Raw genomic sequence first — 230,686 nt, forward strand, 5'->3', positions numbered from 1 at the left:
GCCGCTATCGACGTCATGGCCCAGAACATCTTCTGGAACTCCGACTCCAAGGTCGAGCGCATCCTGGCCTTCGACATCCCGGTCTCGCGCGCCTTCATGCACCTCGACACGGTCTTCACCCAGATCGACGTCGATAAGTTCACGATCCACCCCGCCATCATGGGCACCCTGCGCGTCTACGAGCTGACCGCCGGCAAGAACCCGGGCGACGTGAACATCCGCCTGATCGAGGACACCCTCGAGCACGTCCTGGAGGACGCCACCGGCGTCGACCAGGTCAAGCTGATCCCCTGCGGCGGCGGCGACCCGATCGCGGCCTCCCGCGAGCAGTGGAACGACGGCTCCAACACCCTGTGCGTCGAGCCCGGCAAGATCTGCGTCTACGCCCGCAACACCGTCACCAACGACGTGCTGTACAAGGAGGGCCTGGACCTTCTCGTCGTGCCCTCCGCCGAGCTCTCCCGCGGCCGTGGCGGCCCGCGCTGCATGAGCATGCCCTTCTGGCGCGAGGACCTCTAAGTCTTTCCGTTTCCGGTGCGGTCCCCCTACAACCGCACCGGTTTTGCCCGTCAAACGGGCAACACGAATACTTGCGTAATTCATTTTTCGAAAGGAAACGAACCATGGGTGTTAACCTCTCCGGCCGTAGCTTCCTCAAGCTCCTCGACCTTACCACTGAGGAGATCGAGTACCTGCTCAAGCTCTCCAAGAACTTCAAGGACATGAAGCGCGCTGGCGTTCCGCATCGCTATCTCGAGGGCAAGAACATCGTTCTGCTCTTCCAGAAGACCTCCACTCGTACCCGCTGCGCCTTCGAGGTCGGCGGCATGGATCTGGGCATGGGCGTCACCTACCTCGATCCGGGTTCGTCGCAGATGGGCAAGAAGGAGTCCATCGAGGACACCGCCCGCGTTCTCGGCCGCATGTATGACGGCATCGAGTTCCGTGGTTTTGCCCAGGACGACGTCGAGGAGCTCGCCGCTAAGTCCGGCGTGCCCGTGTGGAACGGCCTGACCACTGAGTGGCATCCCACCCAGATGCTCGCCGACATCCTGACCGTCCAGGAGAACTTCAACTACGACATCAAGGGCAAGACCCTCGTCTTCATGGGCGACTGCAAGAACAACGTTGCTCGCTCCCTCATGGTTGTCTGCTCCAAGCTCGGCATGAATTTCGTGGCCTGTGGCCCCGAGGAGTGCATGCCCGCTGACGACGTCATCGAGGCCTGCAAGCCTATCGCCGAGGCTAACGACTGCACCATCAAGCTGACCACCGACGTCAAGGACGGCGTCACCGGTGCCGACGTTATCTACACCGACGTGTGGGTCTCCATGGGCGAGCCTGACGAGGTTTGGGCCGAGCGCATCGCTCAGCTCACCCCGTATCGTGTCACCTCCGAGGTCATGGCTATGGCCAACCCGGGTGCCATCTTCCTGCACTGCCTGCCCAGCTTCCACGACACCAACACCACGATTGGCGCCGAGAAGTGCGAGCAGTTCGGCATTACCGAGCAGGAGGTCACCGACGAGGTCTTCGAGAGCCCCGCTTCCAAGGTTTTCGACGAGGCCGAGAACCGCATGCACACCATCAAGGCTGTCATGTACGCAACGCTCAAGTAAGAGCCTCTAAGCATTTCGCTCGGGGTGTATTGCTGCACACCCCGAGCGGTTTGTCTGGTAAATATCTTGCGTCGGGCGGTGGGCACGGCACGGAAGATCCGCTTCGCGCGAGAAAGTTAAATGATTTATGAAGGGGGGATGAGAACTATGACTGAGACCGCTAAGAAAAAGCGCGGTATGCCTTCATCGTTCACCATTCTTCTAGCTCTGCTGGCAATTGTTGCAGTGATTACCGTTATCGTCTCCGGCACGTCCGGCGGCGCTGTTACTGCAGCCCGTCTGAGCGATTTCTGCACCGCCCCGATCCTGGGCTTCGCTGACGCTCTGCCCGTCTGCCTCTTCGTTATGATCCTGGGCGGCTTCCTCGGTATGATGACCGAGACTGGCGCTCTGGACAACGGCATCGCCGTTCTGGTGCAGAAGCTTAAGGGCAACGAGATCATGCTCGTTCCTGTCCTTATGCTCATCTTCTCCCTCGGTGGTACCACCTATGGTATGTGCGAGGAGACCGTTCCCTTCTACGCCCTGCTCGCCGCTACCATGATGGCTGCCGGCTTCGACCCCATGGTCGGCGCCGCTACCGTCCTGCTCGGCGCTGGCTGCGGCTGCCTGGGCTCCACGGTTAACCCGTTCGCCGTCGGCGCTGCCGTCGACGCTCTGACCGGCGTTGGCATTGAGGTCAACCAGTCCATCATCATCGGCCTCGGTGCCGTCCTGTGGATTGTTACCACGGCCATTTCCATCTTCTTCGTCATGGGCTATGCCAAGAAGGTCAAGGCTGACAAGGGTTCCACCATCCTGTCGATGCAGGAGCTCAAGGACGCCGAAGAGGCTCACGGCAAGGCTGCTTCCGAGGTTAACAAGGAGGTCAAGCTCACCGGTCGTCAGAAGGGTGTTCTGATCGCCTTTGCCTTCACCTTCGTCGTCATGATCGTCGGCTTCATTCCGCTGGCCGACCTCAACGAGGGCGTTGCCAACTTCTTTGACGCTGGCGCTGTCTACGATGCCGACGGTAACACCGTCGTCCAGGGCTGGTCTGCCCTGATCACCGGCCTGCCCATTGGCCAGTGGTACTTCGACGAGGCTTCCACCTGGTTCTTCCTCATGGCTATCCTGATCGGTATCATCGGTGGCCTGTCCGAGAAGCAGATCGTTAACACCTTCATCACCGGCGCTGCCGACATGATGTCCGTTGTTCTCGTCATCGCCCTCGCCCGTGGCATCTCCGTCCTCATGGCCAACACCGGTCTCGACGTCTACGTCCTCGACGCTGCCGCCAGTGCCCTGGCTGGTCTGTCCGGCGTGATCTTCGCTCCCATGAGCTTCCTGGTCTACTTCGGCCTGTCCTTCCTGATCCCGTCGACCTCTGGTATGGCTACCGTCTCCATGCCCATCATGGGACCGCTGGCTGTTAAGCTCGGCTTCTCGCCCGAGGTCATGGTCATGATCTTCTCCGCCGCCATCGGTGTCGTGAACCTGTTCACCCCGACCTCCGGTGCCATCATGGGCGGTCTCGCCCTGGCCAAGATCGAGTGGACGACCTGGCTCAAGTTTGCCCTTAAGCTCATCGTCGTTCTCTCCGTCGTCTGCGCCATCATCCTGACCGTCGCCTGCGTGTTGATCTAAGTACCCAACGGGTGCCCCACGGAAACCTTGACGATCCTGTAGAGGATCACTTGGTCATCGTCTGTCCGGTGGGGTCAACCCACCGGTAGACTCCTACCTTTAGCCCCCTCCCGTTCCGTGCGCGGGAGGGGGCGCTCTTATGTTCCGGCGTTTTGCCGAACGCCGGAACCGGTCGACGCTGCAAGCCCGCCAGAGCGGCAATCTGACGTTCAATCGTCGGGCATTGCCAAAAGGTGTATGCCCTCCTCTTTCACGTCAGCTTGCTCGCTCTGGCGCCCGTGTCTGACTTATGCTCAACCTGCGATGTTGCCATTGTTGGTGCAGGGGAAGTGCGTTTGGGGCAGCTAATTTGGGACGGGGCTTTTTTGACTACCCCCACATAAAGGGTAGTCAAAAAAGCCCCGTCCCAAATTAGCTGCCCCGGCCTCGTCGGTGGGGGAGGGTCTGCTCCGCTATAATCGCCTAGGACATTAAATGAAAACGGGACGGGAGCCATACATGCGCCAGGGTTTCGACAACGCGAAGTATATCGAGCTGCAGGCTGCTCACATTAAGGAGCGCATCTCGCAGTTTGGCGGCAAGCTGTATTTGGAGTTTGGCGGCAAGCTGTTCGATGACTATCATGCGAGCCGCGTGCTGCCGGGTTTTGAACCGGACAGCAAGTTCCGCATGCTCAAGAGCATTGCCGACGACGTCGAGGTCATCATCGCAATCAATGCGAACCATATCGAGAAGAACAAAGCCCGTGGCGACTTGGGCATTACCTATGACGAGGACGTCCTGCGTCTGGTCGATCTGTTCCGCGGGAACGGATTTGCCGTTGCCGCTGTGGTTATCACGCAGTATGCCGGTCAGCCCGCTGCCGACGTCTTCCGCAATCGTCTAAACGCGCTCGGCATTCCCGCCAAGCTGCACTATCCCATCGAGGGCTATCCGCACGATGTCGACCTGATCGTTTCTGATGAAGGCTACGGCAAGAACGAGTTTGTCGAGACCACGCGTCCGCTCGTTGTCGTGACGGCGCCCGGCCCTGGCTCGGGTAAGCTCGCCACCTGCCTGTCGCAGCTGTATCACGAGCACAAGCATGGCACCGCTGCCGGCTATGCCAAGTTTGAGACCTTCCCGGTCTGGAATCTCCCCCTCACGCATCCGGTGAACATTGCCTATGAGGCTGCCACGGCAGACCTCGATGACGCCAACATCATCGACTCGTTCCACCTTGAGGCATACAACAAGACCACGGTCAACTACAACCGAGACGTTGAGGCGTTCCCGGTTGTTCGCGCCCTCATGGAAAAGATCTTGGGCGAGAGCCCCTATCAGAGCCCCACGGACATGGGCGTCAATATGGTCGGTTTTGCCATTACCGATGACGATGCATGCCGAGATGCCTCCAAGATGGAGATCGTGCGCCGCTATTTTGCCGCGGTTGAAAGCGTGCGCCGTACTGGCGTGGGCGATGAGCAGGTCGACCGTCTCAAACTCATTATGAAAAAAGCCGGCATCGACAAGAACTATTCGCCGGCACGCTCGGCTGCTCTCACCAGGGAGCAACTGACGGGCGGTCCCGTGGGTGCCATGGTGATGCCGGACGGTTCGGTAGTGACCGGAAAGACCTCAACGCGTCTGGGTGCCGCGAGCTCGCTCATCATGAACGCGCTTAAGCATGTTTCGGGCGTCGATCTTGAGCTCGAGGTCATCAGCGATGAGGCGATTGAGCCTATCAGCAAGCTCAAGACGCATTTCCTTGGCAGCAAAAACCCGCGTCTCCACACCGACGAGACGCTCATGGCGCTCTCTATCACCTCGGCCACGAGCGAGACAGCTACTCGTGTTCTTTCGGGTCTTGAGCAGCTGCGCGGCTGCGACGCCTTCTTTAGCGTGATTATCTCGCCTACGGACGAGACGGTGCTGCGCAAGCTGGGCATTAACGTGTGCTGTGAGCCCAAGTTTGAGCGCCGCGGCTTCTTCCATCGCTAAGATTGAGATGAGACGCCGCATCGGAGTGCGCACCCGATGCGGCGCTTAGGGGGTTTTAGGGCTATATTTGAGGCTTCGGTAGTTTGTGTGACAAGGGGCTAGCCTAGGCAGCAACGCTCTTCGCTCCCTTCACGCCCTTCTTCCTCGCCTTCACCGGGCGACCCGGGAGCTGGGGCTGGCAGTCGCCGCACCTGAGCATGAGCAGGGCCACGAGGTTGTCGGTGTTGCGGAAGCCGTAGCCCATCCTCACCGCCACCTTGATCTTGTTGTTGATGGCCTCTACGCGCCCGTTGCTGATGCCGAGCTCGACTGCGGCGATGATGTCGTCGCGCCGGCGGCGCACCTTCTTCTCCACGGCGACGACCTTGGCGATCTTGCAGTAGGCGGCCCTGTGCATCCAGTCGTCGAGCAGCTCGGCGGCCTCGGAGCCGTCGGCTGCCCGGAAGACGGCCCGCAGGTCCTCCTTGAGCTCCCAGGCCCTGACCAGCCGCGAGCCGGCCCTCTTCTTGAGCGCCTCGAGCCTCGCCCTCTGGCCGTCGGTGAGGTCCTCGGGGTTCTTCACGAGCGCGTAGCGGCTGCCCTTGATGGAGGCCGCCTCCTCCTCGAGCGCCCTGACCTCCTCGGGCGGCAGCTCGCCTTTGGCAGGCCTGCCGCGCTTGCCCTCGGGCCTGGGCCTGGCGGCCCTGGCGGCGGCCCTGGCGGCGTTCCACTCCTCGCAGCGCACGGCGTCGAGCGCGTCGTTCATCCACTGGACCACGTGGAAGGGGTCCATGACCCACCTCGCGTTGGGGCAGCGGCGCTTGACCAGCTGCCTTATCCACCTCGCGCCGTCGGCGGTCACCACCTCTATGGCGCGCCTCTGCTCGCGCGTGAGCTCGTCGAGGAACAGGTTGAGCACGTCCTTGCCGGTGCCCTCGTGCGCCCAGATGAGGCAGCCGCGGTCGTGGTCGACGACCACCGTGACGTACTTGTGGCCCTTCTTGTACGACGTCTCGTCGATGCCGATGCGGCGCACGCCGTCGAACCTCGAGGCGCCGCGCGCGGCCTCCAGCTCGGCGTAGACGCGCCTGCACACGCCGCCCACGCTGTGCCACTCGACGCGGGCGAGCTCGGAGACCGCCGAGGCGGTGCAGCGGACCGCCAGCCACGCCACCCAGTCCTCGAAGTCGCGCGTGAAGCGCGCCCCGTGCCGCGCCCAGGGGACGGCCTCGGTGCGCACGCCGTGCTCCGGGCAGCGCACCCTGCAGGGCGCGTACTCCAGGTAGCAGGCCGAGCGCGCCAGGTCCATCGCCCTCCACAGCCTGGGGGCCCCGCGGTTCGCCATGTCGTAGAAGTCGCAGGCCCTGCCGCATACGGGGCAGCGGCGCTGCTCGCGCTTGTAGGGCCGGACGCTCACGACGATGCGCTCGGCCTCGATGCGCGCGCCCAGGACGACCGTGCGGGCCAGACCGAGGGCGAGAAGTAGTAGACTCTTCATGCGTCACACCTCTTCGGTTGTCTGAATTTGGCTTAGCAATCATAGGCGGATGACGCGGAAACGGCCCCTCCCGGGGCCGTTTCAGTTCCAGATCGTTGTTTTCGCCCGCTGAGCTGGGCCTATGCCGGAATCTCTCCCACAGAAACCACCGAAGAGCCCTATATTTGCCGAAATTTAGGCCGTTTACCTGCCCAAAAGCGATTTGCGCGGTATACAATTACCTCAGTGGATACATCCTTTGCGGGGCTACCCATGATGGATGTTGCCGGCCATCGAGGGATGCGCCGGTCATGCGCGGTGCTTTTGATGCTCGTGCTCGGTTTGAGGAGGCTGCCATGGCGGGCAAGGGTCGTGCGAGTGTCAACGATATGAAGCGTGTCGAGGTGCTGGTGCTGATGGAGATCGCTCGGCAATCTAAGGGAAACGGTGTGCCGTACGGTTTCTCGCGCAAGACACTCTCCGAGTGCGTAGGGGTTTCGCCGTATCGTGCCCGCGCTGCAATCGACCGTTTGGATTCTGATGGCCTTATCGAGGTCGTTTCTCGTTATAACGATGATGGCGGCCAGCTTGCAAACGGCATATGCCTGACCGGGCGAGGCGAGTGGTACCTTAAGGGTGTTCGTGCCGGCATGCTTGTTCAAGATATGTTGAAGGATGAGACTGCCGATCGGTAACAACACGGCAGTTTCGACGAACCTGCACCGCCCAAAGCTACTTGGGCGGTGTTTTGTTTCGAGATGGAGAAATGCGGGCATGCGGGTGAAAAATAGCGAGCGGCTTGCTTTTCGAGTATTACAATGAAGACCCGTAAGATGTGAATGGAAAACTTCTACGGGAAGCGCAGGTAATTCAATATGACCAAGCATGTGTTTGTAACCGGCGGCGTAGTTTCGTCCTTGGGTAAGGGCATCACCGCGGCCTCGTTGGGCCGTCTGCTCAAGTCACGCGGCTACAAGGTGACGATGCAGAAGGCCGACCCGTATCTGAACGTCGACCCCGGCACCATGAGCCCGTTTCAGCATGGTGAGGTCTTCGTGACCGAGGATGGCTACGAGTCCGACCTGGACCTGGGCCATTATGAGCGCTTTATTGACGAGAATCTTACCCGTGATTCCAACTTTACGACCGGCGCTATCTACAAGAGCCTGATTGCCCGCGAGCGTCGCGGTGACTTTTTAGGCGGCACCGTTCAGGTGATTCCGCACGTCACCAACGCCATTAAGGATAAGTTCCGCCGCATCGAGGAGCAGACCGGTTCCGACGTGGTCATCACCGAGCTGGGCGGCACGATTGGCGATATCGAGTCGCAGCCGTTCGTGGAGGCCATCCGCCAGTATCGTAAAGAGGCCGGTCCCGAAAACGTCTGCTACATCCACGTGTCGCTCGTCCCCTATATCGCCGCCGCGCACGAGGTCAAGACCAAGCCCACGCAGCATTCGGTCAAGGAGCTTCGCAGCTTTGGCATTCAGCCCGACATCATTGTGCTGCGTTCTGATCACCATATCGACGATGCCATCCGTGGCAAGATCGCAAGCTTCTGCGACGTCGATACCGACTGCGTCTTTACCAACGAAGATTGCGCGAGTATTTACGATGTGCCGCAGCTGCTCGCCGAGCAGGACTTTGACCTGCGCATTTGCGAGCGCCTGGGCTTGGACCCGCGCGAGCGCGACATGAGCGAGTGGAACGAGTTCCTGCGCAAACAGAATCATGCCAACCACCATGCCGACAAGGTCAAGATCGCCGTTGTGGGCAAGTATACCCAGCTTCCCGATGCCTACCTGTCGGTTATCGAGGCCCTGCATCATGCAGGCGTTTTCTATGATCGTCATGTGGACGTGCAGCTGGTCGACGGCGAGAGCCTCGACGAGCAGAACGTCTCCGAGGTGCTGGGCGACGCATCGGGCATTTTGGTGCCCGGCGGCTTTGGCAAGCGTGCCCTGGAGGGCAAGATTCTTGCTGCCGAGTTTGCTCGCGAGCATAAGATTCCGTATCTGGGCATTTGTCTGGGCATGCAGGTCGCCGTGTGCGAGTTTGCCCGCAACGTGGTCGGCCTTGCCGGCGCTAGCTCCTCCGAGTTCGATCCGGACGGTCCGTTTAGCGTAATTGACCTGATGAGCTCGCAGGAGGACGTGACCGAGAAGGGCGGCACCATGCGCCTGGGCGCCTATCCGTGCAAGCTCGCCGCCGATACCCTTGCGCGCGAGGCCTATGGCGAGGAGCTTGTCTATGAGCGCCACCGTCATCGCTTTGAGTTCAACAATGCCTTCCGCGACCAGCTCGAGGACGCGGGTTTGGTTATCTCGGGTCTTTCGCCTGACGAGCGTCTGGTCGAGATGGTCGAGCTGCCGCGTGACGTGCATCCGTGGTATGTGGCCACCCAGGCCCACCCCGAGTTTAAGAGCCGTCCGACCAAGCCGCAGCCTCTGTTCCGCGAGTTCGTGCGCGCCTCGATTGGCCAGCACGAGGGTGTCGATCGCCTGCAGGTGACGCCCATGAACCTCGCGACGGACTAAGGGTGTCAGCGAACGAAAGACATACCGAAGATACTCCCTCGTTGCTCGATACGGTGACGGGGGAGTATCTTGATTACCTTGCGGTCGAGCGAGGCTTGGCGCGCAATACGATCGCGGCATATCGTCGTGACTTGACGACTTACTGTTCCTACCTGGAGCGGGTCGGTGTTGAGTCCTTTGAAGGCGTGAACCGTCAGATAATAGAGGGTTTTGTCGGTGATCGGCGCGACGGGGGCTACTCCGATGCCTCGGTGGAGCGTGCAGTTGCGGCCGTGAAAGGTTTGCATGCCTTTTTGGTTCGCGATGGGATCGTCGCCCAAAACCCGACGGCTGCACTGCGCCTGCCCAAAAAGGCGGAGCGCCTTCCGGAGTGTCTCTCGGTAGGGGATGTCTCGGCGCTCCTCGACCAAGATTTCCCGGAAGGGGAGATGGGTTTGCGGGACCATGCCATTTTGGAAGTGCTCTATGGATGTGGCCTGCGCGTGAGCGAGTTGGTGGGGCTCGATGTGGGCGATGTTCATTTTGACGACGGCTTTGTGCTGGTGCGCGGCAAGGGCTCGAAGGAGCGGCTTGCCCCACTCGTGGGAAGTGCCGCACGGGCTATGGCTCAATATATTGCTGATGGGCGTCGGCGCCTGGCCGCCCATGCCCGCGGGTCAAAGACACCGGCAGTCTTTTTAAATAAGAACGGTGGTCGCCTGTCACGTCAGAGTGTTCATGTCATATGCGAGCGATACGGGCGTCAGGTGGGACTGGTGGGACTTCATCCTCATACCTTGCGTCACTCCTTTGCGACCCATATGCTTGCGGGCGGTGCCGACCTGCGCGTGCTACAGGAGATTTTGGGACATGCCGACATTTCGACCACACAGGTCTACACGCATGTCGACCGCACGCAGCTGACCGAGGTCTACCTGGCGGCTCATCCGTTGGCGCATCGCTAGCGACTCTTTGACCTGCATATTTACAACTAATGGGGGACGGACCCCAGGTTGTCGTGACGCGGTTTTGTGCGCGTATCGGCAATCTGGGGTCCGCCCCATCTTTTGTCTTGCGCCGATGCGCCGGTGGGTCGCGCGTGACGTTGGTGGGGAAGTTTGGGGGGCGATGTGAACGGCGCGTAAAGGGACACAAAATTCGCCTCAAGGTCAACTTGAAGGTTGAAGTTGAAAGCCGGGCTGCTACAGATGGCATCCCGGCTTTGCTGTAAACACAACATGTTGTGTTTTCGAACATATGAACGAGGGTGTTTTACAGCATATAGAGGGTGGAGTGGTGGGGTGTTGTGGGGGAAGGTGTGGGGAAAGATGTTGAAAAATGGGGCAGTTCCCCATATTATTAATGACGTCGACAGGCGGGGTGGTTCCCCGCGTACGTGCCATCTGAGTAACCGAGGGGAGGGCGCACATGGGAATGACGGGTGCATACGAGCGCAATCTCGATGCAAAAGGTCGTCTGTCCCTGCCTGCACCCCTTCGCGAGGAGCTTGGAGAGCATGTTCGCGTGTTCAAAGCCCTGGATGTCGATGCTCTGTACGTGTTCTCTGCCGAGGCCTTCGATAAGTGGGTCGAAGGACTCTTCGCGGGTCGTGAGGGCCACGAGGGTTTTAACCCGCGTGACATCAACGACCAGAAACTCATGAGGGCGATCAACAAGCGCACCACCTCGATGGATGTGGACAGCGCCGGTCGTATCGGTCTTTCTGAGTCTCTCCGCAAGCAGGCGAACCTCGACCGCGAGGTCACGGTTGTGGGCAACTACGACCACCTCGAGGTTTGGGACCGTGCTACGGCCGATGAGGACGATGACGATGAGGCTCTGCTGGACCTCTTCTTCTCGTAAGGGCAAGGCATGAGTAACGGATGGAGCGTGGGATCTTGACACAAGAATATCGGCATGAACCTGTCATGCTCGGCGAAGTGCTTGAGTCGCTGCAGCTAAAGAGCGGATCTGTCGTCTGCGATTGCACCCTTGGCGGTGCCGGTCATTCGGTAAAGATGGCCGCGCAGGTGGGGGAGACGGGTCTTTTGCTTGGCGTCGATCAGGACGACATGGCCCTCGAGGCCGCTGGTGCCCGTCTGGACCGCGAGGTCCCCGGCGTCCCGCATCAGCTGCTGAAGGGCAACTTTGGCGACTTGGACGAGCTGCTTTGCTCGGCCGAGGTGCCCGGGGTCGATGGCTTCCTGTTCGACTTGGGCGTTTCGTCACCGCAACTCGATATCCCTGGCAGGGGCTTTTCGTATAACGAAGATGCCCCATTGGACATGCGGATGGATCCGGGTAACAACACCCTAAACGCAGCTGAGGTCATCAACACCTATAACGAACACGACCTCGCCCGGATTCTACGCGTCTATGGCGAAGAGAAGTTCGCCTCGCAGATCGCACGCGAGATCGTGCGTCGACGCGAGTCCGAACCGATTGAAACCACCGGTCAGTTTGTCGAGATCATCAAGGCTGGCATTCCGGCTGCCGCTCGTCGGCATGGCGGACACCCGGCCAAGAAAAGTTTCCAGGCCATTCGCATCGAGGTCAATCATGAACTCGATGTGCTCGAGAGAGGACTTGACGCCGCCACCAGGTGGCTCAACCCGGGCGGACGCATCTGCGTCATCTCGTATCACTCGCTCGAGGACCGTATCGTAAAGAACCACTTTAAGGAGATGAGCCAGGGGTGCACGTGTCCGCCGGAGATTCCGGTGTGCGTGTGCGGCAACGTGCCGATACTCAAGGTCATCACCCGCAAACCCTTGGTTGCCCAACCCGATGAGGTTGCGCGCAACCCTCGGGCGAGATCAGCCAAAATCCGCGTGGCGGAGCGCTTGTAGCGTTGCGCGCGCGATATTGGACCTCCCGCTCGCACCATAAACGAAGCTTAAACACACTACCAACGTACTCGGGATGGGAGGCGGCATATCATGGGCTACAACACCTCAAACGCAGCACTCGCCTATGATATGAACGCCATGCCCGCCTACCGCGAGGCACCGCAGGCGCCCGCTGCTCCTCGTGAGCAGCGCGCGCCGCGCTTTGATGTCTACACGGGCGCGGGCCGTCAGGCAAACCAGGCGGTAAGCCCGGTTTTCATGAGCGTTCTTAAAACGTTTTGCATCATTGCGGCTATCTTCATGACGATTGGCGTCGCCCGCGTGGCGCTTGCAAGCGTTACGGCCCAGGTGCTCAACAGCAACGCCGAGCTTACCAACACGCTCGAGAAGGCGACCGATGAGAGCTCTGACCTTGAGGTCATGCACTCTGTTTATGGTGCCGATACGCGCATTCGCGATCTTGCGGGCGCTTATGGCATGGTGGAGCCCAGCGAGAGCGTTACACTTGATTTTTCGCAGGATGCAGCCGCGGGCGCTAGCTCGGCTGCGGCTGTCCAGTAATAAGACGGTAGCTGAGTATGACAAATGATTATCGCCGCGGTCCAGACGGGAGTCGCGGGCAGGGACGTCCCTCTTCGCGGGGACGTTCTGGTTATCAAGGATCGGGTCGGTCATCTTACAACTTGGGGTCGAATCGTGGCAACGATCCAACGTCGCGCCTTCGCGGCTCGGATGACCCTCAAGTACGCAATAGCAGATCGAATAGACGATCTTCGACCGAATGGCTTACGGGGACGCCATTGCCTCGCCGTAATGTCGTCATGGGTTGTATCGGTTTGGGCCTGGCTGCGGGCGCCATCCGCCTTACCGACTACCAGATCGTAAATGCCGATGAGTTACGCGGGCGCGCCGATGCTCGACGCCTGCTTGCGGAGACGCTTTACGCCAAACGCGGCACGATTTACGACCGAAACGGCAACGTGCTGACGTCGTCGGTCGAGTGCAGCAATGTCGCCGTGAATCCACAGCTGATCGAGGATGTCGATAAAACGGTATCGGCCTTGGTTAAGGCGACTGGAATCGATAAGAAGACTTGCCGCAAGCTGGTTCAGTCCGATGGCACTTGGGTGTATATCAAGCGCCAGGTGGACGAGGACGATGCCGCGGCATTGAAGAAGAAAAATCTGCCCGGCGTGCTCTTTGAGCAGGCGATGAAGCGGGTGTATCCATACGGCAATCTGGCTTCGCAGGTTCTAGGCGTGGTGAACGTTGACAACGTGGGCCTAACGGGACTTGAAAAGCAATATGACAAATTGCTGACCGGAACAAACGGCACGCTGGTACGAGAGCGTGCGAGGGACGATAGCTATATTGCGGGTGGCGCCTATAAAAAAGTCGCCGCCATCGATGGCGTTGACATCGTGACGACGCTGGATGTCAATATCCAGCGTGCAGCAGAGGACGCTCTGGCGGAGGCGGTCGAGAAGACCAAAGCCAAGAACGGTTCGGCTTTGGTGACAGACCCTACTACCGGCGAGATTCTGGCCGCCTGTTCGTATCCGACCTACGACCCGACCGATCTGGAGAACGCCAAGACCGAGGATATGAACTTGCGCTTGGTTACCGATGCGTATGAACCCGGTTCGGTCTTTAAGACGCTCGTTGCAGGTGCGGGTTTCGACTTGGGCGTCGTGCGCTCGAGTACGTCGTTTGAGGTGCCGGCGAGCATTAAGGTCGGCGACGATACCGTCACCGATGCCGATAAGCGTGACTACGCCATGACCATGGATGTGCGCGAGATGATGCGCCGCTCATCCAATGTTGGCTTTGTATTGGTCGGGCATAAGATCGGCGCGGACGATTTTGCCGCGTACGTGGACAAATGGGGCGTTGGACACAGTTCGGGCATCGATTTTCCCGGCGAGAGCCTTGGCATTGTCAAGGAGCGTGACCAGTATGACGGCGCCACGTTGGGCTCGATGAGTTTTGGCCAAGCGCTGTCTGTCTCGCCGATCGAGATTGCGCGCGCCGTGGGCGGCATTGCCAACGACGGCGTGATGATGACGCCGCACTTTTATAAATCCAGCAAAGGCGAGGAGAAGGACTGGGGCGAGGGCGAGCAGGCGATTTCTGAGGACGCCGCCGCCCAGGTGATATCGTGCATGCAGACGGTCGTTTCCGAGGGCACGGGTGTCGGGGGCGCCGTCGACGGTTACGACGTGGCGGGTAAGACCGGTACGGCCGAGCGCGCCGATGAAAAAGGCGGCTACCTCAAAGCGAGCTATATGTCGTCCTTTATGGGGTTTGCCCCGGCGCAAGCACCTAAGGTTTTGTGCTATATCACGCTCGACGGAACGCCGAGCGGTTCGGATGCTGCCGCCGTGCCGTTCCAGGTCATTATGGCTAACGCGCTCGATGTGTTGGGTATCCCACGCACCAAGTAGGGGGTTACAATCCTGAAAAGGGCTGTCGATTAAACTGGAGGGTGTTCACATGCCCTGCACCACGCATGCGCGGCGCTGGGATACAATACGCCGATAGCGTTATTAGGTTTACAGGGGAGCTGCAATGATAGAGATCGCCGTCAACAACCTCGCGGCCGCAACAGGGGCCCGGACCGTGACGGGAGAAGCCGATCGGGTATGCCGTGGGTGCGTTATCGACTCGCGCCAGGTTGAGGAAGGCACGATTTTTGTTGCCTTTCCGGGTGAAAAAGTCGACGGCAACGACTTTGCTTCCCGCGCCATCGAATCGGGCGCCGGCGCCGTTGTGATGACGCGCGAGCCCAACGCCGAGCTCGTATCGCTGGCTCAGCGTAAGGGCTGCGCCATCCTACACACCGATGATCCCGAGGAATTTTTGCTGCGCCTGGCACATGCCTATCGCACGCGGCTTGGCTGCCTAGTGGTTGGCATTACCGGCTCTATCGGTAAGACGACGACCAAGGATGTCCTTGCGGCAGTGCTTGCCAAGCGCTATCGCGTTTGGGCCACCAAGGGTAATTTCAACAATCTGATCGGTATGCCGCTCACGGTTTTGGCCGCTCCTGCCGACACCGAGGTGCTGGTTCTCGAGATGGGTATGAACCATTTTCACGAGATAGAGCGCCTTTCTCGGTCCGCCAATCCCAACCTTGCCATCGTGACCAAGATCGGCACCTCTCATATTGGAATCCTGGGAAGTCGCGAGAATATCGCCCGCGCTAAGTCCGAGATTGTTGGGGGCATGTGTGCCGCCGACGACCTTCTCCCGTTGCTGGTTTTGGGCGGGGAAGACGACTTCACCCCGTTCATTCGTGAGACGTTTGCCGAGCCCGCGGGTATCGATGTGATGCTGGCGGGTGTTTCGGATGTTGATGAGGTTTGCGCCCGCGGCATTCACATTGATGACGAGGGCCGCCCGGTCTTTACGCTTGACTTTGGCATGGGTGAGTCCGTTGACACCATGCTCGTCATTCCCGGCGTCCAGTCCGTTCCCAATGCCGTTAAGGCCGCCGCAGTTGCCTATCGTTTGGGTGTGACCCCCGAGCAGATCGATGCTGCCTTTAGGGGTATCGCGATTACCGGTCATCGTCAGGAGATCAAACACGCCAAGAGCGGTGCCCGCATTATCGACGACTCGTATAACGCCAGCGCCGAATCCATGGCTGCTGGCCTTGACCTACTGTGCTCGCTTTCGTGTTCTGGCTCTCGAATGGCGATTCTGGGCGAGATGGGCGAAATGGGCGACGAGGCCCCCCGCATGCATGAGCTGGTGGGCGCCTATGCCGCGGCTAAGAAGCTCGATATGCTGGCGTGCGTGGGCGGTGAGCTGGCCGCTCGTATGGCCGAAGCTGCGCGCATGATGGGCATGGACGAGGACCGCATCCAGGTGTTCTCCGATTATCAGCAGGTGCTCGACCGCATGGCCGGCGCACTTGAGAAACATGACGTTGTGCTGGTCAAGGGCTCTCGCTTTGTCGAGCTCGACCGCTTTGTGGAAGGTGTGTGCTAGCCCATGTTCGGGAACCCCGCGTATCCTACATACCAGGCCTTTTTGGGACTTGGCATCGCCGCCGCCATTGCGCTGCTGCTCATGCCGTGGTGGATCAAGCTTCTTAAGGTCGAGGGTATCGGCCAGCAGGTCCGCGCCGATGGACCCAAACGCCACCTGATTAAGCAGGGCACGCCCACCATGGGCGGCGTTGTCATTCTCGTAGCCGTTTCGCTGACGTGCCTTTTGATGGGCAAGCTCACCACCGAGCTTGTGCTCGTGCTGCTTGCCACGCTTGCAACCGGCGTTCTGGGCCTTATCGACGATTTGACCTCTGTCACGCACGGTCGTTCGCTCGGCCTGACGCCCCACGCCAAGATGATCGGTCTCACCATCATCTGCGTCACGTTTACCGTGCTTGCCGTCAGCTGGTGCGGCGTTGCCCCCGAGATTCGTTTTCCCGGCGGTCTGACGATTGACCTCGGTATCTTCTCGACCACCATTGGTGGCCTTACCTTTCCGTGGCTCTATATCGTCTTTTGCTGGCTGATGATCGCCGGTCTTTCTAATGCCGTGAACCTGACCGATGGCCTGGACGGCCTTGCCGGTGGCACCTCCATGATTGCCATGCTTGCCATGGCTGCCATGGCGTTTTTGCACGGTGACGTAAACCTGTCTATCTTCTGTACCGCATGTGCTGGTGCTTGCCTGGGCTTCCTTTGGTTCAACTGCTATCCGGCGAGCATCTTTATGGGTGATACCGGCTCTCTTGCCTTGGGTGCAGCCTTTGCCTGCACGTCCATTATGACCAACACCGAGGTCGTCTCGCTCATCATCGGCGGCCTGTTTATCGTCGAGACCCTGTCGGTCATGATTCAGGTCGTCTACTTCCACTTTACGCATAAGCGCGTCTTCCTTATGGCGCCCATTCATCATCATTTCGAGAAGAAGGGATGGGCCGAGACTAAGGTCGTCATCCGTTTTTGGATTGTCGCTGCCGCTTTTGGCGCTCTGGGCCTTGCCCTGTTTTTCCAGTTGGGATAGTGGTTTTTCATGCCTCTTGCAGATTCCTTTAGCCTGCTCGTCTTGGGCCAGGGTAAGTCCGGTCTAGATGTCGCTCGCTGGGCGCTTGCGCACCCCGAGCGCGTGAGTACCGTTACCGTGTACGGTGGCGGCACGTCCGAGCCCAATGATGCCACGCGCTCGCTCGAGTCGCGCGGGGTATCGTTTGTCTACGGAACCGAGCAGGTCGAGGGCGCGTTTGATGTATGCGTGACGTGTCCGGGCATCTCGGAGTTCTCGACATTCTTTAAGGCTGGCCGCGATCACGCTGTCCAGATCATGGGTGAGCCCGAGTTTGCCTACCGCCTGTCTCCCCAAAATTGGATCGCCATTACGGGCACCAATGGCAAGACGACCACCACGTCGCTGACCGACTACCTGCTTAAGGCAGCGGGCGAGGCGAGCGTTGCTGTTGGTAATATCGGTGAGCCTCCGGTGAACGAAATCGACGACCGCGCGCATAACGAGTGGTTTGTAGCTGAGCTTTCGAGCTATCAGATCGCAACGACCCAGGAGCTTCACCCCCGTGTGGCGGTGCTGCTCAACATTACCCCCGACCATCTGGGCTGGCACAAGAGCCATAAGAACTATGCGCTCGCCAAGATTAAGCTCTTCGAGAATATGGTCGATGATGACCTTGTGGTTATTGATGTCGAGGATGCCGGTATCCATGAATTCGATGAGTATGTCTACACGCCGGGTCGTCGCATCTGCAAGGTCGCCTTTGACGACCCTGCGGGCGAGGACGCCGCATTTGTGCGCGATGGCAAGATGGTCATTCGCCTGAAGGGCGTCGAGACCCCGCTCATCGCCACGTCCGAGCTCAAAATCTCCGGACATCACAATGTCATCAATGCCCTGTGCGCTGCCACGGCTGCCCTGGCCGTCGGTGCCGATGTCGACGGTGTGTGTCGCGGCCTGGCCTCATTCCAGCCGCTGGAGCACCGCGTTGAGCCCTGTGGCGAGATCGATGGCGTGCGCTACGTCAACGATTCCAAGGCAACGAACACCGATGCGGTCGAAAAGGCCCTGACGGCGTTTCCCGACGACGACGTGATCTTGCTGCTCGGTGGTCACGATAAGGGCACGCCACTCGAGTCCTTCGCCCGCGTTGTCATGGACAACGTGCGATCGGTCGTCTGCTTTGGCGATGCGCGCGAGCGCTTTACCGCCGCTATGGACGAGGCCGATGTCGATGGTGACGTTGATATCGCTCAGGCTGACGACCTGCGCGACGCCGTCGACGTTGCCCGTTCGCTGTCGAGCCGAGGCGACGTGATCCTGCTTTCTCCCGCCTGTTCTTCGTTCGATGAGTTCTCGGGCTACGAGGAGCGCGGCCGCGTGTTTAAGGACTACGTGGCCCAGCTTGCCGCCGCAGCGAAATCGCAAATGGAATAGGGGCCGCCGGTGAGAGAGGAGAGCCCCCGACAAGGTATGAGGAGGCCCGACTCGGACCGTGCTTCCTCGCAGCGCAGTACGCCGCGCTCCGGTCGCGGCGGGCAGACGCTCAGCGAACGCTATATTGCCGGCGTCCCCGCCCGCATCATGCGCCCTCGTTTGATATTCATGGCGTGCCTGTTTACTTTAGTGTGCTTTGGTCTGCTGATGGTGTACTCGGCGTCATCGGTCGAGGCATTGCACGAGAACGGCTCGGCGACGTATTTCCTGGTTCGACAGGCTACCTTTGCCGGGGTTGGCGTGCTTGCCATGGTTGCGATCGTTCGCGTCTTGCCGGACAGCTGGTTTGGGGAAGATGTACTTAGGGTTTTCCTTATCGGCATGATTCTCTTGCTGTTTGCGGTATTTCTTGTCGGCAGTGGCAGCCGTGGCGCCACGCGCTGGCTCAACATCGCCGGTATTCAGTTCCAGCCGTCTGAGTTTTTAAAACCGTTTGCCATCGCGTATTCGGCCATCATGCTCGACCGTTTCTTTTCGCCCGGTGGCAACATCAACGAGTTCCTTCGCAAGATGGTCGTCTACTTGGGCATTTCGCTCTTTTTGATCTTTATCCAGCCCGATTATGGCACCGTCTTGATCATCTCGCTGACCCTCATGTGTATGGCGTTATTTGCGGGCCTAGACCCCAAGTTTATCATCGGCGTGATCATTCTCGTCATTGTCGTGAGTGTGTTTGCGCTTGTTGCAGAGCCGTACCGCATGGTGCGTGTTCAGGTTGCCCTGAACCCTTGGGCCGACGAGTATGGCGATGGCTATCAGGCAACGCTTGCCATCATGGCGTTTGCTTCGGGCGGCTTGTTCGGCCGTGGCATCGGTAACTCCACCATGAAGTACTCGTATCTGCCCGAGGCACACAACGACTATATTCTGGCCATTATCGGCGAGGAGGTCGGTTTTGTCGGGACCGTGCTGCTCTTCTTGGTCTTTGCGATGCTGATTTACTCAGCGTTTCGCATTGCCGAGCAGGCTGCGGACCGTCGCGGAGCGCTCATGGCATCGGGTTCCGCAGTCATTCTCGCGGTACAGTTTTTGATCAATGCGCTGGGCATCCTCAACGTGTTTCCCATGACGGGTAAGCCGCTGCCGTTTATCAGCTACGGCGGTTCGTCGATTATCGTATCGCTTATGCTTGCGGGGTTGATCTTGCGCGTCTCGCACGAGAGCGCCCGTCGTGATGAGTACGACCGTCGCCGCGAGAGCTTTGCCGTTATGGACGAGAGCACCGCCGGCGTGCCCCATGTGCGCGGCGATCGCCCTTCGCGCAACGGTTTTACCGTCTTGGACGGCTCTGCGTCCGAGCCGGCGGCTCGTCCGCGCCCGCGAACGGCTCCGCAGGGGCGTCCCCAACGCCCGAACCCCCGAAGCTCGGGCGGCGGATATAATCGAATCAATTTGAATTCGGACCCGTCGGCGCGTCTGCGCACCGAAGATCAGGGACCGCGCGTACGAAGGGATTTTCATGACCGATAAGATGACCGTTGCTATCGCAGCCGGCGGCACGGCGGGACATATCAACCCTGCGCTTGCCTTGGCTGAGGAGTTGCGCGACCGCGGACATCATGTTGTGTTCGTGGGCCAGTCGCATAAGCTCGAGGGTCGTTTGGTTCCCGAGGCCGGGTTCGATTTTGTACCTATCACGGTCACGGGCTTCGACCGCTCCCGTCCTTGGACCGCGCTGAGCTCGCTGTGGCGCGTCAATAAGGCCAAGCGCTCGCTCGCCAGCCATTTCTCAAAGGTTGGCAAGCCCGATGCTGCCATCGGTTTTGGTGCCTACGTCGAGGTCCCGCTGCTGGGCTGGTGCAAGGATGCGGGCGTTCCGTATCTGCTGCACGAGCAGAACTCTGTTCCGGGCCTGGCCAATAAGATGATGAGCTCCCATGCCGCCCGCGTGTGTATCTCGGTGCCGGCTGCGCGCTCTGTCTTTGAGCGCGCGGGCGACCCCGAGCATGTGCTTATGACCGGTAATCCGGTGCGCCGCTCGGTCATTGAGGGCGATCGCGCCCGCGGCCGCGAGGCACTTGGCGTGCCCGAGGACGCTGTGCTGCTGCTTGTCTTTGGTGGTTCGCTCGGTGCTCGGCATCTTAACGAGCGCGTAGCCTCGCTCAAGGGCGAGCTGCTGACCCGCGAGAATCTCTACATTTTGCATTCGACGGGTGCCGACGGCTTTGAGGACACCGAGCGTGCTTTGGCGCTGACGTCCGATGAGATGAAGCGCTATCGCGTCCAGCCCTACATTGACGACATGGGCGACATGCTAGCTGCAGCTGACCTGGTGCTCTCGCGCTCCGGCGCCTCGAGCGTGGCCGAGATTGCCGCCCTCGCCGTGCCTTCGGTGCTCGTGCCGTATCCGCATGCCACGGCCGACCACCAGACGACCAATGCGCGTTATCTGGTCGATGCCGGTGCCGGCGTGCTTTGTGCCGATGCCGATATCGATGCTCCTGCGTTTGCCGAGGAGCTGCTGCATCTGGTCGATGACGCCGCGGCGCGCGATGCCATGCGTCAGGCGGCGCGCGGGTTGGCTCAGGACCGCGCCGCCGCACTTTTGGCCGATGCGGTAGAGGGTTTGCGTTAGTTAGACGGGATATCGAGCTTGCGCTCGCGCGGATGCGGTAGGTGCGGTACAGTTAACGGGTTACAGGCAGTGTTTACGCAAGGAGTACACGAGCACATGGCTGATTCCCAGACTGCAACCTCCGCGCCCGAGTTCAAGAGCGCCCACTTTATCGGTATCGGTGGCGCCGGCATGAGCGGCATCGCTCTCGTTTTGCACGAGCGTGGCTATGCCGTTACCGGTTCCGACCTTAAGACCTCGCGCTACATTCGTCAGCTTACCCGTGCTGGCGTGAAGGTTCATGTGGGCCACGAGGCCGCCACGATCGATGAGGTCAAGCCCGACGTGGTCGTGGTCTCTACCGCTATTCCCGAGTCCAACCCCGAGCTTGTGCGTGCTCGCGAGCTCGGTATTCCTGTGTGGCCCCGCGCCAAGATGCTCTCGGCTCTGGGCCACGGCTACACCACCATCGCTGTTGCCGGCACGCACGGCAAGACCACGACGTCCTCGATGTGTGCCACCATGCTCGACCGCATGGGTCTGGACCCCAGCTTTTTGATCGGTGGTATCGTCGAGGGTTACGATACCAACGGAAAGAACGGCTCGGGTGACTACTTTGTCGCCGAGGCCGATGAGTCCGACAGCTCGTTCCTGTTCCTGAACCCCAACGTGGTCATCGTGACCAACGTCGAGGCCGACCATCTCGACCACTACTCGGGCATCGAGGAGATCGAGGCCACCTTTGCCAAGTTTATGGGCCTGGTTGGAGAGAGCGGTACCGTCATCGTTTGCGGTGAGGACCCGCATCTGGTCGAACTCGCCAAGTCGACGGGTCGCCACGTGCTTTCCTATGGCTTTGCCGAAACCAACGACGTCGTCTGCGTGCATCCGGATGTCAAGGGCATTCAGAGCGATTTTATCGTTCGCTTTGAGGATGGGACCGAGCATGCTGTCGAGATCAAGAGCAACCCCGGTCGCCACAACATGCTCAACGCCACGGCAGTGCTAACCGTTGCCCATGTCCTGGGTCTCGACGTCGACGCCGCAGCCGAGGCGCTTTCGAGCTTTGAGGGCGTCCGCCGCCGCTTTACCCATGTGGGCGATATTGACGGCATCACCGTGGTCGATGACTACGGCCATCATCCCACCGAGATCAAGGCGACGCTTGCCGCCGCCTCGTCGCTGGGCTATAAGCATGTTGACGTCGTGTTCCAGCCGCACCGCTATTCGCGTTTGCAGGCGCTGTGCGATGACTTTGCCGATGCCTTCGCCAATGCCGATAAGCTGCTGCTCATCGACGTGTTCTCTGCCGGCGAGATGCCGATTCCGGGTGTTACCTCCAAGATGCTCGCTGACACTGTGCGCGCCAAGCACCCTGGCAAGGAGGTCGTGTACTGCTCCAGCCGTCTCGAGCTCAATCGTGAGCTCGAGAAAATGGTAGGTGAGGGCGATCTGCTGCTTACTATGGGCGCCGGCGACGTTACGACCGTTGGCCCTGAGTTCATCGAGTATCTGACTGCCAAGAAAGACGCTTAGCCCCTATGGGTCTGTTTAACGCCGTCATGGCGCTTTCGGGCATGATCGACACGGATGTAGTCGAGGATGAACGCCTTGCGCGTCATACGAGTTATCGTATCGGCGGCAAGGCCGACCTCTTCGTGACGTGCCATAGCTATCATGCCCTTCGTCGTGCCGTGGCAGTGCTCGACCGTGAGCAGGTGCCGTGGGTCATTATCGGCAAGGGATCTAATCTGCTCGTTGCCGATGCGGGCTATCGCGGCGCCGTCATTTCGCTGGGGCGTGAGTTTCAGCGCACCGTTGTTGCCGAGGACGGTTGCACGCTGACCGTTGGCGCGGGCGTTATGTTCGCACGTTTGGTCAACGATGCCCTGTCGCGCGGGCTTTCGGGCCTTGAGTTTGCGGTTGGCATCCCCGGCTCGGTCGGCGGCGCCGTATCTATGAACGCCGGTACGCGTACCGAGTGGATAGGTTCGCTTGTCGAGGATGTGGTTACGTTTGACCCGGCATCCGGCATTAAGCATTATGCGGGGTCCGAGATTGCCTGGGGCTACCGTGAGTGCAGCCTGCCGCGTAACGAGATTATTCTCGAGTGCGTGCTTAAGCTCAAGCCTGCGCCTAAGGCCGACATTCGCGAGCGTATGGAGCGGTACCTGACGAGGCGCAAACGCACGCAGCCCATGGGTCGCGCTTCTTGCGGGTCGGTCTTTCGCAATCCACCCGACGCGAGCGTTGGCAAGCTGATTGAGGATTGTGGATTAAAGGGTTTTTCGGTTGGCGGTGCGGAAGTTTCGCCCGTACACGCTAATTTTATCGTTAATAACGGTACCGCCTCGGCCGATGATGTGGCCGCGGTTATCAGGCATGTGCACGGAAAGGTGAGGGAGGCGTATGGCATCGAGCTCAGACCGGAAGTCAAATTCCTCGGCTTCTAGAGCATCGAAACCTACCTTCCGCCGCGCCGGAGGGCGTTCCGGCGCACCCGTCCAGCCTCAACGCAAGCCCCCTGTGTCCTCCAAGCCCGCTGGATCCGTACGGTCCGCCAAACGTCCGGTCGTCGGCTCGCAACTTGGTGGACGCACTGCCGCAAAAAAGACGGTTCACCCGGCTCCGCGCCCCTCGGTGACGTCTAAGTCGGCGATGGGTGCCAAGCCCTCTCGCCCCATAGTGACGCCCAAGCCCTCGCTGGGGGCTAAAGCGACGCATCCCGGTCGTACGTTGGGCGCTGCCAAGCCGCGCTCGTTGACGTCGGTGCCCGCCACTAAGGCACCTGCGACCAATAAGGGTATCAATCCGCTGTCGTCGCTTGGCGCCATGGCGAGTAAGACGTCCGAGGCCGCCTCTGCCGTTAAGGGCAAGAGCAAAATCGTGGGCGGTATCTTGGCGGCTGTGGCCGTGCTTGCCGTCGTTGCCATCGTCGTTATCAATTCCGGCCTGTTTGCCGCTACCGATATTCAGATCGAGGGCAGCGAGCATGTGACCAAGCACGATGCCATGCAGCTGATCAGTCTGCCCGAGAACACATCGCTCTTCAACGTAAATCCCGACCAGATTACCGAAGATCTCAAGCAGAACCCGTGGGTTTCGGGCGTGGACGTTCAACGGCAGTTTCCCCACACGCTCGTCATTACGCCGACGGAGCGCAAGGTCACCGCGATCGCTTATATAAGTTCCGACGATCTTGCCTGGGCCATCGGCGACGATGACACCTGGATCGCACCGCTTTCGACCTCTGTGGAGGTGGACGACCAGGGAAATGTCGTCACTTCGGGTGAGGGCGCCAACACATTGAGCGGTATCGATGCTGCGTTGGCGCTGGCCAAGCACTACGGGGCCGTGCTGCTTACCGATGTCTCGGCTGATGTCGAGCCGGTCTCGGGGCAGGCTGTTTCTTCCAAGGCCGTTAAAGCGGGCCTGGATTACGTGCGTGGTTTTTCCGGCGAATTCTTGGCGCAGATCAAGGATATTTCTATACCTTCGGTCGAGGCCATCTCGGCGAATCTTGATAATGGCGTTGAGGTCTCGCTGGGCGATTCTGATGATATCGCCAAGAAGGAACGCGTCGTGACCAAGCTTCTGTCGCAGGTAGAGGGCGTAACCTACATCAACGTTCGGTCTCCCGGCAACTATACGTTTAGAAACGCACCGACCGCTTAGCGTCGGTGCGTGGCTTTGTTGAGGGGCCATACCACGCCGTTTATCTGGTTTGTTTGGTTTTCACGGTCAATTATTTGACTGATACGTTCATAATGTGCAAACATAATACGGTTTACCTTTGCATTTACTTTCAACCTGAAGGTTAATGTGCGCAGGGGTCAACCCATGCTATGGCTATAACCTTTGTTCGGAGGACCGACATGCACGAGACAGAGATCAACAACTACCTTGCCGTCATTAAGGTGGTCGGCGTCGGCGGCGGCGGTACCAACGCGGTCAATCGAATGATCGAAGAGGGCATTCGTGGCGTCGAGTTTGTTGCCATCAACACCGATGCTCAGGCGCTCGCGATCTCTGATGCCGATATCAAGGTCCACATCGGTACCGACCTTACCCGCGGCCTGGGCGCTGGCGCCAACCCCGAGGTTGGTCGCAAGGCTGCCGATGAGTCCCGCGATGACATCGCCGAGGCGCTCGCTGGCGCCGACATGGTGTTCATCACCTGCGGTGAGGGCGGTGGCACCGGCACCGGCGCCGCTCCCATCGTTGCCGATATCGCGATGAACGAGGTCGGTGCGCTGACCGTCGCCGTCGTGACCAAGCCCTTCACCTTCGAGGGCCGCAAGCGTAAGAAGAGCGCCGAAGAGGGCATTAAGACCCTTTCCGATTGCGTCGACACCATGATCGTTATCCCTAACGACAAGCTGCTCGACATCGCCGAGAAGAAGACCACCATGCTCGAGGCCTTCGCGATTGCCGATGGCGTCCTTTCCCAGGGTACCCAGGGCATCACCGACCTCATCACCGTCCCGGGCATCATCAACCTGGACTTCGCTGATGTTAAGACCATCATGAAGCAGGCCGGCACCGCCATGATGGGTATCGGTACTTCTTCTGGGGACACCCGTGCCGTCGACGCCGCCCAGCAGGCTATTTCCAGCCCGCTGCTCGAGAGTTCTATCGATGGTGCTACGCGCGTCCTGCTCTCCATCGCCGGCTCCAAGGATCTGGGCATCCAAGAGATCAGCGACGCTGCCGACGTTGTCGCCAACGCCGTCGATCCCGAGGCCAACATCATCTTCGGTACCGTTGTCGACGAGTCCCTGGGCGATCAGGTGCGCATCACCGTTATCGCTACGGGCTTCTCCGACTCTAATGTCAACCGTCAGGACGAGCTCTTCGCTGCCCAGCAGTCCCAGAGCAAGGCTTCCGTTGCCGAGCCTCAGCGTACCGTTCCCGCTGCAAGCTCGGCTCAGTCTGCCCCGACCCGCAATGTCGGCGGTACGGAGCTTCCCAATTTTGGTAACGACCAGTTTGAGCTTCCCGACTTCCTTAAGCGTGGTAGCTTCTAGTTCGTTTTTCTCAACGACCTGCACGGGGTGTATCCATTTGGATGCACCCCGTTTTGTTTCTCGTTTGTAAACGAAAGTCTCCAATCTCTTTACGTTCCCCTTACGTTTGGTCCCTACCGCTGCGGGTATCCTTTTGTAGAAGTATGGCAGCCGTATGGCACGGACTGCTGCGGCTTGGCCGCGATACTCGTGTTATTAGGAGGCTTTAGTATGGCAGCACGTGCGGACAACGTTTCGCGTGTCGACCATGATGGAGTTACGTTGGTAGAGGGCGCGACACACGATGTCCGCTTTGCCTTCACCGAACGCACTGGCGGTGTTTCCGAAGATGCGTACTCCTCACTCAATCTGGGCTCGCATGTTGGCGATGACCCCTTTGCCGTTCAAGAAAATCGTCGCCGCGTACTCGAGGCCATGGGTATTGCCGAGTGCGAGCACAACCTGCTTGTCCCCAATCAGGTACACGGTGACAATGTCGTGACGGTGACCTCGAACGGCGCCGATGATCTCGAGAACATTCGCGAGCAGATTGCCGAGGGCTGCGATGCCCTCGTCTGCACGGCGCATGAGGTGCCCGTGATGCTTTGCTTTGCCGATTGTGTTCCCGTTGTGCTGGTGGCTCCCGGCGGCTTTGCCGTGGTGCATTCTGGCTGGAAGGGCACGATTGCGCGCATTTCCGCCAAGGCGTGCCAAGCGCTCTGCGAGGCGGCTGGCTGCAAGCCAGACGACATCTCTGCCTATATTGGGCCCCATATCCTGGGTGACGAGTACGAGGTGTCCCAAGAACTTATGGACCGCTTTGCCTCCGAGTTCGCGTGCATCGATGCTGCCGCTTCTCGTATGCTCGATCTTTCCGCCGCCATTCGCGAGGCGCTGATGGACGCCGGCGTCGAAGCGAACGGCATTGTGGACACCAAGCTCTCCACCGTTCGTCAGAACGACCGCTTTTATTCCTACCGCAACGAGGGCGGCACCTGTGGGCGCCATGCTGCGATCGGCGTGATGCTATGAGAAAGATCGCATCGGTCCTAAGCGCGGCAGTGCTCACGCTTACGCTGTGTGCCTGCTCCTCGGGATCTTCCACGTCTTCTATCACCGTGGCCGGCTCGACCACCTGCCTTCCCATTGCCGAGATTGCGGCCGAGGGCTTTAAGGAGGAGACCGGCACCGACGTGCTCGTCTCTGGCCTTGGCTCTTCTGCCGGTATCGAGGCCGTCAGCAACGGCACGGCTGACATCGCCAGCTCGTCTCGTGGCCTCAATGCCGACGAGCAGAATCTGGGCCTGACCCCGATTGTAATCGCGCACGACGGCATCGCAGTCATCGTGAACGACGATAACCCGGTCGACAACCTCTCGACCGAGCAGCTTCGCGACATATACGCCGGTAAGATTACCAACTGGAAGGAAGTCGGCGGAGAGGACCTGAAGATTCAGGTTATTAACCGCGATGAGGCGTCCGGTACGCGCGAGGCCTTCCGTACCATCGTGATGGACGGCACGCCGTTCGATCGTCGCTCTGCCGTTCTTTCGGGCACGGGCCAGGTACGCGATGTCGTGTCCCGTTCGCGTGGTGCCATTGGCTACATCTCGCTGGGTTTTGTCGAGAGCCTCAACGCTAAGACTTCGGTTAAGGCTGTTTCGGTCAACCATGTCGAGGCATCCGAGAAGACGGTCGCAAGTGGCGGCTACCCCATCTCGCGCGACCTTTACTTCTTTGTGAAGGGTACGCCTTCGCAGCGTGCACAGGACTACATTGACTATGTGACGTCGGAGAAGATGGACAAGCAGATTCGCGAGGCGGGCTTTATTCCCGTCACCAACGACGGAAAGGGGAGTGAGTAGCATGGAAGCGCAGGAAACCCCCCAGATTGAGCGAGAGACTCAGGCGCCCAAAAAGCGTGAGTTGGCGTTGGTGTCGCGCAGCACCTATCTCAAAGAGAAGGCGCTGCAGTGGATCTTCTTTGCTTGCGCGTTCTTGGCGGTCGTCACCGTCATCCTGATTTTTGTCTTTACCACGTACTCGGCGTTGCCCGTCTTTACCGACATCGGTCTGGCGGACTTCTTTAGCTTTACGTGGGCGCCCTCCGAGGGCCATTACGGCATCATGTCGCTGCTGGCGGGCTCTGGTCTGGTGACGGTCGGTGCGCTCGCCATGGGTGTGCCCCTGGGTGTGGGCACGGCCGTGTATCTGGTCGAGATCGCCGGCAAGCGCGTGCGCAGTCTCATCAGCCCCGCCGTCGACCTGCTGGCGGGTATCCCCTCCATCATCTACGGTTTCTTTGGCATGGTCATCATCCGTCCGTTTATCGCGCAGCTGACCGGTGGTCTTGGCTTTGGTGCGCTGACAGCGTGGCTCGTGCTCGCCATCATGATCGTTCCCACCATCACCACGCTCACCATCGATGCCCTCAATTCCATTCCCATGGGCATTCGCGAGGCATCCTATGCCATGGGTGCCACCAAGTGGCAGACCATCTACAAGGTCGTGCTGCCTGCAGCCAAGTTGGGCATCGTCGATGCGATTGTCTTGGGCATGGGTCGTGCCATCGGTGAGACCATGGCCGTGCTCATGGTCGTTGGCAACGCTCCGGTCATCCCGGACAGCATCTCGAGCCCCATCTCGACGCTCACGAGCCAGATCGCGCTCGACATGAGCTATTCCTCGGGCCTGCACCGCTCGGCTCTGTTTGGCATGGGCGTGGTCCTGTTTATCATTTCCGCCGCATTGGTGGGCATCGTCCGTCTGATTTCCAAGAAGAAGAGGGGGTAGGCTATGTCCGATTTCGTTGACACGACGGTCGATACGACCTCGTCGCGCGAACGCATCAAGCGTGCCCTTTCCCATGGTAAGAAGGGCCGCATCAACAAGGATCTGTCCAACAAGATTATGCTCGGCGTGTTTCGCGCCGCGGCCTATATCACCACGCTGGTGCTGGTCGCCATCATCGCCTATGTAGTTATCAACGGTCTGCCTCACATCTCGCTCGACTTTATCTTTGGCTGGCCGCAGGGCGTAAACGCCGAGGGCGGCATTTGGCCCACTATCGTCTCGACCGTCTACGTGACGGCGCTCGCCATGCTCATCTGCACGCCGGTTGCCGTCTTGGCTGCGGTCTATCTGGCCGAGTATGCCAAGCAGGGCAAGGTCGTCGACATCATTCGCTATGCTGCCGATGCCCTGGCCTCGGTGCCCTCCATTGTTATGGGCCTTTTTGGCTACGCCTTGTTTGTCGAGGCCATGGGCCTGGGTCTTTCGATGGTTTCGGCCGCCCTGGCGCTCGCACTTCTGATGCTGCCCATTGTCATGCGTACCACCGAGGAGGCAATCCGCGCCGTTCCGCGCTATATCCGTTGGGGCGCATATGGCCTGGGTGCCACCAAGTGGCAGGTCGTCTCCAAGATCGTGCTTCCTTCGGCTTTTGGTCGCATCGCCACCGGCATCGTACTTGCCATCGGCCGCGCCATCGGCGAGACCGCCGTGGTGCTCTACACCATGGGCCAGGCCATCAACCTGCCTATTTCGCCGCTCGATTCCGGCCGCCCCATGACCGTTCACCTTTATCTGCTTGCCAATGACGGCATCAACATGAACGCAGCCTACGGCACCGCGCTTTTGCTGATGGCGATTATTCTGGCCTTCAACCTGTTTGCGCGTTATCTGTCGCGCAAACGCCGCTAGTTAAGGAGTCCCATGTCCGTCTATCAGTCCGCTCCCACGCTGGAGCAAGCGGCCATCACGGCCAAGGATTTCAACTTTTGGTACGGTGACTTTCATGCGCTGACGGGTCTCGACCTCAACATCGCCAAAAACGCCATTACCTCGTTTATCGGCCCTTCGGGCTGCGGCAAATCGACGTTTTTGCGCTGTATCAACCGTATGAACGACCTTATCGAGGGCACGCGCGTCGAGGGCACCATGACGCTCGACGGCAACGATATCTATGCCGAGGGCGTCGACCCGGTCGACCTTCGCCGCCGCGTGGGCATGATTTTTCAGCAGCCCAACCCGTTCCCTAAATCCATCTACGAGAATGTTGCTTTTGGCCCTCGTCTGCAGGGCGTGACTAGCAAAAGCGACCTCGATGACATCGTGGAAGAATCGCTCAAGCGCGCCAACCTCTGGAAAGAGGTATCCAATCAGCTCAACAAGGATGGTTTGGCGCTCTCGGGCGGTCAGCAGCAGCGTCTGTGCATCGCGCGTGTGCTCGCGGTGCAGCCCGATGTCCTTCTGATGGACGAGCCCTGCTCCGCCATCGACCCCACGTCCGTCTCCAAGGTCGAGGATCTGATGGCCGAGCTGGCGCCCGAGATGACGATCATCATCGTCACACATTCAATGCAGCAGGCAGCTCGCATTAGCGACTACACCGCCTTCTTCTTGCAGGAGGTTGCCGGCGAGCCCGCCACGCTCATCGAGTATGGTCAAACCGACGCGATCTTCACCAGCCCGGTGGATTCGCGGACGGAAGACTATATCACCGGCCGCTTTGGCTGATCGGTGCGACTAGTCCCAAGCCGATCGGACCTGGTCCGGTGCGTATTCACTGTGCGGGCGGCATGACCGCACCCAACTGATTGGAGTGAACCATGCGCAAACTGTTTTCCCGTCAGCTCGTCGAGGCTCGTCACGAGATGTTGAGCATCTACGAGGCTGTAGACCTGGCTCTTCACGACGCCGTGAAGGCCTATGTGACCGACGACCGCAAGCTCGCCACCAAGACCAAGAAGCGCACGCTTTCGATTGACGCGCGCTGCGCCAACCTGGAGGCCGTGTGCTACAACCTGATCGCTACGCAGTCGCCGGTCGCCTCCGACTTCCGCTTGCTGCAGACAATCATCTACGTCGACTTTAACCTGCAGCGCATGACCGATAAGGTTCGCCAGATCTGCCGCGCCACGCGTCATATGGTCAAGGCCGATATCTCGCTGCCCCAGGAGCTCGTCGGTACGGTTGAGGCCGAGGCCGAAGCCGTATACCAGGTGCTGGGCTCGTCGCTTTCCGCGCTCGTCACCAACGACATGTCCATCATCTGCAACCTGGCCGTCGAGGACGAGCCGGTGCATGCGGCCTATGAGAAGTTCTTCCGTACCTTCAACCGCATGGACGCGGGCGAGTTTATGGACGACGACAGCAACTATGACGATCTGCGCCGCGCCATCATGGTTTCGCGCTACCTCGATCGCATCGCCTCGATTTCCATCGATGCCGCCTGCCGTCTGACCTTCCTTTTGACCGGCCAGCGCATGAACGCCGGCGATATCGCCCGTACGGACGAGGATGAGCTCGAGAGCATGCGCGTACCTTCGGGCGAGGGCGTCATCATGAGGCCCACTGTCGATGCGCGCTTTGTTGCCAAGGTGCCCGCTAACGAGGTGAGCGAGGGTCTTCGCTACCTGCTCGAGCACCTCGAGGACGAGGACGATACCGAGGATGACGAGGAGTAGGGTAGCTCCGTTCGTCGAAAGATTGTAAATACCTAAGTGAGCGCGGCCTTGCACATGCAGGGCCGCGCTCTTGCGTTAGCATGGGACTACTTGTATGGCTGTTAGCGGAGGCGATTGGCAATGGATAATTATTTGAACGTGATGCGCGCTCGCCGCGAGCAGATTCTCGAACGCTTTTATGCCGCACTCGATCGCGCGGGCCGTTCTCACGATGCCGCACGTCTGATTGCCGTCTCCAAGACCGTTGGCGTCGATGAGACCGTTGCCGCCATCCAGGCAGGGTATCGTCATTTTGCCGAGAACCGTCCGCAGGAGCTTGTTCGCAAGCTTGCGGGGCTGGCGGAGCATCCGGAGCTGCCCGAGGTGCGCTTCGATATGATCGGTAATCTTCAGACCAACAAGATCAATGCGGTGCTGGGTGCGGCCGAGCTGATTCATTCGGTGGGGTCGCTTCATTTGGCGCAGGCTATCTCGAGCCGTGCCGTCCGCAAGATTGAGGCGGGCGAGCTTGCCGGTCCTCAGCATGTGCTGATCGAGGTCAATGTAAGCGGGGAGGAGTCCAAGGGCGGCTTTTCGCCCGATGAGGTTCGTGCCTCCGCCGGCGAGCTTGCGGAACTTGAGGGAATTTGTGTGCAGGGGCTTATGACCATGGCACCCCGGGGGAATAAGGATGTGGCGCGCCGCACCTTTGCCGGGCTGCGTGAGTTGAGGGATGAGCTGGAGACGGCACACCCCGATCTGTGTCTGCCTGAGCTTTCTTGCGGCATGAGCGAGGACTTTGAGCCTGCCCTTGAGGAAGGCTCGACGCTTGTTCGCCTGGGCAGGGTAGTATTCAGCCCGGAGTTTGAAGTAAAATAAGAGCCTGAAGTGCGCGCTGATTGTCAGAGCGCCTGCATTAGACCGTGAGAGGACACAACCATGGGTTTCCTTGACGAAATTAAAAATAAAATGCACCTAGGCGGCCAGCAGGGTTATGACCAGGGTTATGGCCAGGATGATGACTACGGTTACGATGACGGCTATGACGACGGCTATCAGAACAACGGCTACAGCGGTGCTTCGGGCGAGGGCTTCTACACGCAAGATGAACCGAGCAATGGACTGCTGGGGCAGACACGCCGCGGAGAGGCTGAGTCGGTTGCTGTGTACACGCGTTCCGGTCAACTGATCGGCGACGACTCCCGTCACGCTACGACGTACAATCCGCCTTCGCGCTCTCAGGATGCCGCTGCGGGCGGTTATCGTCCCGGCGCCTATGACACGCCGTCAAGCTACGCCGAGAACGCTCGGGTCCGCGCTGCCGCTGTGCCCGCTCCTGCTTCAACGCCGAGCGATGCCTCTGCCTATGCGAGCAATATCATCAACGCCACGCCTCAGTTGCCGGCCTACGTTCTTCGTCCGGAGAGTTATGACGACGTGGAGACGGTCGTGCGCCGCGTGCGTACCAAGCAGCCTGTCGCGCTGATCTTTGTGGGCGTTCGCACCGAGGTCGCCAAACGCGTCCTGGACTTTAGCTATGGCTTTGCCTGCGGCCTGGGCGCTTCGGTCAAAGAAGTGGGCGATCGCGTGTTTATGGTGCTGCCCGCCGGCTGCGAGGTCAAGGATTCGGATCTCAAGAAGCTTCGCGCCGACGGCTATCTCAAGTAAAGACAAGGCGAGGAGATTCCCATCAACATCTACACCATCGTTCAGCTTGTCAACACGCTGTTTAATTTTTATTCCACGTTGATTGTGGTCTACTGCTTTATGACGTGGATTCCCATGAAGCAGGGTGGTTTGCTACAGGATATCGCGGCGGTGCTCGACAGCGTTTGCGGCCCTTGGCTCAACCTGTTTCGCCGGTTTATGCCGCCGATGGGCGGTATCGATTTTTCACCGGTCGTTGCGATTATTGCGTTGCAGTTGGTGCAGAAGCTCATTCTGCAGCTACTTATAGGTATACTCGTATAGGACTGGCTCAGTAACCTATGTCGGGCGCTTAGCGCCAAGGCGATGATAAAGGAGAACTTGTTATGGCTATTACCCCTGCTGACATCCAGGCTCAGACCTTCTCTGAGGCCAAGCGCGGCTACGATCCCGCCGAGGTCGACGTCTTCCTGGAGACCCTGTCCTCCGAGGTCGACGCTATGCTTGCCAAGATCGTTGATCTTAAGGGTCGCCTGACCGCCACCGAGCAGCAGCTTGCCGATACGCAGGCTCAGCTTGCGCAGGCCCAGGATTCTGCCGCTCAGGCTGCCCCTGTCGCCACTCCCGCTCCCGATTTCTCCGCTCAGGAGCGTCAGATTTCCGCCGCTCTCATTGCGGCTCAGCAGACCGCCGAGGCGATTGTCAACGACGCTAACGAGAATGCTGACCGCATCCGCAACGAGGCCGACGCCAAGGCCCGCGAGGTCATCCGTCAGGCCCTGACCGAGAAGCAGGCCGAGCTCGAGGAGATTGACCGTCTGAAGGCTTCCCGCGAGGAGTTCAAGGCCGAGTATCTCAAGCTCATTCAGCACTTTATGGACGATGCTCAGAATTCCTTCCCGGCCGATCTGCTGGCTTCTACGCCGGTCGGTTCCGCGGCTTCTCCTGCCGTGACCATGCCTGCCGCCGAGCCGCTGCCTGTCGCTGATCCGGTTGTCCCCGTGGCCGACCCCTTCGCCCCGATTGACAACTTTGCCGCGGACGACCTGGACTAGCGCCAAAACTACAATCTAGCCCCTTAGAAGGAGCTCGCGCTTGCGAGCTCCTTTTTTGTAGCTGTATACGGGTTGGGAAGCAAAACGCCGAGCTCTGCGTGCGATAGGGCAGAACTCGGCGAACGCTTGAGCGGTAAAAGGTAGATTTTAGGGCATGGGCCAAAAACTACTTGAGGAGGAAATTGGATAGGGGAATGGTGCGGGCCTCGCGATGCTCGGGGTCGGCGATATGGTCGGCGGGATAGCCGCAGACGAGCATGTGGTAGGGATAAACGCCCTCGGGCAGGTTGAACTGCTCGCGGGCTAGCTCGGGCTTAAAATGGCATACCCAGCACGTTCCCAGGCCCTGTTCCTCGGCCTCCATCATCATCTGATCGCAAACAATCGAGGTGTCGATAGCGCTGGAGTTCATCTGATCATAGGGACGCACCCAAGCATCGTTGGTAACGCTGCAAACGAGGAAGATGAGCGGAGCGCCAAAGATGGACCCATCACGAGCAAACCGAGGCTGACAAGCAGCTGCCTTTTCCAGAAGCTCAGGCGTATCCAACACCATCACACGGGTTGGATGATTATTGCAAGCAGAAGGAGCAATGCGTCCAGCCTCAACAATGGTATCCACCACAGCCTGCTCAACAGAACGATCCTCAAACAAACGACAAGAATACCGAGACCGAGCCAGATCCATATACGACATACAAGCCCTCCAACAATTAAAAATCAAACAAACCCAAAGTAACCCAAAGAGTACCCAAAGCAGCAATCAGTCAAACGCTCACCAAGGGCCAAAGTGTCCGAGCGGGTACCAAAGGTCCCTTCAGCCAAACCCCCATTGCGCTAAAACAATCAGCCAAGGTTCCCAATGGCGGTACGCAAGGCGAAGGCCCGACACCTATTTACTTTCGAACGACTCTGCCGTGCAGCCGGAGAGAGAAAGCAAATAGGTGCCGGGCCTTCGCCGGTGGGACGCATACCCCCAATTAACTGTTCTTCATGACAATCGAATCCACGACATCGGCCACATTCTCGCAGCAGTCGGCGCAGTACTCCAAGAAGGCGTACACGTCACGCCAGGCGATGACCTCGAGCGGGTCCTTGCCGTTGACGTGCAGGTTACGCATGGCGTTGATGTAGAGTTCGTCGGCCTCGGACTCGATGGTGTTGATCTGGATGACGAGCTCGCGCAGCGTTTTGGACTTGCGGTAGTTGGGCAACTCGACCATCAGGTCCTTCATGGCGCGGCAGGCGTCGGTCACCTTGTGGGCGATCACGATGGCATCAGGGTGGATGCTCTGGATGTTGGTGAAGTAGAGGCGCTGCACGACGCCCTCAATACGGTCGAGCACGGTATCGAGCGAGCAGCTCATTAGGTTAAGGTCCTCGCGCTCAAGCGGGGTGATAAAGGCCGTGAGCAGGGCGTCTTCGAGCTCATGGTGCTTCTTGTCTGCTGCATGCTCAATCGCATGCATCTTCTCGAGCATATCGTGGATCTGCGCGGGGTCAAAGTTCTCAAAAATCTTGGTGAGCAGCTCGGCTGCCTGAACGGCGAAGTCGGCGCAGACGACGTAGTTGTCAAAGTAGAACGAATCGGGTTTCTTTGCCATGAGTGATCCTTTCGGGGCGAAGACGGGTGGGCGAGGTAATGCGGTCCGGATGGACGTTCGGTTTGACTAGAGGAACATCATGAACAGCCTGGCCATGACAAAGCTGATGAGTCCACAGGCGGGGAAGGTGAAGAACCACGTGAACATCATGTCCTTGACCACGCCGAAGTTGATGGCCGAGAGGCGCTTGACGGCGCCAACGCCCATGATGGCGCAGGTCTTGATGTGCGTGGAGGACACGGGGATACCGGTGAGCGTGGCAAGCAGCAGGTTTGCGGCTCCTGCCAGGTCGGCAGAGAAGCCCTGATACTTCTCGAGCTTAACCATGCTCTGGCCGACGGACTTGATGATACGCTCACCGCCCACGCTGGTGCCGATGCCCATGGTGGCCGAGCACAGCAGCATGATCCAGATGGGGATGCCGGCGTTGCCGACGCCGGTCTGTCCGTTGGCAAAGGCGACACCTAAAAAGAGCACGCCGATGAACTTTTGTCCATCCTGCGCGCCGTGCATAAAGCTCATGGCCGCGGCGCTCGCGATCTGAGCATATTTAAAGAAGACGTTGGCACGTCGCCTGTTGGCGGCAGCGAAAAGAATCGAGACGAGCTTGCACAGGACCCAGCCCATGACGAAGCCCAGACCGATGGAGAGCGCCAGGCCGTAGATGACCTTCATCCACTCGTGGACATTGACGCTGCTGGCGCCGCCGAGGGCGATGGCAGCGCCGGTCAGGCCGGCGATGAGGCTGTGGCTCTGCGAGGTGGGGATGCCAAAACGCGATGCCGTGGCGCCGTAGACGACGATGGAGAACAGGGCCGCGCAGAGGCACGCGAGCGCCATGGTGCTGTTTCCGCCAAAGTCGACGATATGGGAGATGGTGTTGGCAACGCTGGCATTAAAGTGCGTCATGATGAGCACGCCCAAAAAGTTGAACGCGGCACTCATGAGAATGGCGGCGCGGGCGGGCATGCAACGCGTGGTGACACAGGTCGCGATGGCGTTGGGCGCGTCGGTCCATCCGTTGACGAAGATGGCGCCGAGCGCGAGGAACACGGTGACGGCAAGGACTGGGTTCGAAACAAGTTGGCCGAGGAAGGCTGAGAACGTTACGTCCATATATGGGCTTTCTCGAAGTTTGCAGAAACGTTACAAAAACATGATAAATCGTATCACCTCCTGCGGGTTTCTTTACCGAGTTCTGACGGGAGAAGTGAATTTTTTGGCACTAAAATTGAATATTAGCCCTGTTGACCGCGGGTGTTCTTTTTGCTAACACGCCGTGAGGACACGTGCGCTCGCTCCGACACCCCAAAACCACAGTCTGTTCGCTTTACAATATACAAACATGCGTTCGATAATAGGGGCATGGAATATCGACAGACAGATGGCAAAACTCGGCGCGTGCACAAGCAGTATGTGGACGTCGTGGCCCGCATCCTCGCGGGCGGACAAGTTGTGCCGGTTACCGTCTGCTGGGTCGACGGTCGCTGCTTTACGATTGACGAGATTGTCTCGTCTACCGGTTTTGGCCTGACGGTTCACGGCATTCGTACGGCAACCTATAAGGTTCGTTTTGGCGGACATACGACCGAGCTGTATCTGGAAGATCAGGCGCGTGAGCGACCGGATGGCTCGCAGGCTCATCTGATGCGGTGGTGGGTGTGGGCGTTCGACCGCACACTCGAGAGTGAGCGCCGCGGGTAAGAGCGCGCGCCATTCGGGTACAATGGCAGGAATCTTGTCACCTACGGCGCTGTCGCGGCGCTTTTTGAAAGGACGAAATTATGAACGATATCCAGGGCTATCAGAACGGCCCCATCGAGACCGGCGCAAGCCGTGCCAAGGAGATGTCGCCGCGCGCGTACAACCTTGCCATGTCTGCCCTGATCTTTTTGGGTTTTTGCGCTATGGGCGCTGGCGCCTACTTTACGGGCACCATGTCGTTTGCGCGCATGATGATGAGTGGCGCCGCCCTGCCGCTGGTCTTTGGCTCGTTTATCCTGACCATTGTCGGCATCGTCATGATGTCGGCCGCCGCCAGCAAACAGTCCGTGGGCCTGTCGCTCGCGGGTTACGCGATCTTTGCGAGCACCTTTGGTCTGACCGCGTCGTTTGGCCTTGCCAACTACGACCTGCCCACCATCAACACCGCCTTTATCGCCACTGCCGCCATCACCTTTGTCTTTGGCGCACTGGGCGTGACCTTCCCCAAATTCTTCCAGCGTGTGTACGGCATTGGTTTTGGCATTCTGCTTGCCACGATTCTGGTCGAGATCGTGCTGATGTTCATGGGCGTCTCGCAGACCATCACCGACCTGATCGTGATTGTGGTGTTCGCCGGCTTTATTGGCTACGACACCTATGTGGCCACGACGGTGCCGCCCACGCTGCCCAACGCCGTGCTCATGGCGTCCAACCTGTTCGTGGACATTATCAACGTGTTCCTGCGCATTCTGAACATCCTTGGTCGTCGCGACTAGTGCCAGATTGCAGCGGTGCTTGCCGCGCGCAAATCGATGCGAAAGGCGGTCCTTCGGGGCCGCCTTTTTTGTACGCGGCGGGGTATCATGGATGGGAAAAGCCGATAGCGGCAGCGACCGAGAAAGGTGACCACTTATGGCAGACGTCGACAACAGGAACCGTAACCGTAGGCCCAACCGCGCGGGACAGCCCAATCCCAAGCGCGAGGCCCGTGCCAAGGCCGCCGAGCGTCACGTGGCGACTGTGTCCGAAGCGTGCGCAAAGGATATCGAGCGCTCGCTTGCCGGCGTGCGCGAGTTCGAGGGCATGCCTGCCGGATTTGTCGCGGCGATGAAGGCTAAGGCCCAGGTGGCTGCTGCCGAAGAGCAGGTTGCCGATGAGTCTGAGGCCGCCGAGGTTGCGTCTGCCGAGACCGAGGTCGTGGCCGAGCCTGTGCCCGCAGAGGAAGCCACGGAGACCGAGCCCGCGCCTGCTGCCGAGGAGCCCGCTCCGGTCCTGCCCGAGGTCACCGTGCTCGACGCCTCTGCCACGCAGGCCATTCTGGATAACGGCCGAGGCTACGCGCAGTTCTGCGACATGGCCGTGCTCGCCTTTGCCTCGTTCACCAACCCGGGCGGTGGCTACATCCAGGGCTATCTGGGTCAGGAGGCCACGCTCTGTGCCGATTCGTATCTGTACAATGTGCTCGATAAGCAGCGCAAATGGTACGGCGAGAACCGTCGCCGCAACATCAACTGTGAGCTGTACCGCAACCGTGCGCTGGTGGTGCCTGCGGTGCGCTTCGACCGCAACCACGTGCATGCGTATGCCGACGTGATCGTTGCCGCTGCGCCCAACGCCAAGCGCGCTCGCCAGGAGTATCGCGTGGGTGACGATGCCCTGCTGGACGCCCTGCGCGATCGTATCCGCTTTGTGCTGGCCATCTGCGACGAGCTTGGTCGCGAGAAGCTCGTGCTGGGCGCCTGGGGGTGTGACAACAACGGCTTTGACGCCGAGGCCGTGGCCGAGCTCTTCCGCAAGGAGCTCGCATCGGGCGACTTTAAGGTCAAGCAGGTCTTCTTTGCCGTGCCCTCTACGCGCTGGGACGAGGATTTTGCCAAGTTCGAGCACGTGCTGGCAAGCTTCCCCGAGCGCAACGAGGAGTCCTATGCCCAGGTTGCCGCCCGTGCCGCGGCCGCCCGTGCCGCCGAGCAGGCTCATGCCGCTGCCGAGGACGACGAGGATGATGACGACTGGCGCAAGTATCTGTAATCGGTGCGCGCTGACAGATAGGTCGAGCCGGCGGGAGGGGCTGCTCCCGTCGGCTTTTTACTGAAGGAAGGGCTTGCGATGAAAAACGTCCTGTGCTTTGGTGACAGCAATACCTATGGCTACGATCCGTCGGGCATGCGCGATGGCACCGCGGTGCGCTATGCGCACGATGTGCGCTGGTGCGGCGTGGCCCAGCGCGACCTGGGCGAGGGCTGGCATGTGATTGAGGAAGGCCTAAACGGCCGCACAACGGTGCGCGACGATATGTGTCATCTGGACACTAATCTCAACGGCATCCGCGCGTTGCCGATGCTGCTCGAGGCCCATAAGCCGCTGGACGCCATGGTGATCATGCTGGGCACCAACGACTGCAAGACGGTCTTTAACGTGACGGCTTCCGATATCGCCCGTGGCGCCATGGCGCTGATTCGCGCCGTCCGCGCGTTTCCGTGGACCGACGCTGCGCCCTGCCCGCGCATTCTGCTGATGGCGCCTATCAAGATTAAACCGCAGATCGCCGATGTGTACATGACCGACTTTGACGAGCGTTCCGTCGAGGCCTCGGAGCATGTTGCCGAATACTATGCGTATGTCGCTGAGCAGTTTGGCTGCGACTTTTTGAATGCCGCCGATTTTGCCGAGCCGGGCGATATCGATTATCTGCACATGATGCCCGAAAGCCACGAGAGCCTGGGCCACGCCGTGGCGGCCAAGCTCCAAGAGATGCTCGGTCAGTAGCGCGACCCCAAACCACCACAAAGGGACAGGCGCCTTTGTGGTGGTTTGTGCGGTGGTTTTGGTTGCTGGCTTTTTAGTACTGCCACATGTGGTTGACGGGGCCGGAGCCCTTGCCCATGTTCAGGCCGGCGGCGAGAGCGCCGGTTAGGTAGGCCTTGCCGGCGTTGACGGCATCGGCAAGATCCATGCCCTGGGCCAGCGCGCAGGCGATGGCGGACGAGAGCGTGCAGCCGGTACCATGCGTGTTGGCGGTCTCGATGCGTTTGTGACGGAACCACGTGGTGAGCGGATCGCCCAGGTGGTTGCCCTCGTCATCGAGCGGCGCGGGCTCTGCTAGCACATCGTTGGCCTCGTTGACAAAATGCCCGCCCTTAACGAGGGACGCGCAGCCAAAACGGCGGGTGAGGAGCATAGCAGCGTTTTGCTGCGTGCGCTCAGAATCGACCTCGTAGTCGAGCAGCGCCATGGCCTCGGGAATGTTGGGCGTGATGACGGTCGCCAGCGGGAACAGGCGGCGTGTAAGCGCTTCGGCGGCGTCCTCGGCGATGAGACGAGCGCCCGAAGTGGCGACCATGACGGGGTCGACGACGATATTTTGTGCGTCCCAGGCGCTCAGGCGGTCGGCTATGACTTCGATAATCTCGGCAGAAGAAACCATGCCGATCTTGACGGCACTGGGGCGGATATCGTCAAAAACGGCATCGATCTGCGCCGCGACAATATCCGGGGAGATGTTCTGCACGGCGGTGACGCCTAGGGTGTTCTGTGCGGTGATGGCCGTGATGACCGTCTCGGCATACAGGCGGTGCGCCGTGATGGTCTTGATGTCGGCCTGAATGCCGGCGCCACCGCTGGAATCGGATCCTGCGATGGACAGGACGGCTGGTACCTTACTGCGATCCATGTTCGCTCCCTTGTTCGGTCGGATTCAAATGGGTCTCCTGCCCGCATTATAAAGTTGCCCGGGCCGGCTGTATGCCGATCCCGGGCGGGTGGTGCAATCTTTACGTAAATGAAAGAAATTGTTCACACGTCAACAATTGACGAACGCCTTGTGGCCGATTATGGCTCCGGTGACGAGTTAGTCCTCCATGCCGAGGTCGATCGTCGTGCCCTCGAACACCTTGTTGACGGTGCGGACGGCGCACATCTTGCCGCACATGGTGCAGGTGCCCTCGGTGGCAGCAGGGGATTCCTCGTAGCGCTTCTTGCCGGTGACCGGGTCGAGCGCGCACTTCCACATGGCGTCCCAGTCGAGCTTGCGGCGTGCCTGGCCCATCTTGTCGTCCATGTCGCGGGCGTGGGGCACCTTTTTGGCGATGTCGGCGGCGTGTGCGGCAATCTTGGTGGCCATGAGGCCGTCGAGCACATCCTGGGCGTTAGGCAGGCATAGGTGCTCTGCCGGTGTCACGTAGCACAAAAAGTCGGCACCCGAGCTCGCGGAGATGGCGCCACCGATGGCTGCGGTGATGTGGTCGTAGCCCACGCCGATATCGGTCACCAGCGGCCCGAGCACGTAGAACGGGGCGTTGTGGCACAGGCGCTTCTGCAGTTTCATGTTGGCGGCGATCTCGTCGAGCGCCATGTGACCCGGGCCCTCGACCATGACCTGGACGCCGGCGGCCCAAGCGCGCTTGCACAGCTTGCCCAGCTCGATCATCTCGGCGGTCTCGGTGGCATCGTTGGAGTCGTAGAGGCAGCCCGGGCGGCAGGAGTCGCCGAGCGAAATCGTCACGTCATACTCGTGGCAGATCTCGAGCAGCTCGTCAAAGTACTCGTAGAAGGGGTTCTCGTTGCCGGTGACCTCCATCCAGCCAAACAGCAGTGAGCCGCCGCGGCTGACGATGTTCATGAGACGGCCGGTCTCCTTAAAGGTTTTGGTGACCGACTTGTTGATGCCGCAGTGGATGGTCATAAAGTCCACGCCGTCCTCGGCGTGCGCGCGCACGACCTCGAACAGGTCGTCCTTGGTAAGCTTGACAAGCGGCTTTTCCATGTAGCCGATGGCGTCGTACATGGGGACGGTGCCTACCATGAGCGGCGTCTCGTCGATGAGCTGCTGGCGGAATTGGCGCGTCTTGCCCGAGTTGGAGAGGTCCATGATGGCGTCGGCGCCAAAGTCCTCGGCGATCTTGACCTTCTTCCATTCCTCGGCGGCATCGGCCTTGTCGCCCGAGATGCCCAGGTTGACGTTGACCTTGGTAGACAGGCCCTCGCCGACGCCAAAGGCACGCATGCCCTTTTTGATATGCACGATGTTGGCGGGAATGGCGATGCGGCCGTCGGCCACGCGCTCGCGGATGTACTCGGGGTCGCGATGCTCGCGCTCGGCAACCTCCTTCATCTGCGGTGTGATTTGCCCGGCGCGGGCGAAGTCGATTTGCGTGACGAGCTTGGGCTCGGTCTGTGTGCTCATTGGCACGGCTCCCTTCGTTGGCATTACCCATATCAGGTTTGCGGGTCAGGGCGGGCGCGCCCAGTCTCAGCCTGCCGTCTTGTCCTGCAAGCTCCCCGTTTATGTGGTGGGCTCAAGTATAGCTCGAATGGGTACGATTGACGCGACGAGCATGCCCGCGGGGAGGCGAACATGGAAGACAAGCATCTGTATCGGGAGACGCAGTGGGATGTGTCGGCCGAGGAGAGCCGCGCCCATCATGGGCTGGTCGCAATTGGTTTCGCGATTCTTGTCGTGATGGTGATTGCCTGTTGTATCTGGACGTTTGGCGGGCGTGGGGGAGTTTCCTGGACGTTTGAGGCGGACGATAGCCTGCCGATTATGACGGCGAAGGTCGCGGGTGGCAATACTGTTGCCGCGCCGGGCGACTATTGGTATCCGCGCGACAAGTTTGTGCAACTGCAGCTGAGCGGTGGTTCCATTCCTGGTGAAGAGATCGAGCGTGTGACCTTCGATGCGTCGCTTAGGACGCTGTCGGTCGAGCTCAAAGATCAGGGGGATGTACCCACGACCATGGATATAGCCCTGACGGAATGGCGCCTGGAGCCTCCGTCGGGTGTTGAGGCGTCCGAGGTGGAGCACGTTAAGGTTACCTACCAAGATGGCTCGACGAGCGAGATTGCAAAAGCCGACGGCCTGGCGGAATAGACGCCGTGCCTAGGCAGCACATTCAAAAGTAGCGGTAGTCCTACAAGGCCTGTTCGTTCAGGAAGACCAAAGTGTTTTTATTTGAAAGCTCGGGAAAGTAACGATAACCAACGTCGAACGCGGTGAGCCCGCTTGCATCCTCGAACTTGTTTTCTGCCATCCAGCGCACCATGGAGCCGCGCGCTTTTTTGCTGGCGGTCGAGCGTTGGATGGGCTTGCCGTTGCGGATGCCTTCGCCAAAGAGACATGTGACGACCGTGGCGTCGGTGGTGAGGCGGGTCAGAACGGCTTTGGCGTATTCCGCGCTGGCGAGGTTGACGATCGTGGCGTTGGAGCCTGCCGGAGCGATGACCCGTGCGAGCTTGTCGCCCCAAAACGCGTAGAGGTCTCGGGCATCGTCGACGGCAAGCTTCGCGCCCATCTCCAGTCGATACGGTTCAACGGCATGAAAGGGGCGTACGCATCCGTAAAGGCCCGAGAGGATCCACAGATGGTCTTGCAGCCATGCGAGCTGTGCGGAATCCATCACCTCGGGCGCCATGCTTTGGTATTGAATGCCGTGATAGGACATGACGGCAGGGGAGAGGTGACGGGCGAGTGCGGGATTGTCGAGATCGCCGCTTTGCAAGATGGGCTCGAACTCATGCAGGGTGTTGAGGCAGGGCCCCAGCAGTTTGTCACTCACGTTCCACAGCGCCTGCAGGCTGCCGCTGCCTTCATTCCGCTCGATATCTAGCAGTGCGCGGTGGAGGCGAGCCGTCTCGCGCACAAAGGGTGGAATGCCCAGGACTTCAAAAGCATCTTGGGCCGCGCGCATCTGCTTGGCGGGCGAAATGATGACCTGCAGCATGGACTCTCCTCTGTCAAAAAGGAAGTTGCGGTGTAATACGGTCTGTTTTGGCCGTTTATGGGCCAGTTTAGTCCGTATCTCACCGCAACTGATGAAGGGTTGGTTAGGCGCGCTCGATGAAGGCCTTGTAGCCGCGATAGGCCTCGTAGATATCGGCCTTGTTGGCGACCTCCCACAGGGCGTGCATGGACAGGACGGCAACGCCGGAGTCGATGACGTTCATGCCGTACTTGGCCATGATGTAGGCGATGGTGCCGCCGCCGCCCGCGTTGACGCGACCGAGCTCGCAGGTCTGGAAGTCCACGCCGGCCTCGTCCATAATGTCGCGGATGAGGGCCATATACTCGGCGTCGGCGTCGTTGGAACCGCCCTTGCCGCGGCTGCCCGTGTACTTGTTAAAGCACAGGCCGCGACCCATAAAGGCTGCATTCTTGGTCTCGAACTTGCCGGCGTAGCCCGGGTCGAAGCCGGCGGATACGTCAGAGGAGAGCATGCGGCTGTGGGCGAGTGCGCGGCGCAGGGCCAGCGGGCTGCCCTCGCCGGCGAGCGTCATGATCTCGGCGACGGTGTTCTCGAAGAAGCGGCTTGTCATGCCGGTGGCTCCCACGGAGCCAATCTCCTCCTTGTCGACGATGAGCGTGATGCTCGTGCGCTCCACGTTGGCCACATTGATCTGGGCGAGCATGGAGGGGTAGGCGCAGACGCGGTCGTCGTGGCCATAGCCCAAAATCATGGAGCGGTCGAGGCCCATGTCGCGGGCGGGGCCGGCGGGCACGACCTCGATTTCGGCGGAGAGGAAGTCCTCCTCCTCGACGTCGTACTGCTCCTTGAGGATATCCAGGAACATCTGCTTGACGGGCTCGGTGGGGGCGTCCTTGTCGTCCTCGTCAAATTTTACGGGACGGCCGCCCACGATCACGTCGAGGATCTCGGCGTCGACGGCGTCCTTGGCGGGCTTGGACATCTGCTCGCTCGAGAGGTGGATCAGCAGGTCGGAGATGGTAAAGACCGGATCGTCGGCCTTGTCGCCGATGTTGATGTCGACGGTGGTGCCGTCCTTTTTGCAGATGACGCCCACGAGTGCGAGCGGGGAGGCCACCCAGTGGTAGCTCTTGACGCCACCGTAGTAGTGCGTGTCGAGGTAGGCCATGTCGCCGGCCTCGAAGGCGGGATTCTGCTTGAGGTCCAGGCGCGGCGAGTCCACGTGGGCGCCCAGGATGTTAAAGCCCTGCTCGAGCGGGGCGGTGCCCAGGTTGACGAGCATAAGATCCTTGCCGTGGTTGGCGGCGTACACCTTGTCGCCTGCCTTGAGCTCGCGGCCTTCGGCGATCACGGTCTCCAGGTCGACGTATCCCGCCTCCTCGGCCATCTTGATGCCGGTCTTGACGCACAGGCGCTCGGTCTTGTTCTCGCTCAAAAACTGCTTATAGCCGCGGCAAAGCTCCTCGAGCTCCTCGATTTGCTGTGGCGTGTACTTTTTCCATGCGCAGGGACGCTCCATGACGCAGGCTCCTTTCGGATCGATCGTGCTGGTTGTTGTACCGTGAGCCATCGTATCACGCGCGGGCTCACGGTGGCGGGGGAGCTTGATGCGCGGTGGCCGCGGGGCGGGGAGCGTGTAAACTGGAGTGAGCAAGCCGTGCCCAGTCCAAAGCGAGGTATTCAATATGTCTGACAAGCGCCGCACCTTTGCCGTTATCGACGGCAACTCGCTCATGCACCGCGCCTTCCACGCCGTGCCGCCGACCATGAACGCGCCGGACGGTCGCCCCACCAACGCGATCTTTGGCTTTCTGAACATGTTTCTTAAGATGATCGATGCCTTTAACCCCGACGGTGTGGTCGTGGCGTTTGACAAGGGCAAGCCGCGCGTGCGCATGGAGATGCTGCCGCAGTATAAGGCGCAGCGCCCGCCCATGGACCCCGATCTGCATGCGCAGTTTCCCATGATTAAGGAGCTGCTCACGGCGCTCAACGTGCCAATTCTGCAGTCCGAGGGCTGGGAGGGCGACGATATTCTGGGAACCATGGCGCGCCTGGGTGAGGAGGCCGGCTGCGACATGCTGCTGGTGACCGGCGACCGTGACATGTATCAGCTTGTGACCGAGCACGTCAACGTGGTCTCGACTCGCAAGGGCCTGTCCGACGTGGCGATCATGACACCCGAGAGCGTGGACGACCTGTATCACGGCATTACGCCGGCGCTCGTGCCCGATTTTTACGGTCTGAAGGGCGATACGTCGGACAACATTCCCGGCGTACCGGGCATCGGCCCCAAAAAGGCGAGCGCGCTCATCGCGCAGTACGGCAGCTTGGACGAGGTCATTGCGCATGCTGACGAGGTCAAGGGCAAGATGGGCGAGAACCTGCGTGCACACATCGACGATGCGCTGCTGAGCCGCAAGGTTGCGACCATCCGCACCGATGCACCTGTCGAGCTCGACTTTGACGCGACGTCCTTCCCATCGTTTTCTGCCGATGAGGTGTCCGCGGCGCTGGGCGCACTTGGCATTACGGCCATGCAGAACCGCTTCCTGGCGCTGATTGGCGGCGAGGGCGGGGTCGTGCCCGCTGCCAGCGCGTTCGAGATGCCCGCGGTTTCGCGTGCGGCCGCCGGCGATGCTGAGGCACTTGCTGCTGTGGCGGCCGAGATCTCTCGCGCGATTGATGCGGGCGAGTGGGTCGCCGCCGTGGTGGACGATGACAAGGAGGAGGGTGCGCTCTTTGGCCTGACGCGTACGCTGTGGCTGGCGACGTCCAAGGGGCTCTTTGCGCTCGAGGAAGCCGATGACGGCACGCCTGCCGCTGTCGAGGGCTTCAATTCTGCCCACGGCGTTATCGCTGGCGTGCTCGCGCGCCTGTTTATGGAGGGCCGCGTGGCGAGCCCGGACATGAAGGCGTTGCTGCATGAGCTTTCGCCCATCGATTCTTCTGAGCCCGAGCTCATGGACCCGCTGGCAGTCGATTCCGTGCGCATCTTTGATACCGTGGTTGCCGCGTACCTGTTGGATTCCGACCGTTCCGAGTTTGACGAGGCATATCTGGCCGATACCTATCTGCAGATGGCGCTGCCTGCGGCGCGCGGTGCGGATGGTGCTGGCGAGGACGCTCCTGCTCCTGCTGCCCGTACCGCGGCGTTGACGCTGGCGCTCGTGGCGCCGCTTCGCGACCGCATGGCCCGCGAGAACGCCGCCAACGTGTTCGATGGCATTGAGATGCCGCTCGTGCCGGTGCTTGCCAAGATGGAGCGCGCGGGCATGCTCGTAGATCCCGACCGGCTGCGCAGCCTGTCCGAGGGCCTGGCGACCCAGATCACCGAGGTCGAGCGCAGCATTCGCGACCTGGCAGGTGATGAGACGTTTAACATCGGCAGTCCCATGCAGCTCTCGCACGTGCTCTTTGACGTTATGGGGCTTCCGACCAAGGGCCTCAAAAAGACCAAGCGCGGGTACTATTCGACCAACGCCAAGGTGCTGAGCGACCTTGCCCGTGACCACGAAATCGTGCGCCTGATTTTGGACTGGCGTGAGAAGTCCAAGATTAAGTCGACCTATCTGGACACGCTAGGTCCGCTGCGCCGTGGTGACGGTCGCGTGCACACCACGTACAACCAGACCATCACGGCAACGGGTCGCCTGTCCTCGAGCGACCCGAACCTGCAGAACATCCCGACGCGCTCTGAGCTGGGCCGTACCGTTAAGACGGCGTTTTCGGCAGGCGAGGGCAGCGTCTTTTTGGCGGTGGACTACTCGCAGATCGAGCTGCGTCTACTCGCGCATCTCTCGGGTGACGAGCACCTGGTGCGCGCCTTTAACGAGGGCGAGGACTTCCATGCCGAGACGGCTGCGCGCGTGTTTGGCGTTTCGGTGTCCGAGGTAACGCCCGACTTGCGCAGCCGCGCCAAGGCTGTGAACTTTGGCATCGTCTATGGTCAACAGGCGTACGGTCTGTCGCAGTCGCTGCACATCTCGATGGCCGAGGCGCGTGGCATGATCGATCGCTACTACGAGGCCTACCCGGGCGTGCGCACGTTCCTCGACAACGTGGTGGCGCGCGCCAAGCAGACGGGCTACGCCGAGACCATGTATGGCCGTCGGCGTCATATTCCGGAGCTCAAGGCCAAAAACCCACAGCTCCGCGGCTTTGGTGAGCGTACGGCCATGAATCACCCCATGCAGGGCACCGCCGCCGACATCATCAAGATCGCGATGGCCCGCGTAAGCCGCCGCCTGGAAGAAGAGGGCTTTGCCGCCCACATGATCTTGCAGGTGCACGACGAGCTGGACTTTGAGTGCCCCGTCGACGAAGTTGAGCGCCTGACCGCCATGGTCCGCGACGTCATGGAGCACGTAGTAGACCTCCGCGTACCGTTGATCGCCGAAGCCAGCACCGGCATAACCTGGGCCGACGCGAAATAGGAAAGCAACCACAGTTCCAAAGTAACTAAAGGCAGAAGGGGGCTCCTTGCCAACAAGGAGCCCCCTTCATTCCAAAAAATCAGCCAAGTATCTAGACACCCAAGACGCCATCTAGGCGGCAAGCAAGTCACCCAAGGACCTGGCCGGGCGAGACGGGTAAGTTTTTCGTAGATTCCGCACGAGCCGGAAAGCACTTAATGTGCTTTCCGAGCGAGCCCAGGACCTGACCGAGCGAAAAACTTACCCGTCTCGCCCGGCCAGGTCCGACGAGCTACGTTAACGAGCCGCCAAGATGGCGTCGATGAGCGTCAGTACGCCCCCGTCGTTGTTGCTCGGAATGCGCCACTTAGCGTGCGCATCCATATGCTCTTCGGCATTGTCCACGATAAAGCTATGCCCGACGCGCTCGAGCATAGGGATATCGTTGTAGGTGTCGCCCACGGCGGCGGCATCGGCGATATCGATGCCCAAGTGCTCGCACAGGTGCGCGACGCCGGCGCCCTTGTCGACGCCCAGGTTCATAAAGTCGATCCACTCGCGGCCGGCATTGGTGACGTAGAGCTGATCCGAGAACGCGGGGTTATAGATCTCGCGGAACGCAGGCTCGGCGTCGTAGGCGGGGAAGAAGATCGAAATCTTGTTGGATTCGACGTCAAGACCCTCAAAGGTGTCGATGTAGTTGATGGCAGAATAGTAGATGCTGATCTCGTCGTGGTACTTGTGGTCGCGCGCCAAAACGTAAGCATCGTCATAGCAGCACAGGACGGGAACGGCACGCGGGTCCTCCACGGCATGTGCCAGGACCTTGTGGTAGAGCGCCACATCGATATTGCTCTTATAGATATAGTTGCCGCGATAGATGACGCAGGCTCCGTTATCGGGGCAAAAAGCGATGCGGTTCTTGATGCCCCCGAACATCTCCTCGAGCTTGGGGGCGGGACGTCCGCTGGCGGGGCAGAATACGATGCCGGCTTCGGCGAGCTTGTCCAGGTGTTCGTCAAGGCCTTGCGGCAGCACGCGCTCGTCGGTGAGTAACGTCTTGTCCATATCGACGGCGAGAATCTTGATGTTGCCGATGTTGGCGTCTGATTCGTAAGTTTGCATAAAACGCGCCTTTCGGTTTCCGGAATGTTTCGGGTGTAATGACCCTCTACTTGGTAATCGGGCGTATTTTCGCAGGATTGGCGCGTATTTGCATCACTATTCACAAAGTGATGAAAAAACTTTTCAGAAATTTGAATTTGTCGCTTGTGCAGCGGACACTTTAGCGTATTATAGCGAACATCGAAAACGGAGACGGAAAAACGACCGCTTACCGAGGAGAAGGTACCGTTTACGATATTTGAATTGCGCTCGGCGATGTGTGAAAGGAGAGGCAGATGCAGTTCGTACAGATCATCACCACTGCAGACAATGCCATCCGACGCCAGCGCGCAATTTCCCGACGACGATAACAATCGTCTCTGTCCGCATGGGGCGAATTGCCTCAACAGAGTCATTTTCTAGGTCGTCGGGTTTTCGCACGACACAACTGCATGTTTCTAGGGCATGTTGTGGTGCTTTATGCTATTTAACCTGATATTGCACGATATGTGACCTTGAAATGACTTGCAACTGACCGATGTTCTAACTAGCTATCAAGGGCGAAAGGAAACAGCCATGAGCAAGGAAAAAGTCGTTCTCGCATATTCTGGTGGACTTGATACATCCGTATGTGTTAAGTGGCTCCAGGACGAGAAGAATCTCGATGTCGTTTGCGTCTGCGGCAACGTGGGCCAGGAGGAGACCGGCCTGGATGCCAAGAAACAGAAAGCGCTCGACCTGGGCGTTCTTGATTGCCAGGTACTCGACCTGCGCGATGAGTTCTCCGATGAGTTCCTGACCAAGGCCATCGCCGCAAATTCCATGTACGAGAACAAGTACCCGCTGCTTTCCGCTCTGTCTCGCCCGCTGCTCGCCAAGAAGCTTGTCGAGGTCGCCCACGAGTTTGGCGCGACCTACGTCGCCCACGGCTGCACCGGCAAGGGTAACGACCAGGTCCGTTTTGAGGCTGCCGTCAAGGCCCTCGACCCCGAGCTCAAGGTTATCGCCCCGGTTCGCGAGTGGGATCTGAAGTGCCGTCCCGACGAGGTCGCCTATGCTCACGCCCACAACGTGCCGGTTCCCGAGGGTGCCAACGACAACCCCTATTCCATCGACGACAACCTGTGGGGTCGTGCCATTGAGTGCGGCCACCTGGAGGATCCCTGGAACGAGCCGCTCGACGACGCCTGGGTTATGACCAAGAATCCCGAGGACACGCCCGACACCCCGACCTACACCGAGATTGAGTTTGAGGCCGGCAAGCCCGTCGCCGTCGACGGCAAGAAGATGAAGCTCTCCGAGATCGTCATCGCCCTCAACAAGATCTCCGGCGACAACGGCTTTGGCCGTCTCGACCTGGTCGAGGATCGTCTGGTGGGCCTCAAGAGCCGCGAGTGCTATGAGGTTCCCGGCGCCCTGACGCTTATCACCGCCCACAAGGCGCTCGAGGATATTTGTGTCGAGGGCGATCTGCTCAAGACCAAGATTAAGCTCGAGCAGGATTGGGCCACCGCTGTGTACAACGGCCAGTGGTACAGCCCGCTCAAAAACGCACTCGACGCCTTTATGGCCGATACCCAGAAGTTCGTGACCGGTACCGTTCGTCTGAAGTTCTTTAAGGGCAACTGCCATGTTGTCGGCCGCAAGAGCCCCTTCAGCCTCTATGACTACGGTCTGGCCACCTACGACCGCGACACCACGTTTGACGAGAAGGCCAGCGCCGGCTTTATCGAGATCGACACGCTGTCGCTCAAGACGTGGGCCAAGGTCCAGGGTCCCAGCTCTGCTGCCGCTCAGGCTTAAGTCTTTCTCCCTTGGTATCCGCGCGGCCCATCCGCGTGATACATAACGGGCGCATGGGGTCCCTACCTTTCGTTATGCTTGCTGACACTTCTTAACATCGGTGGCCCCTACATTCCGCCCGCATATATGATGCCGCGTCTGCGGCTGAGTCCGAGCCCCGCCGGGGTTGTCCGGCGGGGCTCCTTCTATCAATTTGGCGGCTCTGCGCCTATATATATGAGGAGTATCCATTATGTTCAATGCTATTGCGCATGCTTTACTTGCCCTCGCGCCCGAGTTCGATGCTGCAAAGGTCGAGGATGTCCCTATGAGCCTGAAGGCATGGATTGACGGCTCGGCGAGCAACGGCTGGCGGGAGTCGATGGGCGCCAAGTGCCTGGTGCGTCACTTCTTTGCAAATTAGCCACATGGTCTCGCGCACGGCGGGGAATGTGCAAAACTAGCGGTTGATAAATCGCTTTAGCGACATGGCGCTTTGCTTTGGGCGCTTGTTTTGGTATTTAGAGAAAGGGGACGGTTCCATGGCTCTTTGGGGCGGTCGTTTTGAGGCGGGCGTGGCCGAGGTCACGCAGGAGTTTGGCGCGTCGCTGCCGGTCGACAAACATCTCTATAAGCAAGATATCGCTGGCTCTAAGGCGCATGCCAAGATGCTGGCGGCCCAGGGCATTATCAGTGCAAAGGACGAGCAGGCGATTGCCGAGGGTCTGACCGCAATCGAACAGGATATCGATGCCGGCGACTTCACCTTCGATATCAACGACGAGGACATTCATATGTCCATCGAGAGCGAGCTGACCCGTCGCATCGGCGAGGCGGGCAAGCGCCTGCATACCGGGCGTTCGCGCAACGACCAGGTGGCGACCGATACGCGCCTGGGCGTCAAGGCGCTGGCCAAGGAGCTCATGGAGGCCAATCTTGAGCTGCGCCACGTGCTGGTGGATGCGGCCAAACAGTACAACAAGGTGATTCTGCCGGGTTACACGCACATGCAGCATGCTCAGCCCGTGCTGCTGTCGCATCATCTGCTGGCGTATTCTTGGATGTTCGCGCGCGACTTTACACGCCTGAAGGCCGCCTTTGATGCTGCCGACAACTGCCCGCTGGGCGCTGCCGCGCTTGCCGGTACGAGCTATCCGCTCGATCGTCAGATGACGGCCGCCGAACTTGGCTTTGCGGGCGTGATTCCCAACTCGCTCGATGCGGTTTCCGACCGTGATTTCCTCCTCGACCTGCATTACGCCGGCTCCGTCATGGCGATGCACCTGTCGCGTCTTTCCGAGGAGATCGTGCTGTGGTCGAGCTCCGAGTTTGGCTTTATCACGCTTTCAGACTCGTATTCCACTGGCTCGTCCATCATGCCGCAGAAGAAGAACCCCGATTTTGCCGAGCTTATCCGCGGCAAGAGCGGCCGAGTCTATGGCAACCTGGTGCAGCTGCTCGTGACCATGAAGGGCCTGCCGCTCGCTTATAACAAGGACTTGCAGGAGGACAAGGAGGGTGCGCTCGATACCGCCCATACGCTCATGCAGTGCCTGTCCGTTATGGCCGGTATGATTTCGACCTGGACCGTCAACGAGGATGCCATGGCGCGCGAGTGCGGCGTGGGGCACCTTGCCGCCACCGATGTTGCCGATTACCTGGCCAAGCGTGGCCTGCCGTTCCGCGAGGCCCACGCCGTGGTGGGCCATTTGGTCCTGATGTGCGAGAAGCGCGGCTGCAATCTTGAGGACCTGCCGTTTGAGGTGTTCCAAGAGGCAAGCCCGCTCTTTGAGCACGACATTACCGAGGCGCTCGACATCCCGTCGATTGTCGCTGCACGCACGACCGAGGGCGGTTCCGCCCCTGCTGCCGTTGCCGTGCAGCTGCAGCGTGCCCAGGCACAACTCGTTGCCGACGAAGGTGTGCTTGGATCGCTGACTAAGGTCGTCGAGATGGGCCACGGGGCAAAGTAAGGGTTTAGTTAAAGCGGCTTTGGCCATTTATTGATAAATCGTTTTTGCTTTTACGGGCGTCTGTTGCTGCGGGCGCCCGTATTTTGTTGCAATGGGGAAGGGGCTTGTCGAGAACTTCTGTAGGACCTTTGGGCAGGTTGTGAAGGGGGTACGTTCACGGGCGGCAACCGACCGTCCGCTCGGTTCGGCGCGGTTGATGCGCGGTCGGATGGTACTCTAATCAGGCTTCGAAACAGAAGTGACACATATGGAACGTTTTAATAAATTGTAATGTTTCAAAAAACAGCTTTTTGTTTAACTGCAGCTAAAACTCTGTTACGATGCAGTCCAGGCGGGTGCCGGAATGGGACTTGGGCACGCGCGAACCTACTTGAAAGGCTACCTTATGGCTATCGAGAAGACCTTCATCATGATTAAGCCCGACGCTGTGCGCGATCGCAAGATCGGCGAGATCGTCGCTCGCATTGAGCGTAGCGGCCTTGTCATCGAGCGCATGGAGATGACCACGCTCGAGCGCGCTACCGTCGAGGAGCACTACGCCCATCTGGCCGACAAGCCCTTCTTTGGCGATCTCTGCGACTTTATGACGAGCGGTTCGGTCGTCAAGATGGTCGTTTCCGGTCTCTCCGCTGTCTCCAAGATGCGCACCCTTATGGGCGCTACCAACCCGCTTGACGCTGCCCCCGGCACCATTCGCGGCGACTTCGCTGTCGATGTCAACGCCAACGTGATCCACGGCTCCGACTGCCTGGAGAACGCCGAGATCGAGATCAAGCGCTTCTTTGGCTAAACCAGCTTTGACTCCTCAAAGCTGTTAGCGTGTGGCTTTGGCGCCGCGGAATTCCATCCGCGGCGCCCTTTTTATTCCAGTAGATTTCTAGGTATATCCCAAAAATCTACGAAACAGCCCCCGTCCGGATGTGTGTTCCGGACGGGGGCTGTCGTTAACGTATGGTGTTGTAAGTCTTTAGGCCTCGTCGACGACCTTGAGGCCGCGGGTCTGGTCGATCTCGTTGAGGAGATTGACGCGACGCTCGTGACGGCCGCCCTCAAACTCGGCATCGAGCCACTCGTCGACGATCATCTTGGCGAGCTCGGAGCCCACGACGCGGGCGCCAAAGGCGAGCACGTTGGTGTTGTTGTGCATGCGCGAGAGCTTGGCGCTGAAGGGCTCGGAGCACACGACGGCACGAACGCCCTCGACCTTGTTGGCGGCCAAGCTAATCCCGACACCGGTGCCGCAGATCAGGATGCCCAGATCGACGTCGCCGTTGGCTACGGCTTTGCCCACCTTGTAGCCGGCGATGGGGTAATCAAAGCTCTCGGAGGTGTCGGTGCCAAAGTTCACGACCTCGCAGCCGCGCTCCTTCAGGTGCTCGGAAATGATGTTCTTGAGCTCGACGGCGGCGTGGTCGTTGCCGATACCGATCTTCATGAGTGGTTCCTCTCTGGTCCGTGCGGCGGAATTGCTAAAGGTTTTACCGCGTTCGACTGCATGATAGCGCGTCTTTTGCCTAAACACTCGGGCGTTTTTTGGTCAAACGCTTTAGCGGACGCGAACATCAGCCCATCACGAAAAATGCCGCCAATTTGCTTCTGGCGGCCGTCTGCCGGAACTCGACTTGCGGTTTTTGGTGCCTTGTTATCAAATGGAGAAGTTGATACTTGCGAGAGCAACCCGTTATACATGTAGGAGATACCTATGCCTACCGATTCCATCCGTGATACCGCGTTTTGTGATGTTTTGAACCGCGAGCTTGTCTGTGCGCTCGGCTGCACCGAGCCCATTGCCGTTGCCTATGCGGCGGCGCTGGCGAGCCAGACGCTCGGTTGCGAACCCGAACATATGGATGTTGCCTGCTCAGGCAACATCATCAAGAACGTAAAGAGCGTGACCGTGCCCAACTCGGGCGGTATGCACGGTATTGAGGCCGCGGCCGTGCTGGGTGCCGTGGGCGGTGACGCCAAGAACGCGCTCGAGGTGCTCGAGAGTGTTGGCGATGCAGACCGTGCTCGCGTGACCGAGCTGCTCTCCGATGCCGACTACTGCGATGTGTCGCTTGTCGAGGGTGTGCCCAACCTCTACATTAAGGTGACTGCCACGGCCGGAGGTCATACTGCGGTCGTCGAGATCACCGACCATCACACCAATGTTACGTGCCATACACTCGATGGCATTCCGATGTGTGGCAAGTCGGCGGGGGAGTGTGCCGCCTGCGCCGAGCGCATCGTGGCCGAGCGTGCCGCCGATACGCCCATGTCGATTGAGTCTATCATTGACTTTATCGAGGACGGCGACATCGAGGGCGCCCGCGCTGCCGTTGAGCGTCAGATTGAGCTGAACGGCGCTATTAGCGCCGAGGGCTTGGTGAACGCTTGGGGCGCCGAGGTGGGCCGTACGCTGCTGGGCGCTCGCGCCGACGATGTCGCCTGCCGTGCGCGTGCGCGTGCGGCCGCCGGGTCTGACGCCCGTATGAACGGCTGTGCGCTACCGGTCGCCATTGTGTGCGGCTCGGGCAACCAGGGTATTACCTGTGCGTTGCCCGTTATGGAATATGCCGACTACCTGCGCTGCGACCACGAGCGCCTGGTGCGTGCCGTGATGCTGTCTGATCTTATTGCCGTGCATATCAAGAGCTATATTGGTGCGCTCTCGGCGTTTTGCGGTGCTATTTGCGCTGCGTGCGGTGCCGGCGCGGCGATTACCTGGCTGTGCGGTGGCACGCGCGAGCAGATCGGCGCGACGGTCTCCAATACGCTCGGTAACGTGGGCGGCATCGTGTGCGATGGCGCCAAGGCAAGCTGCGCCGCTAAGATTTCCGCTGCCGTTGATGCGGCGATTCTGGGCCACGATATGGCCATGCAGGGCCGCGGCTTCCGTGCCGGCGAGGGCCTGATTCAGGATACGGTGGAAGAGACGATCGCCAGCATGGGCTATGTGGGCCGCGTTGGCATGAAGGATACCGACGTCGAGATCCTCAACATCATGATCGGCAAGACCATCGTCGACTGCTAGGGGCTCTGGGGCACTGCATCTTGTTGTTGAAACTATCGCGCTTGTGGCTGTAAAGCACCTGTCTGCATTGCGGACAGCGAGGATCTCGCGGTATGTCACCAGGTCGTTCTCGCGCTTGATGCGCTCGAGGACGGTTGCGACAACAAGCGCCGCTATCGCCGGCAGGAACGCCGCAGCCGCGGCGACGCCGGCGCCCCAGGTGCCCTCCATCCAGTTAAACGCCGGCGACAGTATCAGTGCGAACGCCACCGCCAGCAACGCGAGCATCAGCACGGCCAGCCATAGCATCCGCGTTCCCATGCGCTTGCGATCCCTTTCGACTGCCTCTTCCATAACGGTCACGTCTCCCTTCACGAGCGTGTCTATGGAGGTGTCGAATAGGATGCTCAGCATGAGCAGACTCTGGACGTCCGGATACGTCTTGTCCCGCTCCCAGTTGCTGATCGTCTGACGCGATACATAGAGCTTCTCGGCAAGTTGCTCTTGCGAGAGGCCCATCGCCTCGCGCCGCGTCTTGATCTGGTTGCTGATGTCCATCGTCACCTCCCGGTCGTGAAGGAGCGTCCCGCGAACACGTAGGGTGCGCTATCGAATCTGTTGTACATCATATGCGGCAAGGCTTGCCGGGCGCTGCAAAAACTGTTTTGCACGGGGTTTACCTGCATGATTGTTGCTGCGATGCGTGCCATCGCCGCGGGGAGATTTGGCTTGTGGAGGCTTGCGGGGCGATGGCTTAGCGATGTTGTCGAGCAGTCGTCCAGGTGCGCAGGCCCATGGCGGCGTAGCCGATTGCGGTATAGGCAACCCCATGGAACGCAAGGTCCTGGCTGCCCTCGACCGCGAGGGGAAACAGGAGTGCGGGTCCGATTCCGAGCGCTGCGGGTATCCAGAAGAGCGTCCTCGCGGAGTTCGCGGCGAGCAGGCCGAGGGCGATCGCAGTTACGGGGAGCACGAGGTAGATCAGCGTCATCATGGCGATCATGCCGGCATCGGATGGGACGATGCTCACCAGGAGGACGGGGATTGCCCAGCAGGCGTCAACGATTGCGATCAATGCGATGAGGGACGCGCGTACGGTGACGTTCATGGGGCACCTCCTAACGGGAATCGCCCCCATTCTGGCATACATCTTCAGAATGGGGGCAAAGGGGGATACCATTTCGGGGAACGGGTGCGTACCCGCGCTTTTAACTCAGCATCTTGGCGAGCATGCCGATGCCGACGCCCACCAGTCCGCCGGCGATGGCGCCGATGATGATCTGCACCGCGTTGCGCGTGCCCTTGACCCAAGGGTTCATCTCGCGCTCACGGCGCCCCTCGAGCGTGTCGCGATCGACCTGCTCGCCGCGGCTAAACGCCAACACCTCGCGGTACGTGACGAGGTCGTGCTGCTTCTTCATGCGTTCCATATACACGAACGCCACGAGCATCACGACGAGCGCCACGGCGGCAAACGCCGCGGTGGGCGCGATGTGCATGCCCCAGCCCCATTCGAACTGGAACGCCGCCCACGCGCTCAGCACCAAAAACACGACCGCGCTCACGACCGTGATTGTGGAGAGGGCGTTGTACTTCTTGACCGCTTCGTTCATTACCTGTGCCATGGTTTCCACATCTCCTTTGATGAGGGAGTCCACGGTCACCCCGAACACGTTGGAAAGCAGCAGCAGGCTCTGGACATCCGGATACGTACGGCCGCACTCCCAGTTGCTGATGGTCTGGCGCGACACGTAGATGCGCTCCGCCAGATCGTCTTGGGACAGTCCGAGCTCCGTGCGATGCTCCTTGATGTGCGAGCCCAGCTCCATGCGTTTGCTCCCTAGAGGGTCGGGGTGACCCCTGTCGAGAGCCACCATGTCATTGACGCGAGCATCGTACCATCAAAGGTCTTTATATTTGACCCCCACGGGGCAAAATCGAGCTGTCAAAAGGCTTTATATACGACATCTAGCTGGGAAAAGAACGGTCCCCAAAGGCGGATGCCTCCGGGGACCGGTTGGTGCGTATAGAGGGGGCGAGCTTGCTTTGGGTTGGTGTTGGCCCCGCCGCTCGGCTCGACTTTGGAGCGGCGGGGCTCAGCTCTGCCTCGACCGCGGCGCGGGGCGCGGCTTTGTCCCGACGTCGGCAGCGGCCGAGCCCTGTCTTCCCAGCTTAGCCCTCCTCGCCTTTGGGCGCGTCCTTGGACGAGGGCTCTTTCTTCGGCAGCCTTCCCGCGCGTTTGAGGGCGTCTCGCAAGATCCATTCCACCTGACCGTTGGCGCTGCGCATCTCATCGTCCGCCCAGCGTTGGACGGCCTCCCAGATAGCGGGGTCTATACGGAGTGGATACTGCTTGCGTGCCATGACGTGCCTTCTTGTCGAATGTGCAATTCTGCACCCGTCCCCAAATTACTCATTGGTGTTGGGGTTAGTACAGCGAGCCTGCGTTGAGCACCGGGTGCGCCTCGGATTCACCGCAGAGCACCACCATGAGGTTGCTGGCCATCTGCGCCTTGCGCTCGTCGTCGAGCTCGATGGTGCCGCCGGCAGCCATCTCCTTCACGGCCATGTCGACCATGGAGACCGCGCCCTCGACGATCTTCTTGCGTGCGGCGATGACGGCCTCCGCCTGCTGGCGGCGCAGCATCGCCTGGGCGATCTCGGGGGAGTAGGCAAGATGGGTGAGGCGGGCGTCGTCGACCTCCACGCCGGCGGGTGCCAGGCGCATCGCGAGCTCGCGGCGCAGGGCTTCGGAGACCTCTTCCACATTGGCGCGCAGCGTGATGGCGCCGGCGGCATCGGACTCGTCCTCCAGGTGGTCGTAGGCGTACACGCTCGCCACGTGGCGCAGCGCCGTCTCGGCCTGCATGGCGACATAGCTCTGGTAGTCGTCGACGTCGAAGAGCGCCTTGGCGGTATCGGCGACGTGCCACACCACGACGGTTGCGATCTCGATGGGGTTGCCCATTTTGTCGTTGACCTTCAGGCGCTCGCCATTCAGGGTGCGCACGCGGGTGGAGATGGTGGTGGGGTTGCCCTTGGCGGCCTTCTGCGCCGCGGCCTTGGCGGCCTTGGAATCGCTCATCTCGAGCTCGATCATCTCGCCGATCCCGGCCGATCCGCCCATGCTCTTGCTAAAGAACGGGTTGGCCCAGAAGAAGCCCTCGTCGCGGACGGTGCCCACGTACTTGCCGAACAGGATGCACACGCGCGCCTGGCCGGGCTGCAGCGAGAAGAATCCGTTGAGTGGGATGAACCACAGGCAAAACGCGAGGATGCTGAGGCCGAGCCCCCATCCGTAGACTGCGGGCGCGTCGACGCCGTCGGGCGTGCTCGCGAGCCCGATGGTGCTCCAGATAAAGAGGCCGATGATGGCGATGAACGCCACCGCCACGGCGACGAGCATGCCGTAGCCCGACTTGGCCTTGAGTTGCTTTTCCACGCTCATTGTGAGTTCCTTTCACGACTGCGCCGGCGTTTGCGTGACGTCCCCGGCGCCGCGCTCCAGATTGCGATGGGGAGGAGGCGAGTCCCCGAGCAGTCCGTGCGACTGCTGATTGCATTGTGATATCACATTGAGACCAAGTCAAGGAGAATCGGATGCCGTCTCTCATGGCATAAGTGGTTCGGGGCGCCCGGCATCTACGCTCCGTAGAGGTCTTCCTGTTGCATCTTGGCTCGCAAGTCCCTATAATAGCCCCACTCACGGCTGAAGGTTTACCTCGAGATTTGGAAAGGGGAGCTGCACCATGCTTGCTTCCATGAGGATTTGGCTCTAGCCACGGTCGCGTGAGCGACCGGTACTTCGCTGCATACCACCGATCGCATCAAAGGATTATTCCATGACACAACCGAATCCCTGCGCTTCTTGGAAGCGCTCGCTCGCCATCGTCTGGATCGGCGAGTTCTTCTCCGTGCTCACGAGCTCCATTCTGCAGATGGGTCTCATCTGGCACGTCACCCTCACCACCGGCTCCGCGAGCGCCCTGTCGTTCGTGAGCCTGGCGGCCTTCTTGCCCATGGCGCTCCTCGGCGCCTTCGCGGGCACCATCGTGGACCGCACGTCCATCAAGCGTCTCATGATCGGCGCCGATCTCTTCATCGCGGCCGTGAGCCTCACGCTTGTCTTCGGCTCGCTTCGGGGCGACCTCTCTGTCGCCGTTGTGGCGGCGGTGCTGTTCGTCCGTGCGCTGGGCAGCACGCTCCATACGCCCGCCTTCAACGCGCTCACACCGCTCATCGCCCCGCCCGAGGTGCTCGGCAAGCTGGCGGGCATGCTGCAGTTCATGCAGTCGGGTAGCTATATCATCGGCAACGCCATCGCCGCGGTGGTCTACCCGGCGTTTGGTCTGACCTTCATGATCGCGCTCGATGTCGCCGGCGCGGTGCTCGCGAGCATCGCGGTGGCGACCTCCGGCATCAAGACGCCGGCGCCCGAGCGCCATACGCCCGAGGAGAACGCCGAGGCGTCGCACCACGCGGTGCGGGCCTTCCTATTGGAGACGGCCAACGGGTACCGCGAGCTCAAGCGCCATCACGGTCTGTTCGCCATGCTCTGGATCGGCTTCGCCTTCTCGGTCCTGTTCTCGCCCATATCCGCGCTGTTCCCGCTCATGGTGTTCGACCATTTTGGGGGTACCACTACGCAGTCGGCTATCGCGGAGATCGCGTTCTCGGTCGGCATGATCGCGGCGAGCGGCTGGATCGGGGCGACGGGTGGCCTTAAGAACCGCGCGCTTTCGTGCACGCTGGCCATCGGCCTCTTCGGAGCGGGCACGCTCGCGGGCGGCCTCGTGCCCCCTTCCGCGCTCGTTGTGTTTCTGGGGCTTACGTTCGCGATGGGGGTCTCGAGTCCGCTGTACAGCGCGCCGCAGATGGCGCTCATGCAGGAGCGCGTCGATCCCGAGTGCATGGGCCGCGTCTTCGGCCTGTACGGAGCGGTCTGCAGCTGGGCCATGCCCGTGGGGCTCGTCGCATCGACCTTGTTCGCGGACGCCATCGGCGTAAGCGCGTGTTTCGTGCTCATCGGTGCTGCAATGGTGATCCTAGCAGGCATCACCTGGGCGATCCCGAGCATCCGCAAGATTGGGTAGCGCTCTGGCGGAGTGCGTTTCGTTTCGGACGGCTCGTAGGGTCGCTGCGACGTGAAGGGTGGTCGACGGTGCGCCTGCGAGGGCGCCGTCGACCACCCTTTTGTTTAATTCGTCTGGCCCGGCGCCGATCATCATCTGTTCGCCGGGCGATTGCGATGCCGCCGCTTGCCGATACGCGGCTCCTTACGTTGTGCGCATCCCATCGTTCTGGCAGCGTTTCCTGCAGTTAATCTCCAGAGCCCGAGGCGGTGGCCCCTATGAGTAATCTGCTCGAATCCATTCTGCGCGTCGGTATGACCGTGTTCATCGTCGGCCCGCTCACTGCATGGGTCGCCCGCCGCGGCGCGCGCGAGCGCAGCGAGGCAACGGACAGCCTCGATTGCTTCACGGTGCGCATGCCCGCAGCCATCCGCACGATCATCGCCTGCTGCGCCGTCGCGTTCGAACTGCTCATGCTGGGTGTCTACGTCTGGCAGGGCGTCTCGCTGGGCGAGTGGGACCACGAACTTGTGTGGTTCGGTCATGCCATGGCGCTCGCGGGTATGGCTATCTGGGCCTTGCTGAGCATCCCGCGTATCGACGTGGACGGTGGGCGCATTCTCTCGCGTAACGCCTTCGGCATCCGCAAGGAGACGACGTTTGGCAACATCACCCGTGCAACGCTTCACGCGCAGATGATGAGGATCGACCTATTCGAGGGCGACCGGAAGTTCTGCTCGATAAGCCTCGAGGGGGTGTGCTCGCTCAACCTCCTCGCCCGTCTGGAGGAAGAGGGCATCGAAGTCTCGGACGCCGTCGACGGTCCCATGACCAAGGCGGGCCTGTGTTGGTCTGCCATCAAGCCGTTGACGATTGTTTTCAACGGCATGGCCCTCGTCTTCTCGCTCGTCCTCGCCTTCATGGCGGTCTTCACCGACGAGGGTGCGCGCCTGCTCGTGCTCATCCCGTTCCTGTTCCTGTTCATAGGGGGGTTCCTGCCCCTGCTCATGCTCGGCATGCCGGCCCGCGGCATCCTCGAGATCGGCAGGCAGGAGCGCGCGCTCGGTTTCTCCTTCTCCGAGGAGATGGCAAGCCGAGGTGCCACGGGTACTTCGCTTGTCGATGACGATTGGTTCATCGAGATCAGCAACGCCCGCGTCGTGGCGTTTCGCCGCGATTACCTCAAGAAGATCACGGCGCACGAGAACAGCGAGAGCGGCGACCGCTGCACGGTGACCACGAGGGGTGGTCGCAAAATCAAGGTGTATGCAAGCGGGCAGCACGCTCGAGGACCTGCGCACGTGGTTCAAACAGGGTGCCAAGGTCAGAAGCACACTCGACCGCGCGGGGGACGCACTCGAGGCGACCGTTTGATTGGGTTGCCTGCCAAGGATCCAAAACGGGAAGGGGCGCTGTCGGCGCCCCTTGTCATACCAGGCCCGCTGGCCAGCGAGAGGCCTGCAGGTCGACATGTCCGTTGGCGAGGAAGGCAACGCCTTCGTCCTCGAGCAGTGTGCGCTGCGCCTCGGGCCCACCGAAGGCGAACCCCTCCGCGAGGCGTCCGTCGGCGAATACGATGCGATGACAGGGGATGGTGCCGGGTTCCGGATTGACGTGCAGGGCGTATCCCACGTATCGGGCTCGACGGGGCTCACCAACGAGCTTGGCGATCTGACCATATGTGGCAACCATGCTGCAGGGCACCTGGCGTACCATGTCGTATACGCGGTTGAAGAATCCGTCGGTGTCCCGGTCTGCCATGCCGCCCTCACTTTCAATCGATATCGCCATTGTAGTCAAGAAAGGCGCCCCACATGCGCGGGGCGCCTTTCCAAAGAGGTGTTGCGCGAGGGGAGGGAAGGTGCAACGTTCGTGTCGAAGGTCTTTAATTCGCCTGTGCCTTCATTAAGTTAACTATAGCTAATTCTCTGAGACCCAAGTCGTAGACCGACGAGCACACAGCCTCTCCATAAGTTAATCAAGGGTTACAAATAGAAAGACACAGTGACATGTGGTCGTTGGGGTTCAAGGAATCGCTCGATGAGTTCGGAGAACGCACCCTCAGTCCCAGCCGTTTCAAGGACGACATCGCAATACGGCCGCACGTCGTCGGTGACATTCGCCACGCCGACGCCCAGTCCCGCCGCCTTGATCATGGAGAGGTCGTTTGCGGAATCACCAACGGCGATGACCTCGGACATCGGAATTCCCAGCATATCGGCAAGGCGCGTGAGCCCCGTCCCTTTGTCAACGCCTGCGGGCATGAGTTCGAGGTAGCGCTTGGAGGAGAAGGTGATGTCAACGCCGAGTCGCTCGGCCATCGGCGCGAGCTTGCGGCCCAATTCCTGCAGCTCATCGAAGTCCCAGTCGACGTACAGGATCTTCACGATGCCACGGCCTTCAAGGAATGAGAGGTCGGGATGGTCAGATCCGCGAAAATGAGTGACCCCGGTGATCGATTCCAGATAGTCGCGCTCCCGTGTGGGTGCGTCATTCACGAACACATGGCCGTCGGCGACGTTGACGTGCATGCAGAGTCCGAGTTCGAGCCCCTTTGAATAGATCGCGTTCGCGCATTCGTTGGAAAGGCCGCAGGTGGTGAGCGGGGTGGGGTCTCCCACGCGGTTGATGAAGCCGCCGTTATAGGAGAGCACATAGCCGTCTTCGATCAGCTCGCGGGCCTCCCCCGAGAAGTTGTCCATGATAGAGGAATACCATCGCCCGCTCGAAGGGACGAACAGCACACCGAGCTCCCTCATGCGTTTGAGTGCTCGGAGATTGGACGCCGGGATGGCGTGGTCGGCATCGAGAAACGTCTCATCCATATCGCTGGCAACAAGTCGGTACATGCAATCCCCCATACAACGTAAAAAACGAGGCGGGCTTATTATCGCCCACCTCGTAAGACCTTGGCTATGTCGAAGGCGTGGACACGTGAAGATGGCCCATTCGCGTGTCGCGGCGCGTTTCCGCGAGCCGGATGGCTTAGTACACCATTCCCATGGCTTCGCGTACCTCGGCGAGCGTCGCCTCGGCGACCTCGTTGGCACGGCGATTGCCCTAGCGTAGGACGTCCTTGACGTAGTCCATATCCTGGACCAGTTCCTCGCGGCGGGCGCGGATGGGGGCAAAGTACTCGTTCACGCTTTCGGTGACGTACTTCTTGAGCTGGCCGGAGCCGCCCATGCCGATCTCTTCGGCGATCTCGACCTCGGAGCGGCCGGTGCAGATGGCGGCGGTGGAGAGCAGGCCGGACACACCGGGACGGGCTTCGGGGTCGAACGTGATCGTGCGCTCGCCGTCGGTCTGGCTCTTCTTGATGCGCTTGGCCGTCTCCTCGGCGGTCATGGAGATGTTGATGGCGTTGCCGTAGGACTTGCTCATCTTGCGCCCGTCAAGGCCGGGCAGCAGCGGAGTGTCGGACAGCAGCGCGTCGACCTCGGGGAACACCTTGCCGTAGCGGTTGTTGAACTTGCGTGCGATGGTGCGGGTGAGCTCGATGTGCGGCAGCTGGTCGCGCCCGACCGGCACCACGTGCCCTTGCAGAACAAGATGTCGCACGCCTGGTGCACGGGGTAGGTGAGCAAAAGGCCGGTGAGCTCATGGCCGCTGGCCTCCATCTCGGCCTTGACGATGGGGTTGCGCTGCAGCAGGGCCTCGGAGACGAGCGACAAGAACGGCAGCATGAGCTGGTTTGCCGCGGGCACGGCGGAGTGCGTGTAGATCATCGTCTTGTCGGGGTCCAGGCCGCAGGCCAGGTAGTCGATGACCATGTTGTAGACGTTGTCCTGGATGTTGTCGGTGCTGTCGCGGTCGGTGATGACCTGGTAGTCGGCGATGAGCACGTTGGTGTGGACGCCCATGTCCTGCAGCTCGACACGGCTCTTGAGCGTGCCGAAGTAGTGGCCGAGGTGCAGGCGGCCGGTGGGGCGGTCGCCGGTGAGCATGGTGTACTTCTCGGGGTGCTGCGGCAGGTCGGCGCGGATCTGGTTGCTGCGCTCGAGGCTGACCTCATAGCTGAGCTCGTTGGGCATGCTGTCTCCTTTTGGGTTGAGTGCCTGGCCGGCATTGTCGGTCTGGGTTGAAGATGAAGGTACCAGAGAAACGGCGTCTCTTGCCGGAATCAACGATGGTTTTCGCCGTGTCGTCCCGCAGGGTCGTTTCCCTTCTTGGGAAGGAGCCCCTCGATATGCTCGAGCCGCTCCTCATGGGCCGCGTGCGCCGCGCGCTCCTCGGCGGCGAAAGCGGGGTCTTCGGGCGTGACGGTCTCATCTCGCTGTCGACTCCGGTACCACCGCGACGGCGCTCCTGAGCCTGCTCGTCGACAAGCCGGTGACTATCTACACCACCAACGGCTATGCATGTCGGTTTACGGGCGAGCTTGCTGCTAAGGTGGTGGTAATTGGCGGCGACTTCAACCCCGTTACCTGCTCGCTCACCGGTCCTATGGTTGAGAGCGCGCTGCGCGAGCTGTACTTTGACCGGGCGTTTATAGGTGTCAATGCGGTGGACGAGGACCGCGGCATCATGACGCCAGGTTATCCCGAGGCTATCAAAAAACGTATCGTGATGCAGCATTCCCAAGCGAGTTACGTACTCGCCGATAGCTCCAAGTTCCACGTGTTTTCAAATGTAAAGGTGTGCGACCTGGAGGGCTTTACTGTTATTTCCGACAAGCGCGACGCCAAAATCGGCGAACGCGTCAAAATGATCACGGCCTAGGACACTGGGGCATCGCATCTTGCCCTCAAGCCGTTGCCCACGTAACGAAGCGTGGGGCAAACGTGCGCCCCATTCCTGATTTGGGGACTAGCTTAGTTCGTCGGCTACTTGGTGCTCGTAGAAGGCATCGATTACGGCGTTAAAGTCGCGGGCGAAGTCTTCCATGGTTCCGCGCCAGGTGGCTCGACTGGGTTTTCCCTGGCCAACATAGGCAGTTTGAATACCGCAGGCGGGGCTGGGGAAGTCGCGCTTGGGGTCGTTGCCCACCATAAGGACCTCGTGCGGTTCGAGCCCCATGGCCTGCAGCTGCTCTAGATAATATGTGGCATCGGGCTTGCAGCGCGTGGCGTTGCCCATGTGCGTTACGAGCTCGAAGGGCGCGTCTGTCAGCTCGCCCCAGCCCATGCGGCACTCGATGGCCCCTTGGGGAAAGCTGGGGTTGGTGAAGAGCGCGCAGCGCAGCCCCGCGTCCTGTACGGCTTGAAGCGCGGCGTGCGCACCCGGCATGGCTTTTGCGTTGATCATGTCATCGTTCTTGTACGGCAGAACTTCGTGATCGTAGTAGGTAAACGCCTCGTAGATGAGGGGGTCGGAGAGGCAGATGCCACACCGGCGCTCAACCTCTTCCTGGTAGAACTCAAGATTGGTGCGATTGTCCGTGCTGCTGCGGCGATTGGCGTTGAGGTCGACCAGGATGGTGCCGAGGCGTGCCATCGTGCCGCCGCGGCTGCATCGTCCGATATCCGCGAGCATTGACGAGAGATCCTTAAAATAGCGAAGGATAAACGCGTTGAGATTGATGCTGAGAAGCGTCTCGTCCATATCGAAAACGACTGCTTTGAGCACGCGGGCACCTTTCTCGAAAAATCGTTTAGAACGTTGGCTCCGGATACTTTACCCCAAAGCCGTATACTCAACTGCTTATCGTCAACTTATGGAGACGGTCGTTCACAAGATTGCGAAAAAGTCTCCATACGAGTAAAAAATCGCAGTTCACGCTTGAAATCGAAGTGATTTCCACGTAACCTATACGAACGTGATTGCATAAGCGTCACATTAGTATCTGTCGGCTCCCGAGTGTTCCTAAACGTTGTGTGCTTGTCGCACCCTTCTGTAGGTCCTAGCAATCGGGGCCCCGTAGTTCGAAAGGGGTCCACCTTTGAGTGAGATTCAGAACTCGTCCATTTTCTCTCTTGACGATGTCAACGAGGAGGAGATGAACAACCTCATCGACGGTACGATTACCGACTTTGATGAGGGCGATCTCGTTAACGGTACTGTCGTTAAGATCGAGCATGACGAGGTGCTCGTTGACATCGGATTCAAGTCCGAGGGCGTTATCCCGGTCCGCGAGCTGTCCATCCGCAAGGACGCTAACCCTGCAGACATCGTTGCACTCGGTGATTCCATCGAGGCCCTGGTTCTCCAGAAGGAGGACAAGGACGGTCGTCTGGTCCTTTCCAAGAAGCGTGCCGAGTACGAGCGTGCTTGGAACCGCATCGAGGAGAAGTTCAACTCCGGCGAGAACGTCGAGGGCGAGGTTATCGAGGTTGTCAAGGGCGGCCTGATCCTCGATATCGGCCTGCGTGGCTTCCTGCCCGCTTCCCTCGTCGACCTCCGTCGCGTCAAGGACCTCACCTCCTACATGGGCACCCGCATCGAGGCCCGCGTCATCGAGATGGACCGCAACCGCAACAACGTCGTTCTCTCCCGTCGCGTCGTGCTTGAGGAGTCCCGTAAGGCCGAGCGTTCCGAGATCCTGTCCAAGCTCAAGTCTGGCATGCGTCTCCAGGGCACCGTTTCCTCCATCGTCGACTTCGGCGCCTTCGTCGACCTCGGCGGTATCGACGGTCTCATCCACATCTCCGAGCTCTCCTGGAACCACGTCAACCATCCTTCCGAGGTTGTCAAGGTCGGCCAGGAGGTCGAGGTCGAGGTTCTCGACGTCGATCTCAACCGCGAGCGTATCTCCCTGGGTCTCAAGCAGACCACCGAGGATCCGTGGCGCGCACTGGTCAAGAAGTACCCCGTCGGCGCTATCGTCGAGGGCACTGTGACCAAGCTTGTCCCGTTTGGCGCTTTCGTCGATCTGGGCGAGGGCATCGAGGGCCTGGTGCACATCTCCGAGATGGCCAACAAGCACGTCGACCAGCCTTCTCAGGTCACCCACGTGGGCGACAAGGTTCAGGTCAAGGTCATGGAGATCGACCTCGACCGTCGTCGTATCTCCCTGTCTATGAAGTCCGCTGCTGAGACTCTGGGCGTCGAGATCGAGGTTACCCCGCTGCCTTCCGAGAAGAAGGACGAGGAGACCGACGCCGAGTAAATCGGTTTGACGATCACTTGCTTTAAGGGATCCGTCCGCAATGGACGGGTCCCTTTTTGCGTTTGCCGGTGAGGTGCGCAATGCTACTCGTGCGCAATGCTGTCCGGGCTGTTCACGGGGGCTATTGGGTTGTCGGTGCATGAAAATGCCGACATCCCGCCTCGGGGAGGAGGCGGGAACGCACCGAGTAGACGGAGGGGTGCGGAGCGCGGTCGCGTCTCGACTGGCGACGTTGCCCATCGACGACCCTATTGTACTGCATGGCATGGTTCTTGGTATATCGTGTCGAACGCTTGTGTTGTGCCTTTGCCTGCGGCAACGGTGTGTTACACTCTTGCACTGCTGAGTGGGCCAGACGGTCGCGCGATGTGCTGCTTGCGGCACGCGTGAGGAAAGTCCGGGCTCCAGAGGGCGGGATGCCGGCTAACGGCCGGGCGGAGTGATCCGACGGAAAGCGCCGCAGAAAAGAAGACTCCCACCTGCGCCGCAAGGCGTAAAGGGAAAAGCTGAAACGGTGGTGTAAGAGACCACCAGCGTCGTGGCAACACGGCGGCTTGGCAAGCCCCATCCGGAGCAAGCGCGAATAGGAACGCTATGGGCCGGCCCGGTCCGCGTTCGGGTAGCGTGCGTGGAGCTGCACGGTAACGTGCAGACAAGATAAATGACCGTTCACGACAGAACCCGGCTTATAGGCCCACTCGGCACTTTGTTGACGCTGCGAACCCGTCAGCGCGACAATCTGCCTTTCAAGCCTTCGGGCATGACCATAAGGTCAATGCCCTCGTCTTTCAAGGCACCTTGCTCGCGCTGACGGGTTCTCGCTTTCGTTGACGGAATCATCGGCGGTTCCGTTCTTGGCATCTCGCTGTTTTTTCCTGGTCATCGGCAGCCTCATTTCTGTTGCAATCTCGTCTTTCAAGGCACCTTGCTCGCGCTGACGGGTTCTCGCTGTTGGTGACGGCCTCATTGGCGTTTTCGCTCTTGTTGGCGAGGACAACGGTGCTGTCTTTGCCGTATTATTGAGGCTGTTTGTTGCCGCGCTTAGTTTTGTTGAGGGGCTTTGTTGGACAGCTACTTTACTCTGCGATCGAATATTGAGGCTTCTGGCGAGTTTGTGGATCGCAAGAGCCGGTTTATTGCCCAGCTGGTCCATATTGAATCCGAGGATGAGGCGAATGCCTTCATCGAGATGGTTCGCAAGCGTCATTACGACGCTCGACACAATGTTCCCGCGTGGATTTTGGTCGATGGACGCGAGCGTCAGAGTGATGACGGTGAGCCGAGCCGCACGAGCGGCATGCCGACGCTCGAGGTGTTGCGCGGCGCTGGGCTCAAAAATGTTTGCTGCGTGGTGACGCGCTATTTTGGCGGCACGCTGTTGGGGCCCGGTGGCTTGGTGCGCGCCTATACCGCGGCGACGCAGGCGGCGGTGGCAGCTGCTCAGGAGGCAGGGCAGGTCGTTGAGATGACGAGCGTCGTGCCTGTTGACGTGCACGTGGCCTATCCGCAGTATGAGCAGGTGCTTCGTTTGGCGCAGGATTCGGGTGCCAAGGTTTCGGATACCGATTACGCGGATGCCGTGACGATTCATTTGGTGTTTAAGGCGGGGGAGCAGGAGCCGTTTTGCGCTAAGATGCGCGAGCTTATGGCGGGGCGCGAAGAGATTGAGGTCGGCGCTCCCAAATTTGCCGAGTTCTAACGGCGACGGCCGGCGTGCTTTTGGATGAATCCCAAGCACGCCGGCCGTCGTTTTCTGTTGCCGCCGTTTACTCGGCGAGCTGCTTTAGCACATCGCAGGCGATCTCGATGGCGTCGTCGATGCAGCCGGGGCAGCTGCGGAGCGGACCATTGTCCGATCCGATGCCCTTGAGCGTGCCGCAGACGGTCGTCGTGTTTTTCGTTTTAAAACGCTTGGCGATTTCGCGCGACAGCTTGTAAGTCTGGCCCTTGGTCTTGGGGTTATCCATGCCGTCGCTCATTACAAAGCCCATGATGGCCACGGCGCCCGAGATAGCGCCGCAGGTCTCGGTCATGCCGCCCATGCCGGCGCCAAAGCCCTCGGTGAGGATAAAGGCGGTCTGGGGGTCGAGCCCGACGGCGGGTGCGAGCGTGCAGGCGACGGCCTGTGCGCAGTTAAAGCCACGGGCGTGGTATTCGGCAGCCTGAGCCTGACAGGCGGTGATGTCGAGCTGGGCAGTATCGATTTGCTTCATCGTTGTCTCCTCGGTAACGGTGTACTCGCCTATAGTACCCTTGCCGATGCATTTGTTCATCGAAAGCCTCATGTATGCCTCATTTTTATCTATCGAATAAATGCCAAGATCTGCGATAAATGCCCCCGGCTGATTTGTCTCATAACCTACTTTGGGGATGGGTTGAGAGGGGTGCGGGGTAGCGGTATCGTGAACCGGATAAAAATGTAACCCAGGCAAGGGAGCTAGATATGAGCGAGCAGACCATCGGTACTACATGTGTTCAGGGCGGCTATCACCCGGGAGATGCGGAGCCGCGCCAGGTGCCCATCTACCAGTCCACCACGTGGAAGTATGACACGTCCGAGCACATGGGCAAGCTGTTTGACCTGGAGGAGTCTGGTTATTTCTACAGCCGTCTGCAGAACCCTACGTGCGATCTGGTTGCCGCCAAGATCTGCGAGATGGAGGGCGGCACCGCTGCGATGCTCACGAGCTCGGGCATGGCCGCGAACTTCCTCGCGATCTTTAACGTGGCCGGCGCCGGCGATCATGTGGTCGCAAGCTCGGCCATCTACGGCGGTACCTACAACCTGCTTGCCCATACCATGGGTCGTATGGGCGTTACCTGCACGTTCGTTGCCCCCGATTGCACCGATGAGGAGCTCGAGGCAGCCTTTGAGCCCAATACCAAGCTCGTCTTTGGCGAGACGATCGCCAACCCCGCCCTTGCCGTGCTCGATATTGAGCGCTTTGCCAAGGCCGCGCATGACCACGGCGTGCCGCTGATGGTCGACAACACCTTCCCGACGCCCGTGATGTGCCGTCCCTTTGAGTGGGGCGCCGATATCGTTACGCACTCCACCACCAAGTACATGGATGGACATGGGGCCTGCCTGGGCGGCGTGATCGTCGACCACGGCCAGTTTGACTGGATGGCCCATGCGGACAAGTTCCCGGGTCTCACCACGCCCGATGAGAGCTACCACGGCGTGACCTATGCCGAGAAGTTCGGTCGCGAGGGCGCCTTCATTACCAAGGCAACCGCTCAGCTCATGCGCGACCTCGGCCCCATGCAGAACCCGCAGGCGGCGTTTTTCCTGAACAGCTCGCTCGAGAGCCTGCATGTGCGCATGCCGCGTCATTGCGAGAACGGCCTGGCTGTTGCCAAGTTCCTGCAGAGCCATCCCAAGGTGCGCTTCGTGAGCTATCCGGGTCTGGAGGGCGACAAGTACTATGACCTAGCTCAAAAGTACATGCCCAACGGCACCTGCGGCGTTGTGAGCTTTGGCTTTAACGGTGGTCGCGCGGCGGCCGAGACCTTTATGAAGAGCCTCAAGCTCGCCCAGATCGCCACGCATGTGGCCGACGCCCGCACTTGCTGCCTGCATCCCGCTAACGCCACGCACCGCCAGATGAACGATGAGGAGCTTATCGCCTGTGGCATCTCCGCCGACATGGTGCGCCTGTCGTGCGGCCTCGAGGACACGGACGATCTGATTGCCGACCTTGAGCAGGCGCTCGAGCAGTGCTAGGCTAGCGTTCGTGCAAGGCGCCGATGCCGGCAGAAAGCTTCGGCGACCTTTAGCTCCGATACCGTAGGCGGGGCCCCAATCGCGACTGTTTGCAGGCGATTGGGGCCCCGTTTTTGTGTTGCGCCACTCGAAAGGATGGATATGGAGAAAACCGCATAGCAACTGCGCCGCGAACACATCGCTCTTGGGGGAGACACCCATGGCAAGAACAAATGGGCGATTCTGTTTACGGTGCTCATCATGACGTTTATGGTGTGTCTGGATTCGACCGTCGTGACCGTGGCGCTGCCCGTGATGCAAAAGGGGCTGGGCGTGGGCCTCGATCGCATTCAGCTGGTAAGCTCGGTGTATCTGCTTGCGGCTTTGCGGTGCGATGCGGCTTTGTGGTGCGATGCGGCTTGTGGGGCGGGCGGGGGTCGGTCCGTGGTAGACTATCGAACAACGTTTATTAATCGCGCGGTATCGTTGCCGCGAGAAGGGGTTGCGCCATGCAGGAGCTTGAGGACCGTATTCGCCATGACGGCATCGTAAAGGCCGGTAATGTCCTTAAGGTTGATGCTTTCCTCAACCACCAGTGCGACGTTGAACTGTTTGACCACATGGGCGCCGAGTGGGCCCGTCTGTTCGAGGATGTCGAGATTAACAAGATCCTTACGATCGAGGCTTCGGGCATTGGCATGGCTTGCATTGCGGCCCAGCATTTTGGCGGCGTGCCGGTGGTCTTTGCCAAGAAGGCGCAGTCCATCAACCTCGACGGCGAGCAGTATGCCACGACCATCTACTCCTTTACCAAGCAGAGGGAGTACCCGGTCATCGTTGGTAAGCGCTTCCTGTCCGAGGGCGACAAGGTCCTGATTATCGACGACTTCCTGGCCAACGGATGCGCGCTCGAGGGTCTTATCAAGATCTGCGAGGCCGCAGGTGCCGAGGTGTCCGGCATTGGCATTGCGGTGGAGAAGGGCTTCCAGGGCGGTGGCGATAAGCTCCGCGAGCGCGGCTTCCGTGTTGAGAGCCTGGCCCGTATCGCCGATATGGACTGTGAGAACGGCGAGATCACCTTCGCCTAAGCGCGCAACACAAGCGATTGGTATGCGATGTGACAAAGGGGGTGTCCCTTTGTCACATTTTTTGTATGAGGGGAGGTGTTGATATGGATGAGTACAAGATGGGATGGCGTGAGTATGCGCGCTATGCCGAGATGTCGGTCGAGGAGCTGGCGCGCGATTGCGAGGTGCAGGTGTTTCGCGCGACGGGTCCGGGTGGGCAAGGCGTGAACACGACGGACTCGGCGGTGCGCATGAAACATATCCCTACGGGGATTACCGTGACGGCGCGCGAGAGTCGCAGTCAGTTCCAAAATCGTAGCTGCTGTTTGCGTAAGCTGCGCGCTGAGCTTGAGCGTCGCGGGCGTCCACCGCGTCGACGCGTAAAGACCAAGGTGCCTCAGCGCTCTCGCCAGCGCAGACTTAATGACAAGCACTTCAACGCCATTAAAAAGGCCAACCGCCGCAAGCCGGGCGGGGAGGAGTGATCTTCTCGATAAGTTGCGGTGAAATAGGGACTGTTTTGCGGCTTTACCTGCATAAACAGTCCCTATTTCACCGCAACTTAGGGGTGGTTAGCGGGTTGGGCGCCAGACTTGGAGGGCGCCGGGTAGGATGTCGACTTCGATGCGCGAGGCGATAACAGGTTCGCCGTCGGCCTGGATGGGGTAGTCGGGCTCCCCAAAGGTGAGCTCGGCATGGCGGCAGCGACGCATGCAAACCGGCGGCAACTTGGTATGGTGGCCGTCCTTGGCCGAAAGGAACATGGGAAGCGCGACCGCGCGCGGAACGGGGCCGCAGGCGTAGCAAACGTCGAGCATGCCGTCGCACGGGTCGGCGTCGGGACAGATGCGATAGCCCGAACCATACGTGGGGCCCAGCTGAATCGCCATGATGATCGCCCTCACGCGCTCGGCGGGCGCGCCGTCAAAGCTGACTGTCATGGGGTAGTTGCGATAGCGCAGGCCAAACTGTTCAAGTCCCGAGAGGGTGTAGAGCGGAGCGCCGGTGAGGCCCGTCTTTTTGCGCAGCTCGGTGGTGCCAAGGCCGATGGCGGCGTCAATACCGACGGAGAGCGTCTGGTCGTAGTACTCAACGGAAGCCTCGCCGCTACCGCTTGCGGGGTTCCATGAGCGAATGCGACCGATGTCCTGACGCTGCAGCTCGCAGGTGAGCAGCGCGCCAAAATCCTTGCCGGAGAAATCTTCTATACCGAGCGTTTGGGCAAAATCGTTGCCGGAACCCACGGGTAGGATGGCAAGAGCGGGGCGGGCGTCCTCCTTTTGTGCCATAAGCCCGTTGACGACCTCGTGGATCACGCCGTCGCCGCCAAGGGCGATAACGGTGCGATAGCCCTGAGCCTGTGCGGCCAGCTCCTTGGCGTGTCCCATACACTCGGTCAATACCAGGTCAAACTGGGATGCGCGTGCAGTCATGTCCAAAAAGCGTTGCAGGCGCTCGGCAACTTCGCGCGCCGCACCCGATTGGGCGGCGGGGTTGGCGATGATGAGCGTGCGACCAAAATCAGTTGCGTGCATGGGCGACTCCCGGCATATGGCGTGACGGTGCGGTCGCGCTCGGGTCGAATTGCCCCCCGATTGTGGCTGCACGGCGAATACTTACGTCTACTCTATCAGGTCGTTGTGGCGCTCGATAGCATCCGCTACCGTACCGCCCTCATCCACTATAAGCGAACGGCGCTTGGGTGAGATGATGCGCTGGGCAGGGTACACGCCGCGGTGTCCGCCGGCGAGATAGCTGATAAAGGCCACGATGACAAAGAACCCGGCGGCCGTGCCGTGGAACAGGTCGATGGCCATCATGCAGGTGGTGATGGGCACGTTAAGGCCGGCACAGAACACGCCGAGCATGCCGAGAGCCGCCAGAAAACTGGGGTCGAGCCCGGTAAGGCAACCGATCCAGCCACCGAGTGCCGCACCGATGCCAAACAGGGGCGTGACCTCGCCGCCTTGGAAACCGGCACCCAGGGTGAGTGCCGTTACGACGAGCTTGATGGCGGCGTCGGCGAGGGTGGTGTTGCCGGCAAACCCGGCGCCCGAAAGCCACGTGGAAAGGCCGGCGTAGTCCCAGGCGTCGAGGAGGGCATAGACAGCCAAAACCACGAGTGCGCCTATAAGTGCGCGAACGAGGTAATTGGTGATAAAGCGACCGTACAGGCTCTTGACGGTTCGAACCGACCAGGCAAAGAGGCGTGCCGTCAGACCGAAGATAATGGCGCTGATAACAACGATAACGACCGTTTTGGGCGTCATGGCGGGAACGCTGGCGATGGCATTCGCTTCGTACTCGGTACCCAGGGCGAGTGATGTAAAGTAGCCGGTAAACGAGGCAACCAGGCAGTAGATCCCTGCGGTGTAGTCGATCTTGCCGATAAAGCACATCTCCATGCCAAAGAAAGCTCCGGCAAGGGGCGAACCGAATACGGCGCCAAAGGCCGACGAGATGCCGGCGAGCATGAGGTCGTGGTGGTCATGCTTTTTGAGGTGGGCGAGGCTTGAGATGTTGCTGGCGATGGTGCCGCCAATCTGCACCGCGGCTCCCTCGCGACCGGCCGATCCGCCCGTTAGGTGCGTGAGCGTGGAGCAGACGAAGGTGAGGACGGCCATGCGCTTATGGATGAGGCGTGTGCCCAGAGCGGAGTCGATGACCAGGTTGTTACCGCGTTTGGCGGCAAGACCGTGGTTTTTGTACGCCCATGCGGTGGCAACGCCCACAACGGGAAGCAGCGCGTAAATCCACGTATGGCGCTCGCGATAGTCGGTCGCGATATTCAACGAGGCCAAAAACGCCCAAGCGGCAACGCCCATGGCGAGCGAGACGATGACGACGAGCACGAGCAACTTAGCGCTCGCGAGTAGGTTGTGGGCATTGCGGCGCGTGTCGGCAGCCAAGAGATGCTCGGAGCGGGTGAGCTGTTGCCTGCCTGCCATGATGACGTCGTTCAGGGAGAAAAAGCCGCCGTCGTCGAGCGGCTGGGAATGATCATGCGCCTCGTTTGCGCTTTCGGGTTTGTCGGTAAAAGCCATACGTTCCTCTTTTAGGTTGCAACACGAGCATTATAGAACGTGCCAAACGTGACAAACCGGCAGGTTGGTTTCGGTTCTGTTTCGCGGCTTGCGGCCGTCAGATGTATTCGAGAACGTGGGCCGTTTCGCCGTCGTGCGGCAGGGGATTATACTGAGACAAGCATAAAGAATTGGCGCCCCCGTTGTGCGCTGTGGCATTAAGAGGTGCATATGGCAGAGAAACTCATTCCGCTGGAGGACGCGCAGTCGATTGTTCTGTCTCACGTTGCTCCGACCGATCTCGTCGAGATTCCCGTGTGGCAGGCCGCCGGTCTTCCCTTGGCCGAGGACGCGGTGGCCGATATCGACATTTCGCCGTTTGCCAACAGCGCTATGGACGGATATGCCGTGCGCGCCGTCGACCTCGCCAAAGCGTCCACCGATGCGCCCGTGACGCTTTCTGTCGTGGGACACGAGGCTGCGGGCCATGTCTTTGAGGGCGCAATCGGCGCGGGCGACACGGTTCGTATCATGACGGGCGCGCCGGTACCCGAAGGTGCCGATGCCGTGGTGAAGTACGAGATTGTCGATGTGCTCGACGGTGACGGCAACGAGGGTTCGCGTGTGAGATTCTCGGCGCCTGCCAAGGTGGGGGAGAACGTTCGATTGGCTGCTGAGGAAGCGCATACTGGCGACGTCGTGATGTACGCTGGAGAGGTTGTGGCTCCGGCGGGCGCCGGCTTGCTGGCGAGCGCCGGGTATGCGAGCGTGAAGGTGCATGCCGCGCCGCGCGTGGGCATTATCTCGCTGGGGACGGAACTGGTCGCACCGAGTAACGTGCCGGCGCGCGGGCAGATTCGCGACTCCAACTCGTCGGCGTTGATGGCCGAGGCGCTCGATGCAGGAGCCGAGCCCGTGTTCTACGGCATTGCGCCCGATGATGAGCGGGCGATTGCCGAGCTGGTGCATCGCGCCGCGCAGGAGTGCGATTTTGTCATTACGAGTGGTGGCGCCTCTGCGGGTGATTACGACTATGTGACGGCGCTCGTTCGGCGCGAGGGCGAGGTGCTGTTCGACCGCATCTCGATGCGTCCCGGCAAGGCCATCACGTTTGGCCTGCTGGGGGGCAAGCCATATTTGGGACTTTCGGGCAATCCCGCGGCGGCGTATGTGGGCTTTGAGATGCTCGCCCGCCCGGCGATCCGCAAGATGCGCGGCTTTGCCGAGGGCGTGCGTCCCGTGCAGCAGGCCAAGCTCACACACGGCGTGAAGAAGCGACAGCATCGCCGCTTCTTCGATCGTGCCACGGTTTTGCGCGACCCCGAGACCGGTGAGCTGTTGGTGACCGAGGCCAAGACGCAGAATTCGGCGCTGCTCGGCACGATGCAGCGGGCCAACTGCCTGCTGCGTATTGACGAAGGCCCGTGTGACCTCAAGGCGGGCGACGTCGTGGATGTCGTGCGTGTCGACTTGCCTGAGGGCACGGTGCTATAGGAGGAATGCTATGGAGCTGAAGATATCGATTGTGACGTGCTCGGATACGCGCGATCTTGCCCAGGACGAGGCGGGTGCTGCGCTCGAGGAACTCATCGCGGCGCAGGGCTGGACGGTCGCCTCACATGTGGTCGTGCGCGACGACGTCAGCGAGATCGGTGATGCCATTGTGGAAGCGGCCGATGAGAGCCACGCCAATGTCGTGCTCACCTGCGGCGGCACGGGCCTTTCGATGCGCGACGTGACGCCCGAGGCGACGCGTGCCGTCTGCGACCGCGATGTACCGGGCATTGCAGAGGCAATCCGTGCGTACTCCATGACCAAGACGCGCCGCGCTATGCTTTCGCGCGCCGTGTGCATGCAGCGTGGGCATACGCTTGTCATCAACTTTCCGGGATCAACGAAAGCAGTCCGCGAAAGCTGGGAGGCTGTGAGCGACCAGCTGGAGCACGCAGCTCAAATGACGGCGGGGGGCGGGCACGCCAAATAAGCGCATTACCTGCGGCGGAGTGACCTTACGGGCTGCTCCGCCTTTTTTATGCAGCGACAGTGCGGGCCGTCTCGTGGTTATCGGTAAAGGAAAATTATTAGACGAGAACTATTTATCACAAACACTATTCGCGCAAAAGTATAATCTAGTAACAGAATAAAGCTTGCGGCGGGGTGCCCGGGCGTAGCGTTCGAAAGGGTTGAACATGTTCGATACGGTTTCTCGCCGCGGGTTCGTTTCACTTTCCGCTGTCGCCGCTGCCGGCCTTGGGCTTGCCGGCTGTTCCGGCAACAAGACGTCTGGGCCGACTGGCTCCGATGCCGGTTCCGCCAAGATTTCGTCCAAGAAGGCTGTTGAGCTGCAAGTCTTTGCTGCCAACTCGCTCGAGAAGGCCCTGCCCGAGGTTCAGAAGCTCTATACCGACCAGACCGGCACCACGTTTGCCGACACGCAGTTTAAGGCGTCTGGCGACCTTGTCGAGCAGATGCGCGCCGGTGCCGCCGTCGACGTACTCATCACGGCCTCCAAGGGCACCGTGGACGACGCCGAGGCCGCCGAGCTCGTCGACGCCGACACGCGTGAGGACATGTTCGTCAACGACCTCGTGATCATTCGCGCCGAGGGCTCCGAAACCAAGGTCGAGGCCATCGCCGACGTCGCGAACCTGGACGGCAAGATCGCCATCGGCGATGCCAAGACCGTTCCCGCCGGCAAGTACGCCAACCAGGCGCTGGCTTCTGTGGGCCTCTACACCGGTACCGAGGGCGACGACGGCGAGTATGCATCCGAGCTCGCCGACAAGGTGGCTCTGGCCGACAAGGTCGGCACCGCTGCGTCTTACGTCTCTACAGGCGACTGCGTGGCCGGTTTTGTCTACAGCTCCGATATCTTCCGCTACGACGGCATCGAGGAGGCCTTCGTGTGCCCCGAGGACTCGCACAAGACCATCGTGTATCCCGGCGCTGTTGCCGAGAGCTCCGAGCACGCCGACGAGGCCAAGGCGTTTATCGACTTTTGCCTGTCCAACAAGAAAGCCCAGAAGATTTGGGCTAAGTACGGCTTTGAGCTTTCCGAGTAGTTCGCAACATCGCTGCATAACGATATGCTTGAGGGCGGGCGTTCTCGCGATCGCCCGCCCTTTTGATTGAACCGGCGTGTCCGCGCGCCGTTGCCCTGTGTTTGAGGAGCCGCCCGTGTCAAGGAAAACGATTCGCCTGCTCGCCGTGCTGGCTGCGGTTCTGTGCGTGCTGACCGCACCGCCCGGGGTTGCTCGGGCCGAGGCACTCTTCACCACCGCCGATGGCCGCCAGGCGACCGAAGATTCCGCGCTTATCGATGGCGTCGGGTTTGGCCTCAACGCGTTTGAGCGCAATGCCAAGGGTACGGCCCGTTCGTTTGCGGGTCAGCCCGAGGGTTACCGTTTTCCTATCTACAAGAAGACGACCCTCGTGACGGTGACGACGCCTGAGAGCATCGTGGTCTGGCTCGACGCCCATGCCGCCAAAGACGCGGGGCTCGACATCTCAAAGGCAGATGACCAAAAGGCGCTCAAGAAGATGCTCGTGGGGCTCGACAAGTCGCACTCCATGGGTGGGGCGTTGCTGGAGGACTCTAATCTCGAATGGGTCTTTACCTCGGATAACGCGCTGGTGCAGAGCGATTACCGCTATCAGTTTAAGGTGAAGGGCGGCAACGGCGATTACTACACGGTAGTGAATGCCGCCGACGCCGCGAATGCCGAGCTAGATTTGGGTGACGGCGTCCTGTGGAGCGATAACGCCGCACTCGTGCGGTATGCGGACGTGTCGACGACGGTGCCGCCGTCGCTGGCGGAGCGCGCCGCAGCCTTCTTTGGCGACATCGACTATCGCCCGTTTTGGGTGTCCATAAAAACGAGCGGCCTTGCCCTGCTGATCTCCTTTGCGCTGGGGCTGTTCGCCGCGTGGAAGACTATGGGTACCTCGAGTCGCATCAAGGGCCTGCTCGATTCAGTTTTTACGATTCCTATGGTATTGCCGCCCACGGTCTGCGGCTTTCTGCTCCTCATGCTGTTTGGTCGATCGACCGGGGTGGGCCAGTGGCTTATCGCGCACGGCATCTCGATTGTCTTTACGTGGCCGGCGGCGGTGATATCTGCCGTGGTGGTGTCGTTTCCCCTGGTCTACCGTACGGCACTCGGTGCCTTCGAGAGCCTCGACACGCAGATGCTCGATGCGGCGCGCACGCTGGGATGGTCCGAACGGCGTATCTTTGCCAAGCTTATGATGCCGCTCGGCTGGCCTTCTATTGCCGCCGGTACGGTCCTCGCCTTTGCCCGCGCGATGGGAGAGTTTGGCTGCACCCTGTTCTTTGCGGGCAACTACGCCGGTATTACGCAGACCATTCCCATCGCCATTTACTTTGAATGGATGGGCGGCAACACGTCGGTGGCCCTCTTTTGGGTCATCGTCGTAATCGTGTTTAGTTTCCTGGTCATCCTGTTCATCAACATGTACACTGCGCATTCGCAAAAGTACCGCGAGCGCGGCCTTTCCCGTGCGGAGCGCAAGCAGGCCAAAGATCTCGCCGGACAGGGCGATTCGCTCGACCCGGCGGGCGGCGATGCCTTGCGTATCGATCGCGAGGCGCTGGCCGAGCTCATGCGCGATGACGCCGCTTTGCAGGGAGGTCGATAGGCCATGTCGCTCGTTCTGGACATCAAAAAGCGCTATCCCGGGTTTACGCTCGACATACAGCTTGAGGCCGGCGAGGAGCGCGTGGCGCTGCTGGGCGCCTCGGGTTGCGGCAAGAGCTGCACACTTCGCTGCATCGCCGGCGTGGAGACGCCCGACGAGGGCAAGATCGTCGTCAACGGCATGGCCTTTTTTGACTCGGCGGCGGGCATCAACCTGTCGCCCCAGGAGCGCAAATGCGCCCTGCTGTTCCAAAACTATCAGCTGTTTCCCAACATGACGGTGGCCGATAACGTATGTGCCGGTGTAAAGGACGCGGGCGACGCCGCGGCGCGCAAAAGGTTGGCGGAGCGCTATCTGGGCATTTTCGGCCTGGCCGATTTTGCCGACCGCTACCCCGCGCGCCTTTCGGGCGGGCAGCAGCAACGCGTGGCGCTTGCCCGCATGGTGGCGGCGCATCCGGGCATCTTTATGTTCGACGAGCCCATGAGCGCGCTCGATTCCTATCTTAAGAGCGCCCTCGAGCAGAACATGCTCGACCTGTTCGATGTGTGCAACCGTACCGTGCTCTACGTGAGCCACGACATCGACGAAGCGTGCCGCCTCTGCCAGCGCATCTGCGTGATGCATAACGGGCGTGTCGAGGAGATCGGTTCTGTCGAGGACGTGGTCCGCCGTCCGCAGACGCTGGCGGCACTGCGCCTGACGGGGTGTAAGAACACAAGCCGGGCGCGCAAGATCGGCGATGAAGAAGTTGAGGCCCTCGACTGGGGCATGACCTTTAACGTGGGTCGCGAGGTTCCCGATAATGTGGTGTACCTGGGCATTCGCGCAAGTTACTTCCATGTTGACAACCGTGCCGAGCGGGGCCGCAACAGCTATGATTTGCACGTGGCCCGAGTGAGCGATTCACGTTTTGAGCGCCTGGTGCTGTTGGACGTACCGCGCGTCGATGCGCCCACGCGCCTGCAGTGGAAGGTCAACAAGGTGGGCGTGCCTGTCGACGAGCTGCCGCAAGCGGGCGAGACGCTGCGCATGCATTTTGATGCCAGTAGGATCCATTTGGCCTGTCGATAGCGCCGGGTAATGCCGTCGGGGATATAAGTCTCGGCAGCTTTGTCTTGCCGTTCGCCGAATGAGGGATGACAAACTCTTATCAATCAAGATAATAATTTATTATACGACGGCACACGATGCTGCCGTACGAATGTCAACGGTGTTCGCATGGTCGATGACCGTTGACATAGTTGACCTCAACTGGTTAAGGAGGGTGCGCGCATGCCGCAGACGACATACATTCGCCGCGTTACCGCGCGCGCCCTGTATATGGCTCGGAGTCGCATATGAGCAGGTATGTTCACGGCTCCGGGAGAGACGACGCACAACTAAATAATCGACCGCAAAGCAGGTTCCCCAAAATTCCGGGTTTGAGCACGGCCGGGCAATCGCCGTCCGTCGTGCATCGATACCGCTGTTATCCGTTTTTGGTTCGAGAGGGGAACCGTTATGACTGAAGAATTTGATTTCCATCCGATGTGGGAGAGCCTCGGCATGAATCTTGCCGACCACGACATGCTGCTGGGCGCCGTGGGCCAGATGTACGGCGATATGTTCCTGACGCAGAACAATCGCCCCAAGTCCACGTCCTACCTGGATTTTGTCGCCACCAACATCCACAGCGGCCGCATTAAGGAGATGCTCGACAAGAAGGAGGCCGGCGAGGCCACCAAGATCGTCGGTTCGTTCTGCGTCTACGTGCCCGAGGAGATCGTACTTGCCTGCAACGGTATCCCCGTGGGTCTGTGCTCTGGTGCCGATTGGGCAACCGATAAGGTCGAGGAGCACCTGCCCCGCAACACCTGTCCGCTTATCAAGAGCTTTGCCGGCTTTAAGCTGGGCGAGGTCTGCCCCTACATCGAGTCGAGCGACCTGGTGGTGGGCGAGAACACCTGCGATGGCAAGAAGAAGGCCTACGAGTTTTTTGCCACGCAAAAGAACATGTACGTCATGGATATTCCCAACGTACACAACGAGTCGACGCTCGTGACCTGGAAGGCCGAGGTCAAGAAGCTCGCCGCCAAGATTGAGGAAGAGTGCGGCGTCAAGATTACGCCCGAGCGTCTGAAGGCCGCCATCCACGCCGTCAATGAGAAGCGTCGCGCCCTGCAGCGTCTGGCTGCCACACGCGCTGCCGACCCGGCGCCCATCAGCGGTCTCGACAGCCTGCTGACCGTTCAGGCCGCCTTTATGGACGACACGCCGCGTCTGACCGGAGCCATTAACGATATGGCGGCTGAGTGCGAGCAGCGTGTCGAGGCCGGCGAGGGTGTGGCGCCCAAGGGGACCAAGCGCATCCTGTACACCGGTACGCCCATGGCCGTGCCCAACTGGAAGCTGTTCAACCTCATCGAGAAGGCCGGCGGCGTCGTGGTGGGCGAGGAGTCCTGCACGGGTTCGCGCTATTACAAGGACTTGGTCGATGAGTCCGGTGAGACGGTCGACGAGATGCTTGATGCCATCGCCGAGCGCTACTTTAAGATCAACTGTGCCGTCTTTACGCCCAACGACCAGCGTATGAAGGACATTGTTCAGATGGCCAAGGACCTGCATGCCGACGGCATCGTCGACGTGGCCCTGCAGTTCTGCACGCTCTACGAGATGGAGTCGTTTGCCGTGGAGAAGGCCGCCGAGGAGGCCGGCATTCCGTTTATGCACATCACGACCGACTACGCCGGCGAGGATGCAGGCCAACTGCAAACCAGGATTGAGGCTTTCTTGGAAACCATTTAGGGCTATCCGTCTCGGCGGTTTCCCCAGGTACCCGATCTTGCCGTTCAAACCGTCGCTTGCTATCAAAGTATGCGGCGCTCCTCTTTCACGGCAACCTCGGGCACCTGGGAAAGCCGTTTCCTTGGTTGGTAAAAAGTTTAGGAGTTATATGTCGGAAAATATTGAGCAGCCGTTGCCGTCCACGTTTGAGGAATTCAACGAGCAGCGCAAGGCGGCGTTTATTCGCGTCAAGGATTACAAGCAGGCCGGCAATCGCCTGGTCGGCTTTTTGTGTAGCTATACCCCGCTCGAGATTATCGATGCCGCGGGCGCCTCGAGCGTGGCTCTGTGCGGTACGTCCGACGAGGTGATTCCCGAGGCCGAGAAGGTGCTGCCGGCAAATCTGTGTCCGCTCATCAAGTCGACGTACGGCTTTGCCTACTCGCAAAAGTGCCCGTTTACGTACTTTAGCGACATGATCATCGGCGAGACCACCTGTGACGGCAAGAAGAAGATGTACGAGTTACTCAACGAGCTCAAGCGCACGCACATTCTGCATCTTCCGCAGGGTCGCGACCGCGCCTACGAGCGTGAAGGCTGGTACGAGGAGTGCCGCCTGCTCAAGGAGGAGCTCGAGGGCTTCTACGGCATCACGATTACCGACGATGACCTGCGCGCTGCCGTCCGTCGTCGCAACCGCTTGCGTGCGGCCCAGCTCGACATGTTTGCGCTGCAGGCCAACCAGCCGGCGGCCATGAGCGGCGTCGACCTGATGAGCACCATGTTTGCCGGCACGTTCAGCTTTGATATCGAGGCCTATACGCAGCAGCTGGAACAAAAGGTTGCCAAGCTGCGCGAGGCCTATGACGCGGGCGAGCGCCCGGTTGCGGCGGATGCCAAGCGCATTCTGATCACCGGCTGCCCGGTGGGCGGCGTGATCAACAAGATCGGTCGCACCATCGAGTCCAACGGCGGCGTGGTCGTGTGCATGGATGACTGCTCGGGTGAGCGCACGGCGGTCATGATAATCGACCCGGATGCACCCGACATGCTGCGCGCCATCGCCGACCGCTACCTGGACATCAACTGCTCGGTCATGACGCCCAACGAAGGCCGCATGGAGAACACGCTGGCCATGTGCGAGAAGTACCACGTCGATGGCGTAGTGGAGAGCGTGCTGCAGGCTTGTCACACCTTTAACGTGGAGAGTGCACGCATGCAGGAGGCCGTTGAGGGCGCAGGCATTCCGTATATGAAGATCGAGACCGATTACAGCAATGGCGACATGGGCCAGATCGAGACGCGCATCGCCGCCTTCATCGAAACCCTCTAGCTTCCTCAGGCACCGGATCTTGCCCCTCAAACCGTCGCTTGCGTACCCAAAGTACGCTGCGCTCCTCTTTCGGGGTAATCTCCGGCACCTGAGAAACCTAGAGCTAAGGCGCCTGAACGCGCCGCTACCTTTGATGTTTAGATTGGGAGAGAGCCATGATAGGGATCGGGATCGATATCGGGTCTACGGCGGCTAAGGCCGCTGTGGTCGATGGGGTGGATTCGGTGGCGTGGACGTGCGTGCAGCCAACCGGGTTCTCGTCGGTCGATGCGGCCGAGCGTCTGCGTGGCGAGCTTGCCGCGGCTGGCTATGACGTGGCTGCCGACGATGTGCGCGTGGTCGCGACCGGATATGGTCGTGTCGCCGTGCCCTATGCGCACAAGGTTGTGACCGAGATTACCTGCCACGGTACCGGTGCCGTGCGTCTGTTTGGCGACCATGGCACGGTGATTGACGTGGGCGGCCAGGATACCAAGGTCATTACGATCAAGGGCGGCCGCGTGGCAAAGTTCGCCATGAACGACAAGTGCGCCGCCGGTACGGGGCGCTTTTTGGAGATCATGGCCGACCGCCTGGGCATTACCCAGCAGCAGATGGCCGACCTGGCGCGTTCCGGCGAGCCCACCAAGATCAGCAGCATGTGCACGGTGTTTGCCGAGAGCGAGGTCATTAGTCTGATCGGCCGCGGCGAGCCGCGCGAGAACATTGCGCGTGGCGTGATCGAGAACGTCGTGTCGCGTGTGGCGACCATGGCCTCGCAAGCCACGGGCGCCCCGTACTATCTGACCGGTGGTCTGTGCGAAAACGCCTATGTCGTCGAGCGTCTTGGCGCATTGGTGGGCTCGCCAGTCACCACCTCGCCCCAGGCCCGCTTTGCCGGTGCCATCGGCGCGGCCATTCGAGCCCAGGCGCTCGCGTAGGGGGCCGGTGCGATAGATTGCCCGCTCTCGGCGCCGTCATGCGTATACTGGGAGGAAATGATTGACCTATGAGAGGAGGAATCGATGGCTGACGATCTCATGAAGCTCACGCAGATGACTGCCGCGAGCGGTTGAGCCGCTAAGTTGGCTCCTGGAGCCCTCGCCCAGGTCCTGGGCGACTTACCCAATGTGCATAACGACAACCTGCTTGTGGGGTTCGATACCTCCGACGATGCGAGTGTCTTCCGCGTTGGCGATAACTTGGGCCTCGTGCAGTCCATCGACTTCTTCCCACCGATGGTCGACGACCCGTTCCTGTTTGGCCAGATCGCCGCGGCAAACTCACTGTCGGACATATACGCCATGGGCGGACGGCCGAGCCATGCCATGAACCTGCTTTGCATACCCAGTTGCCTGGGCGTTGAGGTTGCCGGCCAGATTCTGGCGGGTGGCGCCGACAAGTGCGTCGAGGCCTGCTGTGCCATCGCGGGCGGCCACACCATCAACGACGACGAGCCCAAGTACGGCCTGTCCGTGAGTGGCTTTGTCGCGCTTGACCGTATGCTCACCAACAGCGGCGCACGCGTGGGCGATGTTCTGCTGCTGACCAAGGCGATCGGCTCGGGCATCATCACTACGGCCATTAAGGGCGAGCTCATCGAACAGGACGAGGCCGCAGCCATGTTCGACTCGATGCGGACCCTCAACGAGGCTCCGATTCGTCTGGCCGAGGAACTCGAGCTTCATGGCTGCACCGACATCACGGGCTTTGGCCTGATCGGACATGCGTGCGAGATGGCCGAGGGCTCGGGCGTGCAGATTGAGCTTGTGTCGGGGGCGGTGCCGCTCTTTGACCAGGTGCTCGACATGGCACGCCTGGGCATTATCCCTGCCGGCGCCTACCGTAACCAGGACTTTTTTGGCCCGCGCGTGGCTGCCGACGAGGACCTGGAGCCGGGCATGCTGGATGCGCTGTACGATCCGCAGACCTCGGGCGGCCTGCTTATCGCGGCGCCTGCTGCCGATGTGGATGAGCTTGCGCGCCGTCTGCATGCCGAGGGGCGCGTTGCCGCCGTCGTCGGCCGCGTGTGCGAGCCGGTGCCGGGCGGTCCTGCCGTCCACGTTGTCCGCTAGCCCGCACGTTTATGTAACTGTTTACCGTTCTCTAGAACGGTTCTTTCGAAAGGAAATGCTATGTCTACCAAGATTGAAGTCAATGCCATGGGCGACGCCTGCCCGCTGCCCGTCGTCAAGACGCTTAAGGCGCTCAAGCAGCTCGATGGCGAGGGCGTTGTCGTGACCTCGGTCGATAACGAGACCGCCGTCAAGAACATCTCCAAGATGGCGCAGGAGAAGGGCTGCACGGCCTCGGTCGAGAAGGTTTCTGACGCCGAGTGGCACGTGACCGTGGCGACCGCCGGTGCCGTGGCCGTTGCGGACCCCGAGCAGGATGGCGCTGCCTTCTGTGATGCCAGCGCCGGCAAGGGCAAACTCGTCATTTCCGTCTACACCGACTGCATGGGCCGCGGCGACGACGAGCTGGGCCACAAGCTCATGAAGGCCTTCATCTTTGCCGTGACGCAGCAGGAGGAGCTGCCCGCGACCATGCTGTTCTACAACGGCGGCGCCAAGCTCACCGTCGAGGGCTCTCCGGTGCTCGATGACCTGAAGGGCCTGGCCGAGCAGGGCGTCGAGATTCTCACCTGTGGTACCTGCCTGGACCACTTTGGCATTAAAGACCAGCTTGCGGTGGGCGAGGTCACCAACATGTACGTGATCGTGGAGAAGATGGAGCAGGCCGTGCGCGTCGTGCGCCCGTAACATATTTGGTTGGAGTTGCCATGAGGGAGAAGCGTCCGGCGCTTGTCATCACGTTTCCCACCACGGCGGCCGCCATGGGGTGCGAGACCCTATGCATCGAGCGCGGCCTCCCCGGGCGAACGATTCCTGTGCCCGGGGAGGTCGCTGCCGGCTGCGGTCTGGCGTGGAAGGCGTTGCCTGCCGATGAGGAACTGCTGCGCACCGAGCTTGCCGCAGCTGGTGTTCCCACCGAGGGCTTTACGGTGATTGACATGTGGGAGGTCGTGCGATGATCTATCTGGATAACGCGGCGACGACCATGCTCAAGCCGCAGGCGGTCATCGATGCCGTGACGCAGGCGATGTGCTCGCTCGGCAATGCCGGGCGCGGCGCCACGTCGGGTGCTCTCGATGCGGCTCGTACGATTCACGGTTGCCGTGCCAAGCTCGCGCGCCTTTTGGGTTGCCCGAGAGCGGACCATGTGTGCTTTACGCCCAACTCCACGGCTGCGCTCAACACCGCCATCTGTGGCGTGGTGCGCCCCGGCGACCGTGTGGTCACGACGGTGCTCGAGCACAACTCGGTGTTACGCCCGCTCAATCGCCTGGCGGCGGAACAGGGTGTGGCGGTTGAGCGTGCGGGCTGCGACGCGAACGGCGTGCTCGACTACGACGAGCTCGAGCGGTTGGTGACGCCGGACACGCGTGCTGTGGTGGTGACGCACGCCTCCAATGTGACCGGCAACGCGGTCGACATTGCGCGCGTAGCGGCCATGGCCCATGCGGCAGGTGCGCTGGTGATCGTCGATGCCTCGCAGTCTGCCGGTACGGCGCATATCGATATGCACGCCATGGGGCTCGATGTCGTGTGCTTTACCGGTCACAAGGGGCTCATGGGACCTCAAGGCACCGGCGGCCTGGCCGTGGTGGAAGGCATTGACGTGGCGCCGTGGGCCATGGGCGGCACGGGCGTGCACAGCTTCGATGAGCTGCAGCCGCTTGAGTGGCCCACACGCCTTGAGGCGGGCACGCTCAACGGTCACGGTATCGCGGGCCTTTCTGCCGGCCTCGACTTTATCGAGGCACAAGGCGGGGTCGAGGCGATTGCGGCGCATGAGCGCTCGCTTGCAGAGCGCTTCCTTGCCGGCGTGCGCGAGATTCCGGGGATTAAGCTCTACGGTGTCTTTGACCAGCCCGTGCGCTCGGCGATCGTCTCACTCAACGTGGGTGATATCGACTCTGCCCAGATTTCGGACGCGCTCATGCAGGGGTGGGGGATTGCGACGCGCCCCGGCGCCCATTGTGCCCCGCTCATGCACCGCGCGCTCGGGACTGAGCGTCAGGGTGTCGTTCGTTTCTCGTTTGGGTATTTCAACACGGACGGGGAAGTCGACGCCGCGATTGACGCTTTGCGCGATTTGAGCTGCGATTAGACCAACCTTCTGCGCCCTTAGATAAACCGTTTGCGTAACCTTCCCGCATTGTCGCTTATACAGGGTATTGTGAGATGATGGCCCGCACTGGGTCCTCGGTATCTTTGCGAATTGCGGGAAGGTTCCTATGAACAGGATCACTGCTGCCCTCTATAGGTTTTTGGTCGTCTATCTTTCGGTCGCGATGGTCGTGACCTCGATACCCCTTGCGCCCAGCACAGCCTATGCCGATGATGCTGGGGCGGTCGCCGTCGAAAACGAGGCCCAAGAGACCGACTCGGGCTCTGACGCTGATGCCGATGCGATCGATAACGCGTCGTCTTTGGGCGAGGGCGGCTCATCCACAACTTCCGACCAAACGAATAACGCTCTGGACGAATCGTCCAGCTCGGATACCAGCACTTCCACGTCGAGCCTGGCCCAAGATCTTTCGAGCTCCGCGACCAACTCCGATGCAGCAAAGACCTCGCCTGTAACGGCGGAACCCTCGTCCGATGACAGCGAAGTCGATCCCCTCGTGTATGAGGACCCAACGGTCTATGAGTATGCCAAGCTTATGCCGAACGGCTATGTGTATCCGTGTGATGCTGGCGGAAGCGTTACGGTAGAGATTGATGAAAACGACCCGAATGAGAACTCTGTCGATGGTAAATTGGTGACCAACCTGATCGTTGATTACGGAGTGGATGGGGTCCCCGGATATATTTGTGAGTACTCCTCCAATCTGCGCTCGGTACGTTTTGAGAACAGCTCTATTTCTTCAATTGGATTACACGCCTTTTCTGGCTGCTCGAATCTCGCCGATATCAGCTTTTCCGGTATGACCATTGGGGGCATCGGAACAGAAGCGTTTTCTGGGTGCGGATCGCTTACGAGTCTGAACATTAATGACGTTGCTACCATCGGCTCTATGGACGATGCCGCGTTTGCCTGGAGCGGGCTGCGGTCTACGGGGCTCGACAAGGTCGTTGGTCTCAGTTCGATTCCTGAGAACGCTTATAATGGCTGCAGCGCTCTGACCGATACCGGTCTGGGAGGGAACACATCTATCACATCAATCGGCGTTAATGCGTTCAAAAACTGCTCTCGCCTTGCGACGACGGGGCTCGAGAACAATACGACGATCAAGACGCTTCGCGAAGGCTGTTTCTCCGGGACCAATATGAGCGGCGGGCTGACGCTGCCCCTTTATTCCAAGATCGAGGAACTGCCGAGCCGTGCGTTCTATGGCTCTAAGCTTGAAACTGTGTACTTTGGATGCGACCATGTGGTGCTCATTAATTCCACCACGTTCCCCAAGCAAAACATGACCGTCATGGTCCCTGCCAAGATGGTTTCGCAATACGCAAGCGGTCGCCCCAACGAGGTTTGGGAGAGTTGCAATGGCAGCCTGCCCGTCCCCGTGGGCAAGATGCTTCAAAAGATTAAGGTCTCGCGTGATCCCGACAAGATGGCCTATCAGCAGGGTGACACCATTTCGCTCGAGGGCATGAGCGTCACGTTTCAATATCCTCATTCGACGATGGATAGCGACTACGAAGCGCTCATAAAGGACGAACTCGGCGAATACCTTACGGCGACCCCCTGTGATGGTGATGTCTTCGACGAGTCGATGGACGGAGAACCTATACAGCTCGTGTACGACGATGGCTACACGCGCCTTATCGCGTACAGCAAGGGCAACCTGCAGCAGGCGGCCTACGAGTATGCCAAGTTCATGCCGAACTACTACCTGTATCCGTGCGACGCAAACGGAAATCTTACGGTAGAAATCGATGAAAACAACCCGCGCGAGAACTCCGTCGACGGTCGAATGGTAACGAATTTGATTGTCGATTACGGGGTTGATGAAGTCGACGCACAGCTCTGCGCCGACTCTACCAATCTGTGCTCAGTGCGCTTTGAGAACAGTTCCATTTCCAAAATCGGACTGCACGCCTTCTATAACTGCCCGAATCTCACCGATATCAGCCTTTCCGGCATGGCCATCGGTACCATCGGGAAAGAGGCATTCTATGGCTGCAAGTCGCTTACGAGTTTGAACATCAACGAGGTTGCCGCCATTGGCTCTATGGGCGACGCCGCGTTTGCCGAGAGTGGGCTGGTTTCCACGGGGCTCGACAAGGTTGTCGGCCTCACATCGATTCCCGACAGAGCCTACGAAGGCTGCAGAGCTCTGACCGATACCGGCCTGGACAAGAATACCTCCATTACATCGATTGGCGTTTGCGCGTTTAGGTTCTGCTCGAACCTTGCTACCACGGGGCTCGAGAGCAACACAACGGTCGAAACGCTTGGTCACACCTGCTTCTACGGCACCGACTTGAGCGGCGGGCTGACACTGCCATATAACTCCAAGATCGAGGAGTTGCCGAAAAAGGCGTTTGGCAGTACCAATCTCGAGACCGTGTTCTTTGGGTGCAACAATGCGGTGCTCATTAACACCGACACGTTCCCCAAATACAACATGACCGTCATGGTCCCCGCCAAGATGATTCCGAAGTATGCTAACGGGCATCCCAAAGCTGTTTGGGAGAAGTGCAACGGCTGCCTGCCCGTCCCGGTGGGCAAGGTGCTCGAGAACGTTGAGATTTCATGCGACCCCAACAACATGACCTATGAGACGGGGGAGACCATTTCGCTCGAGGGCATGAACGTCGAGCTCGATTACCCGCATTCGGTATCGATTTGGGACTACGAGGCCCTCATACAGGAAGAGCTCGGCGAGTACCTTACGGCCACCCCCTGCGATGGTGATGTCTTCGATGAGTCGATGGACGGACAGCCCGTAAAGCTCGTGTATGACGACGGCTATTCGCATTTCGAAACCCAAACCAAGGGCACGCTACAACTTAAGAAACCCACGCCGACATCGTTCCAGATCTCCTATGCCCAAACGATTGATAAGGGCGAACACAAGCTGATGGATGGCGTTGAGCTTCCCGATGTTTCCGGCACGATGACGATCGACGCAGGTGCCGAAGTCGCGCTCGATGCCGGTACTTTGGGGATGCTCAACGACAACATCACGTTTAAGGGCTGGTATGACACCGAGTCCGGCAAGTACATCTCCAAGGAGCCGGTCTACACGTTTACGCCAGATAAGGACCTGTCCCTGGAGGCTCGCTTTAAGCTCAAGGACTATGCGGTGTACGTCAACGATGCGCAGGCGACCGACTCGTCGCAGGACTTTGCGCACCTGAGTGTTACCGCTCAAAACTGCTATCGCAATGCCGGCGAGACGGTTGAGGTTTCCGCTGTCACGGATAACGCGCTGTTCCTGGGCTGGTATCTGGGCGAGGGCGATGATGCGTACGCCGTGAGCGATCAGCTTGACTTTACCTATACGGTGGACAAGGCGGACGCGATTGTGTCCGAGGACAAGACTGACGCTAGGATCGAGATCACTCCGCGCTACTGCGCTCCGCAGGCGAGCGTTGTGCTGGGTGTGGACGGGGTCGATGAGAACGGGCAGCCGCTCGGACAGTTCCTCTCTACCGGTCTGTACGGTATCGGGTCGCGCGTAACGGTCGTGGCGGTGCCAATGCCTGGCTATGTGTTTGACTACGCGACCGATGCCCTCGGCAACGTTGTCTTTACCGGCGACGATGGTCCGTCCTACACGTTTGTGCTCGAGGGAGATGTGCAGTACACCGCGCATTTCCGCGCTGCGACTGACCCCGACGAGTCACTCGCAGCGCTTAAGGCTGCGCTCATCGCCGCGATTACGGCTGCGGCCGTCCTCGCTACCATGTATGGGCTGGGCGAGATCGTCGACCCCATCGCGGCCGATGCGGTGATCGAGATCGGTATGGCCGACAACATTGAGGATGTTGCCGCCGTCGGCACGAAGGCGCTCAAGGAGATTAAGGACATCATCGACGACCACAAGAAGCCCAAGCCTCATGGCGACCATAAGATCGAAATAATTGCCACCGCGCAGCCCGAGGTGGGCGGCGTCGTTACCGGAGGCGGTATCCACTATGAGGGGACGGTCGCCACGCTGGAGGCTGTCGCCAATCCCGGCTATCGCTTCGTGTGTTGGAAAGAGAACGGTGTCGAGGTCTCGACATCACCTCTCAAGACGATGACGATCACGGACCTGACGCCCGAGGTCGTAAAAATGACGGCCGTTTTCGAGAAAAAAGTTGAGATTACGGCGGTTGCCGAAGCCGATGGCATTCAGGCCGATTTTTCGACAGGCTGCACCGCAAGCCCCGTAAAGCAGAGCATTACGCGTGGCGATCAGGCTATGGTCACCGCGAGCGAGGGTCCCGACTATGCCTTTGTGGGATGGTTTGAGGACGGCATCGAGGTCTCGCCCGAGCGTACGTATATCTTCAAGGCCGAGGTCGACCGCCATCTGGTCGCACGCTTCCGCAAGGCGGATAAGACAATCCTGGTGAATACCGATCCCTTCGATAGCGCCGAGGTGCTGTGCGATGGCGTGCCGGTCGTGGATGGCAAGGTTCGCGCGAAGGATGGGGACATTCTCACGTTTACGATGCGGCCCAAGGTGCGCCCCGACAATCCGGAAAAAACGTATCGGTTTGTGGAGTGGCGCGAAACCGATGCGCAGGGCATCACGATTGCCAACAAGCAGGAAGTTTGCGAATACCGCGTTAACGGGAATGCCCGGATCGAGGCTGTAATGGACGGCAGGGATGCGCATATCGTGCGTGCCGAGGCCGACCCGCTCGAGGGCGGCACCGTTACACTGAAGCGCGGCGAGACTGCCGGCATGGTGCTCGAGGTTCCCGAAGGGGAGCGCGTGACCGCGGAGGCCACCCCATCCGAGGGTTATATCTTTGACGGTTGGTATCTGAGCAATGGTGGCTCGGATACTACGTCGACGCTGGTGTCGAGCGAGCGTTCCTATACCTTTGAGCCCATTACCGACTGCGTGGTCCAGGCGAAGTTTACGCGTGCCTGCAAGGTAGACGTGGTCGTTGAGCCGGCCGCGGCCATGGCGGGCAAATATTTAGTGCACGGCGAGGGCTACTGCATGAAGGGCGAGCCTGCCACGCTGAGCATAGAGCTCACGGCCGAGGCGAGCAAACAATTTACCTTTAAGGGCTGGTACGACGCCAAGACGGACCTGCTTTTGGGCACCGACCCCAGCTACCTCGAGTTCTATCCCGAGGACGTGGAATGCACCGTGCGCGCGGTGTTTGAGGAAAATACCTATACCGTGACGGCGAAGGCCAAGAAGACCTTTATTGAGCGCGGTGCGGTTGAGATTGAGGGGCACCCGGGGGCATCTTCGGTTACCTGCGGATATGGCGACACGGTGATGCTCAAGGCAAAGGCCAATGACGGCTACCGCTTTGACCATTGGAAGGATGACTCCGGTAAGGAATACGACACCGCCGAGCTGGTCGTTAAGGTTACCAAGAGCGACACCTATACCGCGATCTTTACCGACTCAAAACCCGAGGTCATGGTCACGGCTGATTCGTGGCTCGGCGGTACCGTGACGTGCAACGGGACTGTGGTGAAGCCCATGACTGATAAGTTCAAATTAGGTGAGACCCTTCATCTGACGGCCAAGGCCCATCCTGGCTTTTTGTTCTGGGGTTGGTACGTCAATGGCCGCCTGAAGAGCCTTAAACATGAGACCTCGTTGGTTGCGAAGGCTCGCGGTAAAACCGGGCACTGCGTTATTACCGCGGCCTTTGTGCCTGTCGATACCGTTTGCGTACCCCTCGCCGATCCTGCGGAAGGCGGCACCGTCAAGGCGAGCCGCGTCCTTGCCGACCGCGGCGCTGAGGTTGCCCTGAAGGCGACGCCCAACCCCGGTTACGTCTTTACTGGTTGGTATACGGCCGACGGCACGTTTGAGTCTGCCGATGCGGAGTTCACCTGCCACCAGGAGCGCAGCCATGTGCACGTCGCTCGCTTTATGGCAAAAAGCTATGAAGTCGACGCCACGGCGGTAGTCGATTCCGGCACCGGTTCGCTGGTCGAATCGAGCGTCGCCGGCTGGGTCGAGGGCACAGGTACCGTTGAGGCGGGGCATGCCGCCACGCTGACCGCGCATGCGCTTTCGGGCTATGCGTTTGAGTATTGGGCCGATGCCTCGGGAGCCGTGGTAAGCCGTGACAGAACCTATCACGTGGTGCCGACGTCTGACACGACGCTCCAGGCCGTGTTCTCGGCAAAGCAATGTACGGTGGACGTCTCGTGCGAGGAGAGTATGGGCTCGGTCGAGGGCGCGGGGACGTATGCCGCCGGACAGGTCGCAACCGTGCGTGCGGTCGCCGCCGAGGATACGGCTTTTGTGGGCTGGCTCCGTAACGGCACGTGCGTGAGCTCCAAGAAAACCTATCGATTTACCGTGCGTGAGGATACGTCGCTCTATGCCCTCTTTGCGTCGGGTTCGTATGTCGTGCATACCGTTGCCTCGCCTGGCGAGGGCGGAGCCGTGAGCGGCTTTGGTGGCTATGAGGCCGGCGACCGCGCAACGCTTCGTGCGACTGCAAACACCGGGTATTCGTTTGCGGGTTGGACGGACGACAAGGGCGGGACAGTCAGCGAGAACACCGACTATACCGTTAAGGTCACGGACGACGCTACCTACACGGCGACCTTTGCGCCTAAGTCCTATCAGGTCGTTTTGAGCGCGAGTGACGATAGCGTTAGCACTCTGAGCGGCGAGGGCTCCTATCAATTCGGTGATACGGTCGAACTCAACGCTACACCTATGGGTACCAATCGATTTGCCGGTTGGTATGTCTTGGATGCCGAGGGCAACAAGTCGCTGCTGAGCTGCGACGCCCATTGCTGGGTTAAGCTCGACAAGGATATGGTCGAGGGGCTCGAGGACGATACGTTGGAGCTCCAGGCCGTGTTTGCCGATCCGTACGAGGTGACCGTTACGGGCGAGGTCGTGGTGAAGGACAAGGCTTCGAACAGGGGCTGCCGCGTTACGGGCAGCGGTAGCTTTGCCGTGGGCAATCATGTGGAGCTGACTGCTGTTGCCGGTATGGGCTATCGCTTTGTGGGCTGGAGCACCGATAAGGAGGGCACCTCGATTGTCGAGACCGCGACGACCCTCGATGTGACCGCCATGCAAGACATAACGTACTACGCACAGTTCGAATCCGATGGACAGGTGACCATTACCGTCACCGGCTCGTCCATCTTCCGCGGTACGGCCCTTCTGGTTGACGGCATTCCTGCCGGTAGCAGGTCGTACGACAGGGGCGACATGTTTATGGCGATTGCGATTCCGTGGAAGAAGTACCACTTCTCGCATTGGGTCGACGATGCGGGTGTCACGGTGAGCTACAGCGCATTCTATATCGGTACCGCAAAGGAGAATAGGCAGCTTACGGCCGTGTTCTATGAGACGGGTTGCGATGTCCAGGTCGCTACGTATCCCAAGGGCGCGGGCTTTAGCATGGTTGCGCTTGGTACCGGCGGCTCCTACAACTCCGCGGCGATTATGTTTACCGTGCCGCACGAGGGTTGGAAGTTTAAATGCTGGGTCGACGAGAACGGCATGCCTGTGGGCGCCACGCCGGTGATCAACCGCGTAGTGTTTGGCAACCGTACTTTTACGGCCGTTTATGAGCGGGCGTCGATGACGGTTACGGCGGTGGATTCGCGTCAGGGCGGACACGTCGATGGTTCCTCCGAGGACGAATCTCTGGGCTATGCCGTGACCAACGAAGTCGAGAACGGTGAGTCCACGACCCTGACTGCCGTTCCCGATGCGGGCTATGTGTTTGATGGGTGGTATGCACGCAATGATGATGGGTCGTTGGGCGATGAGCCGCTGAGCACGGATGCTACCTGGACGTTTGTCCCCGAGGACAACATGACCGTTGAGGCGCGCTTTGCGGAGGCGCCTAAGTACAAGGTGACGGCCCGAGCGGTCAACGGATCGGTTGATCCGGAGTCTGCTTTGGTCGCTACGGATGGCAAGGCGACGCTTTCGGCGACGCCCGATGAGGGCTGCTACCTGACGCGCGTGACTGTTGCCGAAGAAGCGGGTGATGAAGGTTCGGCTGGCAATGCCTATGACCTTGATATTTCTGACTATAAGAGTGGGGCGTACGAGGTCACACTGAGTGGCGTGAGTGCTCCGCAAAAGGTCACGTTTGAATTCGCGAAGGCTGCGGCTCCGGAGGTGCTCGCTCAGCCGCAGGATGCGAGTGCTTACGAGGGCGATCCGGTTGAGCTTTCTGTCACCGCCGAGGCGGGGCGCAATGTTCGCGCCCATGCGGACGTGTCTTCTGGATCCGCTGCAGACGTTACGCTGAGCTACCAGTGGTATCGCGTGCCCGTCGATGGTGGCAAGGTAGAGCCGCTAAAGGGCCAGACGGGGGAGACTCTTTCAATCGCCCAGCTCGACAGTGACAGCGAGGGCGAGTACTTCTGCCGCATTGCGCAGAACTACCTGGGCACGGTGACAAAGACGGACACCGAACATGCGAAGGTATCCATCGTGCCCCGAGAAGCACTTGTGTTTAACGGGCGTGTGCTGCCGGTGTCGACCGCTCACGATGAGTACCGTGCAGAGATTACCGGCGCTACGGGCGGCAAGGCACCGTATGCGTACAACTTGGATGATGTTGAGGTTCCTGAGGGCATGCAGCTGACGCTGGCAGATGACGGATCGGGCGCCTTGTTGCTCTCGGGCGTGCCTGTGGCTACGGGTGTTTGTCGCTTTAAGATTTCGTGCACCGATGACCTGGGCGACAAGTGCGATGCACACTTCGCGCTGCTCGTGAAGGCGAAGAAAGCCCCGCTTGCATTTGAGGGCCAGACCTTTACCTACAACGCGACGGCGCAGGCCCCGAAGCTTTCGGGCGTGCCCGCGGGTTGCGAGAACGATGTCAACCTGATCTATGTCGGCACGGGTGACACGCATTACTCGTCGGATCAGGCGCCGGTGGATGCCGGCACGTATCGTGCGGTGGTGACGCTCGACGCCAAGGGATATGTCGGTAATGCCACCTGTGACTTCACGATCGAGAAGGCCCCGGTCGATATTTCGATCGAGACGTCTGATGTGACATACGATGGCGCACGACACGGTGCGGCGGTTGCGGTTGCCGGCCTTGATGCGTCTGCCTATTCCGTTACCTATCGCGGTATAGATGGAACGTCCTATGGTCCGACGGCGCTGGAGCCGTGCGACAGTGGCAACTACCGCGTCACGGTTACGGTGACTGACCCCAACTATCAGGGTAAAAAGTCCGCCGAGTTCTCGATTGCAAAGGCAAGCCAGGTCATTACGGGAACGACGAGCTATTCGGGTGTTTACGGTGGAGACCCCATTGTGTTTAACAACGTTGCCCAGACTCCCGTGAGCTTTGAGCTGGTTGATTCCGATGACGATGCGAGCTCGGTTTCGATTAAGGGGCGTTGTGCGACGGTGAAGGCCGCCGGTACGGCGCGTGTTGTCGCCCATGCCGCTGCCTCGCGTAACTATCTTGCTGCCGAAGACGTTGAACTGACGGTTGCTGTTGCGCCGGCTCAGCTGCTGGTGAAGGTCGACGATGCCGAGCGCTTTGAGGGTCAGAAGAACCCCGAGTTTACCTCCAGCTTGGTGAGTCGTTGCGACACGTCGGACGTAAAGGTTACGTACTTCTGCTCGGCGAATGAGAAATCGCCGGCGGGTGAATACCAGATCGACGCGGCGGTCGCCGATCCGAACTTCGATGTCGCGGTCGACCCTGGCGCGCTGACGGTCAAGAAGAAGCCCGAGCACTACAAGGTGACGGCGAAGGCAGTCAACGGTTCGGTCGACAATGCTTCGGTTTCGGTTGTTGAGGGCGGGGACGCGATCCTCTCGGCGACGCCCGACGAGGACTGCTACCTCGAGCGCGTGACGGTCGCGCAGGCAGGCTCGGATGCGACTGTTGACCTCGACATTTCTGATTACAAGGGCGGGGCGTACGAGGTCACGCTGAGCGATGTCACCGCATCGCAGGAGGTCACGTTCGAGTTTGTGAAGGCGGACGCTCCGCATGTGGTCGCGCAGCCGCAGGAGGTAAGCGTCCATGAGGGCGATTCGGCTGTGCTCTCGGTTGCGGCCGAGGCAGGCAAAAACGTCGCTGACCACGCTGCCTCGTCCACGGGTTGCGCTGCCGAGGTTGAGCTTTCCTACCAGTGGTTCCGCGTGGTGAATGGCAGGGCCGTGGCGCTCGATGACGAAACGGGGGAGACGCTCTCGCTCGCGGACCTCGATGAGGATTGCGCCGGCGAGTATTCCTGCCGCGTCACTCAGCGATATCTTCGTACCGAGACACAGGTGGACAGCGATCGCGCCGTCGTTTCCGTTGTGCCCCGGGATGCCCTCGTGTTCAACGGCGGTCTGCTGCCGGTCGCACGTGCGCATAACACGTATCGCGCGACGATTTTGGGTGCCGCGGGTGGCGAAGCTCCGTATGAGTACACGTGGGACGACGCTAAGCTCCCAGACGGATTTAAGCTCATCCGCACGGCGGGCGGTCTGACGCTCTCGGGCACCTCGTCCAAGGCCGGAGTGTCTACCTTTGACGTCACGTGCAAGGATGCTCATGGCAAGACCGCGACCGCGCACTTCGTTCTGGTCGTTCAGGCGAAGCGGGTCGAGCTCGCATTTGCAGGCGGCGACTTCGTCTATAGTGGTGACGCCCAGGCGCCCGAGGTCACGGGGGTTCCCAAGGCCTGCGAAGGTGACTTGAGGATCAGGTATTACGGGACGGGCGGCACACACTATTCGTCGAGTGAGGCCCCGACCGATGCGGGCACGTATCGCGCCGTTGCCACGCTGCGAAGCAACGGGTATATCGGCGCCGCCTCGCGCAACTTCAAGATTGCGCCGGCGAAGCTTAAGGTAAAGGTCGACGATGCTGAACGCTTCGAGGCAGAGGCGAACCCCGCGTTTACCTCGAGCCTAAAGAGCTCGGCCAATACCTCGGGCGTGAAGGTCGAGTACTCCTGCGTCGCCGATGAGAGTTCCCCGGCGGGCGAGTACCAGATCGAGGCGACGGTCACCGACCCGAACTTCGATGTCATGGTTGAGCCCGGTACGCTGACGGTGAAGAAGAAGCAGGAGCCTGTCGACCCGGACCCGGTGGTTCCCGATCCGGGCAAGCCCGACCCGGACCAGCCGGACAAGCCCGAGCCTGACAACCCGAGTAAGCCGGAGCCGGAAAAGCCCGGAACGCCCGATTCCGACCAGCCGGATTCAAAGGATCCGACAAAACCCGGTAGCTCGGATGACTCCGCAGTCGATAAGGCGAAGGCATCGGGCGCGGAAAACTCCGGTAAGAAGGAGTCTTCCAAGTCGAGTGCTCAGCAGCTCGCCGATACGGGCGATCGCACGCCGTTGGCTGTCGCTGTGGCCGCGGGTGCTGCTGCGCTTGTCGCACTGGGGCTCGAGCTGCTGCGTCGCCGTCGCTCTGACGCGTAGCGGATCTAAAGAGGCAACCAGATTGATGCTTTGCATCATCTGACCTGCTCAAACGATTATACTTGCGGGACGGGTCTTTTGCCCGTCCCGTTTTTGTTTCGACCCGAAAGGTGGTCCCATGGCCTCATCCGCCCCGCGCGGCCTGCGCTCCGACCATGTCGTTACCGTCGGCATCGCCCTGTTCTCGATGCTCTTTGGCGCCGGCAACCTCATTATTCCGCCGCTGTTGGCGCTGCAGGCAGGCTCTGCCACGCCGCTCGCCATGCTCGGCTTTCTGATTGCCGCCATCGGCCTGCCCGTCATGGGCTTTATCGCCGTGGCGCTTGCCGGAACGGCGCGCGAGCTGGCCGGGCGTGTGCATCCTAAGTTTGGCGAATTCTTCGTTGCGGCGGTGTATCTAGCCATCGGCCCGTGCCTGGCTATTCCGCGCACGAGCTCCACGGCCTTCGAGATGCTGGTGCCGCTGCTGCCGGAGGGCGTCTCGCTCGGCACGGCACGTCTGGTGTTTGCCATCGGGTTCTTCGTCGTCGCGTTTGTGCTCACGCTGCGTCCGGGCGTTATCACGCGCGTGCTCGGTCGCATTACGGGCCCCGCGCTCATTGCGCTCATCGTGCTGGTCGTGGGTGGCGCCGTGGTCTCGCCGTTGGGACCGGCTGGCGCGCCGCAGGCTCCCTACGATGCAGGCGCTGCCGTGCAGGGCTTTTTGACCGGCTACCAGACCATGGACCTGCTTGCGTCGCTCGCCTTTGGCATTATCATCGCCGAGACCATCTACGAGCTGGGCGTGACCGATGATAAGCGCGTGGCCTTCGAGATTTCGCGTTCCGGCGTGATCGCCGGCGTGCTCATGGCCATCATCTACTGCGGCCTGGCGCTTGCCGGCATGCAGCTCGGCACGGTTGTGCCCGATGCCACCAACGGTGCCGCCATCCTTGCCCGCTCTGCCTCCATGCACTTTGGTCTTGCCGGCACGGTCGTGGTCTTTGCGATCTTTTTCCTCGCCTGCATGAACGTGTGCATCGGCCTCATCAGCTGCTGCTCGCGCTACTTCTGCGAGACGTATGTGGTCGAAGGGGGAGCGGAGGCTTCCGAGGAGGCTATGCGCCGTCCCTTTGCGGTTCTCGCCTTTGTGTTCGCGGCGTTTTCGTGCGTGCTCTCCAACGTAGGCCTCGACGCGATCCTCATGTTCTCGGTGCCTATGCTCAACGCCTTGTATCCCGTTGCCATCGTGCTGGTGCTTATGGGCCTGGTGCACGGCTTTTGCGACGCTCATCCGCAGGTGTGGGTCTGGGTCGGCGGCGTCGTCGCGGTGCAGAGCGTGATCACCTCGGTCCGCGACGCGTTCTTTGCGGACGCGTGGCTGCCGTTCGATGCGCTGCCGCTGGCGGATATTGGAGCCGCGTGGGCGCCGGCCGCCGTTGTGGCGTTTGTGATTGGCCTGCTCCATAGCCAGTTTGTCACACATTCGAGGAGCTAGGGTATCGTCGCTTGCACAAGCGGGAAGTCTCCCCTATAATTTCCTTCGCTTTGGGACACGCAAGGTTTAGACCTTAGCTGCTCAACACCTTCGGGACGTGGCGCAGTTTGGTAGCGCGCCTGCTTTGGGAGCAGGATGTCGCAGGTTCAAATCCTGTCGTCCCGACCATATCTTGCGGGCGTAGTTCAATGGTAGAACCCCAGCCTTCCAAGCTGATGACGCGGGTTCGATTCCCGTCGCCCGCTCCAACAAAACAGCAGGTCAGAGGTATTAAAGCTTCTGGCCTGCTTTTTTATTCGCAATGTTTGGTCGCAAAATAGTCGCAAAATACTTCCCATTGGCGCTTTTCGATTGCGGCTGTTTGCGTTGGGTGTGTTCCTCGGTGCGGTTGCTTGGCTGCTGTTCGCTCTCATCGCCGCATGGGAAACGTTCAGAGTGTGTCATGGGTGTGTCATGAGGGGTCTAGTATGCTTCGCTACCCACGCGTGATAGGTGGGGAGGGTACCCCTGCCTCCCCTCCGTAGCCCCCTCCGCGCTTGGGCTGGAATACCCCCCAAAAAAGGTACAATTACCATAGATAAAAAGCGCAGGTGAAAGGCTACATTTATGTGTGCTGGCAAGAATAGCGACAGCCCGTTTAGCATTCCGGATATGTCATATGATGACTACCGCAATCAGGACGTTGTTGAGACAAATGATGGAGCGTTCTTTGATGCGCTTGATGAGATGTTTGGAATCGAGCCGCGAACCGACCGCCTCAAAAACGAAGACGAAGAAGCGCAGCAAACAGATTGACTTAACTGACCACCACGGAATATCCCCTCATACGCATATCGGCTACCTTCACAATGAGAATTCGCCAAACGGCAAACTGGTGCGCCTGTCGATTGACGAGCGAAAAATGGTTGACAGGGTTTTATCTGATTGGGAAAAATATAGGCAAGGCAAGTAGTAGCACACAACTGGAAGTGCCCTTGATGGAGGAGACCCCGGTTCAAATCCGGGCGCTTGCCAATAGCCGTCCTTCGGGGCGGCTAGCTTTTTGGATTGGGGCGTTCGATGCGCGATTACAACCTGATGCGCAACATGCTCGTGTTCATCTCGAACGACGGGGAGCGCGCGCTAAACGACCTCTGCCATTTCGGCGATGTTCGCTCGGTTGGAAAGGAGCTGTCCCGCCTGAGAGAAGAGGGGCTTATCGATTCGGATATGTCCTTCGATCCTGAATACAACGGAGGCAGGGTCAGGGGCCTTACTGCCGAGGGAAGGGCGTTCGTTCGCGATATCGAGAACGACATAGTCTGGGAGCTTATCCGCAAGACACTCGATGGTTCGGGGCTTGATTTGTCGTATCCGTTGCTCAAGAAGGTGTGCGAGACCATCGTCGAGCACTACGTGATGAGCAAGATTCCCGAAATCTAGCAATCAGAGACAACCAAACATCTTTCAGCCGTCCTTCGGGGCGGCTTTTTTGTTAAGCGGGTGAGCCTATGGGCGGCAGGGGTAGATATAGCATCAGCGCTTGGATGCCTCGCTTTCGTTTGGCGACAGTTCCTCGTGCGAAAATTCGCGACTATCTTCTTTCGCCAAAGAACCCGGGCGGAAAGGCAGCATTCTTTAAGACGCTTGGATACACGACAAAGAATGTCGATAGATTCAAAAAAGACTTGCTTGACGGACTTAAGCACAACAAGGCATTCGTATATGCCGAGAACAAGCGCGGTGATGTCTCGATGAGCGTTATCATGGAGCTAGGAATCACCAAGCGGGCAGAAGTTGTTACCGCATGGGTGATTGAGGCAGGCGAAAAGAACCCACATCTTGTTACTGCTTATCCTAGGAAGGCTAAGGGCAAAAGATGATTGCGGAATACTCGAAGGTGCTAATCAAATCCACGAATCGAATCGGCACTGTTGTCGAGTTCGACGACAGGAAGGCTGGCGCCATTCACCTTATTGAGCTTACCGACACAGATTCGGACGACAGGATGGTGTGGGCGGATGCAGACGACTTGGAAGAGTTGCCACCTGACGTGTTCCCTGCAATTGATGAGCCATAATAGATAGATAATTCCTATAACGAGTTTTCAGCCGTTCCATCATTGGAGCGGCTTTTTGTTGCCGATTGGATGTGATCGCATGGCCATCACAAAGCCCCCCGGCATCGAATCGGATGCGTTCAAATCCGCGAAATGGGACGAGCTGACGAATGGCCGCACGTTCGCCCAAGCTGATGACGCGGGTTCGATTCCCGTCGCCCGCTCCATAGGATAGTTTTAACGGCTTTGGCTCTATTTGGTGCCAGAGCCGTTTTCATAAGCGTGCCGGGCGACGGGAATCGAACCCGGCAGGGTGCGAAGCTGAGAAAATGCGTGAGCATTTTCCAACGCAGCACGCAAGGGCCAATGGCCCGCAGCGAAACAAGGGATGGTTATAGGGTTGGCCATGCTCGATAAAGGCAAACATTTTCCGCAGTCATATGCAAGGATCCTATTCTCGGTCCTTGGAATTCATCAAGATGGACAGCTGCTTGTCGGGCGCGTATCTGACGGGGAGGTTGCAGTAATGGGTCGCGTTGTGGATGGACGTGTGAACGGCGCCCCGTTTGCGGGTATCGTGCTCACGGCGGGAAGCGTGCTGCGCGCCGACGACGCCGCCGTCCCCGTGCTCTCCAAAAAGATGGAGCACGCGCCCATCGCCGGTTGGTACACCATCGATGGCTCTCAGACGCCCGAGGATGACATCATCGAGGTCAAGCGCGAGTGTCCGCCGCGTTTGGTTTTGGTTGATGCCGCAGGCATGGCGCTGCCCGTCGGTTCCATCCGCCTGCTCGACAAACGCGACGTAGCCCGCAAGTCGATGTTCACCACGCATTCGCTCCCTTTGTCGATTCTGATCGAAGAAATCGAGCAATCGTGCGATGATATCTTCTTCATAGGGATTCAGCCGGGCGACACGGAGTTCTACAACCCCATGTCCCCGGAAGTCTTTGACGCCGTTGACGCCGTGTACGACGCCGTGGCCGCCAACGACTTTTCCCACTTTGTCCGCTTGGGACAGGAGCTGTAGCAGCGCTTGTCCCTGGTGATTAGGAAAGAAGTGATTGACATGGCAGATTCCAAGGTGGAGTACCCTGCCCCCGATTGCCTGGCGCCCGCCGCGATCGAGGCCAAGACCGAGGCCGCCGGCGTGACCAAGGCTAACCTGCCGGTCGATAAGGCCTTTCTGTTGGCAATGTTCGCCGGTGCGTTTATCGCCTTCGGCGGTCTGTTCTTTACGGTGTTTTTGAGCGACAGCACGCTGGGCTGGGGTGCCCAGCGCGTCGTGGGCGGCCTGTGCTTTTGCCTGGGCCTGGTGCTGGTGCTGGTGTGTGGCGCCGAGTTGTTCACCGGTAATTCGCTTATGGTCTGCGCGCTCAAGAGCAAAAAGATCACCCTGGTCCAGATGCTCAAGGCATGGCTCGTCGTGTGGCTTGGCAACTTTGCCGGTGCCTTGTTCATCGTCTTTTTGGTGTACATGGCCGGCATTTACAAGCTCAACGGCGAGGTGGTCGCCAATTCCATGGTGAGTGTCGCCGCCGGCAAGGTGACGATCGACTGGCTGACGATCTTCTTCCGCGGCATCCTGTGTAACATCTTTGTGTGCCTGGCCGTGTGGATCGGTACCGCCGGCAAGACCGTGGTCGATAAGGTCGTGGGCATTCTGCTGCCCATCGCCGCCTTTGTGGCCTGCGGTTTTGAGCACTGCGTTGCCAATATGTACTTTTTGCCCATGGGTACCGTGATGCACGCGTGCGGCTATGGTACCGACGTCGCCGGCGCCGATGCGCTCAACGCCGCGGGCATTGCGTTTAACCTGTCCGCCGCCACGTTGGGTAACATCGTGGGCGGTGCGGTTCTGGTCGCGCTCGGCTACTGGTTTATCTACGCCAAGAAGTCTGAGGCGTAAGGTATCGTCTGTTTGACGTCGGACCTCCCGCGGGGCGTCGCCGTGCGAGGATAATAGCGATTGATTGATTCAGCCGATCGAATCGGCCGATAGTTTGACGTTCGAACGATTGATTCACCTTTGGTTTTGAAAGGCCGCACATGAGCGATAGCCAGAACATGTCCGATGAGGTTCGCGCCCGCCTGCGCGCCATTCCCTCCGTCAACGAGCTGCTCGCCGAGTGGCCGGTAGTGAAGGCGGCGGGGGAGACCTGCGACGCGGTGGTGCATGCCGCCGTCACGGCCGAGCTCGACGAGGAACGCGCCGCCATTCGCGCCGGTGCCGTCCCGCGCTCTAAGCGCGACCTGGCCTCGGCGATCGAGTGGCGTGCGCACCGCTCCGCGCTGCCGAGCCTGCGCCCTGCCGTCAACGCCACGGGCGTGGTCATCCATACCAACTTGGGCCGCGCCCCGCTCGCGGAGTCGGCGGCAAAGGCCGTGGCCGAGGTTGCGCGCGGGTACAGTACGCTCGAGTACAGCGTGGACACCTGCTCGCGCGGGTCGCGCAAGGAACACGCCGCGCAGCTGATCCGCTCGCTCACCGGTGCCGAGGACGCGCTTGTGGTCAACAACAACGCCGCCGCGGTGCTGCTGGTGCTGGCTACCCATGCCGCAGGCAAGGAGGTCATCGTTAGCCGCGGCGAGCTTGTCGAGATCGGCGGCAGCTTTCGCATCCCCGATGTCATGGCGTCTTCGGGCGCCAAGCTCGTCGAGGTCGGCGCCACCAACCGCACGCACCTAACAGATTATGAGCAAGCCATCACGCCCGATACGGCCATGATTCTCAAGGTCCATCCTTCCAACTATCGCATCGAGGGTTTTCACGAGGAGGTGAGCTCTCGGGAGCTTGCGGCGCTTGCTCACAAGCATGGCCTGCTGTTCTATGAGGACCAGGGTTCGGGCGCGCTCCTGCCCGATGACATCCTGGAGCGCGGTGGCGAGGAACCCACGCCGGCTTCGGTCGCGGCGGGGCTCGATATCGTGTCGTGTTCGGGCGATAAGCTGCTGGGCGCGGCGCAGGCGGGCATCATCATGGGCCGTCGCGATCTGGTCCAGGCCTGCGGCGCACATCCGCTCATGCGTGCTCTGCGTCCGGGCAAGTTGGCGCTTACGGCGCTCGAGGCCACGCTGCGCATCTACATGGACGGCGCCGATGTTGCCCATCGCGATATTCCGGTGCTCAGCATGCTTACGCTGCCGCAGGCCCATTTGGAGCGACGTGCCCGCAAGCTGCGCGATCGTATGGTCGCCGGGCTCGATAAGGCCGGTTGCCCGTGCGCCGTTCAGGTGGAGATCGTCGAGGAATCGTCGACCCCCGGTGGCGGCTCGCTGCCTACCATGGAGCTGCCCACGATGTGCGTTGCCGTGCGTCTTGTTGACGCGCGCCTGACGGTCGATGCGCTCAAGCGCTCGCTTGTCCAGGACTTCGACACGCCGGTCGTCACGCGAACCTCGCACGATCGCATTTTGTTTGACGTCCGTACGCTCGTGGGCGACCGCGATATCGAGACGGCGGCGTCGACGCTTGCCGCATGCGTTGAGAAGGCGATTGCTCGATGAGTGAGGTCCAGGCGCTGGTGGAGTGTCCCGTTATCGTTGGCACGGCGGGCCACGTCGACCACGGTAAGTCGGCATTGATCGAGGCACTGACCGGCAAGAATCCCGACCGTCTGGAGGTTGAGCGTCGTCGAGGTATGACCGTTGAACTTGGCTTTGGCGAGCTGGCGCTGCCGAGTGGCAAGATTGTCGGCCTGGTCGACGTGCCTGGCCATGCCCACTACCTGCGCGCCATGGTGCAGGGCGCCACGGGTATCGACGTAGCCGTGCTGGTGGTTTCAGCCGTCGAGGGCGTGATGCCGCAGACCCGCGAGCACGTGCATGTGCTGGAGCTGCTGGGCGTTACGCATATGGTGGTCGCGCTGACGATGTGCGACCTGGCCGATGCCGAGATGACCGAGCTTGCCGAGCTCGATGTCGATGACTTTTTGTCGGGTACCGTGTTTGCGGGCGCGCCGATGGTGCCCGTGTCGTCCAAGACGGGCGAGGGGATCGACGGGCTGCTTGCGGTGCTCGACGAGCAGGTAAGTGCCTGCTGGGATGCTTGCCGCGACCGTTCCGATCGGAGCGATGCCTCGTCTCGCCTGCCGATTGACCGCTGCTTTACGATCAAGGGTGTCGGCACCGTCGTTACGGGAACGCTGCACGATGCGCCGGTTGCGGTGGGCGACGAGCTGATGGCTTTGCCGTCGCGTACGGTCTGTCGTGTGCGCGGGATTCAGGTGCATGGCGATACGCTGCGCGCGCTGCCTGGCCAACGCGTGGCGCTCAACCTGGTCGGTGACGGTGTCGCGGCGCTTGACCGTGGTGAGATGCTGGGCGTGGCGGGTCGCTTTGGTCAGACGTTGCGCTTTATGATGACGTTTACCTACCTGGGCCGCGAGGGCGCCAAGCCGCGCGTGCTCGAGTCGGGCGTGCGCGTGCACGTGATGGCCGGCACGGCCGAGGTCATCGGCCGCGTTATGCTTTTGGAGGGCGAGGCCCCCATGGCGGTGGGCGAGACCCGTACCGTGCAGGTGCGCCTGGAGGAGCCATTGCCGCTGCGCGCCGGAGACCATGCCGTGGTGCTGTCGTATTCGCCCGTTATGCTCATCGGCGGCGGGCGTGTGCTGCTTTCGCGCTGCCGTCGCTCGCGCGAGCTTTCGGCCGGCGAGCGTGCGCTGTTTGCGGCGCTTGAAGCCGGCGATGCCGTTGTTGGCGTAGACGCGTGGCTGGCGCTGCAGGCGCTGCCGGTTGCGGCGGCTGATGTTGCCGAGGCGCTCGATCTTGTTGCCGGTGAGGCCGATGCCGCGCTGGGCGAGTTGGTGGCGCGAGGTGTTGTTTGCGAGCTTGCCGGCTCGGGCGGCACGTTGTATGCGAATGGCGCCGTGCTCGATGCCGCCATGGACGTGCTGGCGGCGACCCTGTCTGCCATGCACGCGGCGGCTCCCAAGGAGACGGGTTTTACGCCCGGCGCCGTTGCCCATGCTGCGTGGCCTGCCGCCGATGAAGGCGTTGCCGCGGCTCTGATTGCCGAGGGCTGCTCGCGTGGCGTGTGCGCCGCCGAGGGCACCGAGGTGTTCGACCCGCACTCCGCTGCTGCCGCGGCGCGTGTGGTGCGCGAGGCGTGTGAGCGCATTGTGGCGCTGCTCGACGGGGCCGGCCTCGATGCGCCGACGCTGCCCGAGGTGGGTGAGCGACTGCAGCTCGACCGCGACACCATGACGCGCGCCCTGCGCGAGCTTTCGCTCAACCGCTCGATCGTTAAGGTCGAGCGCGACGTTGCCCTGTCTGCCATCTCGGAAGCCCATGCGCGCGAGCTTGTCGCCGCTGCCATTGAGGCAGCCGGCGGCGCTGCCACCACGAGCGTGCTGCGCGAGGCGCTGGGCGTGTCGCGCAAACGTGCCATCAGCATCTTGGAGCACCTGGATGCCGTGCGCTTTACGGTGCTCGACAAGGAAGCCGGTGGCCTGAGGTCCCTGCGATAGACTGGCTGCTCGGTTTGGTAAAATACCGCCGCACTTGGGAACGGATGGGCTCCGGTGGGCTCCGCGGTCCTCAAAACCGTTGCGAGGCGTGCAAAACGTCTTGGATGTGTTCGATTCACATACGTTCCCGCCACACGCTACCAGCGCTTTTGTGCTCGCGGTCTTGCTGCGTGCCGCAAAGGCGCTGTTTTGTTTTTATGCGGGTCGGCCGTGTCGTCTGTCTTGCCGCCGGTGTGCCCGGGCGCATCTTGTGTCCCCAATGTGGTGGTTTGGAACATGTGGACGAAACAGCTTCGAAACACGCGATTTGTACGTCGGGTGCTCAAAAACGCTTCTACCTGCATCGTAATCAAAACGAAACATCTGCTCGTCGGCTTATGCGAAACTTTGCTGCAACAGTGCGATATTATCCATACACGATAAAGTTCGCGGCGCATAGGGTGCCGTGACCGACATTTTCGTTTCCCATCATTGGAGGAAGCATGAGCTACACGCAGAAAGTTCTCGAAGAGCTCAAGGCCCGCTATCCCGAGCAGCCTGAGTTCATCCAGGCCGCGACCGAGATCCTCGGCACCATCCAGCCGGCGCTCGACGCCCACCCCGAGTACGAGGAGGCCGCCCTGCTGGAGCGCCTCGTCGAGCCCGAGCGCATCGTCATGTTCCGTGTTCCCTGGGTCGACGATCAGGGCAAGGTTCAGGTCAACCGCGGTTACCGCGTCGAGTTCAACTCTGCCATTGGACCCTACAAGGGCGGCCTGCGCTTTAACCCGACGGTCACCCTGGGTATGCTCAAGTTCCTGGGTCTGGAGCAGATCCTCAAGAACAGCCTGACCACCCTTCCCATGGGCGGCGGCAAGGGCGGCTCCGACTTTGACCCCAAGGGCAAGTCCAACAACGAGATCATGCACTTCTGCCAGTCCTTCATGACCGAGCTCTATCGCCACATTGGCCCCAACACCGACGTTCCCGCCGGCGACCTGGGCGTTGGCGGCCGCGAGGTTGCCTACATGTTCGGTCAGTACAAGCGCCTGACCAACGAGTGGACCGGCGTCCTTACCGGCAAGGGCCTCTCCTTTGGCGGCTCGCTCGCCCGTACCGAGGCCACCGGTTACGGTCTGGTCTACTTTGTGGACGAGTACCTCAAGAGCCGCGGCGACTCCTTCGAGGGCAAGAACGTTGTCGTTCACGGCTCCGGTAACGTCGCTATCTACGCGGTCCAGAAGGTCGCCCAGCTCGGCGGCAAGGTGCTCGCCTGCTCCGATACCCACGGCTGGGTCGAGGATCCCGACGGCATCGACTACACCGTGCTCGAGCACGTCTACAACAAGAAGCGCTCCGGCCACGACAAGGGCGTCACGCTCGCCATGTATGTTGACGAGAAGCCCAACGCCGTGTGGCACGAGGGCGACGGCCGCGGCGTGTGGCAGCTGCCCTGCGATATCGCGCTGCCCTGCGCTCGCGAGAACACGCTGCTGCTCGAGGACGCCCAGGCGCTCGTCGCCAACGGCTGCAAGGTGGTCGGCGAGGGCGCGAACATGCCCACGACCATCGAGGCCACGACTTACTTCCAGGAGAACGGCGTCGCCTTTATGCCCGGTAAGGCTGCCAACGCCGGCGGCGTGCTCGTGTCCGGCCTGGAGATGAGCCAGAACGCCGAGCACCTGTCCTGGACCTTCGAGGAGGTCGACGGCAAGCTCGAGCAGCTCATGCGCGGCATGTTCCACAACGTGGACGACACCGCCAAGGAGTACGGCCAGGAGGGCAACTTTGTCATGGGCGCCAACATCGCCGGCTTCCTGAAGGTCGCCGACGCCATGCTCGCCCAGGGCGTCTGCTAAATCTTCGCTCGACATAGCATGCGATGAGGCTCCCAGCCATCCGGCTGGGAGCCTTTTTCTATGGTGGCGAGGGCTGTGCTCCCTCGTTTGGTACACTTAGAGGTACTGGATAAGTGAGGAGATGGGGGAGAACGTGCTCAAGTTCGGTACCTACGTTCGTGTTGGAAACGCGGCCGAAGCCTATGAGCTCTTACAGAAGAACCGCAACAACAAGATTGTGGGCGGCGGCATCTGGATGCGCCTGGGTTCGCGTCGCGTGGCGACGGCGATTGACCTTTCGGCCTGCGGACTCGATCAGATCGAGGAGACCGAGACCGAGTTTCGCATCGGTGCCATGTGCACCCTGCGCCAGCTCGAGCGCCATGCCGAGCTCAACGCGCTTGTCAACCATGTCTTTGAGTTCGCCGTCCACGATATCGTGGGCGTGCAGCTGCGCAACACCGCCACGGTGGGCGGCAGCATCTACGGTCGCTTTGGTTTCTCGGACGTACTCTCGGCCTTTTTGGCGCTCGATTCGTACGTTGAGCTGACGGGTGCCGGCCGCGTGCCGCTCGCCGAGTTCGTGGATATGGGTTACGTGCGCGACGTTATCGAGCACGTGGTGGTCGTTAAGCACGATTACCGTGCAAGCTACGAGGCCGTGCGCAAGGCCGCGACCGACTTCCCCTCCCTAAACGTCACCGCCGCCTGGTGGGACAACAGCTGGCATGTCACCGTGGGCGCTCGCCCGCTGCGCGCGACCCTGCTGCAGGGCGAGGCATGTGGCCTGGTGAGCGAGCAGCCTTCCGAGGACGAGCTGCGCGCCCTGGCCACGTCCGTACGCGCGCTGAGCTACGGCACCAACCTGTGGGGCTCGGCCGACTATCGCCGTTGCATCTCGGCGCCGCTGGCGATTCAGGCTGTGCGTCGCGCCGCCGGCATCGAGCTTTCGGCCTCGCTTGCCCGCGAGCTCGAGGGCGTGCAAGTGCCTAAGTTTGCCACGGACGAGTATTCCTGCCGCCGCGTGCCCGGCGTCGATTCTAGCGAGGTGCGCTAATGGCTGCCAAACTCATCGATCTTTCCTTTACGCTCAACGGCCGCAAGGTCAAGGTTCAGATTGCCCCCGACACCATGCTCTTTGCGCTGCTGCGCGAGCAGGGCTGCGCGTCGGTGCGCTGCGCCTGCGAGACTACTAACTGCGGCCTGTGCACGGTGTGGCTCGACGGCGACCCGGTGCTGAGCTGCTCGGTTCCCGCTGCGCGCGTCGAGGGCCGCTCCGTCACCACGCTCGAGGGCCTCAAGGCCGAGTCCGAGGCGTTCGCCCACGCAATGGCTGCCGAAGGTGCCGAGCAGTGCGGTTTTTGCGCCCCCGGCCTCATCATGAACGTGCTGGCGCTTGCCCGCGCCGCCAAGGAGGACCCGAGCCTCGTCGCCACGCGCGAGGAGCTCTCGCGCCAGCTCGCCGGCAACCTCTGCCGTTGCAGCGGCTACGAGAGCCAGCTGCGCGCCATCGTCCGCTTCCTTAACGAGTCTGGTGTGCAGGTGGGCTTTGAGATGCCCGAGCTTCCGGTCAACGACACCAGCTGCGATGGCGTCTCGTACAAGCAGATCACCCATAAGCAGCCCAAGAAGGACTCGAAGGCCCTGCTCGAGGGGCGTCCCGTCTACACAGGAGACCTGGTGCCCGCCGGCGCCCTTATCGTCAAGCTCAAGCGCAGCCCGTATGCCCGTGCCAAGATCCGCTCCATCGATACGTCGCGCGCCCTGAAGGTGCCCGGCGTGGTGGGCGTCTACACCTACGAGGACGTGCCCAAGCGCCGCTTTACCATCGCCGGCCAGAGCTATCCGCAGCCGAGCCCCTACGACCGCCTGATCCTCGAGAACCTGGTGCGCTACCAAAACGAGGAGGTGGCGATCGTCGCCGCCGAGACCGAGGAGGCCGCCGACAAGGCACTCAAGCTCATCAAGGTCGACTACGAGGTGCTCGAGCCCCTGCTCGACTTTACCCAGGCGCTCGATAACGACATCGTGGTCCACCCCGAGGGCGACGTGACCTTTATGTTCCCGCAGGGCGGCGACGTTGCTCGCAACCTGGTGTGCAGCGGTACCAGCGATTTTGGCGACCTGGACGAGGCCTTCGCCCAGAGCGACATTGTCTTTGAGCGCACCTACACCAGCCAGGCCACGCAGACCGCGCCCATGGAGACCTTCCGTGCCTTCGCGACGACCGACGCGTTTGGCCGCATCTCGGTGACCACCTCCACGCAGGTTCCCTTCCATGTGCGCCGCATGGTCGCGCAGTCGCTCGACATTCCGCAGTCGCAGGTGCAGGTTATTAAGCCGCGCATCGGCGGCGGCTTTGGCTCCAAGCAGACGGGCTGCTGCGAGATCTTCGTGGCGTTCGTGACCCAGCAGACTGGCCGTCCGAGCTATTGCTGCTACACCCGCGAGGAGACCATCACTGCGGGCAACTCGCGTCACCAGATGCAGATGACCGTCAAGCTGGGCGCCATGAAAGACGGCACCATCACGGCCATCGACCTGCACACGTTGTCCAACGCTGGCGCGTATGGCGAGCATGCCACCACGACGATCGGCCTCTCGGGCCACAAGAGCCTGCCCATCTACAACCATGTGAAGGCGAGCCGCTTTAGGTGGGACGCTGTCTACACCAACACCAACCGCGGCGGTGCGTATCGCGGCTACGGCGCCACCCAGGGCCAGTTTGCCGTGGAGAGCGCCGTCAACGAGCTCGCCGACATGCTGCACATGGATCCCGCCGACCTGCGCCTTAAGAACATCGTGCGCGAGGGCGAGATTATGCCGCAGTACTACAACGAAAAGCTCAACGCCTGCGCGCTCGACCGTTGCCTGCTGCGTGCGATGGACATGATCGGCTGGCGCGACAAGCCGCTGGCCGTGGACCTGGGCGACCGCGTGCGTGCTCTGGGCTGCGCGCTCACCATGCAGGGCTCGGGCATCTCCAACGTGGATATCGGCGGCATCGACATGCGCCTGGAGGAGGACGGCTTCATTACCATCGGCACCGGCGCCACCGATAACGGCATGGGTGTCGACACGATCCTGGCGCAGATTGCCGCCGAGGAGCTGGGCGTGGAGAGCTCGCTTATCGTGGTGCGCGGCGTGGACACCGACGTCTCGCCGTTCGATGCCGGCTCGTACGCGAGCTCGGGCACGTACGTGACGGGCCTGGCGGCCAAGAATGCCGCGACCGAGCTGCGCGAGAAGATCTGCGCTAAGGCCGCCCAGATGTGGGACGTGGACGCCGCCGACGTGGTCTTCGACGGCCAGTACGTGCGTCTGTCTGACGAGCGCGCCGCTCGCGAGTGCGGCCGCTACCTCACGCTGCGCGACTTTGCCAACCTGTGCGTCAAGAACATCGCGGGCGGCGACGCGCTCACCTCGCATGCTTCTGCCTGCCTGCCCGTTTCGCCTCCGCCGTTTATGGCCGGCATTGCCGAGGTCGAGGTCGACAAGGCCACCGGCAAGGTGACTGTGGTGGACTATGCGGCGGCTGTGGACTGCGGCACCGTGATCAACGAGGCACTCGCGCGCGTCCAGGCCGAGGGCGGCATTGCCCAGGGCATCGGTCACGCACTCTACGAGATTGTCGAGCACGACGACCGCGGTCGCCTGCGCACCGGTGACTTTATGAGCTACAAGCTGCCCACGCGCCTGGATATCGGCAGCATTCGCGTGGCCTTTGAGCCGAGCTACGAGCCGACGGGCCCGTTTGGCGCCAAGTCGATCGGCGAGGTCGTCATCAACACACCGCTCGCCGCCGTTGCCTCGGCCGTGGCGCACGCCACCGGCCACCAGGTTCGCTCGCTGCCGATCACGCCCGAGAAGGCCCTGCTGGGGGAGTAGGCGAGGAGTCGCTGTCGACGCTCTTTGCCTAGCCCGGGGAAACCGCAGCCCACTTTTCAACCGAATTGTGGGCTGCGGGAGATAGCCGATGGGGGTAGCTAATTTGGGACGGGGCTTTTTTAGCTACCCCCACAAGCGGGGTAGCTAAAAAAGCCCCGTCCCAAATTAGCTACCCTGTTTCGCTGTAACTCGTGGTGAGGTCGTGGGCCTAAAAAGGTGTGCGTGCGCTTGCCGTTCGTATCTGCTATCATTCCTAGTCTGTGCGCTCATGCGGGCGTGGCGGAATTGGTAGACGCGCCAGATTTAGGTTCTGGTGGGATTCCCGTGAAGGTTCGAGTCCTTTCGCCCGCACCAACGCACCTGCGTCGGCCTCGGCCGTCGCGACACTTTGTTGCATAAAGGTACCAGCACCTCAGATAAGCTGGGCAGTATGAGGAGGAACGTGTTGAACATCACCGCTTCTGACGTCAAGGACGCCAAGCTCACCGCTACGGTCACCATCCCGGCCGCCGACGTCGACGCCGCGATCAAGAAGGCCTACAAGGACACCGCCAAGAAGTACCGCTTCCCGGGCTTCCGTGCCGGCAAGGCTCCCCGTCCGGTCATCGACGCTGCTCTTGGCGCCGAGGCCACCCTCGCTCAGGCCACCAACGATCTGATCGCCGCCAACGAGCCCGCCGTCCTCAACGAGCTGGACATCGTCCCCACCAAGAACGGTGACTACAAGGAGCTCGACCTCGCCAAGGATCACGAGGACTACACCTACACCGTCGAGTTCTCCCTGCGTCCTGCCGCCGAGCTCTCCTCCTACGACGCCGTCGAGATCGAGATGCCTCCCGCGGAGGTCACCGAGTCCGAGATCAACAACCAGGTCGAGATGCTCCTCAACTACCGTGCCACCTTCGAGGACGTCGAGGATCGTGCCGTCGAGGCCGAGGACTACGTTACCGTCGACCTCAAGGCCGTCGAGAACGCCGACAACTTCGCTGCCGAGGGCCGCATGCTCATCGCCGGTAGCGACAGCAACCCCAAGGAGTTCAACGAGGCTCTGATCGGTGCTAACGTCGACGACGTCAAGACCGTCACCTGGACCGACGAGGTCGAGGATGGCGAGGAGGCCGAGACCCACACCGTCGAGGTCACCGTCAAGGGCATCAAGGTCCGCAACACCCCCGAGCTCACCGACGAGCTCGTCAAGTCCGACTTTGGCTTCGACAGCATCGATGCTATGCGCGACGCCATCAAGCTCGAGATCGAGCAGGACAAGGCTTCCCGCCTTCCGGCCGAGAAGGAGAACCGTTGCGTCGCCGCTCTCGCCGAGCGTCTGCAGCTCGAGGAGATGGACGCCGACTACGAGCAGTCTGTCTTTGAGGAGCTTGGCCAGAACTTCCTGTCCAACCTCGCTGCCCGCGGCATGACGCTGGACACCTGGCTGCCCGCTTCCGGCCTGACCATGGAGCAGTTCATCGGCGACCTGCACAAGCAGGCCAACGATGTTGCCCGCGAGTCCCTGGCGCTCGACGCCCTCGCCCGTGAGCTCAAGATCGAGGTCACCGAGGACGACGTCAACGCCGAGTTCGAGAAGGCCGGCGTCAAGGACGTCGAGGCTTCCAAGGCCGAGTTCATCGCCGATGGACGCATGCCTGCCGTCCGCGAGTCCATCCGTCGCTCCAAGGCCGTCGACCACCTGGTCGAGAACGCCAAGGTGACCGAGGTCGACGAGACCGCCAAGGACGCCGAGTAATTCTCGCCACCTTTCCCGCGAGCGCATGCAGGCGCCTGTGATGGGGTAAAGTTATAAACCGGTTATTCGGTTGCTTCGTACGGTGCCAGCCAATGCATAGCATGCGGGCACCGTACGTTTATCTAGAACCAATTTGGTCCGCAAGAGAGAAATGGAGATGCGTATGATCGCTAAGTTCGATTCCGCCCTCGTGCCATACGTTATCGAGCAGACGCCGCGCGGCGAGCGCAGCTACGATATCTATTCGCGCCTGCTCAACGACCGCATCATCTTCTTGGGCGAGGAGATCAACTCCGTCAGCGCCAACCTGGTCGTTGCCCAGCTGCTGCATCTTGAGAGCCAGGATGCCGAGAAGGATATCTCGCTCTACATCAATTCGCCCGGTGGCGAGGTCTACTCCGGCCTGGCGATTCTGGACACTATGAACTTTATCAAGCCGCAGGTCTCCACCATTTGCGTCGGTATGGCCGCGTCTATGGCCGCCGTGCTGCTTTCGGCCGGCGCCAAGGGCAAGCGCTTCTGCCTGCCGCACTCCAAGGTCATGATTCACCAGCCCAGTGGCGGTGCCCAGGGTCAGCAGACCGAGATCGAGATCGTGGCCGAGGAGATCAAGAAGACCCGTCGCGAGCTCAACCAGATCTTGTCCGACGCCTCGGGCCAGCCGATCGAGAGGGTCCAGGCCGATACCGAGCGCGACAACTACCTGACCGCTGCCGAGGCCCTTGACTACGGCCTGATCGACCGTATCGTTACCTCGCGCGATCTTGCCGCGAAGGACGCCTAGGATGGCCGGTAACATGCAGGACAACTTTGACGAGAACGGCAACCCCATCCGCTGCTCCTTCTGCGGAAAAGAGCAGGGTCAGGTGCGCCGCCTTGTAAAGGGCCCTACCAACATCTTTATCTGCGACGAGTGCGTTGCCGCCTGCTCCGAGATCTTGGAGGAGTCGCTGGCTTCGGACTTTATGGATGCCGCCTGCAACGGCAAGCTGCCGGGCTTCCTCAACGACCACGGTCAGGCTGCCGGGCAGCCTGCCATGGATCCCGAGGCCGAGGGCTTTGAGCTCGAGGACGACGTGCGTCAGGTCATCACGCACGTGCCGACCCCGCACGAGATCTATGACGAGCTTTCGGCCTATGTCATGGGTCAGGAAGACGCCAAGCGCGCCATGTCGGTTGCCGTGTACAACCACTACCGTCGCGTGATCGAGGGCGGCGCCGCGCTTTCGGCCTTTGACGAGGCCTCGGGTGCGGGTTCGCGGCTCGACGACGATATGGACGAGGTGGAGCTCGCCAAGTCCAACATCTTGCTGCTCGGTCCCACCGGTACCGGTAAGACCTTGCTCGCCCAGACGCTCGCGCGCATCCTCGAGGTGCCGTTTGCCATCGCCGACGCCACCGCACTCACCGAGGCCGGTTACGTGGGCGAGGACGTGGAGAACATCCTGCTCAAGCTCATCAATGCTGCCGATGGCGATATCGAGCGTGCGCAGGTCGGCATCATCTACGTGGACGAGATCGACAAGATCGCCCGCAAGGCCGAGAACCTCTCCATCACCCGCGACGTTTCGGGCGAGGGCGTTCAGCAGGCGCTGCTTAAGATCCTTGAGGGCACGGTGGCAAGCGTTCCGCCCACCGGCGGCCGCAAGCACCCCCAGCAGGAGCTGCTGCAGATCGACACGACCAATATCTTGTTTATCTGCGGCGGTGCCTTTGTGGGTCTGGACAAGATTATCGCCGATCGCGTGGGCAACAAGGGCGTGGGCTTTAACTCCGAGATCGCCGGCCCCACCTCGGTCGACGAGAACGACCTGCTGCGTCAGGTGCTCCCGCAGGACCTCAACGCCTTTGGTATGATCCCCGAGTTTGTGGGACGTACGCCCGTCGTCACCCAGACACAGGCGCTCGACGAGGACGACCTGGTGTCGATCCTGACCGAGCCAAAGAACGCCGTTGTGCGTCAGTACCGCAAGATGTTCCAGCTCGAGGACGTTGAACTTGAGTTTGAGGACGCCGCCCTGCACGAGATTGCCCGCATGGCGCTTGCCCGCAAGACCGGCGCCCGCGGCCTGCGCTCCATCTGCGAGGACGTGCTGCAGCAGACGATGTTCGATCTGCCGAGCGAGGAAGGAGTCGCCAAGGTCATCGTGACCGAAGCCTCCGTAAAGGGCACCGAACAGCCCCAGCGCATCTACGGCTAACCTGCCAAAAAGGGACAGGTTTATTTTGGCAGGTTTTATCAGGGAGAATGACGTTTGCCCATATTAAACCGACCAAAATAAACCTGTCCCTAAATGGTAGGTTTCGCAAATGTGAATTTGAATAGCCTCCGACCACCCGCGGTCGGAGGCTATTTTATATATACGCAATAACCCCAACTACCTGTGTTATTCTGTGTGTTTGTTTAAGCCTCAGCGAAGTCGTATCAGACTGAAGTAATCGATACCTAAGGGGAGGAATGCAGACCCTGGCGGGCCTACATTCCTCCCCGGTGGGACGGGAGAGATATATGGAAGAAATGCCCAAAAACTACGATCCGTCGACCAACGAGCCGGCGATCCTGCAGAAGTGGCTCGACGGCGGCTACTACAAGCGCCGTGAGGGCGTGGGCGACTGCACTGTCACCATTCCGCCTCCCAACGTGACCGGCAAGCTCCACATGGGTCACGCCACCGACGATTCCATCCAGGATGCCATCATCCGCATGGCCCGTATGCGCGGTAGGTCCACCCGCTGGGTGCTCGGTACCGACCACGCCGGTATCGCCACGCAGACCAAGGTCGACAAGAAGCTTAAAGAGGAGGGCATCAGCCGCCTGGAGATCGGCCGCGATAAGTTTGTCGACGCCTGCTGGGATTGGACCCACGAGTACGGCGGCATCATCGTCGAGCAGATCAAGCGTATGGGCTGCTCCGTCGACTTTGATAACGAGCGCTTTACCATGGACGAGGACTACGCCCAGGCCGTGCGCAAGGTGTTCTGCGACTGGTACCACGACGGCCTGATCTACCGCGGCAAGCGCATCGTCAACTGGTGCCCCAACTGCACCACCGCCATCTCGGACGACGAGGCCGAGTACAAGGACGAGAAGGGTCACCTGTGGCACCTGCGCTACCCGCTGACCGAGCCGGTCAACGGCCAGGACTACATCGTCGTCGCCACTACGCGCCCCGAGACCATGCTCGGCGACACGGGCGTGGCTGTCTCCCCGAAGGACCCCGAGAAGGCCGCCTTTGTGGGTAAGACCGTCAAGCTCCCCATCGTCGACCGCGAGATCCCCATCTTTGAGGATTGGCATGTCGACGCCAACTTTGGCTCCGGCTTTGTCAAGGTCACCCCGGCCCACGACCCCAACGACTACGCCATGGGTCAGGCCCACGATCTGCCGCAGATCAACATCTTTGACGAGCATGCGGTGGTCGTCGAGGGCTACGGCGAGTTTACCGGCATGACCCGCGAGGAGTGCCGCGAGGCCGTCATCAAGTGGTTTGAGGAGCACGACCTGCTCGATCACGTCGAGGATCACGATCACTCCGTCATGCACTGCTACCGTTGCGACTCCGCACTGGAGCCGTGGCTGTCCGAGCAGTGGTTTGTGGCCGTCGACAAGCTCAAGGGGCCGGCGCTCGATGCCGTCAACTCCGGCAAGGTGACCTTCCACCCCGCGCGTTGGACGCAGACCTATACCACCTGGATGGAGAACCTCAAGGACTGGTGCATCAGCCGTCAGCTTTGGTGGGGCCACCGTATTCCCGTGTTCTACTGCGAGGACTGCGGCTGGGAGGATGCCCTTACCGAGGACACCGACGTGTGCCCTAAGTGCGGCGGTCATCACGTGCATCAGGACGAGAACGTGCTGGACACCTGGTTCAGCTCGCAGCTGTGGACTTTCGCCACGCAGGGCTGGCCCCAAAAGCCGGAGCTGCTCGAGGGACATCATCCCACGACGGCACTCGTCACCGCGCGCGACATCATCGCGCTGTGGGTCGCCCGCATGGTCATGAGCTCTCTGTACTTCCTGGACGAGGTGCCGTTTAAGGACGTCGTCATCTACCCGACGATTCTTGCCAAGGACGGCAGCCGCATGTCCAAGTCCAAGGGCAACGGCGTTGACCCCATGGACCTCATTGGCATGTACGGTGCCGACGCCATGCGCTTCAACCTGCTGACGCTCTGCACCAACAACCAGGACGTCAAGTTTGACGCGAACATCGACAAGAAGACCAAGAAGCTTATCGACAGCCCGCGTACCGAGCAGGCCAAGTCGTTTGTGACCAAGATCTGGAACGCCAGCCGCTTCCTGCTTATGAACATGGAGGGCTACACGCCCGGCGAGCCTGTCGTAGAGACGCCGGCCGACGCCTGGATGTTCAGTCGTCTGGCCAAGGCCGTCAAGATGGTTACCGAGGGCATCGAGAATTACACCTTTGGCGACATGGCCCGCGGTGTTCAGCAGTTCTTCTGGAACGAGGTCTGCGACTGGTACGTCGAAGTCACCAAGGCGCGCCTGAAGGGCGAGGGCCGTCTGCAGGCGCAGCGAAACCTGATCTTTGTGCTCGATACCTCTATTCGCCTGATGCACCCGCTCATGCCGTTTGTCACCGAGGAGATCTGGGACAACATGCCGGCGAGCGTGCTCGACCTGGACGCCGAGGGCAACGTGGACCGTGCCGAGGCGCTCATGATCGCCAAGTGGCCCGAGCCTGCCGACTATGTCAAGTATGTCGACGAGGACGCCGAGCGCGCGTTTGAGCTGTGTCGCACCGTCGTTTCTGCCGCCCGTGCCACGCGTTCGCGTTATCGCTTGAGCCCCAAGGCCGAGCTCGACGTGGTCGTGCGTGCCGGTGCCGAGGACATCGAGAAGCTCGAGAGCCTGCGCTCGACCATCGAGCCGCTGGCCAATACCGCCTCGCTGGTCATGGGTACCGATGTTGAGAAGCCGGCTGCGAGCATCGCCGTGGTCGACAGCGGCGTCGAGGTCTTTGTGGTGCTCGAGGGCAAGGTTGACCTTTCGGCCGAGAAGGCACGTCTGGAGAAGGAGATTGCCGCGGCCCAGAAGGAGCTCGCCGGCTGCGAGAAGACGCTCGCCAACGAGGGCTTTGTGGCCAAGGCCGCGCCCGCGGTGGTCCAGAAGAAGAGGGACCGTGCAGCTGAGCTCCAGGAGATCCTGGAGGCACTGACTGCTCAGGTTGCTGACTTCTCGTAAGGTTTACTCGGGGGTGCGTCCCGATGCTTTGCTCTCCGCTGGGGACACCTATTCCGCCGTTCTAACGAACGGCGGCTGACTCGACGCTGCAAACGCCTCTGATGGCCAATCTGCCGTTCAACTTCGGGCGCATGGGCATAAGCCCTATGCGCCTTTGTTTCACGGCACCTTGGCTCATCAGAGGCGTTTTCGCTGACTATCCTCAACCTATACTGTTTTATTTTTCTATGAATGGCGGTTCTGAAAATGCCTAAGCGTTCTGGCTTGTATACCGTTCCTTTTGAGTTTGATTTGCTTTCGTTTGATGAGGCTGTGGGGCTTGCTGCCGATACGGGGCGGATTTCTGGGGATGCTGGTCCTCTGCTCGAGACGGTTGTCGATATGCTCGATGAGCTGGGGCGGCCGGACGAGTACTTTGATTGCATTCAGGTTGCCGGTACCAATGGCAAGACTTCGACGACGCGTTTTTCGGCTGCTATCCTTCGCGGCGAGGGGCTCAAGGCTGCGCTTTATACGTCGCCGCAGCTTGTTCGCTATCCCGAGCGCATGGAGGTCGATGGGCACGTCGTGAGCGATGAGGCGTTTGCCCGTGGCGTTTCTGCTGCTGTTGAGGCGGGGCATCGAGTGAATGCGCGCCGCGTGGTGGCGGGGGAGCGTGCCTATACCATCACGCCGTTTGACCTGCTGACGGCCGCCGCGCTTGTGGTGTTTGCCGAGGCTCGCGTGGATGTCGCCGTGCTCGAGGTCGGCATGGGCGGTCGCTGGGACGCCACGAGCGCGACCGATCCCGTTGCCGTTGCCATCACGGGCATCGGACTCGACCACACGCGCATTCTGGGCGATACGCTCGAGGCCATTGCGGGGGAGAAGGCCGCCGTCATTAAGCCCGGACGCCTGGTTGTGCTGGGCGAGGGCACGCATGAGCCGAGCGTTCAGCGCGTTATGGACACCCGTTGTCGCGAGTGTGGTGTGGTGCCGCTGGTGGTGAGCCACACCACGACCAAGGTGCCGGCGCATGTGGGCGATACGGTTGAGTTTAGCTGTACCACGCCGCGTGCGATTTATACGTCGAGCATGGTTAAGCCGGCGTATCAGCCGCAGAATGCCGCGTGCGCGATTATGCTCTGCGAGGGGTATCTGGGTCGCGAGCTCGACCACGAGGCGCTTGATGCTTCGCTTATGGGCTGCCCCACGCCGGGCCGTTTTGATGTGTTGGGAACCGATCCGCTCAAGCTGATCGACGCCTGCCATAACCCCCAGAGCTGCGAGAACTTTGTGAGCGCCTTGGACGAGATCGATCCGTGCGTAGAGAATCGACCCACGTTGCTGTGCGCCGCGCTGGCAGACAAGGACGTGGCGGGTATCGTCGACGTGCTGATCCCGGCCTTCCCGCGCGTGGTCGTCACACAGACCGATTCCGATCGCGCCCTGCCGGCGGAGGAGCTTGCTGCCCTGGTGGATTCCGATAAGCTCGCAGGCGTGTACCCCAGCGTGTCCGAGGCCCTCGCAGCCTTTGAGGCCGCAGGCGCGCCCTTCATAGCAGCAGGCACCATCACCCTGGCCGGCGAAGTTGCCGGTCTGCTCCGCTAGATCCCTTCCGCAGGGTAGCTAGTTTGCCTGCTCGCCACGAAATGGGCCTATATACTACGTTTGACCGGCTACCCTCAACCATGCCGAGAATCGCAAAATCAAAACCGCAGGTAGAAGGCTTGCCAATTTTCAAAAAATACCCGCATGGTCGCCCCATGCGGGTTAAACGTAGTAGATAGGCCCATTTCGTGGCGGCATTCATGTGATGCGGCAAAGGGGCTGTCCCTTTGCCGCATTGCCTAGTCTAGGCGGACCGGATCGTGGGGGTAGGCGTTGAGGATCTCGACGCCGCTCTCGGTGACCAGGGCAAGGTCCTCGATGCGGACGCCGGTGCGGCCGGGGAGGTAGATGCCCGGCTCGATGGAAAACGTCATGCCCGGCTCCACGGCCTGCTCGTTGACGAGCGAGACGTCACCCGGCTCGTGGTCTTGCAGGCCGATCGAGTGTCCCAGACGGTGCGTAAAGTACTTGCCATAACCCGCGTCCTCAATCACGTCGCGCGCGGCACGGTCCAGATCGCACATACGCACGCCCGGTGCGATGAGCGCCTCGGCGGCCTCGTTGGCGCGGCGCACGATGTCGTAGATGCGTGCCGTCTCCTCGTCCGGCTCGCCCCAAAAGAACGTGCGCGTCATGTCCGAGCAGTAGTTGCGACGACGCCCGCCAATGTCGAACAGCACCACGTCGCCACGCTTGAGTACCGTATCGTCTGGCTCGTGGTGCGGGTCGCCGGCGTTGGCGCCAAAGCTCACGATGGGCGGAAAGCTAAAGCCCTCGCAATCGTGCTTGCGATACAGGCCAAGCATCTGGTCGGCGATCTCGCGCTCTGTCACGCCTTCGTGGACGAGCTCGATCGCGTCGGCCATCACGGCGTCGTTAGCGGCCGAGGACACGCGCATAAGCTCCTGCTCGGCGGCGTCTTTGTAGGTTCGCGTGGCGGTCACGGCAAAATCGCCTAGGAAGAATTCGCTCGCGGCATGGCGCTCCATGAGGGGCATCAAGAAGCCGGAGCGCATGACGGTGTCGATGCCGAGCGGTTTGGTCGGATCAACCTCGCGAGCGATGGCGTCGGCCACGACGTCGGTATCGGTGTGGTACGCGACGCGGGCATTTTCATACTCGGGCAACTGATGCAGCGCGTTGACCAAGATCACGGGCTCGCTACCGCGTGCGAGCAGTACGCCGCAAAAACGCTCGAACATATCGGCATAAAAGCCGGTCAGGTAATAAATCGACCACGGGTCGTTTACGAGCAGCTGCGCGCCGGGGTGCTGAGCCTCGAGCGCATCGAGCACGCGTGCCACGCGCTGGTCATCGACATGTGCCATACATCGTCCTTTCGTTAGGTTGCCACCATGGTATCCCCAATGCCAGGGTAGTCAATTTGGGACGGGGCTATTTTAGCTGCGTCAAACATGCGAGCTGATAGGTAAAAGTAGTCAATAAGGTACCGTCCCAAATGGGCTGGTTTCAAAACTATGGCGGATTATGGGGCTGGACCTGTACTACTTGACCATGGGAAAAATCGCGAAATTAAAACCGCAGGTAGAAGGCTTATCAAAAATCGAAAATTGCCGGTATGGGTGGGGGTCTCCGAATCAGCCCCGTAATCCGGCATAGTTTTGAAATGGCACTAAAGTAGGCACAAGCTAAATACCGATCCCAAGGCAAGTTGCGGTGGAATAGTTCCTTGATGCCGGGGTTTTGGCGGAAATCGGGAATTATTTCACCGCAATTGAGGAGGGGCGGGGTGGATGGCGGGGTAGCTAAAAGAGCACCGTCCCAAACGAGCTGCTTAGATCGGGTCGATGTCCATGCTGGCGATGAGGTCGGTACCGGTGCCTAGGAGGTTGGGGAGGACTACATCGCCCATGCGGATGGGGGCTTTGACCACTAGGCCGCGGATGAGGTCCATGGTCTGGGCATGGAGTTCGAGCGGGATGGCCTCGGCCGTGCGAACGGGCAGCAGTGCCTCGTCGCCGCTTGATACTGCCACGGTGGTAGTGAGGACGCGCATGGGGCAGGTGAGCTCCTGATGTGCGAATTTATCGCCGCGCGGGCAGCTGTTGCCGGTCACGGCGCGCACCGTCGCCACGCGGTCGTCGGCCCCGCGCTCCACTTCCACCGTAAGGAGGCACTCGGATGGGCAGGTGGTGCAGTTGAACTGTAGCGTCTCGATCACATTTGTGCTCATGGCTATGCCTCCTCGACGGGCTCGACGGAAAGGATAATCTCGCTGGCACCCAGGTCGAGCGCTCGCTGTATCACCTTTGCCGGCAGCGGGAAGCTTTCCATAACGCTCGGTTTAAACGCGCGGACCTTGCCCGTAAGCAGTTCCTCGTCGTCCGCCAGAATGCGCACGCGGGCGGCATCGACCGGCCGGCGCACGCGGAAGTTGAGCCTGGTGAGTGCCACGGCCGTAATGCGTCCCGGCAGCGCGTAGCCGGCGATGCCGGCAGGGCAGACCGTGAGCTGGCAGCCAGCGCCCGTTTCGACATCCGCGCCGGTCCCCAGCGCGTACGTCGCCGCGGCTGCGCCGGCACGCTCGGACTCGGTCGTCACGTTGTCGGCCAGGTCGTGCACGTGCAGCACGTTGCCGCAGGCAAAGATGCCCGGCACGCCCGTCTGCAGGCTCTGGTCCACCACGGCGCCGCGCGTGCGCGGGTCAAGCTCAACACCCGCGCCTACCGAAAGCTCGTTCTCGGGAATCAAACCTACCGAAAGCAGCAGCGTGTCGCACGGAACGATGCGCTCGGTCCCCGGAATGGGCGCCAGATTTTCGTCGACCTGGCTCACCTCGACGGCCTCCACGCGGTCGTGCCCAATCACGCGTGTGACGGTGGTGGACAGGTGCAGCGGAATGCCAAAATCGTCCAGGCAATTCTTTACATTGCGGCGCAGGCCGTTGGCGTATGGCATAAGCTCGTACACGCCCTCGACCGAAATCCCCTCGAGCGTGCAGCGACGCGCCATGATGAGCCCAATGTCGCCCGAGCCTAAAATGACGGCGCGCGAGCCGGGCTTGAGGTTGTCGATGTTGATGTATCGCTGCGCCAGGCCGGCGGTAAACACGCCGGCGGGGCGGCTGCCGGGAATCTTGATCTCGCTGCGCGTGCGCTCGCGACACCCCATGGCAAGGACGACGGCGCTCCCGATGAGCTGCAACATGCCGGCGGGGCTCATGAGCGTGACGGTGTGTGCCGAGGCATCGCTCGCCGCGCCACTTGCGCCCGCGCCTGCGACTTTGTCCTCGCTTGAGTCGATCCCAATCACCATACTGTCCAGGAACAGTGCGATATCGGTTTTGCGCACCTGGTCGATAAAGCGCTGTGCGTACTCGGGACCGGTCAGTTCCTGCTTAAAGTGTGAGAGGCCAAAGCCCGGGTGGATGCACTGGCGCAGGATGCCGCCCAGGTGCTGTTCGCGCTCAACGATGGCCACGCGCGCTCCGGCCTTGTGTGCAGCAAGTGAGGCCGCCATGCCGGCAGGTCCGCCGCCGATAACGACTACGTCGAACGCCTGCGTCTGCACGGCGCCGGCAGCAATTGATACCCTGGCGGCATCTGCGAAAGTGCACTCGACGCCCGATACCGCACCCATATCGATACTCGTCGCCATCCTAGCGCACCCCCTTCAACGGTCCCTCTACCAGCCAGGAGCCATCGTCTTCCAACGGTACCTCGCTGGGGTCGCAGCCCAGCTCGCGGGCCAGAATCCGCACCACGCGGCTCTGGCAAAAGCCGCTCTGGCACCGACCCATGCCGGCACGACAGCGGCGCTTGACGCCCTCGACCGAAACCGCACCCGGGCGGCGTCGGATCGCGGCCACGATCTCGGCCTCGGGCACCGTCTCGCAGCGGCAGACAATCTGCCCCCACGTGGGGTCGGACTCAATGAGCTCCTCCTTGCGCGCAAGCGGCGCGCGGTCAAAGTCGTCCGGCGCACGGCGGACGGGGTTCCAGTCGCCACGTTGGCACAGCACCACACCCGCCTCGCGCAGCACCTGCTCCATGCGCTCGGCAATGGCCGGAGCGCTCGCTACGCCCGGCGACTGAATGCCCGCCGCCTGGAACAGCCCCGGCACCACGGCGGACTGTCCAATAAAAAAGTCGTTCGTTCCCTTAATGACCGGACGCCCGCCGGCAAACGCTCGCACCACGCGGCGCGTATCCAGATCGGGCACCAGCTTGCGCGCGCCGCTCAGCAGCGCGTCGACATCGCCCGCATAGGTCTGCGTGTCGCCCGCCTCGCGCACAGCGGCCGTCGCGGTGATCACCGTGTTGCCGTGGACGGTGCCCGTAACGATGACGCCCTTGGAAACCGGCGTGGGAACGGGGTAGAGCGGCATGAGTGCGCGCGGCTCCTTGTCCAGCACCACAATGTTGCCCTGGCGCCAGACCATCTGGAACTCCTCGGCGCCCGCCATATGCGAGATGTCTGCGGCGCCGTTGCCCGCTGCGTTAATCAAATAGCGGCAGCGCACATCACCGGCCGGTGTCACCAGCGTAAAACGAGCGGTCCCGTCACCGCTCCTGTCGCCAGCGCCGGGAGCTACCTCGATCGTCTCCACCGGTGCGGAGCGCACAAACGTCACGCCGTTGGCTACGGCGTTCTCCATCGCGGCGATGGCGACCTCAAACGGATCGACATAGCCGGTCGAGGGACACCACAACGCGCACGTGGCCTGGGCGCTGGCGCGCGGCTCCAGCTCGTGGATGCGCTCGGCCCCGATGATCGCCAACTCGGGTACGCCGTTTGCCAGCCCGTTGCCTTGCAGCTGCTCCAGCTGCGCGCGGTCTTGGTCGCTAAAGCCCAGCACCATGGACCCGGTGCGGCAAAACAAAAAGCCCAGCTCCTGGGCCCACGTGCCATATAGCTCGCAGCCGCGGGCGTTGACCTGAGCCTTAACCGTGCCCGGCGCCGGATCGTAGCCGGCGTGCACCAGGCCGCCGTTGGCCTTCGACGCGCCCAGGGCAATGTCGTTGGCCGCCTCGACCACGCAGATGGACAGGTCATAGCGTGCGAGCTGCCGCGCGATGGCGCATCCGGTGATGCCCGCGCCCACAATCGCGATATCAAACGTTTCTGTCACAGTGCCTCCAAGACGAGTTGACAGGCTGTCAATAAGGCTATCCTACGGTGTGCGCATCCCCCGCGCAGCGGCAATGCGGCGAACAGCCCCGCTGCATCCGCCAACGGCAGGCGAGGGGGGAGACTCAGGTCAATCGGTGACCTCGTCTGGCACCCCTGTTGTCAAAGGTTTGTCTCGTTCTGTAACGGTAAGCAGAAGAGTTGGGTTCCAGATGTTACAGATCGATACGTTTGCCAGGCGGGCCCTCTGTTTGTCTTGATTTGTAACAGTAAGAATAGAAAATCGGTCCTATGTGTTACAGATTGAGATTTAAAGTCAGGGAGAGGTCATCTGTCTCGATCTGTAACATCTCGGTACCGTTTTGGGGTCTAGATGTTACAGATTTAGATGAACCCATCAGTCGGTTTCGAATGTCTAAATCTGTAACAGTTCGACCTGTTTTTGCCGAGTTGTTGTTACAGATTGAGATATTGAGATTGGACATTTTCCTTTGTCTTGATCTGTAACAGATAGAAGGGTTTCTGGCCCCTAGTTGTTACAGATTGAGATATTTAACGGAGGGCTCACCGTTCATCTTGATCTGTAACAGTAGGGACTGATTCTGGAGCCAAGATGTTACAGATTGAGATTGTAGTCGGGGAGAGAACGGTTTGTCTAATTCTGTAACATCTGGACCCGGATTCCGCTCTCACCTGTTACAGATTGAGATGTTTCTATCCGCCCATGCCTGCGACCTGCCAAATCGTTAACCCCCGTGTTACACTAACTCGAGTTGTAACTACCCCGAAAGGTATCCGTAATGTCCAAGTACATCTCTGAGCTCATGTCGCCGCAGCTTATGGGCGTCATCTATGCCTTTGTTGGCTTTATCATCGCCCTGTACGTGCTGTCGGTCGTCTATGTGTTTATTGACGCCCGCCGCCGCGGCGCCAGTGCCTACGTGGCCTGGGGCATTATTGCCCTCATCCCGTTTGTAGGCCTCATCGCCTACCTGGTCCTGCGCCCGCACTCCTATGCGGCCGACCGCGAGGAGCAGGAGCTGGACATGGCCTTGCGCGAGCGTCAGCTTGCCCAGTACGGCACCTGCCCGCAGTGCGGTGCGCCCATCGAGAAGGACTTTGTGGTCTGCCCGGTGTGCGACACCCAGGTTCGCAACGTGTGCCCCAGCTGCCATCGCCCGCTCGACGCGCACTGGAAGGTCTGCCCCTACTGCCGAACTCGCATCCAGTAGCGCATCCATCGCCGGGCCGGCCGCAAGCCACGGACACGCCGCGCGCCACGCGAACGCCGCGCGCCCTGCACCCGCCCCCACGCGATGAAGCATGCGTAGAAATTCGCCCGCCGTGCCATTCAGGTGCGGCGGGCGCTTGTATACCTAGGTAACCTGCCTATAATGATGCAAGTCAAAACGCACGCGCCGGCAAGCGCAATGCACACTGCACGGCGCCAAGCAGCACTTGCACAAGGCATCCGAGAGGAGAAAACATACCCATGAAGGCACTCTACAATGACGGTTCGGTGGCCGAGCTCCCGCAGGACGAGGTCACGCACGTCATCCGCCACTCCGCCGCGCACATCATGGCGCAGGCCATCAAACGCCTGTACCCCCAGGCCGATTTTGCCTACGGCCCCGCGACCGACAACGGCTTTTACTACGACGTCGACCTGCCCGAGGGCGTCAAGATCAGCGAGGACGATTTCCCCGCGATCGAGGCCGAGATGAAAAAGATCGTCAAGGAGAACCTCAAGTTCTCCGTGTACGAGAAGTCCCGTGCCGAGGCCATCGCCCTTATGGAGGAGCGCGGCGAGAAGTACAAGGTCGAGCACATCGGCGATCTGGACGACGACGCCCGCATCACCTTCTACCAGCAGGGCGACTACATCGACATGTGCGTCGGCCCCCACATCTGCTACACCAAGGCCCTGAAGGCCTTTAAGCTCACCGGTGTCTCGGGCGCCTACTGGAAGGGCGACAAGGACAACAAGATGCTCACCCGCATCAACGGCGTCGCCTTTGCCACCAAGGAAGAGCTCGACGAGCATATGCACATGCTGGAGGAGGCCAAGAAGCGCGACCACCGCAAGATCGGCCGCGAGATGGACCTCTTTATGATGCGCGACGAGGCCCCCGGCTTCCCGTTCTTCCTGCCCAACGGCATGATCCTTAAGAACACGCTGCTGGACTACTGGCGCGAGATCCACCACAAGGCCGGCTACGTGGAGATCTCCACGCCGCTCATCATGAACAAGCAGCTGTGGAAGACCTCGGGCCATTGGGACCACTACAAGGACAACATGTACTCTACCGTCATCGACGACGAAGAGTACTGCATTAAGCCCATGAACTGCCCGGGCGGCGTGCTGGTGTACGCCTCCAAGCCGCACTCCTACCGCGAGCTGCCCATCCGCGCCGGCGAGATTGGCCTGGTGCACCGCCACGAGCTGCGCGGAGCCCTGCACGGCCTGTTCCGCGTGCGCTGCTTTAACCAGGACGACGCCCACCTGTTTGTGCGTCCCGATCAGCTGACCGACGAGATTGTGGGCGTGGTCAACCTTATCGACTCCGTGTACCAGAAGTTTGGCTTTAAGTATCACGTTGAGCTTTCCACCCGCCCCGAGGACTCCATGGGCTCCGACGAGGACTGGGCTCGCGCCGAAGAGGGCCTGCGCACCGCTCTGGAGAAGCTGGGCATGGACTACGAGGTCAACGAGGGCGACGGCGCCTTCTACGGCCCCAAGATCGACTTCCACCTGGAGGACTCGCTCGGCCGTACCTGGCAGTGCGGCACCGTCCAGCTCGACTTCCAGATGCCGCTCAACTTTGATCTGGAGTACGTGGACGCCGACGGCACCAAGAAGCGCCCCATTATGCTGCACCGCGTGTGCTTTGGCTCCATCGAGCGCTTTATTGGCATTCTGATCGAGCACTTTGCGGGCAAGTTCCCCACCTGGCTGGCTCCCGTGCAGGTCAAGGCGCTTCCCGTCTCCGAGAAGAGCCGCGACTACGCCCACGAGGTGTGCGCCAAGCTGGAGGAGGCCGGCATTCGCGTGGTCTGCGACGATCGCGACGAGAAGATCGGCTACAAGATCCGCGAGGCCCGCAGCATCGACCGCGTGCCCTATATGCTCATCCTGGGCGAGAAGGAGGTCGAGGCCGGCAACATCTCCGTCCGCGATCGCTCCAACGAGACCGTTCAGATGAGCGTTGACGAGTTTGTGGCCAAGGTGCTCGAGGAGATTAAGACTCGCGCCTAGCACAAACAATACAAGAATTAATAAAGGCGATCGTCCTCGCGGGCGGTCGCCTTTTTTGTTGTGCAAAAAGGGACAGTTTTTCGTATCTTTCGACGAAGCTCGTTATACGGGTAAATTCAGATCGTTTTCCCAGCTTGCGCAAATTGCGGCGCGAGCGGGCACATCTCCATACCCCACTTCAAAAATCTGTACTTTTGCGACTGCGCCTAGCTGCGAGCGAGAAGCCTGTTCTTAACGCCCCTGCATCCGTGTGTGTCGCGGACGCAAGTTAAGGGGCAAGGGATGGAACAGACAATGCGGCGCCAAGGGTGTTCGCGAGTCAGAGGTGGCTAAGGTACTCGCCCTTCTTGATTACTATGGCACTTCGCTTGGTATTGCTGGACGTAGTAGCAACCGCGCACGCAAGCTCATACTGGAGGGCGGGCTCGTCGTTCGGGAGATTTAGGTCAATTTGCTCTAAAAGTTGTTTTCCGAGTGGTCTCTTATCGTGCCTTTGCCTTAGGGTGCTTGGTTTTCATCCTCTAAAGATGTTCTTAAAACTGCCTTAAAGGCGTCCCGGCTCGCGTTGACGGCGTACAATACGCATGTTTGACTATGGCAAATATGGAATTAGGGGGAGGGGTGCGCCATGGAGGTGCTGGTTGTTGGCAACACCGCATATGTTGACGATGACTTTTGTGCCAAGGCGTTCCCCGGGGACCACGTTAAGGTCGTCGCTGCCGCGGAAGCGCGCCGCGATGAATCGTCGCCCCATGCCTCGTGGAATGAGCTCATCCAGCACTTGGAGCAGGCCTACGAGTTCGACCGGGTGGTCTACCTATCCAATTACCTTACCCCGCATACCGATATCGTGGGCGATATCGAGCTGCTGCGCTCGGTCTTTCGTGCGTGCGCGGGTCGCCGGGTCCAGCTGCTGTATGTGGCGGGGCCCTCGGGTGCCGCGGGTGCCGCCGATACCACGGGGCGAACGGGCAAGGGCATTATCGCGCGCGCAGCCAACGACCTGTGCCGCTACTACGCTGCTCGCGAGGGCGTTCAAACCAAGATCCTGCGCGTGCCGTTCCTGTATACCGCGTCTGCCGCACTGGAGGACCCGTTTTTGGTGCCGCTATTTGACGCGTGCTCAACCGGATCGGTCGCTTTGCAGGGTGCGGAGGACGCGCCGTTTCCGCTGCTGTGTGCCGAGGAACTCGCGGTGCTGGTGCATCGCATCTTTGACAGCTGGGACGCCTCCTTTGAGACGCTCGATGTTGCCGATACCTTCCATCACACGTCAGGTGAGGTGGGCGAGGCCCTCAAGGCGCTGTTCCCAGGGCTCTCAGTTGCCTATGGCGATTCTGCCGGCTATGCCCTGCCCGTCAGCGACATCGTTCGCGTTCGCTATGGCTGGTTTCAGCGCTACGACCCGTTTCGTGATCTTTCGACCATTCATGCTCGCTGGGATGCTGGTCGCGCAGGGAAGATCAGCCCCTTGCGCGCCGCCATCGACCGCATCCAGATGCACACGCTGCCTATTAAATGCCTGGAGACGGGCGTCGCCTGGGTCCTGTTCGAGGTGCTGGAGTATTTGTTCTCGCAATCTGCCCAGCTCAACGTGCTCGATTATCGCCTGCTCTACGTCGTGCTCATCGGCACGCTGTATGGCTTGGACTTTGGTCTGGCTGCGGCGCTGCTGGCATCGGTTGGGTTGGCTGTGAGCTACTTTACCCAGTATGGCTATACCTTCCAGGGCCTCTTTTACGAGCCGTCCAACTGGCTGCCGTTTATCGCGTACTTTGTGGTGGGTGCCGTATGCGGCTACGTGCAGCTGCGCAACAACGAGGCCATTAAGGTGGAGCGCGACCAAAACGAGCTCGTGCGTAATCGCAATACGTTCCTCACGCAGCTCTATCACGATGCTATCGAGGACAAGCGCACCTACAAGCGCCAGATTGTGGGGCGTCACGATAGCTTTGGCAAGATCTTTGCCGTGACGCAAGAGCTCGACGTGCTCAACCCGCGCGACATCTACCGCAAGTGCTGTGAGCTCATGGGTGAGATTCTCGAAAACAATTCGGTGACGATCTACCACGTTTCGGGCGGGGCGTTTGCACGTCTGGTGGCGGCGAGTCCCGTGATTGCCGAAGACGCCACGCGCTCGCTCACGCTTGAGCAACTTGCACCCCTTTTGGGCGGCGGGGGTCGTTCGAACCTGTGGGTCAATCGCGAGCTGACGCCGGGGCTTCCCATGTTTGGATATACGATCGAGCGCGACGGGGCGCCCGCCGTGTTGATTTTTGTGCGTCGTGCGGCCGAGAACCAAATGACGCTCTATTACCAAAACCTGTTCCGCATCTTGTGCGGCCTGGTCGAAAGCGCGCTGGGCCGTGCCTTTGACTATGAGGCGGTGGCGCAGGATAAACGCTGCGTCGATGGCACGTGCGTGCTCAAGCAGGCGGCCTTTGGTCAAGAGCTCGCGGCCGAGCAGGCGCTGTCGGATGGCAAGATGGGCAGCTTTTTGCTCCTGCGCGTGGTGCCGGGCATGGAGCCTGTCGGCGAGCTGGTGGGCGCAATTGGGTCGACAATCCGCGAGAGTGATGCGGCGGGCCTGGTCGACGGTGACGTGCTTTACCTGCTTATGCGCCAGGCAAAGGCGAGCGACCTGCCCATTATCCGCGAGCGCCTGAGCGCGAAGCGGATTGCGGTGGAGCCCGTCGACGGCGAGGACATCGTGGCGCTTCTGCAGCACATCGCTGACACCGGTGACGGTGAGGGGGATGTCGCTTGATCTCGCTTGTCGTTGCTGCCGTCTTGCTGCTGATTCATGCGCTGGTTTGCCTGGTGTTGTGGACGCTTATGAAGTTGGGCCTGCTGCCGGTGCGCGGGCATATGCTGGCCGTGATGGTACTCGTGCCGTTGTGGGGACCGCTGCTGGTGGTGCTGCTTATCACGCGTAGCGCCGTGTTTGGCGCGGACCTTAAGGACGCCACGCTAGAGTCGCTGCCCATTAACGACGAGCTGCATCGCAGCATCTTGGTGCACGACCGTGAAGCCGATGCGGGCGTGATCCCGCTCGAGGAGGCGCTCATCGTCAACGACCCGGCAGACCGGCGCCGCCTCATGCTCTCCATGCTTACCGAGGAGCCCGATGCGTACCTGGCGCAGCTGCAGGCGGCTAAGCTGAACGACGACGTTGAGGTGGCGCACTATGCCGCGACGGCGGTGGCGCAGATCTCCAAGGAGTCCGACCTTAAACTGCAGCAGCTGGAGCGCGCCTTTAAGACCGACCCGAGCTCGCAAAACCTCGACGAATACTGCGATTTTCTTGGTGAGTATTTAGACTCGGGTTTGGCTGAGGGGCGCGTGGCTCAGATTCAGCGTCAACAGTACGCGCGTCTGCTCGCGCGCCGCTGCGAGCGCGAGGACACCTTTGAGCTGCGTATTCGGTATGCGACGGCGCTGGCCGATGTCGGACAGATCGACGAGGCGCAGGCCGTGACCGACCAGCTCGTGCTCGACGCGCCCGAGGAGCAGGAGGTTTGGATGCTTTGCCTGCGCCTGGCCGTGATGCGCCGCGACGGTGACGAGGTCCACCGCGTGATCGATGCGATCGACAAACAGCATGTGTACTTGAGCGCCGCCAACCGCGAGGAGCTGGCTTTTTGGCGCGACGGGGAGGAGGCCCGATGAGCGTGGTTCAGCATATCCGCGACCGTGCGGGCCATTTTCGCTGGATGGGCCTGCTCGTGGTGTGGGCGGTCTTTATTGCCATGGCCGCCGTGCTGCTGGTGGAGCGTGCCGGCGTGCAGTACAGTGCGGGCCAGCATAAGCTGGGGATGCTTGCCGCCAACGATGCGGTGCCGGCCTCCTCGGCAATATTTGGTCAAAAGCCCACGTGCCTGATCATTACCGATTCCGATCAGACGGGCGTCGAGGACGTAAAGGAGCAGTTCGACCAGATTCTGCTCGACATGAAGATCGCGCACCGCGACGTGGACCTTGCCCTGGACGGCGCGGATGCCATCCCCTCGCTGACGTCCTTCGATCGCGTGATTTTGCTCATGCCGTCGCTCGATGGGCTCGGTACGCACCTGATCGATATTATGAGTTGGGTGAGTGCCGGCGGTTCGCTTATGCTCGCCATGCCGCCGGATAATTCGAGCTATCTGCAGGTGATTGCTCCCAAGCTTGGCATTGAATCGGCCGGATACGACTATGTAAAAGCCGAAAGCATTGTGCCGAGCGAGGACTTTATGCTGGGCGGGGGAGAGCGCTGCGAGCTCTCGGACCCCTTTGATTCGTCGCTTTCTGTTTCGCTGCGCGAGACGGCGCGTGTGTGGGCTAAGACCGGCGATGCGGGCGCCCCGCTCATTTGGTCCAATGACTGCGGTAGCGGGCGCACCGTGGTGTGCAATATCGGTGTCTACGCCAAGGTCATGCGAGGTTTTTACGCCGCGGCGATTAGCTTGCTCGGCGATGCCACGGCCTACCCGGTCATCAACAGCGCCGTCTTCTATCTGGACGACTTTCCCAGCCCCGTGCCCTCGGGCGACGGCACCTACATCAAGCGCGACTACGGGCTTTCCATCGCCGACTTTTATGCCAAGGTCTGGTGGCCCGATCTGCAAAAGCTCGCGCAAAAATACGGCATTCGCTATACCGGCGTGATGATCGAAAACTACGAGGACGCGGTCAACCAGACCGAGCCCGCGCACCAGGCCGATACCACGCAGTTTCGCTACTTTGGCGGCATGCTGCTGCAGATGGGCGGAGAGCTGGGCTTTCACGGCTACAACCATCAGCCGCTGGCGCTCTGGGATACCGACTATGGCACGCTGTACGACTACAAGACGTGGAAGAACAAGGAAACACTCGTCGCATCGCTCAACGAGCTTATCGCCTTTCAGGACGAGGTGCTGCCCAACGCGCACGGCTCGGTCTACGTGCCGCCGTCAAACATCCTTTCGGCTCGCGCCCGCAAGATTATTGGCGAGGACGTGCCACGCATTAAGACCATCGCCAGTACGTATTTTAAGGATGGTACGGATCTTCCGTACGTGCAGGAGTTTGGCGTGGCGAGCGATGGCATCGTGGAGCAGCCGCGCATTGTCTCGGGCGGCATGGTCGACGATTCCTATATGCGCCTGGCTGCCGTGTCCGAGCTCAACATGCACTACGTGAGCACGCACTTTATGCACCCGGACGACCTGCTCGATCCCGATCGCGGCGCCAGGCAAGGCTGGGAGGTCTACAAGGGCGGCCTGACCGACTACCTGGACTGGCTTACCAAGTCGGCGCCCGACCTGCGTCGCCAGACCGGCTCGGAATGCTCGGGCGCCATCCAGCGTTTTTCGTCCGTGACGGTGAGCGTGGATACAGATGCGGATGCCTGGACGCTCAACCTGGGCAATTTTCACGACGAGGCGTGGCTCATGTTCCGCGCCAACAACGGCGAGCCGGGAGCAGTCACGGGTGGCGAGATTACGCATCTGACGGGCGACCTGTACCTGGTCAAAGCTACGGACAAGACGGTGACCATTGCGCGCAAGGAGGGTAGCGACAAATGAGAATCTGCTTGGTACTCGAGGGTTGCTACCCCTATGTGCACGGTGGCGTGTCCACCTGGATGCACGGCTATATACAGGCCATGCCCGAGCACGAGTTTGTGCTGTGGGTGATTGGCGCGCATGCGGCCGACCGCGGCAAGTTTGTCTACGAGCTGCCCGGCAACGTTGTCGAGGTGCACGAGGTGTTTCTGGACGACGCCCTGCGTCTTTCGGGCGAGCAGGAAGAGGCGGACTTTAACGACCGCGAGCGCGAGGCGCTGCGCCGCCTGGTGTCGCTTTCCAATCCGGATTGGGACATGCTGTTCGATATCTTCCAGCGTCGTCGCGTGCATCCGCTCTCGTTTTTGCAGAGCCGAACGTTTATGGATATCTTTCGCGACGTGTGCCTGGCCGAGTACCCCTACACGCCTTTTGCCGACGCATTCCATACCATGCGCTCCATGCTGCTGCCCGTGCTCTACCTGCTGGGCAGCGAGGTGCCGGTGGCCGATGTGTACCACGCCATCTCGACCGGCTACGGCGGCCTGCTCGCCTGCTTGGGTTCAAGCGTTCACCATGCGCCGGTGCTGCTCACCGAGCACGGCATCTACACGCGCGAGCGCGAGGAGGAGATCATTCGCGCCGACTGGGTGGTGCCGTCGTTTAAGGACCGCTGGATTCGCTTTTTCTACCTGCTTTCGGAGGAGATCTACCGTCGCGCCTTCCGCGTGACCAGTTTGTTTCATAACGCCCGTAAGACGCAGATCGACATGGGCTGCGATGCGGACAAATGCCTGGTCATCCCCAATGGCATTCAGTTCGACCGCTTTAAGGACATTCCCTTAAAGCCCGATGACGGCTGGGTTGACATTGGCGCGGTGGTGCGCCTGGCGCCCATCAAGGACGTCAAGACCATGATCTATGCCTTCTTTGAGCTGCACGAGCGCGTCCCTAAGGTGCGCCTGCATATCATGGGCGGCGTGGACGACGAGGAGTACGGCGCCGAGTGCCATGCGCTGGTCGATACCCTGGGCGTGCGCGACCTGATCTTTACCGGCCGCGTCAACGTGGTCGAGTACATGGAAAAGCTGGACTTTACCATTTTGACGAGCATCTCCGAGGGCCAGCCGCTCAGCGTGCTGGAGTCGCTTGCCGCGCGTCGTCCCTGCGTGACGACCGAGGTGGGCTGCTGCCGTGAGCTGCTCGAAGGCGCCCCGGGCGACGACTTTGGCGTGGCGGGATTTGTGACGCCGCCTATGTATCGCAAGGGCCTGGCCGATGCCATGGAGCGCATGTGCGCAAGCCGTGCCCGCCGTATCGAGATGGGGGAGCGCGGCCAGCGTCGCGTTGCCACGTACTTTTTGCACGAGCAGATGCTCGCCAACTATCGCGCGCTGTACGACGAGACGGCGCGTGCGTATGATTTGCCCAGAGAGGGGGAGTAGCCGGTGGCCGGAATCGGTTTTGAGCTCAAGCGCCTGTTTAGGCGCAAGGGTCTGTTTGCCACGATGCGCGCCTATGGCTACGCCGGCATTGTGTGCACGGGCCCCATGCTGCTGGGCGTGCTGCTCCAGGTGGGCATCTTGGTGCTGTGCGGTCTGCGGGGCGTGGGCCGCGCCAACCAGGATCTGCTGGTGTGCATGGTGACCTATACGCTGCTGGCGTCGCTCACGCTCACGAGCTTTTTCTCCATGCCCGTCACGCGCTTTTTGGCGGACATGCTCTTCGCCGAGCGCGAAGAAGAGGTCTTGCCCTCGTTTTGGGGTTCTAACGCCATCATGCTGGTTACGGGCACGGCGCTCTACGGCGTCTTTTTGCTGTTTTCGGGCGCCACACTGCTGCAGGGGCTGCTGTGCCTGTGGCTGTTCAACATTATGATCGTCAACTGGAACGGCATGAACTACCTCACCGCTATTAAGGACTACCGTGGCATTCTGTGCAGCTTTGTGGCTGCCATTGGCGTGGCGTGCCTGTGCGCCCTGGCCGCGCTGGCGCTGGGGCTGCCGCCGGTCGAGGGCCTACTGGCGTCAATCGCCCTGGGCTACGGCGTCATGCTCGCCTGGGACGTGGTGCTGCTGTACCGGTATTTTCCGCAGAGCGACCGCAGCCCCTGGCTCTTTTTGCGCTGGCTCGATCAGTTTATGCCGCTGGCGCTCACGGGCCTGTTTACCAACCTGGGGCTCTTTGCGCACCTGGTAATTATTTGGGCCGGCCCCATTGGCGTGCAGGTCAAGGGCTTGTTTTATGGCGCGCCCTACCACGATGTTCCGGCGCTCATCGCGTTTTTGACGATCCTGGTCACGACCGTCAACTTTGTGGTCTCGGTCGAGGTCAACTTTTATCCGCGCTACCGCGACTACTACAGCCTGTTCAACGACGGCGGCGTAGTGGGCGACATCGTGGTGGCCGAGGAGGAGATGCTCTCCACGCTCAACAGCGAGCTGCGCTTTTGCGCGCTCAAGCAGCTGTTTGTGACGGCGGCGGTCATTTCGCTCGAGACCACGGTGCTCTCGGCCCTGCCGCTGGGCTTTAACAGTCTTATGCACGGGTATTTTCGCACGCTATGCGTGGGCTATGGCCTGTATGCCGTGGGCAATACGGTGATGCTCATCTTGCTGTACTTTACCGACTACAAGGGGGCCGTGCTGGCCTCGGGCCTGTTTGCCGGTGTGGCGGGGCTGGCGACTGTCGTGTCGCTGCTTTTGCCGCAGCAGTTTTACGGCTTTGGCTTTTTGTTGGGTGCGGCGGTGTTTTTTATCGTGGCGCTGCTGCGGCTCGATACCTATACTGCCAACTTGCCGTATCGTATTCTGAGCCAGCAGCCCATGGTGGCGACCGACAAGACGGGTCGCTTTACACAGCTGGGCCGCTTGCTCGACCGTGCCGAGCGGCGCTATGAGGAAGCCCGCCATAAGGGCGAGCCACATGGCGCGTTTGAACGCACGGTGGTCCGTGTGTATCGCAACCATTGGGGAGGTTCTGATGACCGATAGGATGATGTCTCGCCGTCGCCTGATTGAAGCGGCTACCGGTGCGCTGTTGCTTTCGGGCTGCTCGACTCAGGAGGACTCCTCCACCAAAAAGGTCAAGAAGCAGGGCGAGATTAAAAAGGCCGAGGCCTCCGACCAGTCCAAGCACCTCCGCGATAAGGACGAGCTGTACGAGGTCTACGACGACTCGGGCATTGTGACCATGTACCTGACGGTCTCGCGCGGCAACAGCTCCGAGAACACTGATCATAGCTGGGCCGAGATCAACACGTACTCGGTGTATGACTATGCTGACATGGGCGTGGCGCGCTATCAGGTTATGGGCCTTTTGCAGGCGGGCGACGAAGAGGGCCCAGTTGCCGGCGAGGTTGGCTATGGCGAGGAAGCGCCCAATGCCACCGTGCAGGTGCGCGGCCAGACGTCGAGCTCCTATACGCAAAAGAATTACAAGGTGGAGCTCAAAAAGGGCAAGGGTACCTGGCGTCAGCAGCGTTCCATTGCGCTCAACAAGCATATGGGTGAGGGTTTGCGCTTTCGAAACAAGATGGCCTACGATTTGATTCGCGGGATTCCCCAGATGATGGGCCTGCGCACGCAGTTTGTGCACCTGTGGGTGTGCGACCAGACCGAAAAGTCCAACGACACCTTCGAGGACTACGGCCTGTTTACACAGGTAGAGCAGCTTAATAAGACGGCGCTTAAGGCACATGGCCTAGATAAGAATGGACACCTGTACAAGGTGAACAGCTTTGAGTTCTATCGCTACGAGGACACCATTAAACTCGCCGACGAACCCGACTACAACCAGGCGGCTTTTGAGGGCATGCTCGAGATTAAGGGCGACTCGGACCATACCAAGCTCATCGAGATGCTCGATGCGCTCAACGACGAATCGCAAAAGATCGATGACGTGCTCGACACCTACTTTGATACCGAGAACCTGGTCTATTGGCTGGCGTTTCAGATTCTGACGGGCAACTGCGACACGCAGAATCGTAACTGCTATCTGTACAGCCCACTCAATTCCAATACCTGGTACTTTTTGGCTTGGGATAACGACAGCATGCTGCGTAAGCTTGAGCTGAGCCTGATGGGGTTCTCGGACTTTGTGAACTGGGAACGCGGCGTGAGCAACTACTGGGGTAACGTGCTGTTTAACCGCGCGTTGCGCAGTAAGCCGTTCCGCAGCGAACTCGACCGTGCCATCAAGGACTTGCGCTCGTATCTGACCGAGGCGCGTCTGGCCAAGATGATTAAACATTACCGCGAAGTGACCGAGTCGCTTGTCTTTTCCGCGCCCGACCTCGATAAACTGCCCGTTACCAAAGACGAATACGAGCAGATTGCCGCGGCGATTCCCTCCGAGATCGAGGAAAACTACAAGAGCTACTGCGAAAGCTTTAAAAAGCCCATGCCGTTCTACATTGGCGTGCCGCAGATCGATAACGGCAAGCTGCGCATGAGCTGGGATGCCGCGTACGACTTTGAGGCGCGCGATATTCGCTATACCGTGGAGCTTGCGCGCGACTACGCCATCAATGACGTGCTTTTTAAGGCCGAGGACGTGCTGCTGCCGGAGGTAACGTGCGATGCGCCCGATACCGGCCAGTACTTTGTGCGCGTGCGTGCCACCAACTCCGACGGCTATACGCAAGATGCGTTTGACTACTATGTGACCGACGATGGCAAGCAGTACGGCATGAAGTGCTTTTACGTGCAAGACGGCGGTAAGGTCGTGGAGGACACGTATGAGGAGGGCTAGCGCGTTGCTTGAGCGCCTGGCGGCACCTCCTGCGCGAACCACGCAGGAGCGTTACCGCCACGAACTCAAATATCTCATTAACGAGGGCGAGCGCGCCGCACTTGCCTGTCGCATGGCGCCGGTTTTTAAACTGGACAAGCATGCGCGCTCGGGTGGTTACACCATTCGCAGCCTGTACTTTGACGACTACTGCAACTCGGCCTACGAGGAAAAAGACGCCGGTATTCTCATGCGCAAAAAGTATCGCGTGCGCATCTATAACGGCAGTGACAGGGTGATTAAGCTCGAGCGCAAAAAGAAGTACGGCAGCTGGATCTACAAGGAGGACGCGCCGCTCACGCGCGGCGAGTTTGAGCAGATTCTGGCTGGCGACTACGGCTTTTTGCTGAGGAGCCCGCACCAACTCTGTCGCGAGTTCTACATCGAGTGTATCTGCAACATGATGCGCCCGCGGACCATCGTGGACTACGAGCGCGAGCCGTGGGTGATGGATGAGGGCACCGTGCGCATTACGTTTGACATGAACGTGCGTGCCGCGGTGGGTAGTTTTGATATCTTTGACGCGACCTTGCCCGCGCTGCCCGTGCTGGAGCCCGGCAAGCTGGTGATGGAGGTCAAGTTTACCGAGTTTTGTCCGCAGCTGGTGCGCGATATGGTGCCGCCGGGCGCGGCCGAGCTTACGGCGGTTTCCAAGTACTGCCTGTGTTACGAAAAGACCTCCTATCAGCGCGGTTTTAACTACTGGGAATCGGATTTTGAGAACCGAGGGGATATTTAGACCATGAGCACCAGGGACTTTTTTAAAAACTCCGTCTTGGAGGCGTTTGGTCAGGTCGACCCTGCCAAGATCGGCCTGTCGCTGCTCGTGGCGCTCGCCATGGGCATCCTGATCTATTACGTGTACAAGCGCTTTTTTACCGGCGTGGTGTATTCGCGTAGCTTTGCCGTGACGCTCGTGGGCATGTGCGTGCTCACCTGCATGGTCACGCTCGCGATCTCGACAAACGTGGTCATCTCGCTCGGTATGGTCGGCGCTCTGTCCATCGTCCGATACCGTACGGCGGTCAAGGACCCGCTCGACCTGCTGTATCTGTTTTGGTCCATTACCACGGGCATTACGGCGGGAGCCGGCATGTATGCGCTCGTGGGGCTCGCGGCAGCAGTGATCGTGCTGATGATCGCCGGCTTTGCGAGCCGCCAGGACAAGTCGCGCGTGTACATGATGGTCATTCACTACACGGGCCAGACCGCTGGCGACGATATCGTGCGCGCGTTTGGGCGCACCAAGTTCACCGTTAAGTCCAAGACTATGCGCGGCGACAAGGTCGAGATGGCCGTCGAGGTGTTCTCTGACGGTGTGGATATGCCCTATGCCGACGCCATCCGTGCCCTCGATGGCGTGGAGGACCTAACGCTTATCCAATACAACGGCGAATACCACGGCTAGAACCCTAGCGAGTAGATTGGGGAAACATCCGCATCGTGGGCTTTTGTTTTGAAGGGACGGTGTCACGTGGACGCACAACAGCTAGAAGAGGCCTGGGCTGCAAGGGCTGGCGCACGCGAGGCGCGACTGGTTGCAGCCTCGCATGTGCCGGCGGCGCTTTCGCTTCTGGGGATTGTGCGTCCCGGCGATCGCCTGGTGGCCTTTGCGGATGACTTTGCCGAAGCGTTTGCTTGCGGCTTTGAGGGCTGCGATGTCGTGCTGGTGGGCTCGCCGTCCGCCGAGGCGTTTGCTGCTGCGTCCGAGGGCTTTGATGCTTCGCTTGATGCCGAGGGGCCGCACCTGTGGTGGTTCGCCAACTCCATTGGCGCGTTCGGTCTGCGTGTGCCCGATTTGCGCGCGTTAGGCCGCGCCGCGCGTGAGGCCCATGCACTGCTGGTTGTTGACAACACCGTGGCTGACGTCTTTGGCTGCAATCCGCTGAGCTTGGGCGCCGTGCTGTCGCTCGAGGCACTCGACCGCGTGTGTGCCGGTAAGGCCCCGCGTAAGCTCGTTGCCGCTTCGGTGGCGCGATCGCAGGTCAAGCGCCATCGTGTGGATGCCGCGGCTGAGTGCGCGCATGCGTTGTTTGCGGGCTGCGGTGCGTCGGCGCTCGATCTTTCTGCTGAGGAGGCCGACGTGCTGGAGCGCGGGCTTTCCTCGCTTAACGCTCGCATGCAGGCTCACTTCGATCGAGCCCGTGCGCTGGCCGAGTATCTGGCCGCGAACGAGATGGTGCGCAACGTGCGCTATCCCGGGCTGAGCTCGCATCCTGACCATGCGGTTGCAACGGGAATCCTCGAGCATGGCTTTGGCCCGGCAGTTGAGTTTGACCTTATCGAGCGTGGCGCGGGAGAGCTGTTCGACGCTTTGCCGGGGGAGTTTCGCACATCGTTCGCCGGCGGCGCAACGACGCGTCTTTCGGCCCCACGTGGCAAGCAGGGGGACACCATCCGCCTCTTCGCCGGCACCGACGATCCCCTGACGGTAGCCGCCGCCCTCGATAACGCCCTCCGATAGTAGCTAATTTGGGACGGGGCTTTTTTAGCTACCCAATGTCAGTTTTTGGCTATGAGTTAAGAATGCTCTGGATGGGTAGCTAAAAAAGCCCCGTCCCAAATTAGCTACTCTTTGATGCTTGCGATGAGGACGTCGGCTTTGGCAGCTATGACCTGGTTTATGTTGGCCTGCAGCTCCTCGTAGGCCGCTATGGCTCGCTCGCCGGCGGGGGTGAGCGAGCTCCCGCGGGCGCCGTCGCGCTCGATGAGCTTGCACCCCAGCTGCCCCTCGGCCTCGTTCACAATGCGCCATGCCTTGGAATAGGCCATGCCCATGCTCTTGGCGGCACGGTTGATCGAGTGTTCGCGGGCGATACCCTGCAGCAGCAAGACGCAGCCGTGGCCGAACACGCCCGGCAGATCTTTGTCGCACGACTGAATGACCAGTTTTGCCGTCGTCTTGTACTTCATGCGCTCCACGTCTCTCCGCTAAAGTGTCTGCTGGGCAAACGCAAAGCCTGCGTTAAACCCTCGTGTGCTCTTCTTAAATCATGCATTGTAGCAGTCAAAGTGCGTTAAGATACTTGCCCAGTATTGGGCGCCCAAGGTTGGGCTGGGTCCTACGAGGCCTGCAGCCGACCGGTCGCATGGAAAAAGGAGAAACATGGCTACGTTCTTTCCCGGTGAGTCCCACACGTTTTCGGAGTATCTGCTGGTCCCTGGTTATTCGTCCTCGCAGTGCATCCCCAACAACGTCTCTCTTAAGACGCCGCTAACCCGCTTTAAGCGCGGCGAGAAGCCGGCAATCACCCTGAACATCCCCATGGTTTCCGCCATCATGCAGTCCGTCTCGGGCGTCGACATGGGTGTCGCGCTCGCTACCGAGGGTGGCCTGTCCTTCATTTACGGTTCCCAGACCCCCGAGTCCGAGGCCGCCATGGTCAAGGCCGTCAAGGATCACAAGGCCGGCTTTGTCCAGTCCGATTCCACGCTGACCCCCGATATGACCATGGAGCAGGTCATCGAGCTCAAGGAGAAGACCGGTCACTCCACCATGCCGGTCACCGACGACGGCACTCCCAAGGGCAAACTTCTGGGTATCGTCACCAGCCGTGACTATCGCCCCAGCCGCGATGACCACCAAAAGAAGGTCTCCGAGTTCATGACCCCGCGTGAGCAGCTCATCGTGGGCGACAAGAACATCAGCCTCAAGGTTGCCAACGACGTCATCTGGGACAACAAGCTCAACGCCCTGCCCATCGTCGACGACAACGATCACCTGATGGGCATTGTCTTCCGCAAGGACTACGACAGCCACAAGACCAACCCCAACGAGCTGCTCGACGGCGATAAGCGCTACATGGTCGGCGCCGGCATCAACACCCGCGACTATGCCGAGCGCGTGCCGCTGCTCATCGAGGCCGGCGCCGATGTCCTGTGCATCGACTCTTCCGAGGGCTTCAGCGAGTGGCAGAAGCGCACCATCGAGTGGATTCGCGCCAACTACGGCGAGGACGTCAAGGTCGGTGCCGGCAACGTCGTCGACGCCGAGGGCTTCCGCTTTTTGGCCGACTGCGGTGCCGACTTCATCAAGGTGGGTATCGGCGGCGGTTCCATCTGCATTACCCGCGAGACCAAGGGCATCGGCCGTGGCCAGGCCACCGCGCTGATCGACGTCTGCCGCGCTCGCGACGAGTACTACGAGGAGACCGGCGTCTACGTGCCCGTGTGCTCCGACGGCGGTATCGTCTACGACTACCACATGACGCTCGCCCTTGCCATGGGTGCCGACTTTATGATGCTGGGCCGCTACTTTGCCCGCTTTGACGAGAGCCCGACCGAGCGCGTCAACGTCAACGGTCAGTACATGAAGGAGTACTGGGGCGAGGGTTCTGCGCGTGCCCGCAACTGGCAGCGCTACGACCTGGGCGGCGCCGCGAAGCTCAGCTTTGTCGAGGGCGTCGACTCCTACGTTCCCTACGCCGGCTCCCTTAAGGACGGCGTGGGCGGCACGCTCTACAAGATCAAGTCCACGATGTGCAACTGCGGCGCCCTTTCGATTCCCGAGCTCCAGAAAAAGGCACGCCTGACCCTGGTGAGCTCGACCTCGATCGTCGAAGGCGGCGCCCACGACGTAGTCGTCAAGGATTCGCAGCAGTCTGTGTCTTATCGATAGGATAAGAGCCGCACATAAAGGTTGAGTTCCAACCACGTTATTAAGATAAAGCGAGATGCCTGCAAGTCGCAGGCATCTCGCTTGTCGTATTTGCTATCATCAGTCAAGTTAACCTTAGGGTCGGTCGGCTTGGCTTTGTTCGCTACAAGTTCCGCACGCAAAGAAGAGCACTTAATGTGCTCTTCGTCTTGCGCAGGACTGTCCGCAGTAGCGAATAAAGCCAAGCCGACCGACCCCAGCTAAGATTAAAGGAGCTGATATGTGCGATTGCACAGATCATAAGGACGAGATCCCTGCCTACGACGCGCAGGCCATTGAGTCCAAGTGGATGAAGGCCTGGGAGGACTCCAACCTCTTTGCCGTCGACACCGACGCCAGCAAGCCCAAGAAGTACGTGCTCGAGATGTTCCCGTATCCTTCGGGCGACCTGCACATGGGCCACGCGCGCAACTATACCATCGGCGATGCCATGGCCCGTCAGGCCCGTATGCGCGGCTTTGACGTGCTGCACCCCATTGGCTTTGACGCCTTTGGCCTGCCCGCCGAGAACGCCGCCATCAAGCACAACACGCAGGCTGCCGCCTGGACGTATAAGAACATGGACCAGGCGCTCGCCACGATGAAGCGCATGGGCTTCTCCTACGATCTGGATCGCATGGTCAAGACCTGCAGCCCCGACTACTACCGCTGGGGTCAGTGGATCTTTGAGAAGATGTGGGAAAAGGGCCTGGTCTACCGCAAGAAGAACCCGGTCAACTGGTGCCCCAACTGCAAGACCGTTCTGGCCAACGAGCAGGTTACCGAGGGCAAGTGCTGGCGCTGCGGCACCGAGCCCGAGAAGCGCGACCTTGAGCAGTGGTACTACAAGATTACCGAGTACTCCCAGGAGCTGCTCGACGATCTGGAGAAGCTCCCCGGCTGGCCCGAGCGTGTCAAGCAGATGCAGGCCAACTGGATCGGCCGCTCCGAGGGCGCCGAGGTCGACTTTACCCTGTGTGATGCCAACGGCGATCCCATCGAGGGCGACGAGGGCAAGATCACCGTCTTCACCACCCGTGCCGACACGCTCTTTGGCGTCTCCTTCTTTGTCCTGGCTCCCGAGTACGCTCGTCTGCACGAGCTCGTCGAGGGCACGGAGTACGAGGAGGCCGTGACCAAGATCGTCGAGGACTCCAAGCATATCTCTGCTGTCGAGCGTGCCCAGGGCACCCTCGAGAAGCACGGTGCCTTTACGGGCCGCTACGTGGTTAACCCCGTCAACGGCGAGAAGGTTCCCGTGTGGGTTGCCGACTATGTCGTTGCCGATTACGGCACCGGCGCCGTCATGGCCGTTCCCTGCGGCGACCAGCGCGACTTTGAGTTTGCCCGCAAGTACGACCTCCCGATCGTCCCGATCATCCTGGACGATGACGACCGTGCTGCCGTCGAGGCCAGTGGCGAGACCATCGATACCTTCCATGCCGAGACCGTCGACTGGGATTGCGCCCACGCTGCCGAGGGCACGCTCGTCCAGTCCGGCAAGTACACCGGCATGCGCGGCGGTAAGCACTCCGAGGGCGAGGCTGCCATCGTGGCCGACCTCGAGGCCATGGGCTGCGGTCGTCGCAAGGTCGAGTTCCGCCTGCGCGACTGGCTCATCAGCCGTCAGCGCTATTGGGGCAACCCCATCCCGGCCATCCATTGCGAGCACTGCGGCATTGTGCCCGTGCCCGAGGACCAGCTGCCGGTGACGCTGCCCGAGAACCTGGACCTGGGCGCCGGCGAGACCCTCGCCGAGTGCAAGGACTTCTACGAGACCACCTGCCCGGTCTGCGGCCGCCCGGCCAAGCGCGAGACCGATACCATGGACACCTTCACCTGCTCCAGCTGGTATTACCTGCGCTATACCGACCCGCACAACACCGAGCTGCCCTTCTCCCGCGAGGCGGCAGACCGTTGGATGCCCGTCGATAACTACATCGGCGGCATCGAGCACGCCATTTTGCACCTGCTCTACAGCCGCTTCTTTACCAAGGCGCTGCGCGACCTGGGTCTGCTCAGCGTGGACGAGCCCTTTACCAACCTGCTGTGCCAGGGCATGGTCAAGGACGAGAACGGCGACACCATGTCCAAGTCCAAGGGCAACGTCGTGCCTCCGAGCTCGGTTATCGAGCCCTACGGCGCCGACACCATGCGTCTGGCGATCCTGTTTATCGCCCCGCCCGAGAAGGACTTTGACTGGGATCCCAAGGCCGTCGAGGGTGCCAACCGCTTTATCAAGCGCGCCTGGCGTATCGTGTGGCAGCTTGTCCAGTCGGGTGATGCCAACGTTGCCTTCGACAAGTCCGTGCTCGACGAGACCGCGATGAAGCTCTATCGCGAGCGTCACCGCACCATCGCCAAGTGCACCGAGGACTTCGATCGCGGCCAGTTTAACACCGCGATCTCAGCCGTCATGGAGCTCGTCAACGCAGCGAGCGCCTACCTCAACGCCACCGAGGGCGCATCGCGCGACAAGGCACTGTGCTACGGCGTGGCCAAGGACATCGTGAGCGTCCTTGCCCCCATCTGCCCGTTCTGGGCCGACGAGCTGTGGCACGAGGCGCTCGGCTGCGAGGGCAACGCCTACACCGCCTCCTGGCCCGAGTTTGACCTGGCCGAGTCCATCGAGGACACGGTGCAGATCGTGGTCCAGGTGCTCGGTAAGGTCCGCGGCCGCATCGATGTGGCCCGCGATGCCTCCAACGAGGAGATGCAGGCTGCCGCCGAGGCCGCTGTTGCCAAGTGGCTCGAGGGCAAGACGGTCGTCAAGGCCATCTGCGTGCCCGGCAAGCTGGTCAACCTGGTGGTTAAGTAAACCTCGCGCATATAGTTGATGCACAATAGACGAGGGACGATCCGGCTGGGTCGTCCCTCTTTTTGGATATGGATACTTGCGACTACACCTAATTATCCATTTCTTGTGGAGAACCTGTGCTCACGCTGACCTGCGGGTTTGTGCTGTGGTTGCACGTTTTCGCAGGTATTGGTATAGTTTGCCTGTAAATGAAGTTGTAATTGAAAGAAGTGGGGTTTCGGCCCCGCTTCTTTTTTGTATGGATGGAGGTGCCGCAATGGTCAAGACCAAGACCGAGCAGGCGATCATCGACGCACTCGAGGCCGTCGCTCCCCAGCACGATGTCGATATTGTCGACGTTGAGCTCGTGGGTGCTACCAAGGCCCCCTGCGTGCGTGTGCGTATCGAGGGTGCCGAGGGTCAGAGCCTGTCGCTCAACGACGTCACGGCCAACACCAAGTGGGTCGGCGACGTGATTGAGGAGCTCGACCCCATCTCTTCGAGCTATACGCTCGAGGTGTCGAGCCCGGGTATGGCGCGCCCGCTGCGCCGTCCGCGTGACTTTTCCCGCTTTGTGGGCGAGGACTGCGAGCTTTCCTCCACCGCCACCGAGGGCCGTCGCAAGTACTCCGGCAAGATTACCGCCGCGACCGAGACCAACGTAACCCTCGAGCTCGAGGACGGCGAGTCTGTCACCCTCGATTTTTCCGATGTTAAAAAGTGCAAGTTGAAGCCCGTCTATGACTTCAAGCCCGCGAAGGAAGGAAACTAACATGGCAGCATCCGACATGATGTCCGCCCTGATGGAGCTTTGCCAGGAGAAGCACATCGACCAGCTCTACCTGATCGACCGCCTGGAGCAGTCGCTCGCCAAGAGCTATGCCGAGATCCTGCATCTTGAGTGGGGCGCCAAGGTGACCATCGACCGCACCACCGGCAAGATCTATGTCTACCGCCTGGAGCCGATCGACGATTCCATGGACGAGGAGGGCAACTTCACCGAGTTCGAGGAGATCGACGTCACCCCCAAGAACACCAGCCGCATCGCCGCCCAGCACGCCAAGGCCGAGATCAACGCCATCGTGCGCAACTCCGCCCGCGAGCAGATCTACGAGGAGTTCTCCGGCCGTATCGGCGACCTCATCAGCGGTACCGTACTGCAGTCCACACCCGACTTTACGATCGTCAAGATCCGCGAAGGCGTCGAGGCCGAGCTTCCGCACTTTGATCAGCGCCGCTACGAGAACGAGCGCAACGAGCGCCCCATGGGCGAGCGCTATCTGCACAACCAGCACATCAAGGCCGTGATCATTGACGTTCGCGACCCCAACTCCACGCTTCCGCCGGTTCGCGGCGAGCACAGCCGTCCGCCGATCGTTATCTCGCGTACCCACCCCGAGCTCATGCGTCGTCTGTTTGAGCAGGAGGTGCCCGAGATCTATGAGGGCACCGTCCAGATCAAGTCGATCGCCCGCGAGCCCGGCCAGCGCTCCAAGGTCGCCGTCCACTCGCTCGACGACCGCCTGGATCCCGTGGGCGCCTGCGTCGGTCCCAAGGGCAGCCGTGTGCGCGCCGTCGTGGGTGAGCTGCGCGGTGAGCGCGTCGACGTCATCCTTTGGGATGCCGATCCGGCCGTCTACGTCGCCAACGCCCTGTCGCCCGCCAAGGTCACTCGCGTCCTTATCGACGAGGAGAAGGCCTATGCCGGCGTCATCGTGCCCGACGACCAGCTTTCGCTCGCCATCGGCAAGGAGGGCCAGAACGCCCGCCTGGCCGCACGCCTGACCGGCTGGCACATCGACATTAAGTCCGAGACCCTTGCCGCCGACATCCTCAAGAACGTTCCCGTTCACGAGGAGCCTGCCGCTGACCTGATCGGTGACGAGGAGGATGACGACGCCCGTCGCTGCGAGTACGTGTCCGAGGACGGCATCCAGTGCCGCAACCAGGCCCGTCCCGGTTCCCGTTTCTGCGGTGTCCACGACACCGACGCCTTCGATGATGCGGAGGACCTGATCTAGCGCGGGGTTGCGCTGGACAGGTTCCGGCGCACATCCCACGCTCGTTCAGTCTCTAGGCACCCAAGGTGCCAGAAAGGGTAGGTGAAGTCATATGGCAAAAGTCCGTGTGTCCACCCTGGCCAAAGAGTTCGGCATGACCTCCAAGGAACTGATGGGTCACCTCGCCGAAATGAAGATTCCCGCTAAGTCTGCTTCCTCCGCCCTGGAGGACGCTTATGTTGCCATGGTCCGCAAGCAGCTTGCCTCGGTGATCGAGGCCCGCGCCCAGGAAGTCGAGGCCGCCAAGCAGGCCGAGGAGGAGGCTGCCGCCGCCGAGGAGGCAGCGCGTGCCGCCGAGGCCGAGCGCGAGCGCATCGCCGCCGAGAAGGCACGCGAGGAGGAGCGCCGCCAGTTTGCCGCCGCCCAGGCCGCCGAGGAGGCAGCCCGTGCCGAGGCCGAGGCCAAGAAGAAGGCCGAGCAGGAGCGCCTTGCCCGCGAGAAGGAGGAGGCTGCTCGCGAGGCCCAGCGCCGCGCCGTTCCCGCTTCCGACTCCGGTTCGCGCTTCCGTTCGCTGCTCGATCAGATCGCCGCACAGGAGACCGTGCTCAAGGAGAAGAAGGACGCCGAGGACAAGGCCAAGGCCGAGCGCGGCAACCGTCGCGGCGGCAACAGCGATCGTCGTGGCGGCCGTCACAACGACCGCAACGCCTCCGAGAGCCGCCCGCACAGCCATCGCACCAATGCCAGCAACAATGTCGCTGCCGGCATGGATTTCCCCAACCCCGATAAGCAGGGCAAGGGCAAGAAGCGCAAGGGTGGTCACAACAGCGAGGAGGACCACTACAGCCGCATGGCGCGCGAGGCCGAGGAGTACAGCCGCGAGAAGGTTCTCGAGGAGGCCCGTGCCGCCGTCGAGGAGGCCTCTCGCGAGTCCACCGGTCGCCGCAAGAAGCGCAAGGAGAAGCGCGAGCGCGAGGCCGCTAGGGCTCAGGAGGAGCGCAAGATTGAGGAGGCGCTGGCCCAGGGCGTGAACCCCGAGGAGCTCGACGCCATCAAGGTCTCCCAGGGCGTTACCGTCCAGGAGCTTGCCGAGGCCCTCGACGTTCCGGCCAACGACATCATCAAGCGCCTGTTCCTGCTGGGCACGCCGCTCACCATGACGCAGTCCATGTCCGACGACCTTGTCGAGCTCGTTGCCGACGACTTGGGCCGTCAGATCAGGATCATCACCCCCGAGGAGGAGAACACCTTCTCGTTCTACGACGATCCCGCCGACCTTAAGCCCCGCGCCCCGGTCGTCACCGTCATGGGTCACGTCGACCACGGCAAGACGAGCCTGCTCGACGCTATCCGCCACACCGGCGTCGCTGCCGGCGAGGCTGGCGGCATTACCCAGGCCATCGGCGCTTCGCAGGTCATGATCAACGACCGCAAGATCACCTTCATCGATACCCCGGGCCACGCTACCTTTACGGCCATGCGTGCTCGTGGCGCCAAGGTGACCGACATCGTCATCCTGATCGTCGCCGCCGACGACGGCGTCATGCCCCAGACGGTCGAGTCGATCAACCACGCCAAGGCCGCCGGCGTTCCCATCGTCGTCGCCGTCAACAAGATCGATAAGCCCGGCGCCAACCCCGACCGCGTGCGCCAGGAACTCACCGAGTACGGCGTTATCCCCGAGGAGTGGGGCGGACAGAACATGTTCGTCAACATCTCGGCCAAGCAGAAGATCGGTATCGACGATCTTCTGGAGACCGTGCTGCTCCAGGCCGACGTGCTCGAGCTCAAGGCCAATCCCGATACCTTCGCTTCGGGCAACGTCCTCGAGGCCAAGCTCGACAAGGGCCGCGGCTCGGTCGCTACCGTGCTCGTGACCCGCGGTACCCTGCACGTGGGCGATACGCTGGTCGCCGGCCTTACCTATGGCCGCGTTCGCGCCATGCTCGACCCCAAGGGCCGCGCCGTCACCGAGGCCGGTCCCTCCGACGCCGTCGAGATCCTGGGCCTGCAGTCCGTTCCCAACGCCGGTGACGAGTTCCGCGTGTTCGAGGACGAGCGCGAGGCGCGCGCCCTGGCCGATGAGCGCTCGCTCAAGGCCCGTATCGAGGAGCAGAGCCGCGTGAAGCACGTCACGCTCGAGAACCTCTTCGAGACCATCGCCGACGCCGAGGTCAAGGAGCTCAACCTGATCATCAAGGCCGACGTCCAGGGCTCCATCGAGGCCCTTCAGGACTCGCTCGACAAGATGGATCAGTCCGAGGTCCGCATCAACACGATCCACTCCGCGGTCGGTGCCATCAACGAGACCGACGTCGTCCTGGCCGACGCCTCCAACGCCATCATCATTGGCTTTGGCGTGCGTCCCGACGGTAAGGCCCGCTCCGCTGCCGAGCGCGAGGGCGTCGAGATTCGTTGCTACGACGTTATCTACAAGTGCCTCGAGGAGCTCGACGCTGCCCGTATCGGCATGCTCAAGCCCACCGAGGTCGAGGTCTCCACGGGTACCGCGACCGTCCTGGACACCTTCAAGGTGCCCAAAGTCGGTATCGCCGCCGGTGTCCGCGTCGAGGAGGGCGAGATCGCCGCGACCGATTCCGTGCGCCTGGTGCGCGACGGCATCGTTGTCTTTAACGGTAAGATCGCCTCGATGCGCCACTACAAGGACGAGGCCAAGAGCCTCAAGAGCGGTTCCGAGGGCGGCATTGGCCTGGAGAACTTCCAGGACATCAAGCCCGGCGACCAGATCGAGGGTTACCGTATCGACCAGGTTGCCCGTACCGAGTAGGGGGTAGCGCTATGAAGCAAACGCAGGCAACCCGCCGTCTGGGCGAGCAGCTTCGCGAGAAGCTCGGTTATATCCTTCTCTTTGAGGTTTCCGATCCGCGTCTCGACCTGGTCACCCTGACCGCGGTCGAGGTCGCGGTGGACCGTTCGTTCGCGCGCGTGTACGTGTCGTGCGATGCGAGCCGCTACGATGAGGTCATGGAGGCGCTCGCCAGCGCCAAGGGCCGCATTCGCAGCCTGTTGGCTCGCTCGCTCGACTGGCGCGTCACGCCTGAGCTCGATTTTCGCATCGATCGCTCGACCGATGAGGCCGAGCGCATTACGCGTGCGCTGGAGAATGTCCCGGCCACGCTGGCGATCGAAAAGGACGAGGACGGCTATCCCATAGCGGATGCCGCCCAGGAGGCAGCTTTAGATGACTAATTCCGCCGACCTCGTCTCGTGCGAGTCTGCAGATATTAAACGACGCATCCTCGAGCTTATCGAGGGTGCGTCCTCCATTGCGATCTCGGGTCATACCTCTCCCGACGGCGATGCCCTGGGCTCCGTGTTGGGCCTGGGTCTCTCGCTCATGAAGGCGTTTCCCGACAAGGACATCGCGCTGCTGCTGGCAGACGACGATCCCGTTCCGCGTATTTACCGCTTTATGGAAGGCGCCGAACGTCTGGTGCCGGCTTCGAGCTTTACGGGCGATCCCGACCTGTTTATCTCGGTGGATGTGCCGGTTGTCGAGCGTCTGAACAACTCGGCCGACGTGCTCCGCCGCTCCAAACATGTGGTGTGCTTTGACCACCATCCGGCGCGCGAGGAGTTTGCCGAGGTAAGCCTGAGGCGTGTCGATGCCGCGGCGTGCGCCATGATCATCGACCGCTTTTTGGATGATTGCGGCATTGTCGTTCGCGATCGCATCGCCACCTGTCTGCTCTGTGGCCTGGTTACCGATACCGGTCGTTTTCAGTATCAGAATGCCGATGCCGCTGCGTTCCATGCGGCTTCGCGCCTGGTGGCGCACGGTGCCGACCCGGCGCGTGTCGCGCTCGAGGTCTATCAGAGCATGCGCGTCGAGTTCTTGCACCTCAAGTCCATCGTCATGGGCCGCATCAAGACGGTCGCGCACGGGCGCGTGGCGTATAGCTACGCGTACGAAAGCGACCTTAAGGAATGTGGCGTCACTTCAGATGAGTGCGACGGCTTGGTCGATGTGGTGCGCTCGGTGATGGGTGTCGAGGTCTGCCTGTTCCTTAAGGGCATCGAGGGCGATACCAAGGTGCGCGGAAACCTGCGCTCCAAGGGCGACATGGATGTCTCCGAGATTGCGGCCAACTTTGGCGGAGGCGGACATCACGCTGCTGCCGGCTTTACCAATAACGGAACGATTTTCGAGACGCTCACCGCGGCACTTCCCATGCTGGCCGAGCTGGTGGGGGAGGATCCCGCTTCGGTGACCGTCGAGCTCTAACTTTTTGGATGGTACATGGCTCGTCGTACGCCTTCTCAATTGAATATGCTGCTCGCCGTCGATAAACCGGTGGGCTGCACGTCCCACGACGTGGTTTCGCAATGCCGGCGCGCCCTCCATGAGCGGCGCGTCGGTCATGCCGGCACGCTCGACCCCATGGCGTCGGGTGTCATGGTGGTGGGCGTGGGCCAGGCTACGCGTCTGCTGGGCATGCTTACCCTCGATACCAAAAGTTACGTCGCCGATATCTCGTTTGGCGCCGAGACCAATACCGACGATGCGGAAGGCGAGGCCGTCCGTACGGTTGCCATTGCACCCGAGCTGCGCGATCCGGCCTATGCCCGTGAGCGCTTGAGCGCCATGCTGGGCCCTCAGATGCAGGTCCCGCCGGCGTTTTCGGCTATTTCGGTCAACGGCGTGCGCGCCTATAAGTCTGCACGTGAGGGCAATGCCGTTGAGTTGCCTGCGCGCCCGGTCGAGGTATATTCTGCCGACCTGATCGCCGTGAGTGGCGAGGGCGATTCCTGCATTTGGACCGTTGCCTTCTCGGTGAGCAAGGGCACCTATATCCGTGCGCTCGCTCGCGACCTGGGTCGCGCCTGCGATAGTGCCGCGCATATTTCCGCGCTGCGCCGTACCGCTTCTGGCATTGTCTCCATCGGTGCCTGCCATGCGGTCGAGGAACTTTCTGCCGAGTCCGCTGCCGGCTTTGCCTTGGACCCCATTGCGGCTCTCGGCGCCACGCGCGTCGACTTGCCGGGCAATCTTGCCGACGATCTGCTGTGCGGACGTCGTATTCCTATTGATCGCGCGCTCGCCGGCTTCGATGTGTCTAAAGCGCCGTTTGCGCTGGTGCTCGATGGCGAGCTCAAGGCTTTGGCTCATATCGAGGATGGTCGCTTTGTGATGGAGCACGTCTTTCCGCAGGCGATCGGCGGTGTTCGATGATGCTGGACCCTCGCGAGCTCGCGCGCACATTTTTTGTAGGCGCGGCGGCGGAGGCCCGCATCGTTTTGGCTGATGCTTTTGGTGACTGCGAGTCTATGGGTGCCGCCTCGATTGCCATCGGCGTGTTCGATGGCGTACATAGGGGACATCGTGAGCTGATCGACGCGGTCATTCGCGATGCGCGCGTCCACGGCTGCAAAGCGGTTGTCGTAACGTTTGACCCTGATCCAGATGTTGTGGTGAGCCCTGCGCCCGCTCAAAAATTGATGACGACGGCCGACCGCCTGCATGCCCTGGCTCAGACTGGGGTCGATGCCGTGGTGGCTGTTCCCTTTACGCCTGCGGTGGCGTCGCTCGACCACGTGGGCTTTCTTGAGCTGTTGGCGCATGTTGTCGACATTCGCTCCATTCGCGTTGGCAGCGATTTTAGGCTGGGCCGCGGCGGTGCCTCGGGCGTTGCCGAGATGCAGGCATGGGGTGTCGAGCGCGGTGTTGACGTGTATGGGCACAATTTGCTGTGCGAGGCCGGCGAGGCTATCTGCGCCACCCGCATTCGACGTGAGCTGAGCTTGGGCCACGTTGAGCTGGCGGCCGATCTACTCGGCCGTCCCTATATGGTGCGCGGCGGCGTGATTCGCGGTCGCCACGAGGGCTCCGATATGGGATTTCCGACGGCAAACCTGCTGGTGCCAAACGGAATCCAGCTGCCTGCCGATGGCGTCTACGAGGGCCTTGTGCTGGTCGACGATACCGTGTGGCCCGCTGCCGTCAACGTGGGCCTGCCGCCGACGTATGCCGACGATGCCGCTTCGGCGCATCTCGAGGCCAACTTGATCGGGTATGCGGGCGACCTGTATGGACGTTCGGTTTCGTTGGCGTTTACGCGTTGGCTGCGTCCTTCGCGCGTGTTCGATTCGCTGGACGAGCTTATCGCGACCGTCGAGGGTAATATTGACGATATCCGTCATAACTTGGGTGAGCAGGGGGTGAGCATCCGTGATTAGCGATGAGGAGAAAGACCAGGTGCGCGCTGCGTCCGACCTGGTTGCCATCGTGCAGGAAACGGTTGAGCTCAAGCCCCGCGGCCATGAGTTTTGGGGTTGCTGCCCCTTCCATGGCGAAAAGACCCCATCGTTTCACATTATCCCCGCTACGCAGGTGTGGCACTGCTTTGGCTGTGGCGAGGGCGGCGACGTCTTCACCTACATCATGAAGCGCGAGAACCTGAGCTTTCCCGAGTCGATTCGCTACCTGGCCGATCGTGCCGGCATTGAGCTGCACGATACCGGCGCGCAGCGCGATCGCGGCACCAAGCGCGCCCGCATCTATGACCTGTGCGCCGAGACGGCCCAGTTCTATCACACCATGCTCATGCGCGGTAAGGACAGCCGTCCGCGCGAGTACTTTGCCAGCCGCGGTATGGGTGGCGACGTCTGCCGTCGCTACTGCCTGGGCTTTGCGCCGGGTCGCAATATGTTGGTGGCCCATCTGTCGCAGAAGGGCTTTACCCCGCAGGAGATGATCGACGCCAACGTGGCCGTGAGCCGCGGGCGCGGACAGCTTGCCGATCGTTTTTACGACCGCGTGATGTTTCCCATCTTTGACGAACAGGGTCATAACATCGCCTTTGGCGGTCGTATTATGGGCGACGGTCAACCCAAGTACCTCAACACCGCCGAGACGAGCGTGTTTCATAAAAAGAGAAACCTCTACGGCTTTAACTGGGCCAAGGAGTTTATCGTCGCGCAGGATACCGCCATCGTGGTGGAGGGATATACCGACTGCATCGCCTGCTGGGAGGCGGGGATCAAAAACGTCGTCGCCACGCTGGGCACGGCGCTGACGGAACATCACGTAAAGACGCTCACCCGTTTTGCCAAGCGCATCGTGTATATGTTCGATGGTGACGCCGCCGGTCAAAAGGCCGCGCGCCGCGCGATTCAGTTTATCGAGCAGGACTCGATGGACCTGCGCTGCGTGGTGCTTCCCGACGGTAACGACCCCATGGAGTTCATCTCCGCGCATGGTGGCGAGGCACTGCAGGCGCGTATCGACGCCGCCGAGCCCCTCATGGACTTTGTGTACCGCTCACTGCAGGAGTCGAGCGACATTACCACGCCGGGCGGTCGTGCCAAGGCACTCGAGGATGCGCTGACGCTCATCTATCCGCTGCGCGATAGCTACATGATCGATACGTACTTTATCCAGATCGCCGACCTTCTGGGCCTGGATTTGGAGACGGTACGCTCGAGCTCGGGCCGTGTGTTTCGCGATGTCGCCAAACGCGAGGACGCCGAGCGTCGTCGCGAGCAGAACTACGAGCGCCAGCGGGCACAGGCCGAGCGCGCCGGCAGCGCGGGCGGTCGGGTGTCCGGTCCGCAGGGGGCATCTCGCGGCGCCCGGGCGTCGGGGACGACGCCGCCGGTATCCATACCGGTCGAGGAGGAACCGTACGACTATGTGCCGCTCGAGGCCTACGGGGCCGCGCCGGTCGAGGTCGTCGACGATATGCCGCCGATCGATGTGCCTGCTGGCATGGACGCGGCGCCCGCGGGGTCTGCTTCGACCGCTTCCGTTCCGGCGACGCCGATCGTGCTGACCGATCTGGAGCGGAAGTCTCTGGCGGGGGAGCGCGAGCTGTTGACGATGCTCACCAGCTACCCCGATCTATTCCGCACGTACGCCGATCGCATCTGCTCGATCGAGTGGGTAGACCCCCGTCACGAGTCCATCGCGTGGGCCGTGCTCGCGACGCCGCCGGGCACCGATCCCGCGGCGTGCATGGACGCCGCGCGCGCGGTGTGTCCCGAGGCGGCTTCGCTCGTCAGCGCCGGGCGCATCTCGGCGACGAGCAAGCACCCCACCGAGACGAACATCGTCTTTATGCTCGATACGCTTGAGCTTTACACCATCAAGCGCCGTATGCGGGCTGCCCAGGCCAAGCTGCGCCAGGACCGGTCGCTCGACGATGACGCGCGCCGTGCATTGACCATGCAGGCCGCGCAGGATTCTTTGCGCCAGCGCGAGCTCCAGAAGTCGATTGGCGGCGTGGCCGATCCGTTCCGGTTGATTGGTTTGGAGGCCGCGGGTCCCGATCAGGCCTAGATGTTGTGGTCAATCGGCATGTTATCTGCTATATCCAGTCTGAATTTTGGGTATAGATGTGTAAGTGTGTGCTAAAGTAATGTGTCCTGTGGACTACGAAGGGAGAATCTGTGCCAAATAAGACTGAGAGCACGGGTACTGGGCTGGAATCCTACGTTGCTAAGCTCATGGGCAACGGCTCAAACAGGACTTCGGTAACCGAGGACGAGATCCAGGTCGTCCTGAAGGATATCGATGTTTCTGACGAGCAGCTCAACGCGGTCTATTCCGCGCTGCGCAACAGCGGCATCCAGATTATCTCCGCGAGCGGAAACGACGACGCCCCCATGGACGTCGACGATGACGATAACGATACCGACGATTTCGATGACGACGAGGAGCACGATTCCGGCTCGCTCGACGATCATGAGCTTAAGATGGCCCGTCAGGCCGATGCCGAGATGGGTTCTTGCAAGAGCAAAAAGAAGCGCACCGTCCGCACGTCCCGTTCGCGTTCTCGCGTGCGTGGCATCGATGCCTCCACGGTGATGCTGACCGGTGACCCGGTTCGTATGTACCTTAAGGAGATCGGCAAGGTCGACCTGCTGACTGCCTCCGAAGAGGTCGATCTGGCCATGAAGATCGAGGCCGGTCTCGAGGCCACCGAGAAGCTCGAGGCCGCCGAGGCGGGCGAGATCGAGCTCACTCGCGCCGAGATGCGTCGTCTGACTCGTATCGAGAACGTGGGCCTCGAGGCCAAGCAGGCGCTCATCAGCGCCAACCTCCGTCTGGTCGTCTCCATCGCCAAGCGCTACGTAGGTCGCGGCATGCTGTTCCTGGATCTGATCCAGGAGGGCAACCTCGGTCTGATCCGCGCCGTCGAGAAGTTCGACTACCAGAAGGGCTTCAAGTTCTCCACGTACGCCACGTGGTGGATCCGTCAGGCCATCACGCGCGCTATCGCCGACCAGGCCCGAACCATCCGTATTCCCGTGCACATGGTCGAGACCATCAACAAGCTTGTCCGCGTGCAGCGCCAGCTCCTCCAGGATCTGGGTCGCGACCCGACCCCCGAGGAGATCGGTGCCGAGATGGACATGAGTGCCGACCGCGTCCGCGAGATCCAGAAGATCTCGCAGGAGCCCGTGTCGCTCGAGACTCCTATCGGCGAGGAAGAGGATTCCCAGCTGGGCGACTTTATCGAGGACTCCCAGGCCATCGTTCCGCCCGATGCCGCCAGCTTCTCCATGCTGCAGGAGCAGCTCACCCAGGTGCTCGACTCGCTTGCCGATCGTGAGCGCAAGGTTATTGAGCTGCGCTTTGGACTTGTCGACGGACATCCCCGCACGCTCGAGGAAGTCGGCCGCGAGTTTGGCGTCACGCGCGAGCGCATCCGCCAGATCGAGTCCAAGACCCTGGCCAAGCTCCGCCACCCCAGCCGCTCCAGCAAGCTCAAAGACTATATCGAAAGCTAGTCAAGCAAGAAGCGCCCTCAAGCACATCCGCTTGAGGGCGCTTTCATGTAACAAGGGCCGGCAGTTGGGGCACGGGTAGTCTTTTTGGGACGGGGCTTTTTTAGCTGCCCTATCTCAATGAGCGGCTCAAGCTTTAAAGGCCCCAGATTGGGTAGCTAAAAAAGCCCCGTCCCAAAAAGACTACCCTGGGCGTCAGGTTGATGAGTCGTTGGGGACGTTCTTGAATGACTAGTCGTTTAAGAACGTCCCCAATGACTGGGTCGGAAAATTTCTTAAAAAAGTTCTTGCCCTGAGCTGATTCGTCCGTATAATAAACTTCGTTGCTTGAGAGCATGCACCTATTCCTCGGTAGCTCAATGGTAGAGCACGCGGCTGTTAACCGCGCTGTTGTAGGTTCGAGTCCTACCCGGGGAGCCAGAATTTCCCAGCCCAATCTGCTGGGCTTTAAATTCCTCGGTAGCTCAATGGTAGAGCACGCGGCTGTTAACCGCGCTGTTGTAGGTTCGAGTCCTACCCGGGGAGCCAGATTGTAAAACCCGTCGCTTCTGCGGCGGGTTTTTTCATGCCGCGATTGCTTAACGCAAACGTTGCCATATCAACATTTCGTGTCGAGGATGTAATCCCGCGACCCACCACCTCAACATGGCGCGGTCGTTGTAGAATATTGCAATGATTGCTCCCACGACATGGTGCCGCGAGCACCAGATAAGGAGATTCTTGTGTCTGAGACCATTAACGGCAGCCTGAGCGTCTCGAACGACGTTATTGCCGATATTGCCGGTTATGCCGCGATGACGTGCTATGGCGTCGTCGGTATGGCCGAGCAGCTCCAGGGCGCCGAGAGCGTGCGCCTGCTTGCCGGTCAGCGCCTCCGCAAGGGCGTGCTTGTCTCCGCCGACGAGAACGGCCTTACGGTCGACCTTCACGTCGTGCTCGAGAACGGCGTCAACATGAAGTCCGTCTGCCACAATCTTTCGAGCTCCGTTGCCTTCACCCTGCAGGAGATCGCCCAGATCGATCCCGCCAGCCTTAAGATCGGCATTCACATCGACGCGCTCAAGAGCCGTCTGAACTAGCATCCGAAAACGGAGATTCAAATACTCATGATTGTAAAGACCATTCGCACCTGTTTTCCGATCGCTGCGGCTGCCGTTTCCGACAAGGCCGAGGAGATCAATAAACTCAACGTCTTTCCCGTGCCCGACGGCGACACCGGCACCAACATGTCGCTCACGCTCGCCTCGGTGACCAAGGAGCTTTCCGCCCTTCCCGCCGATGCCGATATGGAGGCCATCGCCGGCGCCATCACCCATGGCTCCCTCATGGGCGCCCGCGGCAACTCCGGCGTTATCACCTCGCAGATCCTGCGCGGCGTGGCCGAGGGGCTCGTCTCTGTCGATGAGCCCATCACGTCTGCCGACATCGCGCATGCTTTCCGTCGCGCCGTCAAGGTCGCCTTCCAGGCCGTCCGCAAGCCCATCGAGGGCACGATTCTTACGGTCCTGCGCGACGTCTCGACCAAGGCCGACGAGTGCGAGAAGAAGAAGTTCTCGGCCGAGGACGCGCTCGACGCCATCGTCGTCGAGGCCTACCAGTCTGTGGCTCGCACGCCCGACCTGCTGCCCGTTCTGAAGGAGAACGGCGTGGTCGACTCTGGCGCCTTTGGCTTCGCCATCTTCCTGGAAAACTTCGTTGCCGCTGCTCTGGGCCGCAGCACCGTTGTCGAGGATTTCTCCACCACGTTTGATTCCGCTGGCTCTGCCCGCGATGCGGCCCTCGGTCGCGTCGAGATCGAGGCCAACGACGACTGGGAGGGCTCGGAGTTCCGCTACTGCAACGAGTTCCTCTTTAAGGCCGACGCCCCGTTTGACGAGGACGAGTGCCTTAAGTTCCTGGGTTCCATGGGCGACTGCGAGCTGCTCGTGGGCGCCTACCCCGACTACAAGATCCACGTGCACTCTAACACCCCCAACCTGGTGCTCGAGCACATGCTGCAGCTTGGCCAGATCTACGAGGTCTTTATCCACAACATGGAGATGGAGGCCCACGACCGTACCGCTAAGATCCACGAGGACCAGGAAAAGGCCGCCGAGCCCGCCAAGGCCCTGGGTTTTGTCGCCGTTGCCGCCGGTTCCGGTGAGGCCGACATCCTCAAGTCCCTCGGCGTCGACGTAGTCGTTTCGGGTGGCCAGACCATGAACCCCTCGACCGCCGACCTGCTGGGCGCGGTGGACCAGGTCAACGCGACTTCGGTCATCATCCTGCCCAATAACGGCAATATCCGTATGGCTGCCGAGGCTGCCGCTTCTGCCTGCACCGACAAAAAGGTCGCCGTGGTTCCCACCAAGACCGTTCCGCAGGCGTTCTCCGCTCTGTTCGCGGTGCTGCCCGATTCCGAGCTCGAGGACGCCGTCGCCGCCATGGTCGATGCCATCAGCGAGGTTCGCGATGGCGAGGTCACCCGTGCCGTGCGCGATTCCAGCGCCTCTGACGGCTCGCCGATTCACTCCGGTGACGTCATGGGTATCATCGCCGGCTCCATCGACGTGGTCGGCTCCGATGTGAAGCAGGTCACGCTCGACTGCATCAACCGCATGCAGGAGGAAGAGGAGGGCGATGCGCTGACGATTCTGGCCGGCGAGGAGCTGTCCGATGAGGCCTTCCAGGAGATCGTCGACGCCATCGAGGAGGCTCAGCCCGACCTGGAGATTGACGCCCATCGTGGCGAGCAGCCGCTCTATCCCGTGATCTTCTCGATCGAGTAGGCATCTGCCCATGTCCGAGCTGTGCTCCGTGCCGCGCGTCTCGGAGCGCTTTGCCCAGAGCAATGCGCTCGACGAGGATATCGCGCGACTCAAATATGTTTCGGGTAAACGTGAGGAGGCCCTTCGCCGTCTGGGAATTAGGACGGTGGGGGACCTCCTTCTCCATATCCCTCATCGATATCTGGACTTTACACGCTCCTGGTCCATCGAGATGGCGCCTATCGGTACGGTGTGCACGATCGTCGCCACGGTCGATCGTATCGTTCAAAAGCAGCCCCGCCCGCGTATGCAGGTTACCGAGGTCTCGCTTGTGGACGAGACGGGCGTGCTGCAAGTCGCTTTTTTCCGCCAGCCCTGGATTGCCCAGCAGCTCAAGCAGGGCGACCGCCTGGCCGTGATGGGTAAGGTCGAATTTGCCTACGGCTTTAAGCAGATGGCCTCGCCGCATTTCGAAAAGCTCGAGGACGGGCGTGCCGCGGGCACCATCCTGCCGGTTCACTATGTGAGCGACGGTGTGAGCCAGGCTTGGATGCGCCGTATCGTGAGCGGCGCGCTCGAGATTGTCGGCAATCCCTTCGACCCGATTCCCGCGCCCCTGCGCGCCAAGCGACGCCTTATGAGCAGCGCCCGTGCGCTGCGTTCGATTCACTTTCCCTCGAGTATGGCCGAGCGCGATATCGCGCGCGCACGGCTTGCCTATGAAGAATGCCTCTATCTTCAGCTGGCGCTTCGTCTGCGCAACGACGGCGGTATGGTCGAGGTGGTTCCCTACACCCATACCGCGGGTGGTCATTTGACGGCGCTTAGGCGGGCCCTGCCGTTTTCGCTGAGCGACGAGCAGGAGGCCGCGTTCCAAGACATCCTGCATGACATGTGCGATGGCGACCACGTGATGAACCGCTTGCTGCTGGGCGATGTCGGTACCGGCAAGACCGCCGTCGCCGCCTGCGCGCTGGCAGTCGCGGCCGATTCGGGTACCCAGTCCTGCGTCATGGCACCCACGGGCGTGCTGGCGCGTCAATATGCCGATAAAACCGGCCCTTTGCTCTCGCAGGCCGGTATGTCCTGGGCGCTCCTGACGGGTGCTACTCCGGCCGCCGAGCGCGAGCGCATCCATGCACAGTTGCAGTCTGGTGAGCTCGATGTGCTCTTTGGTACCCATGCGGTCCTTTCGGATAACGTAACGTTTAAACATCTTTCACTCGTCGTTATCGACGAGCAGCATCGGTTTGGCGTGGGGCAGCGCAATGCCCTGCGTGCCAAAGGCCCAGGTGCGGACTTGCTCGTTATGACGGCCACGCCTATTCCGCGCACACTGGCGCTTTCGGTCTATGGCGACCTGGACACGTCCATCATTCGTCATCGCCCCGTCCCCGGGGCCGGCGTCTTGACGCGCGTGCTCACCGAGTCGAGCCGCGACCTGGCTTACGGTGCCATTCGCGAGGCGCATGCCCAAGGACAGCAGGCTTACGTTATCTGCCCGCTTGTGGAGCCGAGTGACTCCGCGGACGATTTGGAAGACGTTCCCGGCATTGCTCGCGACGATGAAGGTCGCGTGACGGTGCCCGTGCCGTTGCACGACACCGCGACCGAGCTCGACCGCCTGCGTCTGGCATTGCCGGGGCTTTCCGTCGAGCGTCTTCACGGCCGCATGCCGGCGGGGGAGAAGGACCGCGTGATCGACGCCTTTAAGCGCGGCGAGATCGACGTGCTCGTCTCAACTACGGTGGTCGAGGTGGGCGTCGACGTGCCCAACGCCACCGTCATGGTTATCGAGAACGGCGAGCGCTTTGGCTTGGCGGCCCTGCACCAGCTTAGAGGCCGCGTGGGCCGCGGCAGCGTGTCGGGCACGTGCCTGGTCATGACGCATTCCAAGGGCAATGGCGGTGTGTCTGCTGCGCAAGACCGCCTGCGGGCGCTCGAAAAGACCTCTGACGGTTTTGCACTTGCGCAGATGGACCTGCGTTTGCGCCACGAGGGCGAAATCTTGGGTTATCGCCAACATGGCGGTGTGACCCTGCGTTTTGTGGACCTGGACGCCGACGAGGATCTTATCGAATGGGCCCATTTGGACGCGGTCGAGCTCTTGCGGTATGCTTGCAACCTTGACTCCGTGGCGATGCGTCCCTTGCGCGATGCGGTCGCTACGCGTTATCGACATATCTTCAAGGAGGTCAGCGGAGGATGAGAATCATCGGCGGTGAATGGCGCGGCCGCAAGATCGAAGAGCCGCGTGGGCGCGATGTCACCCGTCCCACGACCGACCGCGTGCGCGAGGCATGTGCGTCCATGGTCATGTCGGCATTCGATTTCGATCTGGACGAGGTCCGCGTGCTGGATGCCTTTGGCGGCTCCGGTGCCCTGGGAATCGAGATGCTCTCGCGCGGCGCTCGCTCGCTCATCACGTTCGAGATCGATCGCAATGCCGCCCGACTGATCACTAAGAATATCGAGTCGCTGTGTCGCGACCGCTCGCGTTGGCGCGTCGTTACCGGCGATGTGTTGGCGAGCGCCTCGCGCGGCCGTGTTCCGGGCGGCCCCTTTGATCTGGTCCTGCTCGATCCGCCCTATGCCTTTGGTGCCGAGCCGGTCGAGGAGCTGCTGCGCAATCTTGCCCAGCAGGGCTTGCTGGCACCAGGGGCCTTTGCCCTGTTTGAGCATGCCGCAAGCGATGCGGGCGCTCATCCGGCTGGTTTTGAGACCGTGCGAGAGAAACGCTACGGCATTACCTCGGTTGACTTGCTGCGCTGGGTGGCCGCGGACGAGTGCGACCATGCTAATGACAGCGATATTGACGAGGACGTGCCTTTGGAGGATACCCATGAATGACACTATCAACCGCGTGATCGTTCCGGGTACGTTTGACCCCATCACGTTTGGTCACATCGATGTAATCCGCCGCGCCCGCCGCATTTTTCCCAGCGTGATTGTCGCCGTGGCGGAGTCGCAGGGCAAAAACGGCGTGGGCACCACCTTTATGCTCGATGAGCGCGTGGCGTTGGCCCGCGAGGCCCTGGGCGATATTGACGGTGTCGAGGTACTACCCTTTACCGGCCTGTTGGTCGATTTTGCCCGTGAGCAGGGTGCGGGTGCTGTGGTCAAGGGCCTGCGCGCCATGACCGACTTTGAGTACGAGCTGCAGCAGGCGGACCTCAACTATCGCCTGGACAACGAGCTTGAGTCCATTTTTGTCATGAGTGCGCCGCAGTACGGCTATATCTCGAGCTCGGTGGTTCGTCAGATCGCATCGCTCGGAAGCGATGTGTCGACGTTTGTGCCGCCCAATGTGGTCGAAGCGCTTAAACATCGCTTTTCGTGACGTTTCATATTGCCTGATGGCATGTGGTAAACTAACACGATGACATGTTACCTATGAAAGGAGACCGGATGCCGGGCGAGAATTTTCCTGGCGACAGGATCGTGAGCCTTGTCGAGGAGCTCGAGGGGCTCATCGAAGAGGCTAAGACGCCGTTCGGCAAGAATGCCCAGATGAAGGTTATCGATGCCGACGTCTTCTTTAACATCCTTGACGAGATCCGTATGAGCTATCCCGAGGAGTGGCAGAAGTCCCGTCGCATCCTCAAGGAGCGCGACGAGCTTATGGCTTCCGCCGCCGCTCAGGCCGATTCCATCATTGCCGATGCTCAGCAGCAGGCACTCACCATTGCCGGTGAGCAGGAGATCGTCCGCTTGGCGCAGCAGCAGGCCGACGATATCCGTGATCGTGCCCAGCAGTACGAGCGCGAGACGCGCTATGCGGCCGAGGATTATGCCGAGCAGGTCTTTACGCATCTCGAGGAGAACCTCAAGAGCCTGACCGGCACCGTTACCCGTTGCCGTCAGCAGCTCAACGAGGGTGCCGCCCAGCAGAACGGTCAGTGGTAATGGCTGAGTTCCCGAGCGTTACCGTCGATCTTTCCGAGCAGCTCGAGTTTCCCGGAGACTCGTATCCGCTGACCGGCAAGGTCGATGTCGCCACCTACACGGTGGGCGAGAAGGAGTACCAGCTGCAGGACGGCATTGCTTACGACGTGGTTTTTACCAATGCGGGCACCGGTGTTCTGCTCTCCGGCATGGTTCGAGCGCACGCCACCGGCGAATGCGACCGCTGCCTTGAGCTCGCCTCGTTTGATATCGCCGGCGAGATCGAGGAGTTCTACCTCTTTGAGGAGCCCGAGGATCCCGAGGCCTACGAGGACGGTTACGAGCTTTTGGGCGAGGACCGCATTGTCGATCTGGGGGAGCCCATTAACGACGCCGTTGTCATGGACACGCCGTTTGTGGTGCTCTGCAAGCCCGATTGCCGCGGCCTGTGCCCCACCTGCGGCATCAATCTCAACGTCGAGCAATGCGATTGCGCCGCCCAGGCCGAGGCCGAATGGGCCGCTGCCACGGAAAATCCATTTGCAGCATTGAAGAATCTCAATCTTGATGAGTAAAAATGTGGTAGTATCGCTACTTGCGCGTAATCGCCACACTGGATAGTTCATAAGGAAGGTCACTATGCCCGTACCTAAACAAAAGCAGGGTCGTATCCGCACCCATACTCGTCGTTCCGCCAACATGAAGATCTCGGCTGCGGCTCAGTCCACGTGCCCCCGTTGCGGCGCTGTCAAGCTCCCGCACCACGTGTGCCCCAGCTGCGGTTTCTACAAGGACCGCGAGGTTATCGTTACCGAGTAACGGTATACTCTGGATACGATGCCGTTCCAACTGGAACCACAATGGCCGGCTCAATGAGTCGGCCATTTTTGTATAAGGAGCACTTGAAATGAGTAACGTTCGCGTTTGTGTAGACGTTGTGGGCGGAGACGAGAAGCCCCAAGTTGTCCTCGACGGTATTGAGGCCGCACTTGCCGCCGATCCCGATATCGAGGTCATTGCTGTTGGCCCCGCCGATATCGTCAACCCCTTTGCCGCGGCGCACGCGCGCGTGGAGGCTCTGGAGGCCCCCGATGTCATCGCCATGGACGACGATCCCATCCGCGCCGTGATGACCAAGCGTAAGTCTTCGATCGTGCTTGCCTGCCGTGCTATTAAGAAGGGCAACGCGGACGCGTTTTTCTCCGCGGGGTCGACCGGCGCCATGACGGCTGCCGCCACCGCCTACGTGACGCCGTTTAGATATTTGGTAGAGGGTAAGAAGCAGCCGGTGCGTCCATGCCTCACCAATGCGCTGCCCAACCGCGCCGGTGGCCTTACGGTACTGTGCGACATGGGGGCCAACCCCGATGTCGAGGTCGACGACATGGTTCGCTTTGCCCAGATGGGTGCAGCCTATGCCCGCGTGGTCCTGGGCATCGAACATCCGCGTGTGGGCCTGCTTGGCAACGGCACCGAGGACGAGAAGGGTTCTAACTTTACCAAGGCGTGCTTCCCGGCTATGAAAGCCGCGGTCCCCGGTTTTGTGGGCAACTGCGAGGGCACCGATCTTACGTCGGGCAATTTTGACGTTGTGGTCGCCGACGGCATGTCGGGCAATATTGCGCTCAAGGCAACCGAGGGCGCTGCCAAGTTTTTGCTGCAAGAGCTCAAGGGCGCCTTTATGTCTTCGCTCGGTACCAAGATCGCCGCGCTGCTCATCAAAAAGCAGATGCGCCAGATGAAAGCCAAGCTCTCGGGCGATGCCAAGGGCGGCGCGATCCTGCTGGGCCTTCGCGGCGTCGTTTTGATTGGCCATGGCGCCACGTCGGCCGAAGCCGTTAAGAACGGTACGCTCGCCGCGGCTCAGGCCGTTCGAGCCGGGCTTATCGAAAGCATTGCCAATTCCATGGAAGGTATCGTTTAGCAAGAGCTCCGTTACGTGGCTCAAGCTATGCATCGTGGGGTAGAATCGGAGCCGTGCTGCAATGCGGCTTCCGCCCGCGCGACACATTGTATTCCACGACTTATGAGAGGATGCGTTATGGATCGCTCCGAAATCTTTGACAAGATCGCCGAGGTCGCTGCCGACGTGCTGGGTGTTGACGTTGCCGAGATCAGTGATGAGACAACTTTTGACGACCTCGATGCCAATTCGCTCGAGCGCCTGCAGCTGGTGACGGCCATCGAGGACGAGTTTGACCTCGAGATCGATGACGAGACCCTGTTGTCGCTCACCTCCGTTGCCGACGCCGTCGACGCTATCGAAAACGCCAGGGAGGCCTAGGTCTTGGCTTTATCTCAACGACTCACGCGCGCTCAGGAAATCCTGGGCCATGAGTTTAATAACAAGGTGCTGCTACGCGCGGCGCTCACCCACCCCTCGGCAGTAGAGGGGCAGCCGGTCTCTGCCAGCTATGAGCGGCTTGAGTTTTTGGGTGACTCCATTCTGGGCGCCGTGGTTGCCCGTTCGCTCTTTGAGTCTTATCCCGAGTTCGATGAAGGCAAGCTCACGCGTCTGAAGGTATCGCTTGTTTCGGGTGCCACGCTGTCCGAGGTTTCGCACGAGCTGGGCATCGACGACATCATCATCTTTGGCGCCTCCGAGACCGGTACCGGCGCGCGCGGCCTTAACTCGGCGCTCGAGAACGTCTATGAGTCGCTCGTGGGTGCGTTGTACCTCGATGCCGGCTGGGATGCGGCGGCGGAGTTCATCCACCGCACGCTTAAGCCCCATTTGGCCTCCGAGCGTGCCGAGCACCCCGCGAACCCCAAGTCGTTCTTGCAGGAGTGCGTGCAGGCAGACGGTCACGAGCCCCCGGCATACAAGCTGGTAGGCTCCGAGGGCCCGGCACATGCGCCCACCTTTACCGCCGTGGTGCTTGTCGACGGTATCCGTCAGGGCCGCGGCACCGGCGCCTCTAAGAAAGAGGCCGAGGGAGCCGCTGCACTCGAGGCGCTCGACCGCATGGGTTACACCACCAACGGTGTGATTCTCAACAAGAAGCCCGTTTAAGCGAGGAACCGTGTATCTCAAGTCCCTTACGCTCAAAGGGTTCAAGTCGTTTGCCGACCGCGCCCATATGACGTTTGAGCCGGGCCTGACCGTCATCGTCGGTCCTAACGGCTCGGGAAAATCGAATATCTCCGATTCGATTCTGTGGGTACTGGGTGAGCAGAGCGCCAAGCAGCTGCGCGGCCAGGCCATGGAGGACGTCATCTTCTCGGGCTCGTCGGCGCGCAAGCCGGTGGGCGTTGCCGAGGTCACGCTGGTGCTCGATAACTCGGACCATGTGCTGCCTGTCGACTTTGATGAGGTTGCCATCACCCGCCGCATGTATCGTTCGGGCGAGAGCGAATACCTCATCAACTCGAGTCCGTGCCGCCTGATGGATATCCAGGACATTTTGCACGATTCGGGCTTGGGTAAGGATACGCATTCCATTATCAGCCAGGGCAAGCTCGATGCCATTTTGCAGAGCCGTCCCGAGGAGCGCCGCGTCCTTATCGAGGAGGCTGCCGGCATTTCCAAGCACAAGCGCCGTAAGGAGCGTGCGCTCAAAAAGATTAAGTCGATGGACGAGCACCTTACTCGTGCCCGCGACATCAATAAGGAGATTGCCCGTCAGCTGCGACCGTTGGAGCGTCAGGTCGATCGCGCGCGCAAGTACAAAGAGCTGTCCTCGCGCGCGAACGAGCTTACGCAGATGCTGGCCGTTGACGAGCTTCGTTCGCTGCAGTCGCAGTGGAACGATCTGGAGAGCCGTTCCAAAGAGGGTGCCGCCGAGCTGGAGCTTGCGCAGTACCGCTTGGGCGAAAAGGAGCGCGAGCTCGAGAAGCTCCAGGTGATGCTCGAGGAAAAGGGCCTGTTTGTGGGTGACTTGGGCGAGCAGCGCCGTCATATGCAAGATGTGGTCGGCCGTATTAACTCCGATATGCGCCTGCTCGAGGAAAAGGGCCACAATATGGTGTCGCGCCTGTCCGATATGCGCGGCCAGATTTCGAGCTCCGAGCATCAGCGTCGTCGCGTGGTCGAGGAGCTCGAGGATGCACGTGCCCAGCTAGAGGAAGTGACCGGTGCGCACATGCAGGCCCAGGACGACGTTGACGCCGCCGGCCCTGCCGCCGCCGAGCTCCACGAGCGCCGTGTTGCGCTCGACAATCAGATTTCGCAGCTTACGCGCGAGCAACGCGATGTGCAGCGCGTGGCCGACAAGGCTGCGCTCGAGCTTGCCAAGGTGAAAGACTCGTTGAGTAATGCCGAGGTCGAGGACAACATGTACGCCTCGCGCCTGGAGCAGATTGACGAGCAGCTCGAGGAGGTCACGGCCTCGCTCGAGAGCCGTCGCGACCGCGCCGAGGAGCTCGACGGCGCGCTCGATCAGGCTCGCCAAGCCCAGGCCGATGCGCGCCAGGCCACCGAGGTCGCCCGTGCGGCGTTGAGGGACTTGCGCGCCCGTGAGAGCGAGTCGCGCAACAAGCTGTCCGAGGTGCGCTCTGAGCTTGCGAGCCAAAAGAAGCTCGATGCCCGTATGGCCGATAGCTCGCCGTTGGTGAGCCGTCTGGTAGGGGCATTGGGCGATGACGTAACGGGCCGTCTGGGCGACGTGCTCGAGGCGCCGCGTGAGCTTGAGGGCCTGGTCGAGCAGCTGCTTGCCGGCGATATCGATGCCCTGTTGATTGATGACGCGGCCACGCTTGAGCGTGCCGGTCGTGCGGCTTTGGACCAAAAGAAGGCCTCGGGCGAGGCAGTGCTGGTGGCACGTGGTGTGAGCGGCCCTGCTGCTGCCGAGGGCGCTGCCGGTTCGCGTCTGGTTGATCGCCTGTCCGTGCGTGCCGGTTATGGCCCGATTGTCGAGGCACTGCTCGGCGGCTATTACGTGGTCGATGACTTGGCTTGTGCGCTGGCGGCACCAGTCGTTGACGGTGTGACTTATGTGACGCCCGATGGCGCTCGCGTGAGCTTTGGTGGCCTGGTGCGCGTGGGACTCGATGCCGGCGAGGCCTCGGGTGCCCTGGAGCGGAAGCGTCGCATTCGCGAGCTCGAAGGCCTGGAGCCCGATTTGGCTGCCGTTTTTGAGCATGTGTCGAACCAGGTTATCGAGGCCAATGCGGCCGTCGAGGAGGCGCGTGCCGCCGAGGGTGATGCCGCCGGCGAGATCGCCCGTCTTGAGGGCGAGCGCCGCTCGCTGCTCTCCGAGATTGGCCGCCTGGAGCAAAGCGCCAACAACGCCGAGGTCGAGCGTGCGCGCATCTCCAGGCGCCGCGAGCAGGCGGCCGAGGCCGTTCGCGCCGCGCGCCCGCGCGTTGACGAGCTCACCCGTTCGCGCGACGAGGCCCGTGCGCAGGCAAGCGACCTGGGTCTCCAGATTGCCGAAGCCAACGACGAACTCGATCGCGTGCGCCGTGACGATTCCGAGGCAGCCGGTAAGCTCGCCGATGCCAAGGTGCGCCTGGCCCAGACGAGCGAGCGCCTGCGTTCGCTGAAGGGCCGCGTGCCCGATCTGGAGCATCGCCTGGAGGGCATTGACCGCCGTATCCGCGGAACACGTCAGGCTTCGCGCTCGCTCGAGCTGCTGCGCCTGCGTGTCGATCCCATGCACGAGCGCTATTCGGCCCTGCTGGAGCGTGCATCTGATTGGGCCGCGCGCCTGCGTGACCAGGCCTCACTCGAGGAGGCAGACTCGGCTTCGCTCAAGAAAACCATCGAGGATGCCAAGGACGAGGTCTCCCGCGCCAAGGAGCGGGTCGATGCCGCCACGGCGACACAAAACGAGTTCAAGGTCGCGCGCGGCAAGCTCGAGGTGCAGGTAGAGGCGGCCATCAAGGCCATTACCGCCGATGGCACCACCGTGCTCGAGGAAGCGCTCATGCTTCCTGCTCCCACCGATCGCGACGCCGCCGAGCGCGAGCTCAACCAGCTCGTGCGCCAGATCAACAACCTGGGCCCTGTGAACCAGGTTGCCATGGAGGAGTACGAGCAGCTCAAGCGCCGCGCCGATTACATCGAGGAGCAGCTGGCCGATCTGGAGAGCGCGCGCAAGGCGCTCACCAAGATTACCGTGGCCATCGACCGCAAGATGCGTAAAGCCTTTCTGGTGACCTTCGAGAAGGTCGATGCGAACTTCCGCGAGATCTTCGCCATGCTGTTCCCGGGTGGCCAGGCACATCTGGAGATGACCGACCCTGAGCATCCGGCCGAGACGGGCATCGAGGTCGTGGCGCAGCCGCGCGGCAAGCGTATCACCAAGATGATGCTCATGTCGGGCGGCGAGAAGAGCCTGACGGCGCTTGCCCTGCTCTTTGCCGTGTATCGCACGCGTACGGTGCCGTTCTATGTGCTGGACGAGGTCGAGGCGGCGCTCGATGACGCCAACCTGTCCAAGCTCATCGGCGCGCTTGACGTGCTGCGTTCCGATACGCAGCTCTTGGTTATCTCGCATCAGCGCCGTACTATGGAGGACGCTGACGTCCTCTACGGCGTCTCGATGCAAGCTGACGGCGTCAGTCGCGTCGTCTCGCAAAAACTCGATCGCGAAACCGGAAAGGTCGTGAATGCATAATGGGATTCTTCGATGCTCTCTCGCGCGGACTTGAGCGCAGCCGCGAGGCCCTCAACGAGGTCTTTTACTTTGGCGGCGAGGTCGACGAGGATTTTTGGGAGGACCTAGAGGACACTCTCGTCATGGGTGACATGGGTGCCGAGGTCGCCATCCAGGTCTCCGACGACCTGCGCGATGCCGCGGCCAAGAAGAACCTCAAGACCGCCCCGCAACTCCGTCGGGCCCTGGCCGAGCAGCTCGAGCAGCATTTTGTACCCGTCGAGCGCGATCCGTTCGCCGACACGCCGAGCTGCGTGCTGTTTGTGGGCATCAACGGTGCCGGTAAGACCACTACGGTCGGCAAGATCGCGAGCGCCATGTCTGCCCGTGGCAAGAACGTCGTGATCGGCTCGGCCGATACCTTCCGCGCTGCCGCCATCGAACAGCTCGATGTGTGGGGCCAGCGAGCCGGCGTCCCCGTCATAAAGCGCGACCGCGGCTCAGACCCGGCAAGCGTTTGCTACGACGTACTCGACGAGGCCGATAAGCGCGGCAGCGACCTGGTGCTCATCGACACCGCCGGCCGTCTGCACACGAGCCCCGAGCTCATGCGCGAGCTTGCCAAGGTGGTCAACGTGACGCGTAAGCGCGCCGCTAATATGGCCGCCGGCCCCATGCCCGTCTCGGTCGTCCTCGTGATCGATGCCGCGACGGGCCAAAATGGCCTGAACCAGGCGCTCGAGTTTAATGAGGCGCTGGGTCTGGACGGTATTATCATGACTAAGCTCGACGGCACGGCAAAGGGCGGAATCGCCATGGCCGTGGCCGAGAAGCTCAAGCTCCCGATCCTGCGCGTGGGCGTGGGCGAGCAGGTCGATGACCTGCAGGAGTTTAATGCCAAAGATTTCTGCCGCGCCCTGGTGGGCGAGTCCAACTAAGGAGTGACCAGTGTTTGATTCTCTGAGCGATCGCCTCAACGACACATTTGACCGCCTGCGCGGCAAGGGCAAGCTGACCGAGGCCGATATCACCTCGGCCATGCGCGACATTCGCATGGCGCTGCTCGAGGCCGACGTCAACTTTAAGGTCGTCAAGGAGTTTGTCGCCAAGACCAAGGAGCGCTGCATGACCGCCGAGGTCATGGAATCGCTGACGCCGGCGCAAAACGTCGTCAAGATCGTGCTCGACGAGCTCACCGAGATGCTCGGCTCCACCGAGAGCAAGCTCGTCTTTAGCAACCGCATTCCCAACGTCATTATGCTCGTGGGCCTGCAGGGCTCCGGTAAGACCACGGCGGCTGTAAAGCTGGCATACCTGCTCAAGAAGCAGGGCCGCTCGCCGCTGCTCGCCGCGTGCGACGTCTACCGTCCCGCCGCTGCCGACCAGCTGGCCACGCTTGGTGGAGAGATCGGCGTGCCGGTCTTCCGCGGTGACGGCGAGCACCCGGTCGATATTTCCAAGGGCGCCATCCAGGAGGCCGTCGACCACCTGCGCGATGTGGTCATCGTCGATACCGCCGGTCGTCTGCAGATCGACGAACAGATGATGCAGGAGGCCGTGGACATCAAGAAGGCCGTCAAGCCCGATCAGGTGCTGATGGTCGTCGATGCCATGACCGGCCAGGATATCGTCAACGTTGTCTCGACCTTCGCCGAGCGCACCGACTTTGACGGCGTGATCATCTCCAAGCTCGACGGCGATGCCCGTGGCGGCGGCGCGCTTTCGGTGCGCCAGGTGACCGGCAAGCCCATCAAGTTCGTGAGCATGGGCGAGAAGCCCGATTCGCTGGAGCCGTTCTATCCCGATCGCATGGCCAAGCGCATCTTAGGAATGGGCGACGTCGTCGGCATTATCGAGAAAGCCCAGGAGGCAGCCGATGCCGAGCAGCTCGAGGCTGCCGAGCGCATGCTGCGCGAGGGCTTTACCATGAACGACATGCTCGACCAGATGAAGGCCGTCAAGAAGATGGGCGGTATGAAGGGCATTCTGGGCATGCTTCCCGGCGGCCAGCGTGCGCTCAACCAGATGGGCGGCAACCTGGATGAGGGCATCTTCGACAAGAACGAGGCCATCATCATGTCGATGACCAAGGAGGAGCGCCTGCGTCCTTCCATCATCAACGGCCAGCGTCGCGCCCGCATCGCCAAGGGTGCCGGCGTGACCCCCACCGAGGTCAATAGCCTTATGAAGCAGTGGGGCGAGATGAACAAGATGATGGGCCGCATGCGCTCGATGGCCAACCAGGCGCAAGCCGGCGGCAAGAAGGGCAAGAAGGGTAAAAAAGGCAAAAAGATGCGCATGCCCAATATTCCCGGTCTGGATGCCATGGGCTTGGGCGGCATGGGCGGCCTGGGTGGCCTGGGTGGCATGGGAACAGGTGGTCCCAAGTCCGATATGGACCTGCTGCGCCAGATGGAAGCGCAGATGCGTAATAAAAAGTAACGACTGGTTGAGTCGAGTATGGCGAAGGCCGCCTGGATGGTACTCCAGGCGGCCTTCGCCGTTCGTTCGCAGGTTTTCTCACGCGCGGAAGCGTGTTGGCGTTGAGGTGCTTGCCACTAGTGGCAGCCACAGCCCTCGTGCCCATCATGGTCGTGGTGGCCGTGGCAGCCGCAGGACTCGCCATGCTCGTGGGCGTGCTCGTGCTCGTGCCCATGGCAGTCGCAGGTGGCCTCGCCGGTCTGCGCGAGCGTGCCGGCAATGAGGGCCTCGACGCAGGCGTCGCAGCTGCCCTGGGCGCCCGCATAGACCGTGATGCCTGCCTGGGTGAGCGCGTTGATGGCGCCGCCGCCGATACCGCCGCAGATGAGCGTATCGACGCCACCGTTGGCGAGCAGACCCGCTAGGGCGCCGTGACCAGTGCCGCCGGTGCCTACGACCTGCTCGTTGAGCACCTTGCCATCCTGGATGTCATAGATTTTGAACTGCTCGCTGCGGCCAAAGTGCATAAAGATGTTGCCGTTGTCGTACGTCGTTGCCACCCTCATGGTGCCGACCTCCTTTGCTGGCCATATGGCCGTCGTCGTAGGTGTGGGGGAGTATGCGATATTGCCGCCCTCGATACTAAGTGCTCGCCCGTTGACCAGCGCGTTTGCCACCTTGCGATGCGCGCGGCTGCAGATGGCCGCCACGGTGGCACGGGCGATGCCCATTTGCTGGGCGACGGCCTCCTGATTGAGGCCTTCCAGGTCGCAAAGCCGTAGGACTTCGAGCTCATCGACCGTCATGTCGATGGCGTCTCCGCTGGCAAGGCCGTCAGGGGTAAAGCCGCGATATTCGGGAATGATCCCAACACGGCGCAATTTTTCGCGTCTTCCTGCCATACACTCTCCAAATCTGACATATGTCAACAATAGGATAGCGCGTATACGAAACCGCTCAAGCTATTTTTGGCATATGTCAAAAAAGCTGAAGGTGCAGCATTTGCGAATGCGGCGCCGTACTGCCGTGCATTGCGTGTGCCGCCCCAAGTGTGCAATTCGATGCTGCGCGCCTGGGCTACAATAAAAATCGCTTATAGGCGACTGACAGGAGGGTCAATGAGCAAAGCTGATCAACAGTTTGTAGCCATGTGCCGCGATATTCTGGACCATGGCACCACTACCGAGGGCCAAAAGGTTCGTCCGGTGTGGGAGGACGGCACCCCTGCCTATACCATTAAAAACTTTGGCGTTACGGCACGCTACGACCTGCGTGAGGAGTTTCCGGCGCTTACCCTGCGTCGTACGGCCCTCAAATCTGCCATGGACGAGATTCTATGGATCTATCAAAAGAAGTCCAATAACGTGCATGACCTCAACAGCCATATTTGGGATGAGTGGGCCGACGAGACCGGCTCCATCGGCAAGGCCTACGGGTACCAGATTGGCCAGAAGAGCCATTATGCCGAGGGTGACTTTGACCAGATGGACCGTGTGCTGTACGACCTTAAGCACACACCGTACAGCCGTCGCATCATGACCAACACGTATGTGTTTAGCGACCTGTCCGAGATGCACCTGTATCCGTGCGCCTACAGCGTGACCTATAACGTCACGCAGCGCCCGCAGGACGATAAGCCAACACTCAACATGATTCTCAACCAGCGCAGCCAGGACATTTTGGCCGCGAACAACTGGAATGTGTGCCAGTACGCCATTTTGCTGATGATGGTCGCGCAGTCGGTCGATATGATCGCTGGCGAGTTGCTGCATGTGATCGCCGATGCCCATATTTACGACCGTCATGTCGATATCGTCCGCGAGCTTATCGAGCGTCCGCAGTTTGCGGCTCCTAAGGTAACGCTCAACCCCGACGTGCACGATTTCTACGCGTTTACGACCGACGACTTGATCGTTGAGGGCTATGAGCACGGCCCGCAGGTCAAGAACATCCCCATTGCGGTGTAGGTGACGCGCATGACGTGTAAGCTTTCTGCCATTGTCGCCGTGTGCGATGACTGGGGCATTGGGTGCGAGGGTGACATGGTCGTGTCCAACCGTGCCGACATGCGCCATTTTGTGGCGTGCACCAAGGGTTGTCCGGTCATTATGGGACGCAAGACCCTGCTGAGTTTTCCCGGCGGGCGTCCGCTCAAGAAACGCCGCAACATTGTGCTCACGCGCGACGAGGGCTTTGCTCCCGAGGGCGTCGACGTGGTGCATAGTATCGATGAGGCGCTCGCCGCGGTTGCCGATGAGCCCGTTGCCTGGGTGATCGGTGGCGGCGATGTCTATCGGCAGTTTTTGCCGTACTGCGTGGAGGCCGAGGTCACGCACAACCATTGCACCCATGCCGTGGACACGTACTTTCCCAATTTGGATGTCGATCCTGCGTGGGAAGTTGCGCGGCGCGACGGGGTTGCCACGATTGCCGCGGGCGAGGGTGACGAAGGCCTCGATTATGAGTTCGTGACATATCGTCGTGTTGATGCTTAAATCGTCTGGCGTGAACGGTATCACCGGGTTGATTGAATGCATGGGGCGGCGCTTAGCGTCGCCTCGTTTGGTATAGATGTGCTGTAAAGAAGGGTACGGGCTGGCTGCTATGACTGATGCCGTTGAGGTGCTGCGAATCGATTCCCTTAATGATGAGCGGCTCGACGCCTACGTGCGACTGACGGAGCGCGAGCTGCGTTGTGTGCTGGAGCCTCAAAAGGGTATCTTTATTGCGGAAAGCGCCAAGGTCATCGAGCGTGCGGTGCGTGCCGGATACGAGCCGGTGAGCTTTCTTTTGGGTGAGCGCTGGCTCGATCAGATGATGCCGCTGTTCGAGCGTCTGGTTGTACGCGAGGGCGCAGGTCCAGTTCCTGTGTTCGTGGCCTCCATGGAGCTCATGGAGCAGTTGACGGGCTTTAACGTGACGCGCGGTGCGCTCGCGGCGTTCCGTCGCCCGCGTCAGATTCCGGTTGATGAGTTCTTGGGCGGCGTCGTCGAGGTGGCGGGTGAGCGCCCGGTGCGCGTGTGCGTGCTCGAGGGTATTGTCGACCATACTAATGTGGGTGCGATTTTCCGCTCGGCGGCAGCGTTGAATGTCGATGGCATTTTGGTAAGCCCCACGTGCTGTGACCCGCTGTACCGCCGCTCGGCCCGTGTGAGCATGGGCACGGTGTTCCAGGTGCCGTGGACGCGCATTGGCAGCGAGGCGCGCGTATGGCCGCATGATGGGCTGGCGGCGCTGCACGATGCCGGCTTTTCGTGTGCCGCCATGGCATTGACGGATGATTCGGTGTCGTTGGACGATCCCGCGTTGCAAGAGATTGACCGGTTGGCGATCTTTATGGGCACCGAGGGCGCCGGCCTGGGCGCCAAGACCATCGCGGGCTGTGACTGGGCTGTGCGTATTCCGATGGCGCACGGGGTCGATTCGCTCAACGTGGCCGCGGCGAGTGCTGTCGCTTTTTGGCAGTTGTGTCCGCACGTGAGCAACGAGTATCACTACCAGCCGGGACTGTATCACTAGGCAGATATTTTGCACCGGGCTCTGAGTCCGGGTGTTTCGGTTGACGCCGGTCGGTGCTAAGCTGGTGCTGGCTTTGGTCTTTAATTGACGTTTTGTTGTTTGACGTGCGCTGGTGGGGAGGGCGTGTGGCTAAGAAATCTACGGCTATCGATGTAACACAGGGTGTTATTTGGCAGCAGTTGCTTTCGCTGTGCGTTCCCATCTTTTTTAGTTCGTTCTTTCAGCAGGCATACACGCTTATCGGTACCTATATCGTCGGTCAGTTTGGCGGCAAGCTCGCGCTGGGTGGCATCCAGGCCACGATGGTGCTCACGGAGCTCTGCATCGGTTTTTGCGTCGGTGTTGGCGCCGGCTGTGCTGTTATTACGGGTCAGTATTTTGGCCAGCACGATGATGAGCGACTGAGTCGTTCGGTCCATACGGCCATGACGCTCGCTCTGGTGGGCGGTATCGTCGTCTCGATTCTGGGCATAGTGTTCGTTGAGCCCATGCTGGTGCTTATGAATACGCCGCATGAACTATTGGCCGAGGGTGTGGCCTATGCTCGTTGCTATTTTGCCGCTATGGTTGCGGCGCTGTTGCTCAATATGGGCACCGCGCTGTTGCGCGCCGTGGGCGACACGCGTGGGCCTGCCGTGATCATCGCTTCCGGCTGCCTCGTTAACGTGGTACTGGATGTCATCTTCGTTGCCGTGCTTCATATGGAGGCTCTGGGCTGTGGTATCGCGGTGGCGCTGACCATTTGCTCCAACGCCACGATGATCGTGATTCGCATGATGCACGCACCGGGTGCGTGGCGGCTTTCACTCTCCAAACTCGGCATTGATCCTGGTATTTGCAAGAGCATGATCTCGTGTGGTCTGCCGCTTGGCTTTCAGTCTGCTGCGTATTCGATTTCCAACGTCTTGATTCAGGTGTCGGTCAACTCGTTTGGTGCCGATGTCACCACGGCCTGGGGTCTTTCGGGCCGCTTAGATGGCATTGTCTGGATGGTTACCGAGGCGCTTGGCGTGTCGATCACCACGTTCTCGGCACAGAACTTTGGCGCGCGCAACTACGAGCGCATGCGCAAGGGCTACCATACGTCGCTCGTGCTGTCGTTTATGCTCATTGGTGGCCTGTCTGCCGTGCTGCTGGTGTTCTCGGGTCCTCTGTCGCGTCTGTTTGTCGACGATGCTTCGATTTCGGCCTACACCACGACCATCATCCATTTTATTGCGCCGTTCTATGCGATTTTCTCGATTATCGAAAACGCGTCGGGCTCCATTCGCGGTGCCGGCGTGAGCTTGCAGCCCATGATTCTCACGATTTTCGGCACCGTCGTGCTCAGGGTGATCTGGGTGTTTGCGATCATGCCTTTCGATCCGTCGCTTGAGCTCCTGCTGCTGGTTTACCCCGTAACCTGGCTCATCACGGCCACGATGTTCACTATCTACCACCACAGCGGCAACTGGCTAGGCCGCGCCACTGCCTAATGATCCGTATGAGACAGAGGAAAACGGATCATTGCTCTCCGTGGTGATGTCGATGATTCGTTTTCCTCCGTCCCCTTTGGATCAATTAGTATTCGATGCCTTGGCGGGCTAGGAGGCCTTCGTCGAAGTAGTGTTTGACGGGGCGCATTTCGGTTACGAGGTCGGCAAGGTCGGCGAGGGGCAGCAAGCCGCGGCCAGTGAGCACGAGCTCCGTGGTGGTTGGTTTCATCGCGATCAACGCTTCGACATCTTCGCGCGTCACAAAGCCCCGTCGCATGGCTTCTCCCAGCTCATCCAAGATCAGCACGTCGACTTGGCTAATCTGCTCGCGCGCCAGCTCCATGATCTGTGCGGCACAGGCTTCGGGCGTGTCGCGGTCGGCTTGTACGATGCAAAGCCCCAATCGAGGAGCAGCGTCATGTTCGGCGCAGTGCAGCTTCTTGGCAAACTGAAGCATGAGCACGTTAAGTCCATAGCCCGTGGCGCGCAGCGCGAGCCCCAGCGCAGCCGTCGTCTTGCCCTTGCCGTCGCCCGTATAGATTTGAACCTTGCCGACTTCCAGTGATGCCATCTCTGTCCTTTCGTGCCCGGTGTCGGTTTATCGCCGGCCGGGTTGGGTATTCTAGTTAGCATTATCAACCCCAGTAGATGGAGTTCAAGCAGATGGAGATGGATGACAACAAACGTAGACGGAATATGATCCTCTACGTGCTCATCGCCTTCGTCGTCTACCTCGTGCTCTCGACCGTTCTGTTCCCCAACATCGGTCACACGCAGCAGATTACGAAGACCGATTACTCGACGTTTGTCAAAGCGCTCGACAAGAAGAGCGTCGATAAGGTCGAGTACAACACGGACGATTACTCGATTTATTACACCAAGAAGGGCGAGGACGAGAACATCGCCTACAAGACGACCGGTGTGCCGAATGATGCGGGCTTTACCGATCGCGTGCTTGAATCTGGCGCCTCGCTTGAGTCGGTCGTTCCCGATAAGAACTCGGGTCTGATGACTTACTACCTGCTCACCCTCATTCTTCCCATGGCGATTTTCTTCCTGATCGGCTGGTGGCTCAACCGCCGCATGAAGAAGGCCATGGGTGATGACGGCCCGTCGATGAACTTTGGCGGCGGCGGTTTTGGCGGCGGTGGACTGGGCAAGTCCGGCGCGCGCGTGATTGCCTCCAAGGACGTGGGCGTGACCTTTAAGGATGTTGCTGGCCAGGAAGAGGCCAAGGAGTCCCTCAAGGAGGTCGTCGACTTTCTGGAGAAGCCGCAGCGCTACGAGGAGATTGGCGCCAAGCTGCCGCGCGGTGCCCTCCTTGTCGGCCCTCCGGGTACCGGTAAAACCCTGCTTGCCAAGGCTGTGGCCGGCGAGGCGGGTGTGCCGTTCTTTAGTATTTCGGGCTCTGAGTTTGTCGAGATGTTCGTCGGCCGCGGCGCCGCCAAGGTTCGCGATCTGTTTAAGCAGGCCAAGGAAAAGGCCCCGTGCATCGTCTTTATCGATGAGATCGATACCATCGGCAAGAAGCGCGACGGCGGCGGCTTTAGTGGCAACGACGAGCGCGAGCAGACGCTCAACCAGCTGCTGACCGAGATGGACGGCTTCGATAACCACAAGGGTATCGTCGTCCTCGCTGCCACCAACCGTCCCGACAGCCTTGACCCGGCCCTGTTGCGCCCCGGTCGTTTTGACCGCCGCATCCCCGTTGAGCTGCCCGACCTGACCGGCCGTAAGAACATTCTTGAGCTGCACGCCAAGAGCGTGAAGACGCAGCCGCCGATCGACCTGACCGCGATTGCCCGCGCCACGCCCGGTGCCTCGGGCGCCGACCTGGCCAACATCATCAACGAGGGCGCCCTGCGTGCCGTCCGCGAGGGTCGCAAGCGCGCCACGCAGGACGACTTTGAGGAGTCGGTGGAGGTCGTCATTGCCGGTCAGCAGCGCAAGTCCACGGTGCTGTCCGACCACGAGAAGCAGGTCGTTTCTTACCACGAGATCGGTCATGCCATCGTTGCCGCTCGCCAGAAGGGCTCTGCGCCGGTCACGAAGATCACCATCGTGCCGCGCACGAGCGGTGCTCTGGGCTACACCATGCAGGTCGAGGAGGATGAGCGCTTCCTGACCACGCGCCAGGAGATCCTGGACAAGCTCGCCGTCTATTGCGGCGGCCGTGCAGCCGAGGAGCTCATCTTTGGCGAGATGACGACCGGCGCCGCCAACGATATCGAGCAGGCCACCAAGCTTGCCCGTAACATGGTGACGCGCTTTGGTATGTCCGATGAGTTTGGCATGATGGCGCTCGGTACCGTGCAGAACGCGTACCTTAACCAGGATACGTCGCTCACCTGCGCCCCCGGTACGGCCGAGCGCGTGGACGCGATTGTCGCCAAGCTGATCGAGGATGCGCACGACCGCGCCCTGCAGATCTTGAAGGAGAACAAGTTTAAGCTCCACGAGCTGGCTCGTTATCTGTACAAGAAGGAGACGATCACGGGCGAGGAGTTTATGAATCTTCTCACGCGTGAGAATCCGCTGATGCCAAAGCAGCAGTAATACTAGTTGCGCAGTGCTTTCGCCCCATTTGAGTGTCCACCTCAAATGGGGCGTTTTGCTTGGGAAGGGTTGTATATGAAGATCGTGGTAAGTGCCTGCTTGATGGGCGAGAGCTGCAAGTATAACGGGCTCGATAATTACCATCGCGAGCTGGTCGAGGCTTGCGACCGCACGGGAACCGAGGTGCTCCTCGTGTGCCCTGAGGTTTTTGGCGGCCTGCCCACACCGCGCAAGCCGTCCGAAATTGTGAACGGCGAAGTCCGTACCTGCGAGGGCGTGTCCGTTGACAGGGAATTTCGCCTGGGTGCCCAACGAGCACTCGACATGTGCGAGCAGGCGGGCGGGCCGGAAGAGATCGCCGCGTGCATCTTACAGGACCGTAGCCCCTCGTGCGGTGCAGGTCGCGTCTACGATGGCACCTTTAGCGGCACGCTCACCGCGGGCAACGGTGTCTTCGTCGACTTGCTCCTGCGCCACGGGTACCGTGTGATTCCCGCAAGTGAATTTGACCCGAGCATGTTGGAATAGCAAATGAAAGGGGGCGGCCATCGAGTAGATGGTCGCCCCCTTTACTGGCAAGCTAAACAATTTCAACAGATGTTCAATGGCGTTTGCCATGATAAAACCTGCCAAAATAAACCTGTCCCTTTTTGGTAGGTTAGGCGAGGAGCGTGTGGCCGTAGGCGTTGGCTGCCTTGATGGCGGCGGCGAACTTCTCGTCGGTGAAGGGCTCGGGGTTACCCTGCTTCCACTCGTTGGTGGCGTGCGCGTACTCGCACAGGGCAGGGATATCGGCCTCGGAAAGCCCGACCTGCTCAAGCGTTACGGGCAGGCCCATCTGCTTGTTAAAGGCGGCATAGCGCTCAAGGTTCTCGGTGTCGCCCGTGTAGGCGAACAGCACGAGCACGCCCAGGCTTACGACCTCGCCGTGCAGGTAGGTGCCCTCACGCGGAATGCTGCAAGTGGCGTTGTAGAACGCGTGTGCCACGCTCGAGTTGTAGTAGTAATCGTTCTGGTTGGTCAGGTTCGAGACATATCCCGTGTTGACCACGATGTCGAGCGCGATCTGCTTGACGGCCTCGCTCGACAGGTCCTGGCGCACGTCCTCAAGACCCTGGACGCCATAGGTAAACAGCGGCTCGGAGCAGGTGTGGGCGAGTGCCAGGCCAAGACCGGCGGTGTGCTCCAAATTTCCGGCGCTCGTGGCGTACTCGACCTCGGGCTGCTTAGACAGGGCATCGCCTACGCCGGCCCAGAAGTACTCTGCCGGTGCCTCGGCGATGATCTTGGGGTTGATGAAGATGTGCGCCGGTCGGTTGGGGTACGAATAGCCCTCGAGCGAGCCGTCGTCGTTGTAGACAACGGCAATGGCGGTCGCGGCGGAGCAGTTGGAGCAGATTGTCGGGACCGTGAAGACGATCTTCTTGAGCTCGATGGCCGCCGTCTTGACGGTGTCGAGTGCCTTGCCACCGCCGCAGGCGATAAGCACGTCAGCTTCCTGGCAGGCGGGGGAGTTTACGACCTTGGCGATATTGGCGCGTGTGCTGTTGGTGCCGTAGACGCGCGTCTCCAGAACTTCGACGCCGGTGCCTGCCAGCGCGGCTTCGATACCGGGAAGTGCTGCAGCCAGTGCTCGCTTGCCACCGATGATTGCGACCTTGGTCGCTCCGTATTCGGCCAGCGCGCCGGGCAGCTCGTCGAAGCAGTCCTCGCCGACGGTATAGTCGCTCATTCCGATCGTGCGCATAGCAACCTTCTTTCGTTCGATAAAGTGCTTTCAGGTATTTTGCTCCTAGAGAAGGTCCACATCCGCGAGAAATTTCGAACGTATAAAACCAGTGTTGAGGGTTTTTCGCCGGCGCGGAACGTGCTAGCATACTCCGCATAAGCGTTGATGGGGACGAGTAGTCGGCCGTCCGCATGCTACAGAGAGCGGGGAGCGCTGAGAACCCGTGCATGAGACCGATGAAAATCACCCCGGAGCTGCGGTCCCAACGGACGTGCCGCGCAGGCACGTCTTAGTAGATATCGCCGAGATGGTCGTCGATACAGGCCAGCCGAGTAACGGATGCGAGCGCGCAGCGACGCGGGCGAGGGCATCTAAGCTGGGTGGTTAAGCGAAGAGCTTTTACGGGCAGACTGCCTGTCTTGTGGCGCTTCGTCCCAGCTTGCAGGGACGGGCGCTTTTTTGGTGCCCAGAGGGCGTGCGCGCCCATGACAAGAAAGGGGTACCGTGGCAAACGAGTACAAGCAGACGATGAATCTGCCCAAGACCGGTTTTCCCATGCGTGCCGGTCTTTCCAAGTCCGAGCCCAAGCGACTCAAGGACTGGCAGGACAACAAGGTCTACGAGCAAGTTCTAAAGAAGAACAAGGGTCACAAGAAGTTCGTGCTGCACGACGGCCCTCCCTATGCCAACGGCCCGATCCACATCGGCCACGCCATGAACAAGATCTCTAAGGACATGATCAACCGTTACTGGATGATGCAGGGCTATGAGGTTCCCTATGTCCCCGGTTGGGACTGCCACGGTCAGCCGATTGAGCACAAGGTCGAGGAGAAGCTCGGCACCGAGAAGTTCAACCAGACCTCCACGGCTAAGATCCGCGAGCTTTGCAATAAGTTCGCTGTCGAGAACATCGAGCTGCAGAAGGCCGGCTTCCGTCGCCTGGGCGTGCTTGGCGACTGGGACAACCCGTATCTGACGCTCTATCACCAGCATGACGCCGCCGACATCGAGGTCTTCAAGGCCATGTTCGACAAGGGCATGATCTATCGCGGTCATAAGCCCGTCCACTGGTGCAAGCACTGCCACACCGCGCTGGCCGAGGCCGAGATCGAGTACTCCGACGAGACGAGCCCGTCCATCTTCGTGCGCTTTGAGATGACCACTAAGCCTGCCGGTCTCGAGAGCTTCGACGGCCCGGTTGACTTCATCATCTGGACGACCACGCCGTGGACCATCCCCTCTGACCAGGCCGTTTCCCTTAAGCCCGGCGCCGCCTATGTTGCCGTTGAGCACGATGGCCGTGCCGAGATCATGCTCGAGGACCTGGCTCCCAAGTGCTGTGAGGAGTTTGGCTGGGAGTACACCCCGGTCATGGTCGATGGTAAGCCCTATGTGGTTCCCGCTGAGACCTTCCACCACATCCACTACAAGCAGCCGATCTTTGACGGCGTCGAGGGCGTGGCACTGCTGGCCGATTACGTCGGCGTCGATGACGGTACCGGTATCGTCCACAACTCGCCCGGCCATGGCGTTGACGACTACTTCGCCTGCCTCAAGGAGGGCATCACCGATATCTGCATGCCGGTTGATGACGACGGTAAGTTCTACACCGGCGAGGAGTTTGGTACCGGTGGCCCCTTCAGCGGTATGGATACCGACGAGGCCAATCCGCACATCATCGAGTTCCTGCGCGAGCGCGGCACCCTGGTCCTCGAGAAGAAGATCACGCACAGCTATCCGCACTGCTGGCGCTGCAAGCACCCGGTGCTCTTCCGTGCTACCGACCAGTGGTTTGTCTCGATGGACAAGACCGGTTTGCGCGAGCAGGCTGGCAAAGAGATCCGCGAGAACGTCAAGTGGTATCCGGCCCACGCGGCCAACCGCATCGGTGCCATGGTCGAGCAGCGTCCCGACTGGTGCATCAGCCGTCAGCGCAACTGGGGCGTGCCTATCCCCAGCTACACCTGCGCCGACTGCGGCGAGAAGGTCATGAACGACGCCACGCTCGACGCCGTCATCAAGCTCTTCCACGAGAAGGGCTCCGACGCCTGGTTCACCGACGCTCCCGAGAGCTACCTGGGCGAGGCTTGCGTCTGCCCCAAGTGCGGTGGCCATCACCTCAAGGCCGATAAGGACATCCTCGACGTGTGGTGGGACTCCGGCGTGTCCTGGAAGGCCGTCTGCGAGTATCGCCCCGAGCTTGAGTACCCGGCGGATGTGTACCTCGAGGGCTCCGACCAGCACCGCGGTTGGTTCCAGAGCTCGTTGCTCACCTCGGTGGGTGCCAACGGCCACGCTCCGTACAAGGCGGTCGTCTCGCAGGGCTTCACGCTCGATGGCCAGGGCCGCAAGATGTCCAAGTCGCTCGGCAACGTCATCGACCCCAACAAGGTTTGCGACGAGATGGGCGCCGATATCATCCGCCTGTGGGTCGCCTCGGTCGATACCAGCTCCGACGTCTCCATCGACCACGAGATCCTTGCTCGTACGTCCGATGCCTACCGTCGTTTCCGCAACACGCTGCGCTTCCTGCTCTCCGAGCTCGAGGGTCAGTTTGAGCCCGAGACCGACGGCGTCGCCTTTGCCGACCTGCTGCCGCTCGACAAGCTCATGGTTGCCCGTCTGACCCAGGTCCAGGCCGAGGTCGACGACGCCTACGCCAGCTACGAGTTCCCGCGCGCCTACCGTGCGCTCTACGACTTTGTGGTTACCGAGCTTTCCAACGTGTACCTCGACGCCCTGAAGGACCGTCTGTACTGCGACAAGCCCGGCTCGCTCGAGCGCCGCAGCGCCCAAACCGTGCTCGCTGAGCTCTTCTCGATGCTCATGCGCGACCTGCAGCCGATCCTGTCCTACACGGTCGACGAGGCCATGGCCTATGCGCCCGCCGGCTGCGTCGATCACCAGAAGTACGCCGCGCTGCTCGATTGGTACAAGTCGCCCATCACGGTCGACGAGGCCAATGAGTTCGAGGGCGTGCTCGAGGCCTCGCTCGAGCTCCGTAGCGCTGTGACCAAGGCCCTTGAGGATGCCCGCTCCGCCGGTACCTTCACCAAGAGCCAGCAGGTCCGCGTCAAGGCGGTCGTTCCCGCCGAGATGTATGCGCTGCTGACCGGCGACAAGGCCGTCGATCTGGCCGAGTTCTACATCGTCTCCGATGTTGAGCTGACCCAGGGCGAGGAGCTTTCCGTCGCTATTGAGGCCGCCGAGGGCGAGTGCTGCGACCGTTGCTGGAACTATCGCACCACCGTCGGCGAGTACAACGGTCACGCGCATATCTGCGAGCGCTGCGCGAATGCCTTGTAGTTACGCGGTTTTACCAAACCGCGTAACAGGTTGACGCTGCAAACCCGCCACAGCGGCAATCTGCCTTTCAGCTTCGGCGGCATGACCAGAAGGTCTATGCCGCCTTGCTTCAAGGCACCTTGCTCGCTCTGGCGGGTTTTCGCTATCGTTACCAAATACGCTAGTCTTTTTGGGACGGGGCTTTTTTAGCTACCCTACCTCAAATAAGGACTTAATCTTCGAAAGCGCTGGACTGGGTAGCTAAAAAAGCCCCGTCCCAAAAAGACTACCCGGTGAAGGGACAAGGGGGACAGCCCCTTTGTCGCATTGGTGGATATGTCGTGCGTTCTGCGTATGGCAATATAAGATGGTTATTTGCGTTAAATGGAATTCGATTGTTTTGAGGGTAGGGGATTGATTTGGGTCGTACTGGGGATATGACGCCGCCTTTGCGTTGGCGGTTGGGTGTTGCTGGTGGGGTGGCGCTCTTTGTGTTGCTTGTTGACCAGCTGACCAAGATTTCGGTTCGTGCCGTGGGCGATGCCCTGCATATGACTGTTATCCCCGGCGTGATCGATTTTGTGTTTGTCCGCAATATCGGAGCTGCCTTTAGCATGGGCGAGGGCCATGGCATAGCGTTTGCCGTGCTGGCGCTTGCGGCCATTGCCGCCATTGCCGTGTACTTGCTCCGTGCTCCTCAGCTCGCCCGCCTAGAGGTCGTGGGTATGGCCATGGTTGCGGGCGGCGCCATCGGCAACGCGATCGATCGCCTGGCCATGGGCTTTGTGACTGATTTTATTGCCACTACCTTCATTGATTTCCCCGTCTTTAACGTGGCCGATATCGGCATTACCGCCGGTGTCGTTCTGGCGCTCATCGGATACATGTTCTTGAGTCCCGCCGCTCGCGAGGTCGATGCGACCGCCGAGCTCAACGCCCGTGACGAGGCCCGCGCCAAACGTAAAGCTAAGCAGCGTGGGGAGCGTGCCCGCAAGATTCGCGAAAGGAATGAGCGCTAATGGCCGACATCCATATTCTCGTTGCCGACGATTGCGCCGGTCAACGTCTCGACGCCTATCTGGGCGCCAACGATGGCTGCCCCACGCGCTCTGCCTGCGCGCATCTGATCGAGGGAGGCGCCGTTGCCGTCAACGGCGAGACCTGCCTATCTAAAAAGTATGCCGTACGCTCCGGTGACCGCATCTCGGTCGACCTGCCCGAGCCGCATGACCCGACCGACGTGATCCCCGAGGCCATCCCGCTCGACATTCGCTATGAGGACGACTATCTCATGGTGCTCTCCAAGCAGCGTGGCCTGGTGTGCCATCCCGCCCATGGTCATGAGAGCGGCACCCTTGCGAATGCCCTGGTCTACCACTGCGGCATCGACCATCTGGGTACCGTGCAGGGTGAGGACCGCCCCGGCATCGTGCATCGTCTGGATCGCGATACCTCGGGCCTTATGCTCGCGGCTAAAGACGACGACACCCAGCGTGCGCTCCAAAATCTTATCCGCACGCGTACCCTCGACCGTCGCTACATTACGCTCGTTCACGGGCACGTCGCCATGGACGAGGGCACTATCAATACTGGTATCGCTCGCTCCACGCGCGACCGCGTGAAGATGGCGGTTTCCGATGACCCCTTTGCGCGCCAGGCCATCACGACCTTTAAGGTCCTTGAGCGCTTTGATTTCACGCGTTTCGACGACGGCTACACGCTTGTCGAGTGTCACCTGTTTACCGGCCGCACGCATCAGATTCGCGTTCACATGCGCCATATCAACCACGCCTGCGTGGGCGATCCACTCTATGGCAAGTGCGATGCTCGTGCCGATCAGGGTTTGACTAGGCAGTTCTTGCATTCCTGGCGTGTGGCATTCGATCATCCCGTGACGGGGGAGCACATCGAGTGCCGTGACGAGCTGCCATGGGATCTTGCGGCGGTTCTGGATGATCTGGCCCCGCGTTCGCTCGGCCGCACTGCCGCTGGCAACGAAATCGTCCCTCAGCTCGGTCTGCTCGAGGCCTAGCCAGTATTAGGTGGTTTCTTGAACTCCGTAAGCCTGCGGTAAAATATACGGTTGTTTACGTCACGCGTTCCTGGGAGCCTGCATGCTCGCCTTTTTACAAACCAACACACCTATCGTGATCTTCAACCAGATTGTCGTCACGCTGCTTACGGTCTGTTTTCTGTACCAGGTGGTCTTCTTTGTCATCGGCGCTCTTCGTGGTGAGGTCGCGCCTCCCAAGGCCAAGAAGCTCCATCGTTATGCCTTCTTTATCGCGGCGCATAACGAGGAGGCCGTGATCGCCAACCTCGTGCGCTCCATTAAGGACCAAGATTATCCGTCCGAGCTTATCGAGGTCTTCGTGGTCGCCGATGCCTGCACCGACAACACGGCGCAGCTCGCGCGCGAGGCGGGCGCCGTCGTCTATGAGCGCAATGACTTGGCCCGTAAAGGCAAGAGCTGGGTCATGGACTATGGCTTCGACCGCATCCTTAACGAGTATCCCGATACGTTTGAAGGCTACTTTATCTTCGATGCCGATAACGTTATCGCCCGCGATTACGTGTCCAAGATGAACGATGCTTTTGACCAGGGCTTCCATGTTGTTACGAGCTATCGCAATTCCAAGAACTTTGGCAGCTCGTGGATCTCGGCAGCTAATGCCACGTGGTATCTGCGCGAGGCGCGCTTTCTCAACAATGCGCGCAACATCTGTAAGACGTCTTGCGCCGTTTCGGGTTCGGGCTACCTCATCTCCGCCAGCGTTATCGAGGGTATGCACGGCTGGCAGTTCCACACGCTGACCGAGGATATTCAGTTCACCACGTTCTGTGCCATTCACGGTATTCGCATTGGCTATGCGCCGGCGGAGTTCTTTGACGAACAGCCTGTGACGTTTAAGGCATCCTGGAAACAGCGTATGCGTTGGACCAAGGGCTTCTACCAGGTGTTCTTTACGTACGGTAAGCACCTGGTCAAATCGACCTTCCGCTATCATCGCTTTGCCGCCTACGACATGTTTATGACGATCGCACCGGGCATGCTGCTCTCTCTGATCTCGATGCTCGCTAATGCGACGTTCCTCATCGTGGGCGGCCTTTCGCACGGTTTCTTGGCTACCGAAGTCGAGATGCAGGCGTGTGCCGCTTCGCTCATTATGACCTTCGCTATGATGTATCAGACTTTCTTTATCCTGGCGCTGCTCACGACTATCTTTGAATACAAGCATATTCACTGCGCGCAAAAGTGGCGTCTGGTAACCAACCTGTTTACCTTCCCGATCTTTATGTTCAGCTATATCCCCATTACGGTGGCAGCGCTGTTCTTGAAGGTCGACTGGGTGCCGACGCAGCACGCCGTAAGTGTTACCCTCGACGAGGTCATGCAGGGCGCCAAATAACCACCATCAAAACCACCACAAAGGGGATAGAACCTTTGCGGTGGTTTTTACGTTTGAGCGCTCAGTTGAGGGGTTTCGATGTTCTATATCCCGTTTTGGATTTGCATCTTTGCCGGCGCGGCGATTGATGCCCGCGAGCGGCGGTTTCCCAATGAGCTTGCCGGCGCGTGTGCGGTGGCGGCGTTTGCAGGCGTCTGGCTCGACAAGGGCGTTAACATGGCGCTTGACCACGCCGGTCTTGCGGTCATCGTCTACCTTACCCTTGTGCTTACTGAGTCACTCTGGCGTCGCCTTCGCCATGCCCCCGGCATTGGCATGGGGGATGCCAAGGCGCTCTTTGCCCTTTGCACCTTCGATCCCCTGGACGGCGTCGTCGCGTTTGCAGTTGCGCTCCTGACCCTTGCCGCCGCCTGTCTCATCGTAAAATCGCGCTCGCTGCCTTTGCTGCCGTTTTTGGTGCCAATATTTGCCATAATCGAGTTCGTGGGTAGTACGCTGTAATCGTTTGCGCGCCCTTTTTAAGGAGCATGTCATGGCAATCAATCAACAGACAGCCGCCATCAAGGCGCGCCTGGATCGCATTCCCGCGTCGTTGTCGCCCGAGCTGGTCGAGCGCATTGCCGCCGACCGCGCCGCGGGTGTCATTAATCCCTATCGATGCGGTGACGACCAGGCCATCCGCCGTGTCGATCGGGCTGCAGACGAGGGCACGCTTATGCGTCCGGCCTTTATGCGCGATATCGAAAAGATTCTGCATCTGCCAGCATACACTCGTTATGCAGGCAAAACGCAGGTCTTCAGTTTTCGCAGCAACGACGATCTGTCGCGCCGCGGCCTGCACGTGCAGCTTGTCTCGCGCATCGCTCGCGATATCGGGCGTGCTCTGGGGCTCAACTGCGATCTGATCGAGGCGATTGGCTTAGGCCACGACTTGGGCCACACGCCCTTTGGCCATGCCGGTGAGCGTTTCCTCAACGATATCTATCACAAGCGCACGGGTCGCTATTTTTTCCATAACGTACAATCCGTTCGCGTGCTCGACGCGCTGTATGGTCGCAACGTGTCGCTCCAGACGCTCGATGGCGTACTGTGCCACAACGGCGAGTACGAACAGCGTGTTTTTGAGCTTTCGGAGATGAGCTCCTTTGACCAGTTCGACCGAACTGTCGAGGAATGCATTGCCACGGGTTATAGCGCAATTGAGCACCTGCGCCCCATGACGCTCGAGGGCTGCGTGGTTCGCATCTCGGATATCCTTGCCTACGTTGGGCGCGATCGCCAAGACGCCATTGCGGCGGGCCTGCTGTCACCTGACGCCTTTGACGATGACCTGGGCGGTGCATACAACAGCTGGATCCTTACGCATGCCTCTATCGATATCGTCGAGCACAGCTATGGCAAGCCGCGCATCGAGATGAGCGAGGACCTGTTTGAGGAGATCCGCCGGGCCAAGCGCGAGAACTACGAGAAGATCTATAGCAAGGGCGGCATAGAAGGCGACTCCGAAGTGGAGCTGCGCGAGGCCTTCGAAAAGCTCTATGACCGTTGCCTGCGGGATATAGACGAAGGCGACGAGTCCTCGTATATCTTTAAGCACCACATTTCTCGCATTGAGCAGCAGCTTTCCTACTACGATCGCACCTATGCATGGCAGGACGATAAGGACCAGACGGTCGTGGATTACATTGCGAGCATGACGGACGGTTATTTCTGCGAGCTCACGAGCAAGCTGTTCCCGGGATTGATGTTTCCGCACCGTACCTATATTAACGAACGGTAGTTCGTATATATTCGGTATACTGTTCATGGAAAACGTTTTTGATTGATGCACGGGATGGCTATGGACGACCTTTTTTCTGCTTCGACGCGTGAGCGTTCCTTTCAGAATGCGCCGCTTGCGGTGCGCATGCGGCCCAATTCGCTCGACGAGTACGTGGGCCAGCAAAAGGCCGTCGGTAAGGGCTCGTGGTTGCGTGCCGCGATTGAGCATGACGTGCTGTCGAGTGTGATTCTGTATGGGCCGGCCGGTACGGGCAAGACGACGCTGGCCCACATTATCGCCAACCATACCAAGAGCGAGTTTGTCGAGGTCAGCGCCGTGACGGGCACTGTGAAGGACCTGCGCCGCGTGATTGACGAGGCCAAGACGCGCCTGAATACGTACGACCGTCGCACCATTCTTTTCATCGACGAGATTCACCGCTTCTCCAAGTCGCAGCAGGATGCCCTGCTGCATGCGGTTGAGAACCGTACCGTCATTATGATTGGCGCCACGACGGAGAATCCGTACTTCGAGGTCAACTCGGCGTTGCTCTCGCGCGGTCGCGTGGTGGAACTTGAACATTTAAAGGACGAGGATATCGCCACGCTTATCGAGCGTGCGCTCGAGGCGCCGCAGGGTTTGAACGGCAAGTTCTCGGCCGATGAGGATACGGTTAAGACCATCTGCACGCTGGCTGCGGGTGACGCTCGCTCGGCACTCACGACGCTCGAGCTTGCGAGCGAGATTGCCGTCACGCGTCCCGATACCGAGGGAACGCCAGCGCCGGCGGCGGGGGAGCGTTATCCCATTACCGTGGATGACGTAAAGATTGCCAATCCGCGCCGTGGTTTTTCGTATGACAAAAACGGCGACATGCACTACGACATCATCAGCGCGTTTATTAAGTCTATGCGCGGCAGCGACCCCGATGCCACAATCTATTGGCTCGCGCGCATGATCGATGCGGGGGAGGACCCTAAGTTTATCGCTCGCCGTATTATGATTCAGGCTTCTGAGGATGTTGGCAACGCCGACCCGCAGGCGCTGTTGGTGGCGCATGCCGCGTTTAAGTCTGCCGAGGTCATCGGTTATCCCGAGTGCCGCATTAATCTGGCTCAGGCTGCACTCTATGTGTGCTTGGCGCCAAAATCCAACGCGTGTGAGGCCTCGATTGATGCGGCGTTGGCCGATATTCATTCAAGTGGGCTGCGCGAGGTGCCGAGCTATCTACGCGATCGTCATCGCCCGGGCAGTGACGAATACGGTGTGTATAAGTATCCGCATGATTATCCCGAAGGCTGGGTCGATCAACGCTATTTGCCCGAGGGGCTGGAGCGCGGCGCGTTTTGGCAGCCTGCCGGCCGCGGCTGGGAAGAGTGGCGTGTAGAGCAAAGCGAGCGCGACCGTAGCGGGAATGCACCGAAGTAGCTGCTGGTAATTTTGTCTCACGTTGCTGCTCTTGGCATGTTCGGTCCCCTTTGGGGTACCATGAACAGCGTCTGTATTTCGATTCCTTCGGGAGGCTTGTATGAGTCCCATCCAAATCGCCCTGCTGCTGCTCGCCGTTGCCGGCGTGTGGGCTGTCATCGAGCTCGCGCTCACGCTGCGAAAGACCCGCACTGTCGTTGATTCGCTCGACAAGACGGTGAGCGACCTTAACAACACCATCGCCGAGGCTCAGCCCGTGGTAGCAAAGCTCGATGGCGCCGTTGATGAGCTCACCCCCGCGCTGGCGCAGGTTGAGCCGCTCCTCAAGTCGAGCAAGACCGCCGTCGACGCTCTTACCTCCAATCTCGTAGAGGTCGAAGCCGTGGTTCGCGACATTTCCGAGGTTACGGGCAGCATGGCCGAGGCCAGCAATGCCGTGTCGAGTGTGACCGACTCTGCGGCCGGTGCCGTTCAGAAACTCTTAAACAAGGTGAAGGCTCCCGCGGTCGAGGCCGAGCGCAATCTTTCCGCTGCCGCCGAAGCCGAGCAGCCGACCGAGCGTGTCCTGATTGGCGATGCCGGGGACGATGCCGCTGCTGGGTACGATGATGCACAGAAGCCTGCTGCTAAAGCAGCCCGGTATTACACCTACACGCCCGCCGAGACCTCCGAGGAGTCCTGCGATGAGTAGTGAAGCAACTTGCTCTATCACGCTGACTGTTGCCGGGGATCCGCGTCTGGCACGCTTGGTGCGCATGACGGCGGCTAATGTCGGCGCGCTGTGTTCCATGTCCGTCGATCGCATCGAGGACATTCGTATGGCTGCCGAGGAGGCCTTCATCTTTGGCTGCACGGCCGTTGATTCTGACGTTATCTCGATCAAATTCGATGTCGATGAGTCTCACGTGGGCATGACCTTCACCTTTGGCGACCAGGCGACTGTCGATGAGGATGACCAGGCCGCCGTATATGCCGAGCTCATTCTGGCAAGCGTGTGCGATTCCTACGAAAAGACTGCGGCGCCTCTGACGCTTTCCCTCGATCTCAAGGCGGATATCTAATATGACCGAACGTTCCCGGAGCGGTAAGACCGCTTGGGACAAGGAGAAAACCCGCGAGCTGTTTTGTCGCTACAAAGAGACCGGTGATCCGGATGCCCGCGAGCAGCTCGTCATGTCCCATATGAACCTGGTAAGGTTTCTTGCCAACAAATTTAAGAATCGCGGCGAGCCGCTCGACGACCTCATGCAGGTCGGCTATCTGGGTTTGCTCAAGGCTATCGACCGCTTTGACCCCGAGCGCGGACTTGAGTTCACCACGTTTGCCACACCCACCATCCTGGGTGAGATCAAGCGTCACTTCCGCGACAAGGGTTGGAGTGTGCGCGTTCCGCGTCGCCTACAGGAGCTCTCTGCCAAGGTTAACCAGGCCACCGACAAGCTCACTAACGAGCTGCAGCGCTCGCCTAAGGTTGAGGAAATCGCTGAGTACCTAGACGTGACCGTTGACGAGGTGCTGGAGGCCATGGAATCGTCCTCGGCCTATACCTCGGTGCCCATCGAGGCCCCCGGTGCGTCCGATTCTGACGACGCGCCTTCAATTCTCGACCGTTACGCCGACGACGACAACGAGCTCGACTTTACCGATGACCGCCTGGTGATTGAGGAGGCCATCCGCGATTTCTCGCCGCGCGAGCGCGAGGTTATCGAGCTGCGCTTCGTAAAGGGCATGACCCAGATCGAGATCGCCAAGAAGCTGGGCATCTCACAGGTGCAGGTCTCGCGCCTGCTGCGCCGTACCCTTAAGAAGGTTCAGGATAAGATCGACCCCGACGGAGTGATGGTTCGTTCATGAGTGAACACCCCCAACAAACCGATCGCGCGCTGCGCGATACCCGTATTCTGACGCTTCGCATTTGGGCCGTTGTCGGCTGCATTGTCATCGCTGCCGTCATCTTTAACCTTATGGGTATCTTGGCGCCGGTTATCGAGTTTCTAGCTGTCGGTTCCATCATCGCTTTTGTGATGTCGCCGATTACTAACTGGCTCGAGCATCACGGCGTCAACCGTGGCATTGGTTCGCTTATCGCACTGATCGTGGTCGTTGCTGTGCTCGTCGGTGTCGTTTGCATCTTGTCGCCGATTCTCTTTGGCCAGATCATGGAAGTCTTGAGCCGCCTGCCTGAGCAGCTTCGTGTTGCGGGCGGTGATCTCAACGAGATGGTCTCGCATGCCAAGACGCTCAACAACACGCCGCTCAAAGAGTATCTGGACGATAATCTTTCTTCGCTGGTTACCGTGGCGTCCAAGTATGTGTCTCAGATTGCCGCTGAGCTCGGTCGCGGTGTATTCCCGTTCATTACCAATACGGCCTCGCAGCTGTTCGTCATCTTCCTCGGTCTGGTGCTTGCCTATTGGTTGGCCTGCGATTATCCCCGCATGCACCACGAGGTCTGCACCATCATCGGGCAGGAAAAGGAGACCTCGTACCGCTTTATGGTTGCCATCCTTTCACGCTCGGTCGGCGGCTATATGCGTGGCATGGTCATCACGTCCATCTGCGGTGGCTTTTTGGCCTTTATCGGCTTTACGCTCATTGGCCATCCCTACGCGGCGCTCATGGCCATCTTTACGGGCATTATGCACTTGGTTCCTGTTGTTGGCCCCTGGGTGAGCGCAGCGATCGCCACGGTGCTCGGCTTTATGTTCAGCCCGATGCTGGCGTTATGGACCTTGATCGTGACTATGGTGGCACAAAATGTCACCGACAACGTCATTTCGCCTAAGGTCATGCAGAGCTCGGTCCAGGTGCATCCCATCATGAGTCTGACGGCCCTCGTTATTGGTTCGGCACTCATGGGCCCCATCGGCATGGTCATCGCCATTCCGCTGTGCGCGGCCCTCAAGGGCATTTTCGTCTACTACTTTGAGAACGAGACCGGCCGCCAGCTCGTGGCATACGACGGCGCCGTGTTTAAGGGAACGCCGTATCGCGATGCCGAGGGCAACCCGGTCGCCGCCTACGATGCGCTTGGGGACGATACGTTCATTTATGAGTCCGAGCTCATCGGTAACGAGACTGCGCCCGAGGCCCAGGCCATGCCCAGGCCCGAGCTCGATAACCCCTGGATCAAGCTCTCGGGCCTTCAGCCCGATGCTACGGGCTTTTTCAAGAATCCCTTCGCCAAGGACGACGATTCCAACTCGGATGACGACACCAATACCGGCATCGACGGCTCCATGGACGATGATGAGCAGTAAGTCATTTCAAGTTCAAGTTCATAGGCAATAACGTGCAAATTCGCTGGAGGGTCGCTGTTTGGCGGCCCTCTTTTTTGCACTTGCGCGGTGGGATGGTAATATCGTTACGTTTGAACTGTTTCGATGTGAAACCGAGGAGATTCCCTCTATGAGTGCTGACTACCCGTCAATGACTACGGCTGAGATTCGCTCTAAGTTCCTCAACTTCTTTGAGGAGCGCGGTCTTAAGCTCTATCCTTCTTCGTCCCTCGTCCCCGACGATCCTTCGCTGCTGCTTGCCAACGCCGGCATGAACCAGTTTAAGGAGTATTACCAGGGCAAGAAGACCATGAAGGAGATCGGCGCTATCTCCTGCCAGAAGTGCGTCCGCACCAACGACATCGACTGCATTGGCGAGGATGGCCGTCATCTGTCCTTCTTTGAGATGCTCGGCGACTTCTCCTTTGGCGGCGTCTCCAAGCAGCAGGCCTGCGCTTGGGCCTTTGAGCTCATCACCAAGGAGTTCAAGCTGCCGCTCGACCGCCTGTACTTCACCGTCTTTACCGAGGACGACGAGACCCATGACGTGTGGCGCTCTCTGGGCGTTGCCGAGGATCACATCTCGCGTCTGGGCGAGGACGACAACTTCTGGGCCGCCGGCCCCACCGGCCCCTGCGGTCCGTGCTCCGAGATCTACTTTGACATGGGCGAGGAGGTCGGCTGCGGCAGCCCCGACTGCAAGCCCGGCTGCGACTGCGACCGCTTCCTGGAGTTCTGGAACCTCGTCTTTACTCAGTACGACCGCCAGGAGGACGGCTCCATGCCGGAGCTGCCGCACCGCAACCTCGATACGGGCATGGGCCTGGAGCGCATGGCCGCTATCATGCAGCACAAGACCGCTAACTACGACGGCGATCTGATGCAGCATCTTATCAAGCTGGGCGAGGAAATCAGCGGCAAGACCTATGACGCCGACGATTACTCCGGTGCCAGCCGCTCGCTGCGTATCATCGCCGATCACTCCCGTGCCGTCGACTTCATGATCTCGGACGGCATCCTCCCCGGTAACGAGGGCCGCGAGTACGTCCTTCGCCGCCTGCTCCGCCGCGCCGTGTTCCACGGTCGCCTGCTGGGTATCGAGGGCGCCTTCCTGACCAAGTTCATCGACGAGGTCAACGCTCAGATGGGCGAGGCCTATCCCGAGCTGCTCAAGAACGTCGCGCTCGTCAAGGGTATCGTCGCCTCCGAGGAGGAGCGCTTCTCCACGACGCTCGACAACGGCCGCGTTTACCTGGACGAGGCCCTGGCCGCGCTCGCCGAGGGCGCCGTGCTTCCGGGCGATGTTGCCTTTAAGCTGCACGACACCTTTGGTTTCCCCATCGACCTGACCGTCGAGATCGCCGGCACCGCTGGCCACGACGTCGACATGGACGGCTTTACCGCCTGCATGGAGGACCAGAAGGCCCGCGCCCGCGCCAACGCCAAGGGCGACGCTTGGGGCAGCTTCAACGACGTGTGGGTCGAGCTTTCCGACAAAGTTGCCGCGACCGAGTTCGACGGCTATGACAACGATGTGATCGAGGGCGCCAAGGTTGTCGCTATCGTGCGCAATGGCGAGTCCGTTGAGTCCGCTGTCGCGGGCGAAGATGTCGAGGTTGTGCTCGACCGTACCCCGTTCTATGCCGAGATGGGCGGCCAGCAGGGCGATGCCGGTGAGCTTTCTGCCGAGGGTGCTGCGCTGACGGTTTCCGATACCAAGAACCACAACGGCCTGTATGCTCACGTCGCCCACGTTGCCGAGGGCACGCTGACCGTCGGTGCCACCGTGACCGCCGCGCTCGACGCCGAGCGTCGTGGCTTCCTGCGCCGCAATCACACCGCCACGCACCTGCTTGACGCCGCGCTTAAGCAGGTCCTGGGCGAGCATGTCTCTCAGGCCGGCTCGCTGGTGACGCCCGAGCACCTGCGCTTTGACTTCACGCACTTCGAGGCCCTGTCTTCCGAGCAGCTCAAGGCTGTTGAGGACCTGGTCAACCAGCAGATCTTCGCTTCCAAGCCGGTCGTGACCTGCGTCATGGGCATCGACGAGGCCAAGGCCGCCGGTGCTGTCGCCCTCTTTGGTGAGAAGTACGGCGACGTCGTCCGCGTCGTTTCCGTAGGCGCCGAGGACCAGCCGTTCTCTCGCGAGCTCTGCGGTGGCACGCATGCCGCCAACACTGCCGAGATCGGCCTGTTCAAGATCATTTCCGAGTCCTCCACGGGCTCCAACGTTCGCCGTATCGAGGCCGTGACCTCCAAGGGCGCTCTCGATTACATGGCCGACCGCCTGGCACTCGTTGACGCCGCTGCCGCTGCGCTCAAGTGCCGCGTCGACGAGGTTCCCGCCCGCGTGGAGAACCTGCAGGCCGAGCTGCGTGAGACGTCCAATAAGCTCAAGAAGGCGCTCACCGGTGGCTCCTCCGACGCCATTTCCAGCGCCATCGACGGCGCCGTCGAGCTCGATGGCTACAAGCTTGTTGTCGCTGAGCTCCAGGGTCTCGAGGCCGCCGACCTGCGCAACGTCTGGGATACCGTGCACCAGAAGGTCTCCGGCCCTGTCGCCTGCGTCGTCGCCAGCGTGACCGAGAAGGGCACCCCGGCGCTGCTCGCCGCCGGCTCCGACGACGCCGTCAAGGCCGGTTTCCACGCCGGCAACGTGATCAAGCAGATCGCGGGCCTGGTCGATGGTCGCGGTGGCGGCCGTCCCAACATGGCCCAGGCCGGTGGCAAGAATGCTGCCGGTATCGCCGATGCCCTCGCGGCCGCCAAGACCGCGCTCGGCGCCTAGGCTGTCGCTGTGGTCGCGCTCGCGCTGGACATAGGGGAGACCAGGATTGGCATTGCCGTCTCGAGCCGTGATGGCAAGATGGCAATGCCCGTCAAGGTGCTTCCGGCTGCCGAGGTCACTGGCATGGCAAAGACGTTTCGTTACCTGGTTGAGGACTATGAGCCCGATATCCTGGTAAGCGGACGCCCCTTGACCATGGCCGGTGAGCCCGGCCCCCAGGCCGAGCGCGTCGCCGCCGTGGCGCAAAAGATTGCCGACGAGCTCGATCTTCCGCTGGAGTTTGAGGACGAGCGTCTGTCCTCGCAAGAGGCAAAGCGTATCTTGCGCGAGCAGGGCCTCAACGAAAAGCAGATGAGGGGCAAGATTGACATGATTGCCGCCAGCCTGTTTTTGCAGACGTGGCTCGATCGTAAAAACGAGGAGGTTTCGCATGCCTAGCGCTTCCGATCCGCGCCAGCCGAATCGTACGCGTCGCCCCGCGTCGCGCCCTGCCCAGCCTGGCCAGCGTCCGGCACAGCCGACGCAGCGCGCAGCTCAGTCTGGCGCGCGCCCGGTGCAGTCCTTCGCTCGTTCGGCCCAACCTGCTCAACGGACGGGTCAGCAGCCTTCTGCTCGTTCGGTTCAGCATCCGGCTTCTCGCCCGGCTCAGCAGCCCACTGCTCGTACGGCCCAGCCTGCAGGCGGTACCCGCTTTAAGCAGCAGGCACCTGCCCAGCGAACGCAGGCCACCCAATCGCATTCCCATCACGCTCGCGGTTTGCATGGCGTTGCTCCGGCGACCCGCTCGAGCTACGACACGCGTGCTCGTCGCGGTGCTCAAAAGAAGAGTTCTCCGGTTCCCATGATCATCGGCGTTGTGGTGGCGGTGCTCGCGCTTGCTGCGATCGCTTTCTTTATCGTGCCGGCCGTCAAGGGCTTCTTTGCCGGTGAGGATACGAAGGTTACGGCTGGTCAGCAGGTTACGGTGACCATTCCCGATGGTGCTTCGGGCGACACTATCGCCTCGATCCTCTCCGAGAACCATATCGTCGAAAATCCCAAGGATTACTATGCGGCGGTCAAAAAGCTCAATGCCGATATGTCGCTCAAGCCTGGTACCTATTCGTTCGCCACATTCATGGATGCGACCAAGGTTGTTCAGCAGCTCATGGAAGGCCCCAATGCGGGCTCCAATGCGCTTACTATTCCCGAGGGTCTAACGGTCGATCAAGTCGCCGACCGTGTGGCCCAGGCCTACGACAGCATCTCTAAGGAAGACTTCCTCAACCAGGCCAAGGCCTCCAACTACGCGGACGACTATAGCTTCCTTAAAGGCGCCGCCAACGATTCGCTCGAGGGTTTTCTGTTCCCCAAGACCTATTCGCTGGGCAAGGACCCGAGCGCCGATGACGTTATCCGCGCCATGCTCGATCAGTTCAACACCGAGTACCAGTCTCTCGATTTTGCCGGGTGCGAGGCCAAGATCAAAGAGCGTTACGGCGTGGAGATGTCCGATTACGACATCATCAATCTCGCTTCCATCGTTGAACGCGAGGGTCTCAACGCCGAGCAGCGCGCACATGTCGCCTCGGTCTTCTACAACCGCCTTGCCGGCAAGCTCGACGGCCTGCGTTATCTCAACAGCGATGCGACCATGATGTATGTCACCGGTGGCGAGGTTTCCGCCGACGACCTGCAGAGCGAGAGTCTCTATAACACCTATAAGCACGAGGGTCTGCCACCCACGCCCATTTGCTCCCCGTCGCTCGAGGCACTCAAGGCCACGCTTGAGCCGACCGACTCCGATGACCTGTATTTCTACATTACGCAGGACGAGGAGTACTTCTCGCAAACCTACGAAGAGCACCAACAGTCTTGGAATTAAACATGAGGATTTTCAGCCCCAAACGATATGTTGCATCCGTCGACCGCATCGATCTTGATACCCTGTGGGCCGACGGCAAACGCGCCATTCTGCTCGATCGCGATAACACCCTGGTGCCGCGCGACACCGAGCAGGTTCCCGCCGCGGTTTCCGCTTGGCTCGATGCCGCCCGCGCCAAAGGCTTTAAGCTGTGCATGGTGTCTAACAACTGGCATCGCGACCAGGTCATGAGCTCTGCGCGCGAGCTGGGACTCGAGGCCATTAGCCACGCCATGAAGCCGGCTCCGTTTGCCCTCAAGGCGGGTCTTAAGCGCCTCGGCGCCACGGCCGACGAGGCGGTGCTGATCGGTGATCAGCTCTACACGGATGTGTGGAGCGGCAATTTTGCCGGCGTCGATACCATCCTGGTAAAGCCGCAGGCCACTCAGGACCTGTGGTATACGCAGATCTTCCGTATCTTTGAGCGCCGGGCCCTGCGCGACCTTCCCTGCGAGGAATAGGTCTCGCTATGTCCCAGCACACCAAACACGGCTGCGACCATATCTTCTTTATCGGCTTTTTGGGCGCGGGCAAATCGACGCTTGCGCGCAACGTGGGCACTATGTTCAAACGTCGCTTTATCGATACCGACCGCCTTGTCGTGCGTCGTTGCGGTAAATCGGTGACCGAGATTTTTGAGACCGAGGGCGAGGAGCGTTTTCGCGAGCTCGAGACCTCGGCGCTCCGTTCGCTCCAAAGCGAGCGCAGCCTGCTGGTTTCCTGCGGCGGAGGTATCGTCGAGACTCCGGTAAATATTGAGCTTATGCACCAGATGGGAATCTGCGTGTATCTCGAAGGTGACTTTGAGGATTCGATTCGCCAGATTCGTCGGTCCGACACGCGTCCCGATTTCCGTTCGCCCGAGCATGCCGCGCGCCTGTTTGAGCATCGCCGTCCGCTATATCGCCAGGCCGCCGATATTACCCTTGATATTCGCAACAAGTCCTTCGAGGACGTTTCCTACCTTTGTGCCGAGATGCTTTTGGAGCGTGGGCTGCTATGATTCGCCGTCAACTGATCAATTTCCAAAACCGCAGTATCGATGTTCGCGTCGGATTGGGCGCGTTCGAGGAGCTGTCGCGCATGTTTGCCTCGGCTGTGGGCAAGCCTAAGCGCGCGTTGGTGGTTTGGAACGACGCCACGTCAGAGCGTTTTGACGAGGTCGTCGAGCATGCGCTGGTTGATGCCGGTTTTGTCGTGTCGCAGCTCCCACTCGAGGTTTCGCCTGCTGGTGCCACGCTGGCCGATGCCGATGCCATCTTTGGCGCCCTATCTGCCAACGGCATTACCTGCGACGATCTGGTTGTCGCCGTTGGTGATGCCGCAACCTGCTCGGTTGTTAGCTGGTGTGCTAATCAGTGGTGCGGTCGTACCGAGTGCGCACTGCTGCCGACGACCTTCGACGCCATGCTCACGGTCGCGACGACCATGAAGCCGCTCGTCGCCTCGTCGTCGAATGCGCTTCCCGCTATCGCGTTCCGTCCCGAATCGGGCTTGGTCGTGTGTGACCTCGACCTTGTTCGCGAGGCGGACCCCGAGGATCTCAAGCTCGGCTATGCGGTGCTTGTTGGCACCATGCTTTCGAGCAGCAAGTCCCGCTGGAATCAGTTTACCGAGACTGTTCCCGAGATTCTTTCCGGCGAGGAGATCGCGCTCGTCAATGCTGTGCAGTGGTCCCAGACCGCGCGCAAAGACGTGCTCATGGCCACGAACCCCAGTGCTCGCCATGCACTCGATTTTGGTAAGACAGGGGAGCGCACCCTTCGCGCCTGCCTGGGCGAGGCCGCGGCTAACGTTCCCGCATACCAGCTCCTTTCCGAGGGTATGCGCTTTGAGGCGCGCCTAGCACATGATGCCTGCGACTTCGATATCGACAATGTGTTTGAGGTCGACGATTGCCTGGAGGACTTTGGCATCGAAGAGCTTGCCTTCGACTTGGAGCCCACCGCGTTTATCGAGGAGTTCCGCAAGCAGCAGTTTGCCCGCTCAAACCGCAGCATGCTGCCGCTGCCCGCGGCGCTCGGCGCCATTCGCCTGACGAATGTCGAAGACGAGATTCTCGAACGCCATGCGCAGGCGTATCTGGCTTCTCGCAAGGAACTTTTTTAACTTTATTGACATCCATCGTCTTTCGTATCATTTTGAGGGGCGGGTTTTCAATCGGTTGCGAATCGCTTGTGGTTCGGCTATTCGTTTGAAGCCCGTCCTGCTCTTTTTGAGGACAATAAGAAAGGAATCTGAATGTCTGAGTTTGCTGCCGGTCCTGCCGGTCGTATCGAGCGTGTCCGTGCCCTGATGGTCGAGCGCGGCTACGATGCTATCGTCGTGCGCGATGAGGCCAACCTCCGTTGGCTCACGGGTGTGAAGGGCGTCTTCGATTACACCTTCGAGTTTCCGCACGCCGCATTTATTACGGCCGATCAGTGCCTGTTCCATACCGACTCGCGCTATCTCAACAGCTTTGAGGAGAACACGCCCGCCGGCAGCCCCTGGGTCTACGACATGGACGAGGGCACCATCCCCGGTTGGGTTGCCGGCAAGATCGCGGCCAACAAGTGTCGTGTCTGCGCCGTCGAGGATGACATGCAGATTAACTTTTACCAGGGTATTCAGCGTGGTCTTGAGGATCGCTCCGTCGCCTGCATGCTGCCGCTGATGCATGACGACATTCGTAAGATGCGCGCCATCAAGGATGCCGAGGAGATCGAGCTCATGCGACACGCGCAATCGATCACCGATGCCGCCTTCCAGCACATGCTCGGCTTTATTAAGCCCGGTATGACCGAGAAGCAGGTCCGCAACGAGCTCGAGAACTTTATGTTCGCCAACGGTGCCGACAGCTTGGCCTTTGGCTCCATCGTCGCGAGCGGTCCCAACACCGCCAACCCGCATGCCGTCCCGAGCGACCGTGTCATCGAGAAGGGCGATTTCGTCCTCATGGATTATGGCGCGGGCTACTGCGACTATCGCTCCGATATGACGCGTACCGTCGTGATGGGCGAGCCCACGCAGGAACAGCTCGACCTGTACGAGCTCGTGCGCCGCACCCACGAGGAGTGCGTCGCCGCTATCCATCCGGGCGTCGAGGGTAACGATATCTTCAAGCTTTCCAAGAAGATCATCGGCGATGCCGGTTATGGCGATTACTACAACCATGGCCTGGGCCATGGTGTCGGTATCGACATCCACGAGCTGCCCAACTTCAACCGCAGCAAGAACATCATCGAGGTCGGCTCGGTTGTCACCATGGAGCCCGGCGTCTACCTGCCCGGCGTGGGCGGCGTGCGCTTGGAGGATTACGGTGTTGTCACCGAGAACGGGTATGAGCCCTTCACCAAGACCCCGCACGACTTGCACGTCATCGACTGCTAAGCCATTCAGTTCGATTATGGAAGCGGGGCGTCCGAAATGATTCGGGCGCCCCGCGTTCTCTTTTTATGCGCTCGCCGCAGGCGCCGCCTGCAAGTGTATAATTTCGCTCGTATGTAATTTGGACGCTTGTGCGTTCTACCCATAACAAGAAAGGTCGCTATGCCTACCATTTCTACCGCCGACTTCAAGAACGGCCTCGGTCTCCGCATTAAGGACAAGGTCTACACCATCGTCGAGTTCCAGCACGTCAAGCCGGGCAAGGGCGGTGCTTTTGTGCGCTACAAGACCCGCGATATCAAGAGCGGTCGTGTCGTCGAGAACACCTGCAACGCCGGTACCAAGTTCGAGAGCGTCATGCTCACCACCCGTGAGTTCCAGTACCTCTACAACGACGGCGCCGACTACATCTTCATGGACAACGAGTCCTACGAGCAGGTTCCCGTTCCCGAGGACATGGTGGGCGAGAACTCCAAGTGGCTGCGCGAGAACGACACCTGCCAGTTGCTCTTCGCCGACGACGAGCTCATGGGCGTGACCCCGCCGATGTTCATCGAGACCACCATCGTCCAGACCGACCCGGGCTTTAAGGGCGACACCGTTCAGGGTTCCACCAAGCCGGCCACCATCGACACCGGTGCTGTCATCCAGGTCCCTATGTACCTCAACGAGGGCGAGGTCATCAAGGTTGACACCCGCGACGGCAAGTTCGTCTCCCGCGTCTAGCAACCAACTCTTCTAGGAGGACTCATGCCCCAGGAAATCAAGATTGACGGCATCGGTATTTCGCCCGATGTTCTGACCGCCATCGTCTCGCGCGCCGTCACGGATGTCGAGGGCATCGCCTCCGTGGGCGTCAAGGACCTTGCCACCAACCTTGTCTCCATGATGCTTTCGTCCAAGGCCCCGGCTTCCGAGCCGCCGGTAGAGGCCGAGGTCATCGGCGACAAGCTCGCACTCACCGTGCGCGTCGTGGTGTTCTTTGGCTATCCGTTCAAGAAACTCGCCGAGGCCGTTCGCTCCGCCGTGGTCGCAGCTATCGATGCCCAGGTAGGCGTCGAGGTCGAGCGCGTTGACGTGTGCATCGACGGCCTCGTTTTCCCCAAGGAGTAACCTTTGAGCCTTAAGGTTTATCGCGGGCGTACGCTTGCCCGCAGTCAAGCGCTGCAGCTGCTGTTCCAGGCCGAGGCGACGGACAGCCCGCTCGAGCGCGTCCTCGAGGGCGATTTCCTGATCTCGAAGGGTCCCCTCGACCCCTACGCTCTGGAGCTGTGTCGCGGTGCCTACGAGTATATCGACCGCATCGACTGCGCCCTGCGCTCCATCGCCAAGAACTGGGATCTTATGCGCATGCCCGGCGCCGATCGCAATCTGCTGCGTATCGCCGTCTATGAGATGCGTTTCCTCACCGACGAGGAGGTCTCGGACGCCATCGTGATCAACGAGGCTGTAGAGCTTGCCAAGGCCTATGGCACCGACCAGTCCGCGTCGTTTGTCAATGGCGTGCTGGGCAAGATCGCGCGTAGCGAGGAGCTGCCGGGCGAGGACCTGTATCAGGAGCTGCTGGCCGAGGACCGCGCCCGCGAGGAGGCCCAGGCCGCCGAGGCTGCCGCCAAGGTTGCCGCCGCTCAGGCTGCGGCCGGCGTTCTCGACGAGGGTGCCGAGGTCGCCGAGGTCGAGACCGGTACCGCCGAGGAGTAGCCATGCCAGAGGGTTCCGTCCGCAACTTCGACGAGATCTCGGACCGCTTGGACCAGATCATCGCTACCGTTCGCTCCAAGGATACGTCCTTGGAGCGTTCGCTCGATTTGTTTGACGAGGCGATCGAACTTGGCTCCCGTGCGGTCGATATGGTCGACAAGTTTGAGTTGACGCCTCGTGAGGCCGATAAGCTCGAGCAGGAATACGATGAGGATGCGGCAAACGAATCCCAGGATAGCCAGGCCGCGTCTCCGGATACGAATGGTTGATGGCATTCATGAAACGCGTGCGTCTCGATGACGAACTGATTTCACAGGGCATCTGCGCCGATCGCGCGGATGCCCTTCGCACTCTTATGGCCGGCTTGGTCTCGAGTGGCGGCGAGCGTTTGACCTCGCCGGGCCTTAAGGTGACGCCCGGTCTGCCCTTGCACGTGAAGGGCCGTATTCCCTACGTGGGGCGCGGCGGGCTCAAGCTCGAGGGCGCGCTCGATGCGTTTGAGATCGATCCCATGGGCCTTGCTTGCCTCGATGTGGGCTGCTCCACGGGCGGCTTTACCGATTGCCTGCTCAAGCGTGGCGCCGCAACGGTCGTTTCGGTCGATGTGGGTCGCGCTCAGTTTGATTGGTCGCTGCGCCAAGACGAGCGCGTGACGCTCCATGAGCGCACCAACGTGACACAACTGCCCGAGCTTGGCTACGGCGGCGCTATCGACTTGGCTGTCTGCGATGTGTCGTTTACGAGTATCGCGAATATCATCGACGCCGTGTTGGCGTGCCTGAAGCCTTCGGGTTCGTTCTGCACGCTCGTAAAGCCGCAGTTTGAGGCGCCGGCTGCGCTGGTGGGCGAGGGCGGTATCGTGACCGACCCCTCCGTCCGCCGCGATACGCTTGTGGCGGCGATTGAGCTCTTTGCCGCCAAGGGCCTGTTTCCGTTCGACGTGTGCGTGTCGCCCATCCATGGCGCCAAGGGCAACGTCGAGTTTTTCCTGTACGGCACGAGGTTTGCCTCTGGCGAGCGCGCCGACGATGAACTGCAATCACAGGTAACGGCTTTGAGCGAGAAAGCTGCAACGCTATGAAGGTCTTTCTGGTTCCCAATTACTACAAGCAAGAGGCGGTCGAGAGCGGCCTGATGCTCGAGCTTTGGCTTTCGCGCCAGGGCTACGAGGTCGCATGGGCTGCCGATCAGCGTTCCAAGATCCAGCGTGCGCCCGATGTTGACGATGCCGACCTGGTCATTACGCTCGGCGGCGACGGCACGCTGTTGCGTGCCGCCCGCATTCTCAACTACCGCGAGATCCCCATTCTGGGCCTTTCCTATGGTCATTTGGGTTTTTTGACGGCTGCGAGCCCCGAGGATCGCGATATTTTGCAGGTCGTGAGCGATGCCCTTTCCGGTGAGCTCCATGTGAGTCGCCGCGCCACCCTCGCCGCGGATATCGTTTCGGTGTGCGAAGATGGCACGAAGGATGTCGTGCGCACGTTTGCCCTTAACGATATGGCGCTTACGCGCGGGCCCCTGTCCGATATGGTTGAGTTCGACATCACGGTGTCTGGCCATCATATCGACCGCCTGCGCGGTGACGGCGTCGTCGTTTCGACAGCGACCGGTTCCACCGGCTACGCGCTTTCCGCCGGCGGCCCCATCGTCAGTCCCGATTACACGGGCATGGTTTGCGTGCCCATCGCCCCACATACCATTCAGGCTCGCGCCTTTTTGACCTCGCCAAGCGATGTCGTCGAGATTTTTATGTCCGATGACCGCCCGAGCGTGCCTGCGATCGCCATCGATGGACAGTTTATTACCTGCGATGGCACGGTCGAGAGCGTGGCCGTGCGTCGCGGTCCCGGCGATGTTCTGCTGCTGGATTACGGCCCCGAGAGCTTCTATAACTCGGTGAGCCGCGTGTTCTACGGAGTGCGTCATGATCGATGAGCTGCAGGTTTCCAACATTGCCCTCATTCGCGAGGCGACGTTGGTTCCGAGCGCGGGCTTAACGGTTCTGACCGGAGAAACCGGCGCCGGTAAGACTGCGTTGCTCTCGGCGCTTAAGCTCATTCTGGGCGAGCGCGCGGATTCGTCGACGGTGCGCGAGGGCGAGACGCTTGCCAACGTCGAGGCGCGCCTGTTTGACGGCCCGCACGACACGGAGGGCTTCACCGTTCAGCGCAGCCTTTCTGCCGAGGGCCGTAGCCGCGTAAAAATTGACGGCCGCATCGCCAGCGTGCGTGAGCTTTCGGAGCGCGTCGGCGTGATGATGGATCTTTGCGGCCAGCACGAGCACCAGCGCCTGCTCGACCCGGCGCATCATGTTGCCATGGTCGATGCATGGGCGGGGCGCCCGGCGCTCGAGGCGCTCGATCGCTATCGTGCTTGCCTTAAGGCATCGCGCGCGGCTGCCAAAGAGGTCCGTCGCGTCGAAGAGGCCTCACGCGCGCAGGGGAGTCGTGTCGAGGAGGCGCGTTTTGCCCTCGAGCGCATCGCCGAGGTCGACCCCAAGCCGGGTGAGTATGAGGAGCTCGAGGAGCTGCTGCCGCGCTCCGAGCATGCCGAGGTGTTGGTGGCAACGGCCAACGATGCCCATGCGTCGCTTGCTGCCGAAGGGGGAGCACTCGATGCCGTGAACAGTGCCGTCGCGGAGCTTTCGCGTATGGCTACTGTCGATCGCAAGCTGGGTGTTATCGCCGATGCACTTTCGGATGCCTGCATCTCGCTCGAGGATTGTGCCAACGAGCTGCGTACCTATCGAGATGGGGTCGCCTTCGATCCGCGCGAGCTGGCTCGTATGCGCGAGCGGTATTCCGATCTTAAGGGACTTTTGCGTCAGTGGGGTCCCACCATGGACGACGTGTTTGCCATGCGCGATAGCTCGCGAGAGCTGTTGTCGCTGGTAGACGATGGTGATGAGCAGATTAAGAAGGCGCGCGAAGCGCTTGGCGCGGCAGAGCGCGAACTGTTCGCCGCCGCCAAGGCACTTAAGCGCGCACGCAATACGGCAGCCCCGCGCTTTTGCCACGAGGTTGGCCGTCAGATGGCGCGCCTGGAGATGGGCGGCGCCGAGCTCGTTTGGGACTCGCGCGATCTTCCGCGCGCCGAGTGGACGCCGGCGGGCCCTTCGAGCTACGAGCTTTTGTATCGTAGCGGTGCCGGATTGACGCCGCGCCCCCTGCGCCGCATTGCGTCTGGTGGTGAGCTGAGCCGTGTCATGTTGGCGAGCAAGGTTGTTTTGGGTAACGCGGACGGCGTGGATACGTTGGTGTTCGACGAGGTCGATGCCGGTGTTGGTGGCTCTACTGCACGCGCCCTTGCGAGCGTTCTGGCAGATCTTGCCGCAACGCATCAGGTGATTGTCGTAACGCACCTGGCGCAGGTCGCCGTCATGGCCGACAAACATTACGTGGTGAGCAAAGAGCCCGGCGACGTTCCCCAAACCCATCTGGATGAGGTGGCCGGGGACGCCCGTACCGCAGAGATCGCCCGTATGCTGAGCGGCGATCAATCGGAGGCGAGCTTGGCCCACGCAAAGCAGATGCTCGAGGAAGCGCGTGCTTAGGCCGAGCCGTTACATGTATGTTCGATCCGGCCGCCACGAAACCGGCCCATCTACTACGTTTAATAGGCTATCGGCAACCACGCCTTGAATTGCAAAAAGAAAACCGCAGGTAGAACGCCTGCGGTTTTTCTATTTTCGGTATGTGGTTGGGCCATACTGATAAAACGTAGTAGATGGGCCGGTTTCGTGGCGAGTGGCGTTTGTCGGCTCGCTAAAATTTCTATTCCACGACCTTATCCGGCTGGATAAGCTCCTCGTAGTAGCTAATGTGCTCTCGGGCGTCCTCGATTTCGGGCAGCAGGAAGTTGTAGATAACCTCGATGATCATCGTGGCGCTGATCTTGGAGAACGCAAAGTCGCCCGTGGTGAGCAGCGCCTCGTGGTTCACGGTATTAAAGGTGTAGTCGGCTAGGCGAGCAAGCGGAGACTTGCTGTCGCTGCTGATGACGACTACGGTGGCACCACAGCCTCGAGCCGCTTTTGCCATGCGATTCAGTCGACGCGACTTGCCAGAGTTCGAGATCAGCACGATAACGTCGCCGGGGCGTAGCGTGAGCGCAAAGCCGATTGATGTCTCGCTGATGGTGCTTGACATACAGCGAAGGCCCAGTTGCGAAAACTTAAACGTCGCGTCAAGCGCAACGGCGTTGGTATTACCTACGGCTGCAAACTCGATAGCCCCTGCGTTCTTAAACGCGTGCACGACGGCTGCCAGCGTATCGTGATCAATGCCATCGATGGTCGCATTGAGTTCACTGACCTTTGCGGCGAGGATGTTTTTGAGGCTCTGCTCCATATTATCGAGCGAGACCTCGTCGGTCAGGCCCTCGTTGCGCTGGCTCTCCAGGTCGCGCGCCAGCGAAAACTGAAAGCTGCGAAAGCTTCCAAAGCCCAGCTTGCGGCAGAAGCGCGAGACGGTGGCCTCGGAGGTTGCGGCGGCGCGCGAGAGTTGCGCGGCTGTTAGGAGCGGTGCCTCGGACTGGTGCTCTAGGATATAGTCGACAATGCGCTGCTCGGACTCGCTGTATCCCTTGTGCGTGCTAATAAGGGAGAGTGCGCTCTTGCTGCTATCGGACATGGATGACTCCTGGTTGGCATTAAAAGCTGTCTTGTTGTGTGCCGCTCTAGTATACGGGGATTTCAATTACAAGATACACCTTGCTGTTTCAAAAGTTGATGGTAAACTTTCATCGACCGTTTACGGTTGTGAAAGAACCTTTCACCGGAGAAATAGGCTTGATTGCTTCTCATATAAGCGGTGGCTTGGTATCTTTCAGGAGTGGAAAAGCGCGCACCGTAGCGCGTGTAGGGGAGCGCCCGCGGGCGCAGAACTCAAGAAGGAGGGACACATGGCTAAGTTTGACATCATCGCCGCCACCGGTTGCCCGACCGGCATCGCGCACACCTTCATGGCGAAGGAGGCGCTGGAGAAGGCAGCTGCCGAGCGCGGTCTGACCATTAAGGTCGAGACTCATGGCCAGGTCGGTGTCGAGAACGAACTCACGAAGGGTGAGATCGCCGGTGCCAAGGCCGTCGTCGTCGCAGCCGATAAGGATGTCCAGGCGGAGCGTTTCGCCGGTAAGCCCATGGTTTCCGTCGGTGTTTCCAAGGCCCTGTCCGTCGAGGCTGCCGGCAAGCTGATCGACCGCGCTCTCGCCGCCAAGGGCGACGACACGGTTGCGGCTGCTGCCGATGTCGAGGATGAGGTCGAGGAGAAGGAGTCCATCGGTCACATCATCTATAAGCACCTCATGAACGGCGTCAGCCACATGCTGGTCTTCGTCGTTGCCGGTGGTGTTCTGACCGCCGTTTCGTTCCTGTGGGGCATCACGTCCTTCGACTCGACGGCTGCCGACTACAACAGCTTTGCCGCTATGCTCAAGATCATCGGCGGCATCGCCATGAACCTCATGGTTCCCGTGCTTTCCGCCTATATCGCCGAGTCCATCGGCAAGCGCCCGGCGCTCGTTCCCGGCTTTGTCGCCGGTATGATCGCCATCCAGGGCCTGCCCGTTAATGCCGAGACCGGCATGATCGATGCCGGCGGTGCCGGCGTGGGCTTTGGCTTCCTGGGCGGCATCGTCGGCGGCTTCCTCTCTGGCTATGTCATCCTGCTGCTCGAGAAGGTTTTTGCCAAGCTTCCCAAGAACCTGGACGGACTCAAGGCTATCTTCCTGTACCCGCTGTTCTCGACCGCCATCGTCGGTCTGGTCATGCTCGGCATCTCCGGCCCCATGGCTGCCATTAACACCGCCATGATGGACTTCCTCAAGGGTCTGTCTGCCTCTGGCGCTGTTGTCCTGGGTCTTGCCATTGGCTGCATGTGCGCCTTTGATATGGGCGGCCCGGTCAACAAGGCTGCTTACGTCACCGGTACCGCTATGCTCACCGAGGCCCTGGCTGCCGGTGTCGGCACCGACACCTATAACTTCGGCACCAACTTCATGGCTGCCGTCTCCGCCGCCTGCATCGTTCCGCCGCTGATCACCACCTTCGCCGTTATCGTCGGCAAGAAGTACTTCAGCCAGGAGGATCATGACGCCGGTATCGTCAACCTCATCCTTGGTTGCACCCACATCACCGAGGGCGCCATTCCGTTCATGACCAAGAACATCTGGCCCGTCATGCCCATCATGATGCTCGGTTCCTCCATCGCCTCGATCCTGACCATTATGTTCAACGTCCACGATCCGGCGCCTCACGGTGGTTTCCTGGTCCTGCCCGTTGTCGAGAACGGTCCGCTGTGGGTCCTCGCGATCCTCATCGGCGCCGTGGTCGGTGGCATCCTGTTCGTTGCTTTCAAGAAGTATGACTTCGAGAAGAAACAGAAGGCCGCTCCCGCCGCTGCCGCTAAGCCGGTCGAGGCTCCCAAGGCCGCTGCCGTCGAGGCCCCCAAGGCTGAGGCTTCCGACTTCGTGAAGGTCGAGAACGTTTTTGTCGCCGAGGATTTTGCTTCTCGTGACGAGGCCCTGAGCTTTGTCTCCAACCAGGCTGTCAAGGCCGGTATCGCTGACGACGCCGACGCCGTAATGAACGCCTTCCTGGCCCGCGAGGCCGAGGGCACCACGGGCATGATGGAGGGCTTCGCTATTCCGCATGCCAAGTCTGATGCCATTACCGAGGCCGCCGTCATCGTCGTCAAGGACGACTCTGGCGTGACCGGTTGGGACACCATGGACGGCGCTCCCGTCAACGTGGCTATTGCCCTGCTCATCCCCGGTGCCCAGGCCGGCACCACGCACCTCAAGATCCTGTCCAAGGTCGCCGAGGCGCTCATGGACGAGGGCTTCCGTGCCACCGTTAAGGATTCCACCGACGCTGCCGAGATCGCTAAGACGATCAATGCCCGTCTGGTCTAATCCCGCAGCTTGCGAATAACATCGCCCCCTGTATATAAGGCGGAGACTCCATCAGGGGTCCCCGCCTTTTTCAAGTAACCCGGTACTGAGGGTCATTTCCTTCCTGCCGACAGTTAGGGATACTCCTCAGTTCACAAGAGGGCATAGATAGCCCCATCAACCAGATCAACCAGGCGAACAAATTATCAGCCAAACTTTCGTTCGCACGATATTGCTCTGGACCGACCGAGTTTCCGCAGCTTGCTCGCCCACAGGGGGCCGGGCGCGGCCTGTGAGATTTATCGCGAGTTCCGCACGAGCCGAAGAGCACTTAATGTGCTCTTCGTGCGAGCAGGACTGTAGAGCAGGAAATCTCACTGGCCGCGCCCGGCCCCCTGTGGGCGAGCAAGCGGACGACAAACACATCTGTCCAACAATTCGTGCGAAACATAATGAAAAACCGTTTGATGTGAGTTAATATAAGCAACGTCGTGAATATGGCTCCTGTCGCATGGCTGATAGGGGTTAAACACAAAAAAGGAGTCAATTATGGTTTCTGAGAAGGCTACCCTCATTAATCCTCAGGGTCTTCACATGCGTCCGGCTGGCCTCTTCGCCTCCACCAGGGGCAAGTTCGCCTGCGACGTGACGGTCGTCACCCCCGAGAAGGAGGTCAACGGCAAGTCCCCGATGGCCCTCATGGCTGCCGGCATCCCCTGCGGTACCGAGGTCGAGGTCAAGTGCGACGGCGCTGACGAGGCCGAGGCTCTGGCTGCTGCCATCGAGCTCATCAAGAGCGGTCTTGGCGAGTAGAACTCAAACGGGTCGCATGTTGAACAACTAAGTTCATATTTGGGGGCGCAGTGACCTGTTTAAAGGGAACTGCGCTCTTTTGTCATGGATATGGCAAAACGCTTTATCACATGACACGGAGAGAGGAATAGGAATGTATCAGGGAGTCAACGCTTCCGAGGGCATCGGTATCGGCACCGTCATGGTTGCCGTCGAACCCGACTTGACGTTTGAGCCGTACGAGGTTGCTGATTCGGCAGCAGAGAAGGAGCGCTATCAGACCGCTCTTTCGGTCTTCTGCGAGAAGACCCAGGCTCAGGCCGACCACATGAAGGAGACGGTGGGCGAGGCCGAGGCCGAGATCATGAGCGGACACATTGTTCTGGCTCAGGACCCGGGCATGACCGACGCCATCAACGCCGCCATTGACGGCGGCACCTGCGCCGAGCAGGCGCTCATGGACACCTCGACCATGTTTGAGAACATGTTCCTGTCCATGGACGATGAGATGTTCCGCCTCCGCGCGGCAGACATCGCCGACATCCGCACCGGTATTCTGGCCGAGCTTTTGGGCAAGGAGGTCGTCGATCTCTCCGTCCTGCCCGAAAACACTGTCGTTGTCGTGCACGACCTTACGCCGTCCATGACCGCCACGATCGATAAGGCTCACGTTGCCGGTATCGTCACCGAGACCGGTGGCCGCACGTCGCACTCCGCGATCATCGCCCGCGCTCTCGAGATTCCGGCTGTCCTTTCGGTTGCCAACAGCTGCACCGCGCTGCGCAACGGCATGACCGTTGTCGTCGACGGTGGCAAGGGTATCGTCGAGGCCGATCCCGACGAGGAGACGCTCGCCGCCTACACCGCCAAGGCCGAGGCTTTCGCTGCCGAGAAGGCAGCCCTCGAGGCTTTCCGTGGCAAGCCGTCCGTGACTGCCGATGGCATCAAGAAGATCATTGCCTGCAACATCGGTAACCCCGATGACGTGCCCAACGCGCTCGATCACGACGCCGAGGCCATTGGCCTGTTCCGCTCCGAGTTCCTGTTCATGGACTCCGCCGAGCTTCCTTCCGAGGAGGAGCAGTTCAACGCCTATCGCAAGGTTGCCAGCGCGCTCAATGGCGCTCCGGTCATCATCCGCACGCTTGACGTGGGTGGCGACAAAGAGATCCCGTACTTGCACATGGTCAAGGAAGAGAACCCCTTCATGGGCTTCCGTGCCGTGCGTTACTGCCTGGCCAACCCCGACCAGTACAAGGTGCAGCTCCGCGCTCTGCTGCGCGCCAGCGCCTTCGGTGATGTCAAGATCATGATCCCGCTCGTCACTTGCGTCGAGGAGGTCTTGGCTGTTAAGGAGCTCGTCGAGGAGTGCAAGTCCGAGCTGACCGAAGAGGGCCGCAAGTTCAACGAGAACATCGAGGTCGGCATCATGGTCGAGACGCCTGCCGCATCGCTGATCGCTGACCGCCTGGCCGAGGTCGCCGACTTCTTCTCGATCGGCACCAACGACCTGATCGGCTACACCATGTGTGCCGACCGTGGTAACGACACCATTTCTAACCTGTACCAGGTGTACTATCCCGCCGTGCTTCGCTCGCTCAAGAACATCATCGAGAGCGGCGTCAAGGCTGGCATCATGGTCGGTATGTGCGGCGAGGCCGCTGCTGATCCGCTGCTTGAGCCGCTGCTGATCAGCTGGGGCCTCGAGGAGTTCTCGATGAGCGCTCCGTCTATCCTTCGCGCCCGCAAGACCATCAGCCAGTGGACCAAGGCCGAGTGCGACGATCTCGCCGAGAAGGCGCTCGCCTGCAACACTGCCGAAGAGGTCAAGGCGCTGCTTGAGGCTGCCGCTCGCTAATTTGGTATCAGAGGTAACCGCGTGGTTGGAATGGGCTGGCCGCGCGGCCCTCAAATATACAGGGGGTACTGTAAATGTTCTACACGCTAACCGCTAACCCGGCTGTCGACATGACGGTTTCGAGCTCTCCGCTCGAGCCCGACGAGAACGTCCGCACCGGCTCGGCCAGCTACACGGCTAACGGCAAGGGCCTCGACGTGTCCTTCGCCTTTAAGAAGATGGGCGTCGACACCGTCGCGCTCGGCTTCTTCGCCGGCTTCACGGGCAAGTTCATCGTCGAGGAGGTCATGAACCTGGGTTGCCTGTGCCGCCCGGTCTGGACCGACGGCATCACGCGTATCAACACCTATGTCAACGATGGCCAGCACGAGTACGGCATCCTTAACCCCGGCGCCCCGATTACGCCGGAGCACCAGAAGGAGCTCTACAACATCCTGGACACCGCGGGCGATCTTGAGTGCCTGATCGTCTCCGGCTCCGTGCCTCCCAAAGCTACGCCCGACTTCCTGGCTCAGGTCATGGATCACGCTCAGGCTCGTGGCGCCGACGTCGTCCTGGACCTGTCTTCCGACAAGCTCAAGGAGCTCGCTCACAAGAAGCCGCTGCTCATCAAGCCGAACCATCACGAGATGAAGGCCATCTTTGGCGTGCCGGTCGACACCGACGACGAGGTCCGCGTTGCTATGAAGATGGCTCACGATGCCGGCGTCCAGAACGTGCTGCTCACCCGTGGTAGCCGCGGCGACGCTTACTTCTCCAACGGCGAGGACATCTGGTACGCTAAGCGTGAGTTCAACATCAAGCTGGTCTCTTCCGTCTGCGCCGGCGACTGCACGCTCGCTGCGTTCCTGCACAAGTGGTACAGGGATCGCGACAACGTCGAGGAGGCCATGAAGCTCGCTATGGCCACCGGCGCCAACGTTGCCGAGTCCGTGGGCATCGGCGACTTCGGTCACGTCGATGAGTATAGTAAGCGCGTTGCTGTCCGCAAGCTCGATCGCAAGTAAGCGAAACGCTACATATTCTTGACCATATGGCGCCCCGGTTTAAGCCGGGGCGCTTATTTGTAAATTGCAAATGAGCTTCAGGGCAAGCACTCCTGATTTTTTGCCCCGCCTTGCTGCTTTTCTGTCGACCTGCACGCGTTCTACACTGTTCGCCGAGTTGCTATGGTCTTTTCACAAGACGTGGAATATACTTTCATTATCACGTTGCTTTGTGAAAGGAACATTCATGATTTACACGCTCACTGCAAATCCCGCCATTGATTACAACATTTCCTGCGACGGACTTTCCGCCAACACCGTCACCCGCACGCGCAACGCGGTCTATACGCCCAATGGCAAGGGTCTCAACGTCTCGTTCACCCTCGATCACTACGGTGTCGACACCACGATCCTGGGCTTTTTTGCCGGCTTCTCAGGCGAGTATATCGTCAAGGGCGCCGAGGCCCTGGGTGTGCCCGTCAAGCCCGTGTGGACTGACGGCATCACGCGCGTCAACGTTTTCCTCAACGCCGGTCCCGATATCGAGTACAACATGGTCAATGCAGGCGCTGCCATCAATGCTGCCAACGAGCAGGAGATGTTTGAGCTCATCGACTCGCTCGACGACATGACCTGCCTGGTCATTAGCGGCTCGCTGCCCCCCAACACCTCCGAGGGTTTCCTGGCCGAGGTTCTTCGCCGTGTTAAGGCAAAGGGTGCCGAGTTCGTGCTCGATATTTCGAGCCATCAGCTGGCCGATCTCATTGCCATGGAGCCGTTGCTCATTAAGCCCAACGACGACGAGCTGCTTGACATCTTTGGCATTAAGGTGAGCGGTGGCGACGACGAGTCCGTTAAGTGCGCTATGGCTGAGCTGCACGCCAAGGGCGCTAAGAATGTGCTGCTGACCCTTGGTGGCGACGGCGCGTACTTCTCCAACGGCGAGCACATTTGGTTTGCCAAACGCACCTTTGAGGTCAAGCTGCTCTCGACGGTCTGCGCCGGCGATTCCTCGCTTGCCGCCTTCCTGTCCGTGTGGCACGATGCCCCCGAGTGCGTCGAGGACGCCCTGCGCCTCTCGATGGCAACCGGTGCCAACGTGGTCGAGTGCCCTGGTTTGGGCGATTTTGCCAAGGTGGACGAATATAAGAAGCACATCGATATTCGCCAGGTCTGCTAACCGTTTAGACATATCGTTGCCGATCACCCGCTTTGGATCTTCGAGGCGGGTGTTTTTATCTGTTGGCCGCATGGGCTCTGCTGTCTCGTTCGCGCGAATCGATGATGTGATTCCATGTGCGCTCACGCTCGTTTCTTGCTAGACTGCTTGAGAACCATCGTTTAACGCTTGCAAGCGTAGGAGGCCATAGGTATGTGTAATGTTTCGCTCAACGGTACGCAGCCCACAGATGCCTCCCTGCGTGTGCTACGTGCGCTTGAGGACGCCGGTCTCGAGGCCTGGTTCGTAGGCGGTTGGGTGCGTGACGCCCTGATGGGACGTCCCAGCCACGATGTTGACATGTGCTGTAGCGGCCTGTGGCAAGAGTCCAAGGCGGCGCTCGAGGCAGCCGGCATTGCGGTGGTTGAGTCGGGCATAAAATTTGGCGGCATTACCGCCCTTTGTGACGATGAGCGTATTGAGGTCACGACGTATCGCCTGGACGGTTTTTACACCGATGGTCGCCATCCCCAGAGTGTGGAGCGTGCGGCGTCGCTTGAGGACGATCTGGCACGTCGTGACTTTACCGTTAACGCCATGGCTTGGCATCCCCAGCGCGGTCTTGTCGACCGTTATGATGGCCAGGGCGACCTGGAGCGTAAGCTGATTCGTGCCGTCGGAGATCCCAAGCGTCGCTTTAATGAGGATGCGCTTCGCATGCTGCGCGCCGTGCGTTTTGCCTGCCGTCTGGATTTTATGATCGAGCCTAAGACCAAGCAGGCGCTTGCCGAGTGCTCGCCGCTGCTCGATGCCGTGGCACGCGAACGCGTGGGCATTGAGCTCGAGGGGATTCTATCGACCGGCCACGGGGGAGACGCGATGCTACGCTATCCCGAGCTTGTTTGCGCCGCCGTGCCCGAGCTTGCGCCGGCTCGTGGGTTTGACCAGCGCAGCGTCTACCACGCCTTTAATGTCTACGAACATATCGCTCGCGTTTTGACGGTAGCGGGGGAGCTGGCGCTGTGTGACGGTGTGGCGCCTTCGTCGAGCTTAATGTGGGCAGCGTTTTTGCACGATGTCTCCAAGCCCGATTGCTTTACGGTCGATCATGCGGGCAGCGGCCACTTTTACGGTCATCCTGAGCTTGGTGCCAAGAAAGCGCGCGCTATTATGGATCGCTTGGCGCTTTCGCACGATTTGGTTCGCGACGTGTGTCTGCTTATCAGGTTTCACGATAAGCCGTTGCGCCCCGAGCGCTCCTGTTTGCTCAATATGATGCGCTCGCTTTCGGGTGAGGGCGTCGACACGCCGCGTTTGATTGACGAGCTTATGGACCTTAAGCGTGCCGATACGCTGGGTAAGGCACCGTCGTGCTTCTATTACGTCGAGACGATCGAGGAGATGCGTTCGCTCGCCCACGAACTGTTGGAAGCGGGGGAGCCCTATACGCTTAAGATGCTTGGCATTAACGGAGGGGACCTGATTCGCGCCGGCGTCAAGCCGGGGCCTGAGCTGGGACAGCTTCTCAACGTCGCCCTCGACGCCGTGATCGAGAAGAACATTCCCAACACCCGCGAGGCACTTCTGGCCCACCTCAACCTGGGGTAGCTCATTTGGGACGGGGCTTTTTTAGCTACCCCCGCTGTCAATAGGACGAACAATAGTGATTCTGGCAGGGGTAGCTAAAAAAGCCCCGTCCCAAATGAGCTACCAGGTTGACCTGTGTGTTCCATAACCTCACGACAAAATTTGGGCCAATTTGGAATTTCTTCTTGCGCTCGCGTTTTTTGTCCCGTAATATATGTCCTCGCAGCACGGCAGTGCAGATGTCATGTGGCCCGTTCGTCTAGCGGTTTAGGACGCCGCCCTCTCAAGGCGGAGATCACCAGTTCGAATCTGGTACGGGCTACCACTTCTTTTCTGCTGAGGCTTATGGCCCGTTCGTCTAGCGGTTTAGGACGCCGCCCTCTCAAGGCGGAGATCACCAGTTCGAATCTGGTACGGGCTACCAAGTTTTGGATACCCGACCTTCTTTTCGAAGGGCGGGTTTTTTTATTACCTGCGGGCTTGTCTGTTAATCCCATTTGCCCCATAGCTTTACGTTTTGCTTATCTCTCATACGGGTACAATAGGCCAGATACATTGACGGTCAGAAGGAGCCTCATGACGGAGTCCTCTCAGCATACCCCAAAGCCTCAAGTCGATGTTTCGGGCGGCGATGACAACAAGAGCGCACGTCGTGGTGCCATCTTTATTGGCATTGTGCTGGTGGGCTATATCGTCTATTTGGTCGTGACCGGTCAGATGGGTCAGTTCTGGGCCGCCATGGCTAGCGTTCAGGCGCCGTGGCTCGCTGCCGCGTGCTTCTGCATGTTCCTATACTTGTTTTTTGGCATCGTGGCGTACGCGATTGCCGTATGGCTCGATCCCAATTCGCCTGTCGGCATCCGCGACCTCATTTCGGTCGAGGCGAGCGGCATCTTCTTTGGCAACCTGACACCCATGATGATGGGCTCCACGCCTGCCCAGATTTATCGCCTGACCAAAGCCGGCCAAAATGTGGGCGAAGCGGGTGCCACGCAATTCACCCGCTTTATCGTGTACCAGTTTGGTTTGGTGGCATGGGGTGCCATTCTGCTGCTCGCCCGCATGCCGTTTTTCGCCGAGCGCTATGGCGACATGACGCTGCTTTGCGTCTTTAGTTTTGGCGGCCACTGCTGCATTCTTCTTGGCATCTTTGCCGTGGCGTTGATGCCCAAGACCGTCACGCGCGTTGCACATTGTATTATCAATTGGCTCGAGCGCATGGGCGTTTCCGCTACTAAGATCGAGGGCTGGCGTACCTTTGTCGATGGCGAGATCTACTCGTTCTCCGAGAAATTCAAACTCTCTGCCGGCCATTTTTCGTCCATGCTGCTCACGGTCGTCATCACCATGTTGCAGCTGGCGTTTTTCTACCTGGTTCCGTATTTTTTGATGCTTGCCTTTGGTCAGTACGACGTTGACTTTTTCTCGGTCATGGCGGCGAGTGCTTTTGTACAGCTGTTGAGTTCCGCCGTCCCGCTGCCTGGCGGCACCGGTGGTGCCGAGGGCGGCTTCGCGTTGTTCCTGGGTCACTTTTTTGGCACGGCGGCGACTGCCGGCTATCTGCTTTGGCGTCTGATCACCTTTATCGCGCCGACCATTTTGGCCGCTCCTCTTTTGGGCCTTAAGAGCGCTCATAACGAGAGTATCCATGCGCGCTGGGACCGTATGATGTGCAAGCTCGGGCGCACTCCTCAGAAGCCTTCTGCGTCCGTTAAGGCACATCCAACCTCTCAGGTTACCGTGGACCCCAACCAGCATGCTCAAAAGACTGCTGTGGCCTCTAAACCGGCACGGAAGACCTATGTTCGTCAGACTGGCGACGGTATCCGCGTTTCCCCTGCGGCGCTCAATAAAAAGAAGCGGCCCTAGAGCCCAGTTGGTGAGTCGTGCGTTCTTAATGATGGTCGTCATTGCGATGCTAGATGTAGGATAATCCTCTTACGTTGATTATCTCCCACTTGTACAGGAGCTATAGGTGGGCAGTTGACATGAAGGGGACACGTCTATGGCCACCACTAAACCGCGCCTTGACCGCCGCATCGTTCGCAGTCGCAATGCGATTCTTTCGGCATTCGAGCGACTGCTGATGGAAAAGCCCCTCGCCGATATTACGGTGAGCGCCATCGCGCGCGAGGCAAATGTCGACCGTAAGACCTTCTACGTGCACTTTGGCACGGTGGACGGCTTGCTCGATGCCATTGCCGTGGATGTGGTCGAGATGATTGTCGACTCAGTCGAGAAGACGCTTTCCTCTATGGGCGGTAACACCAACGAGCGCGCACTCGGAGCGGCGGCGACCTTCTTCAAAACCGTTAACGAGGCGCTGTGCAACAATTTGGTGCTCAATCGCCAGCTGATTGAAAACATTCCGCTCGACGACTTTATGGCTCGTCTTCGTGCGCCGCTCGAACATGAGATTGCCGAGCGCGATCTGCTGCCCCAAGGTCTCAAGGACGAGATGTTCGATTACTACCTGGCGTTTTTGCTGTCCGGTATTATCGGTATCTATCGCACGTGGGCATTATCCGACGGATCGGTTCCCATCGAGCGCGTCTCGGCGGTCGCCAACGACCTGACCCTGAACGGCCTTTCGAGCCTAGAGACCCGTTTGTCTTAGTGCGGTATCCCCTGGAGCTCCCTTGCCGTTTAGGTCGTCTATCCGTAGTGTGATGCTCGATTGATTGGGATGAATCTGACTAAATACGCCCGGCGATACCCGAAAGATCGGTATCGGTTTTCTTGAATTATTGCTGGAGAGTGATAAAACCTAATTTAGGTTGTTTTGAACCCGGTGACTATGGCCTGATTCTGATGGATATTCAGATGTTTGTTATGGACGGGCAACGTAGCAATAAAACAGAGATTGAAATAATACGTATGAATAATATCGTTTCCTTGTTTATGTTTAGTCGTTGTGAATATGAGAAAGTAAAGCGGAATGCATGGGAAGAAAACTGGAAAGCCATGCGGCTGTATTCTGTTGTGGCGCTTGTTGCCTTTGTAGTCATAACGCTGCTGAGTACGGTTTCTCTGAGTATCGGAAAATATAAATGGGTGTATCTGGCCTATACGTTCCTTTCTTTGCTCTATTTTTGCATTTCTCGTTGTCAACTTAGTAGCTTCTTGGGGAAAGAGCTGGTTGTATACAGCTTTTTTGCCGCGCTGTTGCTGTTCGGCATTATTACGGGAACGGTGATTACGCCGGAGGAGCTCACGGTCAACTACATTGTGTTCATGATGGTAGCGCCGCTGCTGTTTACCGCTAGAGCGGCGGTCATGAACGGGCTGATTCTGAGCAGTATGCTGCTCTATATCGGACTTGCTTTCTTTGCGCAGCATAACCCAATTCTATCCAAAAACCTCGTGAATGTTATTTTGTACGGGGTGCTGAGTATGTTTATGACTGCCACGATGATGCGAAGCAAGCTCCAGAGAATTCTGTACCATAAGGAAATGGAAGCGTTGGAAGTCAGCAAGCGCGAATCGCAGGAACGACTCCTGAATTACGAGAGATTTCTCACGGACATGGTTCGGTATGCCGCTTCGGAAGCAACTCCGGACAAAGTACTGAATCAACTGGTGGAGTATATCGGACAGCGTGTGACCGCCGATCGAGCGTACATCTTTGAACAGAATCACCGCGGAACGTTTGACAACACCTACGAGTGGTGCAAAGCGGGCGTACCCAAAGAAAAAGATAACCTGCAGGATGTGCCGTATGAAGGCATCATTGAAACATGGTGTGCACAATATCAAGAATCCAACAATGCCATCATCCATGACATTGAAGAATGCAAAAAAACAAGCGAAGCTATCTATGAACGGCTGAAACCCCAGGGTGTCAATACCTTTGTGACAGGGCCAATCAAAATCAACGGCAAGATGGTCGGATTCTACGGTGTGGACAATCCTCCCAAAGAGAAACTGCACGAGATTTCGAATGAGATGGATATGATCGAGTTTATGGTCTCTTTTATGATAAGACTGCGCGATAATGCGAATGCACTGGAGCACAGTGCATTATATGACCAGCTCACAGATTGTAAAAACAGAAAAGCACTGGATTGGGCGTACACAGAAAAGCTGGGGAAGTACTTTCCCCTGGCGGTTGTCATGTGCGACCTAAATGGCCTAAAGGAAATAAATGACCAAAAGGGACATGACGCCGGTGATAAAGCCATTGTGCAGACCGCACAGACGCTGAAATCTGTGTTCGGAAAGCGTCATGTGTATCGGCTTGGCGGAGATGAGTTCATTGCGGTTCTGCCAAACATCACACATCCGGCGTTTCAGAAACTACTGGAAACGGCAAAAAGCCAACTGGGGGCTACCGCGTCCCTCGGTACGACCATAAGCGGCACAAAGGACACGGATTTTGAGTCGCTTCTGAAAGCCGCAGATGCGCAAATGTATGAAAACAAGAGGCAATACTACATCGCGGCAGGGAATGATCGGAGAAAGCGCAGCTTGTGAGAGGGAAAAGCTGCGCATATAAACGTAAAACTGCACGGTATTTCACGACTTTGACTGCACAGGGCAGCACGGTTCGTGATGTCGCTTTCAAGCAGATGGATGTTGCATTTAATCAGTCTGAAAATGCCCAGATGAGCATTTCGCCTGGGCAAATAGTGCACCGCCTTTCATTAATCCTATTTTTCTCCGGTTGTTGTTTCGCTAAGATATAAGGCTTAGGAGACTATTACCGAAAGTAGGTTGGGATGAGGCAGTTTAAGCGTGCTGTGGCTTTTGCCCTCACCTTTATCATGTGCGTCGAGGCCCTTTTGGGTAACGGCGTTGCCAGCGCGGTTGCCCTTACGCTTGAGGACGCCCAGTCGTGGCAGGACATTGTCCAGCCGTTTGCCGAGACCGATGCGGCGGGGGAGTCGGATGACAAGACCGGCTCGGACGCCGCATCGGGCGTCTCGTCGAGCGATAGTTCGGGTGAGGCTAGCGCGAGTGCTTCGAACGACGACAAGTCTGACTCAAACACTTCCAACAACACCACCGCCTCCAACGAGGACACTTCTGACAACCAGGATGCCGTTGACGTGGTCCCGCGCGACTGGTCGCACGATGCCAGCGCGCTCACGGTATCCTCCGAGGGCCTTGCCTTTGACAAGCGCTTGGGAGAGCTTGCTGGAGCAGGCCCCATCGAGGAAATTCCTGTGCAGCTGCCTGCCTCGCTCAACATCAAGTGTGTTCTCAACGCGCCGCTGCTTGAAGGCGACACCTTTAACGTCGATCTTCCCGCCGGGCTCACATTCGACCTCGATTCGGCCAAGCTCCAGGACCATGATGGCATCAAGCGCATTGCCCTCTACCGCTTGGATGCTGAGGGCAATACCACGCGCATCCGCCTTGGGTATGCACAGCTCACTGCCACTAAGCTTACTGTGGCCTTTGCTACTCCGCATGACGAGCAGACCGATGCCGACCTTTCCTTTGAGGCTAAAGAGTCTTTTGCCGTCGATGCCGATGTACTGCTCGATTCCGAGCTCCTCAAAGACGAGGAGTCAACGCTTGACTGGGCGATACAACAGACGCAGACCGAGGGCGTGCGCACTTGCGAGCTCACTATTCCCGCGCGCTCCCATGTTGAGGAGCTTCTTGGGATTGATAGGGCCGATGCTTCCTCAACGGTTGCCGTCACTGTGGCGGGCACCTTCCAGGATCCGGTTTCTGCGGTGACCCCTGTGGGTTCTTACGGCAGCAAGATCACGTTCACCACGTTTTGGGCCGATAACAACAACGTCAACCGCCCGTCCGCGCAGGCTCTCCAGAATCGAAACGAATACCGTGTATTCTATTCTCTTGATGGCGGTAAGACCTATGTGGCGCTCACCAAGGACGGAGATATCCTGTCCGATGAGGCTGCCGTGCAGCTCGGATTTACCCAGGAGACCCTCGATGCCGTCAAGACCGATGGCCACTTGGTAAGCGTTGCAGCGTCCACGGTCTCCGAATACGAGGCGTCTGTAGTACTCGCAGGCAAGCTTCCCGCCAAGGTCGTGACGCGAACGGACGACGGCACGGCGCAAGAACAGCCCATCACGTATGCAATTTCCCACGTGACGGCGGGCGATGGGGACGTGGAAGTCAAAACTGGCTCGACGCTCTATCCTAACTCCAACGCCGACCCTTCGCAGAGCTCTGAGTCTGGCGACTACATCGTGCCCGACTCCTCCATGCTGAGTGACCGTACGGACTATGTGGAGCCCTTTGCCAAAGAATGTCTGATGATGCTCAAAAACGTTAGCTTTAACGTCGATGTCCACATTGGCAACGATATGGTGGATCACAACCTTTCGGGCGATAATGGCTGGTATTCGACATGGGGTGAGTACCTGACCCTTACGGCTGCGCGGCATATGGGTGCGTCTGACGACAAGGATGTAAGCAATATCAACGGGGACGGTCTTCTGCAGCTCATCGAACACGAGCTCTTTAGTGTTACCTGGAATGACAATGCTTCCAACAACTATGTTATAAGCGGTCGCATGCCGGCCTACCATCCATCCGGCGTGTCGATGAAGTACCGCCTGATCCAGCAGACAATAAATAACTCCGGCACCTCCGGCTATCGCGATGCCTACGAGGTCTCCTACGACAACAAGGTCGTTCCCGACTATGCGAGCGATATCTCCGCGTGCTACAGCGGCGGTACTATGACGGTGCGCCATACGGGCACCACGCGGTTTGAGGCTACCAAGGTCTGGCTCGATGACTACGCGCCCGGTTCGACCGATTCCAATGGCAACAAGATTTCGCGCCCCGCGACCACCTATACCCTGTGGCGCTATTCCGCAAGGCCCGGCAACGATGCGCGGAGCGCGGCGCAGGTGGTCGCGATGACGGGTGATCGCAAAGGCGAGTTCGTAAAGCTCGAGGTCACGGCCGAGCAGAATAATAAGCTGGGCGCGAGCTACAACAGTGAAGACGGTTCCATCAACAACGCTACGATGGACCTTGGAAAGATGCTGCGCGATAAGTACGACACCGATGGCTTCACGCAGCTTGCCAAGTACGATCCCGAGGGCTACCCCTATATCTACCAGCTCCGCGAGTCGACGCTCGCGGGTTATGAGCATGTGTTCGGCAAGGTCGACAACGAGGGCAACACGACGGGCGATCTCGGTCCCAACTATTTCAGTGCAAGCGATACATACATCGAGTATTTGCTTGATGGATGGATGCGCTCCGATTCCGACAACTTTGGCGTCTACAACGGCGGTACGCTCACCAATCGTCGTGCTGAGACCGAAACCGTTAGCGCCAAGAAGCGCTGGGATATCGGAGCCTATCAAGATCAGCTCGGTACCGTCGAGGTGAGCTTTCAGCTCCAGCGCATCCTTAAAGAGCATGCTACATATAACAACGGACAGTGGTTCTCTAAGGAAGATTCCATGTATGGAGCTGATGGCTCGCTTATCGGCACCTATACCTGGAACGACGTCGTTGACGGTCGCGTCACGCTTAACGGCTGGAGCGCCGAGAATTCTGAGCAGTCCTTCTCGAAGAGCGGTCTGCCCCGATATGACGAGCTGGGCAACGAGTACGTTTACCGCTGGCAAGAGGTTGAGGTGCTGGACACGCAGGATCCTGACCGGTTCTCTGCCTTGCCTACCACACCGGACGGCCCGTTTGAGTTTTTTGGCACGTTTACTGATGCTAACGGCAACCAGAATCTCCTTTCCTTTAATGGCGAATATGATGCTAAAGAGAAATGCTTTGTCAACAGCTACGTGGATACAGTTGATGCGACCGTTGATAAGTATTG

General features: G+C 60.3%; 185 protein-coding genes, 8 tRNA genes, 1 other RNA gene, 2 pseudogenes and 1 riboswitch (1 of these 197 cut by a window edge). Of the genes and pseudogenes, 165 read left to right on the forward strand and 31 right to left on the reverse strand.

Going from position 1 to position 230,686, the window contains the following annotated elements:
• The 4 genes from FYJ40_RS01690 to FYJ40_RS01705 all read left to right on the forward strand — a co-directional run.
• The coding region (locus tag FYJ40_RS01690) for an arginine deiminase family protein (protein ID WP_229770621.1) at window positions 1–519 on the forward strand (519 nt) is incomplete at its 5' end.
• 104 nt (window positions 520–623) lie between these two features.
• Entirely contained in the window at window positions 624–1,619 is a 996-nt protein-coding gene (gene argF / locus FYJ40_RS01695) for an ornithine carbamoyltransferase (protein ID WP_154515223.1), read from the forward strand.
• Window positions 1,620–1,757: 138 nt separating this feature from the next.
• A complete protein-coding gene (locus tag FYJ40_RS01700; protein WP_370450555.1) occupies window positions 1,758–3,245 on the forward strand; it encodes a YfcC family protein in 1,488 nt (495 codons plus the stop codon).
• A gap of 498 nt (window positions 3,246–3,743) precedes the next feature.
• Window positions 3,744–5,225, forward strand: coding sequence for a DUF1846 domain-containing protein (locus FYJ40_RS01705; RefSeq protein ID WP_154515227.1), 1,482 nt, complete (start codon window positions 3,744–3,746; stop codon window positions 5,223–5,225).
• Between the two features lie 103 nt (window positions 5,226–5,328).
• On the opposite strand, the gene FYJ40_RS01710 is transcribed toward FYJ40_RS01705, so the two are convergent.
• Window positions 5,329–6,702 carry an ISL3 family transposase gene (locus FYJ40_RS01710; RefSeq protein WP_052241581.1) on the reverse strand — a complete coding sequence of 458 codons (1,374 nt, stop codon included), beginning with the start codon at window positions 6,700–6,702 and terminating at the stop codon, window positions 5,329–5,331.
• A 290-nt stretch (window positions 6,703–6,992) separates the two neighbouring features.
• Between FYJ40_RS01710 and FYJ40_RS01715 the strand changes: the two genes are divergently transcribed.
• From FYJ40_RS01715 to FYJ40_RS01840, 26 genes are all read left to right on the forward strand, one after another.
• Window positions 6,993–7,376 (forward strand): hypothetical protein, encoded by a 384-nt coding sequence (locus FYJ40_RS01715; RefSeq protein ID WP_154515229.1) that lies wholly within the window; start codon window positions 6,993–6,995, stop codon window positions 7,374–7,376.
• A gap of 180 nt (window positions 7,377–7,556) precedes the next feature.
• Entirely contained in the window at window positions 7,557–9,218 is a 1,662-nt protein-coding gene (locus tag FYJ40_RS01720) for a CTP synthase (RefSeq protein WP_154515231.1), read from the forward strand.
• A gap of 2 nt (window positions 9,219–9,220) precedes the next feature.
• On the forward strand, window positions 9,221–10,162 hold the full coding sequence (gene xerD, locus FYJ40_RS01725; protein ID WP_370450556.1) for a site-specific tyrosine recombinase XerD: 942 nt from the start codon (window positions 9,221–9,223) through the stop codon (window positions 10,160–10,162).
• Window positions 10,163–10,625: 463 nt separating this feature from the next.
• On the forward strand, window positions 10,626–11,060 hold the full coding sequence (locus tag FYJ40_RS01730; RefSeq protein WP_035137949.1) for a division/cell wall cluster transcriptional repressor MraZ: 435 nt from the start codon (window positions 10,626–10,628) through the stop codon (window positions 11,058–11,060).
• A gap of 20 nt (window positions 11,061–11,080) precedes the next feature.
• Window positions 11,081–12,046: a 16S rRNA (cytosine(1402)-N(4))-methyltransferase RsmH gene (rsmH, locus tag FYJ40_RS01735; protein WP_154515233.1), complete on the forward strand. Its 966-nt coding sequence runs from the start codon at window positions 11,081–11,083 to the stop codon at window positions 12,044–12,046.
• 90 nt (window positions 12,047–12,136) lie between these two features.
• The gene (locus tag FYJ40_RS01740) at window positions 12,137–12,607 is read left to right on the forward strand and encodes a hypothetical protein (RefSeq protein ID WP_154515235.1); all 471 of its coding nucleotides are present in this window, start codon (window positions 12,137–12,139) and stop codon (window positions 12,605–12,607) included.
• A gap of 239 nt (window positions 12,608–12,846) precedes the next feature.
• Window positions 12,847–14,490, forward strand: coding sequence for a peptidoglycan D,D-transpeptidase FtsI family protein (locus tag FYJ40_RS01745; protein ID WP_370513635.1), 1,644 nt, complete (start codon window positions 12,847–12,849; stop codon window positions 14,488–14,490).
• Window positions 14,491–14,614: 124 nt separating this feature from the next.
• On the forward strand, window positions 14,615–16,039 hold the full coding sequence (gene murF, locus FYJ40_RS01750; protein ID WP_154515236.1) for a UDP-N-acetylmuramoyl-tripeptide--D-alanyl-D-alanine ligase: 1,425 nt from the start codon (window positions 14,615–14,617) through the stop codon (window positions 16,037–16,039).
• A 3-nt stretch (window positions 16,040–16,042) separates the two neighbouring features.
• Window positions 16,043–17,062, forward strand: a complete 1,020-nt coding sequence (gene mraY, locus FYJ40_RS01755) for a phospho-N-acetylmuramoyl-pentapeptide-transferase (RefSeq protein ID WP_154515238.1) — start codon at window positions 16,043–16,045, stop codon at window positions 17,060–17,062.
• A gap of 9 nt (window positions 17,063–17,071) precedes the next feature.
• Window positions 17,072–18,478 carry a UDP-N-acetylmuramoyl-L-alanine--D-glutamate ligase gene (murD, locus tag FYJ40_RS01760; protein ID WP_154515240.1) on the forward strand — a complete coding sequence of 469 codons (1,407 nt, stop codon included), beginning with the start codon at window positions 17,072–17,074 and terminating at the stop codon, window positions 18,476–18,478.
• Between the two features lie 9 nt (window positions 18,479–18,487).
• Window positions 18,488–20,008: a putative lipid II flippase FtsW gene (ftsW, locus tag FYJ40_RS01765; RefSeq protein ID WP_154515242.1), complete on the forward strand. Its 1,521-nt coding sequence runs from the start codon at window positions 18,488–18,490 to the stop codon at window positions 20,006–20,008.
• Entirely contained in the window at window positions 19,998–21,113 is a 1,116-nt protein-coding gene (gene murG / locus FYJ40_RS01770) for an undecaprenyldiphospho-muramoylpentapeptide beta-N-acetylglucosaminyltransferase (protein WP_154515244.1), read from the forward strand. Before ftsW ends, murG begins: the two co-directional genes overlap by 11 nt.
• Window positions 21,114–21,209: 96 nt before the next feature.
• Entirely contained in the window at window positions 21,210–22,628 is a 1,419-nt protein-coding gene (murC, locus tag FYJ40_RS01775; protein ID WP_154515246.1) for a UDP-N-acetylmuramate--L-alanine ligase, read from the forward strand.
• A 5-nt stretch (window positions 22,629–22,633) separates the two neighbouring features.
• Window positions 22,634–23,545 carry a UDP-N-acetylmuramate dehydrogenase gene (murB, locus tag FYJ40_RS01780; protein ID WP_154515248.1) on the forward strand — a complete coding sequence of 304 codons (912 nt, stop codon included), beginning with the start codon at window positions 22,634–22,636 and terminating at the stop codon, window positions 23,543–23,545.
• Window positions 23,546–23,750: 205 nt separating this feature from the next.
• The gene (locus tag FYJ40_RS01785) at window positions 23,751–24,767 is read left to right on the forward strand and encodes a cell division protein FtsQ/DivIB (protein WP_229770622.1); all 1,017 of its coding nucleotides are present in this window, start codon (window positions 23,751–23,753) and stop codon (window positions 24,765–24,767) included.
• A gap of 200 nt (window positions 24,768–24,967) precedes the next feature.
• Entirely contained in the window at window positions 24,968–26,119 is a 1,152-nt protein-coding gene (gene ftsZ / locus FYJ40_RS01790) for a cell division protein FtsZ (RefSeq protein WP_154515252.1), read from the forward strand.
• Between the two features lie 210 nt (window positions 26,120–26,329).
• The gene (locus tag FYJ40_RS01795; protein WP_154515254.1) at window positions 26,330–27,130 is read left to right on the forward strand and encodes a polyphenol oxidase family protein; all 801 of its coding nucleotides are present in this window, start codon (window positions 26,330–26,332) and stop codon (window positions 27,128–27,130) included.
• Window positions 27,127–27,963, forward strand: a complete 837-nt coding sequence (locus tag FYJ40_RS01800) for a phosphate ABC transporter substrate-binding protein (protein ID WP_154515256.1) — start codon at window positions 27,127–27,129, stop codon at window positions 27,961–27,963. Before FYJ40_RS01795 ends, FYJ40_RS01800 begins: the two co-directional genes overlap by 4 nt.
• 1 nt (window position 27,964) lies before the next feature.
• Window positions 27,965–28,891, forward strand: a complete 927-nt coding sequence (gene pstC, locus FYJ40_RS01805) for a phosphate ABC transporter permease subunit PstC (protein WP_154515258.1) — start codon at window positions 27,965–27,967, stop codon at window positions 28,889–28,891.
• Window positions 28,892–28,894: 3 nt separating this feature from the next.
• Window positions 28,895–29,800: a phosphate ABC transporter permease PstA gene (gene pstA / locus FYJ40_RS01810; RefSeq protein WP_154515260.1), complete on the forward strand. Its 906-nt coding sequence runs from the start codon at window positions 28,895–28,897 to the stop codon at window positions 29,798–29,800.
• Between the two features lie 12 nt (window positions 29,801–29,812).
• The gene (gene pstB / locus FYJ40_RS01815) at window positions 29,813–30,616 is read left to right on the forward strand and encodes a phosphate ABC transporter ATP-binding protein PstB (protein ID WP_089571588.1); all 804 of its coding nucleotides are present in this window, start codon (window positions 29,813–29,815) and stop codon (window positions 30,614–30,616) included.
• A 92-nt stretch (window positions 30,617–30,708) separates the two neighbouring features.
• Window positions 30,709–31,566: a PhoU domain-containing protein gene (locus FYJ40_RS01820; RefSeq protein WP_154515262.1), complete on the forward strand. Its 858-nt coding sequence runs from the start codon at window positions 30,709–30,711 to the stop codon at window positions 31,564–31,566.
• Window positions 31,567–31,686: 120 nt separating this feature from the next.
• Window positions 31,687–32,424 carry a YggS family pyridoxal phosphate-dependent enzyme gene (locus FYJ40_RS01825; protein ID WP_154515264.1) on the forward strand — a complete coding sequence of 246 codons (738 nt, stop codon included), beginning with the start codon at window positions 31,687–31,689 and terminating at the stop codon, window positions 32,422–32,424.
• A 60-nt stretch (window positions 32,425–32,484) separates the two neighbouring features.
• Window positions 32,485–33,213, forward strand: a complete 729-nt coding sequence (sepF, locus tag FYJ40_RS01830; protein WP_154515266.1) for a cell division protein SepF — start codon at window positions 32,485–32,487, stop codon at window positions 33,211–33,213.
• A gap of 57 nt (window positions 33,214–33,270) precedes the next feature.
• On the forward strand, window positions 33,271–33,516 hold the full coding sequence (locus FYJ40_RS01835) for a YggT family protein (RefSeq protein ID WP_154515268.1): 246 nt from the start codon (window positions 33,271–33,273) through the stop codon (window positions 33,514–33,516).
• A 62-nt stretch (window positions 33,517–33,578) separates the two neighbouring features.
• Entirely contained in the window at window positions 33,579–34,247 is a 669-nt protein-coding gene (locus FYJ40_RS01840; RefSeq protein ID WP_154515270.1) for a DivIVA domain-containing protein, read from the forward strand.
• Window positions 34,248–34,413: 166 nt separating this feature from the next.
• On the opposite strand, the gene FYJ40_RS01845 is transcribed toward FYJ40_RS01840, so the two are convergent.
• From FYJ40_RS01845 to FYJ40_RS01855, 3 genes are all read right to left on the reverse strand, one after another.
• Entirely contained in the window at window positions 34,414–34,944 is a 531-nt protein-coding gene (locus FYJ40_RS01845; protein ID WP_154515272.1) for a nitroreductase family protein, read from the reverse strand.
• Between the two features lie 283 nt (window positions 34,945–35,227).
• Window positions 35,228–35,851 carry a DUF47 domain-containing protein gene (locus FYJ40_RS01850; protein WP_154515274.1) on the reverse strand — a complete coding sequence of 208 codons (624 nt, stop codon included), beginning with the start codon at window positions 35,849–35,851 and terminating at the stop codon, window positions 35,228–35,230.
• A 66-nt stretch (window positions 35,852–35,917) separates the two neighbouring features.
• Entirely contained in the window at window positions 35,918–36,967 is a 1,050-nt protein-coding gene (locus FYJ40_RS01855) for an inorganic phosphate transporter (RefSeq protein WP_154515276.1), read from the reverse strand.
• 249 nt (window positions 36,968–37,216) lie between these two features.
• Between FYJ40_RS01855 and FYJ40_RS01860 the strand changes: the two genes are divergently transcribed.
• From FYJ40_RS01860 to FYJ40_RS01875, 4 genes are all read left to right on the forward strand, one after another.
• Complete coding sequence (locus tag FYJ40_RS01860) at window positions 37,217–37,555, forward strand: hypothetical protein (protein WP_154515278.1); 339 nt, start codon at window positions 37,217–37,219, stop codon at window positions 37,553–37,555.
• Window positions 37,556–37,635: 80 nt separating this feature from the next.
• Complete coding sequence (locus FYJ40_RS01865; RefSeq protein ID WP_154515280.1) at window positions 37,636–38,331, forward strand: Bax inhibitor-1 family protein; 696 nt, start codon at window positions 37,636–37,638, stop codon at window positions 38,329–38,331.
• 136 nt (window positions 38,332–38,467) lie between these two features.
• A complete protein-coding gene (locus FYJ40_RS01870; RefSeq protein ID WP_154515282.1) occupies window positions 38,468–39,583 on the forward strand; it encodes a TIGR02452 family protein in 1,116 nt (371 codons plus the stop codon).
• A 78-nt stretch (window positions 39,584–39,661) separates the two neighbouring features.
• Window positions 39,662–40,321: an SGNH/GDSL hydrolase family protein gene (locus FYJ40_RS01875; protein ID WP_154515286.1), complete on the forward strand. Its 660-nt coding sequence runs from the start codon at window positions 39,662–39,664 to the stop codon at window positions 40,319–40,321.
• A gap of 73 nt (window positions 40,322–40,394) precedes the next feature.
• Here FYJ40_RS01875 and thiD read toward each other — a convergent pair whose 3' ends face one another.
• Together thiD and thiC are read right to left on the reverse strand one after the other, a co-directional pair.
• Window positions 40,395–41,225, reverse strand: coding sequence for a bifunctional hydroxymethylpyrimidine kinase/phosphomethylpyrimidine kinase (thiD, locus tag FYJ40_RS01880; RefSeq protein WP_154515288.1), 831 nt, complete (start codon window positions 41,223–41,225; stop codon window positions 40,395–40,397).
• Window positions 41,226–41,402: 177 nt separating this feature from the next.
• A complete protein-coding gene (gene thiC, locus FYJ40_RS01885; protein ID WP_099431544.1) occupies window positions 41,403–42,737 on the reverse strand; it encodes a phosphomethylpyrimidine synthase ThiC in 1,335 nt (444 codons plus the stop codon).
• Window positions 42,730–42,845: riboswitch (TPP riboswitch) on the reverse strand. It overlaps the preceding gene by 8 nt.
• A gap of 63 nt (window positions 42,846–42,908) precedes the next feature.
• Here thiC and FYJ40_RS01890 point away from each other — a divergent pair.
• The gene (locus FYJ40_RS01890) at window positions 42,909–43,424 is read left to right on the forward strand and encodes a hypothetical protein (protein ID WP_154515290.1); all 516 of its coding nucleotides are present in this window, start codon (window positions 42,909–42,911) and stop codon (window positions 43,422–43,424) included.
• Between the two features lie 40 nt (window positions 43,425–43,464).
• Here FYJ40_RS01890 and FYJ40_RS01895 read toward each other — a convergent pair whose 3' ends face one another.
• Together FYJ40_RS01895 and FYJ40_RS01900 are read right to left on the reverse strand one after the other, a co-directional pair.
• Complete coding sequence (locus FYJ40_RS01895; protein ID WP_154515293.1) at window positions 43,465–44,274, reverse strand: YaaA family protein; 810 nt, start codon at window positions 44,272–44,274, stop codon at window positions 43,465–43,467.
• A gap of 103 nt (window positions 44,275–44,377) precedes the next feature.
• A complete protein-coding gene (locus FYJ40_RS01900; protein ID WP_154515295.1) occupies window positions 44,378–45,775 on the reverse strand; it encodes an aminopeptidase in 1,398 nt (465 codons plus the stop codon).
• Between the two features lie 166 nt (window positions 45,776–45,941).
• On the opposite strand from FYJ40_RS01900, the gene polA reads away from it, so the two are divergent.
• A complete protein-coding gene (gene polA, locus FYJ40_RS01905) occupies window positions 45,942–48,692 on the forward strand; it encodes a DNA polymerase I (RefSeq protein ID WP_154515297.1) in 2,751 nt (916 codons plus the stop codon).
• A 276-nt stretch (window positions 48,693–48,968) separates the two neighbouring features.
• On the opposite strand, the gene FYJ40_RS01910 is transcribed toward polA, so the two are convergent.
• On the reverse strand, window positions 48,969–49,796 hold the full coding sequence (locus tag FYJ40_RS01910; RefSeq protein ID WP_154515299.1) for a Cof-type HAD-IIB family hydrolase: 828 nt from the start codon (window positions 49,794–49,796) through the stop codon (window positions 48,969–48,971).
• A 555-nt stretch (window positions 49,797–50,351) separates the two neighbouring features.
• On the opposite strand from FYJ40_RS01910, the gene FYJ40_RS01915 reads away from it, so the two are divergent.
• From FYJ40_RS01915 to ndk, 4 genes are all read left to right on the forward strand, one after another.
• Window positions 50,352–51,578, forward strand: coding sequence for an argininosuccinate synthase (locus FYJ40_RS01915; protein ID WP_035138001.1), 1,227 nt, complete (start codon window positions 50,352–50,354; stop codon window positions 51,576–51,578).
• A 232-nt stretch (window positions 51,579–51,810) separates the two neighbouring features.
• Window positions 51,811–51,981 (forward strand): hypothetical protein, encoded by a 171-nt coding sequence (locus FYJ40_RS01920; RefSeq protein ID WP_154515301.1) that lies wholly within the window; start codon window positions 51,811–51,813, stop codon window positions 51,979–51,981.
• A 118-nt stretch (window positions 51,982–52,099) separates the two neighbouring features.
• Window positions 52,100–53,530, forward strand: coding sequence for an argininosuccinate lyase (argH, locus tag FYJ40_RS01925; RefSeq protein ID WP_154515303.1), 1,431 nt, complete (start codon window positions 52,100–52,102; stop codon window positions 53,528–53,530).
• Window positions 53,531–53,915: 385 nt separating this feature from the next.
• Window positions 53,916–54,320 carry a nucleoside-diphosphate kinase gene (ndk, locus tag FYJ40_RS01930; RefSeq protein ID WP_154515305.1) on the forward strand — a complete coding sequence of 135 codons (405 nt, stop codon included), beginning with the start codon at window positions 53,916–53,918 and terminating at the stop codon, window positions 54,318–54,320.
• A 177-nt stretch (window positions 54,321–54,497) separates the two neighbouring features.
• On the opposite strand, the gene rpiB is transcribed toward ndk, so the two are convergent.
• Entirely contained in the window at window positions 54,498–54,965 is a 468-nt protein-coding gene (rpiB, locus tag FYJ40_RS01935) for a ribose 5-phosphate isomerase B (RefSeq protein WP_055251633.1), read from the reverse strand.
• Between the two features lie 267 nt (window positions 54,966–55,232).
• Here rpiB and FYJ40_RS01940 point away from each other — a divergent pair, with 267 nt between their 5' ends.
• The gene (locus tag FYJ40_RS01940) at window positions 55,233–56,546 is read left to right on the forward strand and encodes a serine dehydratase subunit alpha family protein (protein ID WP_154515307.1); all 1,314 of its coding nucleotides are present in this window, start codon (window positions 55,233–55,235) and stop codon (window positions 56,544–56,546) included.
• A gap of 414 nt (window positions 56,547–56,960) precedes the next feature.
• Here the strand turns inward: FYJ40_RS01940 and FYJ40_RS09115 are convergent.
• The 5 genes and pseudogenes from FYJ40_RS09115 to FYJ40_RS01965 all read right to left on the reverse strand — a co-directional run.
• Window positions 56,961–57,083, reverse strand: a pseudogene (locus FYJ40_RS09115) (helix-turn-helix transcriptional regulator); the annotation flags it as partial.
• 196 nt (window positions 57,084–57,279) lie between these two features.
• The gene (locus FYJ40_RS01950; protein ID WP_154515309.1) at window positions 57,280–57,633 is read right to left on the reverse strand and encodes a hypothetical protein; all 354 of its coding nucleotides are present in this window, start codon (window positions 57,631–57,633) and stop codon (window positions 57,280–57,282) included.
• Window positions 57,634–57,733: 100 nt separating this feature from the next.
• Entirely contained in the window at window positions 57,734–58,354 is a 621-nt protein-coding gene (locus FYJ40_RS01955) for a helix-turn-helix domain-containing protein (protein WP_117762863.1), read from the reverse strand.
• A 343-nt stretch (window positions 58,355–58,697) separates the two neighbouring features.
• Window positions 58,698–58,889, reverse strand: a complete 192-nt coding sequence (locus FYJ40_RS01960; protein ID WP_117743601.1) for an Arc family DNA binding domain-containing protein — start codon at window positions 58,887–58,889, stop codon at window positions 58,698–58,700.
• A gap of 64 nt (window positions 58,890–58,953) precedes the next feature.
• Complete coding sequence (locus tag FYJ40_RS01965; RefSeq protein ID WP_154515311.1) at window positions 58,954–59,973, reverse strand: SPFH domain-containing protein; 1,020 nt, start codon at window positions 59,971–59,973, stop codon at window positions 58,954–58,956.
• A 394-nt stretch (window positions 59,974–60,367) separates the two neighbouring features.
• Between FYJ40_RS01965 and FYJ40_RS01970 the strand changes: the two genes are divergently transcribed.
• Window positions 60,368–61,618 (forward strand): MFS transporter, encoded by a 1,251-nt coding sequence (locus FYJ40_RS01970; protein ID WP_117734982.1) that lies wholly within the window; start codon window positions 60,368–60,370, stop codon window positions 61,616–61,618.
• Window positions 61,619–63,025: 1,407 nt separating this feature from the next.
• Here the strand turns inward: FYJ40_RS01970 and FYJ40_RS01980 are convergent.
• The 3 genes and pseudogenes from FYJ40_RS01980 to trpS form a co-directional block, all read right to left on the reverse strand.
• Window positions 63,026–63,388: an MGMT family protein gene (locus tag FYJ40_RS01980; RefSeq protein ID WP_195838530.1), complete on the reverse strand. Its 363-nt coding sequence runs from the start codon at window positions 63,386–63,388 to the stop codon at window positions 63,026–63,028.
• 194 nt (window positions 63,389–63,582) lie between these two features.
• Entirely contained in the window at window positions 63,583–64,446 is an 864-nt protein-coding gene (locus FYJ40_RS01985) for an HAD-IIB family hydrolase (protein ID WP_229770624.1), read from the reverse strand.
• Window positions 64,447–64,582: 136 nt separating this feature from the next.
• A pseudogene (trpS, locus tag FYJ40_RS09160) lies at window positions 64,583–65,631 on the reverse strand (tryptophan--tRNA ligase).
• 298 nt (window positions 65,632–65,929) lie between these two features.
• On the opposite strand from trpS, the gene FYJ40_RS01995 reads away from it, so the two are divergent.
• Window positions 65,930–66,319 carry a hypothetical protein gene (locus FYJ40_RS01995; RefSeq protein WP_370450558.1) on the forward strand — a complete coding sequence of 130 codons (390 nt, stop codon included), beginning with the start codon at window positions 65,930–65,932 and terminating at the stop codon, window positions 66,317–66,319.
• Window positions 66,320–66,406: 87 nt separating this feature from the next.
• Here FYJ40_RS01995 and FYJ40_RS02000 read toward each other — a convergent pair whose 3' ends face one another.
• A complete protein-coding gene (locus FYJ40_RS02000; RefSeq protein ID WP_370513636.1) occupies window positions 66,407–67,165 on the reverse strand; it encodes an HAD family hydrolase in 759 nt (252 codons plus the stop codon).
• Window positions 67,166–67,478: 313 nt separating this feature from the next.
• Here FYJ40_RS02000 and rpsA point away from each other — a divergent pair, with 313 nt between their 5' ends.
• From rpsA to FYJ40_RS02015, 3 genes are all read left to right on the forward strand, one after another.
• A complete protein-coding gene (gene rpsA / locus FYJ40_RS02005) occupies window positions 67,479–68,645 on the forward strand; it encodes a 30S ribosomal protein S1 (protein ID WP_154515317.1) in 1,167 nt (388 codons plus the stop codon).
• Between the two features lie 343 nt (window positions 68,646–68,988).
• Window positions 68,989–69,350, forward strand: an RNA gene (gene rnpB / locus FYJ40_RS02010) — RNase P RNA component class A.
• Between the two features lie 355 nt (window positions 69,351–69,705).
• Window positions 69,706–70,344 (forward strand): YigZ family protein, encoded by a 639-nt coding sequence (locus FYJ40_RS02015; protein ID WP_195838524.1) that lies wholly within the window; start codon window positions 69,706–69,708, stop codon window positions 70,342–70,344.
• A gap of 67 nt (window positions 70,345–70,411) precedes the next feature.
• On the opposite strand, the gene FYJ40_RS02020 is transcribed toward FYJ40_RS02015, so the two are convergent.
• Window positions 70,412–70,858, reverse strand: coding sequence for a C-GCAxxG-C-C family protein (locus tag FYJ40_RS02020; RefSeq protein ID WP_154515321.1), 447 nt, complete (start codon window positions 70,856–70,858; stop codon window positions 70,412–70,414).
• 230 nt (window positions 70,859–71,088) lie between these two features.
• Between FYJ40_RS02020 and FYJ40_RS02025 the strand changes: the two genes are divergently transcribed.
• The 3 genes from FYJ40_RS02025 (at window position 71,089) to FYJ40_RS02035 (ending at window position 73,903) form a co-directional block, all read left to right on the forward strand.
• Complete coding sequence (locus FYJ40_RS02025; RefSeq protein WP_154515323.1) at window positions 71,089–72,372, forward strand: O-acetylhomoserine aminocarboxypropyltransferase/cysteine synthase family protein; 1,284 nt, start codon at window positions 71,089–71,091, stop codon at window positions 72,370–72,372.
• A gap of 488 nt (window positions 72,373–72,860) precedes the next feature.
• Entirely contained in the window at window positions 72,861–73,439 is a 579-nt protein-coding gene (locus FYJ40_RS02030) for a xanthine phosphoribosyltransferase (RefSeq protein ID WP_154515325.1), read from the forward strand.
• A gap of 83 nt (window positions 73,440–73,522) precedes the next feature.
• Window positions 73,523–73,903, forward strand: a complete 381-nt coding sequence (locus FYJ40_RS02035; protein ID WP_370450559.1) for a peptide chain release factor-like protein — start codon at window positions 73,523–73,525, stop codon at window positions 73,901–73,903.
• A gap of 87 nt (window positions 73,904–73,990) precedes the next feature.
• Here the strand turns inward: FYJ40_RS02035 and FYJ40_RS02040 are convergent, their stop codons facing one another.
• On the reverse strand, window positions 73,991–74,953 hold the full coding sequence (locus FYJ40_RS02040; RefSeq protein ID WP_154515327.1) for a diacylglycerol kinase family protein: 963 nt from the start codon (window positions 74,951–74,953) through the stop codon (window positions 73,991–73,993).
• A gap of 87 nt (window positions 74,954–75,040) precedes the next feature.
• Window positions 75,041–76,462, reverse strand: coding sequence for a chloride channel protein (locus tag FYJ40_RS02045; protein WP_195838526.1), 1,422 nt, complete (start codon window positions 76,460–76,462; stop codon window positions 75,041–75,043).
• Between the two features lie 210 nt (window positions 76,463–76,672).
• Here FYJ40_RS02045 and glp point away from each other — a divergent pair, with 210 nt between their 5' ends.
• From glp to FYJ40_RS02215, 35 genes are all read left to right on the forward strand, one after another.
• Window positions 76,673–77,935 carry a gephyrin-like molybdotransferase Glp gene (glp, locus tag FYJ40_RS02050; protein ID WP_154515329.1) on the forward strand — a complete coding sequence of 421 codons (1,263 nt, stop codon included), beginning with the start codon at window positions 76,673–76,675 and terminating at the stop codon, window positions 77,933–77,935.
• 10 nt (window positions 77,936–77,945) lie between these two features.
• Window positions 77,946–78,425 (forward strand): molybdenum cofactor biosynthesis protein B, encoded by a 480-nt coding sequence (locus tag FYJ40_RS02055; RefSeq protein ID WP_154515331.1) that lies wholly within the window; start codon window positions 77,946–77,948, stop codon window positions 78,423–78,425.
• Window positions 78,426–78,630: 205 nt separating this feature from the next.
• Window positions 78,631–79,503 carry a molybdate ABC transporter substrate-binding protein gene (gene modA, locus FYJ40_RS02060; RefSeq protein ID WP_154515333.1) on the forward strand — a complete coding sequence of 291 codons (873 nt, stop codon included), beginning with the start codon at window positions 78,631–78,633 and terminating at the stop codon, window positions 79,501–79,503.
• A gap of 115 nt (window positions 79,504–79,618) precedes the next feature.
• Entirely contained in the window at window positions 79,619–81,100 is a 1,482-nt protein-coding gene (gene modB, locus FYJ40_RS02065) for a molybdate ABC transporter permease subunit (RefSeq protein ID WP_370450560.1), read from the forward strand.
• A 3-nt stretch (window positions 81,101–81,103) separates the two neighbouring features.
• The gene (locus FYJ40_RS02070) at window positions 81,104–82,174 is read left to right on the forward strand and encodes a sulfate/molybdate ABC transporter ATP-binding protein (protein WP_154515335.1); all 1,071 of its coding nucleotides are present in this window, start codon (window positions 81,104–81,106) and stop codon (window positions 82,172–82,174) included.
• A 429-nt stretch (window positions 82,175–82,603) separates the two neighbouring features.
• A complete protein-coding gene (locus tag FYJ40_RS02075) occupies window positions 82,604–83,887 on the forward strand; it encodes a double-cubane-cluster-containing anaerobic reductase (protein ID WP_154515337.1) in 1,284 nt (427 codons plus the stop codon).
• A 148-nt stretch (window positions 83,888–84,035) separates the two neighbouring features.
• Window positions 84,036–85,199, forward strand: coding sequence for a double-cubane-cluster-containing anaerobic reductase (locus tag FYJ40_RS02080; protein WP_154515339.1), 1,164 nt, complete (start codon window positions 84,036–84,038; stop codon window positions 85,197–85,199).
• Between the two features lie 155 nt (window positions 85,200–85,354).
• Entirely contained in the window at window positions 85,355–86,119 is a 765-nt protein-coding gene (locus tag FYJ40_RS02085) for an acyl-CoA dehydratase activase (protein WP_154515341.1), read from the forward strand.
• A gap of 84 nt (window positions 86,120–86,203) precedes the next feature.
• Window positions 86,204–87,253: a selenide, water dikinase SelD gene (gene selD, locus FYJ40_RS02090; RefSeq protein WP_154515343.1), complete on the forward strand. Its 1,050-nt coding sequence runs from the start codon at window positions 86,204–86,206 to the stop codon at window positions 87,251–87,253.
• Window positions 87,254–87,313: 60 nt separating this feature from the next.
• Window positions 87,314–87,940 carry a sulfurtransferase-like selenium metabolism protein YedF gene (gene yedF / locus FYJ40_RS02095; RefSeq protein ID WP_154515345.1) on the forward strand — a complete coding sequence of 209 codons (627 nt, stop codon included), beginning with the start codon at window positions 87,314–87,316 and terminating at the stop codon, window positions 87,938–87,940.
• Between the two features lie 20 nt (window positions 87,941–87,960).
• Window positions 87,961–88,212, forward strand: coding sequence for a DUF3343 domain-containing protein (locus tag FYJ40_RS02100; RefSeq protein WP_154515347.1), 252 nt, complete (start codon window positions 87,961–87,963; stop codon window positions 88,210–88,212).
• A complete protein-coding gene (locus tag FYJ40_RS02105) occupies window positions 88,209–89,351 on the forward strand; it encodes an aminotransferase class V-fold PLP-dependent enzyme (RefSeq protein ID WP_154515349.1) in 1,143 nt (380 codons plus the stop codon). The genes FYJ40_RS02100 and FYJ40_RS02105 overlap by 4 nt, the downstream gene beginning before the upstream one ends.
• A gap of 127 nt (window positions 89,352–89,478) precedes the next feature.
• Window positions 89,479–100,761, forward strand: coding sequence for a leucine-rich repeat protein (locus FYJ40_RS02110; RefSeq protein ID WP_154515351.1), 11,283 nt, complete (start codon window positions 89,479–89,481; stop codon window positions 100,759–100,761).
• Between the two features lie 118 nt (window positions 100,762–100,879).
• Window positions 100,880–102,238, forward strand: a complete 1,359-nt coding sequence (gene brnQ, locus FYJ40_RS02115) for a branched-chain amino acid transport system II carrier protein (RefSeq protein ID WP_154515353.1) — start codon at window positions 100,880–100,882, stop codon at window positions 102,236–102,238.
• Window positions 102,239–102,329: 91 nt separating this feature from the next.
• Window positions 102,330–102,406 (forward strand) — tRNA-Pro (locus tag FYJ40_RS02120).
• A gap of 6 nt (window positions 102,407–102,412) precedes the next feature.
• Window positions 102,413–102,486: transfer RNA gene (locus FYJ40_RS02125), tRNA-Gly, on the forward strand.
• Window positions 102,487–102,844: 358 nt separating this feature from the next.
• Window positions 102,845–103,033 (forward strand): hypothetical protein, encoded by a 189-nt coding sequence (locus tag FYJ40_RS02130; protein WP_154515355.1) that lies wholly within the window; start codon window positions 102,845–102,847, stop codon window positions 103,031–103,033.
• A gap of 264 nt (window positions 103,034–103,297) precedes the next feature.
• Window positions 103,298–103,660, forward strand: a complete 363-nt coding sequence (locus FYJ40_RS02135) for a hypothetical protein (protein WP_154515357.1) — start codon at window positions 103,298–103,300, stop codon at window positions 103,658–103,660.
• Window positions 103,661–103,728: 68 nt separating this feature from the next.
• Window positions 103,729–104,100, forward strand: coding sequence for a DUF6883 domain-containing protein (locus FYJ40_RS02140; protein WP_154515359.1), 372 nt, complete (start codon window positions 103,729–103,731; stop codon window positions 104,098–104,100).
• On the forward strand, window positions 104,097–104,297 hold the full coding sequence (locus FYJ40_RS02145) for a hypothetical protein (RefSeq protein ID WP_154515361.1): 201 nt from the start codon (window positions 104,097–104,099) through the stop codon (window positions 104,295–104,297). Before FYJ40_RS02140 ends, FYJ40_RS02145 begins: the two co-directional genes overlap by 4 nt.
• A gap of 79 nt (window positions 104,298–104,376) precedes the next feature.
• Window positions 104,377–104,511, forward strand: coding sequence for a hypothetical protein (locus tag FYJ40_RS09130; protein WP_255483103.1), 135 nt, complete (start codon window positions 104,377–104,379; stop codon window positions 104,509–104,511).
• 291 nt (window positions 104,512–104,802) lie between these two features.
• The gene (locus FYJ40_RS02150) at window positions 104,803–105,306 is read left to right on the forward strand and encodes a hydrogenase 3 maturation endopeptidase HyCI (protein WP_154515363.1); all 504 of its coding nucleotides are present in this window, start codon (window positions 104,803–104,805) and stop codon (window positions 105,304–105,306) included.
• A 39-nt stretch (window positions 105,307–105,345) separates the two neighbouring features.
• Window positions 105,346–106,185, forward strand: coding sequence for a formate/nitrite transporter family protein (locus FYJ40_RS02155; protein WP_154515365.1), 840 nt, complete (start codon window positions 105,346–105,348; stop codon window positions 106,183–106,185).
• A 140-nt stretch (window positions 106,186–106,325) separates the two neighbouring features.
• Window positions 106,326–107,783: an L-seryl-tRNA(Sec) selenium transferase gene (gene selA, locus FYJ40_RS02160; RefSeq protein ID WP_229770626.1), complete on the forward strand. Its 1,458-nt coding sequence runs from the start codon at window positions 106,326–106,328 to the stop codon at window positions 107,781–107,783.
• Window positions 107,780–109,747, forward strand: a complete 1,968-nt coding sequence (gene selB / locus FYJ40_RS02165) for a selenocysteine-specific translation elongation factor (RefSeq protein ID WP_154515367.1) — start codon at window positions 107,780–107,782, stop codon at window positions 109,745–109,747. The genes selA and selB overlap by 4 nt, the downstream gene beginning before the upstream one ends.
• Before the next feature lie 36 nt (window positions 109,748–109,783).
• Window positions 109,784–109,880 (forward strand) — tRNA-Sec (locus tag FYJ40_RS02170).
• A gap of 349 nt (window positions 109,881–110,229) precedes the next feature.
• Window positions 110,230–111,585 (forward strand): NADP-specific glutamate dehydrogenase, encoded by a 1,356-nt coding sequence (gdhA, locus tag FYJ40_RS02175; RefSeq protein WP_154515369.1) that lies wholly within the window; start codon window positions 110,230–110,232, stop codon window positions 111,583–111,585.
• Window positions 111,586–111,718: 133 nt separating this feature from the next.
• On the forward strand, window positions 111,719–112,621 hold the full coding sequence (locus FYJ40_RS02180) for a xanthine dehydrogenase family protein subunit M (RefSeq protein ID WP_370450561.1): 903 nt from the start codon (window positions 111,719–111,721) through the stop codon (window positions 112,619–112,621).
• The gene (locus FYJ40_RS02185; protein ID WP_154515373.1) at window positions 112,621–115,452 is read left to right on the forward strand and encodes a molybdopterin cofactor-binding domain-containing protein; all 2,832 of its coding nucleotides are present in this window, start codon (window positions 112,621–112,623) and stop codon (window positions 115,450–115,452) included. The genes FYJ40_RS02180 and FYJ40_RS02185 overlap by 1 nt, the downstream gene beginning before the upstream one ends.
• Window positions 115,453–115,722: 270 nt before the next feature.
• Window positions 115,723–115,806, forward strand: a tRNA-Leu gene (locus FYJ40_RS02190).
• Window positions 115,807–115,894: 88 nt separating this feature from the next.
• Entirely contained in the window at window positions 115,895–117,196 is a 1,302-nt protein-coding gene (gene tig, locus FYJ40_RS02195; RefSeq protein WP_370450562.1) for a trigger factor, read from the forward strand.
• Between the two features lie 163 nt (window positions 117,197–117,359).
• Complete coding sequence (locus FYJ40_RS02200) at window positions 117,360–117,980, forward strand: ATP-dependent Clp protease proteolytic subunit (protein ID WP_154515375.1); 621 nt, start codon at window positions 117,360–117,362, stop codon at window positions 117,978–117,980.
• Between the two features lies 1 nt (window position 117,981).
• Window positions 117,982–119,397, forward strand: coding sequence for an ATP-dependent Clp protease ATP-binding subunit ClpX (clpX, locus tag FYJ40_RS02205; RefSeq protein ID WP_154515377.1), 1,416 nt, complete (start codon window positions 117,982–117,984; stop codon window positions 119,395–119,397).
• 308 nt (window positions 119,398–119,705) lie between these two features.
• Window positions 119,706–122,402, forward strand: a complete 2,697-nt coding sequence (locus tag FYJ40_RS02210) for a valine--tRNA ligase (RefSeq protein WP_154515379.1) — start codon at window positions 119,706–119,708, stop codon at window positions 122,400–122,402.
• Window positions 122,403–122,648: 246 nt separating this feature from the next.
• The gene (locus FYJ40_RS02215; RefSeq protein ID WP_154515381.1) at window positions 122,649–123,992 is read left to right on the forward strand and encodes a folylpolyglutamate synthase/dihydrofolate synthase family protein; all 1,344 of its coding nucleotides are present in this window, start codon (window positions 122,649–122,651) and stop codon (window positions 123,990–123,992) included.
• A 239-nt stretch (window positions 123,993–124,231) separates the two neighbouring features.
• Here the strand turns inward: FYJ40_RS02215 and FYJ40_RS02220 are convergent, their stop codons facing one another.
• From FYJ40_RS02220 to FYJ40_RS02235, 4 genes are all read right to left on the reverse strand, one after another.
• Window positions 124,232–125,320 (reverse strand): Xaa-Pro peptidase family protein, encoded by a 1,089-nt coding sequence (locus FYJ40_RS02220; protein ID WP_154515383.1) that lies wholly within the window; start codon window positions 125,318–125,320, stop codon window positions 124,232–124,234.
• Window positions 125,321–125,787: 467 nt separating this feature from the next.
• Window positions 125,788–126,186, reverse strand: coding sequence for a DUF1667 domain-containing protein (locus FYJ40_RS02225; RefSeq protein ID WP_154515385.1), 399 nt, complete (start codon window positions 126,184–126,186; stop codon window positions 125,788–125,790).
• Between the two features lie 2 nt (window positions 126,187–126,188).
• Window positions 126,189–127,610 carry an NAD(P)/FAD-dependent oxidoreductase gene (locus FYJ40_RS02230; protein WP_229770627.1) on the reverse strand — a complete coding sequence of 474 codons (1,422 nt, stop codon included), beginning with the start codon at window positions 127,608–127,610 and terminating at the stop codon, window positions 126,189–126,191.
• A gap of 1 nt (window position 127,611) precedes the next feature.
• Window positions 127,612–129,084 (reverse strand): NAD(P)/FAD-dependent oxidoreductase, encoded by a 1,473-nt coding sequence (locus FYJ40_RS02235; protein ID WP_370450564.1) that lies wholly within the window; start codon window positions 129,082–129,084, stop codon window positions 127,612–127,614.
• Window positions 129,085–129,883: 799 nt separating this feature from the next.
• Between FYJ40_RS02235 and FYJ40_RS02240 the strand changes: the two genes are divergently transcribed.
• The 11 genes from FYJ40_RS02240 (at window position 129,884) to FYJ40_RS02290 (ending at window position 145,119) form a co-directional block, all read left to right on the forward strand.
• Window positions 129,884–130,315: a zinc ribbon domain-containing protein gene (locus FYJ40_RS02240; RefSeq protein WP_006234085.1), complete on the forward strand. Its 432-nt coding sequence runs from the start codon at window positions 129,884–129,886 to the stop codon at window positions 130,313–130,315.
• A gap of 260 nt (window positions 130,316–130,575) precedes the next feature.
• Window positions 130,576–132,339 (forward strand): threonine--tRNA ligase, encoded by a 1,764-nt coding sequence (thrS, locus tag FYJ40_RS02245; protein ID WP_154515389.1) that lies wholly within the window; start codon window positions 130,576–130,578, stop codon window positions 132,337–132,339.
• A 628-nt stretch (window positions 132,340–132,967) separates the two neighbouring features.
• Window positions 132,968–135,106: a DUF4118 domain-containing protein gene (locus FYJ40_RS02250; RefSeq protein WP_154515391.1), complete on the forward strand. Its 2,139-nt coding sequence runs from the start codon at window positions 132,968–132,970 to the stop codon at window positions 135,104–135,106.
• Window positions 135,103–136,008 (forward strand): hypothetical protein, encoded by a 906-nt coding sequence (locus FYJ40_RS02255; RefSeq protein WP_154515393.1) that lies wholly within the window; start codon window positions 135,103–135,105, stop codon window positions 136,006–136,008. Before FYJ40_RS02250 ends, FYJ40_RS02255 begins: the two co-directional genes overlap by 4 nt.
• Entirely contained in the window at window positions 136,005–137,885 is a 1,881-nt protein-coding gene (locus FYJ40_RS02260) for a DUF2194 domain-containing protein (protein ID WP_154515395.1), read from the forward strand. The genes FYJ40_RS02255 and FYJ40_RS02260 overlap by 4 nt, the downstream gene beginning before the upstream one ends.
• Window positions 137,882–139,309 carry a GT4 family glycosyltransferase PelF gene (gene pelF / locus FYJ40_RS02265; RefSeq protein ID WP_154577078.1) on the forward strand — a complete coding sequence of 476 codons (1,428 nt, stop codon included), beginning with the start codon at window positions 137,882–137,884 and terminating at the stop codon, window positions 139,307–139,309. The genes FYJ40_RS02260 and pelF overlap by 4 nt, the downstream gene beginning before the upstream one ends.
• Before the next feature lie 3 nt (window positions 139,310–139,312).
• The gene (gene pelG / locus FYJ40_RS02270) at window positions 139,313–140,857 is read left to right on the forward strand and encodes an exopolysaccharide Pel transporter PelG (protein ID WP_370450565.1); all 1,545 of its coding nucleotides are present in this window, start codon (window positions 139,313–139,315) and stop codon (window positions 140,855–140,857) included.
• Window positions 140,847–142,616: a CotH kinase family protein gene (locus tag FYJ40_RS02275; protein ID WP_154515398.1), complete on the forward strand. Its 1,770-nt coding sequence runs from the start codon at window positions 140,847–140,849 to the stop codon at window positions 142,614–142,616. Before pelG ends, FYJ40_RS02275 begins: the two co-directional genes overlap by 11 nt.
• Window positions 142,603–143,394, forward strand: coding sequence for a polyphosphate polymerase domain-containing protein (locus tag FYJ40_RS02280; RefSeq protein WP_154515401.1), 792 nt, complete (start codon window positions 142,603–142,605; stop codon window positions 143,392–143,394). Before FYJ40_RS02275 ends, FYJ40_RS02280 begins: the two co-directional genes overlap by 14 nt.
• Window positions 143,395–143,397: 3 nt before the next feature.
• Window positions 143,398–144,063 (forward strand): DUF4956 domain-containing protein, encoded by a 666-nt coding sequence (locus FYJ40_RS02285; protein ID WP_154515404.1) that lies wholly within the window; start codon window positions 143,398–143,400, stop codon window positions 144,061–144,063.
• Between the two features lie 66 nt (window positions 144,064–144,129).
• Window positions 144,130–145,119 carry a PLP-dependent transferase gene (locus FYJ40_RS02290; protein ID WP_195838528.1) on the forward strand — a complete coding sequence of 330 codons (990 nt, stop codon included), beginning with the start codon at window positions 144,130–144,132 and terminating at the stop codon, window positions 145,117–145,119.
• 104 nt (window positions 145,120–145,223) lie between these two features.
• Here FYJ40_RS02290 and FYJ40_RS02295 read toward each other — a convergent pair whose 3' ends face one another.
• Window positions 145,224–145,568, reverse strand: coding sequence for a winged helix-turn-helix domain-containing protein (locus tag FYJ40_RS02295; RefSeq protein ID WP_154515605.1), 345 nt, complete (start codon window positions 145,566–145,568; stop codon window positions 145,224–145,226).
• Between the two features lie 193 nt (window positions 145,569–145,761).
• Between FYJ40_RS02295 and FYJ40_RS02300 the strand changes: the two genes are divergently transcribed.
• The 27 genes from FYJ40_RS02300 (at window position 145,762) to ffh (ending at window position 177,451) form a co-directional block, all read left to right on the forward strand.
• On the forward strand, window positions 145,762–147,273 hold the full coding sequence (locus FYJ40_RS02300; protein WP_154515410.1) for an IMP dehydrogenase: 1,512 nt from the start codon (window positions 145,762–145,764) through the stop codon (window positions 147,271–147,273).
• A gap of 259 nt (window positions 147,274–147,532) precedes the next feature.
• On the forward strand, window positions 147,533–150,109 hold the full coding sequence (gene leuS, locus FYJ40_RS02305) for a leucine--tRNA ligase (protein ID WP_154515413.1): 2,577 nt from the start codon (window positions 147,533–147,535) through the stop codon (window positions 150,107–150,109).
• Window positions 150,110–150,365: 256 nt separating this feature from the next.
• Window positions 150,366–150,860, forward strand: coding sequence for a ribosome maturation factor RimP (gene rimP / locus FYJ40_RS02310; protein WP_154515416.1), 495 nt, complete (start codon window positions 150,366–150,368; stop codon window positions 150,858–150,860).
• A 1-nt stretch (window position 150,861) separates the two neighbouring features.
• Entirely contained in the window at window positions 150,862–152,109 is a 1,248-nt protein-coding gene (nusA, locus tag FYJ40_RS02315; RefSeq protein ID WP_154515419.1) for a transcription termination factor NusA, read from the forward strand.
• A gap of 91 nt (window positions 152,110–152,200) precedes the next feature.
• A complete protein-coding gene (infB, locus tag FYJ40_RS02320) occupies window positions 152,201–154,876 on the forward strand; it encodes a translation initiation factor IF-2 (protein WP_154515422.1) in 2,676 nt (891 codons plus the stop codon).
• Between the two features lie 11 nt (window positions 154,877–154,887).
• Window positions 154,888–155,298, forward strand: a complete 411-nt coding sequence (gene rbfA, locus FYJ40_RS02325) for a 30S ribosome-binding factor RbfA (protein WP_006234038.1) — start codon at window positions 154,888–154,890, stop codon at window positions 155,296–155,298.
• Window positions 155,291–156,334, forward strand: coding sequence for a bifunctional oligoribonuclease/PAP phosphatase NrnA (locus FYJ40_RS02330; protein WP_154515425.1), 1,044 nt, complete (start codon window positions 155,291–155,293; stop codon window positions 156,332–156,334). The genes rbfA and FYJ40_RS02330 overlap by 8 nt, the downstream gene beginning before the upstream one ends.
• A 15-nt stretch (window positions 156,335–156,349) precedes the next feature.
• Window positions 156,350–157,282, forward strand: a complete 933-nt coding sequence (truB, locus tag FYJ40_RS02335; protein ID WP_154515428.1) for a tRNA pseudouridine(55) synthase TruB — start codon at window positions 156,350–156,352, stop codon at window positions 157,280–157,282.
• Window positions 157,279–158,286 carry a riboflavin biosynthesis protein RibF gene (ribF, locus tag FYJ40_RS02340; RefSeq protein ID WP_229770628.1) on the forward strand — a complete coding sequence of 336 codons (1,008 nt, stop codon included), beginning with the start codon at window positions 157,279–157,281 and terminating at the stop codon, window positions 158,284–158,286. The genes truB and ribF overlap by 4 nt, the downstream gene beginning before the upstream one ends.
• Window positions 158,279–160,387, forward strand: a complete 2,109-nt coding sequence (gene dnaG / locus FYJ40_RS02345) for a DNA primase (protein ID WP_370450566.1) — start codon at window positions 158,279–158,281, stop codon at window positions 160,385–160,387. Before ribF ends, dnaG begins: the two co-directional genes overlap by 8 nt.
• Before the next feature lie 110 nt (window positions 160,388–160,497).
• Entirely contained in the window at window positions 160,498–161,841 is a 1,344-nt protein-coding gene (gene rpoD, locus FYJ40_RS02350; protein ID WP_370450567.1) for an RNA polymerase sigma factor RpoD, read from the forward strand.
• Window positions 161,842–162,183: 342 nt separating this feature from the next.
• A tRNA-Asn gene (locus tag FYJ40_RS02355) sits at window positions 162,184–162,258 on the forward strand.
• A 33-nt stretch (window positions 162,259–162,291) separates the two neighbouring features.
• Window positions 162,292–162,366 (forward strand) — tRNA-Asn (locus tag FYJ40_RS02360).
• A gap of 161 nt (window positions 162,367–162,527) precedes the next feature.
• The gene (locus FYJ40_RS02365) at window positions 162,528–162,917 is read left to right on the forward strand and encodes an Asp23/Gls24 family envelope stress response protein (RefSeq protein WP_187361832.1); all 390 of its coding nucleotides are present in this window, start codon (window positions 162,528–162,530) and stop codon (window positions 162,915–162,917) included.
• A 27-nt stretch (window positions 162,918–162,944) separates the two neighbouring features.
• Window positions 162,945–164,606 carry a DAK2 domain-containing protein gene (locus tag FYJ40_RS02370; RefSeq protein WP_154515431.1) on the forward strand — a complete coding sequence of 554 codons (1,662 nt, stop codon included), beginning with the start codon at window positions 162,945–162,947 and terminating at the stop codon, window positions 164,604–164,606.
• Between the two features lie 10 nt (window positions 164,607–164,616).
• Window positions 164,617–166,794 (forward strand): ATP-dependent DNA helicase RecG, encoded by a 2,178-nt coding sequence (gene recG, locus FYJ40_RS02375; protein ID WP_154515434.1) that lies wholly within the window; start codon window positions 164,617–164,619, stop codon window positions 166,792–166,794.
• Entirely contained in the window at window positions 166,791–167,435 is a 645-nt protein-coding gene (gene rsmD / locus FYJ40_RS02380; protein WP_154515437.1) for a 16S rRNA (guanine(966)-N(2))-methyltransferase RsmD, read from the forward strand. Before recG ends, rsmD begins: the two co-directional genes overlap by 4 nt.
• Window positions 167,428–167,925, forward strand: coding sequence for a pantetheine-phosphate adenylyltransferase (coaD, locus tag FYJ40_RS02385; protein WP_154515440.1), 498 nt, complete (start codon window positions 167,428–167,430; stop codon window positions 167,923–167,925). The genes rsmD and coaD overlap by 8 nt, the downstream gene beginning before the upstream one ends.
• Window positions 167,926–167,993: 68 nt before the next feature.
• Complete coding sequence (locus FYJ40_RS02390) at window positions 167,994–168,491, forward strand: ATPase (protein ID WP_154515443.1); 498 nt, start codon at window positions 167,994–167,996, stop codon at window positions 168,489–168,491.
• A complete protein-coding gene (locus FYJ40_RS02395) occupies window positions 168,491–169,045 on the forward strand; it encodes a DUF177 domain-containing protein (RefSeq protein ID WP_154515446.1) in 555 nt (184 codons plus the stop codon). The genes FYJ40_RS02390 and FYJ40_RS02395 overlap by 1 nt, the downstream gene beginning before the upstream one ends.
• Before the next feature lie 64 nt (window positions 169,046–169,109).
• Window positions 169,110–169,289, forward strand: a complete 180-nt coding sequence (rpmF, locus tag FYJ40_RS02400; RefSeq protein ID WP_022094017.1) for a 50S ribosomal protein L32 — start codon at window positions 169,110–169,112, stop codon at window positions 169,287–169,289.
• Between the two features lie 88 nt (window positions 169,290–169,377).
• Window positions 169,378–170,394 (forward strand): phosphate acyltransferase PlsX, encoded by a 1,017-nt coding sequence (gene plsX, locus FYJ40_RS02405; protein ID WP_154515449.1) that lies wholly within the window; start codon window positions 169,378–169,380, stop codon window positions 170,392–170,394.
• Between the two features lie 117 nt (window positions 170,395–170,511).
• Window positions 170,512–170,754, forward strand: a complete 243-nt coding sequence (locus FYJ40_RS02410; RefSeq protein WP_154515452.1) for an acyl carrier protein — start codon at window positions 170,512–170,514, stop codon at window positions 170,752–170,754.
• A gap of 3 nt (window positions 170,755–170,757) precedes the next feature.
• A complete protein-coding gene (rnc, locus tag FYJ40_RS02415) occupies window positions 170,758–171,483 on the forward strand; it encodes a ribonuclease III (protein ID WP_154515455.1) in 726 nt (241 codons plus the stop codon).
• A gap of 10 nt (window positions 171,484–171,493) precedes the next feature.
• Window positions 171,494–175,030, forward strand: coding sequence for a chromosome segregation protein SMC (gene smc, locus FYJ40_RS02420; protein WP_370450568.1), 3,537 nt, complete (start codon window positions 171,494–171,496; stop codon window positions 175,028–175,030).
• Window positions 175,030–175,947: a signal recognition particle-docking protein FtsY gene (gene ftsY, locus FYJ40_RS02425; RefSeq protein ID WP_154515458.1), complete on the forward strand. Its 918-nt coding sequence runs from the start codon at window positions 175,030–175,032 to the stop codon at window positions 175,945–175,947. Before smc ends, ftsY begins: the two co-directional genes overlap by 1 nt.
• A 10-nt stretch (window positions 175,948–175,957) precedes the next feature.
• Entirely contained in the window at window positions 175,958–177,451 is a 1,494-nt protein-coding gene (gene ffh / locus FYJ40_RS02430) for a signal recognition particle protein (protein ID WP_370450569.1), read from the forward strand.
• A 116-nt stretch (window positions 177,452–177,567) separates the two neighbouring features.
• Here the strand turns inward: ffh and FYJ40_RS02435 are convergent, their stop codons facing one another.
• Window positions 177,568–178,332, reverse strand: coding sequence for a NifB/NifX family molybdenum-iron cluster-binding protein (locus FYJ40_RS02435; RefSeq protein WP_154515461.1), 765 nt, complete (start codon window positions 178,330–178,332; stop codon window positions 177,568–177,570).
• A 216-nt stretch (window positions 178,333–178,548) separates the two neighbouring features.
• Between FYJ40_RS02435 and thyA the strand changes: the two genes are divergently transcribed.
• The 4 genes from thyA (at window position 178,549) to FYJ40_RS02455 (ending at window position 182,424) form a co-directional block, all read left to right on the forward strand.
• Window positions 178,549–179,397 carry a thymidylate synthase gene (gene thyA / locus FYJ40_RS02440; RefSeq protein ID WP_154515464.1) on the forward strand — a complete coding sequence of 283 codons (849 nt, stop codon included), beginning with the start codon at window positions 178,549–178,551 and terminating at the stop codon, window positions 179,395–179,397.
• Between the two features lie 9 nt (window positions 179,398–179,406).
• Window positions 179,407–179,925, forward strand: coding sequence for a dihydrofolate reductase (locus FYJ40_RS02445; RefSeq protein ID WP_154515467.1), 519 nt, complete (start codon window positions 179,407–179,409; stop codon window positions 179,923–179,925).
• A 109-nt stretch (window positions 179,926–180,034) separates the two neighbouring features.
• Window positions 180,035–180,949, forward strand: a complete 915-nt coding sequence (locus FYJ40_RS02450; protein WP_154515470.1) for an RNA methyltransferase — start codon at window positions 180,035–180,037, stop codon at window positions 180,947–180,949.
• A gap of 125 nt (window positions 180,950–181,074) precedes the next feature.
• Window positions 181,075–182,424, forward strand: a complete 1,350-nt coding sequence (locus tag FYJ40_RS02455) for an MATE family efflux transporter (RefSeq protein ID WP_370450570.1) — start codon at window positions 181,075–181,077, stop codon at window positions 182,422–182,424.
• Window positions 182,425–182,509: 85 nt separating this feature from the next.
• Here FYJ40_RS02455 and FYJ40_RS02460 read toward each other — a convergent pair whose 3' ends face one another.
• Window positions 182,510–182,995, reverse strand: a complete 486-nt coding sequence (locus FYJ40_RS02460; RefSeq protein WP_154515476.1) for a cob(I)yrinic acid a,c-diamide adenosyltransferase — start codon at window positions 182,993–182,995, stop codon at window positions 182,510–182,512.
• A gap of 92 nt (window positions 182,996–183,087) precedes the next feature.
• Between FYJ40_RS02460 and ftsH the strand changes: the two genes are divergently transcribed.
• Complete coding sequence (gene ftsH / locus FYJ40_RS02465) at window positions 183,088–184,980, forward strand: ATP-dependent zinc metalloprotease FtsH (protein WP_195838531.1); 1,893 nt, start codon at window positions 183,088–183,090, stop codon at window positions 184,978–184,980.
• A 75-nt stretch (window positions 184,981–185,055) separates the two neighbouring features.
• On the forward strand, window positions 185,056–185,508 hold the full coding sequence (locus FYJ40_RS02470) for a DUF523 domain-containing protein (RefSeq protein ID WP_154515479.1): 453 nt from the start codon (window positions 185,056–185,058) through the stop codon (window positions 185,506–185,508).
• A 130-nt stretch (window positions 185,509–185,638) separates the two neighbouring features.
• Here FYJ40_RS02470 and FYJ40_RS02475 read toward each other — a convergent pair whose 3' ends face one another.
• On the reverse strand, window positions 185,639–186,727 hold the full coding sequence (locus FYJ40_RS02475) for an iron-containing alcohol dehydrogenase family protein (protein ID WP_154515482.1): 1,089 nt from the start codon (window positions 186,725–186,727) through the stop codon (window positions 185,639–185,641).
• A 510-nt stretch (window positions 186,728–187,237) separates the two neighbouring features.
• Here FYJ40_RS02475 and ileS point away from each other — a divergent pair.
• The 25 genes from ileS to FYJ40_RS02600 all read left to right on the forward strand — a co-directional run bounded on the left by ileS (window position 187,238) and on the right by FYJ40_RS02600 (window position 213,189).
• Window positions 187,238–190,015: an isoleucine--tRNA ligase gene (gene ileS, locus FYJ40_RS02480; RefSeq protein WP_154515623.1), complete on the forward strand. Its 2,778-nt coding sequence runs from the start codon at window positions 187,238–187,240 to the stop codon at window positions 190,013–190,015.
• A gap of 470 nt (window positions 190,016–190,485) precedes the next feature.
• The gene (gene lspA / locus FYJ40_RS02485; RefSeq protein WP_370450571.1) at window positions 190,486–191,013 is read left to right on the forward strand and encodes a signal peptidase II; all 528 of its coding nucleotides are present in this window, start codon (window positions 190,486–190,488) and stop codon (window positions 191,011–191,013) included.
• The gene (locus tag FYJ40_RS02490) at window positions 191,013–192,026 is read left to right on the forward strand and encodes an RluA family pseudouridine synthase (RefSeq protein WP_154515485.1); all 1,014 of its coding nucleotides are present in this window, start codon (window positions 191,013–191,015) and stop codon (window positions 192,024–192,026) included. Before lspA ends, FYJ40_RS02490 begins: the two co-directional genes overlap by 1 nt.
• Window positions 192,027–192,108: 82 nt before the next feature.
• On the forward strand, window positions 192,109–193,404 hold the full coding sequence (locus tag FYJ40_RS02495; RefSeq protein ID WP_154515488.1) for a glycosyltransferase family 2 protein: 1,296 nt from the start codon (window positions 192,109–192,111) through the stop codon (window positions 193,402–193,404).
• A 78-nt stretch (window positions 193,405–193,482) separates the two neighbouring features.
• Window positions 193,483–193,905 (forward strand): prepilin peptidase, encoded by a 423-nt coding sequence (locus tag FYJ40_RS02500; protein ID WP_154515491.1) that lies wholly within the window; start codon window positions 193,483–193,485, stop codon window positions 193,903–193,905.
• 31 nt (window positions 193,906–193,936) lie between these two features.
• Window positions 193,937–195,184: a deoxyguanosinetriphosphate triphosphohydrolase family protein gene (locus FYJ40_RS02505; protein WP_154515494.1), complete on the forward strand. Its 1,248-nt coding sequence runs from the start codon at window positions 193,937–193,939 to the stop codon at window positions 195,182–195,184.
• Between the two features lie 60 nt (window positions 195,185–195,244).
• Window positions 195,245–196,594, forward strand: a complete 1,350-nt coding sequence (locus tag FYJ40_RS02510) for a replication-associated recombination protein A (RefSeq protein WP_118237456.1) — start codon at window positions 195,245–195,247, stop codon at window positions 196,592–196,594.
• A gap of 100 nt (window positions 196,595–196,694) precedes the next feature.
• Complete coding sequence (locus FYJ40_RS02515) at window positions 196,695–197,285, forward strand: hypothetical protein (RefSeq protein ID WP_154515500.1); 591 nt, start codon at window positions 196,695–196,697, stop codon at window positions 197,283–197,285.
• Window positions 197,278–197,655: an ATP-binding protein gene (locus FYJ40_RS02520; RefSeq protein ID WP_154515503.1), complete on the forward strand. Its 378-nt coding sequence runs from the start codon at window positions 197,278–197,280 to the stop codon at window positions 197,653–197,655. Before FYJ40_RS02515 ends, FYJ40_RS02520 begins: the two co-directional genes overlap by 8 nt.
• A gap of 1 nt (window position 197,656) precedes the next feature.
• Complete coding sequence (locus FYJ40_RS02525) at window positions 197,657–198,448, forward strand: RNA polymerase sigma factor SigF (protein ID WP_154515506.1); 792 nt, start codon at window positions 197,657–197,659, stop codon at window positions 198,446–198,448.
• Window positions 198,445–199,854 carry an AI-2E family transporter gene (locus FYJ40_RS02530; protein WP_154515509.1) on the forward strand — a complete coding sequence of 470 codons (1,410 nt, stop codon included), beginning with the start codon at window positions 198,445–198,447 and terminating at the stop codon, window positions 199,852–199,854. The genes FYJ40_RS02525 and FYJ40_RS02530 overlap by 4 nt, the downstream gene beginning before the upstream one ends.
• Before the next feature lie 148 nt (window positions 199,855–200,002).
• The gene (gene alaS, locus FYJ40_RS02535) at window positions 200,003–202,660 is read left to right on the forward strand and encodes an alanine--tRNA ligase (RefSeq protein ID WP_154515512.1); all 2,658 of its coding nucleotides are present in this window, start codon (window positions 200,003–200,005) and stop codon (window positions 202,658–202,660) included.
• A gap of 9 nt (window positions 202,661–202,669) precedes the next feature.
• Window positions 202,670–203,098 carry a Holliday junction resolvase RuvX gene (gene ruvX, locus FYJ40_RS02540; RefSeq protein ID WP_035138185.1) on the forward strand — a complete coding sequence of 143 codons (429 nt, stop codon included), beginning with the start codon at window positions 202,670–202,672 and terminating at the stop codon, window positions 203,096–203,098.
• Window positions 203,091–204,524 (forward strand): endolytic transglycosylase MltG, encoded by a 1,434-nt coding sequence (mltG, locus tag FYJ40_RS02545; RefSeq protein WP_229770629.1) that lies wholly within the window; start codon window positions 203,091–203,093, stop codon window positions 204,522–204,524. The genes ruvX and mltG overlap by 8 nt, the downstream gene beginning before the upstream one ends.
• A gap of 2 nt (window positions 204,525–204,526) precedes the next feature.
• Window positions 204,527–205,024 carry a YqeG family HAD IIIA-type phosphatase gene (locus FYJ40_RS02550; RefSeq protein WP_117646451.1) on the forward strand — a complete coding sequence of 166 codons (498 nt, stop codon included), beginning with the start codon at window positions 204,527–204,529 and terminating at the stop codon, window positions 205,022–205,024.
• Between the two features lie 8 nt (window positions 205,025–205,032).
• Window positions 205,033–205,566 (forward strand): shikimate kinase, encoded by a 534-nt coding sequence (locus FYJ40_RS02555; protein ID WP_154515515.1) that lies wholly within the window; start codon window positions 205,033–205,035, stop codon window positions 205,564–205,566.
• Complete coding sequence (locus FYJ40_RS02560; RefSeq protein WP_154515518.1) at window positions 205,563–206,672, forward strand: hypothetical protein; 1,110 nt, start codon at window positions 205,563–205,565, stop codon at window positions 206,670–206,672. Before FYJ40_RS02555 ends, FYJ40_RS02560 begins: the two co-directional genes overlap by 4 nt.
• Window positions 206,673–206,804: 132 nt before the next feature.
• Window positions 206,805–207,935, forward strand: coding sequence for a Xaa-Pro peptidase family protein (locus FYJ40_RS02565; RefSeq protein ID WP_154515521.1), 1,131 nt, complete (start codon window positions 206,805–206,807; stop codon window positions 207,933–207,935).
• 159 nt (window positions 207,936–208,094) lie between these two features.
• Window positions 208,095–208,658, forward strand: coding sequence for an elongation factor P (efp, locus tag FYJ40_RS02570; protein ID WP_154515524.1), 564 nt, complete (start codon window positions 208,095–208,097; stop codon window positions 208,656–208,658).
• A 24-nt stretch (window positions 208,659–208,682) separates the two neighbouring features.
• Window positions 208,683–209,045 (forward strand): Asp23/Gls24 family envelope stress response protein, encoded by a 363-nt coding sequence (locus FYJ40_RS02575; protein WP_154515527.1) that lies wholly within the window; start codon window positions 208,683–208,685, stop codon window positions 209,043–209,045.
• Window positions 209,046–209,048: 3 nt separating this feature from the next.
• Window positions 209,049–209,633: a transcription antitermination factor NusB gene (gene nusB, locus FYJ40_RS02580; protein ID WP_154515530.1), complete on the forward strand. Its 585-nt coding sequence runs from the start codon at window positions 209,049–209,051 to the stop codon at window positions 209,631–209,633.
• Window positions 209,634–209,635: 2 nt separating this feature from the next.
• A complete protein-coding gene (locus FYJ40_RS02585; protein WP_154515533.1) occupies window positions 209,636–209,902 on the forward strand; it encodes an exodeoxyribonuclease VII small subunit in 267 nt (88 codons plus the stop codon).
• Window positions 209,903–209,910: 8 nt separating this feature from the next.
• Complete coding sequence (locus FYJ40_RS02590; RefSeq protein ID WP_154515635.1) at window positions 209,911–210,714, forward strand: TlyA family RNA methyltransferase; 804 nt, start codon at window positions 209,911–209,913, stop codon at window positions 210,712–210,714.
• A complete protein-coding gene (locus FYJ40_RS02595; protein ID WP_154515536.1) occupies window positions 210,711–211,571 on the forward strand; it encodes an NAD(+)/NADH kinase in 861 nt (286 codons plus the stop codon). Before FYJ40_RS02590 ends, FYJ40_RS02595 begins: the two co-directional genes overlap by 4 nt.
• Window positions 211,561–213,189 carry a DNA repair protein RecN gene (locus FYJ40_RS02600; RefSeq protein ID WP_154515539.1) on the forward strand — a complete coding sequence of 543 codons (1,629 nt, stop codon included), beginning with the start codon at window positions 211,561–211,563 and terminating at the stop codon, window positions 213,187–213,189. The genes FYJ40_RS02595 and FYJ40_RS02600 overlap by 11 nt, the downstream gene beginning before the upstream one ends.
• Window positions 213,190–213,409: 220 nt before the next feature.
• On the opposite strand, the gene FYJ40_RS02605 is transcribed toward FYJ40_RS02600, so the two are convergent.
• Window positions 213,410–214,267, reverse strand: a complete 858-nt coding sequence (locus FYJ40_RS02605) for a MurR/RpiR family transcriptional regulator (protein WP_154515542.1) — start codon at window positions 214,265–214,267, stop codon at window positions 213,410–213,412.
• Window positions 214,268–214,538: 271 nt separating this feature from the next.
• Between FYJ40_RS02605 and FYJ40_RS02610 the strand changes: the two genes are divergently transcribed.
• The 12 genes from FYJ40_RS02610 to FYJ40_RS02665 all read left to right on the forward strand — a co-directional run.
• Window positions 214,539–216,548, forward strand: a complete 2,010-nt coding sequence (locus FYJ40_RS02610) for a fructose-specific PTS transporter subunit EIIC (RefSeq protein ID WP_154515545.1) — start codon at window positions 214,539–214,541, stop codon at window positions 216,546–216,548.
• Window positions 216,549–217,076: 528 nt separating this feature from the next.
• Window positions 217,077–217,340, forward strand: a complete 264-nt coding sequence (locus FYJ40_RS02615) for an HPr family phosphocarrier protein (RefSeq protein ID WP_154577079.1) — start codon at window positions 217,077–217,079, stop codon at window positions 217,338–217,340.
• Between the two features lie 133 nt (window positions 217,341–217,473).
• Window positions 217,474–219,177 (forward strand): phosphoenolpyruvate--protein phosphotransferase, encoded by a 1,704-nt coding sequence (ptsP, locus tag FYJ40_RS02620; RefSeq protein WP_154515551.1) that lies wholly within the window; start codon window positions 217,474–217,476, stop codon window positions 219,175–219,177.
• Window positions 219,178–219,251: 74 nt separating this feature from the next.
• Complete coding sequence (locus FYJ40_RS02625; RefSeq protein WP_154515554.1) at window positions 219,252–220,184, forward strand: 1-phosphofructokinase family hexose kinase; 933 nt, start codon at window positions 219,252–219,254, stop codon at window positions 220,182–220,184.
• Between the two features lie 226 nt (window positions 220,185–220,410).
• Window positions 220,411–221,343 (forward strand): 1-phosphofructokinase family hexose kinase, encoded by a 933-nt coding sequence (locus FYJ40_RS02630; RefSeq protein WP_154515557.1) that lies wholly within the window; start codon window positions 220,411–220,413, stop codon window positions 221,341–221,343.
• 192 nt (window positions 221,344–221,535) lie between these two features.
• A complete protein-coding gene (locus tag FYJ40_RS02635) occupies window positions 221,536–222,930 on the forward strand; it encodes a CCA tRNA nucleotidyltransferase (protein WP_154515560.1) in 1,395 nt (464 codons plus the stop codon).
• A 227-nt stretch (window positions 222,931–223,157) separates the two neighbouring features.
• Window positions 223,158–223,234 (forward strand) — tRNA-Glu (locus FYJ40_RS02640).
• A 22-nt stretch (window positions 223,235–223,256) separates the two neighbouring features.
• Window positions 223,257–223,333 (forward strand) — tRNA-Glu (locus FYJ40_RS02645).
• Between the two features lie 152 nt (window positions 223,334–223,485).
• Window positions 223,486–224,778: a lysylphosphatidylglycerol synthase transmembrane domain-containing protein gene (locus FYJ40_RS02650; protein WP_154515563.1), complete on the forward strand. Its 1,293-nt coding sequence runs from the start codon at window positions 223,486–223,488 to the stop codon at window positions 224,776–224,778.
• A 136-nt stretch (window positions 224,779–224,914) separates the two neighbouring features.
• On the forward strand, window positions 224,915–225,526 hold the full coding sequence (locus tag FYJ40_RS02655) for a TetR/AcrR family transcriptional regulator (protein WP_154515566.1): 612 nt from the start codon (window positions 224,915–224,917) through the stop codon (window positions 225,524–225,526).
• Window positions 225,527–225,720: 194 nt separating this feature from the next.
• Window positions 225,721–227,382, forward strand: a complete 1,662-nt coding sequence (locus tag FYJ40_RS02660; protein ID WP_154515569.1) for a GGDEF domain-containing protein — start codon at window positions 225,721–225,723, stop codon at window positions 227,380–227,382.
• 245 nt (window positions 227,383–227,627) lie between these two features.
• Window positions 227,628–230,686, forward strand: partial view of a SpaA isopeptide-forming pilin-related protein gene (locus tag FYJ40_RS02665; RefSeq protein ID WP_154515572.1) — the beginning only. The gene runs 8,416 nt beyond the window's last position; 3,059 of the gene's 11,475 nt are visible here — the first part of the coding sequence; its start codon is at window positions 227,628–227,630; the stop codon falls past the right edge of the window.

The organism is Collinsella sp. WCA1-178-WT-3 (M1), assembly GCF_009696325.1.
Taxonomy (GTDB): domain Bacteria; phylum Actinomycetota; class Coriobacteriia; order Coriobacteriales; family Coriobacteriaceae; genus Collinsella.

Coding starts and splice junctions, on each gene's coding strand:
- clpX (WP_154515377.1), top strand. CDS start 117,982: ATGGCCGGTAACATGCAGGACAACTTTGACGAGAACGGCAACCCCATC.
- FYJ40_RS01870 (WP_154515282.1), top strand. CDS start 38,468: ATGGCAGACGTCGACAACAGGAACCGTAACCGTAGGCCCAACCGCGCG.
- ftsY (WP_154515458.1), top strand. CDS start 175,030: ATGGGATTCTTCGATGCTCTCTCGCGCGGACTTGAGCGCAGCCGCGAG.
- FYJ40_RS02240 (WP_006234085.1), top strand. CDS start 129,884: ATGTCCAAGTACATCTCTGAGCTCATGTCGCCGCAGCTTATGGGCGTC.
- mraY (WP_154515238.1), top strand. CDS start 16,043: ATGTTCGGGAACCCCGCGTATCCTACATACCAGGCCTTTTTGGGACTT.
- ftsZ (WP_154515252.1), top strand. CDS start 24,968: ATGCACGAGACAGAGATCAACAACTACCTTGCCGTCATTAAGGTGGTC.
- FYJ40_RS02595 (WP_154515536.1), top strand. CDS start 210,711: ATGAAGGTCTTTCTGGTTCCCAATTACTACAAGCAAGAGGCGGTCGAG.
- selA (WP_229770626.1), top strand. CDS start 106,326: ATGAGCGATAGCCAGAACATGTCCGATGAGGTTCGCGCCCGCCTGCGC.
- FYJ40_RS02505 (WP_154515494.1), top strand. CDS start 193,937: ATGGCAATCAATCAACAGACAGCCGCCATCAAGGCGCGCCTGGATCGC.
- murB (WP_154515248.1), top strand. CDS start 22,634: ATGGGTCTGTTTAACGCCGTCATGGCGCTTTCGGGCATGATCGACACG.
- FYJ40_RS01915 (WP_035138001.1), top strand. CDS start 50,352: ATGAGCAAGGAAAAAGTCGTTCTCGCATATTCTGGTGGACTTGATACA.
- FYJ40_RS02500 (WP_154515491.1), top strand. CDS start 193,483: ATGTTCTATATCCCGTTTTGGATTTGCATCTTTGCCGGCGCGGCGATT.
- FYJ40_RS02635 (WP_154515560.1), top strand. CDS start 221,536: ATGTGTAATGTTTCGCTCAACGGTACGCAGCCCACAGATGCCTCCCTG.
- FYJ40_RS02475 (WP_154515482.1), bottom strand. CDS start 186,727: ATGCGCACGATCGGAATGAGCGACTATACCGTCGGCGAGGACTGCTTC.
- FYJ40_RS01875 (WP_154515286.1), top strand. CDS start 39,662: ATGAAAAACGTCCTGTGCTTTGGTGACAGCAATACCTATGGCTACGAT.
- FYJ40_RS01985 (WP_229770624.1), bottom strand. CDS start 64,446: ATGTACCGACTTGTTGCCAGCGATATGGATGAGACGTTTCTCGATGCC.
- FYJ40_RS02470 (WP_154515479.1), top strand. CDS start 185,056: ATGAAGATCGTGGTAAGTGCCTGCTTGATGGGCGAGAGCTGCAAGTAT.
- thiC (WP_099431544.1), bottom strand. CDS start 42,737: ATGAGCACACAGACCGAGCCCAAGCTCGTCACGCAAATCGACTTCGCC.
- ribF (WP_229770628.1), top strand. CDS start 157,279: ATGATGCTGGACCCTCGCGAGCTCGCGCGCACATTTTTTGTAGGCGCG.
- FYJ40_RS02525 (WP_154515506.1), top strand. CDS start 197,657: ATGACCGAACGTTCCCGGAGCGGTAAGACCGCTTGGGACAAGGAGAAA.
- gdhA (WP_154515369.1), top strand. CDS start 110,230: ATGAGCTACACGCAGAAAGTTCTCGAAGAGCTCAAGGCCCGCTATCCC.
- FYJ40_RS02145 (WP_154515361.1), top strand. CDS start 104,097: ATGATTGCGGAATACTCGAAGGTGCTAATCAAATCCACGAATCGAATC.
- pelF (WP_154577078.1), top strand. CDS start 137,882: ATGAGAATCTGCTTGGTACTCGAGGGTTGCTACCCCTATGTGCACGGT.
- plsX (WP_154515449.1), top strand. CDS start 169,378: ATGAGTAACGTTCGCGTTTGTGTAGACGTTGTGGGCGGAGACGAGAAG.
- FYJ40_RS02615 (WP_154577079.1), top strand. CDS start 217,077: ATGGTTTCTGAGAAGGCTACCCTCATTAATCCTCAGGGTCTTCACATG.
- FYJ40_RS02020 (WP_154515321.1), bottom strand. CDS start 70,858: ATGAAGCAAATCGATACTGCCCAGCTCGACATCACCGCCTGTCAGGCT.
- FYJ40_RS01960 (WP_117743601.1), bottom strand. CDS start 58,889: ATGGCACGCAAGCAGTATCCACTCCGTATAGACCCCGCTATCTGGGAG.
- FYJ40_RS02210 (WP_154515379.1), top strand. CDS start 119,706: ATGGAAGAAATGCCCAAAAACTACGATCCGTCGACCAACGAGCCGGCG.
- thrS (WP_154515389.1), top strand. CDS start 130,576: ATGAAGGCACTCTACAATGACGGTTCGGTGGCCGAGCTCCCGCAGGAC.
- FYJ40_RS01785 (WP_229770622.1), top strand. CDS start 23,751: ATGGGTGCCAAGCCCTCTCGCCCCATAGTGACGCCCAAGCCCTCGCTG.
- FYJ40_RS02625 (WP_154515554.1), top strand. CDS start 219,252: ATGTTCTACACGCTAACCGCTAACCCGGCTGTCGACATGACGGTTTCG.
- FYJ40_RS01710 (WP_052241581.1), bottom strand. CDS start 6,702: ATGAAGAGTCTACTACTTCTCGCCCTCGGTCTGGCCCGCACGGTCGTC.
- FYJ40_RS02445 (WP_154515467.1), top strand. CDS start 179,407: ATGACGTGTAAGCTTTCTGCCATTGTCGCCGTGTGCGATGACTGGGGC.
- FYJ40_RS02100 (WP_154515347.1), top strand. CDS start 87,961: ATGAGGGAGAAGCGTCCGGCGCTTGTCATCACGTTTCCCACCACGGCG.
- efp (WP_154515524.1), top strand. CDS start 208,095: ATGCCTACCATTTCTACCGCCGACTTCAAGAACGGCCTCGGTCTCCGC.
- recG (WP_154515434.1), top strand. CDS start 164,617: ATGTCCGAGCTGTGCTCCGTGCCGCGCGTCTCGGAGCGCTTTGCCCAG.
- FYJ40_RS01965 (WP_154515311.1), bottom strand. CDS start 59,973: ATGAGCGTGGAAAAGCAACTCAAGGCCAAGTCGGGCTACGGCATGCTC.
- truB (WP_154515428.1), top strand. CDS start 156,350: ATGGCTCGTCGTACGCCTTCTCAATTGAATATGCTGCTCGCCGTCGAT.
- FYJ40_RS02555 (WP_154515515.1), top strand. CDS start 205,033: ATGTCCCAGCACACCAAACACGGCTGCGACCATATCTTCTTTATCGGC.
- FYJ40_RS01855 (WP_154515276.1), bottom strand. CDS start 36,967: ATGGACGTAACGTTCTCAGCCTTCCTCGGCCAACTTGTTTCGAACCCA.
- FYJ40_RS02560 (WP_154515518.1), top strand. CDS start 205,563: ATGATTCGCCGTCAACTGATCAATTTCCAAAACCGCAGTATCGATGTT.
- murG (WP_154515244.1), top strand. CDS start 19,998: ATGACCGATAAGATGACCGTTGCTATCGCAGCCGGCGGCACGGCGGGA.
- FYJ40_RS02395 (WP_154515446.1), top strand. CDS start 168,491: ATGGCTGAGTTCCCGAGCGTTACCGTCGATCTTTCCGAGCAGCTCGAG.
- thyA (WP_154515464.1), top strand. CDS start 178,549: ATGAGCAAAGCTGATCAACAGTTTGTAGCCATGTGCCGCGATATTCTG.
- FYJ40_RS02085 (WP_154515341.1), top strand. CDS start 85,355: ATGATAGGGATCGGGATCGATATCGGGTCTACGGCGGCTAAGGCCGCT.
- FYJ40_RS02575 (WP_154515527.1), top strand. CDS start 208,683: ATGCCCCAGGAAATCAAGATTGACGGCATCGGTATTTCGCCCGATGTT.
- FYJ40_RS01700 (WP_370450555.1), top strand. CDS start 1,758: ATGAGAACTATGACTGAGACCGCTAAGAAAAAGCGCGGTATGCCTTCA.
- FYJ40_RS02140 (WP_154515359.1), top strand. CDS start 103,729: ATGGGCGGCAGGGGTAGATATAGCATCAGCGCTTGGATGCCTCGCTTT.
- FYJ40_RS02070 (WP_154515335.1), top strand. CDS start 81,104: ATGTCGCTCGTTCTGGACATCAAAAAGCGCTATCCCGGGTTTACGCTC.
- FYJ40_RS02450 (WP_154515470.1), top strand. CDS start 180,035: ATGACTGATGCCGTTGAGGTGCTGCGAATCGATTCCCTTAATGATGAG.
- FYJ40_RS02200 (WP_154515375.1), top strand. CDS start 117,360: ATGATCGCTAAGTTCGATTCCGCCCTCGTGCCATACGTTATCGAGCAG.
- FYJ40_RS01860 (WP_154515278.1), top strand. CDS start 37,217: ATGGAATATCGACAGACAGATGGCAAAACTCGGCGCGTGCACAAGCAG.
- FYJ40_RS01740 (WP_154515235.1), top strand. CDS start 12,137: ATGGGCTACAACACCTCAAACGCAGCACTCGCCTATGATATGAACGCC.
- FYJ40_RS02365 (WP_187361832.1), top strand. CDS start 162,528: ATGGTGCCGCGAGCACCAGATAAGGAGATTCTTGTGTCTGAGACCATT.
- FYJ40_RS02585 (WP_154515533.1), top strand. CDS start 209,636: ATGCCAGAGGGTTCCGTCCGCAACTTCGACGAGATCTCGGACCGCTTG.
- modA (WP_154515333.1), top strand. CDS start 78,631: ATGTTCGATACGGTTTCTCGCCGCGGGTTCGTTTCACTTTCCGCTGTC.
- FYJ40_RS02370 (WP_154515431.1), top strand. CDS start 162,945: ATGATTGTAAAGACCATTCGCACCTGTTTTCCGATCGCTGCGGCTGCC.
- FYJ40_RS02520 (WP_154515503.1), top strand. CDS start 197,278: ATGAGTAGTGAAGCAACTTGCTCTATCACGCTGACTGTTGCCGGGGAT.
- ftsH (WP_195838531.1), top strand. CDS start 183,088: ATGGAGATGGATGACAACAAACGTAGACGGAATATGATCCTCTACGTG.
- FYJ40_RS02135 (WP_154515357.1), top strand. CDS start 103,298: ATGCGCGATTACAACCTGATGCGCAACATGCTCGTGTTCATCTCGAAC.
- FYJ40_RS01705 (WP_154515227.1), top strand. CDS start 3,744: ATGCGCCAGGGTTTCGACAACGCGAAGTATATCGAGCTGCAGGCTGCT.
- pstB (WP_089571588.1), top strand. CDS start 29,813: ATGTCCGTCTATCAGTCCGCTCCCACGCTGGAGCAAGCGGCCATCACG.
- argF (WP_154515223.1), top strand. CDS start 624: ATGGGTGTTAACCTCTCCGGCCGTAGCTTCCTCAAGCTCCTCGACCTT.
- brnQ (WP_154515353.1), top strand. CDS start 100,880: ATGGCCTCATCCGCCCCGCGCGGCCTGCGCTCCGACCATGTCGTTACC.
- FYJ40_RS01800 (WP_154515256.1), top strand. CDS start 27,127: ATGAGAAAGATCGCATCGGTCCTAAGCGCGGCAGTGCTCACGCTTACG.
- FYJ40_RS02055 (WP_154515331.1), top strand. CDS start 77,946: ATGGAGCTGAAGATATCGATTGTGACGTGCTCGGATACGCGCGATCTT.
- FYJ40_RS01895 (WP_154515293.1), bottom strand. CDS start 44,274: ATGCTGCAGGTCATCATTTCGCCCGCCAAGCAGATGCGCGCGGCCCAA.
- FYJ40_RS02490 (WP_154515485.1), top strand. CDS start 191,013: ATGGCCGACATCCATATTCTCGTTGCCGACGATTGCGCCGGTCAACGT.
- FYJ40_RS02275 (WP_154515398.1), top strand. CDS start 140,847: ATGACCGATAGGATGATGTCTCGCCGTCGCCTGATTGAAGCGGCTACC.
- pstA (WP_154515260.1), top strand. CDS start 28,895: ATGTCCGATTTCGTTGACACGACGGTCGATACGACCTCGTCGCGCGAA.
- ndk (WP_154515305.1), top strand. CDS start 53,916: ATGGCTATCGAGAAGACCTTCATCATGATTAAGCCCGACGCTGTGCGC.
- FYJ40_RS02295 (WP_154515605.1), bottom strand. CDS start 145,568: ATGAAGTACAAGACGACGGCAAAACTGGTCATTCAGTCGTGCGACAAA.
- sepF (WP_154515266.1), top strand. CDS start 32,485: ATGGGTTTCCTTGACGAAATTAAAAATAAAATGCACCTAGGCGGCCAG.
- FYJ40_RS02230 (WP_229770627.1), bottom strand. CDS start 127,610: ATGGCGACGAGTATCGATATGGGTGCGGTATCGGGCGTCGAGTGCACT.
- FYJ40_RS02435 (WP_154515461.1), bottom strand. CDS start 178,332: ATGGCAGGAAGACGCGAAAAATTGCGCCGTGTTGGGATCATTCCCGAA.
- ptsP (WP_154515551.1), top strand. CDS start 217,474: ATGTATCAGGGAGTCAACGCTTCCGAGGGCATCGGTATCGGCACCGTC.
- leuS (WP_154515413.1), top strand. CDS start 147,533: ATGTGCGATTGCACAGATCATAAGGACGAGATCCCTGCCTACGACGCG.
- FYJ40_RS02460 (WP_154515476.1), bottom strand. CDS start 182,995: ATGGCATCACTGGAAGTCGGCAAGGTTCAAATCTATACGGGCGACGGC.
- argH (WP_154515303.1), top strand. CDS start 52,100: ATGGCTCTTTGGGGCGGTCGTTTTGAGGCGGGCGTGGCCGAGGTCACG.
- FYJ40_RS01890 (WP_154515290.1), top strand. CDS start 42,909: ATGGAAGACAAGCATCTGTATCGGGAGACGCAGTGGGATGTGTCGGCC.
- FYJ40_RS02285 (WP_154515404.1), top strand. CDS start 143,398: ATGAGCACCAGGGACTTTTTTAAAAACTCCGTCTTGGAGGCGTTTGGT.
- FYJ40_RS02215 (WP_154515381.1), top strand. CDS start 122,649: ATGCCTAAGCGTTCTGGCTTGTATACCGTTCCTTTTGAGTTTGATTTG.
- FYJ40_RS02550 (WP_117646451.1), top strand. CDS start 204,527: ATGAGGATTTTCAGCCCCAAACGATATGTTGCATCCGTCGACCGCATC.
- FYJ40_RS02390 (WP_154515443.1), top strand. CDS start 167,994: ATGCCGGGCGAGAATTTTCCTGGCGACAGGATCGTGAGCCTTGTCGAG.
- FYJ40_RS02655 (WP_154515566.1), top strand. CDS start 224,915: ATGGCCACCACTAAACCGCGCCTTGACCGCCGCATCGTTCGCAGTCGC.
- FYJ40_RS01850 (WP_154515274.1), bottom strand. CDS start 35,851: ATGGCAAAGAAACCCGATTCGTTCTACTTTGACAACTACGTCGTCTGC.
- murC (WP_154515246.1), top strand. CDS start 21,210: ATGGCTGATTCCCAGACTGCAACCTCCGCGCCCGAGTTCAAGAGCGCC.
- FYJ40_RS02565 (WP_154515521.1), top strand. CDS start 206,805: ATGTCTGAGTTTGCTGCCGGTCCTGCCGGTCGTATCGAGCGTGTCCGT.
- murD (WP_154515240.1), top strand. CDS start 17,072: ATGCCTCTTGCAGATTCCTTTAGCCTGCTCGTCTTGGGCCAGGGTAAG.
- FYJ40_RS02410 (WP_154515452.1), top strand. CDS start 170,512: ATGGATCGCTCCGAAATCTTTGACAAGATCGCCGAGGTCGCTGCCGAC.
- FYJ40_RS01955 (WP_117762863.1), bottom strand. CDS start 58,354: ATGGAGCTGGGCTCGCACATCAAGGAGCATCGCACGGAGCTCGGACTG.
- FYJ40_RS02260 (WP_154515395.1), top strand. CDS start 136,005: ATGAGCGTGGTTCAGCATATCCGCGACCGTGCGGGCCATTTTCGCTGG.
- FYJ40_RS02130 (WP_154515355.1), top strand. CDS start 102,845: ATGTGTGCTGGCAAGAATAGCGACAGCCCGTTTAGCATTCCGGATATG.
- FYJ40_RS02600 (WP_154515539.1), top strand. CDS start 211,561: ATGATCGATGAGCTGCAGGTTTCCAACATTGCCCTCATTCGCGAGGCG.
- FYJ40_RS01840 (WP_154515270.1), top strand. CDS start 33,579: ATGGCTATTACCCCTGCTGACATCCAGGCTCAGACCTTCTCTGAGGCC.
- rbfA (WP_006234038.1), top strand. CDS start 154,888: ATGAAGCAAACGCAGGCAACCCGCCGTCTGGGCGAGCAGCTTCGCGAG.
- selB (WP_154515367.1), top strand. CDS start 107,780: ATGAGTGAGGTCCAGGCGCTGGTGGAGTGTCCCGTTATCGTTGGCACG.
- FYJ40_RS02300 (WP_154515410.1), top strand. CDS start 145,762: ATGGCTACGTTCTTTCCCGGTGAGTCCCACACGTTTTCGGAGTATCTG.
- FYJ40_RS02030 (WP_154515325.1), top strand. CDS start 72,861: ATGCAGGAGCTTGAGGACCGTATTCGCCATGACGGCATCGTAAAGGCC.
- FYJ40_RS09130 (WP_255483103.1), top strand. CDS start 104,377: ATGGCCATCACAAAGCCCCCCGGCATCGAATCGGATGCGTTCAAATCC.
- yedF (WP_154515345.1), top strand. CDS start 87,314: ATGTCTACCAAGATTGAAGTCAATGCCATGGGCGACGCCTGCCCGCTG.
- FYJ40_RS01795 (WP_154515254.1), top strand. CDS start 26,330: ATGGCAGCACGTGCGGACAACGTTTCGCGTGTCGACCATGATGGAGTT.
- FYJ40_RS02155 (WP_154515365.1), top strand. CDS start 105,346: ATGGCAGATTCCAAGGTGGAGTACCCTGCCCCCGATTGCCTGGCGCCC.
- FYJ40_RS02150 (WP_154515363.1), top strand. CDS start 104,803: ATGGGTCGCGTTGTGGATGGACGTGTGAACGGCGCCCCGTTTGCGGGT.
- FYJ40_RS02605 (WP_154515542.1), bottom strand. CDS start 214,267: ATGTCCGATAGCAGCAAGAGCGCACTCTCCCTTATTAGCACGCACAAG.
- FYJ40_RS02495 (WP_154515488.1), top strand. CDS start 192,109: ATGCTCGCCTTTTTACAAACCAACACACCTATCGTGATCTTCAACCAG.
- FYJ40_RS02075 (WP_154515337.1), top strand. CDS start 82,604: ATGACTGAAGAATTTGATTTCCATCCGATGTGGGAGAGCCTCGGCATG.
- FYJ40_RS02035 (WP_370450559.1), top strand. CDS start 73,523: ATGGATGAGTACAAGATGGGATGGCGTGAGTATGCGCGCTATGCCGAG.
- FYJ40_RS01720 (WP_154515231.1), top strand. CDS start 7,557: ATGACCAAGCATGTGTTTGTAACCGGCGGCGTAGTTTCGTCCTTGGGT.
- rpiB (WP_055251633.1), bottom strand. CDS start 54,965: ATGAAGATCGGTATCGGCAACGACCACGCCGCCGTCGAGCTCAAGAAC.
- FYJ40_RS01920 (WP_154515301.1), top strand. CDS start 51,811: ATGTTCAATGCTATTGCGCATGCTTTACTTGCCCTCGCGCCCGAGTTC.
- FYJ40_RS01825 (WP_154515264.1), top strand. CDS start 31,687: ATGGATAATTATTTGAACGTGATGCGCGCTCGCCGCGAGCAGATTCTC.
- rsmD (WP_154515437.1), top strand. CDS start 166,791: ATGAGAATCATCGGCGGTGAATGGCGCGGCCGCAAGATCGAAGAGCCG.
- glp (WP_154515329.1), top strand. CDS start 76,673: ATGGCAGAGAAACTCATTCCGCTGGAGGACGCGCAGTCGATTGTTCTG.
- rpmF (WP_022094017.1), top strand. CDS start 169,110: ATGCCCGTACCTAAACAAAAGCAGGGTCGTATCCGCACCCATACTCGT.
- rsmH (WP_154515233.1), top strand. CDS start 11,081: ATGGAGCGTGGGATCTTGACACAAGAATATCGGCATGAACCTGTCATG.
- FYJ40_RS01900 (WP_154515295.1), bottom strand. CDS start 45,775: ATGGAGCGTCCCTGCGCATGGAAAAAGTACACGCCACAGCAAATCGAG.
- murF (WP_154515236.1), top strand. CDS start 14,615: ATGATAGAGATCGCCGTCAACAACCTCGCGGCCGCAACAGGGGCCCGG.
- FYJ40_RS01820 (WP_154515262.1), top strand. CDS start 30,709: ATGCGCAAACTGTTTTCCCGTCAGCTCGTCGAGGCTCGTCACGAGATG.
- thiD (WP_154515288.1), bottom strand. CDS start 41,225: ATGGATCGCAGTAAGGTACCAGCCGTCCTGTCCATCGCAGGATCCGAT.
- FYJ40_RS01730 (WP_035137949.1), top strand. CDS start 10,626: ATGGGAATGACGGGTGCATACGAGCGCAATCTCGATGCAAAAGGTCGT.
- FYJ40_RS02280 (WP_154515401.1), top strand. CDS start 142,603: ATGAGGAGGGCTAGCGCGTTGCTTGAGCGCCTGGCGGCACCTCCTGCG.
- FYJ40_RS01950 (WP_154515309.1), bottom strand. CDS start 57,633: ATGAACGTCACCGTACGCGCGTCCCTCATCGCATTGATCGCAATCGTT.
- FYJ40_RS02220 (WP_154515383.1), bottom strand. CDS start 125,320: ATGGCACATGTCGATGACCAGCGCGTGGCACGCGTGCTCGATGCGCTC.
- nusA (WP_154515419.1), top strand. CDS start 150,862: ATGGCAGCATCCGACATGATGTCCGCCCTGATGGAGCTTTGCCAGGAG.
- FYJ40_RS02590 (WP_154515635.1), top strand. CDS start 209,911: ATGAAACGCGTGCGTCTCGATGACGAACTGATTTCACAGGGCATCTGC.
- FYJ40_RS02025 (WP_154515323.1), top strand. CDS start 71,089: ATGAGCGAGCAGACCATCGGTACTACATGTGTTCAGGGCGGCTATCAC.
- FYJ40_RS02110 (WP_154515351.1), top strand. CDS start 89,479: ATGAACAGGATCACTGCTGCCCTCTATAGGTTTTTGGTCGTCTATCTT.
- FYJ40_RS01865 (WP_154515280.1), top strand. CDS start 37,636: ATGAACGATATCCAGGGCTATCAGAACGGCCCCATCGAGACCGGCGCA.
- FYJ40_RS02105 (WP_154515349.1), top strand. CDS start 88,209: ATGATCTATCTGGATAACGCGGCGACGACCATGCTCAAGCCGCAGGCG.
- coaD (WP_154515440.1), top strand. CDS start 167,428: ATGAATGACACTATCAACCGCGTGATCGTTCCGGGTACGTTTGACCCC.
- FYJ40_RS02250 (WP_154515391.1), top strand. CDS start 132,968: ATGGAGGTGCTGGTTGTTGGCAACACCGCATATGTTGACGATGACTTT.
- mltG (WP_229770629.1), top strand. CDS start 203,091: ATGCCTAGCGCTTCCGATCCGCGCCAGCCGAATCGTACGCGTCGCCCC.
- FYJ40_RS02530 (WP_154515509.1), top strand. CDS start 198,445: ATGAGTGAACACCCCCAACAAACCGATCGCGCGCTGCGCGATACCCGT.
- FYJ40_RS01940 (WP_154515307.1), top strand. CDS start 55,233: ATGCCTACCGATTCCATCCGTGATACCGCGTTTTGTGATGTTTTGAAC.
- FYJ40_RS02660 (WP_154515569.1), top strand. CDS start 225,721: ATGGATATTCAGATGTTTGTTATGGACGGGCAACGTAGCAATAAAACA.
- FYJ40_RS01980 (WP_195838530.1), bottom strand. CDS start 63,388: ATGGCGATATCGATTGAAAGTGAGGGCGGCATGGCAGACCGGGACACC.
- FYJ40_RS02080 (WP_154515339.1), top strand. CDS start 84,036: ATGTCGGAAAATATTGAGCAGCCGTTGCCGTCCACGTTTGAGGAATTC.
- FYJ40_RS01715 (WP_154515229.1), top strand. CDS start 6,993: ATGCGCGGTGCTTTTGATGCTCGTGCTCGGTTTGAGGAGGCTGCCATG.
- FYJ40_RS02650 (WP_154515563.1), top strand. CDS start 223,486: ATGACGGAGTCCTCTCAGCATACCCCAAAGCCTCAAGTCGATGTTTCG.
- FYJ40_RS02630 (WP_154515557.1), top strand. CDS start 220,411: ATGATTTACACGCTCACTGCAAATCCCGCCATTGATTACAACATTTCC.
- FYJ40_RS02040 (WP_154515327.1), bottom strand. CDS start 74,953: ATGCACGCAACTGATTTTGGTCGCACGCTCATCATCGCCAACCCCGCC.
- rimP (WP_154515416.1), top strand. CDS start 150,366: ATGGTCAAGACCAAGACCGAGCAGGCGATCATCGACGCACTCGAGGCC.
- FYJ40_RS01845 (WP_154515272.1), bottom strand. CDS start 34,944: ATGTCGTATATGGATCTGGCTCGGTCTCGGTATTCTTGTCGTTTGTTT.
- ileS (WP_154515623.1), top strand. CDS start 187,238: ATGAATCTGCCCAAGACCGGTTTTCCCATGCGTGCCGGTCTTTCCAAG.
- FYJ40_RS02225 (WP_154515385.1), bottom strand. CDS start 126,186: ATGAGCACAAATGTGATCGAGACGCTACAGTTCAACTGCACCACCTGC.
- FYJ40_RS01910 (WP_154515299.1), bottom strand. CDS start 49,796: ATGCAAACTTACGAATCAGACGCCAACATCGGCAACATCAAGATTCTC.
- FYJ40_RS01970 (WP_117734982.1), top strand. CDS start 60,368: ATGACACAACCGAATCCCTGCGCTTCTTGGAAGCGCTCGCTCGCCATC.
- FYJ40_RS02330 (WP_154515425.1), top strand. CDS start 155,291: ATGACTAATTCCGCCGACCTCGTCTCGTGCGAGTCTGCAGATATTAAA.
- FYJ40_RS02610 (WP_154515545.1), top strand. CDS start 214,539: ATGGCTAAGTTTGACATCATCGCCGCCACCGGTTGCCCGACCGGCATC.
- infB (WP_154515422.1), top strand. CDS start 152,201: ATGGCAAAAGTCCGTGTGTCCACCCTGGCCAAAGAGTTCGGCATGACC.
- FYJ40_RS02185 (WP_154515373.1), top strand. CDS start 112,621: ATGGCTGCCAAACTCATCGATCTTTCCTTTACGCTCAACGGCCGCAAG.
- FYJ40_RS02515 (WP_154515500.1), top strand. CDS start 196,695: ATGAGTCCCATCCAAATCGCCCTGCTGCTGCTCGCCGTTGCCGGCGTG.
- FYJ40_RS02045 (WP_195838526.1), bottom strand. CDS start 76,462: ATGGCTTTTACCGACAAACCCGAAAGCGCAAACGAGGCGCATGATCAT.
- alaS (WP_154515512.1), top strand. CDS start 200,003: ATGAGTGCTGACTACCCGTCAATGACTACGGCTGAGATTCGCTCTAAG.
- FYJ40_RS02510 (WP_118237456.1), top strand. CDS start 195,245: ATGGACGACCTTTTTTCTGCTTCGACGCGTGAGCGTTCCTTTCAGAAT.
- polA (WP_154515297.1), top strand. CDS start 45,942: ATGTCTGACAAGCGCCGCACCTTTGCCGTTATCGACGGCAACTCGCTC.
- pstC (WP_154515258.1), top strand. CDS start 27,965: ATGGAAGCGCAGGAAACCCCCCAGATTGAGCGAGAGACTCAGGCGCCC.